Annotated in this window: 158 protein-coding genes, 3 tRNA genes and 4 pseudogenes (1 of these 165 running past the window's edge); 47 read left to right on the top strand and 118 right to left on the bottom strand. The window is 73.7% G+C overall.

The window, feature by feature from the left end; genetic code table 11:
* Positions 1 to 127 precede the first annotated feature (127 nt).
* The 4 genes from ACFYOS_RS12285 to truB all read right to left on the bottom strand — a co-directional run bounded on the left by ACFYOS_RS12285 (position 128) and on the right by truB (position 5,053).
* Positions 128 to 2,500 (bottom strand): polyribonucleotide nucleotidyltransferase, encoded by a 2,373-nt coding sequence (locus tag ACFYOS_RS12285; RefSeq protein ID WP_387139101.1) that lies wholly within the window; start codon positions 2,498 to 2,500, stop codon positions 128 to 130.
* Positions 2,501 to 2,721: 221 nt separating this feature from the next.
* The gene (gene rpsO / locus ACFYOS_RS12280) at positions 2,722 to 2,991 is read right to left on the bottom strand and encodes a 30S ribosomal protein S15 (RefSeq protein ID WP_043962418.1); all 270 of its coding nucleotides are present in this window, start codon (positions 2,989 to 2,991) and stop codon (positions 2,722 to 2,724) included.
* A 207-nt stretch (positions 2,992 to 3,198) separates the two neighbouring features.
* Positions 3,199 to 4,125, bottom strand: a complete 927-nt coding sequence (locus ACFYOS_RS12275; RefSeq protein WP_387139098.1) for a bifunctional riboflavin kinase/FAD synthetase — start codon at positions 4,123 to 4,125, stop codon at positions 3,199 to 3,201.
* A 43-nt stretch (positions 4,126 to 4,168) separates the two neighbouring features.
* Positions 4,169 to 5,053 carry a tRNA pseudouridine(55) synthase TruB gene (truB, locus tag ACFYOS_RS12270; protein WP_387139095.1) on the bottom strand — a complete coding sequence of 295 codons (885 nt, stop codon included), beginning with the start codon at positions 5,051 to 5,053 and terminating at the stop codon, positions 4,169 to 4,171.
* A 111-nt stretch (positions 5,054 to 5,164) separates the two neighbouring features.
* On the opposite strand from truB, the gene ACFYOS_RS12265 reads away from it, so the two are divergent.
* The 3 genes from ACFYOS_RS12265 (at position 5,165) to ACFYOS_RS12255 (ending at position 7,659) form a co-directional block, all read left to right on the top strand.
* Positions 5,165 to 6,169 carry a hypothetical protein gene (locus tag ACFYOS_RS12265; RefSeq protein WP_387139092.1) on the top strand — a complete coding sequence of 335 codons (1,005 nt, stop codon included), beginning with the start codon at positions 5,165 to 5,167 and terminating at the stop codon, positions 6,167 to 6,169.
* Positions 6,170 to 6,271: 102 nt separating this feature from the next.
* Entirely contained in the window at positions 6,272 to 7,285 is a 1,014-nt protein-coding gene (locus ACFYOS_RS12260) for a hypothetical protein (RefSeq protein WP_387139089.1), read from the top strand.
* 74 nt (positions 7,286 to 7,359) lie between these two features.
* Positions 7,360 to 7,659, top strand: a complete 300-nt coding sequence (locus ACFYOS_RS12255) for a hypothetical protein (RefSeq protein WP_387139086.1) — start codon at positions 7,360 to 7,362, stop codon at positions 7,657 to 7,659.
* 352 nt (positions 7,660 to 8,011) lie between these two features.
* On the opposite strand, the gene ACFYOS_RS12250 is transcribed toward ACFYOS_RS12255, so the two are convergent.
* On the bottom strand, positions 8,012 to 9,340 hold the full coding sequence (locus ACFYOS_RS12250) for an MATE family efflux transporter (protein WP_387139083.1): 1,329 nt from the start codon (positions 9,338 to 9,340) through the stop codon (positions 8,012 to 8,014).
* A 103-nt stretch (positions 9,341 to 9,443) separates the two neighbouring features.
* Here ACFYOS_RS12250 and ACFYOS_RS12245 point away from each other — a divergent pair, with 103 nt between their 5' ends.
* Positions 9,444 to 10,193 carry an MIP/aquaporin family protein gene (locus tag ACFYOS_RS12245; protein WP_387139081.1) on the top strand — a complete coding sequence of 250 codons (750 nt, stop codon included), beginning with the start codon at positions 9,444 to 9,446 and terminating at the stop codon, positions 10,191 to 10,193.
* A 19-nt stretch (positions 10,194 to 10,212) separates the two neighbouring features.
* Here ACFYOS_RS12245 and ACFYOS_RS12240 read toward each other — a convergent pair whose 3' ends face one another.
* The 11 genes and pseudogenes from ACFYOS_RS12240 to rimP form a co-directional block, all read right to left on the bottom strand.
* Positions 10,213 to 10,725: an adenylate kinase gene (locus ACFYOS_RS12240; protein ID WP_387139078.1), complete on the bottom strand. Its 513-nt coding sequence runs from the start codon at positions 10,723 to 10,725 to the stop codon at positions 10,213 to 10,215.
* Positions 10,726 to 11,286: 561 nt separating this feature from the next.
* Positions 11,287 to 11,496 (bottom strand): DUF6186 family protein, encoded by a 210-nt coding sequence (locus tag ACFYOS_RS12235; protein ID WP_387139145.1) that lies wholly within the window; start codon positions 11,494 to 11,496, stop codon positions 11,287 to 11,289.
* On the bottom strand, positions 11,496 to 11,903 hold the full coding sequence (locus ACFYOS_RS12230) for a hypothetical protein (protein ID WP_387139075.1): 408 nt from the start codon (positions 11,901 to 11,903) through the stop codon (positions 11,496 to 11,498). Before ACFYOS_RS12230 ends, ACFYOS_RS12235 begins: the two co-directional genes overlap by 1 nt.
* Positions 11,904 to 11,968: 65 nt before the next feature.
* On the bottom strand, positions 11,969 to 13,015 hold the full coding sequence (locus ACFYOS_RS12225; protein WP_387139072.1) for a bifunctional oligoribonuclease/PAP phosphatase NrnA: 1,047 nt from the start codon (positions 13,013 to 13,015) through the stop codon (positions 11,969 to 11,971).
* The gene (gene rbfA / locus ACFYOS_RS12220) at positions 13,012 to 13,497 is read right to left on the bottom strand and encodes a 30S ribosome-binding factor RbfA (protein WP_387139069.1); all 486 of its coding nucleotides are present in this window, start codon (positions 13,495 to 13,497) and stop codon (positions 13,012 to 13,014) included. Before rbfA ends, ACFYOS_RS12225 begins: the two co-directional genes overlap by 4 nt.
* 157 nt (positions 13,498 to 13,654) lie before the next feature.
* On the bottom strand, positions 13,655 to 13,948 hold the full coding sequence (locus tag ACFYOS_RS12215; RefSeq protein WP_387139066.1) for a DUF503 domain-containing protein: 294 nt from the start codon (positions 13,946 to 13,948) through the stop codon (positions 13,655 to 13,657).
* An 88-nt stretch (positions 13,949 to 14,036) separates the two neighbouring features.
* Positions 14,037 to 15,104 carry a TRM11 family SAM-dependent methyltransferase gene (locus tag ACFYOS_RS12210; protein ID WP_387139063.1) on the bottom strand — a complete coding sequence of 356 codons (1,068 nt, stop codon included), beginning with the start codon at positions 15,102 to 15,104 and terminating at the stop codon, positions 14,037 to 14,039.
* A gap of 79 nt (positions 15,105 to 15,183) precedes the next feature.
* A complete protein-coding gene (gene infB, locus ACFYOS_RS12205) occupies positions 15,184 to 18,180 on the bottom strand; it encodes a translation initiation factor IF-2 (RefSeq protein ID WP_387139061.1) in 2,997 nt (998 codons plus the stop codon).
* A gap of 93 nt (positions 18,181 to 18,273) precedes the next feature.
* Positions 18,274 to 18,607, bottom strand: a pseudogene (locus ACFYOS_RS12200) (YlxR family protein).
* A gap of 16 nt (positions 18,608 to 18,623) precedes the next feature.
* Positions 18,624 to 19,667, bottom strand: a complete 1,044-nt coding sequence (gene nusA, locus ACFYOS_RS12195) for a transcription termination factor NusA (protein WP_387139058.1) — start codon at positions 19,665 to 19,667, stop codon at positions 18,624 to 18,626.
* Positions 19,664 to 20,350 carry a ribosome maturation factor RimP gene (rimP, locus tag ACFYOS_RS12190; protein WP_387139055.1) on the bottom strand — a complete coding sequence of 229 codons (687 nt, stop codon included), beginning with the start codon at positions 20,348 to 20,350 and terminating at the stop codon, positions 19,664 to 19,666. Before rimP ends, nusA begins: the two co-directional genes overlap by 4 nt.
* A gap of 263 nt (positions 20,351 to 20,613) precedes the next feature.
* On the opposite strand from rimP, the gene ACFYOS_RS12185 reads away from it, so the two are divergent.
* From ACFYOS_RS12185 to ACFYOS_RS12155, 7 genes are all read left to right on the top strand, one after another.
* On the top strand, positions 20,614 to 21,066 hold the full coding sequence (locus ACFYOS_RS12185; protein WP_387139142.1) for a hypothetical protein: 453 nt from the start codon (positions 20,614 to 20,616) through the stop codon (positions 21,064 to 21,066).
* Positions 21,066 to 21,515 carry a ferritin-like domain-containing protein gene (locus ACFYOS_RS12180; protein ID WP_387139140.1) on the top strand — a complete coding sequence of 150 codons (450 nt, stop codon included), beginning with the start codon at positions 21,066 to 21,068 and terminating at the stop codon, positions 21,513 to 21,515. The genes ACFYOS_RS12185 and ACFYOS_RS12180 overlap by 1 nt, the downstream gene beginning before the upstream one ends.
* A gap of 69 nt (positions 21,516 to 21,584) precedes the next feature.
* Entirely contained in the window at positions 21,585 to 22,166 is a 582-nt protein-coding gene (locus ACFYOS_RS12175) for a PadR family transcriptional regulator (protein WP_387139052.1), read from the top strand.
* Between the two features lie 37 nt (positions 22,167 to 22,203).
* Entirely contained in the window at positions 22,204 to 22,920 is a 717-nt protein-coding gene (locus tag ACFYOS_RS12170; RefSeq protein WP_387139137.1) for an ABC transporter ATP-binding protein, read from the top strand.
* The gene (locus ACFYOS_RS12165) at positions 22,917 to 25,619 is read left to right on the top strand and encodes an FtsX-like permease family protein (RefSeq protein WP_387139049.1); all 2,703 of its coding nucleotides are present in this window, start codon (positions 22,917 to 22,919) and stop codon (positions 25,617 to 25,619) included. Before ACFYOS_RS12170 ends, ACFYOS_RS12165 begins: the two co-directional genes overlap by 4 nt.
* A gap of 67 nt (positions 25,620 to 25,686) precedes the next feature.
* Positions 25,687 to 26,172: a nitroreductase/quinone reductase family protein gene (locus ACFYOS_RS12160; protein WP_387139046.1), complete on the top strand. Its 486-nt coding sequence runs from the start codon at positions 25,687 to 25,689 to the stop codon at positions 26,170 to 26,172.
* A gap of 116 nt (positions 26,173 to 26,288) precedes the next feature.
* Complete coding sequence (locus ACFYOS_RS12155; protein WP_387139043.1) at positions 26,289 to 27,026, top strand: nucleotidyltransferase domain-containing protein; 738 nt, start codon at positions 26,289 to 26,291, stop codon at positions 27,024 to 27,026.
* A 36-nt stretch (positions 27,027 to 27,062) separates the two neighbouring features.
* Here ACFYOS_RS12155 and ACFYOS_RS12150 read toward each other — a convergent pair whose 3' ends face one another.
* Both ACFYOS_RS12150 and map read right to left on the bottom strand, forming a co-directional pair.
* Positions 27,063 to 27,779, bottom strand: coding sequence for a VIT1/CCC1 transporter family protein (locus tag ACFYOS_RS12150; RefSeq protein WP_387139040.1), 717 nt, complete (start codon positions 27,777 to 27,779; stop codon positions 27,063 to 27,065).
* Complete coding sequence (gene map / locus ACFYOS_RS12145; RefSeq protein ID WP_387139037.1) at positions 27,776 to 28,633, bottom strand: type I methionyl aminopeptidase; 858 nt, start codon at positions 28,631 to 28,633, stop codon at positions 27,776 to 27,778. Before map ends, ACFYOS_RS12150 begins: the two co-directional genes overlap by 4 nt.
* Positions 28,634 to 28,728: 95 nt before the next feature.
* Between map and ACFYOS_RS12140 the strand changes: the two genes are divergently transcribed.
* Positions 28,729 to 29,043 (top strand): STAS domain-containing protein, encoded by a 315-nt coding sequence (locus ACFYOS_RS12140; protein WP_387139034.1) that lies wholly within the window; start codon positions 28,729 to 28,731, stop codon positions 29,041 to 29,043.
* Positions 29,044 to 29,077: 34 nt separating this feature from the next.
* Here ACFYOS_RS12140 and ACFYOS_RS12135 read toward each other — a convergent pair whose 3' ends face one another.
* The 13 genes from ACFYOS_RS12135 to ACFYOS_RS12075 form a co-directional block, all read right to left on the bottom strand.
* Entirely contained in the window at positions 29,078 to 32,740 is a 3,663-nt protein-coding gene (locus ACFYOS_RS12135) for a SpoIIE family protein phosphatase (RefSeq protein WP_387139030.1), read from the bottom strand.
* 277 nt (positions 32,741 to 33,017) lie between these two features.
* The gene (locus ACFYOS_RS12130; protein ID WP_387139027.1) at positions 33,018 to 33,737 is read right to left on the bottom strand and encodes a gamma-glutamyl-gamma-aminobutyrate hydrolase family protein; all 720 of its coding nucleotides are present in this window, start codon (positions 33,735 to 33,737) and stop codon (positions 33,018 to 33,020) included.
* Positions 33,738 to 33,792: 55 nt separating this feature from the next.
* A complete protein-coding gene (locus ACFYOS_RS12125; RefSeq protein ID WP_387139134.1) occupies positions 33,793 to 34,560 on the bottom strand; it encodes a 3-oxoacyl-ACP reductase in 768 nt (255 codons plus the stop codon).
* Positions 34,561 to 34,586: 26 nt separating this feature from the next.
* Positions 34,587 to 35,993, bottom strand: coding sequence for an RNA-guided endonuclease TnpB family protein (locus ACFYOS_RS12120; RefSeq protein ID WP_387139024.1), 1,407 nt, complete (start codon positions 35,991 to 35,993; stop codon positions 34,587 to 34,589).
* A complete protein-coding gene (locus ACFYOS_RS12115; RefSeq protein WP_387139021.1) occupies positions 35,990 to 36,325 on the bottom strand; it encodes a recombinase family protein in 336 nt (111 codons plus the stop codon). The genes ACFYOS_RS12120 and ACFYOS_RS12115 overlap by 4 nt, the downstream gene beginning before the upstream one ends.
* A gap of 7 nt (positions 36,326 to 36,332) precedes the next feature.
* Positions 36,333 to 37,688 (bottom strand): aldehyde dehydrogenase family protein, encoded by a 1,356-nt coding sequence (locus ACFYOS_RS12110; RefSeq protein ID WP_387139019.1) that lies wholly within the window; start codon positions 37,686 to 37,688, stop codon positions 36,333 to 36,335.
* Positions 37,689 to 37,725: 37 nt separating this feature from the next.
* Entirely contained in the window at positions 37,726 to 39,090 is a 1,365-nt protein-coding gene (locus ACFYOS_RS12105) for a glutamine synthetase family protein (protein WP_387139017.1), read from the bottom strand.
* 63 nt (positions 39,091 to 39,153) lie between these two features.
* Positions 39,154 to 39,972: a FadR/GntR family transcriptional regulator gene (locus ACFYOS_RS12100; protein ID WP_387139014.1), complete on the bottom strand. Its 819-nt coding sequence runs from the start codon at positions 39,970 to 39,972 to the stop codon at positions 39,154 to 39,156.
* 71 nt (positions 39,973 to 40,043) lie between these two features.
* The gene (locus tag ACFYOS_RS12095; protein WP_387139011.1) at positions 40,044 to 41,609 is read right to left on the bottom strand and encodes an amino acid permease; all 1,566 of its coding nucleotides are present in this window, start codon (positions 41,607 to 41,609) and stop codon (positions 40,044 to 40,046) included.
* A 346-nt stretch (positions 41,610 to 41,955) separates the two neighbouring features.
* Positions 41,956 to 42,870 (bottom strand): UbiA family prenyltransferase, encoded by a 915-nt coding sequence (locus ACFYOS_RS12090; protein WP_387139008.1) that lies wholly within the window; start codon positions 42,868 to 42,870, stop codon positions 41,956 to 41,958.
* A 76-nt stretch (positions 42,871 to 42,946) separates the two neighbouring features.
* Positions 42,947 to 43,447, bottom strand: a complete 501-nt coding sequence (locus ACFYOS_RS12085) for a DUF456 domain-containing protein (protein WP_387139005.1) — start codon at positions 43,445 to 43,447, stop codon at positions 42,947 to 42,949.
* On the bottom strand, positions 43,444 to 45,609 hold the full coding sequence (locus ACFYOS_RS12080) for a putative bifunctional diguanylate cyclase/phosphodiesterase (protein ID WP_387139002.1): 2,166 nt from the start codon (positions 45,607 to 45,609) through the stop codon (positions 43,444 to 43,446). The genes ACFYOS_RS12085 and ACFYOS_RS12080 overlap by 4 nt, the downstream gene beginning before the upstream one ends.
* A 6-nt stretch (positions 45,610 to 45,615) precedes the next feature.
* A complete protein-coding gene (locus tag ACFYOS_RS12075) occupies positions 45,616 to 46,434 on the bottom strand; it encodes an SAM-dependent methyltransferase (RefSeq protein WP_387138998.1) in 819 nt (272 codons plus the stop codon).
* Positions 46,435 to 46,538: 104 nt separating this feature from the next.
* Here ACFYOS_RS12075 and ACFYOS_RS12070 point away from each other — a divergent pair, with 104 nt between their 5' ends.
* A complete protein-coding gene (locus ACFYOS_RS12070) occupies positions 46,539 to 46,787 on the top strand; it encodes a hypothetical protein (protein WP_387138995.1) in 249 nt (82 codons plus the stop codon).
* Between the two features lie 38 nt (positions 46,788 to 46,825).
* On the opposite strand, the gene pcaF is transcribed toward ACFYOS_RS12070, so the two are convergent.
* Positions 46,826 to 48,031 (bottom strand): 3-oxoadipyl-CoA thiolase, encoded by a 1,206-nt coding sequence (pcaF, locus tag ACFYOS_RS12065; RefSeq protein WP_387138992.1) that lies wholly within the window; start codon positions 48,029 to 48,031, stop codon positions 46,826 to 46,828.
* A gap of 105 nt (positions 48,032 to 48,136) precedes the next feature.
* On the opposite strand from pcaF, the pseudogene ACFYOS_RS12060 reads away from it, so the two are divergent.
* From ACFYOS_RS12060 to ACFYOS_RS12045, 4 genes and pseudogenes are all read left to right on the top strand, one after another.
* Positions 48,137 to 49,173 (top strand): annotated as a pseudogene (locus ACFYOS_RS12060) (glutathione S-transferase family protein).
* Positions 49,149 to 49,712, top strand: a complete 564-nt coding sequence (locus ACFYOS_RS12055) for a DUF998 domain-containing protein (RefSeq protein ID WP_387139131.1) — start codon at positions 49,149 to 49,151, stop codon at positions 49,710 to 49,712. The pseudogene ACFYOS_RS12060 and the gene ACFYOS_RS12055 overlap by 25 nt, the downstream one beginning before the upstream one ends.
* Positions 49,713 to 49,957: 245 nt before the next feature.
* A complete protein-coding gene (locus ACFYOS_RS12050) occupies positions 49,958 to 51,250 on the top strand; it encodes a dicarboxylate/amino acid:cation symporter (protein WP_387139128.1) in 1,293 nt (430 codons plus the stop codon).
* 60 nt (positions 51,251 to 51,310) lie between these two features.
* On the top strand, positions 51,311 to 52,378 hold the full coding sequence (locus tag ACFYOS_RS12045; RefSeq protein ID WP_387138989.1) for an NADH:flavin oxidoreductase/NADH oxidase: 1,068 nt from the start codon (positions 51,311 to 51,313) through the stop codon (positions 52,376 to 52,378).
* Between the two features lie 40 nt (positions 52,379 to 52,418).
* Here the strand turns inward: ACFYOS_RS12045 and ACFYOS_RS12040 are convergent, their stop codons facing one another.
* From ACFYOS_RS12040 to ACFYOS_RS12005, 8 genes are all read right to left on the bottom strand, one after another.
* Complete coding sequence (locus ACFYOS_RS12040) at positions 52,419 to 55,916, bottom strand: ATP-binding cassette domain-containing protein (RefSeq protein WP_387138986.1); 3,498 nt, start codon at positions 55,914 to 55,916, stop codon at positions 52,419 to 52,421.
* Positions 55,917 to 56,002: 86 nt separating this feature from the next.
* On the bottom strand, positions 56,003 to 56,596 hold the full coding sequence (locus ACFYOS_RS12035; RefSeq protein ID WP_387138983.1) for a TetR/AcrR family transcriptional regulator: 594 nt from the start codon (positions 56,594 to 56,596) through the stop codon (positions 56,003 to 56,005).
* The gene (locus tag ACFYOS_RS12030) at positions 56,593 to 58,026 is read right to left on the bottom strand and encodes an RNA-guided endonuclease TnpB family protein (RefSeq protein ID WP_387138980.1); all 1,434 of its coding nucleotides are present in this window, start codon (positions 58,024 to 58,026) and stop codon (positions 56,593 to 56,595) included. The genes ACFYOS_RS12035 and ACFYOS_RS12030 overlap by 4 nt, the downstream gene beginning before the upstream one ends.
* Positions 58,023 to 58,490: a hypothetical protein gene (locus ACFYOS_RS12025; RefSeq protein WP_387138977.1), complete on the bottom strand. Its 468-nt coding sequence runs from the start codon at positions 58,488 to 58,490 to the stop codon at positions 58,023 to 58,025. Before ACFYOS_RS12025 ends, ACFYOS_RS12030 begins: the two co-directional genes overlap by 4 nt.
* Before the next feature lie 269 nt (positions 58,491 to 58,759).
* Entirely contained in the window at positions 58,760 to 60,910 is a 2,151-nt protein-coding gene (locus tag ACFYOS_RS12020; protein ID WP_387138974.1) for a YhgE/Pip family protein, read from the bottom strand.
* 84 nt (positions 60,911 to 60,994) lie between these two features.
* On the bottom strand, positions 60,995 to 61,732 hold the full coding sequence (locus ACFYOS_RS12015; protein ID WP_387138971.1) for an ATP-binding cassette domain-containing protein: 738 nt from the start codon (positions 61,730 to 61,732) through the stop codon (positions 60,995 to 60,997).
* Positions 61,733 to 61,852: 120 nt separating this feature from the next.
* Positions 61,853 to 62,692, bottom strand: coding sequence for a GNAT family N-acetyltransferase (locus tag ACFYOS_RS12010; RefSeq protein WP_387138968.1), 840 nt, complete (start codon positions 62,690 to 62,692; stop codon positions 61,853 to 61,855).
* A 79-nt stretch (positions 62,693 to 62,771) separates the two neighbouring features.
* Positions 62,772 to 63,998, bottom strand: a complete 1,227-nt coding sequence (locus ACFYOS_RS12005; RefSeq protein ID WP_387138965.1) for an MFS transporter — start codon at positions 63,996 to 63,998, stop codon at positions 62,772 to 62,774.
* Positions 63,999 to 64,119: 121 nt separating this feature from the next.
* Between ACFYOS_RS12005 and ACFYOS_RS12000 the strand changes: the two genes are divergently transcribed.
* A complete protein-coding gene (locus tag ACFYOS_RS12000) occupies positions 64,120 to 64,710 on the top strand; it encodes a PadR family transcriptional regulator (RefSeq protein WP_387138962.1) in 591 nt (196 codons plus the stop codon).
* 61 nt (positions 64,711 to 64,771) lie between these two features.
* Here ACFYOS_RS12000 and ispG read toward each other — a convergent pair whose 3' ends face one another.
* The 5 genes from ispG to ACFYOS_RS11975 form a co-directional block, all read right to left on the bottom strand.
* On the bottom strand, positions 64,772 to 65,947 hold the full coding sequence (gene ispG, locus ACFYOS_RS11995) for a flavodoxin-dependent (E)-4-hydroxy-3-methylbut-2-enyl-diphosphate synthase (protein WP_387138959.1): 1,176 nt from the start codon (positions 65,945 to 65,947) through the stop codon (positions 64,772 to 64,774).
* A 9-nt stretch (positions 65,948 to 65,956) separates the two neighbouring features.
* Positions 65,957 to 67,204 carry a M50 family metallopeptidase gene (locus ACFYOS_RS11990; RefSeq protein WP_387138956.1) on the bottom strand — a complete coding sequence of 416 codons (1,248 nt, stop codon included), beginning with the start codon at positions 67,202 to 67,204 and terminating at the stop codon, positions 65,957 to 65,959.
* The gene (gene dxr, locus ACFYOS_RS11985; protein ID WP_387138953.1) at positions 67,204 to 68,415 is read right to left on the bottom strand and encodes a 1-deoxy-D-xylulose-5-phosphate reductoisomerase; all 1,212 of its coding nucleotides are present in this window, start codon (positions 68,413 to 68,415) and stop codon (positions 67,204 to 67,206) included. Before dxr ends, ACFYOS_RS11990 begins: the two co-directional genes overlap by 1 nt.
* 148 nt (positions 68,416 to 68,563) lie before the next feature.
* Positions 68,564 to 69,079 carry a YcxB family protein gene (locus tag ACFYOS_RS11980; protein WP_387138950.1) on the bottom strand — a complete coding sequence of 172 codons (516 nt, stop codon included), beginning with the start codon at positions 69,077 to 69,079 and terminating at the stop codon, positions 68,564 to 68,566.
* Complete coding sequence (locus ACFYOS_RS11975) at positions 69,080 to 69,625, bottom strand: GNAT family N-acetyltransferase (protein ID WP_387138947.1); 546 nt, start codon at positions 69,623 to 69,625, stop codon at positions 69,080 to 69,082.
* 67 nt (positions 69,626 to 69,692) lie between these two features.
* Between ACFYOS_RS11975 and ACFYOS_RS11970 the strand changes: the two genes are divergently transcribed.
* A complete protein-coding gene (locus ACFYOS_RS11970; protein ID WP_387138944.1) occupies positions 69,693 to 71,294 on the top strand; it encodes a phytoene desaturase family protein in 1,602 nt (533 codons plus the stop codon).
* On the opposite strand, the gene ACFYOS_RS11965 is transcribed toward ACFYOS_RS11970, so the two are convergent.
* From ACFYOS_RS11965 to ACFYOS_RS11955, 3 genes are all read right to left on the bottom strand, one after another.
* Complete coding sequence (locus tag ACFYOS_RS11965; RefSeq protein WP_387139125.1) at positions 71,291 to 71,932, bottom strand: TMEM175 family protein; 642 nt, start codon at positions 71,930 to 71,932, stop codon at positions 71,291 to 71,293. The genes ACFYOS_RS11970 and ACFYOS_RS11965 overlap by 4 nt on opposite strands.
* Before the next feature lie 189 nt (positions 71,933 to 72,121).
* Positions 72,122 to 73,702 (bottom strand): Rieske 2Fe-2S domain-containing protein, encoded by a 1,581-nt coding sequence (locus ACFYOS_RS11960; RefSeq protein ID WP_387138941.1) that lies wholly within the window; start codon positions 73,700 to 73,702, stop codon positions 72,122 to 72,124.
* 126 nt (positions 73,703 to 73,828) lie between these two features.
* On the bottom strand, positions 73,829 to 74,686 hold the full coding sequence (locus ACFYOS_RS11955) for a tol-pal system YbgF family protein (protein WP_387138938.1): 858 nt from the start codon (positions 74,684 to 74,686) through the stop codon (positions 73,829 to 73,831).
* Positions 74,687 to 74,775: 89 nt separating this feature from the next.
* Between ACFYOS_RS11955 and ACFYOS_RS11950 the strand changes: the two genes are divergently transcribed.
* Complete coding sequence (locus ACFYOS_RS11950; RefSeq protein WP_387138935.1) at positions 74,776 to 75,000, top strand: DUF2631 domain-containing protein; 225 nt, start codon at positions 74,776 to 74,778, stop codon at positions 74,998 to 75,000.
* Between the two features lie 78 nt (positions 75,001 to 75,078).
* Here the strand turns inward: ACFYOS_RS11950 and ACFYOS_RS11945 are convergent, their stop codons facing one another.
* From ACFYOS_RS11945 to ACFYOS_RS11910, 8 genes are all read right to left on the bottom strand, one after another.
* Positions 75,079 to 76,155 (bottom strand): DivIVA domain-containing protein, encoded by a 1,077-nt coding sequence (locus ACFYOS_RS11945; protein ID WP_387138932.1) that lies wholly within the window; start codon positions 76,153 to 76,155, stop codon positions 75,079 to 75,081.
* A gap of 22 nt (positions 76,156 to 76,177) precedes the next feature.
* The gene (rlmN, locus tag ACFYOS_RS11940; protein ID WP_387138929.1) at positions 76,178 to 77,323 is read right to left on the bottom strand and encodes a 23S rRNA (adenine(2503)-C(2))-methyltransferase RlmN; all 1,146 of its coding nucleotides are present in this window, start codon (positions 77,321 to 77,323) and stop codon (positions 76,178 to 76,180) included.
* Between the two features lie 104 nt (positions 77,324 to 77,427).
* On the bottom strand, positions 77,428 to 78,870 hold the full coding sequence (locus ACFYOS_RS11935; RefSeq protein ID WP_387138926.1) for a phosphatidate cytidylyltransferase: 1,443 nt from the start codon (positions 78,868 to 78,870) through the stop codon (positions 77,428 to 77,430).
* A 309-nt stretch (positions 78,871 to 79,179) separates the two neighbouring features.
* Entirely contained in the window at positions 79,180 to 79,737 is a 558-nt protein-coding gene (frr, locus tag ACFYOS_RS11930; protein ID WP_302767679.1) for a ribosome recycling factor, read from the bottom strand.
* Positions 79,738 to 79,823: 86 nt separating this feature from the next.
* Positions 79,824 to 80,591 (bottom strand): UMP kinase, encoded by a 768-nt coding sequence (gene pyrH, locus ACFYOS_RS11925; RefSeq protein ID WP_387138922.1) that lies wholly within the window; start codon positions 80,589 to 80,591, stop codon positions 79,824 to 79,826.
* Between the two features lie 165 nt (positions 80,592 to 80,756).
* Complete coding sequence (gene tsf, locus ACFYOS_RS11920) at positions 80,757 to 81,584, bottom strand: translation elongation factor Ts (protein WP_387138919.1); 828 nt, start codon at positions 81,582 to 81,584, stop codon at positions 80,757 to 80,759.
* 136 nt (positions 81,585 to 81,720) lie between these two features.
* Positions 81,721 to 82,548 carry a 30S ribosomal protein S2 gene (gene rpsB / locus ACFYOS_RS11915; RefSeq protein ID WP_387138916.1) on the bottom strand — a complete coding sequence of 276 codons (828 nt, stop codon included), beginning with the start codon at positions 82,546 to 82,548 and terminating at the stop codon, positions 81,721 to 81,723.
* A gap of 322 nt (positions 82,549 to 82,870) precedes the next feature.
* On the bottom strand, positions 82,871 to 83,791 hold the full coding sequence (locus ACFYOS_RS11910) for a hypothetical protein (protein ID WP_387138913.1): 921 nt from the start codon (positions 83,789 to 83,791) through the stop codon (positions 82,871 to 82,873).
* Between the two features lie 199 nt (positions 83,792 to 83,990).
* Between ACFYOS_RS11910 and ACFYOS_RS11905 the strand changes: the two genes are divergently transcribed.
* From ACFYOS_RS11905 to ACFYOS_RS11895, 3 genes are read left to right on the top strand one after another with little or no spacing between them, the layout of a single operon-like run.
* Complete coding sequence (locus ACFYOS_RS11905) at positions 83,991 to 84,350, top strand: YraN family protein (RefSeq protein WP_387138910.1); 360 nt, start codon at positions 83,991 to 83,993, stop codon at positions 84,348 to 84,350.
* 2 nt (positions 84,351 to 84,352) lie between these two features.
* A complete protein-coding gene (locus ACFYOS_RS11900; RefSeq protein WP_387138907.1) occupies positions 84,353 to 85,873 on the top strand; it encodes a YifB family Mg chelatase-like AAA ATPase in 1,521 nt (506 codons plus the stop codon).
* The gene (locus ACFYOS_RS11895; protein WP_387138903.1) at positions 85,870 to 87,117 is read left to right on the top strand and encodes a DNA-processing protein DprA; all 1,248 of its coding nucleotides are present in this window, start codon (positions 85,870 to 85,872) and stop codon (positions 87,115 to 87,117) included. The genes ACFYOS_RS11900 and ACFYOS_RS11895 overlap by 4 nt, the downstream gene beginning before the upstream one ends.
* A gap of 119 nt (positions 87,118 to 87,236) precedes the next feature.
* Here ACFYOS_RS11895 and ACFYOS_RS11890 read toward each other — a convergent pair whose 3' ends face one another.
* Complete coding sequence (locus ACFYOS_RS11890; RefSeq protein WP_387138901.1) at positions 87,237 to 87,578, bottom strand: hypothetical protein; 342 nt, start codon at positions 87,576 to 87,578, stop codon at positions 87,237 to 87,239.
* Between the two features lie 589 nt (positions 87,579 to 88,167).
* Here ACFYOS_RS11890 and ACFYOS_RS11885 point away from each other — a divergent pair.
* The 3 genes and pseudogenes from ACFYOS_RS11885 to ACFYOS_RS11875 form a co-directional block, all read left to right on the top strand.
* Positions 88,168 to 88,528 (top strand): annotated as a pseudogene (locus tag ACFYOS_RS11885) (site-specific integrase); the annotation flags it as partial.
* Between the two features lie 206 nt (positions 88,529 to 88,734).
* Positions 88,735 to 89,238: pseudogene (locus ACFYOS_RS11880) on the top strand (tyrosine-type recombinase/integrase); the annotation flags it as partial.
* 224 nt (positions 89,239 to 89,462) lie between these two features.
* The gene (locus ACFYOS_RS11875) at positions 89,463 to 90,644 is read left to right on the top strand and encodes an aminotransferase class V-fold PLP-dependent enzyme (protein WP_387138898.1); all 1,182 of its coding nucleotides are present in this window, start codon (positions 89,463 to 89,465) and stop codon (positions 90,642 to 90,644) included.
* A 7-nt stretch (positions 90,645 to 90,651) separates the two neighbouring features.
* On the opposite strand, the gene ACFYOS_RS11870 is transcribed toward ACFYOS_RS11875, so the two are convergent.
* A complete protein-coding gene (locus ACFYOS_RS11870; RefSeq protein ID WP_387139122.1) occupies positions 90,652 to 91,293 on the bottom strand; it encodes a murein hydrolase activator EnvC family protein in 642 nt (213 codons plus the stop codon).
* 140 nt (positions 91,294 to 91,433) lie between these two features.
* On the opposite strand from ACFYOS_RS11870, the gene ACFYOS_RS11865 reads away from it, so the two are divergent.
* Positions 91,434 to 92,084, top strand: a complete 651-nt coding sequence (locus ACFYOS_RS11865) for a methyltransferase (protein ID WP_387138895.1) — start codon at positions 91,434 to 91,436, stop codon at positions 92,082 to 92,084.
* Positions 92,085 to 92,106: 22 nt separating this feature from the next.
* Positions 92,107 to 93,213 (top strand): sulfite oxidase, encoded by a 1,107-nt coding sequence (locus ACFYOS_RS11860; RefSeq protein ID WP_387138892.1) that lies wholly within the window; start codon positions 92,107 to 92,109, stop codon positions 93,211 to 93,213.
* 49 nt (positions 93,214 to 93,262) lie between these two features.
* Here ACFYOS_RS11860 and ACFYOS_RS11855 read toward each other — a convergent pair whose 3' ends face one another.
* The 23 genes from ACFYOS_RS11855 to ftsY all read right to left on the bottom strand — a co-directional run bounded on the left by ACFYOS_RS11855 (position 93,263) and on the right by ftsY (position 114,603).
* Positions 93,263 to 93,586, bottom strand: coding sequence for a DUF2469 domain-containing protein (locus ACFYOS_RS11855; RefSeq protein ID WP_007075222.1), 324 nt, complete (start codon positions 93,584 to 93,586; stop codon positions 93,263 to 93,265).
* Positions 93,583 to 94,443: a ribonuclease HII gene (locus tag ACFYOS_RS11850; RefSeq protein WP_387138889.1), complete on the bottom strand. Its 861-nt coding sequence runs from the start codon at positions 94,441 to 94,443 to the stop codon at positions 93,583 to 93,585. The genes ACFYOS_RS11855 and ACFYOS_RS11850 overlap by 4 nt, the downstream gene beginning before the upstream one ends.
* Complete coding sequence (locus tag ACFYOS_RS11845) at positions 94,437 to 94,928, bottom strand: NUDIX hydrolase (protein ID WP_387138886.1); 492 nt, start codon at positions 94,926 to 94,928, stop codon at positions 94,437 to 94,439. The genes ACFYOS_RS11850 and ACFYOS_RS11845 overlap by 7 nt, the downstream gene beginning before the upstream one ends.
* A gap of 47 nt (positions 94,929 to 94,975) precedes the next feature.
* Positions 94,976 to 95,608: a signal peptidase I gene (gene lepB / locus ACFYOS_RS11840; RefSeq protein ID WP_387138883.1), complete on the bottom strand. Its 633-nt coding sequence runs from the start codon at positions 95,606 to 95,608 to the stop codon at positions 94,976 to 94,978.
* Positions 95,605 to 96,486, bottom strand: a complete 882-nt coding sequence (lepB, locus tag ACFYOS_RS11835) for a signal peptidase I (protein ID WP_387138881.1) — start codon at positions 96,484 to 96,486, stop codon at positions 95,605 to 95,607. The genes lepB (ACFYOS_RS11840) and lepB (ACFYOS_RS11835) overlap by 4 nt, the downstream gene beginning before the upstream one ends.
* 190 nt (positions 96,487 to 96,676) lie before the next feature.
* The gene (gene rplS / locus ACFYOS_RS11830; RefSeq protein ID WP_046568744.1) at positions 96,677 to 97,036 is read right to left on the bottom strand and encodes a 50S ribosomal protein L19; all 360 of its coding nucleotides are present in this window, start codon (positions 97,034 to 97,036) and stop codon (positions 96,677 to 96,679) included.
* Between the two features lie 144 nt (positions 97,037 to 97,180).
* Positions 97,181 to 97,972: a tRNA (guanosine(37)-N1)-methyltransferase TrmD gene (trmD, locus tag ACFYOS_RS11825; RefSeq protein ID WP_387138878.1), complete on the bottom strand. Its 792-nt coding sequence runs from the start codon at positions 97,970 to 97,972 to the stop codon at positions 97,181 to 97,183.
* 15 nt (positions 97,973 to 97,987) lie between these two features.
* The gene (rimM, locus tag ACFYOS_RS11820; RefSeq protein WP_387138875.1) at positions 97,988 to 98,530 is read right to left on the bottom strand and encodes a ribosome maturation factor RimM; all 543 of its coding nucleotides are present in this window, start codon (positions 98,528 to 98,530) and stop codon (positions 97,988 to 97,990) included.
* Positions 98,530 to 98,790: an RNA-binding protein gene (locus tag ACFYOS_RS11815; protein ID WP_387138871.1), complete on the bottom strand. Its 261-nt coding sequence runs from the start codon at positions 98,788 to 98,790 to the stop codon at positions 98,530 to 98,532. Before ACFYOS_RS11815 ends, rimM begins: the two co-directional genes overlap by 1 nt.
* Positions 98,765 to 99,232 carry a 30S ribosomal protein S16 gene (rpsP, locus tag ACFYOS_RS11810; RefSeq protein WP_387138868.1) on the bottom strand — a complete coding sequence of 156 codons (468 nt, stop codon included), beginning with the start codon at positions 99,230 to 99,232 and terminating at the stop codon, positions 98,765 to 98,767. The genes ACFYOS_RS11815 and rpsP overlap by 26 nt, the downstream gene beginning before the upstream one ends.
* Before the next feature lie 242 nt (positions 99,233 to 99,474).
* The gene (locus ACFYOS_RS11805) at positions 99,475 to 100,095 is read right to left on the bottom strand and encodes a DUF402 domain-containing protein (protein ID WP_387138865.1); all 621 of its coding nucleotides are present in this window, start codon (positions 100,093 to 100,095) and stop codon (positions 99,475 to 99,477) included.
* 49 nt (positions 100,096 to 100,144) lie between these two features.
* A complete protein-coding gene (gene proS, locus ACFYOS_RS11800) occupies positions 100,145 to 101,551 on the bottom strand; it encodes a proline--tRNA ligase (protein ID WP_387138862.1) in 1,407 nt (468 codons plus the stop codon).
* 188 nt (positions 101,552 to 101,739) lie between these two features.
* A complete protein-coding gene (locus ACFYOS_RS11795) occupies positions 101,740 to 102,819 on the bottom strand; it encodes an amidohydrolase family protein (protein ID WP_387138859.1) in 1,080 nt (359 codons plus the stop codon).
* A 129-nt stretch (positions 102,820 to 102,948) separates the two neighbouring features.
* Positions 102,949 to 104,502, bottom strand: a complete 1,554-nt coding sequence (gene ffh, locus ACFYOS_RS11790; protein ID WP_387138856.1) for a signal recognition particle protein — start codon at positions 104,500 to 104,502, stop codon at positions 102,949 to 102,951.
* 137 nt (positions 104,503 to 104,639) lie between these two features.
* Positions 104,640 to 105,296 (bottom strand): response regulator, encoded by a 657-nt coding sequence (locus tag ACFYOS_RS11785; protein ID WP_387138853.1) that lies wholly within the window; start codon positions 105,294 to 105,296, stop codon positions 104,640 to 104,642.
* The gene (locus ACFYOS_RS11780; RefSeq protein WP_387138850.1) at positions 105,293 to 106,420 is read right to left on the bottom strand and encodes a sensor histidine kinase; all 1,128 of its coding nucleotides are present in this window, start codon (positions 106,418 to 106,420) and stop codon (positions 105,293 to 105,295) included. The genes ACFYOS_RS11785 and ACFYOS_RS11780 overlap by 4 nt, the downstream gene beginning before the upstream one ends.
* A gap of 19 nt (positions 106,421 to 106,439) precedes the next feature.
* Positions 106,440 to 107,261 carry an ABC transporter permease gene (locus tag ACFYOS_RS11775; protein ID WP_387138847.1) on the bottom strand — a complete coding sequence of 274 codons (822 nt, stop codon included), beginning with the start codon at positions 107,259 to 107,261 and terminating at the stop codon, positions 106,440 to 106,442.
* Positions 107,251 to 108,153, bottom strand: coding sequence for an ABC transporter ATP-binding protein (locus ACFYOS_RS11770; protein WP_387138844.1), 903 nt, complete (start codon positions 108,151 to 108,153; stop codon positions 107,251 to 107,253). The genes ACFYOS_RS11775 and ACFYOS_RS11770 overlap by 11 nt, the downstream gene beginning before the upstream one ends.
* A gap of 104 nt (positions 108,154 to 108,257) precedes the next feature.
* Positions 108,258 to 110,552 (bottom strand): [protein-PII] uridylyltransferase, encoded by a 2,295-nt coding sequence (locus ACFYOS_RS11765; protein ID WP_387138841.1) that lies wholly within the window; start codon positions 110,550 to 110,552, stop codon positions 108,258 to 108,260.
* Positions 110,553 to 110,568: 16 nt separating this feature from the next.
* Complete coding sequence (locus ACFYOS_RS11760; protein ID WP_013284578.1) at positions 110,569 to 110,907, bottom strand: P-II family nitrogen regulator; 339 nt, start codon at positions 110,905 to 110,907, stop codon at positions 110,569 to 110,571.
* A 25-nt stretch (positions 110,908 to 110,932) separates the two neighbouring features.
* Positions 110,933 to 112,345, bottom strand: coding sequence for an ammonium transporter (locus ACFYOS_RS11755; protein ID WP_387138838.1), 1,413 nt, complete (start codon positions 112,343 to 112,345; stop codon positions 110,933 to 110,935).
* Between the two features lie 193 nt (positions 112,346 to 112,538).
* The gene (locus ACFYOS_RS11750; protein ID WP_387138835.1) at positions 112,539 to 113,405 is read right to left on the bottom strand and encodes a phosphotransferase; all 867 of its coding nucleotides are present in this window, start codon (positions 113,403 to 113,405) and stop codon (positions 112,539 to 112,541) included.
* Between the two features lie 7 nt (positions 113,406 to 113,412).
* Positions 113,413 to 114,603 (bottom strand): signal recognition particle-docking protein FtsY, encoded by a 1,191-nt coding sequence (ftsY, locus tag ACFYOS_RS11745; protein WP_387138832.1) that lies wholly within the window; start codon positions 114,601 to 114,603, stop codon positions 113,413 to 113,415.
* A gap of 147 nt (positions 114,604 to 114,750) precedes the next feature.
* Here ftsY and ACFYOS_RS11740 point away from each other — a divergent pair, with 147 nt between their 5' ends.
* From ACFYOS_RS11740 to ACFYOS_RS11720, 5 genes are all read left to right on the top strand, one after another.
* Positions 114,751 to 116,463: an alkaline phosphatase D family protein gene (locus ACFYOS_RS11740; protein WP_387138829.1), complete on the top strand. Its 1,713-nt coding sequence runs from the start codon at positions 114,751 to 114,753 to the stop codon at positions 116,461 to 116,463.
* 14 nt (positions 116,464 to 116,477) lie between these two features.
* The gene (locus ACFYOS_RS11735; RefSeq protein ID WP_387138826.1) at positions 116,478 to 116,915 is read left to right on the top strand and encodes a MarR family winged helix-turn-helix transcriptional regulator; all 438 of its coding nucleotides are present in this window, start codon (positions 116,478 to 116,480) and stop codon (positions 116,913 to 116,915) included.
* Positions 116,916 to 117,031: 116 nt separating this feature from the next.
* Positions 117,032 to 118,651, top strand: coding sequence for an MDR family MFS transporter (locus ACFYOS_RS11730; RefSeq protein ID WP_387138824.1), 1,620 nt, complete (start codon positions 117,032 to 117,034; stop codon positions 118,649 to 118,651).
* A 4-nt stretch (positions 118,652 to 118,655) separates the two neighbouring features.
* Complete coding sequence (locus tag ACFYOS_RS11725) at positions 118,656 to 119,147, top strand: universal stress protein (protein ID WP_387138821.1); 492 nt, start codon at positions 118,656 to 118,658, stop codon at positions 119,145 to 119,147.
* Between the two features lie 65 nt (positions 119,148 to 119,212).
* On the top strand, positions 119,213 to 119,740 hold the full coding sequence (locus ACFYOS_RS11720) for a DinB family protein (protein WP_387138818.1): 528 nt from the start codon (positions 119,213 to 119,215) through the stop codon (positions 119,738 to 119,740).
* A gap of 59 nt (positions 119,741 to 119,799) precedes the next feature.
* Here the strand turns inward: ACFYOS_RS11720 and ACFYOS_RS11715 are convergent, their stop codons facing one another.
* The 3 genes from ACFYOS_RS11715 to ACFYOS_RS11705 form a co-directional block, all read right to left on the bottom strand.
* Complete coding sequence (locus ACFYOS_RS11715; protein WP_387138815.1) at positions 119,800 to 120,420, bottom strand: HAD family hydrolase; 621 nt, start codon at positions 120,418 to 120,420, stop codon at positions 119,800 to 119,802.
* Positions 120,417 to 124,016 (bottom strand): chromosome segregation protein SMC, encoded by a 3,600-nt coding sequence (gene smc, locus ACFYOS_RS11710; RefSeq protein WP_387138812.1) that lies wholly within the window; start codon positions 124,014 to 124,016, stop codon positions 120,417 to 120,419. Before smc ends, ACFYOS_RS11715 begins: the two co-directional genes overlap by 4 nt.
* Before the next feature lie 318 nt (positions 124,017 to 124,334).
* Positions 124,335 to 124,529, bottom strand: coding sequence for a hypothetical protein (locus ACFYOS_RS11705; protein ID WP_387138809.1), 195 nt, complete (start codon positions 124,527 to 124,529; stop codon positions 124,335 to 124,337).
* A 373-nt stretch (positions 124,530 to 124,902) separates the two neighbouring features.
* Between ACFYOS_RS11705 and ACFYOS_RS11700 the strand changes: the two genes are divergently transcribed.
* Together ACFYOS_RS11700 and ACFYOS_RS11695 are read left to right on the top strand one after the other, a co-directional pair.
* Positions 124,903 to 126,126, top strand: coding sequence for a CAP domain-containing protein (locus ACFYOS_RS11700; protein ID WP_387138806.1), 1,224 nt, complete (start codon positions 124,903 to 124,905; stop codon positions 126,124 to 126,126).
* A gap of 112 nt (positions 126,127 to 126,238) precedes the next feature.
* Positions 126,239 to 127,099 (top strand): endo alpha-1,4 polygalactosaminidase, encoded by an 861-nt coding sequence (locus ACFYOS_RS11695; RefSeq protein WP_387138803.1) that lies wholly within the window; start codon positions 126,239 to 126,241, stop codon positions 127,097 to 127,099.
* A gap of 122 nt (positions 127,100 to 127,221) precedes the next feature.
* On the opposite strand, the gene ACFYOS_RS11690 is transcribed toward ACFYOS_RS11695, so the two are convergent.
* From ACFYOS_RS11690 to rsmD, 9 genes are all read right to left on the bottom strand, one after another.
* Positions 127,222 to 129,441 (bottom strand): MMPL family transporter, encoded by a 2,220-nt coding sequence (locus ACFYOS_RS11690; protein WP_387138800.1) that lies wholly within the window; start codon positions 129,439 to 129,441, stop codon positions 127,222 to 127,224.
* A gap of 235 nt (positions 129,442 to 129,676) precedes the next feature.
* The gene (gene mutM, locus ACFYOS_RS11685; RefSeq protein ID WP_387138797.1) at positions 129,677 to 130,534 is read right to left on the bottom strand and encodes a bifunctional DNA-formamidopyrimidine glycosylase/DNA-(apurinic or apyrimidinic site) lyase; all 858 of its coding nucleotides are present in this window, start codon (positions 130,532 to 130,534) and stop codon (positions 129,677 to 129,679) included.
* Positions 130,527 to 131,339 carry a ribonuclease III gene (rnc, locus tag ACFYOS_RS11680; protein WP_387138794.1) on the bottom strand — a complete coding sequence of 271 codons (813 nt, stop codon included), beginning with the start codon at positions 131,337 to 131,339 and terminating at the stop codon, positions 130,527 to 130,529. Before rnc ends, mutM begins: the two co-directional genes overlap by 8 nt.
* Positions 131,336 to 132,310 carry a phosphate acyltransferase PlsX gene (locus ACFYOS_RS11675; protein WP_387139118.1) on the bottom strand — a complete coding sequence of 325 codons (975 nt, stop codon included), beginning with the start codon at positions 132,308 to 132,310 and terminating at the stop codon, positions 131,336 to 131,338. The genes rnc and ACFYOS_RS11675 overlap by 4 nt, the downstream gene beginning before the upstream one ends.
* A 111-nt stretch (positions 132,311 to 132,421) precedes the next feature.
* On the bottom strand, positions 132,422 to 132,595 hold the full coding sequence (gene rpmF, locus ACFYOS_RS11670; protein WP_091268767.1) for a 50S ribosomal protein L32: 174 nt from the start codon (positions 132,593 to 132,595) through the stop codon (positions 132,422 to 132,424).
* A gap of 5 nt (positions 132,596 to 132,600) precedes the next feature.
* Entirely contained in the window at positions 132,601 to 133,164 is a 564-nt protein-coding gene (locus ACFYOS_RS11665; RefSeq protein WP_387138790.1) for a YceD family protein, read from the bottom strand.
* Positions 133,165 to 133,289: 125 nt separating this feature from the next.
* Positions 133,290 to 133,787: a hypothetical protein gene (locus tag ACFYOS_RS11660; protein WP_387138787.1), complete on the bottom strand. Its 498-nt coding sequence runs from the start codon at positions 133,785 to 133,787 to the stop codon at positions 133,290 to 133,292.
* 177 nt (positions 133,788 to 133,964) lie between these two features.
* Positions 133,965 to 134,441: a pantetheine-phosphate adenylyltransferase gene (gene coaD, locus ACFYOS_RS11655; protein WP_387138784.1), complete on the bottom strand. Its 477-nt coding sequence runs from the start codon at positions 134,439 to 134,441 to the stop codon at positions 133,965 to 133,967.
* Positions 134,438 to 135,001: a 16S rRNA (guanine(966)-N(2))-methyltransferase RsmD gene (rsmD, locus tag ACFYOS_RS11650; protein WP_387138781.1), complete on the bottom strand. Its 564-nt coding sequence runs from the start codon at positions 134,999 to 135,001 to the stop codon at positions 134,438 to 134,440. The genes coaD and rsmD overlap by 4 nt, the downstream gene beginning before the upstream one ends.
* A gap of 254 nt (positions 135,002 to 135,255) precedes the next feature.
* On the opposite strand from rsmD, the gene ACFYOS_RS11645 reads away from it, so the two are divergent.
* Complete coding sequence (locus tag ACFYOS_RS11645) at positions 135,256 to 136,401, top strand: cell wall anchor protein (RefSeq protein ID WP_387138778.1); 1,146 nt, start codon at positions 135,256 to 135,258, stop codon at positions 136,399 to 136,401.
* A 203-nt stretch (positions 136,402 to 136,604) separates the two neighbouring features.
* Here ACFYOS_RS11645 and recG read toward each other — a convergent pair whose 3' ends face one another.
* Together recG and ACFYOS_RS11635 are read right to left on the bottom strand one after the other, a co-directional pair.
* On the bottom strand, positions 136,605 to 138,806 hold the full coding sequence (gene recG / locus ACFYOS_RS11640; RefSeq protein ID WP_387138775.1) for an ATP-dependent DNA helicase RecG: 2,202 nt from the start codon (positions 138,804 to 138,806) through the stop codon (positions 136,605 to 136,607).
* Positions 138,803 to 140,422, bottom strand: coding sequence for a DAK2 domain-containing protein (locus ACFYOS_RS11635; RefSeq protein ID WP_387138772.1), 1,620 nt, complete (start codon positions 140,420 to 140,422; stop codon positions 138,803 to 138,805). Before ACFYOS_RS11635 ends, recG begins: the two co-directional genes overlap by 4 nt.
* A 290-nt stretch (positions 140,423 to 140,712) precedes the next feature.
* Here ACFYOS_RS11635 and rpmB point away from each other — a divergent pair, with 290 nt between their 5' ends.
* Positions 140,713 to 140,904: a 50S ribosomal protein L28 gene (gene rpmB / locus ACFYOS_RS11630; RefSeq protein ID WP_073832489.1), complete on the top strand. Its 192-nt coding sequence runs from the start codon at positions 140,713 to 140,715 to the stop codon at positions 140,902 to 140,904.
* 114 nt (positions 140,905 to 141,018) lie between these two features.
* Here rpmB and ACFYOS_RS11625 read toward each other — a convergent pair whose 3' ends face one another.
* Together ACFYOS_RS11625 and ACFYOS_RS11620 are read right to left on the bottom strand one after the other, a co-directional pair.
* Positions 141,019 to 141,486, bottom strand: a complete 468-nt coding sequence (locus tag ACFYOS_RS11625; RefSeq protein WP_387138768.1) for a GNAT family N-acetyltransferase — start codon at positions 141,484 to 141,486, stop codon at positions 141,019 to 141,021.
* A gap of 63 nt (positions 141,487 to 141,549) precedes the next feature.
* Entirely contained in the window at positions 141,550 to 142,497 is a 948-nt protein-coding gene (locus ACFYOS_RS11620; RefSeq protein ID WP_387138765.1) for a thiamine-phosphate kinase, read from the bottom strand.
* Positions 142,498 to 142,659: 162 nt separating this feature from the next.
* On the opposite strand from ACFYOS_RS11620, the gene ACFYOS_RS11615 reads away from it, so the two are divergent.
* Positions 142,660 to 142,893 carry an Lrp/AsnC ligand binding domain-containing protein gene (locus ACFYOS_RS11615; RefSeq protein ID WP_091268792.1) on the top strand — a complete coding sequence of 78 codons (234 nt, stop codon included), beginning with the start codon at positions 142,660 to 142,662 and terminating at the stop codon, positions 142,891 to 142,893.
* Between the two features lie 9 nt (positions 142,894 to 142,902).
* Complete coding sequence (locus ACFYOS_RS11610; RefSeq protein ID WP_387139115.1) at positions 142,903 to 143,520, top strand: DUF3515 family protein; 618 nt, start codon at positions 142,903 to 142,905, stop codon at positions 143,518 to 143,520.
* A 107-nt stretch (positions 143,521 to 143,627) separates the two neighbouring features.
* On the opposite strand, the gene ACFYOS_RS11605 is transcribed toward ACFYOS_RS11610, so the two are convergent.
* Complete coding sequence (locus ACFYOS_RS11605) at positions 143,628 to 144,722, bottom strand: D-alanine--D-alanine ligase family protein (protein ID WP_387138762.1); 1,095 nt, start codon at positions 144,720 to 144,722, stop codon at positions 143,628 to 143,630.
* A gap of 199 nt (positions 144,723 to 144,921) precedes the next feature.
* On the opposite strand from ACFYOS_RS11605, the gene ACFYOS_RS11600 reads away from it, so the two are divergent.
* On the top strand, positions 144,922 to 146,190 hold the full coding sequence (locus tag ACFYOS_RS11600; protein WP_387138760.1) for an ATP-binding protein: 1,269 nt from the start codon (positions 144,922 to 144,924) through the stop codon (positions 146,188 to 146,190).
* 55 nt (positions 146,191 to 146,245) lie between these two features.
* On the opposite strand, the gene ACFYOS_RS11595 is transcribed toward ACFYOS_RS11600, so the two are convergent.
* The 5 genes from ACFYOS_RS11595 to ACFYOS_RS11575 all read right to left on the bottom strand — a co-directional run bounded on the left by ACFYOS_RS11595 (position 146,246) and on the right by ACFYOS_RS11575 (position 151,239).
* Positions 146,246 to 147,292: an ROK family protein gene (locus ACFYOS_RS11595; RefSeq protein WP_387139112.1), complete on the bottom strand. Its 1,047-nt coding sequence runs from the start codon at positions 147,290 to 147,292 to the stop codon at positions 146,246 to 146,248.
* 125 nt (positions 147,293 to 147,417) lie between these two features.
* Positions 147,418 to 148,203: a putative protein N(5)-glutamine methyltransferase gene (locus ACFYOS_RS11590; RefSeq protein ID WP_387138757.1), complete on the bottom strand. Its 786-nt coding sequence runs from the start codon at positions 148,201 to 148,203 to the stop codon at positions 147,418 to 147,420.
* Between the two features lie 183 nt (positions 148,204 to 148,386).
* On the bottom strand, positions 148,387 to 149,502 hold the full coding sequence (locus ACFYOS_RS11585) for a cystathionine gamma-lyase (RefSeq protein WP_387138754.1): 1,116 nt from the start codon (positions 149,500 to 149,502) through the stop codon (positions 148,387 to 148,389).
* A 7-nt stretch (positions 149,503 to 149,509) separates the two neighbouring features.
* Positions 149,510 to 150,517, bottom strand: coding sequence for an NAD(P)H-dependent glycerol-3-phosphate dehydrogenase (locus tag ACFYOS_RS11580; RefSeq protein ID WP_387138751.1), 1,008 nt, complete (start codon positions 150,515 to 150,517; stop codon positions 149,510 to 149,512).
* Positions 150,514 to 151,239, bottom strand: a complete 726-nt coding sequence (locus ACFYOS_RS11575; protein WP_387138748.1) for a lysophospholipid acyltransferase family protein — start codon at positions 151,237 to 151,239, stop codon at positions 150,514 to 150,516. The genes ACFYOS_RS11580 and ACFYOS_RS11575 overlap by 4 nt, the downstream gene beginning before the upstream one ends.
* Positions 151,240 to 151,352: 113 nt before the next feature.
* On the opposite strand from ACFYOS_RS11575, the gene cofC reads away from it, so the two are divergent.
* The 4 genes from cofC to ACFYOS_RS11555 are packed head-to-tail and all read left to right on the top strand — an operon-like array spanning position 151,353 to position 155,474.
* Positions 151,353 to 151,991, top strand: coding sequence for a 2-phospho-L-lactate guanylyltransferase (gene cofC / locus ACFYOS_RS11570; RefSeq protein WP_387138745.1), 639 nt, complete (start codon positions 151,353 to 151,355; stop codon positions 151,989 to 151,991).
* A 20-nt stretch (positions 151,992 to 152,011) separates the two neighbouring features.
* Positions 152,012 to 152,209 carry a cold-shock protein gene (locus tag ACFYOS_RS11565; protein ID WP_387138742.1) on the top strand — a complete coding sequence of 66 codons (198 nt, stop codon included), beginning with the start codon at positions 152,012 to 152,014 and terminating at the stop codon, positions 152,207 to 152,209.
* Positions 152,210 to 152,263: 54 nt separating this feature from the next.
* The gene (locus tag ACFYOS_RS11560) at positions 152,264 to 154,555 is read left to right on the top strand and encodes an RNA degradosome polyphosphate kinase (protein WP_387138739.1); all 2,292 of its coding nucleotides are present in this window, start codon (positions 152,264 to 152,266) and stop codon (positions 154,553 to 154,555) included.
* 40 nt (positions 154,556 to 154,595) lie between these two features.
* Complete coding sequence (locus ACFYOS_RS11555; RefSeq protein ID WP_387138736.1) at positions 154,596 to 155,474, top strand: NUDIX domain-containing protein; 879 nt, start codon at positions 154,596 to 154,598, stop codon at positions 155,472 to 155,474.
* A 105-nt stretch (positions 155,475 to 155,579) separates the two neighbouring features.
* Here the strand turns inward: ACFYOS_RS11555 and ACFYOS_RS11550 are convergent, their stop codons facing one another.
* The 3 genes from ACFYOS_RS11550 to leuC form a co-directional block, all read right to left on the bottom strand.
* Positions 155,580 to 156,200, bottom strand: coding sequence for an HU family DNA-binding protein (locus ACFYOS_RS11550; RefSeq protein ID WP_387138734.1), 621 nt, complete (start codon positions 156,198 to 156,200; stop codon positions 155,580 to 155,582).
* A 160-nt stretch (positions 156,201 to 156,360) separates the two neighbouring features.
* Entirely contained in the window at positions 156,361 to 156,948 is a 588-nt protein-coding gene (gene leuD, locus ACFYOS_RS11545) for a 3-isopropylmalate dehydratase small subunit (RefSeq protein ID WP_387138732.1), read from the bottom strand.
* Between the two features lie 15 nt (positions 156,949 to 156,963).
* Complete coding sequence (gene leuC / locus ACFYOS_RS11540) at positions 156,964 to 158,406, bottom strand: 3-isopropylmalate dehydratase large subunit (protein WP_387138729.1); 1,443 nt, start codon at positions 158,404 to 158,406, stop codon at positions 156,964 to 156,966.
* Positions 158,407 to 158,455: 49 nt separating this feature from the next.
* Here leuC and ACFYOS_RS11535 point away from each other — a divergent pair, with 49 nt between their 5' ends.
* Positions 158,456 to 159,142 (top strand): IclR family transcriptional regulator, encoded by a 687-nt coding sequence (locus ACFYOS_RS11535; protein ID WP_265008051.1) that lies wholly within the window; start codon positions 158,456 to 158,458, stop codon positions 159,140 to 159,142.
* A gap of 89 nt (positions 159,143 to 159,231) precedes the next feature.
* Here ACFYOS_RS11535 and ACFYOS_RS11530 read toward each other — a convergent pair.
* From ACFYOS_RS11530 to ACFYOS_RS11515, 4 genes are all read right to left on the bottom strand, one after another.
* Positions 159,232 to 159,307 (bottom strand) — tRNA-Glu (locus ACFYOS_RS11530).
* Between the two features lie 174 nt (positions 159,308 to 159,481).
* Positions 159,482 to 159,554, bottom strand: a tRNA-Glu gene (locus ACFYOS_RS11525).
* Positions 159,555 to 159,691: 137 nt separating this feature from the next.
* Positions 159,692 to 159,763: transfer RNA gene (locus ACFYOS_RS11520), tRNA-Gln, on the bottom strand.
* Between the two features lie 106 nt (positions 159,764 to 159,869).
* Positions 159,870 to 160,673: a fumarylacetoacetate hydrolase family protein gene (locus tag ACFYOS_RS11515; protein ID WP_387138726.1), complete on the bottom strand. Its 804-nt coding sequence runs from the start codon at positions 160,671 to 160,673 to the stop codon at positions 159,870 to 159,872.
* A 202-nt stretch (positions 160,674 to 160,875) separates the two neighbouring features.
* Between ACFYOS_RS11515 and ACFYOS_RS11510 the strand changes: the two genes are divergently transcribed.
* Positions 160,876 to 162,264, top strand: a complete 1,389-nt coding sequence (locus tag ACFYOS_RS11510; protein WP_387138723.1) for a hypothetical protein — start codon at positions 160,876 to 160,878, stop codon at positions 162,262 to 162,264.
* A gap of 35 nt (positions 162,265 to 162,299) precedes the next feature.
* Positions 162,300 to 163,166, top strand: a complete 867-nt coding sequence (locus ACFYOS_RS11505) for a 3-methyladenine DNA glycosylase (protein ID WP_387138720.1) — start codon at positions 162,300 to 162,302, stop codon at positions 163,164 to 163,166.
* A 37-nt stretch (positions 163,167 to 163,203) separates the two neighbouring features.
* On the opposite strand, the gene ACFYOS_RS11500 is transcribed toward ACFYOS_RS11505, so the two are convergent.
* The 8 genes from ACFYOS_RS11500 to ACFYOS_RS11465 form a co-directional block, all read right to left on the bottom strand.
* Complete coding sequence (locus tag ACFYOS_RS11500; protein ID WP_387138717.1) at positions 163,204 to 163,998, bottom strand: SGNH/GDSL hydrolase family protein; 795 nt, start codon at positions 163,996 to 163,998, stop codon at positions 163,204 to 163,206.
* 105 nt (positions 163,999 to 164,103) lie between these two features.
* Positions 164,104 to 164,688, bottom strand: coding sequence for a GNAT family N-acetyltransferase (locus ACFYOS_RS11495; protein ID WP_387138714.1), 585 nt, complete (start codon positions 164,686 to 164,688; stop codon positions 164,104 to 164,106).
* A gap of 40 nt (positions 164,689 to 164,728) precedes the next feature.
* Entirely contained in the window at positions 164,729 to 165,154 is a 426-nt protein-coding gene (gene arfB / locus ACFYOS_RS11490) for an alternative ribosome rescue aminoacyl-tRNA hydrolase ArfB (RefSeq protein WP_387138711.1), read from the bottom strand.
* Positions 165,155 to 165,163: 9 nt separating this feature from the next.
* On the bottom strand, positions 165,164 to 165,496 hold the full coding sequence (locus ACFYOS_RS11485; RefSeq protein WP_387138708.1) for a hypothetical protein: 333 nt from the start codon (positions 165,494 to 165,496) through the stop codon (positions 165,164 to 165,166).
* A 104-nt stretch (positions 165,497 to 165,600) separates the two neighbouring features.
* Complete coding sequence (locus ACFYOS_RS11480; RefSeq protein ID WP_387138705.1) at positions 165,601 to 166,461, bottom strand: S1C family serine protease; 861 nt, start codon at positions 166,459 to 166,461, stop codon at positions 165,601 to 165,603.
* A gap of 49 nt (positions 166,462 to 166,510) precedes the next feature.
* A complete protein-coding gene (locus tag ACFYOS_RS11475; RefSeq protein WP_387138703.1) occupies positions 166,511 to 167,470 on the bottom strand; it encodes a VWA domain-containing protein in 960 nt (319 codons plus the stop codon).
* The gene (locus tag ACFYOS_RS11470) at positions 167,467 to 168,465 is read right to left on the bottom strand and encodes a DUF58 domain-containing protein (protein WP_387138701.1); all 999 of its coding nucleotides are present in this window, start codon (positions 168,463 to 168,465) and stop codon (positions 167,467 to 167,469) included. The genes ACFYOS_RS11475 and ACFYOS_RS11470 overlap by 4 nt, the downstream gene beginning before the upstream one ends.
* Positions 168,462 to 168,502: the 3' portion of an AAA family ATPase gene (locus ACFYOS_RS11465; protein WP_387138698.1), read on the bottom strand. 1,009 nt of this gene lie beyond the right edge of the window; the window shows 41 of its 1,050 coding nt (coding positions 1,010-1,050); its start codon lies beyond the right edge, outside the window — the gene reads right to left on this strand; the stop codon is at positions 168,462 to 168,464. The genes ACFYOS_RS11470 and ACFYOS_RS11465 overlap by 4 nt, the downstream gene beginning before the upstream one ends.

Below are 168,502 nucleotides of genomic sequence, written 5' to 3'. Positions count from 1 at the left end.
GCGGGCGGGGGGCGGGGGGGGTGGGGCCCCCCCCCCCCGCGCCGGCCCCCCCCCGGCCCCCCCGGGGGGGCGGGGCCCCCCCCCCCCGGGGGGCCCCCCCCCCCGCCCCCCCCCGGCCGGCGGTGGATCAGCTGTGCCGGGTCCGACGACGCGGGCGGGAGTCGCCGCCGCCCTCGCCGCCCTCGCCCCGCTCCGGGCCCCGGCCGCCACGCTCCCGGTCGCCCCGCTCCCGGTCGCCCCGGTCCCGCGGGCCGCGGTCGCCGCGGTCGCGGCCGGCCGGACGCTCGCCACCGGCGGCCTCGCCGGCGGCCGGCGCCTCGGCGCCCTCCGGGCGGACCTTGTCCAGGTAGATCTTGCCGCGCTGGTCGATGTCGGCGATCTCCACCTCGACCTTGTCGCCGACGTTGAGGAAGTCCTCGACCTTCTCGACCCGCTTGCCGTCGCCCACCTTGGAGATGTGCAGCAGGCCGTCGCGGCCCGGGAGCAGCGAGATGAAGGCGCCGAACGCGGCGGTCTTCACGACGGTGCCGAGGAACCGGTCGCCGACCTTCGGCAGGGTCGGGTTGGCGATCGCGTTGATCCGCTCGACCGCGGCCTGGGCCGACGGGCCGTTGGTCGCGCCGACGTAGATGGTGCCGTCGTCCTCGATGGAGATCTCGGCGCCGGTCTCGTCCTGGATGGCGTTGATGGTCTGGCCCTTCGGGCCGATCACCATGCCGATCTTGTCGACCGGGATCTTGACGGTGGTGACCCGCGGGGCGTAGTCCGACATCTCGGCCGGCGCCTCGATCGCGGACTGCATCACGTCGAGGATGGTCTGCCGGGCCTCGTGCGCCTGCTGGAGCGCGGCGGCCAGCACGTCCGACGGGATGCCGTCGAGCTTGGTGTCGAGCTGGAGCGCGGTGACGAACTCCCGGGTGCCGGCGACCTTGAAGTCCATGTCGCCGAACGCGTCCTCGGCGCCGAGGATGTCGGTCAGCGTCACGTACTGGGTCTTGCCCTCGACCTCGTCGGAGATGAGGCCCATGGCGATGCCGGCGACCGGCGCCTTCAGCGGCACACCGGCCGACAGCAGGCCCAGCGTCGAGGCGCAGACCGAACCCATCGAGGTGGAGCCGTTGGAGCCGAGCGCCTCGGAGACCTGGCGGATGGCGTACGGGAACTCCTCGCGCGACGGCAGCACCGGGATCAGCGCGCGCTCGGCGAGGGCGCCGTGGCCGATCTCGCGCCGCTTCGGCGAGCCGACCCGGCCGGTCTCACCGGTGGAGTACGGCGGGAAGTTGTAGTTGTGCATGTAGCGCTTGGACTTCTCCGGGGAGAGGGTGTCCAGCGACTGCTCCATGCGCAGCATGTTCAGCGTGGTGACGCCCAGGATCTGGGTTTCGCCCCGCTCGAAGAGCGCCGAGCCGTGCACCCGCGGCAGCACGCCGACCTCGGCGGTCAGCGGGCGGATGTCGCGCAGGCCGCGGCCGTCGATGCGGACCTGCTCGCGCAGCACCCGGCCGCGGACCTCGGCCTTGGTCAGCGAGCGGAACGCGGCGGAGAGCTCCTTCTCCCGGCCCTCGAAGCGCGGGCCCAGCTCCTCGGCGACCTTGGCCTTGATCCGGTCCAGGGCCTCCTCGCGGTCGTGCTTGCCGGCGATCTTCAGGGCCTCGGCGACGTCGGCGCGGGCCAGCTCGGCCACCGCCGCGTAGGCGTCGTCCTGGTAATCGAGGAAGACCGGGAACTCGACGGTCGGCTTGGCGGCCACCTCGGCCAGCTCGCTCTGCGCCCGGCACAGCTCGCGGATGGCCGGCTTGGCGGCCTCCAGGCCGCTGGCGACGACCTCCTCGGTCGGGGCGGTGGCCCCGCCGGCGACCAGCTTCACGGTGTGCTCGGTGGCCTCGGCCTCGACCATCATGATCGCGACGTCGCCGTCCGGCAGGGCCCGGCCGGCCACCACCATGTCGAAGGTGGCCCGCTCCAGCTCCTCGTAGGTCGGGAAGGCGACCCACTGGCCGTCGACGTGCGCCATCCGGGTGGCCCCGATCGGGCCGGAGAACGGCAGGCCGGAGAGCTTGGTCGACATCGAGGCGGCGTTGATCGCCACCACGTCATACGGGTGCTGCGGGTCGAGCGCCAGCACGGTCTCGACGACCTGGACCTCGTTGCGCAGGCCCTTGACGAAGGACGGGCGCAGCGGCCGGTCGATCAGCCGGCAGGTGAGGATGGCGTCCTCGCTGGGGCGACCCTCGCGGCGGAAGAACGAGCCGGGGATGCGGCCCGCGGCGTACATCCGCTCCTCGACGTCGACGGTCAGCGGGAAGAAGTCGAACTGCTCCCGCGGCTGCTTGCCGGCCGTGGTGGCGGAGAGGACGACCGTCTCGCCGAGCTTGGCGATGACGGAGCCGGCGGCCTGGCGGGCCAGCCGACCGGTGGAGAAGGTGATCTCCCGGGTGCCGAACGAGCCGTTGTCGATGACGGCCGTACGGGCTTCGGTGCCGAGTGTGTTCTCGGTCATGGTGCGGCAATGCTCCTTCGCATCGGGGGCCCACGACGCGGGAGCTGCTCAGACGGCCGGTCTTCGATCGAAGCGCCCGGGTGACCGGCGGATGCCGGGGTGCCCGGGGGCCACTACCGGAGACCGGTACGCCGACCGGCTCCTGTCAGGTGGTCGCGTGGCCCGGTTCTTTCTGTGGTACCGGAACGGGGGAGCGGCCGAGCGGCCACTCCCCCGTCAGGTCACCTGCGCAGGCCGAGCCGCTCGATGAGCGACCGGTAGCGGTTGATGTCCTTCTTCTGGACGTAGTTGAGCAGCCGACGGCGACGGCCGACCAGCAGCAGCAGCCCACGGCGGCTGTGGTGGTCGTGCTTGTGCACCTTCAGGTGCTCGGTGAGCTCGGCGATCCGCTTGGTGAGGACCGCGACCTGCACCTCCGGCGAACCGGTGTCGCCCTCGGCGGTCGCGTACTCCGCGCGGATCTTGGCCTTGGCTTCCTGGTCGAGCGCCATGTTCTCCCTATTTCGTGGGTCGTTCGATGAGGTCCGCCCGGATCGGTCAGAGCGACCGGTGGACGGATCGGTTCCTCGCACCCGCGGCGTCGTGCAGGCACGCGAGGCCCCACGTCGGTCAGCCGACGTCCCCGCCAGACTACCAGCCCGGTGGGGAACCACCCGGTGAAGGGCGCGCGACGCCGCCCGAGTCGGACCGGCGGGGGCTCAACCGAGCGCGCGGCGGGTCCGCTCGACGTCCTCGGCGATCTGGGCCACCAACGGCTCGATCGAGTCGTACGTCCGTTGTTCGCGCAGGTGTGCCACGAAGTCCAGGGCGAGCCGCTCGCCGTACAGGTCGCCGGTGAAGTCCAGCGCGTAGGCCTCGACCCGCCGCTCCCGCCCGGAGAAGGTCGGGTTGGTGCCGATCGACACGGCCGCCGCGAGGGGCTCCCCGCCCCGGCGCACCAGCCGGGCGGCGTAGACGCCGTCGGCGGGGACCGCCGCGTACCGGTGGGTCAGCAGGTTGGCGGTCGGGTAGCCCAGCTCCCGGCCGCGCTGGTCGCCGCGGACCACCACGCCCTCCACCCGGTGCGGGCGCCCGAGGGCGGCGGCCGCCGCGGCCACGTCGCCCGCGTCGACGCAGGAGCGGATGTACGTGGAGGAGAAGACCGTGCCGGCCTCGGCGACCAGCGGCCCGCCCTCCACCCCGAAGCCGAAGGTGCGGCCCAGCCGCTCCAGCAGCGCCACGTCGCCGGCCGCCCGGTGCCCGAAGCGGAAGTTGGCGCCGACCACCACCAGCGCGGCGTGCAGGTGCTCGACGAGGACGTCGTGCACGAACGCCTCGGCCGGCAGCCGGGAGAACTCCGGGGTGAACGGCACCACGCAGAGCACGTCAACGCCCAGCGCCTCGATCAACTCCGCCTTGCGGGCCGGTTCGCTGAGCACCGCGGGGTGCGAGCCGGGCCGGACCACCTCGGCCGGGTGCGGGTCGAAGGTGACCACGACCGACTTGACGCCCAGCTCCCGGGCCCGCGCCACGGCGTGGCCGATGGTGGCCTGGTGGCCCTTGTGCACCCCGTCGAAGACGCCGATGGTGACCACCGACCGCCCCCAGCCCCCGGGCGCCGCCTCGTACCCCCGCCACCGCTGCATTCCTGCTCCTCCCCTGCTCGCCACGTGCTCCGCGCCGCCGCCGTCAGGCCGGGGCCAGCACGATCTCCGCGCGGGCCCGGCCGTCCCGCTCGCTGACGATAGCGATCAGCCCGCCATCCGGGCCGAAGACCGCGTACGGCCCGGCGATGCCGGCCGGGTCCAGCGGCCCGCCGTGGGAGAGGACCTTCGCCTCCGCCGCGGTGGCGTCCCGGCGCGGGAAGAACCGGTCGGCGGCCGCGTCCAGCGGCAGGTTGACCACGTCGGGCGCGCGCTGCTCCAGCTCGTCGAGGGTGAGCGCCTCGGCCAGGGCGAAGCCGCCGACCGCGGTCCGGCGCAGCGCGGTCAGGTGGCCGCCGACCCCGAGGGCCAGGCCCGCGTCCCGGGCGATGGCCCGGATGTACGTGCCGGACGAGCAGGTCACGTCCACGTCGACGTCCACCACGTCGGGGGTGTCCCGGCGGATCGCCAGGACGTCCAGCCGGGAGATGGTGACCCGGCGGGCGGGCAGCTCGACGCTCTCCCCCTCGCGGACCCGCTTGTACGCCCGCTGGCCATTGATCTTGATGGCGCTGACCGCGCTCGGCACCTGGTCGATCTCGCCGGTCAGCGCGGCGAGCGCCGCGCGGACCGCGTCGTCGGTGACCCCGAGCGTCGGGGTGGTGGCGATCACGTCGCCCTCGGCGTCGTCGGTGACGGTGGCCTGACCGAGCCGGATCGTGGCGGTGTAGCTCTTGCCGGCGCCGATCACGTAGGTGAGCAGCCGGGTGGCCCGGCCCACGCCGATCACCAGCACCCCGGTGGCCATCGGGTCCAGCGTGCCGCCGTGCCCGACCCGCCGGGTCCGCGCCAGCCGCCGGATCCGCGCCACCACGTCGTGCGACGTCATGCCGCCAGGCTTGTCGACCACGATCAGACCGTCTGTGCTCACGACCGCCAAGCCTGCCAGACCCCGGTCCTGGGCCGGGCGGGGGATACCGCGCCGCGCGACGAAGTGTGACAATCGGTGACACCTCGCCCACTCGTGCACCCGGGGGCCGCGATGACCGACAACGGGCAGAACACCCCACCACCACGCCACCCCGGCCCGCCGTCCGGCCACGGAGGCGGGCCCGGGACGGCCCCGGAATGGCTGCGCCAGCCGCAGGTCGACGCCGACGCGAGCCGCGGCGACCGGCTGCGGAGCTGGCTGAGCCGGCACTCCGGCAGCCTGCTGAGCGGCGCGACGGCGCTGCTGCTGCTCGCGTTCGTCGGGGTGGTCGGCGGCGCAGTGCTGGTGTCGATGCCGGAGGCCGGCGGACGGTCGGTGGCGTACCCGACGATCAGCCCGCCCGCCGGCGCGCACGCCAGCACGTCCGCGTCGCCGCCCGCGGCGGCCGGCCCGTTCGACGGCACCCCGGCCGCCGCGTTCCCCGAAGGGCAGGCGGGGATCGCCCTGCCGGCCGCGAAGCGGACCGGTCCGTTCACCCAGAAGCAGGTGGCGGCCGCGCTGGCGAAGGTCCGGACGGCCCTGGTGACCGCACGGCTGGACCGCCGGTTCATGACCACCACGGACCCGGACCCGTTCGTCCGGCAGTTCGCCCCGGACGCCCGCGCCAGCCTGCGGAGGGACTTCGCCTCCGACACCTTCGCCGCGTACGCCAGCCGACTGGCGCCCGGCGCCCGGCTCACCGCCGACCAGCCCCGGGTGAAGGGTCGGATCAGCTACCGCGCCACCAAGGACGCCGACGGCATCCGGATCCTGGCGGTGACCACGAACTTCGTCTGGGCGTACGCCTTCCAGACCAGCAGTACGGTGCCGGGCGACGGGGTGGTCGTGGTGCACGACACGGTGGTCTGGAGCGTGCCGCATCCCGACGACGTCGACCGCAGTTCGAACGGGCTGTGGATCGAGGACGCCGACTCCTACGCCGCCAACATCGACTGCCCGGCCTTCGACAAGGGCCTGCTCATCCTGGGCGGGCCCAGCGTCGGCGGTCCGGCCGACCCGGACCCGGACGCGGTCTTCGACCCGGACACGACGCTGGACCGCCCGGACACCTGCTGAGGCGGACCGGAAACGGGGCGGCGGGACGGCCCCGACGGGGCAGCGCGATGACTGCGCCGGTGCGATCATGCAGTGCCCCGCCACACCGTCCCTGGGAACCAGATGATCGACCACGGGCCGACCCCCGAATCGCCGCGCCACCCCGATCCGCCGAGCCGGCCCGATCCGTGGACGGCACCCGCCGACGGGCTGGGGACGATCCCGGACTGGCTGCGCCAGCCGCAGTTCGACGCCGAGCCGAGCCCCGCCGACCGCTGGCGGATCTGGCTGAGCCGGCACTCCGTCAAGCTGCTCGGCGGCGCGGCGGCGCTGCTGCTGCTCACCTTCTTCGGGCTCGTCGGCGCCGCCGGCTACCGGGGCGTCCAGCGCTGGGGCGAGCCGCCGGCGGCGTACCCGACGATCAGTCAGCCGCCCGGTGAGCAGGCCGTCAGCTCGGCGTCGCCGCCCCCGGCGGCCGGCCCGTTCGACGGCACCCCAGCCGCCGCGTTCCCCGAGGCGCAGGCGGGGATCACCCTGCCCGCGGCGAAGCGGACCGGCCCGTTCAGCGAGAAGCAGGTGGCGGCCGCGCTGGCGAAGGTCCGGGCGGCCCTGGTGACGGCCCGGCTGAACCGTTCGTTCATGACGGCGAAGGACCCGGAGCAGCTGATCCGGCAGTTCGCCCCGGCCGCCCGGGCCGACTTGCGCAAGGATTTCACCTCCGACATGTTCGCCACCCGGCTGGCGCCGGGCGCCCGGCTCACCGCCGACCAGCCTCGGGTGAAGGGGCGGATCAGCTACCGGGCCACCAAGGACGCCCACGGCATTCGGATCCTGGCGGTCACCACCAACTTCGTCTGGGCGTACGCCTTCCAGACCAGCAGCACCGTGCCGGGCGACGGGGTCGCCGTGGTGCACGACACGGTGGTCTGGAGCGTGCCGCACCCAACCGAGGTGGCGCGCAGCGGGAACGGGCTGTGGATCGAGACGGCGGATGTGTACGGCTCCAACATCGACTGCACGGCCTTCGACAAGGGCCTGATCGGCCTCGGCACGCCGACCTACGGCGGCCCGGTCGACCCGGCCCCCGACGCGGTCTTCGACCCGGACCGCACCCTGGACATCACGGAGACCTGCTGAAACCGGACGGGGTCGCGCGGGCCGGCCTAGGTCCGGCAGACTGCCACCACCCTCGCCACCCTCAAGGGAGTCCGTTGAGCAACACATCGCCGTCGCACCAGCACCGCCCCCGCGTCGACCTGCCCGACTGGATGCGCAACCCGGAGCCGCCCCGGCGCACGCTCGGGCGCCGCCTCTCCGACCTGATCGACGCGGTGCCGGCGCTGTCCGCGACCCGACGCCGGCTCTGGGCATGGCGGGATCGGACCCGGTTCAGCGAGCGGCACCCGGTGCTCTCCGCGATCGTGTCCTTCGTGTTCGTCGCGGTGGTGGCCACGTTCCTGGTGGTCGGCACGCTCTACCTTCTCTACAAGATCAGGCGGGGCGAGGCCTGAGCGCCGCCCGAGTGAGCACCGACGCACCGAGCACCGGGGGACCGACCGCTCGCCGCCAGCACGGCGTCGCCACCCGCGGCGACTCCGTACGCCTGCCGAGCTGGATGACCGGCCAGGACGCGGCGACACCGCTGACCCGCGGGGAACGGGCCCGGCTGGCCTGGGCCCGGCAGCGCGGCAAGGTCGGCATCGCCTTCGTGGCCCTGCTCGCGCTGGCGCTCATCGGCGCGACCGTGGTCCTCGGCCAGGTCACGGTCCACCAGATCCGGGTGGGCACCCGGCCCACCGGCTCGACCGGGCCGAGCAGCGCGGCCGAACCCGTGCCGAGCAGTCAGGTGGGCAAGCCGCCGGGTCAGCGGACCGCGCCGACCACCGCCCAGCCGCCGGAGCGCAGCCGCATTAGCAGCGCGACCAGCCGGAGCACCACGAACAACGTTAGCCCCGCCCAGATCCCGCCGAGGCCGAGGTCGAGCCCGTAGGCCAGCCAGATCGCCGGGAGGAAGCCGCCGAGCGCCGCCACGATGGTGAGGTTGCGCAGGTAGCGGACGTCTCCCGCGCCGATCAGCACGCCGTCGAGGGCGAAGACCACCCCGCCGATCGGCTGGAGCGCGACGAACCACGGCCAGGCGACCATGGCCTGCTCGCGCACCTGCGGATCGGAGCTGAACCAGGACGGCACCAGGCCGGCGCCGGCGGCGATCAGCACCGCGAAGACCACCCCGCAGAGGCCGCCGAGCAGGGCTAGCCGCCGGGCGAGGGCGCGCGCGCCCGCGGCATCGCCGGCGCCGAGCGCCGCGCCGATCAGCGCCTGCGCGGCGATCGCGAGGGCGTCCAGCACCAACGCGGTGAAGAACCACAGCTGTACGGCGATCTGGTGGGCGCCCACCGCGGCGGCGCCGAACCGGGCCGCGACCGCGGTGGCGGAGAGGAAGCTCGCCTGGAAGGCGACGCCCCGGATGAGCAGGTCCCGGCTGAGCACGAGCTGCTGGCGGATCAGCCGGGGCCGGGGGCGCAGCGAGACCCGCTCGCGCACCAGCGCCGCCGCGAAGAGGCCACCGGAAACGGTCTGCGCAACAGCGTTCGCCACCGCCGAGCCGGTCAGGCCCAGCCCGACCGGGTAGACCAGCAGCGGGCAGAGCAGCGCGGAGAGCAGGTTGGGCGCGAGCACGAAGAGCAGCGGCCGCCGGGTGTCCTGGATGCCGCGCAGCCAGCCGTTGCCGGCGGCGGCCAGCAGCAGGCCCGGCGCGCCGAGCGCCGCGATCCGCAGCCAGGCGGCGGCCGCGCCGGCCACCGCGCCCGGCCCGCCGACGAGGGTACGCGCCAGCGCGCCGCCGCCGACCTGCATGGCGAGCGCCACCAGCACGCCGACGGTCAGCGCCAGCCAGGAGGCCTGGACGCCCTCGGCCACCGCGGCGCCCCGGTCCCCCGAGCCGAACCGCCGGGCCGACCGCCCGGTGGTGCCGTACGCGACGACGGTGCCGAGCCAGGCGGCCAGCGTCATCACCGTGCCGCCGACCGCGAGCGCGGCGAGCGGGACGCGGCCCAGGTGTCCGACCACCGCCGTGTCGACCAGGACGTAGAGCGGCTCGGCGGCGAGCACCACGAGGGCCGGCAGGGCGAGCCCGGCGATCCGGCGGGGCGAGGCGGCGGAGGCGGTGGCGGAGACGGCGGTCTGACTCATCGCCGCCGATCCTGGCACGCCTCAGGTAAGGGACGCAAGCGCCGCTGGCACTTACCTAGGCGTACCGGGGCGGCCCGGCCGCCCGCCGTCGTACGGTGAGGCCATGAGGGCCAGCGGGGACGCGGTCGTCGGCGGCGCCAACCCCGTCTGGTGGCGTCGGTTCTTCGGTGAACTGCTCGGCACGTTCTTCCTGGTGCTGGTGTCGGTCGGGCCCGGCGTGGTGAACCAGCGGATCGGCGCCGAGGCGGTCAGCCGGAACGCCGCCGTGGTCGCCCCCGGGCTGATGCTCGCCTCGATCATCCTGTTCATGGGGGCGGTCTCCGGCGCGCACCTGAACCCCTCGGTCACGCTCGCCTTCGCGCTGCGCCGGGACTTCCCCTGGCGGTGGGTGCCCGGCTACCTGGCCGCCCAGTTCGCCGGGGCGGTGGCGGCGGGCGGACTGCTGGCCGGGCTGCTCGGCGGGCACGACACCGCCGGCCTGACCCTCCCCGGCCCGGGCATCGGCGCCCTGCTCGCCCTGGTCTGGGAGATGATCCTCACCGTCGGCCTGATCAGCACCATCCTCGGCACCGCCTCCGGGGCGCAGAACGTCGGGCCGCTGGCGGCCGTGGCGGTCGGCGGCTACCTGGCGCTCGCCGGGCTGTGGGCCTCGCCGCTGACCGGGGCGTCGATGAACGTGTTCCGCTCCCTCGGCCCGGCCCTGGTGTACGGGCAGCCGCGGGCCTGGTGCGCGTACCTGCTCGGGCCGCTGCTCGCGGTGCCGGTGGCGGTCGGCGTGGCCGCGCTGCTGCGCGGCCCCGGCGGCGGCCGCATCAGCCGCCGCGTCGCCCAGGGCACCACCGTCCGCCGCTGACCCTCGGTATGCGCGTCGCTCAGGGGGTGGGCAGGGTGGCGAGCCAGCGGTGGACCTGGCCAGGGGTGCGGAGGCGGACCACCGGGAGGTCGGGGACGAGGTCGCGGACGGCGGCCAGGACCCGGGGCCGGGAGCGGCCGGGGTAGGCCCAGATGTACCGGAGGAACTGGAGGTCGAGCTGCTCGGGGCAGCCCTCCGGCAGGTCGGGCCGGGGTGTGGCGCGGTGCGTCCAGCGGCGGCGCAGCACCCGGGTGAGGCAGCGCAGCCGGGGCGGGTCACAGAGCACCAGCAGGTCGGCGCGGGGCAGGCGGAGGTCCAGGGTGCCGCCGTAGTTGCCGTCCATCACCCAGGCCGGGCGGGCGGCGAGCGCGGCGACCTCGGCGCGGAACTCGGCGTCGGCGGGGGCGTTCCAGCCCGGCCGCCAGTAGTGCCGGTCCAGGTGGACGAGCGGGAGGTCGAGCCGGCGGGCGACCTCGCGGGCGAGGGTGCTCTTGCCGGCGCCCGAGCTGCCGACGATCAGGATGCGGCGCACCGGGCGACGGTAGCGCCGGCGGCGTCGTACGGGAAAGGGGGTGACCGGTGCGGCGGTGACGTCGGCTCACCCGGCGTCACCGCCGGCGGCCCCACGTCACTGACGGGTGTCCATCGAGGTCTGCAGCGCGCGGCGCATCTGCTCGCGCGCCTCGTCGGTGGTGGTCTCGGTCTGCGGCTTGCGCTTGGTCGCCATGGGAGTTCCCTTCCAGGGTGCGGACCACCGACACGGTGGCCCTACGGGCGGTCGACGCTCCAGCTCGGCGCGTCTGACGCCGCGCCGCTACGACGACTTCAGCTCGGCGCGTCTGGCACCGCGCCGCGACCTGAAGCCGTCGCTGGAGCCGTCGGTCCTGCTGAGCGCCCGGCAGCGGTCCGGGATCACCGGAGCGGCTCGCCTGGCAGCGTGAGCCCGGGTCGGTCTGACCCTGGAGGGAGGCGGCACCGGATGTGGAGCCACCGCCCCTGACCAGCGCCGGAAAGCGCCGGCCCCGCACCCAAGTTAACGTTCATTTTCCACATGCTGCCCGGTGTTCCCGGGATACGGACACCGCCGACCCGGTCAGCGGGCCAGGAAGTGCCAGCCGAGCCACCACCAGAAGCCGAACAGTCCGATCCGGCCCACCGGCACGGGGCCCACCTCGTAGCGCATCACGAAGGCGCAGACGTCACCGAGCGACGGGATCCGCGACCCCTCTCGCCGGGCGGCCCACTCGACGCCCGCGAGGAGCGCCAGCGCGGTGAGGAAACCGCCGATCGCCAGGGCGCGCATCATCGGCGGACCAGCCCCCAGAACGCGGCCAGCCAGGCGAACCAGGCCGCGGAGCGGACCAGGTGGTCCTCCAGCAGCGGGTCGGCCAGCCGGGAGAAGGTGGGGAACTCGTCCCCCACCGACAGCACGAACGTCGCCCCCTCGAAGACCCCGAACACGGTCGCCGGCAGCAGCCACCAGACCGCGCCGGCGGCGAGGCGGCGCGGGGCGGGCCGCCGGGGCACCCGGTTGCTGAGGCCGATCCAGATCAGCGCTCCACCGGTGCCGAGCGTGTAGAGATTGGCCTGGGCGGAGAAGGACGGCAGCTGCCCGCCGACCAGGGAGAGGCAGATCAGCACCGGCACGGAGACGACCGGGCGGTCCCAGGTGCGGGGCGCTTCGACGGTGAGCTCTCGGGGGTGATCCATCTCCCGATTGTCCCCAGCCTCACGGAGCGCGGGAAGACCGGCACGCCCCGGAGTCGCCCCTGATCTCAGCTGGGGAGCAACGCCCCGGCCAGCTCCGCCCGGATCCGGTCCACCACCTCGCCGACGGTGCCACCGCCGGTGAACCCGGCCGCGAACCGGTGCCCACCGCCGCCGAGGGCCACCGCCACCGCGCTGACGTCCACCGCGCCCTTGCTGCGCAGCGAGACCGCCCACTCGGCGTCCGACACCTGCTTGACCACGCAGCTCACGTCCGCCTCGGCCGTGCACCGGATCGAGTCGATCAGCGCCTCCAGCACGTAGGCCGGCTGGTCGTACCGGACCAGGTCGTCCTGGGTGGCGTAGGTCCAGACCAGCCCGCGCCCGGCGGCGGCCGCCGGCTCCAGCCGGGCCCGGCCGATCACCTCGCCGAAGAGCCGGACCGCGCCGAACGGGCGGGTGTCGAAGATCCGCCGCGAGATGTCCCCGGGCCGGATGCCGGTGGCCAGCAACCGGGCCGCCATCTGGTGCACCGCCGGGGTGGTGGCCGCGAAGCGGAACGAGCCGGTGTCGGTGCTCAGCGCGACATAGAGGCAGGTCGCGATCTCCACGTCCAGCGGCACCCCGAGCCGGTCCAGCAGCCCCTCGGCGACCACCGAGGTGGCCGCCGCGTGCGGGTCCACCAGGTGGATGCCGCCGAACCGGGTGTTCGAGGCGTGGTGGTCCAGCACCAGGGCCGTCCCAGCCTTGTCCAGCCGGTCGACCAGGTCACCCAGCCGGGACTCGCTCGCCACGTCGAAGCAGATCACCAGGTCCGGATCGGAGTACGCGGCGTCCTGCGGCACGAGCAGGTCGAGACCGGGCAGCCAGCGGAACGGCTCGGGCACCACCGGCGGCCCGGGAAAGGTCGCCTGGAGGTGCCGTACGCCCCACCGGCGCAGGCCCAGCCCGAAGCCGAGCATGCTGCCCAGCGCATCGCCGTCCGGGTTGACATGGCAGATCAGCAGCACCCGCGCATCAGCGGGGAGCCCGCGTACCGCCGCGACGGCGGCTGCCCAGTCGGTGTCGGTCGGGCCGGCACCGGCCGGCGTACCGCTCGCGGCGGGAGAGGTCACCGGCGGTCGCCGCCGCGCGGCTCGTCGCCGGCCTCGGCGGCGGAGTCCTCCGTGCCCTCCTCGTCCTCGTCCACCCGGTACGGCTGCGCCTCGCCCGCGTACTGGGCGGTGGCGGCCAACCGCTGCACCTCGGCGTCGGCGGTACGGGCCGCGGCGAGCAGGTCGTCGATGTGCTTGACCTGGTCCTGCACGTCGTCCAGGACAAAGGTCAGGGTCGGCGAGTGGCGCAGCCCGAGGGCCTTGCCGACCGTGCTGCGCAGCATGCCCTTGGCGCTCTCCAGCGCGGCGGCCGTGCTGGACTGGGCCGCCGCGTCGCCGAGCACCGTGTAGAAGACGGTGGCGTCGCGCAGATCGGCGGTGATCCGGGCATCGGTGATGGTGATCATCCCGAGCCGGGGGTCCTTGATCTGGCTCCGCACCACCGACGCGACCAGTTCACGGATGCGCTCCGCGTGCCGGCGTACCTTGGCCGGATCCGTCATGTCCCCCACCTCCAGGGCGTCCCGCTCCCGGCCGGAGACGACGGCGCGGGCGCCGCCGGGTCCGACCGCCCAACATCTCGAACACTACCCGCGCGATCGTGGCCCTCGCGCGGGGCCGCCGGTGGGTGGCCGCGCCACCCCAGCGGCCCGGACCGGGTCAGTCCTCCGCGCCGTACAGCCGGCGGCGGACCGACAGCAGTTCGGCCTCCGGGCGGGCCGCCACCAGGCGCTCGCACGAGTCGAGCACCTCCCTAACGTGGACCGCCTCGGCGGCCACCACGGCCACCCCGATCTCCGCCCGGCCGTGCAGGTCGAGCGCCCCGACCTCGGCGGCCGACACCTCGTACCGGCGCAGCGCGGCGACGATCGGCCGGACGTACGACCGCTTGGCCTTCAGGGACCGGGAATCCCCCGGCAGCAACAGGTCGAAATGCGCGGTTCCGGTATACACGGCGAGCAACGGTACGGCAGATCCGCCGCCCCGGTCACCCGTTTTCGGCCGACGGCTCCAGCGACGGCTTCAGGTCGCGGCGCGGTGCTCAGACGCGCCGAGCTGGAGTCGTCGGAGGCGCGACCGCCACCAGGACGTCCCGGTCGATCGCCTGGTCGACCCGGTGCGCGAGACCGAGGTAGCCGGACCCGGTCGTCACCCGCAGGCCGGCCCCGGTCAGCAATGCCTCGGCCGCCGCCCGGGGCGCCACGTGCGTGTTCCAGGACAGCCCCACGGCTCCGCCGGGACGCAGCAGTTCCCGCCAGACCGGCACCGCCGCGGCGAGCAGGTCCAGCGGGCTGCGGGACAGCCCCTCCCCGGTCCGGCTGCCGTGCGCCACCCCGTACGGCGCGTCCGTCACGATCACGTCGGCGCAGTGTGGCCGCAGCACCTCCCGGGCCCGCGTGGTGTCGGTGTGCAGCACGGTGACCCGCTGGGTCGCCCCGGCCCGGTGGTCGTCCCGCGACGGCGCGAGCACCGCCTCGAAGCGCCGGGCGACCAGCTTGCGGTCCCGACGGACCGGCACCATCTCGGCGGTGTGCTTGAGCCGCTTGCGGCGCAGCCAGGTACGCAGGAACGCCGCGTAGGCGTCGACGTCCTTGCCGTCGTGCTCGACGCCGATGCCGTCGTAGCCGTACATCAGCGCCTGGTTGATCGTGGTGCCCCGGCCGCAGAGCGGGTCGAGGACCACGAGCTGCCGGTCGAGCATCGCGCCGGCCGAGGCCGAGGCGAGCAGGGTGGCGTTCAGCAGCAGCCGGGTGAACTGCTCGTTGGTCTTCCCGGCGTACTTGGGGATGGTGATCAGGTCGGAGTCGTACCGCGCGAGGGGGTGCAGCGGCACCGGCCGCAGCAGATCGTCGCCGACCCGCTCGAACAGCGCGTACGCCGCCGACAGGTTGGCCAGGTACGCCAGGTCCCGTGCGCCCAGCCCCGGCTCCGGCGCGGCGAAGGTCAGGTACTCCACCCCGCCGATCCGCTCCACCGCGGCGTCCACCGGGGCGGCGTCGAGCACCCCGGAGCCGGCGAAGATCTCCAGCTCGGCGCGGGCCAGCCGGCCGGCCGCGTCGGCGTAGACGCGGTTGGTGGAGGGGGCGAGGAGCAGCGCGTACCTGAGCACGCCGGAGATTGTCGCAGCCTGCGGAAACGGCGACGGCCGGGGCCTGTAGGCCCCGGCCGTCGCCGGTTGTTCACGCCGCTCAGGCGCGCGGCTTCTCCCGCATCTCGAAGGTCTCGATGATGTCGCCGACCTGGACGTTGTTGAAACCACCCAGCGTCAGACCACACTCGAAGCCCTCGCGGACCTCCGTCGCGTCGTCCTTGAACCGCTTCAGGGAGCTGATCGTGAGATTGTCCGCCACGACCGCCCCGTCCCGCAGCAGCCGCGCCTTGGCGTTGCGGCGGATGAGGCCGGACCGGACGATACAACCGGAGATGTTGCCGATCTTGGACGAGCGGAAGACGTCGCGGATCTCCGCGGTCCCCAGCTCGACCTCCTCGTACTCCGGCTTGAGCAGCCCCTTGAGCGCCGCGTCGATCTCCTCGATGGCCTGGTAGATGACCGTGTAGTACCGGATCTCCACGCCCTCGCGGTCGGCGATCTCGCGGACCTTGTTGGCGGCCCGCACGTTGAAGCCGATGATCGTGACCGCCTCGGACGAGGCGCTCGCGAGCATGACGTCGCTCTCGGTGATCGCACCCACGCCCCGGTGGATGATCCGAAGCTGGACCTCCTCCGGGATGTCGAGGTTGAACAGCGCGTCCTCGAGGGCCTCCACGGAACCGGAGACGTCGCCCTTGAGCACCAGGTTGAGCGAGGTCTTCTCGCCCTCCTTGAGCTGCTCCATGAGCGTCTCGAGGGTCGCCCGGCCACGGGAGTTGGCGAATGCCGCCGCCCGCCGCCGCGCCTGCCGCTGCTCGGCGATCTGCCGCACGGTCCGGTCGTCCTCGGCGGCCAGGAAGGTGTCACCCGCTCCCGGCACCGTGGTCAGACCCAGCACCATGACCGGACGCGCCGGACCGGCCTCGTCGACCGGCTTGCCGTTCTCGTCCAGCATGGCCCGGACCCGGCCGTGCGCCCCACCGGCGACGATCGAGTCGCCGGCCCGCAGGGTGCCCTTCTGCACCAGCACGGTCGCCACCGCACCGCGGCCCTTGTCCAGGTGCGCCTCGATCGCGACACCCTGCGCCGGCCCGTCGATCGGAGCGGTCAGCTCCAGCGACGCGTCGGCGGTCAGCAGGACGGCCTCCAGGAGGTCGTCGATGCCGATGCCGGGCTTGGCCGCCACGTTGACGAACATGGTGTCGCCGCCGTACTCCTCGGCGACCAGGCCGTACTCGGTCAGCTGCTGGCGGACCTTGTCCGGGTTCGCCTCCGGCTTGTCGACCTTGTTGACCGCGACCACGATCGGCACGTCCGCCGCCTTGGCGTGGTTGAGCGCCTCGATGGTCTGCGGCATCACGCCGTCGTCGGCCGCGACCACCAGCACCACGATGTCCGTCACCTGCGCACCACGGGCACGCATGGCGGTGAACGCCTCGTGACCCGGGGTGTCGATGAAGGTCACCGCGCGGTCCTCGCCCTCGTGCGGGACGTGGACCTGGTACGCGCCGATGTGCTGGGTGATGCCACCCGCCTCGCCGGCCACGACGTTCGCCTTGCGGATCGCGTCGAGCAGCTTGGTCTTACCGTGGTCGACGTGACCCATGACGGTCACCACCGGCGCACGGCTGACCAGGCGGTCCTCCGCAACCACCGCGTCGAGGTCGATGTTGAACTGCGCGAGCAGCTCACGGTCCTCGTCCTCCGGGCTGACGATCTGCACGTCGAAACCGAGGTGCTCACCCAGCAGCAGCAGGGTGTCGTCAGAGCAGGACTGGGTCGCGGTCACCATCTCGCCCAGGTTGAACATCTCCTGGACCAGCGAACCCGGGTTGGCGTTGATCCTGTCGGCGAAGTCCGACAGCGAGGCGCCACGGGACAACCGGACGACCTGACCCTGACCTCGGGGGGCACCCGAGGACATGGTCGGGGCCGACAGGTTGTCGAACTCCTGTCTGCGCTGCTTCTTGGACTTGCGACCGCGGGTCGGCCGGCCACCCGGACGCCCGAAGGCACCCGCGGCGCCACCGCCACGGCCACGACCGCCACCACCCGGACGACCGGCGCCACCGGCCGGGGCACCCGGACGGAAACCACCGCCGGGAGCACCGCCGCCGCCACCGGGACCGCCGCGGTAGCCACCGCCACCGCCGCCGCCACCGGGACCGCCGCGGAAGCCACCGCCACCGCCGCCGCCACCGGGACCGCCGCGGAAGCCGCCGCCGCCACCGGGACGACCGGCGCCGCCACCGGGACCACCACGACCAGGACCGCCGGGGCGACCCGTGGTGGGGCGCTGGCTCGGCATGGAGGCCGGGCTGGGCCGCGGCGGCATGGAAGCCGGGCTGGGCCGCGGCGGCATGCCGGCCGGGCCCGGACGGGGACCGCCGGCACCGGCGGCCGGGGGCCGCTGCTGCTGGCCGCCCTGGATGCCGAACGGGTTGTTGCCGGCGCCGCGCGCCGGCGGACGACCGCCCGGACGACCGCCCGGACCCGGGGTCGGCGCGCCGGGACGACCGGCGGCCGGGGAACCCGGACGGGGCGGCACGGCGCCCGGACCCGGGCGCGGGCCCGGACGGGGGCCACCCTCGGTCGGAGGCTCCCGGCGGACGTTCTCGCGCTGCTGCTGGCGGGCGGCCTGGGCGGCCTTGACCGCGGCCTCCTGCTCAGCCTTCAGCGCGGCGGCGCGCGCCTCGGCGGCCGCCACCTCGATGTCGTGCGCGCTCGCCGGCTTGGCGACCGGGGTCGCCGGCTGCGGCGGGCCGGGGACCGGGCCCTTGGGCTTCGGTCCAGGGGTCGGCGCGGCCGGCCGCCGGGGCGGCATCGGCTTGGCCGAGACCCGGGGGGCACCCGGGGTCAGGGACGGCGTCGGGGTCGGGGTCGGGGTCGGGGCGGCCGACGGCGGGGCGGCCGGCGCCGAGGGGCCACCGGCGGACGCGACGAAGGCGCCACGCAGCCGTCGGGCGACGGGCGCCTCGACGGTGCTCGACGCGGACTTGACGAACTCGCCCATTTCCTTCAGCTTGGCGAGAACGGTCTTGCTTTCGACCCCGAGCTCCTTAGCAAGCTCGTGTACGCGGGCCTTTCCTGCCACTGCACTCCTCACTCCGAGGTCGTGCGGGCAGCACCCGCAGCGACCTCACTCGTGCACTTGAAGCCTGGTCATTTCTGCGACTTCATCGTGTGCTCATGTTGGTCGTCCTACCTTGCTAGCGATCTCTCGTCCGGTCGGGCTGACCGGACGTAGAGGTTGGCGCGTCAATGTGCTCCGCCAGCGCACCGTGATCGATGATCCCGGTGATGCGCAGTGCCCGCCCGAAAGCGCGGCGCCGCACTGCCTGCGCGAAGCAGGCCGGATCAGGGTGCATGCTCGCTCCCCGACCCGGCAGTCTGCGGGCCGGATCGGGCCGGAGGCTGTGACCAGCCCCGTCCGCGACCGCGACGATCCGCAGCAGTTCACTGGCCGGCGCACGTCTCCGGCAACCCACACAGGTGCGCACCGGTTCCGTGCGTCGTACCACTGGAGGAAGTCTACCCCTAGCTGCTCGAGACCGCGCCGCCCGGCTCCGGGACGTGATCAGCTTCGCCCCGGCCGGCCCCGCCGGTCTGCTCGGCGTCCGAACGGATGTCGATCCGCCAACCGGTCAGACGGGCAGCAAGCCGGGCATTCTGCCCTTCCCGGCCGATCGCCAGGGAGAGCTGGAAGTCCGGCACGGTGACCCGGGCCGTCCGGCTGGCCAGGTCGACCACCTCGACCCGAAGCGCCTTGGCCGGCGAGAGCGCGTTGCCGACGAAGGTGGCCGGGTCGTCCGACCAGTCGATGATGTCGATCTTCTCGCCGTGCAGCTCGCTCATCACCGCGCGGACCCGCTGGCCCATCGGGCCGATGCAGGCGCCCTTGGCGTTCACGCCCAGGGCGGTCGAGCGCACCGCGATCTTCGTACGGTGACCCGCCTCACGGGCGATCGCGCCGATCTCCACCGTGCCGTCGGCGATCTCCGGCACCTCCAGCGCGAAGAGCTTCTTCACCAGCGCGGGGTGCGAACGGGACAACGTGATCTGCGGACCGCGCATTCCCTTGGCCACGTGCACCACGACGCAGCGGATCCGCTCGCCGTGCGCGTACCGCTCGCCGGGGACCTGCTCGGACTGGGGCAGGACGCCCTCCAGCTTGCCCAGGTCGACGCTGACGATGCCCTTCTCGGCCCGCGCCTCGTGCGCCTGCACCACGCCGGTGACCAGGTCGCCGTCGCGCCCGACGTACTCGCCGAAGTGCACCTCGTCGGTGGCCTCCCGCAGCCGCTGGAGGATCACCTGCTTCGCCGTCATGGCCGCGATGCGACCGAAGTCGTGCGGGGTGTCGTCCCACTCCCGTACCACGGTGCCGTCGGCGTCCACCTCCTGCGCGTACACCGAGGCGGCGCCGGTCTTCCGGTCGATCTCCACCCGGGCGTGCGGCTCGGCGCCGTCGGTGTGCCGGTAGGCGGTCAGCAACGCGGTCTCGATCGCCGCGAGGATGGTGTCGAACGGGATCTCCCGCTCGCGCTCCAGTGCGCGCAGCGCCGCGAGGTCGATGTTCACCTCTCCTCGTCCTCCACATCATCTTCGTCGTCGATGTCGTCAGTCTCGTCGCCGTCGAACTCGTCGTCCGTCACCTCGTCGAGGCGGCTGAACTCCACCTGGACCCGGCCGGGTCCGAGTTCGGCGTACGGGTGTTCCGTGCGGCCGGCATCCGTCTCCAGCACCACGCGCTCGTCGTCGGCCTCGACCACCCGGCCGGTGAGCTGCCGGTCCCCGGCGGTCCGCTGCTCGGGCACGCCCGCCGCGCCCCGCACGGTCACCTTGACCAGCCGGCCGACGTTGCGCCGCCAGTGCCGAGGCAGGGTGAGCGGCCGGTCCACGCCCGGCGAGCTGACCTCCAGCTGGTACTCGCCGGCGACGAGGTCACCGCCGGCCTCCTCCGCGGCGTCCAGCGCGGCGGAGACCGCCCGAGAGACGTCCGCCACGGCGTCCAGGTTGATCCCGCCCTCGGCGTCCACGATCACCCGGACCACATGCCGGCGACCCGCCCGGGAGACCGAGAGGTCCTCGAGGTCGTAGCCGGCGGCGTTGACCACCGGCTCGATCACCTCGCGCAGCCGGGCCCGACGGGCGGCCAGGTCGCCGCGGGGCGCGCCGGCCCGGTCCCCACCACGGGGACCGTCGGACCGCCGGGGTCGCCCGGAGGGCCCCGTCGGCCGGGTGGCACGGCCACGCTGCGTCATCTGGCGCACCTCTCTGCTGTTCGCGGGCCGCCGGGCCCGCCCTGTCCGCTGGTCGGACGGGCCGATCGGCCCGCCATGCCGGCACGCCACCGGGGCGAACGCGTCCGGTGGCTGCGCAGAGCGTAACGCGCGGGCGGGGCGGCGGACCCGGCGGCGCACCGACGGCTCTGGCCCACGACGCCGCACCGATGGTGTTGACTTGTCCGGTGGCGACGCGCAGAACGACACAACGGAACGGAACACCGGGACATTCCCGGCGAAACCTGCTGCGCGCCGGGGCGCTGGTCGCGCTCGGCAGCGCGGCCGTACCGCTGACCGGCTGTGATCTTTTCGACGGCGGCGACGACAAGCCACCGGCACCGGACCCGCTCGAGCCGCTCGCGGCGGAGTCCGCCGCGCTCGAGGCCCGGCATCGGGCCGCCGTCGCCGCCGCGCCCACCCTGGCCGAGCGGCTCACCGCCATCGCCGACGCCCACCGGGCGCACGCCGACGAGCTGCGCAAGGTGATCGGCCGGCCGGCCCCGTCCGGCCCGCCCGCCGCCACCCCGAGCGCGGCGGCCACCGACCCCGACGGCCTGCTCGCCGAGCTGCGCCAGGCGGAACAGCAGGGCCGGGAGAACGCGGCGAAGGCGTGCGCCGCCGCGCCGGCCGAACGGGCCGCGCTGCTCGGCTCGATCGCCGCCGCCCGGGCGACCCACGTGGAGGCGCTGAAGTGATCCCGCGTACCGCACCGACCGGCGGGCCGACCCAGGCCCGCGCCGACGCGCTCGCCGCCGAGTACGCGGCGATCTGGGCGTACGGGGTGATCGGCGTGCATCTCGCCGACGCCGCGCGTGCCGCCGCCCGGAACGCCGAGGCGGCGCACCGGGCCCGCCGGGACGCCCTCATCCTCCAGCTCAGCGCGAGCGGCGGCCAGGTCCCCGCCGACCGGGCCGGCTACGCCCTGCCGTACCCGGTGACCGACCGGGCGAGCGCGCTCAAGCTGGCGGTCGAGATCGAGGAGCGGACCGCGGGACACTGGCGGGCCGCCCTGCCGCACACCACCGGCGCCGACCGCAACCAGGCCCTCGCGGCGCTGACCGACTGCGCCCTGCGGGCCACCCGCTGGCGGCGCACCGCCGGAGTGACCCCGCTCACCGTCCCGTTCCCCGGCCGGCCGGTCTGACGCGCGGCCTGGTCACGCGGCGGATCGCCCCGGTTGCGGCCCGCATACCAGGTATGCATACTCCTGGCCATGTCCATCCGTCACGGCCTGCTCGCCCTGCTCGAACGCGGCCAGATGTACGGCTACCAGCTGCGCGCCGCGTTCGAGGAGTCGACCGGCTCCACCTGGCCGCTGAACATCGGGCAGGTCTACACCACGCTCGCCCGGCTGGAACGCGACGGCCTGGTCCACCCGCTGCCGGAGAGCGAGAGCGGACAGCGGCCGTACGAGATCACCGACGCCGGGCGCGCGGACCTGGCGCTCTGGTTCGCCACCCCGATCAGCCGCGCCGACCGGCCCCGGGACGAGCTGTCGATCAAGCTGGCCCTGGCGCTGACCACCCCCGGCGTGGACGTCCGGGCGGTGGTGCAGACCCAGCGCAGCGCCACCATGCGCGCGCTGCAGGAGTTGACCCGGTTGAAGTACGCCAGCGACAAGCCGGAGGATCTGCCCTGGCGGCTGGTGCTGGACGCGATGATCTTCCAGGCCGAGGCGGAGGTCCGGTGGCTCGACCACTGCGAGACCAGCCTGGTCCGCTACCGTCCCGCGCCGAGCCGGCCGGCCGGCCACCCCGAGGCGGTGGACCGGACCGACGAGGCGGCCCGCCGGTGAGCCGGGGGCCGGAGCGGCGGGAGGGACGCCGGTGAGCGTGGTACTGGAACTGCGGGCCGTGCACCGGACCCACGGTGCCGAGGAGACCGCCGTGCACGCCCTGCGCGGGGTGAGTCTCACCGTCGAAGCCGGCGAGCTGGTGGCCGTGATGGGCCCGTCCGGCTCCGGCAAGTCGACGCTACTGGCGCTGGCCGGCGGCCTGGACCGCCCCACCGGCGGCGACGTGCTGGTCGAGGGGGAACCGCTCGGCGGGTTGCGCGCCCGCGAGCTGGCCCGGCTGCGCCGCCGCCGGATCGGCTATGTCTTCCAGGACCTCAACCTGCTCGGCAGCCTCACCGCCGCGGAGAACGTGGCGCTGCCCCTCGAGCTCGACGGCGCCGGCGTCCGGGCGGCCCGGAAGGCGGCCCTGGCCGCGCTGACCGAGGTGGGCGTGGACGGGCTGGGCGACCGGTTCCCGGACCAGTTGTCCGGCGGCCAGCAGCAGCGGGTGGCGATCGCCCGGGCCCTGGTCGGCGAGCGGCGTCTCGTCCTCGCCGACGAGCCCACCGGGGCGCTCGACTCGGAGGCCGGGGAGGCGGTGCTGCACCTGCTGCGCCGCCGGGTGGACGCCGGCGCCGCCGGGGTGCTGGTCACCCACGAGGCGCGGCACGCCGGCTGGGCCGACCGGGTGGTGTTCCTCCGGGACGGGGTGCTGGTGGACTCGACGGCGCCGCTGGTCGGCGTCGAGCAGTTGCTCAGCGGCAGCGGGCGGTGAGCCGGGGCCGCCTCGCCGCCACGCTCGGCTCGTGGCGGACCGCGCTGCGCATCGCGCGGCGCGAGGCCCGCCGGTCCCGCGGGCGTACGGCGCTGGTGCTGGCGATGATCGCGCTGCCCGTACTGGCGCTGAGCTTCGCCGCCGCGAGCTACGACATGGCCGAGCTGACCCGGGCGGAGCAGCTGGAGCGGCGGCTCGGGACGGCCGACGCCGAGCTGCGCTGGACGGCGGTGAATCCGGTGACCCAGGACGCCTGGGGTGAGGGCTACGGCACGGCCGAGGGCAACCCGGCACCCCGGATCCACCCGGTGACGGCCGACGAGATCCGGTCGGTGCTGCCCGCCGGCAGTCGGGTCAGCCTGCTGCGCCGGTGGGTCCCCTTCGAGGTGTGGATCGACGGCCGCGCCGTGTCGATCGACGCCCGGGCCGTCGACCTGACCGACCCGCTCACCCGCCCGCTCGCGGCGCTGCGCGCCGGCCGCCGGCCGACCGCCCCCGACGAGATCGCGGTCAGCCCGCGCGCGCTGCACCGGCTCGGCGTACGCCTCGGCGACGCGGTACGCACGACCGGCGGCAGGACGTACTCGGTGGTCGGGGTCGTGGAGTTCCCGGACGACCTGCGGGAAGTGGTCGCGCTGCGGCCGGAGGCCCCGGCCGGGCCGGTCCTCCCGCCGGACGAGAGCTGGCTGGTGGACCTGCCCGGGCCGGTGGACCGGGTGCTGGCCGACCGGCTGAACGCGCGCGGGATCGTGGTGTCCGCCCGGGCCCCGCTGCCCGGGCGCGACGACGTCCACCTCGGCTCGACGCTGCCCGACCCGGAGCAGGCCGGCAACGCGGTGCTGGTCGGCGGGCTCGGCCTGCTGGAGGTGGTGCTGCTGGTCGGCCCGGCCTTCGCGGTCGGCGTACGCCGGCGCCGGCGGGACCTCGCCCTGGTGGCGGTGGCCGGCGGGGACGCCGTGCACCTGCGCCGGATCGTGCTCGCCGACGGGGTGGTGCTCGGCGCGGGCGGGGCGGCGGTCGGCCTGCTGCTCGGCGTCGGCGCCGCGTTCACCGGCCGGCCGCTCGTCGAGCAGTACCTGACGGCCGCTCGCTTCGGTGGGTACCGGATCTTCCCGTCGGCGCTGGCCGCGATCGCCGCGGTGGCGGTGCTGGCCGGACTGCTGGCCGCGCTGGCCCCGGCCTGGACGGCCGCCCGGCAGGACGTGGTGACCGGCCTCGCCGGCCGGCGCAACCCGCCCCGGCGCCGTCGGCGCTGGCTGGTGCTCGGGGCGCTGCTCACCGTCGCCGGCTCCGCCGTCGCCGCATTGGGGGCCACCCGCATCACCCCGACCGTGGTGCTGGCCGGGCTGATCCTCGGCGAGCTGGGGCTGGTCTTCTGCACCCCGACGCTGATCGGGCTGCTCGCCCGGGCGGGCCGGCTGCTGCCGCTGACGCCCCGGCTCGCGCTGCGCGACGCCAGCCGCAACCGTTCCTCGGCCGCGCCGGCCATCTCCGCGGTGATGGCGGCGGTGGCCGGCAGCGTCGCCCTCGGCGTCTACGTGGCCAGCAACGACGCCCGCGACCGCGCGGCCTGGCAGCCGGGCCTGCCGCCCGGCAACGTGGTGCTGCTGCGGACCGACCCGCCGGACGCCGCCGGGTCGCTGCCGCCGGCCGACGAGGTCGCGCAGCGGGTCCGGGGCGTGTTGCCGAACGCCGCGGTAGTCCCGCTCGCCACCCCCGAGTGCGCCCGGCCGGCCGCCCCGGAGGACTTCTGCGTCGCCGCCGCGGTGCTGCCGCCGGACCGGCGCTGCCCGGACGAGCCGATCTGGGGCACCGCCACCATCGGACGTGCCCCGGCGCGGGACGATCCGCGCTGCGTCCGGACGTTCCGCGAGCCGAGCGACATCGGCCTGCCCGCGGTGGTGGACGACGGCGCCGCCCTGCCCGCGCTCACCGGCGCCCCGACGGAGGAGGTCGCCGCCGCCACCCGGATGCTGCGGGCCGGCGGGGTGGTGGTCACCGACCCCCGGCGGCTGGTGGACGGCCGGGTGACGGTGGAGGTCACCCACGGCTCCGGCGCCCCGACGGCCACCCTCGTGCTGCCCGGGTACCCGCTGCGCGGCGGCCTTCCGGTCGACCGGCTCTTCCTCTCCCCGACGGCGGCCGCCGCCGTCGGCCTCGTCGGGGTGCCGCTGGGCTACGCGGTCGACACGGACGGCCCGCCGACCGACCGGGAGCAGGGCCGGCTCGCCGCCGAGCTGTCCCGGGTCGCCCCGCTGTCGGTGCAGGTGGCCAAGGCGGGGCCGGAGGCGGACCGGCGCCCGCTGCTGCTCCTGGTGGCGGTCGCCTCCGGCGTGATCACCCTGGGCGCGGCCGGGGTGGCCACCGGGCTCGCCGCCGCCGAGGGCCGCCGGGACGTCTCCACCCTCGCCGCGGTCGGCGCCGATCCCCGGGTACGCCGGGTGCTGTCGCTCTGCCAGGCCGGGGTGATCGCGGTGCTCGGCTCGGCGCTCGGCATCGTGGCCGGCCTCGGCTCGGCGGCCATCATCCTGCTGTCCCTGAATCGGCGGTACGCCCAGTCCTGGCCGGTCGTGGAGCCGTACCCGCTGGTGGTGCCCGGGCTGACGCTGGGCGTGCTGGTGGTGGTGCCGCTGATGGCCATGCTCGGGGCCGGGCTGCTGACCCGGTCCCGACTCCCGGTGGAGCGCCGACTGGACTGAGCCGGTCCGAAGTCGGGCGTCCGGTCAGCGGGTGTCGCCGGCGGCCCGCGGCCGGCACACTGGGCGGGTGTCCGCCCTGGGAACCCTCGCCCGCCGCCTCGGTCACCAGAAGGGGTTCGCCGCCGCCCTGCGCCCGCTCGTCCCCGCCGACCGGCTGCTGGGCCGGCTGACCAAGGGCCGGGTGGTCGCGTTCGGGCTGGTGCCCTCCCTGGTCCTCACCACCACCGGCCGCCGCTCCGGCAAGCCGCGCCGCAATCCGCTGCTGTACGTGCCGGACGGCGACGCGTACGTGGTGATCGGTTCGAACTGGGGGCAGCAGCACCAGCCGGCCTGGTCGTTGAACCTGCTCGCCCAGCCCGCCGCCGAGATCGACGTGACGGGACGCCGAGTGCCGGTCCGCGCCGACCTGATCAGCGGCGACGAGCGGGAGCGGCTCTTCGCCCGGCTGGTCGCCGAGTGGCCGGCCTACCGGACCTACGTGGAACGGGCCGGCGGCCGGGAGATCCCGGTCTTCCGCCTGGTCCCGACCGGCGAGCCGACCCCCGCCGGCTGACCCGCGACGGTCGGCGCGGCGGCCGGGTACGCACCCGGCGCCTGGCTAGGGTGGTGGGCGGTCGACGTGTGCCGGGCCGCCGACGGGCCGCCCCGCTCGCGGATCGGAGGTGGGCCGTGGACGCCAGCGGCGCCGAGGTGGAGACCGTCCGGTACCTGGACGACCCCCGGTGGCGGGTCGCCGAGCGGGTGAGTGACGCTGCGCTGCGCCGGTTCGCGGCCGACATCCTCGCGGTCGCGGTGCACGGCCCGCTGGCGCACGGCGACGACGACGGCGGCGGGGACGGCGAGGTGGGGCTGCTGCTGGTCACCTACCGGCCGGGCGGCGGACCCGCCCCGGCCACCCGCCGGGTGGACGGGGTGCTGGTCGACCTCACCGTCGCCGGGGCCGACGACTACCTGCGGCAGGCCCGCGCCATCACCCCGCTCTGGCCGCTCACCGCCGACCGGTACGTCACCACCCGCGCGCTGCACGACCCGACCGGCTGGCTGCGCACCCTCCGCGACGAGCACCTGGCCCGGCTGGCCCGGGCCCGGCCGGCCGAGTTCACCGGCGCCGCCCGCCGGGCGTGGTACCGGGGCAGCGCGGCGCACGCCCGGGCGCTCCGGCTGGCCGAGTGGTACGAGACCGACCAGGCGCTGCTGATGCTTGGTGAGGCCCGACTGGCCGCGGCCACGGTGCACGGCCTGTTCAGCCGCACCTACTTCCGCGACCCCGGCGACGCGGTACGGCGTACCGGGCTGGCCGGCGCGGACATGACCGAGGTGGGGACGGTGCTGGCCCGCCAGGCCGAGGAGCTGGCCGCCCGAGGCCGCCCGATCGACGGCACCGTCGACGACCTCCTCGACGGCTGACCCCCCACCGCCCCCGCCGTCGATGAGCGGGCGAGGTCAGCCGACGCCGCCCTGGATGCCGATCAGGGCACCGACCAGGTAGGTCGCGCCGGCCGCGAGCGCGCCGAGCAGGAGCTGCCGCAGGCCGCTGGTCCACCAGGTCCGGTTGGTGAACCGGGCGACGACCGCGCCGGCCACGAAGAGGCCCACCCCGCCGACGCCGAGCGCCAGCCAGAGGCTGGTGAAACCGAGCAGGTAGGTCAGCAACGGCACCAGCGCGCCCACCGAGAAGCAGAGGAACGACGAGATCGCCGCCGCCCAGGGGCTCGGCTGCTCGTCCGGGTCGACGCCCAGCTCCTCCCGGACGTGCATCCGCAGCGCCTCCTCCGGGTTGCGCCGGACCGCGTCGGCGACCTGCGTGGCCAGGTCTCGGGGCAGGCCCCGGGCCACCCACGCGTCGGCCAGTTCGCGGGCCTCCGCCTCGGGGTGGCGTTCCAGCTCACGCCGCTCCTTGGCCACCTCGGCCGCCACCTGCTCGTTGGCCGAGCGGACGCTGGTGTACTCCCCCAGCCCCATCGAGATGGCGCCGGCGACCAGGCCGGCGGTTCCGGTGAGGATGACGCTGCGCGGCGAGACCCCGCCGCCGCCGACGCCGGCGATCAGGGCGATGTTGGTGACCAGGCCGTCCATCGCGCCGAACACGGCGGGCCGCAGCCAACCGCCGGACACGTCCGCGTGGTGCGCCTCACGCAGCGCCGCCGGGGTCTCGGTCACGGCAGGGTCAGGATCTCGTAGCCGTCGTCGGTCACGACGATGGTGTGCTCGAACTGGGCGGTCCACTTACGGTCCTTGGTGACCACCGTCCAGCCGTCGTCCCACATGTCGTACTGGTAGGTGCCGAGGGTGATCATCGGCTCGATGGTGAACGTCATGCCCGGCTCCATCACCTCGGTGGGGCGCGGGCTGTCGTAGTGCGGCACGTAGAGGCCGCTGTGGAAGGACTCGCCGATGCCGTGGCCGGTGAAGTCGCGGACCACGCCGTAGCCGAACCGCTTCGCGTACGACTCGATGACCCGGCCGATCACGTTGATCTGCCGGCCCGGGGCGACGGCCTTGATGCCGCGCATCATCGCCTGGTGGGTCCGCTCGACGAGCAGCCGGGCCTCCTCGCTCGCCTCGCCCACGCAGAACGTGGCGTCGGTGTCGCCGTGCACCCCGTTGAGGTACGCGGTGACGTCGACGTTGATGATGTCGCCGTCCTGGAGCACCGTCGAGTCCGGGATGCCGTGGCAGATCACCTCGTTGAGGCTGGTGCAGCAGGACTTCGGGAAGCCCTTGTAGCCCAGCGTCGACGGGTACGCGCCGTGGTCGCAGAGGAACTCGTGGACCACCTTGTCGATCTCGTCGGTGGTCACCCCGGGCTTGCAGTGCTCGCCCGCGAGCTGGGTGGCCTGAGCGGCGAGCCGGCCGGCGATCCGCATCTTCTCGATGGTCTCCGGCGTCTGCACGTGCGACCCGCGCCACTCCTGCGGACGCTTCTTGCCCACGTACTCGGGACGCGGGATGTGGGCGGGTACCGCTCGCCACGGGGAGAGCGTGCCTGGGGTCAGCGGCGCACGGACGGTCATCACCACAGCCTATCGCCGCACGCCGGGGCGACCACCGCCACGGCCCGCTCGCCCAGGTTGTTGCCGCGCCGCAACCGCTGTGCCATTGTTGCTCCGTGGATCAAGGGGCCCCATCTCCCGTCTTCTCCGCGACGGCGGAGGTCGACGGTGACCGGCTCCGGGTCGTGGTGATCGGTGAGGTCGACATGGCCACGGCCGACACCATGTTCCAGACCGCGCTCCGCGAGCCCGCCTCCCACGTCACCCTGGACCTGCGCGGGGTCACCTTCTTCGACTCGGCGGCGATCCACGCGGTGGTCCGGCTGGCCCAGCGGTTCCCGGGCGCGCTGACCGTGCTGCCGTCCCGCCAGGTCCGCCGGGTGCTGGAGATCTCCGGCCTGGGCGAGCAGGACTGGCTGCTGCCCGCCTGACCGACCGGCCCGGCCGCGTGGCGGCAGGGGGCCCTCAGTCCGCCAGCCGGCGGCGCAGCGTCACCGCGGTGCCCTCGTCGGTCCGGACCACGGTCAGGTCGCCGAGCGCCTGGATCAACGCCAGCCCCCGACCGCGGAAGCTCGACCCGGTGGACTCCCGCCACCGGCCGCTGTCCCGGATCGTCGCGGTCACCGTGCGGTCGAAAATCGTCACGTCGATGGAGATCACCGGCTCGGCCGGGGAGACCGGGTGCTCGATGGCGTTCGCGGCGGCCTCGGAGATCGCCACGGTCAGGTCGAAGAGGTCGTTCTCGCCGACGCGGTGAGCGACGAGGAAGTCCTCCAACCGCTTGCGCAGCACACTGAGCCGGGTCGGGTCGGCCGGCAGCCGCAGGGTGAGGCGGTTCAACTCCGCCGCCTCCAGCGCCAGCACCGCCACGTCGTCGTGCCGGGCCTGCCCGGCGACCCGCTCGACCACCGCGTCGACCAGGTCGGCCACGTGGTCGGCCCGGGTGGTCGCGTCCAGCCGGAGCTGCCCGAGGCCGGCGTCGACGCCGAACTGCCGGTCCTCGATCAGGCCATCGGTGTACAGCAACAGACGACCGCCGGGGGCCAGCTCGCCCTCGACGGTCCGGTACTCGGTCCCGGGGATCGCGCCGATGGGCGGTCCGAGGGCCCGGTCGTGCAGGAACGCCACGTGGTCCCCGTGGATCAGAAGCGGGGACGGGTGCCCCGCGCTGGCGTACCGCAGCCGTCCGGTGCGCGGCGAGAACCAGAGGCAGATCACGGTGGCGGAGGAACCGCCCTCGGTGGAGCCGACCAGGTGGTTGAGCCGGGTCAGCGCCAGGCCCGGGCCGAAGCCCTCCAGCACGTACGCCCGCAGCGCGTTGCGGAGCTGGCCCATCGCGGCGGCGGCCCGCACACCCTTGCCCACCACGTCGCCGATCACCAGCACCAGCTCGCCGTCCGGGGTTCGGATCGCGTCGTACCAGTCGCCGCCGACCTCGACGTCGGCGCTGCCGGGCAGGTAGCGGCTGGCCACCACCGCGCCGGGCAGTTGCGGCAGCTTTCGCGGCAGCAGGCTGTGCTGCAGGGTGGTGGCGATCCGGTGCTCGGCCTCGTAGAGCTGGGCGTTCTCCAGCCGTACGCCGACCAGCCGGGCCAGCTCGGTGAGCGCGGCCTGCTCGGTGCCGCCGCCCTCCCGGCGCCACACCCGCAGCTCGCCGAGCTGCTCGCCGGTCGTCCCGGTCAGCGGCAGCACCGCCGACGGCTCGAGCGGTGCGTCGCCGCCGCCGTCCGCCTCGTAGCGGGCCCCGGTGGCGGTGACCACCACCCGGGCCGCCTCGGCGAGGCTGAGCGCATGCCGGGCGGCGACCTGCACCACCTCGGCCGTGGACCGGGCGGTGTTGATCGCCACGGCCGCGTCGGCGAGGGCGCGCAGCCGGCGGATGATCTGCCCGCGCAGCTGGCCCAGCTCGACGTTGGCCCGGACCCGGGCGATCAGTTCCGGGCTGGAGAAGGGCTTGGTCAGGTAGTCGTCGGCGCCGACCGCCAGCCCGGCGACCTCCTCGGCCGAGCCGGCCCGGGCGGAGAGCAGCACGATCGGCACGTGCCGGGTGACCGGGTTGGCCCGCAACGCGGTGACCAGCCCGAAGCCGTCCAGCCCGGGCATCATCACATCGGTCAGCACCAGGTCGAACGGGGAGTCGACGGCCAGTCGCAGCGCCTCCACCCCGTCCGGCACGGCGACCACCTCGTACGCCGGGGAGAGCAGCCGGCTGACGTGCTCGCGCAGGTCGGCATTGTCGTCGGCGAGCAGGATCCGGCCCGCCTCGGCCGGCGTGCCGGTCGGCTCCGGCAGCCCACCGGGCCAGCTCACCTCGTCGGTCCAGAGCGCGGGCTCGGCGACGTAGCGGCGGCCCTGCTCCGGCTCGCTCAGCGGCACCGGCGCGAGCGCGGCCACCCGGTCGGCGGGCAGGTGTCCGTACCCGAACGGGACGGTCACGGTGAACGTGGTGCCCTGGTCGACGGCGCTGCGCGCCTCGACCGTGCCGCCGTGCAGCTCGACCAGCTCGCGGACCAGGGCGAGGCCGATGCCGGTGCCTTCGTGGGTGCGGGAGCGGACCCCTGGCACCCGGTGGAACCGTTCGAAGACGTGCGGCAGGTCCTCCGCGGCGATGCCGACGCCGGTGTCGGCCACCTCCAGCACGGCGGCGCCGTCGCGGGCGCGGACCCGGACCCGGATCTCGCCGTCGAAGGTGAACTTGACGGCGTTGGAGACCAGGTTGAGGACGATCTTCTCCCACATGTCCCGGTCGACGTGGACCGGCGCGGGCAGCGGGGGGCAGTCGACCACCAGGCGCAGCCCGGCCCGCTCGGTGGCCGAGCGGAAGGTGCTGGCCAGTCGGGAGGTGTAGTCGGCCAGATCGGTCGGCTGGTAGTGGGCGGCCAGCCGGCCGGACTCCAGCCGGGAGAAGTCGAGCACGGTGTTGACCAGCTTGAGCAGCCGCAGCGCGTTGCGGTGCATCATGCTCAGCCGCTCGGTGTACGCGGACGGCAGCGCCGGGTCCGCGAGCAGGTCCTCCAGCGGGCCGAGGACCAGGGTGAGCGGGGTACGGAACTCGTGGCTGACGTTGGCGAAGAAGTTCGTCTTGGCGAGGTCCAGTGCGGCCAGCTCGGCGGCCCGAGCGCGCTCGTGCTCGTAGGCCCGCTGCTTGCCGACCGCCCGGGAGATCTGGGCGGCGACCAGGTCGACGAAATCGCGGTAGTCGTCGGCGAACGGAAGCCGGCGGGCCACCCCGAGCAGCAGCATGCCGGCCGGCTCGTTGGTGGCGACCAGCGGCAGCATCAGGGCGTGGTCGGCGGCGTCCGGCGGCACCTGGCCGAACAGGTCGGCGACGGGCACCCAACGGGCCGCGGCGCCGCTCTCCCCGTCGACCGGCTCGGGCGGCCCGCCGGCGACCAGGCCCGGGTCGACGCCGGCGCAGCCGGCCAGCGTCGGTGCGCCCTCCTCGTCGTGCAGCCAGATGGCGCTGAACGGCACGTCCGACCGGTGCGTGTCGAGCACCCGGGCGGCGGCCCGGCCCAGTTCGAGGGTGCTCTGCACGTCGGCCAGCTCGGTGCCGAGCTCGGCGAGGGCGCGCAGCCGCCGCTCGCCGAGCACCCGACCGGTGGTCTCGTTGACGAAGCAGAACACGCCGTTGACGCTGCCGTCGGCCTCGCGGATCGGGTCGTACGAGATGTCGAAGTAGACGTCCTCCAGGAAGCCGTGCCGGTTGAGCACGAAGGGATGGTTCTCGCTCCGGTACGGCACGCCGGTGCGGCGCACCCCGTCCAGCAGCGGCTCGAGGACGTCCCAGGTCTCCGCCCAGTACTCGCGGGCGGACTGACCGATCACCGCCGGGTGCTTGTCGCCGATGGTCGGCCGGTAGGCGTCGTTGTAGAAGGCGAGGTGCTCCTCGCCCCAGAACACCACGATCTGGGCTCGGGACGAGAGCATGGTGCTCATCGTGTGGCAGAGCGCGGCGGACCAGCTGTTCGGGGTGCCGAGCGGGGTGGTGGACCAGTCGAAGCCACGCAGCCGCCCGCCCATCTCGCCGCCCGCGGCGAACGCCGCGCCCAGCAGTGCCGGGAGGCCCGCCTCGCCGGTCCCCGAGGGCGCGCGATCCCCGTCCTCGCCCCGCTGGGCCGAGCCCATGCAGCCTCCTGCTCCGGGCATGTCCACGACGACCGGCGCAGCCACGCCGGCCATCCCCGCCTACTACCCCGACGGAGGAGCAACGTAACGCACATCAGTGCTGGTCGCTGGTTGCCTAGGCCTCATCCTGACGTAACCGACGCGAGCCTGCGACTCGGGCGGCTACCGGGGTGGCCGGCCGACCTTCGCGGAACGGGCCGGACAGGTGCAAAAGACCGCCGCGTCCGTCGATGCCCATGATGGACGGGTCTCCCGAAATTGGAGTGTGTGATCTCCGCTACACACCGGTCGACCGACCGGCGGCCGCCCGGACCAGGGCAGCCACCGGGCGGGGGTCCCGGTCGTTCTCCGGATGCCACTGCACCCCGAGCAGGAAGCGCCGCGCCGGGTCCTCCACCGCCTCCACCACCCCGTCGTCCGCCCAGCCGGTCACCGTCAGGGCACCCGGGTCGGCCACCCCCTGATGGTGGTACGAGTTGACCCGGTCCACCCCGGCCAGCACCGCCCCGGCCAGGCTGTCCGGGGTGAACCGGACCGGGTGCGACCCGTACACCCCCGGGGCCGGGCGGTGGCCTTCGTGGCCCACCACGTCCGGCAGGTGCTGGTGCAGCGCCCCGCCATGGGCGACCGCGAGCAGCTGCATGCCTCGGCACACGCCGAGCACCGGCAGGTCGGCGGCGAGCGCGGCGGTCAGCAGGGCCAGCTCGCCGGCGTCCCGGTCGGGCCGGCTCTCGGTCCGCGGGTCGGGCGGCTGGCCGTACCGCTCCGGGCCGACGTCCGCGCCGCCGGCCAGCAGCAGCCCGTCCAGCACCCGCAGCACGTCCGCGTCGGCGTCGTCGGGCGGCAGCACCAGGGCCCGGCCACCGGCCGCGGTCACCGCCCGGACGTACGCCTGCGGCACCAGCGCCGCCGGGACGTCCCGCCACACCGCCCAGCCGGCCGGCTCGACGTACGCGGTGATCCCGATCAGCGGCCGGCTCACCGTCCTCGCGCTCACAGGGCCAGCACCGTTCGCGACTGCGGGGCTCGCAAACCCGGCTCACTCCTCGCGCTCACAGAGGCGTCACGTACGCGCCGGTGATCCCGCCGTCCACCACGAACTGCGCGGCGGTCATGAACGAGGCGTCGTCGCTGGCCAGGAAGGCCACCGCGGCGGCGATCTCCGCCGGGTTGCCGAACCGGCCCATCGGCACGTGCACCAGCCGGCGGGCGGCCCGCTCCGGGTCCTTGGCGAACAGCTCCAGCAGCAGCGGGGTGGCGACCGGACCGGGGCAGAGCGCGTTGACCCGGATGCCCTCCCGGGCGAACTGCACGCCCAGTTCCCGGGTCATCGCCAGCACCCCACCCTTGCTGGCGGTGTACGCGATCTGCGACGTCGCCGCGCCCATCAGCGCGACGAACGAGGCGGTGTTGATGATCGAACCCTTGCCCTGCCGGCGCATGTGCGGAATGACGTGCTTGCAGCAGAGGTAGACGCTGGTGGTGTTGACCCGTAGCACCCGCTCCCAGGCGTCCAACCCGGTCTCCAGGATGGAGTCGTCGTCCGGCGGCGAAATGCCGGCGTTGTTGAACGCCACGTCCACCCGCCCGTGCCGGGCGACCACCCCGTCGAAGAGGTCCCGGACGGCCGTCTCGTCGGCCACGTCGGCCGCGACGAACTCCCCGCCCACCTCCTCGGCGGCCCGCTTGCCGGCGTCCGCGTCGATGTCGACGCAGATCACCCGCGCCCCCTCGGCGGCGAACCGCCGGACCGTGGCCAGCCCGATCCCGCTGCCCGCGCCTGTCACCACGGCCACCCGGTCCCTCAATCGACCCTGCACTCTGCTCACTGCTTCCTACTATTTGCTCATTGCTGAGCGGTTCGGATAATTCGCTCTCCGCCGGCTGGTGCCGGGCTGGAGTCCTGGACCGGCAGTCTGGTCCGGTGGCGATCGGTCCTATCCTGCAGGATCTGCTTCACCCGCTGGTGTGGGGTGTGCAGGGCGATGTCGGGGTCGCCAGCTCGGTGCAGGATGTTGATCGCGGCGTTCACGTCTGCCTGCCACACCACCCCGCAGCAGGTGCAGTGAAACCGGTCCCCGCTGCGTCGGCCGAACCGGCCGCAGCGGTGACAGGTTTGTGAGGTGTAGGCGGCGTTGACGGGAACGTGCGCACCACCTCTGCGCTCCGACACGCTCTTGAGGGCCTCGGCGGTGACTCCGTTGGTCCACGTGGCGAGACGCCGGTTGATGTTCTTAGGAAGCTTCTTGCGTGCGGCGATGCGTTTGGTGAGGTCTTCGGCGACCACCGTGCCCGCCTTGTCGACGACCTCGTGCACGGCGATGAAGATCTCCGTACGCACCCGCGCCCGATGCCGGGCGGCCTGCCGATCCCGCTTCACGGCGCCGAGGTTGTTGACCTTGATCCGCTGGGCTTTAGCATGGTCACCCCGCGCGGCGGCGGTGTTCGCGATCGACCGTAGCTTCGCCCGGCGCCGGTTGCGTTCCTTCAGCCGATCTGACTCGGCGGTCAGCAGCACGCCGAGCTGTTCACCGTGGGGATCACCGTCGGAGTCGGTCAGGGCTTCGGTGTAACCCTTGTCGACACCGACCCTCGCCTGCCCGCAGGGCCGCTGCGACGACCGCATCGCCGATGCGTCGATCTGATAGTGCACCTCCACCCGCCCGCGGCGAAGGATCAGCCGCAACGTCCCAGTCGGCGCGACAGTCGAAGACAGTGGGATCCGCACCATCTTGCGGCGTTGCAGGCCGGGAACGGCCAGCCACAGCCGACCCCGCCCGTCAACAACGGTGTTGTACTGGTCGGCGCGCACCACGATCTGATCGTGTACGCGGCTCTTTCCGCGCTTCCAGTGCTTGCGAATCTGTCGAGCCAGGAACGGGTCGGCCATCCACCGGTTGGCCTTCAGCGCGGTGAACAACCGCTTCAGCTCGGTCGGGTCGTCGGTGCGCCGGACGATCGCCCGCCGTACCGTGGCCTTGGCCGCCTCCAGATTCGCTGCGATGTCGCCCATCGCGTCTCGGCCCGTTTCCTTCCACGCGTTGGCCAGCACACCAAAGGGCACGTGCGTGCCATCGGCCAACCACCGGTCCCGCACCTGCCGATCCCGCAACCCGGACCCGACACCGTAGACCGACCCGTACCGCTGCCACACCTCGCTGCGCACCCGGCCCAGCCGGCGGGCCTGCTCCTGCAAGGCCGCGTACTTGCCCGGATTCACATCGGCTGAATACGCGACGCGGGTGACGATCACCGGCCAACCCCAGCGGTCAGGTCCGCCCCTCTGAGTTCCCGCTCGCATCGCCGCAGCCCGTCCAGTCGACACGCGAAGGTGCCCACGACGGCCAAAAGATCCTCGACCAACTCCTGCTGCGGGGACAACGACTCCTGATTGGCCACGACGACGTCACAGCCGGAGCGGTCGGCCACATGCTCCAGGAAGTCAAAGCCGAACCGAGCCAGCCGATCCTTGTAATCCGCCACCAGCGCGGCAACCTCGCCCTGGTCAACGGCGTCCATCAACGCCAGGAGCTTTTCGCGGCGCAGGTTCATTCCACCGCCGACCTCGCTGATCCACTCATCCACAGCCAAGTCACTCCTCCGTGCTGATGAACACGTTCTTGACGTCGGTGAAGGCGTGCAGCGCGTCCGGACCCAGCTCCCGGCCGAGGCCGGAGCGTTTCATCCCGCCGAACGGGGTCCAGTAGCGCACCGAGGAGTGCGAGTTCACGCTGAGGTTGCCCGACTCCACCGCCCGGGCCACCCGGACCGCCCGGCCGACGTCCCGGGTCCAGATCGACCCGGAGAGGCCGTACTCGGTGTCGTTGGCCAGCCGGATGGCGTCCGCCTCGTCGTCGAACGGGAGCACCGAGACCACCGGCCCGAAGACCTCCTCGCGCCAGTGCCGGTCGGCCGGGGACTCGGCGAGCAGCACCGTCGGGGCGTACCAGTAGCCGGGGCCGTCGGGGCGGGAGCCGGTGAAGGCCACCTTCGCCCCGTCGACGTACCCGGCGACCCGGTCCCGGTGTCCGGCGGAGATCAGCGGGCCCATCTCGGCGCTCTCGGTGGCCGGGTCCTCGACCCGGAAGCCGCGCACGGCCGGCTCGAGCAGTTCCAGGAAGCGGTCGTACACCGGGCGCTGGACCAGGATCCGGGAGCGGGCGCAGCAGTCCTGCCCGGCGTTGTCGAAGACCGCGTACGGCGCGCTGGCCGCGGCCTTCTCGAGGTCGGCGTCAGCGAAGACCAGGTTGGCCGACTTGCCGCCCAGTTCCAGGGTCACCCGCTTCACCTGGTCGGCGCAGCCGGCCATGATCCGGGTGCCGATCTCGGTGGAGCCGGTGAAGCAGACCTTGCGGACCGCCGGGTGGGTGACGAACCGCTCCCCCACCACGCCGCCCGGTCCGGGCAGGACGGTGAACACGTCCTCGGGCAGGCCCGCCGCCAAGGCCAGTTCGGCCAGGCGCAGCGCGGTGAGCGGGGTCAGCTCGGCCGGCTTGAGCACGACCGTGTTGCCGGCCGCGAGGGCGGGTGCGAAGCCCCAGCCGGCGATGGGCATCGGGAAGTTCCACGGCACGATCACGCCGACCACGCCGAGCGGCTCGTGGAAGGTGACGTCCAGCCCGCCGGGCACCGGGATCTGCCGTCCGGTCAGCCGCTCCGGCGCCCCGGCGTAGTAGTCGAGGACATCCCGGACGTTGCCCGCCTCCCAGCGGGCGTTGCCGATGGTGTGGCCGGCGTTGCGGACCTCCAGCAGCGCCAGCTCCGCCAGGTGCGCCTCCACCACCGCGGCGAACCGCCGCAGCAGCCGCGCCCGGTCCCCGGGCGCCACCGCCCGCCACGACTCGTACGCCCGGGCCGCCCGCCCGATCGCCGCGTCGGTCTCCTCGCGCGAGGTGGCCGGCACCTCGCGCAGCAGCTCACCGGTCGCCGGATTGATCACCTCGGTCACGCGCCCACCCTTCTCCTCGACGTCCGGGACCGCACGGTCAGAGGCGTTCGAAGCCACGGACCAGCTCCCAGTCGGTGACGGCGGCGTCGAAGGCGGCGAGCTCGACCCGGGCCTGGTTGGCGTAGTGGGCCACCACCTCGGCGCCGAAGGCGTCCTGGGCCACCGTCGCGGACTCCCAGAGGGCGAGGGCGTCGCGCAGCGTCCCGGGCACCTGGTCCGCGTCCCCGTCGTCGTACGCGTTGCCGGTGCACTCGTCGCCCAGTGCCAGGTCCCTCTCGATGCCGTGCACCGCCCCGGCCACCAGCGCGGCGATGGCCAGGTACGGGTTGACGTCCGCCCCGGGCACCCGGTTCTCCACCCGCATCCCCTGGCCGTGCCCGACCAGTCGCAGCGCGCAGGTGCGGTTGTCGGTACCCCAGCGCAGCGCGGTCGGGGCGAACGAGCCCGGCTGGTAGCGCTTGTAGGAGTTGACGTTCGGGGCGAAGAGGAGGCTGAACTCGCGCATGGTGGCGAGCAGCCCGGCCAGCACCCGCCGCCCGGTCGGCGACAGGTGCGCCGGCCCGTCGCCGAGCATGGCGGAGCGGCCGTCGGCGTCGCGCAGGGAGAAGTGGATGTGGCAGGAGTTGCCCTCGCGGGCGTTCGGCTTGGCCATGAAGGTGATCGACATGCCCTCCTGGGCGGCGATCTCCTTCGCCCCGTTCTTGTAGATGACGTGGTGGTCGGCGCAGGCCAGCGCCTCGTCGTAGCGGAAGGCGATCTCGTGCTGGCCGAGGTTGCACTCGCCCTTCGCGCTCTCCGGGGTCAGCCCCGCGCCGGCCATCTCGGTGCGGATCCGGCGCAGCAGCGGCTCCACCCGGGCGGTGCCGAGCAGCGAATAGTCCACGTTGTACTGGTTGGCCGGGGTCAGCTCGCGGTAGCCACGCCGCCACGCCTCCTCGTACGAGTCGCGGAACAGCACGAACTCCAGCTCGGTGCCGGCGTACGCGGTGAGCCCGTGCGCGGCGAGACGGTCGAGCTGCCGGCGCAGGATCTGCCGGGGCGAGGCGACCACCGGGCCGGAGCCGTCCAGCCACGCCAGGTCGGCCAGGAGCAGTGCGCTGCCGGACTGCCACGGCACCCGGCGGAGGGTGTCCAGGTCGGGCTGCATAGCGAAGTCGCCGTAGCCGCGTGCCCAGCTGGACATCGTGTACCCGTCGACGGTGTTCATGTCGACGTCGACCGCGAGCAGGTAGTTGCACCCCTCGCTGCCGTGCGCGACCACCTGGTCGAGGAAGTAGGGGGCGTGGAACCGCTTGCCCTGCAACCGGCCCTGCATGTCGGTCAGGGCCAGCACCACCGTGTCGATCTCGCGCTCGGCGACGGCGACGCGGAGCTGTTCCAGCGTGAGCGGAGCTTTCCTCATCGGCGCGCCTCCATAGGAAAGGTCTACTACCGAACCTTTGCATCCGTCAATGGTCGGTCCGGCTCACCCGAGCAGCCCGCGCAGCAACTCCGCCGTGCCGTCGCAGTGCTCCTCCATCACCGACCGCGCACCATCCGGGTCGCCTCCCAGGATCGCATTGACGACCCGACTGTGCTGGGCGTCGGAGTGGTCGAGGTTGCGATCGATGACCGGGATCGCGGCGAGGAGCCGGTCGAGGGTCAACTGCACATCGGCGACGGCCGCGGCCAACGACGGGGAGCCACTGGCCGCGGCGATCGCCAGGTGCAGGCGGGAGTCCGAGACGCGACGAGTGAGCGGGTCGCGGTCGCGAGAGGCGGCCAGCGCGGCGACCAGGTGCTGCCGCTCCGGAGCCGACAGGCTGCGATTGGCGGCCAGGCCCGCCGCGCCCGACTCCAGCACCCGCCGGAAGGCCAACGCGTCGGGCAGGCTGTCGCCCATCTCGCGGGCCAACTCTCCCGCGTCCGGGCGCCCGCCGGCGGCACCGGGTGCGGGCAGCGCCGACACGACGAAGGTGCCCCCGGTTCGCCCTCGACGGGACTCCAGATAGCCGGCGTCCCGCAGGGCCGCTATCGCCTCCCGCAGCGTCACCCGGCTGACCTGCAGCCGGTCGGCCAACTCGCGCTCGGGCGGCAGCCGCTCGCCGACCCCGACCATGCCGAGCTTGATGGCCTGGACGAGCCGCACAACGGTGATCTCGAAGGCGTTGCCGCCGCGCACCGGACGCCACACCGGAAGGGCGGGTACGGCTTTCGCGCCGGCGTCCCCCGTCGAAGCCGCATCACCGCGCGCCACCCCAGCGGCGGTGGCACCCGGCTCGGCAGTCCGCGCGTCGGTCCGCATCGGCCGTCCCCTCCCCAGCGTCCGGTCCGCATGGCGGGTGCGCCGGCGCGCACCCGCCACGTCCCGGCAACCTACTCGGCGCTCGGCTCGACGACGGGCTCGGCACCCGCCGCCGGCTTGGGGATCACCGGATCCGGCACGTTGTGCCGGGGGCCGGTGAACCAGTGCCGGGCACTGAGCACCCACCACAGCCAGGCACCCCCGAGCACGATGCCGACCGCGACGATCGTGTAGTTGAAGGTCTTGGCGGTGATGGGGCTGCTGGTGGGCAGCATGAACAGGACGCAGATGATCGCTACCCAGACGATCGCCGTCCACCCGACCGGCCCGCTCCACCGACCCAGGTTCCACGCGCCGACCGCGAAGTCCGGCGTGCGCCGGCGCAGGAAGACCGGTGCCACGTACGCGATGTAGAGGCCGATCACCGCGATGGAGGTGGCCGCCAGATAGGCGGTGGTGTTCCAGAGGGACGGCAGGACCAACAGCGACGAGCACGCCACGCAGAGCCAGATGGAGTTCGTCGGCGTGCCCGTGCGCGGGTTGACGCGCTTCCAGATCCGGGAGCCGGGCAGGGCGCCGTCCCGGCTGAACGCGTACGTCATCCGCGAGTTCGCCGTGACCGACGCCATGCCGCAGAAGAACTGGGCGACCACGCAGATGAAGAGCAGGAACGTGCCGAGGTCGTGGCCCGCGGCGTCGATGAAGATCTGCGCCGGGGGCAGCCCCAGCGCCGTCGTCCGCTCCGCGTCGTAGTCCTGGATGGACCAGGTGATGGCGAACAGGAGCACGAAGCCGGCGATGACCGAGACCACCACCGACATCACGATGCCGCGCGGCGCGGAGCGGGAGGCGTCGTGCGTCTCCTCCGCCACGTGGGCGCTCGCGTCGTAGCCGGTGTAGGTGTACTGGGCCATCAGCAGACCGACGAGGACGGCGTACCCGGCGGCGCCGGCGAAGGTGAAGCCGGTCTCGTTGCGCACCTCGAGGAACACCTCGGAGATGGGCTTGTGCTGGTCCGGCACGATCGCGAGCACGCCGACGATGATCGCCACGCCGGCGAGATGCCACCAGGCGCTGACGTCCGAGAGCAGCCGCACGAGGTTGACGCCGAAGGTGTTGAGCAGGCCGTGGGCGACGATGATCAGCAGGAAGATCAGGAAGGTACGCCCGGCGGTCACCTCCATGTCGAAGGTGAGACTGAGGAAGGCCGCCGTGGTGATCGCCGCACCGAAGTCGATCGCGGCGGTCACCGCCACCTCGCCCAGGAAGTTGAACCAGCCGACGAACCAGGCCCAGGCGGCCTTGTTCCGCTTGGCCAGCGCGGCGGCCCACCAGTAGAGGGCGCCGGCGGTGGGATAGACCGAGCAGATCTCGGCCATGGCCAGCGCGACGAAGATGACCATGACGCCGACGAAGAGCCAGCCCAGGGTGATCGCCAGCGGGCCGCCCGCCGTCATGGCGATGCTGTACGACGTGATGGCGCCGGCCAGGATGGAGATGATGGAGAACGAGACTGCGAAATTGGAGAAGCCGGACAGCTTTCGACGCAGCTCCTGCTTGTATCCCAGCTGCGCGAGCCGTTCCTCGTCGCTGACGGGGGAAGTCGGGGGTATGCCGTCCTGGATCGTTGAGCTCATCGGTGTCTCCCTTGGACCGCGGGGGTGGAGACTGTGACCTGGGCCACTGTCTGACGGGATAATCGCCCCCACGCTCAGCAGGGTCAATGGAGGTCGACCGAAAATTCGGCCAGGATCAGACCTTTAACCGATGCCGGCGTCGCGCGCACGGCCGTAAATGCGTTGCCCCAGCGGCCCGCGCGACGGCATCCTTGAACCCGTGACCAGGCCCGATCGCGACGGGCCGACACCGGGCGCTCGGCAACGCCCGGTCCGCGCCGGCGCGGGGTGTCCACCTCTCTCTCACTGACGTACGGTGATCCGCCGTACCCACCGGACGCCCCGCGCCGCCGCTCTCGTCCGGCCCTCAGGACGGGCGGCCGGCGGCGACCCAGGCCAGCAGGAAGTCCGCGGCCGGCACGGCGAAGAGCAGGCAGACCGCGGCCATCCGCGGGATCGACGGCCGCCGGACGGCGACGGCGTACCCGGCGACCAGGACCGGTGCCCACGCGGTCTGCAGGGCCCAGGAGTCCCGCCGGACCAGCAGGTCCAGGTGGCAACTGATCAGCCACACCGCCGTCGCCGTCACCCAGAGGGCGAGGCCGGCCCGGCGGCACACCCGGGGCGTCCAGTGGACCGCCGCGGTGGTGTCCCCGGCCGCCGCATCGGCGTCGACGTCCAGCACGGTCGTCGGCAGGTAGAGCGCGGCCACCAGGAGCAGGCCCAGCAGCGCCACCAGGACCGGGTAGCCGGTGACCGGCCGGTGCAGCGACCAGCCGGCCATCGGCGCGAGCACGCCGACGGCGAGGGCGTTGACGGCGACGTCGAGGCCGGGCCGGGTCTTGAGGCGGACCGGAGGGACACTGTAGAGCCAGCCGAGCAGCAGCACGGCGGCCGTACCCGCGACGAAGCCCGGCCCGACCGCGGCCGCCAGGGCGAGCGCCGCGACCGCGGCGCCGGTCTGCCAGCGGACCAGGTCGGCCTCGGTGAGCAGCCCAGTGACCAGCGGCGCGGTGACCTTGCGAGGGTTCCGTCGGTCGCTCGGCAGGTCGTGCAGGTCGTTGACCGCGAGGACGGCACCCCACACCAGCGGCCCGAGCACGACCAGCGCGGCCACCGTCCGCGGAACCGCCGCGCCGGGTGGTAGCCAGCCGCGCGTCGCAAGCACGGAGCCGGCGTACGCGCCCGCCCAGCCGAGCGGCCAGAACCACGGGCGGCTCATCCGGAGAACCGCCCAGGCCTGATCCGCTCGCCGGCGGGCGTCGGGGCGCAGGAGGACCATGAATCCGACGGTAGGAACCGGCCGGGCGGCTGGCCTCACACCCTCGGGTCAGTCGGCTCCCCCGGCAGAGGGAGGGTCAGGCGAACAGCAGACCGGCGACCCAGAGCGCGGCGATCACCAGCCCGGCCAGGAACTCGACCAGCATGGACAGTCCGGCCGCCTTGAGCGCCTGCACGGTGGCCGGCCAGGCGAGCTGGTTGCTGCCCAGCCGCAGCCGTTCCGCGCCCCAGATCCCGCCGACGAAGCCGATCGGCAGGCCGACCACCGGGACGACGAAGAAGCCGACCAGGCCGAGCAACCCGCCGGCCAGCAGGGACGAGGTGGGCACCCCGGTCCGTTTCAGGTTCCGCCCCGGCCAGAGGTACTTGACCACGGTGCCGCCGGCGGCGACCACGGTGGCCGCGGCGAGCACCGCCCAGCGTCCCGGGCCGGCCCCGCCGAACAGCGCCCACACCAGCACCCCGCCCCAGCACAGTGGCAGCGCCGGCAGCCCCGGCACCACCACCCCGGCCAGCCCGGCCAGGATCGCCAGCGCGGCGACCAGCGAGACCACCGCCTGCGTATCGGTCAGACTCACGCCGCCTCCTCCCCACCGGCCAGCCGGGCCCGGATCTGCTCGGCCGGCATCGGGGCCCCGAACCAGCGGCCCTGACCGGTGTCGCAGCGCAGCGCCCGCAACCGCTCGGCCTGCGCCTCCGTCTCCACCGCCTCGGCGGTCACCCACAGCTCCAGCGCGTGTGCCAGCCGGACCAGGGCGTCGACGATCCGCTCGTCCCGGTGGTCGGCGGCCACGTCGGCCCCGTCGGCCCGGATCCCCTCGACGAACGGGCCGGCGAGCTTCAGGCAGTGGATCGGCAGCCGCCGCAGGTACGCCAGGTTCGAGTAGCCGGTGCCGAAGTCGTCGATGGCCAGCCGTACGCCGAGGTCGGCGAGGCGCCGCAGGGAGCGCAGCGGCTCCCCGGCGGTGCCCATGAGGGCGCTCTCGGTCAGCTCCAGTTGCAGCAGCTCGGCGGGGAGCCCGGTGTGCTGCAGCGCCTCGGCGACGGTCTCCACGATCGCCGGGTCGTCGGCCTGCCGGGCGGCCAGGTTGACGCTGACGATCAGCCGCATCCCCGGGTACGCCCGCCGCCAGCCCTCCGCGTCCCGGCATGCCTGCCTCAGCACCCAGGCGCCGAGCCGGACGATCAGGCCGGTCTCCTCGGCCAGGCCGATGAACCGGTCCGGGCCGATCAGCCCCAGCTCGGGGTGCTGCCAGCGGACCAGCGCCTCCACCGCCACCAGGGACCGGTCGAGCAGCGACACGATGGGCTGGTAGTGCAGCACGAACTCGCCCCGGTCCAGCGCGGCGGGCAGCCCCGCGGCCAGGGCCGACCGGGCGATGTCGGCGGCGCTGCGTTCCGGGTCGTAGACGGCCCAGCGGCCCCGCCCCTCGGCCTTCGCCCAGTAGAGGGTGGTGTCGGCGGCCTTCATCAGCTCGGAGGCGCTGGTCTCCGCGGCCGGGCACTCCACGATGCCGATGCTGGCCGAGACGGCGAGCTGCTGGCCCCCGACGTGGACCGGGGCGGAGACCGCCGCGAGAGCCAGCTCGGCCACCTCCACCGCGTCGTCGAGGCCCCCGTCGGTGTCGACCAGGATGACGAACTCGTCGCCGCCCATCCGGGCCACCAGGTGACCGCGGCCGGCCACGCAGTCGGCCAGCCGTCGGCCGATCACCTTGAGCAGCCGGTCACCGAGGTCGTGGCCGAGGCTGTCGTTGATCGCCTTGAAGCCGTCCAGGTCGATGAAGCAGAGCCCGATCCGCTGCTCCGGACCCGCGGTGCCGAAGACCTCCCCCAGCGTCTCGAAGAAGAGCGTCCGGTTGGGCAGCCCGGTGAGCGGGTCGTGCAGCGCCTGGCAGCGCAGCCGCTGCTGGAGTTCGTACCGCTGGGTGATGTCCTCGATCATCGCGACGGTGAACCGGGGGCGGCCGTCGTCGTACCGGATCAGCGAGACGGCCAGGTCGGTCCAGACCACGCTGCCGTCCTTGCGGTGGTAGCGCTTCTCCACCCGGGCGCTGTCGTGCTTGCCCTTGACCAGCTCCTGGTAGATCTCCCAGATGCCAGGCGCGTCATCGGCGTGGAACAGCGCCGAGACGTTCGTCTCGCGCAGCTCCTCGATACGATAGCCGAGCATGTCCGCGAAGGACTGATTGACGTCGATGATCCTGCCGTCGACGCCGGCGATGCCGATGCCGATCGCCGCGCCGGTGAAGACCGCGCGGAACCGGGCCTCGCTGTCCCGCAGGGCCTGCTCGACCGCGTCCCGGGCCTGCCAGGCCGAGCGGGCGATCCGCTCCTGCTGGCTGAACGTCCGGTCACGCAGCGCCCGCGCGAAGCCGGCGGCCAGCGCGCCCCGCATCGCGGCGATCCGCTCCCGCACCTCGGGCAGTTCCGCGCAGACGGGCAGCACGCCGGCCAGGAACCGGTCACCGAGCGCCTCGACCGACCAGTCCAGCATGCCCGGCTCGGTGAGGTGCGCCGCCACCAGGGCCTGCCCCACGTCCTCCGCCGCCTCGGCGGAGAACGTCGGGGCGACCAGGGCCTGACCCAGCCGCACGGTGTGCACCAGTAGCAGCCGCTCGGTCTCGATCGCGCTGAGTGGCACGAATCCGATGCGGCGCATCGCCCGGGCCCACTCGGCGGCGTACGCCCGGGCGCCCGGCCGGCTGAAGCCGCCCCTGTCGGGGCCCGGGACGCGCATGTCGGCTCAGTCGGCGGTCCGGTCGTGCCGGGCCACGCCGCCGAACGCCCCGAACCGCTCGGGGTGGTCGTCCACGTCGGACGGCGAGTCGGGCCGCCACAGCGGCATGTGCACCACGCCCGGTTCGAGGATCGTCCAGTCGCCGAAGTAGCCGGTGATCTCGGCAAGCGAGCGGAGGGTGATCTCCGTGGCGGTGCGCGCCGACAGCCGCTGCGCGTCGAGCATCTCCTGCGGCTGGTCCTCGAAGGTCGAGTGCGAGATGACCAGGTAGCTGCCGGGCGCGGCGACGGACCGCAGGGTGGCCAGGATGTCGGCGGGGCGGTCCGCGTCGGGGATGAAGTGCACCACCCCGGCGAGCAGGATGCCCAGTGGCCGGTCGAAGTCGACCAGGCCGCCGGCCCGGGCCTGGTCCAGGATCAGCTTCGGCTCGCGCAGGTCGCCGTGGATGGCGGTGGCCCGGTCGTTGCCGGCGAGCAGCTCCCGGCTGTGCGCCACCGCGACCGGGTCGATGTCGACGTAGACGATCCGGGCCTCGGGGTTGGCCGCCTGGGCGACCTCGTGCACGTTGCCCACGGTCGGGATGCCCGAGCCGATGTCGAGGAACTGGTCGATGCCGGCCTCGAGCAGCACCCGCACGGCCCGGCGCAGGAACTCCCTTCCGGCGCGCATGGTGGCCGGCAGGTTCGGCGTCATGGCGGCGATCTGCTCGGCCAACTGCCGGTCGATCTCGAAGTTGTGTGCGCCGCCGAGGAAGTAGTCGTAGACCCGGGCCGCGCTCGGGCGGGTCAGGTCGATCTCGGCGGGAAGTCCGTCCGGCGTCTGCATCGCTCGGCCCCCAGCTCGTCGCCGTGGATGCGGGTCGCCCGGAAAACCCCGGCCAACCCGCTGGGTGGTGTGGTCCAGACCACTCTATGCGGGGACATCCAGGCGTGGGTGATCCACTTTCGACGGTCAGCCGGCGTCCACGACGTCACCCGAAAACCTCGCGCCCCCGCTCCCAGGCGTGGCGGGAGCTCGGGCACGTCCTCGGCGTCGAGGGCCGGGCGGACGAACTCAACGCCGAGGCGCGGCGGTGCGCCGGCCAGGCCGACGGGTGGTTCGTGCCATTTCTGGTCGCCGCCGCCAGGCGTGGCTGGCACCGGGCCGGCCACCGTGGCTGCGCCGACGACCCGTCCTGACCCCCGGGCGGCCGGCGCCCGCCCGGGGCGGCCCGTCGTCAGGCGGCGGACTCCAGCAGCAACGAGATGCCCTGGCCGACGCCGATGCACATGGTGGCGAGGGCCCGCCGGCCGCCGCGGCGGCGCAGCTCCAGCGCGGCGGTCAGCGCCAGCCGGGCACCGCTGGCCCCGAGCGGGTGGCCGAGGGCGATCGCCCCGCCGTTCGGGTTGACGTGCTCGGCGTCCTCGGGCAGCCCCAGCTCGCGCAGCACCGCCACGGACTGGGCGGCGAACGCCTCGTTCAGCTCGATCACATCGAGGTCGGCCAGGGCCAGCCCCTGCCGGTCGAGCAGCTTGCGGGTCGCCGGGACCGGGCCGATCCCCATGATCCGGGGCGGTACGCCCGCCGCCGCGGCCCCGGTCACCCGGGCCAGCGGGGTGAGGCCGTACCGGGCGACGGCCGACTCCGAGGCGACCAGCAGGGCCACCGCGCCGTCGTTGACGCCGGAGGAGTTGCCGGCGGTGACCGTACCGCCCTCCCGGAACGGGGTGGGCAGCGCGGCGAGCTTCTCCAGCGAGGTCTCCCGCGGGTGCTCGTCGACCTCGACCAGCTTCGTCTCCCGCTTGCCGGCCGGCACGGTCACCGGCACGATCTCCTCGGCCAGCCGGCCGTCGGCCTGCGCCTTGGCGGCCCGCTGCTGGGAGCGCAGGGCGAACTCGTCCTGCGCCGCGCGGTCGATGCCGTACTCGGCGGCGACGTTCTCCGCCGTCTCCGGCATCGAGTCGATGCCCCAGCCCCGCTTCATCAGCGGGTTCACCAGCCGCCAGCCGATGGTGGTGTCGTAGACCTCGGCGGTGCGGGCGAACGCGGTGGTGGCCTTCGGCATGACGAAGGGCGCCCGGCTCATGCTCTCCACCCCGCCGGCGACCATCAGGTCGGCCTCCCCGGCGACGATGGACCGGGCGGCGGCGGCCAGGGCGTCCAGGCCGGAGCCGCAGAGCCGGTTGACCGTGCTGCCGGGGACCTCCTCCGGCAGCCCGCCGAGCAGCGCCGCCATCCGGGCCACGTTGCGGTTGTCCTCACCGGCCTGGTTGGCGCAGCCCAGGATCACGTCGTCGGTGCGGGCCCAGTCCACCGAGGGGTGGCGGGCCACCAGCTCGCGGATCACGTGGGCGGCCAGGTCGTCGGGGCGTACCCCGGCGAGGGCGCCGGCGTACCGGCCGATCGGGGTGCGGACTCCGGCAACGAGGTAGGCCACGGTCATGGTGCTGCGTCCTTCGGGGGTGGGAAGGGGCTGGCGGCGCGCCCGCCGGGTCACGGGGACGCCCGGCGCCAGGATATCCGCGCCCGGACCGGATAGGTTGACGGCATGGCCCGGGCCCAGTTCAGCGCCGAGAGCACCCGCAGCGGTGACTTCGTCCGCCAGCCCAACCGGTTCACCGGTCGGGTCACCCCGCACTCCACCTCACCGGAGGGCGGCGGCCCCGACGACCAGGACCGGTGGCCGCTGGAGGCCGGCCGGTACCGGTTGATCTGGTGCCGGGCCTGCCCGTGGGCGCACCGGGCCCGGATCGTGCGCAGCCTGCTCGGCCTGGAGGACGTGATCTCGCTGGGCACCGTCGACCCGATCCGGGACGAGCGCGGCTGGCGGTTCGCGCTCGACCCGGACGGCTTCGACCCGGTGCTCGGCATCGGCTTCCTCTCCGACGCGTACCTGGCCACCGACCCGGACTACACCGGCCGGGTGACCGTGCCGGCCCTGGTCGACACGCTGACCGGCCGGGTGGTCACCAACGACTACCCGCAGCTCACCCTCGACTTCTCCACCGAGTGGCGGCGGTTCCACAAGCTCGACGCGCCCGATCTCTACCCGGTCGAGCTGCGCCCGGAGATGGACGCGCTGATGGCCGAGATCCACCGGGACGTCAACAACGGCGTCTACCGGTGCGGCTTCGCCACCTCGCAGGAGGCGTACGACGAGGCGTACCTCGCGCTCTTCGGCCGGCTGGACGCGCTGTCGGAACGGCTGTCCGGGCGGCGTTACCTGCTCGGCGACACGCTCACCGAGGCGGACGTGCGGCTCTTCACCACGCTGGTCCGCTTCGACCTGGCGTACCACGGGCACTTCAAGTGCAACCGGCAGAAGCTGACCGAGATGCCGGTGCTCTGGGCGTACGCCCGGGACCTGTTCCAGACTCCGGGCTTCGGCGAGACGGTGGACTTCGACCACATCAAGCGGCACTACTACGCCACCCACGAGATGATCAACCCGACCCGGATCGTGCCGCTCGGTCCGGACCTGCACGGCTGGACCACGCCGCACGGGCGTGGCTGATCCCGGGGTCGCCCGGGTCGCCGCCGCGGCCGCGGCCGCCGGCTGCCTGGTCGCCGGGGCGGTCGCGGTGACGGTCGCCGTGGTCGCCGGTCCCGGTCCGGGCCTGACCGGGTACGTCAGCGAGGCCGGCGTCACCGACAGCGGGTACGCCGCGGCGTACCGGGTCGGGGTGTTCGCCCTGGCGGCGGCGCTGCTGCTGCTCGCCGCGGCGCTGCCCCCGGCGCTGGGGACGGCGGCCGGGCTGCTCGCGGCGGGCGGGGCCTGCACGGCGCTCTCCGGCGCGGTGACGTGCAGCGCCCGCTGCCCACTGCCGCCGTTCGAGGCGACCACCGTGGCGGATCTGATGCACGGCGGTGCGAGCATCGCGGCCACCGCCGGGGTGGTTCTCGCGATGCTGGCCCTGCTCGCCGCCCCGGCGGCGGGCCCGTCGCTGCGCCGGATCGCCGTGGTCGGCGTGGCGCTGGCGCTGCCGCTCTCCGCGGCGGTCGGGCTGGCCATGCTGACCGTGGGTCGCGGCACCCTGGTCGGGGTGCTGGAGCGACTGCTGCTGGCGGTGGCCGCCGGGTGGGGCCTGGCCACGGCCACCGCGCTGGGCCTGACCCGCCGCTGATCGTGACGAACGGATCACCGGGGCATGAACCCGCCCTGTAAGGATCGTCACGCCCACCGCTCCTTCCACCTGTCGATCAGCCGGGAGTAGCGTCGGCAGGCGATGACCAACGTCTGGCACCTCACCGAGCGCCTGTACGTCGACCTCCGACGGCAGGCCAGCGGCGTCTGTCCGGCGCAGCCACTCTCCTGACGCTGCCCCGTTCACCTCCACCAGACCTTGGACGCACCCTCATGGCTTCCGCCCTGCGCAAGATCCCCTTTTCCGTGCAGATCCTGCTCGGCCTCGTGCTCGGCGTGGCGCTCGGCTTCCTCGCCCGCGCCAACGACCTCGCCTGGCTGACCAGCACCCTCGACACCGTCGGCCACCTCTTCATCCAGCTGCTCAAGCTGGCCGTGCCGCCGCTCGTCTTCACCGCCATCGTGGTCAGCGTGGTCAGCCTGCGCGGCGTGGCCAACGCCGCCCGGCTGGCACTGAAGACCCTGCTCTGGTTCGGCATCACCGCGCTGATCGCGGTGAGCATCGGCATCGGCCTCGGCCTGCTCACCGACCCCGGCAAGGGCGTCACGCTCGACCTGGCCGGCGCCGCCGCCCCGAAGAAGACCGGCTCCTGGACCGACTTCCTGACCGGCATCGTCCCGACCAACCCGATCGGCGCGTTCGTCGAGGGCAACGTCCTCCAGATCGTCTTCCTCGCCCTCGTGATCGGCGCCGCCGCGCTGCTGATCGGCGAGGCCGCCGAGCCGTTCGTGACGCTCAACCGCTCGGTGCTGGCCATCGTGCAGAAGGCGCTCTGGTGGGTCATCCGGCTCGCCCCGATCGGCACGCTCGGCCTGATCGGCAACGCCGTCGCCTCGTACGGCTGGGACCTGCTGGCCCCGCTCGCCAAGTTCACCACCGCCGTCTACGTCGGCTGCGCGATCGTGCTCTTCGTGGTCTACCCGGTGCTGCTGGTGGCCGCCGGCCGGCTCAACCCGGTGCGCTTCTTCGCCGGCGCCTGGCCCGCCATCGAGCTGGCCTTCGTGTCCCGCTCCTCGGTGGGCACCATGCCGGTGACCCAGCGCTCGGTCGAGCGCCTCGGCGTCCCCCGCGAGTACGCCTCCTTCGCGGTGCCGTTCGGCGCCACCACGAAGATGGACGGCTGCGCCGCGATCTACCCGGCCCTGGCGGCGATCTTCGTCGCGCAGGTCTTCGGGGTGCACCTGGGCGTCACCGACTACCTGCTGATCGCCTTCGTCTCGGTGGTCGGCTCGGCCGCGACCGCCGGCCTGACCGGCGCGATCGTCATGCTCACCCTGACCCTGAGCACGCTGGGCCTGCCGCTGGCGGGTGCCGGTCTGCTGCTGGCGATCGACCCGATCCTGGACATGATCCGGACCGCCACCAACGTGGCCGGCCAGGCGCTCGTGCCGACCATCGTGGCCGCCCGGGAGGGCACCCTCGACCGGACCGCGTACGACTCGGCCGGCAAGCGGGAGCTGGTCGGCGCCGACGAGGCGGACCGTCCGGCGGAGCGGCTGGCTCCCGTCCCCGCCTGATCATCGGTGTCCCGGGGGAGGGCTTCGGCCCTCCCCCGGCGCGTGTTGAAGGATGACGACATGAGTGCCCTGTTCACCCCGCTCGCCCTGCGGGGCGTCACCCTGCCCAACCGGGTCGCCATGGCACCGATGTGCCAGTACAGCGCCGGCCCGGACGGCCTACCCACCGACTGGCACCGCGTCCACCTCGGCTCCCGCGCGGTCGGCGGGGCCGGGCTGATCATCACCGAGGCCACCGCGGTGGTCCCCGAAGGCCGGATCAGCCCGCAGGACACCGGCATCTGGTCCGACGCGCACGTCGACGCGTGGCGGCCGATCACCGCGTTCGTCGCCGCCCAGGGTGCGGTGCCGGCGGTCCAGCTCGCGCACGCCGGATTCAAGGCGTCGACGTACCGGCCGTGGGCCGAGCACCGGGGCGGCGTGCCGGACGCCGAGGGCGGCTGGACGCCGGTCGGCCCGGGCGGCGAACCGTTCCTGCCCGACTACCGGCGGCCGACCGCGCTCGACGAGGCGGGGATCGCCGGGGTGGTCGAGGCGTTCGCCGCCGCCGCGACGCGGGCGCTGGCCGCCGGCTTCGCCGCGGTGGAGATCCACGCCGCGCACGGCTACCTGCTGCACGAGTTCCTCTCCCCGCTGACCAACCACCGCACGGACGGTTACGGCGGCGACCGGGCCGGCCGGATGCGGCTCGCCCTGGAGGTGGCCCGCGCGGTCCGCGCCGCGGTCGGCGAGTCGGTGCCGGTGCTCACCCGGATCTCCGCCACCGACTGGGTGGACGGCGGCTGGACCGTCGAGGACAGCGTGGTGCTCGCGGGTGAGCTGGCCGGCGCCGGGGTGGACCTGGTGGATGCCTCGTCCGGCGGCGCCGCCGCCGTCGCGAACGTTCCCGTCGGCCCCGGCTACCAGGTCCCGCTGGCGGCCCGGATCCGCCGCGAGGCGGGCGTGCCGACCGGCGCGGTCGGCCTGATCGTCGAGCCCGAGCAGGCCGAGCAGATCGTCGCCGGTGGCGAGGCCGACCTGGTCCTGCTCGGCCGGGAACTGCTCCGCGACCCGTACTGGCCCCGCCGCGCCGCCGCCAAACTCGCCGCCACCCCGGCCTGGCCCGACCAGTACACCCGCGCCTTCTGACGCACCCACCCCCCGGGCCGGGGGGTGGGTGCAGCGGACGTCACCCGGCCAGGCGACCCCAATGGGCTTCCAGGTCTCGCCACGGTCCCTGGGCCGCGACCGTCCCGTCGACCAGCACCACCACGTGGTCCGCCCGGACCAGCGCGGCCCGCTTGGCGGTCGAGCCGACCACGGTCACCCCGTGCTCGCGCAACGCCGCCCAGAGCGCCAGCTCGGTGGTGACGTCCAGCGCGGACGACACGTCGTCAGCGACCAGCAGCTCGGTACGCGGGGCCAGGGCCCGGGCCAGCGCCAGCCGCTGGAGCTGACCGCCGGAGAGCCGGGTGCCCTTGTGCCCGATGAGTAGTCCGAGCCCGCCCCCGGCGGCGGCCAGGTCGTGGTCGAGCTGGGCGGTGGTCACCGCGTCGGCGGCGTCCACCTGGTGCCCGAGCGCGATGTTGTCGGCCACCGTGCCGGAGAGCACCCGGGGCAGCTGTCCCACGTAGCCGACCTGGTTGGGGCGGAGGAACAGCTCCGGCTCGGTGACCGGCTCGCCGTTCCAACGCAGAGTGCCGGTGTGGTGCACGATCCCGGCCAGGGCCCGCAGCAGCGACGACTTGCCGGACCCGACCGGGCCGACCACCAGCACCAACTGTCCCCGCTCGACGGTCAGGTCGACGTCCCGGGCGGCGAGGATGCCGTCCGAGTGCAGCGCGCCGAACCCGGCCAGCTCCAGCCGGCGCAGCGGGTGCCGCGGCGCCGGCTCCGGCGCGGGCGCCGTCCCGGCGGCCAGGTCCACCCCGGGCACCGCCGCCGAATACGCCCCGACCCCGGTCATCGCCACCGTCCGCCGGGTCCACACCCGGGCCGACGGGTAGTTCGACACCAGGGACGCCGTGGTCCAGGCGAACCAGCGGGCCGCGCCCAGCGTGGAGACCGCCACCAGCGTGGCCCCGGCGGAGAGCCCCCCGGCCAGGTACAGCCCCCACGCCGCGATCGGCAGCAGCCCGCTGGCCAGCGACGGCGTGGACCGGGCCCACACCTGCATGGCGATCTCCCGGCGCTGCCGGTCGCTGCGCACGGTGTCCAGCGCCGCGAGGTGGTGCAGCACCGGGCCGGTGGCGCCGGCGAGCTTGACCGTACGGGCGGCGGAGAGCGAGGAGACCAGCGCGGTGGCGAACGCCGCCCGGGCCTTGACCGTGCCGCGGGCGCTGCGTTCCAGCCGCGGCGCGAACAGGGTCGCCGCCAGCCCGGAGACCACCATCGTGCCGAGGAAGAACAACGCCGGTACGAAGCTGCGGGTCACTGCGGTCATGGTGATCAGGATGGCCAGCGAGATGAACTGGTCCATCAGGTTGTCGGCGAGCTGGACCACCCGCTCGGTGTCGCCGCCCTGCGCCACCACCTCGGCCGGGGTGTGCCCGCTGACCCGGCGCGCCCCGGTCTGCCCATGCACCAGGCGCGCACTGATCCGCAGCATCTGCCGGATCCACCACTGCGGGAACCAGAGGTTGGTCAGGTACGGCAACGGCAGCACCACCAGCAGCGCGGCGACGATGCCGAGCGCCGGCAGCCACGGGTCTCCCCCGGCGACCACCTCGGCCCACAGCCAGGGCAGCACCGCGCCGTCCAGCCCGAGCAGGGTGATCACGATGAACAGCCCGACGGAGATCAGGCCGTACCGCGGGTCGTTGGTGCCCAGCCGCAGGATCTCCCGCAGCGTCCGCGCGGGCGGCGCGGCGGGCAACGGCGGCGGGTCGGTCCGCGGCACGGCGACCTGGCGCGGGACGGTGGCCGGCGCCTCCGGTTCCGCCGGCTCGTCGGCCCACCCGTCGTCCGGCCCGTCCAACAGCTCCACCCGGCCCCGCTGGCCGCCGGCCCCGGCGTACGCGCTGGCGTGGCTGGTGGCGAGCAGTTCGGCGAAGCGGGCGGACTCGCGCAGCGGTCCGGCCTCCAGCACCGCGCCGTCGGCCATCACCACCACGTCGTCGCAGCGACGCACCGAGGAGAGCCGGTGCGCGATGACGATGCCGATCCGGTCGGTGAGCAGGCGCTCGGTGGCCTGGCGTACCCGGGTCTCGGTGACCGGGTCGAGCCGGGCGGTGGCCTCGTCGAGGATCACCACGCGCGGGTCGCGGACCAGGATCCGGGCGAACGCCACCAGTTGCTCCTGCCCGGCGGAGAGCACGTGCCCGCCCTCGCCCAGCCTGGTGTGCACCCCGTCCGGGAGTTCGGCGATCCAGCCGGCCAGGCCCAGTTCCGCCAGCGCCCGGGGGGCGTCGTCGAGCAGGGCCGGGTCGAAGAGCGCGACGTTCTCGGCGAGGGTGCCGGCCAGGATCTCGGTGCGCTGGGGCACCACGGCGATCCACCGGCGCAGCGCCTCGACGTCCAGGTCGACCAGGTCGGTATCGCCGAGGAAGACCGTGCCGCGCGGCACGTCCACGGCCCGGGTGACCACCTTGGTGAGGGTCGACTTGCCCGAGCCGGTCCGCCCGACCAGGGCGTACGACCGGCCCCGGGCGAAGGTAAGCCGGACGTCGCGCAGCGCGGGCCCGCGCTCGTCCCCGACGGCGGGGTAGCGGAAGGTGAGCCCGCGGACGGTCAGGTCCCCGTCGACCGGGGCGACGCCGCCGCCCGGTTCCTGCCGGGCGGCGGAGAGCAGTTGCACCCGGGCCCAGGCGCCGAGCGCGTACTGCAGGTGCGGCACCCAGCGGGCGATGTGCTCGACGGTCGCGCCGAAGGCGAGCGCGAGCAGCCAGATCGCGGTGAGCCGGGCGCCGTCGACCCGGTCGGTGGCGAGCGCCCACGCCCCGGCGAGGACCACGGCGGCGATGCCGGCCCGGATGCCGCCGGCGGCGATGGCGGTGACCCGGGCGGACATCCGGAACACCCGCCCACCCCGGGCGATCACCTCGGCGGCCCGCCGGGCGTACAGCCGCAGCACGTACGGCCGGGCCAGGCTGGTCCGTACGTCGTCCTGGCCGTGCACCGCCTCCTCCATCACGGCGGCGAGGTCGGACCAGGCCTCCTCCTCGGCCATCCGGGCCGGGGCGATCCGGGCGGTGGGGCGGCGCAGGAGCACGCCGAGCAGCGCGGTCAGCAGGATCATCCCGACGCCGGCCGGCCACCAGACGATCAGCGCGCTGACCGTGGCGAGCAGGCAGACGGCGAGCCCCTGGACGAGGCGTACGCCGGTGTTCCGCATCTCGGAGGCGACCTGGTAGACGTCGTTGTCGATCCGGTCGAGCAGCTCGCCGACCGGGGTGGTCTCCAGGGTCGGCAGGTCCTGCCCGAGCGCCACCCGGCACAGCCGGCGGCGTACGTCGGCGGACCAGTCGGCGGTGAGGCGGGCCATCAGCAGCCCGATCACCAGGTCGGTGATGACGGCGGCGACCAGCGCCGCGGCCAGGGCGGCGAACCAGCCGACCGACCGGTGCACCAGCACCGGCCCGGCCAGCGCCGACGCGGCCGCCTGGCCGCCGGCGCCGAGCACGATGAGCAGGAGGACGACCGCCATCCGACGAGGTGCGGTGGCCCAGAGATCGCGGAGCAGGCGCATGACAGTCCTCCGGACTCGGGTCGGTGGGGGCGGTGACCCCAGCCTGGCCGGTCCGGGCGGGACGACTCAAACCATTTACCGGCGGTTCACGCCTGGGCGACCCGGCGGACGATGCCGAGCAGTGACTCCTGCACGTCCTCGATCGGCCGGTCCGGCTGGAAGACCAGCCAGTCCACGGCCACCACCAGACCCACGCCGAACAGGGCCGAGCTGGCCGTCCGTACGTCCAGGTCGGCGGGGAGGTCGCCACTGGCCACGCCGGCCCGTACGGTCTCGGCGATCACCTCGATCGCCTCGCCGCGCAGCAGCCGCAGGGTCTGCTGCCACTCCCGGTTGGTCCGCCACATCTCGGAGAGCAGGAGCTGGGCGAAGGCGCGGTAGCGACGGATGTACTCCAGTTCGGCGCGGACCAGCGCGGCGAGCGCCTCGCGGGGCGGCAGCCCGTCGACCGCGGCCCGGAAGTCGGCGGTGAGCAGGCCGATGCCGTGCCGCAGCAGCTCCTCGAAGAGGGCCGTCTTGGACTCGAAGTTGTAGTAGACGGTCCCCTTCGCCACCCCGGCCCGGGCCGCGATGTCGTCCACGGTGGTGGCGGAGAAGCCCTGTTCGGCGATGAGTTCCACCGCCGCCACGAAGAGGCGCTGGCGGGTGTCCTCCCGCCGGCGCGACCGTCCGTCACTCACTCGCCCTGCTTCCTACTTGTTGCTCTTGTTGAGCGTTTCGGATGGTTCGCTCTCCGCTCGGCTATTGCCGGGCTGGAGTCCTGGACCGGCAGTCTGGTCCGGTGGCGATCGGTCCTATCCTGCAGGATCTGCTTCACCCGCTGGTGTGGGGTGTGCAGGGCGATGTCGGGGTCGCCGGCTCGGTGCAGGATGTTGATCGCGGCGTTCACGTCTGCCTGCCACACCACCCCGCAGCAGGTGCAGTGAAACCGGTCCCCGCTGCGTCGGCCGAGCCGGCCGCAGCGGTGACAGGTTTGTGAGGTGTAGGCGGCGTTGACGGGAACGAGCGCAGAACCTCTGCGCTCCGACACGTTGGTGAGGGCCTCGGCGGTGACACCTTTGGTCCACGCAGCGAGGCGCCGGTTGACGTTCTTGCCGAGCGTCTTGCGTCCGGCGAAGCGTTTGGTGAGGTCTTCGGCGACCACGGTGGCGGCCTTGTCGACGACCCGGTGCACGGCGGTGAAGATCTCCGTGCGCACCTGGGCGCGGTGGCGGGCGACCTGCCGGTCCCGCTTGACCGTGCCAAGGTTGTTGGCCCTGATCCGCTGCGCTTTCGCGTGGTCACCGCGCAGGGCGGCGGTGTTCGCGATCGAGCGCAGCTTCGCCCGGCGCCGGTTGCGTTCCTTCGACCGGTCCGACTCGGTGGTCAGCAGTTGGCCGAGGCGGGTGCCGTGGCGGTCGCCGTCGGAGTCGGTGAGGGCTTCGGTGTAGCCCTTGTCCACGCCGAGCGTCCGCTGCCCGCAGGGCCGCTGCGAGGACCGCATCTTGGACGCGTCGATCTGGTAGTGCACCTCGACCTGACCCCGGCGCAGGATCAGTCGCAGCGTGCCCGTCGGCGCGACGGTCGTCGACAGTGGGATTTTGACCATCTGGCGGCGTTCGAGGCCGGGAACCGCCAGCCACAATCGGCCCCGCCCATCCACGACGATGTTGTACTTGTCAGCGCGCACCACGATCTGATCATGCGTGCGGTTGCAGCCGCGCTTCCAATGCTTACGCATCTGCCGAGCAAGGAACGAATCGGCAGCCCACCGATCCGCCCTTAACGCGGTGAACATCTGCTTGCGCTCGCCTGGATCGGCGGTGAGCCGGGTGACCGCCCGACGCACCTCGACCTTCGCCGCCTCCAGGTTCGCTGCGATGTCGGCCATCGCGTCGCGGACGGTTTCCTTCCACGCATTCGCCAGCACACCGAACTGCCGGTGCGTGCCGTCGGCCAGCCAGCGGTCCCGCACCTGCCGATCCTTCAACCCAGAACCGACCCCGGCGACCGACCCGTACCGCTGCCACACCTCACTGCGCACCCGCCCCAACCGGCGAGCCTGCTCCGCCAAGGCGGCGTACTTTCCCGCATTCAGGCCCGTCGAGTAGGCGATGCGTGTGACCTTCACCGCTGACCAGCCCCGGTCAGGTCGGGTGGTTTGAGTTCTTTCTCGTAGCGTCGCAGCCCGTCAAGCCGGCGCACGAAGGCGTGCACGATCGCCTGCAAGTACTCCACCAGCTCCCGCTGAGGGGGCAACGCCTCCTGGTTCGCGACGATGGCCTCGCAGGCGCCACGTCCCGCCACGGGCTTCAGAAACTCGAAACCGAACCGGGCCAGCCGGGCCTGGTGCGCCACGACCAGCGTGCCGAAATCACCCCGGTCGACTGCGTCTATCAACGCCAGGAACTTCTCGCGATGCAGGTCCATCCAACCGCGGATCTCACTGACCCACTCATCCACGGTCAGACCCAGGGTCAGGCGGAACTGCTGCATCGCCGCGACGTGCCGATTCTGACCCGGTAACGAGATACCCAGCAGGACATGACAACCTTCCGGCTCGGCGTCGAACCCCGGCTGCAGCACCTTGCGCACATCGGAATCGTCGAAATACCGCTGCCCCAACGGTAGGCGTCGGGCTTTGATTCGACCCCCCGCCTCCCACCGACGCACCCCACTCACCGAGCGACCCACCCGCTTGGCAAATCACGATCCGGTAGACGCTGCCCGCAACAGTCCACCATAGACATGGCTAGGAAGGAAGTCGACGACGCGTCGCCCTCCCCGTCGGCCCGTCCGGTACGGGCCGCCGTTGCGACCCGTACCCGCGCCCGGCGGCACCACCTTACGGCCCATGAGCATCCTCACATGGTCAGTTCGGGGTGCAGCTTGGCCGGGGTGAGCCGGCGGGACCGCCGCGCCGCGCCGACGGTGAGCACCATCGCGCCGACGCCGAAGGCGGCCAGCACCAGGGCACCGGTGACCACCGGCCCGGCCGGGCCGCCGTTGACGGTGTGCCGCAGGCCGGCCACCACGTACGTCATCGGCAGCCAGGGGTGGATCGCCTGGAAGAAGCCGGGCGAGGTCTGCACCGGGTAGGTGCCGCCGGAGGAGGTGAGCTGGAGCATCAGCAGGGCCAGCGCGGCGAGCCGGCCGGCCGGGCCGAGCGCCACGCCGAGCAGCTGCATGATCGCGGTGAACGCGAGCGAGGTCAGCGCGAGCAGCCCGAAGGTCGCCACCGGGTGCTTCGGGTCGAGGCCGAGCGCCAGCGTGACCACGGTGAAGAGCACCGTGACCTGGGCCAGCCCGATCGCGGCGGCGGGCAGCCAGCCGGCGAGGACGACCCGCCAGCCGGGCGCGTCGGACATCACGTGCCGCCGGTTGACCGGCCGCAACAGCATGTACGTGATCATCGCGCCGACCCAGAGGGCCAGGGCCAGGAAGTAGGGGGCGAAGCCCACCCCGTACGAGCCGGCGGGGTTGTGCGACGTGCGGATCAGGCCGACCGGGTCGCCGAGGACGTCGGAGCGGCGGTCCGCGTCGTGGTAGCCGGGCAGCTTCTCCGCGCCGGCGGCGAGCCCGTCGGCGAGGTCGCCGGCGCCGCCCTCCAGTTTGGTCAGGCCGTCGGCGAGCCGGTTGCTGCCGCTGCTGAGCTGGGCGAGACCGCCGTCGAGCTGCCGGGCCCCGGTGGCGAGTCGGTAGAGGCCACCCCGGAGCTGGTCGGCGCCGTCGGCGGCGTTGCCGAGCCCGTCGCGGAGCTTGGCACTGCCCTCGGCGAGGGTGTGCAGGCCGCTGGCGAGCTGGTCGACCTGGCTCCGGGCGGCGGCGACGTCGCCGGCCAGGTGCGGTGCGGCGGCGGCGACCTCCCGGGCGGTCTGTGCGACCTCGGTCATCTGCTTCTTGAGGGCGGCCAGGTCGGTCCGGTCGAGCGCGGACGCCATCGCCTGGGCCTTGGTGACCGCCTGGTCGGCGACCTTGCGGGCGGCGGCGAAGTTCGGATCGTCGGCCAGCTCAGGGTGGTCCTTCGCCACCGCGTCGAGGCGGTCGCGAACCTCGACGGCCAGCCCCACCACCTCGTCGGCCTTGGCCGGCACCGCGTCGAGGCCGTCCGCGAGGGCCTGCGCGCCCTCGGCGACCAGGGTGGCGGCCCGCTGGATGTCGTCTGCGTTCTTGCGCAGCAGCGGCTCGTACCGGTCGGCGGCGGCGTCCACCTTGGCCGCGGCGGCCCTGGTCTCGGTGGCGGCCCGGTTGGTGCCGTCGGCGAGCTGCGCGGCGCCGGTGTAGAGCTGGTCGAGGCCACCGGCCAGCTTGTCCGCGCCCCGCACGGACTGGTCGAGGCCACCGGCGAGCTGCCCGGCGCCGTCCTCGGCGGTGCCCAGCCCGTCGGCGATCTTCCCGGCACCCGCCTGCGAGGTCCCGAGCCCGTCGTGGATCTTCCCGGCCCCGTCGGCGGCCCGGCCGGTCTCGGCCTTCGCGTCGGTGAAGCCGATCAGCATCTTGTCGAAGTACGACGCCGCGGTGCTCTCCGCGGCGGCTGCCCGGATCTCGCTGAACGCGGAGCGGGCGAGCAGGCCGGAGAGGTAGTTGGTGGCGTCGTCGTTGACCACCTTCAGCTCGCCCCGGCGGGCCGGCCGGTCCGGCTCCGGGCTTGCCACCAGCGTGGCGGAGAAGTCCGCCGGGATGGCGAAGACCAGGTGGTAACGGCCGTCGCGCAGCCCTTCGGTGGCGTCGGTCTGGTCGGTCACCGTCCAGCCGAAGACCTTCCGGTCGAGCAGTTCGTCGGTGAGGTCCCGGCCGGCGTGCACCTCGCTGCCGTCGCCGGCCCTGGCCGGGCGGTCGGCGTTGACCAGGGCCACCGGGATCCGGTCGAGGTTCCCGTACGGGTCCCAGAAGGCGTAGAGGTAGAGGGCGCCGTAGAGCAGCGGGATGACGGTGAGGACGGCGAGCGCGGCGCGCGGCAGCCGGCCCCGGGTCATCCGGCGCAGCTCGAAGCGCGCGAGTCGAACGACACTCATGCCGGCACTCCGCTCCGCTCCGTGCCGCCATGCGGCACCACCACACTGAACCTGCTGATTCGCTCGCTGCGCTCGCTCATGCGGTCACCTCGGGGTCTGGTCCCGGTCCGCTGCGGCGCGCGGCGCGACCAGGGCAGGGGTGGGCAGGGTCAGTTCGGTACGGGTGGGCAGGTTCGGATCGCCGATCCGGTGCACGATCGCGGTGGCGCCCGGCTCGACGGCGCGGGCGCTGGCGATCACGGCGTACCCCTGGTCGGCGAGGCGGGCCAGGGCGGACCAGATCCACTCGCGCTCGGGCGCGTCGGAGCCGGCGTCCACGTCGTCGGCGACGATCAGGTTCGGGCCGCTCAGGCTGGCCAGCACCAGGCCGAGCAGCTGCCGCTCGACGGGGGTGAGGTCCCGGCCGTACCGGTCGGGGTCGAGCGGGGCGTCGGTGAGGCCGGCTCCGGCGATGGCGGCGGCGAAGGCGTCTCGGCGGTACGCGCGCCGCGCGCGAACCGCGGCGATCGGGGCGAGTTGGCGGCGGCGCGGCACCGGCCCGAGCAGCAGCAGCCGTTCCTGGATGTGCTCGGCGACGGTCAGCGTCGGGTCGGGCTCGTGCACCCCGGCGACCTGCCCGAGCGCGGCCGGTCCCCGGCGGCGCAGCTCGCCCTCGGTGTGCGGGAAGCGCCCGGCCAGGGCGAGCAGCAGTGAGGTGCGCCCGCTGCCGGGCGGGCCGGTGACGGCGTGCAGCTCCCCCGCCTCGGCGGCGAGGTCCACGTCCCGGTACACCCAGCCGCGCCGGGTGCGCAGACCCAGCCCGCTGGCCTCGACGATCTTCATCGCTCCATCCCGACTTCTAAACTGACTAGTCAGTATAAAAACATGGTCAGCATAGCGCCGGCTGTCCGGTTCGGCGCAATTCGCAGCGACGTGATCCCGGCCATGCCGCCGGGGCGGGGCTCAGAAGAGCACGGTGGCGAGCGTGCCCACCGGGCGGAAGCCGCAGCGCTCGTAGACCCGCCGGGCGGGCAGGTTGAAGTCGTTGACGTAGAGGCTGACGGTCGGGGCGACCCGGACGAGGGCGTCGCGCACCACCGCCGCCATGGCCGCGGTGGCCATCCCCCGGCCGCGCCACTCCGGCGCCACCCAGACGCCCTGCACCTGGGCGGTGCGCCGGGTCACCACGGCCAGCTCGGCCTTGAAGACCACCTTGCCGTCCACGAACCGTGCGTAGGCGCGGCCGGCGCGGACCAGGTCGCCCACCCGCCGCCGGTAACCGCGCCCGCCATCCTCGGCCAGCGGCGACACCCCGACCTCCTCGGTGTACATCGCCACCGCCGCCGGGAAGAGCTGCTCGACCTCACCGGCCCGCACCCGGCGCACCTCCGGGTCGGGCGCCACGGCGGGCAGGACGTCCGTGGCCAGCAGCGGCTGGTTGGGGCGTACGTCCCGGGCCGGGCCCCAGTACGCGGAGAGGCGGTCCCAGAGTCCGAGCACGGCGTCGGCCCGGCCCACGATCGACGAGCAGAGCCGCTCCTCGGTGCTCAACTGCTCGGCGAACGCGGCCACCGCCGGCGCCGAGGCGAGCACCGGGGTCAGGTTGCCGCCCAGCCAGCAGATCGACTCCAGGTTGTGCCGGGTGCCGTAGCCGAGGATCCGCCCCTCGGCCCGCCACCAGGCCAGCCCTCGGACGGCCACCCGCTCGGCGACCTGCGCGCCGGCGTACGGGTCGCGGTCGAGCAGCCGTTCGACCGCGCGGCGCTCCGACTCCCCGAGTTGGCGTACCGGCACCGTGAGCACAGCTACCAGCCTGCCAGATCCGTGGGGGCCCGCGCGGGCCGACCTGAGGACGCCGTCCGGCCGTTCGCCGAGTGGCGGCTCAGCCGACCGGAACCGGCTCGCCGACCGGCTCCGCCGGGCGGGTCCGCGCGGCCCAGCCGACCACCGGCGGGACCAGCGCCCCGAGCAGCAGGAACAGTCCGCCGAGCAGCAGCCAGCCCGGTACGCCCCAGCCGACCGCCAGGGTGGTCACCACCAGAGGGGCCACCATCGAGCCGAGCTGCATGCCCATCCCGTACGCGCCCTGGTACTGCCCCTGCGCGTGGGCCGGGGCGAGGCCGAACGAGATGCCCCAGCCGGCCGCGGCGTGCCACAGCTCCCCCACCACGTGCACCAGCGCCCCACCCAGCAGCAGCGGCACCGCGACGGCGGTGGGTACGCCCCCGCTGAGCGCGAAGAGCACGCAGGCCACCGCGATCACCACGCCGGCCCGGCGGGCCGCCCGGCCGGCGCCGGCCAGTTCCTCGGTGCCCCGCGAGGCCCGCACCTGGAAGAGCACCACCATCACGGTGTTGACCAGCATGCAGCCGGAGACGAGCCACTCCGGCGCGCTGGTGTGGTCGGCGATCCACAGCGGCAGGGCGATGTTGAGCAGCCCGAAGTGCATGGACATGAGCCCGTCGAGCACGGTGAAGGCGAGGAACGGGCGGTCCCGCAGGGCGATCAGCCGGGGCCCGTGGGTCGGCGCCGGTACCGGCGGCACGGACGGCAGCCGGAGCAGGATCGCCGCCGCCCCGAGGTAGGTCACCGCGTCGAGCAGGATCAGCGCGACGTACGCGGTGCGGGTGTCCGCCGCGATCCCGAAGCCGGCGGCGACCGCCCCGACGGAGATCCCGACGTTGGTGACCGCCCGCAGCCAGGCCCGGGTCCGGACCCGCTGGTCGGCGGGGACCGCCCCGGCGATCAGCGCGCCCCGGGCCCCCCGGCTGACCGAGTCGGCGACCGCCATCAGCATGCCCACCAGCAGGAACGCCGGGAAGGACCGGACGGCCAGCAGGGCGGCGGTGAAGGCGGCGGAGGCGAGCAGCGCGGCGAGCTGCATCCCGCGCGGACCGTACCGGTCGGCGAGGTAGCCCATCGGGGTGCTGGTCACCAGGCTGACCAGGGCCGTGAGGGTGAGCCCGAGGCCGACCTGGGCGACGGTCAGCCCGACCGAGCGGGTCAGGAACAGGGCGCTGACGGTCAGCCAGGTGCCCCGGCCGACGGTGTTGACCAGGGTGGACAGGGCGAGGGTCCGGGCCGGGCCCGGTTCGGGAAGCAGGCGCACGCCGACACCCTAGCAAGACGTACGTACGGTTTCCGGCCCTGGTCGACGTATCGTCTTGTCGGCGATGCATTGCCGATATATCGTTGATGCATCAGCGATACGCCAACAGACGGAGAGCCCGATGGGTTTCCACCGACGGATGCACGCCATGCACGACGAGATGCGCCGACGCGGCTTCGGCTTCCCGCCCGTACCGCCCGGCCCGCCGCCCTTCCCGCCCGGACCGCACGGTCACGGGCACGGCCGGGGCGGCCGGGGGCGGGGGCGCGGTCGCCGGCCCAACGTGCGCGGCGCCGTGCTGGCCCTGCTCACCGAGCGGCCCATGCACGGCTACGAGATGATCCAGGAGATCGACTCCCGCACCGGCGGGGCGTGGCGGCCCAGCCCCGGGTCGATCTACCCCACCCTGCAGTTGCTCGAGGATGAGGGCGTCATCGCCGCCGCCCCGGACTCCGACGGCGGGCGCAAGCGGTTCACCCTCACCGAGCAGGGGCGGGCCGAGGCGACCGAGGCGGCGCAGACCCCGCCGTGGGGCGAGTTCGCCGAGAAGACCGTCAGCAGCTGGCACGACATCCGCGACGCCGGCGCGCAGGCGATGCACGCGTTGCGCCAGGTGATGATGACCGGCACCGACGACCAGCGGGAGCGGGCCGCCCAGGTGCTCGACGAGACCCGCCGCAAGCTCTACGCCATCCTCGCCGAATCCGAGTGAGCCCCGGCGCACGCGAAAGGGCGGCCTCCCACGGGGGAGGCCGCCCTTTCCGACGGCGACGTCAGTGCACGGTGACCGTGGCGCCCGGCACCAGGTCGCGCAGCTCCTCAGGAATCTCGGCGCCCATCTCGTCGGCGAGCCGGAGCGCCTCCTCGATCAGCGTCTCGACGATCTGCCCCTCGGGGACGGTCTTGATGACCTGGCCCTTGACGAAGATCTGGCCCTTGCCGTTGCCGGAGGCCACGCCGAGGTCGGCCTCGCGGGCCTCGCCCGGGCCGTTCACCACGCAGCCCATGACGGCCACGCGCAGCGGCACCGGCAGCCCCTCCAGGCCGGCGGTGACCTCCTCGGCCAGCTTGTAGACGTCCACCTGGGCCCGGCCGCAGGACGGGCAGGAGACGATCTCCAGGCCCCGCTCGCGCAGGCCCAGCGACTCCAGGATCGCGGTGCCGACCTTGATCTCCTCGACCGGCGGGGCGGAGAGCGAGACCCGGATGGTGTCGCCGATCCCCTCGGCCAGCAGCGCACCGAACGCCACCGCCGACTTGATGGTGCCCTGGAACGCCGGGCCGGCCTCGGTGACGCCCAGGTGCAGCGGGTAGTCGCACTTCTCGGCGAGCTGCCGGTACGCCCGGATCATCACCACCGGGTCGTTGTGCTTGACCGAGATCTTGATGTCCCGGAAGCCGTGCTCCTCGAAGAGCGAGCACTCCCAGAGCGCCGACTCGACCAGCGCCTCGGCGGTGGCCTTGCCGTACTTGGCGAGGAGTCGCTTGTCCAGCGAGCCGGCGTTCACGCCGATCCGGATCGGCACGCCCGCGTCGCCGGCGGCCTTGGCGATCTCCCTGACCTTGTCGTCGAACTGGCGGATGTTGCCCGGGTTCACCCGGACCGCCGCGCAGCCCGCGTCGATCGCGGCGAAGACGTACTTCGGCTGGAAGTGGATGTCGGCGATCACCGGGATCTGCGACTTCTTGGCGATCGCCGGCAGCGCCTCGACGTCGTCCTGGGACGGCACGGCCACCCGGACGATCTGGCAGCCGGACGCGGTGAGCTCGGCGATCTGCTGGAGCGTGGCGTTGACGTCGGCGGTCAGGGTGGTGGTCATCGACTGGACCGAGACCGGGGCGCCCCCGCCGACCGGCACCGAGCCGACCATGATCTGGCGGCTGGCCCGGCGCGGGGCGAGCGGCGGCGGCGGCGGTACGGGGGGCATACCGAGACTGACAGCGGTCACTTCAGGCACTCACCTTGAGAAGAGCGTGATCGGGTTGACGACGTCCGCGGTGACGGTCAGCAGCGTGAACGCGCCACCGATCAGGATCACCGCGTACGTGATGGGCATGAGCTTGAGGTAGTCGACGCGCCCGGGGTCGGGGCGGCCGATCCGGGCGTAGACCCAGGAGCGGGCCCGCTCGAACCAGGAGATGGCGATGTGCCCGCCGTCCAGCGGCAGCAGCGGCAGCAGGTTGAACACGCCGATGAAGAAGTTCAGCGAGACGAAGAGCATGAAGAAGCCGTACCAGGCGTCGTTCGCCACGAACTCGCCACCGAGCCGGCTGGCGCCGACGACGCTGATCGGGGTGTCCATGTCCCGCTCGCCGCCGGTGATCGCGGTCCACAGGGCGGGGACCTTCTGCGGGATGCGCTGCATGGCGTGCGCCGTCTGCACCGCCATGGTGCCGGTGAAGTCGGCGGTGGCGCCCACCGCGGCGACCGGGCCGTACTCGACCCGGGTCGGGGTCGTGAACTGGAGGCCGACGCCGAGCGCGGAGACCGCCGAGGTGGCGCCCTTCGGGTCGCTCAGCGGCGGGCGCTGCACGGCGGCCAGGTCGACCGTGGCAGTGGCCGGCTGGCCGTCGCGGGTGTAGGCGACGGTCGCCGAGCCCGGCTTGGTGGCGCGGACCACCTCGAGCATGTCGCCCCAGGTGGAGACCGGCCGGCCGTTGACCGCCGTGATCCGGTCGCCGTCCTTGAGCTGGGCCTTGGCGGCCGGGCTGGCCGGGTCGCCGGCCTGGCAGGCCCGGCTGGCGTTCTCCACCACCACGCACGGGGCCAGGGCGATCACCGCCGGCTCGTTGCGAGCCTCGGCGTCGGTGGACGGGAAGGCCGGGTTGGGCAGGCCGACGGAGACCGCCATGACCCAGAGCGCGCCCAGGGCCAGGGCGAAGTGGGTGATGGAGCCCGCGGACATCACGATCGTCCGCTTCCACACCGGGTACCGCCACATGGCGCGCGGCTCGTCGGCGGGGTCGACGTCGTCGTCCTGCGGGGTCATCCCGACGATCTTGCAGAAGCCGCCGAGCGGGATGCCCTTGATGCCGTACTCGGTCTCCCCCCGCTTGAACGACCACAGCGTCGGGCCGAAGCCGACGAAGTAGCGGGTGACCTTCATCCCGAAAGCCTTGGCGGTGAGCATGTGCCCCGCCTCGTGCAGGCTCACCGAGACGAGGATGAACACGGCGAAGAGCGCCACCCCGAGCAGGTTTGCCATCAGGCTCCTTCCACCGACCCGACGATGATCTCCTGGGCATGCGCCCGTGCCCACGACTCGGCGGCGAGCACGTCCTCGACGGTACCTGGTTCGCCGAAATCGGGAGCGTCCTCCAGTACGCGCTGGAGGGTGTCGACGATGCCGAGGAAGGGCAGCCGCCCGGCGACGAACGCCGCGACGCACTCCTCGTTCGCCGCGTTGTAGATCGCCGGCCGGCACCGTCCCGCCTCGCCGGCCGCCTTGGCCAGGGCGACCGCCGGGAAGGCGGCGGCGTCGAGCGGGAAGAACTCCCAGGTGTGGGCCTTCGTCCAGTCCACCGCGGCGGCGGCCGCCGGCACCCGGTCCGGCCAGCCGAGGCCGAGGGCGATGGGCAGCCGCATGTCCGGCGGGCTGGCCTGGGCGAGAGTGGAGCCATCGGTGAACTCGACCATCGAGTGGATCACCGACTGCGGGTGGACCATCACCTCGATGTCGGCGTAGGGCACGTCGAACAGCTCGTGCGCCTCGATCACCTCCAGCGCCTTGTTGACCATGGTGGCGGAGTTGATGGTGACCACGGGGCCCATGTTCCAGGTCGGGTGGGCCAGCGCCTGCTCCGGCGTGACCTCGGTCAACTCGTCCCGGCGCCGACCGCGGAACGGCCCGCCGCTGGCCGTGACGACCAGCCGGCGCACCTCGCCCCGGGTGCCGCCGCGCAGGCACTGGGCCAGCGCCGAGTGCTCGGAATCCACCGGAACGATCTGCCCCGGCCGCGTCACCGCGGCCTTCACCAGCGGGCCGCCGGCCACGAGCGACTCCTTGTTGGCCAGGGCGAGGGTACGGCCGGAGCGCAGCGCGGCCAGGGTCGGCGCCAACCCCAGCGAGCCGACCACGCCGTTGAGCACCACGTCACAGGGCCAGCCGGCGAGCTCGGTCATCGCGTCCGGCCCGGCGACGATCTTGGGCAGCTTGAAGTCGCCGGTGGCCCAGCCGCGCCGGCTCGCCTCCGCGTAGAACGCCAGCTGGAGGTCCTGGGCGGCGGAGGCCTTCGCCACGCCGACCACCTCGACGCCCAGCTCCAGGGCCTGCGCGGCGAGCAGTTCCACGTTGCCGCCGCCGGCCCCGAGGGCCACCACCCGGAACCGGTCCGGGTTGCGCCGGACAATGTCGATGGCCTGGGTACCGACCGAGCCGGTCGAGCCGAGCAGGACGAGGTCGCGGGGAGACGTCACCCGGCCATTCTTCCCCAGCGCTCCTGAGCGCCCGCTGGGAGCCTCACCCCCCGGTGTCCGACTCCTCCGCCGGGCCTCCTCGCCCGGCAGCCGGGCCTGGTGCCGGCGGCGCGGACCCGGCTGGTGGAGTGAGCCTGTCGCCACGTCATCACCTCGCCGGAGCGCCGAGTCGCCGCGCGGCCCGCTCCGGCTCCTCCTTGAGCAGGCCACGGGCGTGCAGGAAGGCGAGCAGCTCGGCCCGCTGCGCCATGTCCAGCCCGTCGACACGGGCGGGGAGCACCAGGTACCGGCCGACCCGGAAGATCAGGTGAGCGGGGATCGCCTCCACCCGGTCCAGAGCCGGCCAGCGGACCAGGCTGTCCATCAGTTCGCTGCGGTAGCGCACCCCCTCGTCGTTGACGGTCCAGACGATCGGGAGGCCGTAGAGCTTCCAGTTGACGGTGACCGTCCGGCTGCCGGCCCACAGGGCGATCAGGCCGATCACGACCGCGCCGGCACCGAAGATCACCATGCCGACCCGGTCACCGCCGGACCGGGCGAGCAGGGCCGCCAGGAGCATCAGCGCAGCGACCGACCAGCAGAAGATCAGCCGGGGGCGGAAGGCCCGCCGCAGCGCGGCGCCGAGCAGCTTGCGGTCCGGCTGGTTGGTGAAGGTGACGGTCACTCAGTCCACCGCCTTCAGCACGAAGGTTTCCAGCTCGATGCCGCCGTACCAGTCGGTGCGGCTGCCGAGGTGGGTCATGCCGAGCCGCCGGGCCACCGCCATCGACGCCTCGTTGCCGGCCATCACCACCGCGTACGCCTGTCGGGTGCCGGCGGCGAACTCGCGCTCCAGGACGGCCCGGGCGGCCTCGGTGGCGTAGCCGTGGCCCTGGGAGTCGGGGTGCAGGTGCCAGCCAACCTCGATGTCGTCGGTGAGAGTCACCCCGTCCCGTCCGGGCAGCGGCTTCAGCAGGACGCTGCCCGCCGCCCGGCCGGCCTCCCGCGGCTCGATCGCCCAGATCCCCCACCGCCCGGCGTACGGGTCATAGCGGTCCCGCCAGGCGCGTACCCGCTCCCGCGCCTCGGCCGGGTCGGTCATCCGTCCCTTGCCTCCGCCCAGCCACCGCATCACCTCGTCCCGTGAGTAGATGTCGTAGACGCGGGCCAGGTCCTCCGGCGTCTCGGTCCAGTCCCGCACCAGCAGGCGGTCCGTCGAGGTGATCATCATGCCGCCGGATGGTAATCCCCGCGGGGGGACTGCCGGCGAGCGGCGGGCGCGGCTAGGGTGCGCGGGTATGAGCGAAGCGAGTGAGCTGCCGGGCCGCGCGGACGTCGTCGTGGTGGGGTCCGGGCACAACGGGTTGGTGTCCGCGATGCTGCTGGCCCGCGCCGGGCTGGACGTGCTGGTGCTGGAGGCGGCCGAGGTGATCGGCGGGGCCACCCGCACGGAGAACCCGTTCCCCAAGGTGCCGGAGTTGCGCCACTCCACCGGCTCGTACCTGCTCGGGCTGATGCCGCCCGAACTGCTCGCCACCCTCGACGTCAAGATCCCGGTGCTGCGCCGCGACCCGCACTACTTCCTGCCCACCCCGGGCGGGCTCGGGTCGCCGTACCTGCTCTTCGGCAGCGACGCCGCGGCCTCCCGACGGCAGGTCGCGGAGATGTTCTCCCCCGAGGACGCGGCCGCCGACGACGCCATGCAGGCCGAACTGGCCCACCTGCGGGCGGACCTGGCGCCGGCCTGGCTGGCCGAGCCGCTGCCGGTGGAGGCCACCGCCGAGCGGTACGTGCGGCCCGCGCTGCGGCAGGTCTTCGTGGACCTGGTGCGCGGTTCGGTCGCCGACTACCTGGCCCGCTTCGACTTCCGCTCCGAGCTGCTGGTCAGCATGTACGCGGTCACCGACGGCCTGTCCGGCCTGAACGCCGGGCCGGACGACCCCGGCACCGGGCACAACTTCCTGGTGCACAACATGTGCCGGCTGCCCGGCTCGGGCGGCACCTGGATGATCGCCCAGGGCGGCATGGGCACGGTCTCCCGGACCTTCGCCGAGGCCGCCCGCGCCGCCGGGGCCCGCATCCTGACCGGCACGCCAGTCACCGCGATCACCATGGACGGCGGCGCGGCCAGCGGGGTGGTGCTCGCCGACGGGCGCCAGGTGGCCGCCGAGGTGGTGCTCGGGGCCTGCGACCCGTACCGGCTGATGGAGCTGCTGCCCGACGGCGCACTCCCGGCCGCGCTGGGCGAGCGGATGGCGGCGGTCCGCCGCCCCGGCACCACGCTCAAGCTGAACCTGGCGCTGACCGGGCTGCCCCACTTCTCGTGCCTGCCGGCGGACGCGCCGAGCCCGTTCGGCTCCACCATCCACCTGCTCCCCGGCTCGGCGTCGCTGGTCGGCGCCGGCGGCGAGTCGCCGATGGCCGCGCTGCGCGCCATGTGGGCGGACGTGCAGGCCGGGCGGCTGCCCGAGGAGCCGACCATCGAGTGGTACCTGCACACCACGGTCGACCCGTCGCTCTCCGACGGCGCCGGGCACCATTCGTCGGCGCTGTTCGTGCAGTCCGTGCCGTACGAGCTGGCCGGCACCACCTGGGACGCGGCGCTGCCGGGCTACGTCTCCCGGTTGATCGAGATCTGCGAGCGGTACGCCCCGGGCACCGGCGACCTGATCGCCGACGCGGTGCCGCTGCCCCCGCCCGGCATCGAGGCGCACTTCGGCATCACCGGCGGGCACATCCACCACGTCGACAACACCGTCTCGTTCACCGACCGGATGCCGTACGCCACCGGGGTCGACGGCGTGTACGCGGGCAGCGCCGGCTGCCACCCGGCAGGCAGCGTGATCGGCGCCGCCGGCCACAACGCCGCCCAGCGCATCCTCGCCGATCTCGGCCGCTAACCCCGGCGGTCCGCTTCGCGGCCAGCCGACCTGGGGAGGTTGCCGGGGCCGTGGAAGAGGAAGAGAACGATGAGCCCGAGGTAGAGGAGAAGGCTGAGGATCGGGTCGACGAAGACGAAGGCGAAGGCGATGACGAAGAAAAACGGGCGGATCAGCAACCGCAGCGCGACCGCCCGGGAGAGCCGCGGATCCAGATCGGGATGAAGCAGCCCCCGCCGGCGAGCCCACCACCAGCTCAGGTTGAGGAAGAGCGACTCACCGAGCAAGGTGCCGAGGTAGAGGGCAGCGGTGAGCCGCTGCTCGGTCGCGCCGGCGCGCAGGTTGTCCGACAGCAGGTCGGCGGTGAACGGGATCGCGGCGACGAAGAGCAGCATGAGCAGGTTGAGCATCAGCAGCACCTGATCGACCCGGACCACGTACCGCCACATGTTGTGGTGGGCGAGCCAGATGGTGCCGACGATCAGGAAGGTGATCACATACGCCAGGTAGGACGGCCAGGCCTGGGTCAGGGCGTCGAGAAGCGCCTTCCCGCTGGCCCGGGCCGGGCCGTTCTGGAGCAGTTCGACGGCCATCACCGTCAGCACGACCGCGAAGATCCCGTCGCTGATCGCCTCCACCCGGGTGGCGTCCCGGGTCATCTCCCGGTCGCGCCCGTAGCGATACGTTCTCTCCCCCGAGCCCGCCTCCGTCACGCCCCACCCCGCTCTCGCCGGTGCCCGCCCTGCGGCGTCGCCACCCTCGACTGCATCGTGACGCAAGACGGGGGCCGGGCGGATGCGGATCGCTGCTGCGGCCGGGGCGCGACGTCCGCGCCTCCGGCCGGGTCGTCAGCTCAGCGCCTCCCCGGCGGGGGCCGGGGTGTCGGCGTCGGCACGGTGGGCGCGGATCTTGTGGCCGACACTGGTCAGGCAGCGGCCGCTGGCCAGGTCGAACCGCCAGCCGTGCAACTGGCAGGTGAGCTGGTCGCCCTCGACGATGCCGAACCGGCTCAGGTCGGCCTTCAGGTGCGGGCAGCGGCGCTGCACCACCCAGCCGTCCAGCGTGATGTCCTCGGCGTCGACGGCCCGCTCGTGCTCGTCGTACCAGCCCTCGGCGTACTGGAGGCGCTCCTCGGAGAGGCACTTGAAGAACGCGTAGACGAACTCGTTGTACTGGCCGATCCGGGCGGCGGAGAACCGGCAGGAGAGGAAGAGCGAGTTGACCCAGTCCACCTCGCCGATGTGCAACAGGTGCTCGATCAGCGCCCGCTCGGTCCGGAACCGGTAGCGGACCTTCTCGTCCGCGTACGGCCGGACCTCCTTGCCCGGGAAGTCCACCACGATCGACTCGACGCTGTCTCCGTCGTACCCGACCAGGTCGAAGCGGACCGGACCGCCGACCCCCTTGGCCAGGTAGATCGATTCGTCCAGCAGCGGCTCGATCCGGCGCTTCATCTCGCCGACCACGTCGACCTCGGGGTGCCGCCAGGACAGCTTCTCCGCCTCGATGACCGGGCGCTTGCGCTCGCACATCTCCTCCAGGTGGGCCACCTTGTCGGCGAAGAACTCCGCCACCGGCACCGGGTGGGTGGTGGTCGTCCCCTCGGTGGTGATCTCCGCGACGCTGCCGGGCAGCAGCACGATGCCGTTGGTGCCGCCGACCTTGGCGTACTCCTCCAGGAAGACCGACTGGTCGGGGAAGATGTTGCCCTCGTCGCCGAAGATGTCGTTGAACTGCCACAGCTCGTCGTCGAGGAAGCAGGGCGGGCCGGCGATCGGGAAGACGTTGTCGGCCTTCAGGTCGTCGATGTAGCGCCAGGTGCGGTCGAACTGCCGGTCCCGCTTCTGCTTGCCGAACGCGGTCTTCGCCGCCTGCGGCAGCTCGTAGACCATCGGGTACCAGATCGCGCCGGAGAACTGGAGCATGTGCGCGTGCACGTGGCCCAGCTCCGCGAAGACGCTCAGGTCGGTCGGTCGGGCGTCGTTCTGGTTGAGCAGCCGGACCCCGTCGTACTCGACCCAGAGCGAGGAGTCACCGATCGGGCCGTCGGTCGGACTGGTCAGCGCCTGGATCATGACCTTCAGGCCGCCGGGCAGCTCGACGAGCTGCTCGTTCGGCGCCTTGAGGAACTTGGTGAAGCCCAGCGCCCGGAGCTCGTCCTCCATCTCCGAGGTGGGGAACTCGGGGAGCAGGACGGTGGCGTCCTTGGACACGAAGTCCCGCAGGTGCTTGGCGTCGAAGTGGTCCCGGTGCAGGTGCGACACGTACAGGTAGTCGACCTGGCCCAGGGCCTCCCAGTCGAGCAGGGAGTTGTCCGGGAAGGGGAACCACGAGGCGAAGTATGCGGGATTGACCCACGGGTCGCACAGGATGCTGCCCGCGGCCGTGTCGATCCGCATGCTGGCATGTCCCGTACCGGTCACTCGCACCGCAGTCCCCCTCGAGAAGGCAATCAGGCGTACGTCAAGACGCTACCGGAGGCAGTGTGGTCGCCGTCCCGCGACGCCGGTAGTGCCCTTCCGCCCCTGCGCGGACGGGACCAACGGCCCGGGCGCTCAGCCGTGGACCCGTCCGGTCCAGCTCCGGCGCTGCGGAGCGCCGGCGCACCAGGCGTCCAGCAGCCCGGCGATCCGGTCGGCCGGTGCCGCCACATGCACCCGCTGCCCGCCGGCGACCTGGTGGTCGGTGTGCTGCCCGACGCTGCCCTCGCTGCAACAGGAGCAGATCACCCGTACCCCGCTGGCCGGCTCCGCCCCGTACCCGTGCTGGTCGAAGAGCGCCGCCAGGGCCCGCACGTCCTCCGGCGTGCCGGCGACCACCTCGACGGTGGAGGTCGGCAGGTCCGATGCCCGGAACAGCAGCAGCTCGTCGAAGACCGGGAAGGTCTGCCCGTTGACCGTCCGCTCGCCGTTGGGCGCACCGTCGTGCACCACGACCTCACCGAACCGCCGACCGGACTCAGGCGTCGGTACGTTCAGCACCCGCGCCCGGGCGGGGCAGAGCCGACGCGCCCAGACCACCTCGCCGCACTCCAGTCGCACCGGGGTGACCCCGAAATCCGCCTCGATCTCGCCGTCGCCGTCGGGGGCGACCAGGCCGAAGCCCTGCCAGGCGTCCCGGGCCGTCGCCCAGTCCGCCATGATCGTGGCCGCGATGCCCAGGTTCCAGAACGCCGGGTCCTGGGTGCCACGTTCCGCCCTGGCGGCCGCCTCCCGGCCCAGTTCGTACGCTTTCGCCCAGTTACGCAGGAACTTGTGGGCCAGCGCCGCGTCGTACCACCAGACCGGCGCCTGCGGGTGGTCCGGGTGCCGCCGCACCAGCCGCTCCAGCCGCTCCCCGGCGACCGCCCAGTCCTCGGCATCCCACGCCTCGTACGCCGCCTTGAGCAGGGCCCGGTCCTCCTCGCGGGTCATGCGTCCCCCATCCGGTCGGACCCTGCGCCGGGGCCGGCACGGGGCGTGCCAGACTAACCGGAGATCCGATCGCGAGGGAAGGACCGACAGTGGCAGGAAGCGAGCCGGTAACCGCGCCAGATCAGCACAAGCCCGGGCACCGGAAGTCCGGACGGATCGGTGCGGTGCTGTCGGCGGTGGTGTTGGTGGTCATGGCGCTCTGCGGCAACCACGAGGGCAAGGTCGAGGACATCTGGCTGATCGGCATCGCCGCGCTGCTGCTGGCCATCGTGATCGGCGACGCGGTACTGCGCCGCAACGGCCTGCGGTCCTGACCCGGCGGTCGCGCGCCGACCGATACGCACGAGGGCCCGCCCCCAGCCGGGGGCGGGCCCTCGTCGTCTCGGCTCGGCTCAGCGGCCGAGGAGGATGTCCTGCACGTCCTTGAGCGCGGCGTCGACCTCGGCCTCGAAGTAGCCGCCGGGCACCAGCCCGAAGCGCAGCGTGTCCAGGTCCTTCGGGTTCACCGGCATCGGGTTGCGGCCCTGCATGCCACCGAGCAGGGTCTCGAAGAACCGGTCGACCTGGTCCGGGTCGTACCCGCTGCCGAAGCGGCGCACCTGGAAGCTGCGGCGGATCTGGTCCACCCGGTAGAGGTCGCTGCCGGGCGGACCGGCCATCGGCGGGCCCACCATCGGCGGACCGGCCATCGGCGGCGGGCCGGACATCCCGGGGCCGGGGCCGTAGCCCTGCTCCGGGCCGGGGCCGTAACCCTGCTCCGGGCCGCCCCCGAAGCCCTGCTGGGGCAGCGGCGGGCCGGCCGGGCCGCGACCGCGCAGGTCACGCTCGGGCATCCGGATCTCCGCGGTCATGTCGGTACGGCCGCGCCGGCCGGCCTCGAACCCGTCGAACCCGTCGAACCGCTCATCCTGACCGTAACCACTCGGGCCCGGGGGCAGGCCACGCGACGGCGGACCGCCGTGCCCCATCGGGCCACCCGGGCCCATCGGGCCGGGGCCACCCGGGCCGCGGGGCGCGTCGTACCCGCCACGCGGGGCGTCGTACCCGCCGGCGAAGGCGCCGGTCGGCTCGTCGTAGCGGTTGCCGTACCGGTCGGCGGGCGGACCGGCCTGCGCGGGCATCTGGCGGGGCGGCATCGGCGGCTGCGGCACGGGCGAGAGGCCGCGGTCGTCGCGCATCGGCGGGCCGAGCCGGTCGGCCATCCGCGGGTCGCCACCGCGCCCGCCGCGCTCCTCCAGCTCGGCGAGCTGCCGCTCGACCCGGTCGAGGTGCAGGTCGACCTGCCACTCGTCGTAACCGTTGAACCGGACCCGGAAGACGACGTCATGGACCTCCTGGGAGGCCACGGGCGCGCCGACCGGCTGGCCGGCGAGCGTCGCCTCCACCCGGTCGAGGAAGGCGTCCACCTCGTCGACCTTGTATCCCCGGCGGAGTGCCTTACGCCGGAAACGCTGACCCTGACTCGCCACTATGTCTCCTGGTCTCGTACCGCTACGCCGTTGCGGTGCTGGAGTCGGTGTCCCTGTCCTCGGCGGCGGCGAGCTGCCCACACGCGCCGTCGATCTCGCGCCCCCGGGTGTCCCGCACCGTGGTCGACACCCCGGCATCGCGCAACCGCCGGACGAACTCCCGCTCGACCGGCTTCGGGCTGGCGTCCCAGCGGCTGCCCGGAGTCGGGTTGAGCGGGATGAGGTTCACGTGGGCCAGCTTGCCGGCCAGCAGCCGCCCGAGCAGATCGGCTCTCCACGGCTGGTCGTTCACGTCCTTGATCATCGCGTACTCGATCGACACGCGACGCCCCGTCGTGGCCGCGTAGTCCCACGCTGCATCCAGCACCTCGGACACCTTCCAGCGCTGGTTGACCGGGACGAGTTCGTCGCGCAGCTCATCATCGGGGGCGTGCAGCGACAACGCAAGGGTCACTGAGAGGTCTTCGCTGGCCAGTCGGCGGATGGCCGGAACCAGGCCGACCGTGGAAACGGTGATGTGCCGCTGGGACAGGCCGAGCCCCTCGGGGGCCGGCGCCACCAGCCGGCGGATCGCCGCCACCACCCGGGAGTAGTTGGCCAACGGCTCGCCCATGCCCATGAAGACGACGTGGGACAGCCGCGGCGGCGAGCCGGCGACCGCGCCCGAGGCGGCCACCCCGGCGAGGTAGACCGCCTGGTCGACGATCTCGGCGGTGGACAGGTTGCGGGTCAGCCCGGCCTGGCCGGTGGCGCAGAACGGGCAGGCCATGCCGCACCCGGCCTGGCTGGAGATGCAGACCGTGACCCGGTCCGGGTAGCCCATCAGCACGCTCTCCACCAGCGAGCCGTCGTGCAGCCGCCAGAGCGCCTTGCGGGTGGCGCCGTCGTCGCAGGCCAGCTCGCGGACCGGGGTGAGCAGGGTGGGCAGCAGCGTCCCGGCGAGCCGATCCCGGGTGGCCGCCGGCAGGTCGGTCATCTGCGCGGGATCGCGGACCAGGCGGCCGAAGTAGTGGTTCGACACCTGCTTGGCCCGGAACGCCGGCTCCCCCAGCTCGGTGACGAGCGCCTGCCGGCCCGGCAGGTCCAGGTCGGCGAGGTGACGGGGCGGCATCGCCGGCCGGCGGCCGCGGGCGTCGGGGTCTACGGAGATCAGAGGCAGGCTCGTCATGGCGCGTCCAGTCTGACACGCCCGCCGCAGGACGCACCCGTCCGTAGGTGCCGAATCGGCCCCGACCGGCCGGCGGATGCGCGCCCACCCACGTGATTCATCCCTCAGCCCACCACCGGCACGAAGACCGCCAGCAGCAGGTACGCCGTCGGCACCGCGAACAGGATCGAGTCCAGCCGGTCCATCAGCCCGCCGTGGCCGGGGAGCAGGTTGCTCATGTCCTTCACCCCGAGGTCCCGCTTGATCATCGACTCGGCCAGGTCGCCGAGGACCGCCGCGCAGGAGATGGCCACCCCGAACAGGGCACCCCACCAGGGGCGCACGTCCAACAGCAGCGAGAGCAGCAGGGCGCTGCCCGCCGCGGCCGCGGTCACCGACCCGGCGAAGCCCTCCCAGGACTTCTTGGGGCTGATCGTGGGGGCCATCGGGTGCTTGCCGAAGGCAACGCCGGCCGCGTACCCGCCGGTGTCGGAGAGCACCACGGCGACCAGGGTGACCAGCACCCGCAGGTGCCCGTCGCCGGGCGCGGCGGCCAGCATCGCCGCGAAGCCGCCGAGGAACGGCACGTACACCGCGATCAGGGTGGCCGCGGTGAGGTCACGCTGGTAGTTGCCGGGGCCGTCGCCGAGCCGCCAGATCATCGTGCCGAGCACGGTGACCAGCAGGCCGAGGCTCAGCGCGTCCGGGCCGGCAAACCAGGCCAGCCCGACCGTGATCACGCCACCGGCGATCAGCGGCACCAGCGGCGGGTGGGCCCCGCTGCGGCGCACCGCGCGAGCCATCTCCCAGACGCCGATCGCCACCGCGGCGGCGACCACCGCCAGGAACGCCGGCAGGTAGAAGAAGAGCGGCACCACGATCGCGGCCCCGAGGGCCAACCCGACGCCGATCGCCGCCGGCAGGTTGCGGCCCGCACGACCCGTCGCCAGTTGGGCGGTCGGCGGCCGGTCGACGCTGGCCCGACGCCGCCCCCGGGCGCGGCGGCCGGCCGGGGGCTCGGGCTCGCGCCGGATCGCCGATTCGTCCCGTACCGGGGCGATCTGGGCGGTCGGGTACTCGTCATCCGGCATGCCGGGACGCCCGCCCCGCGGCCCGTCGTGGTAGCCGCGGTCGCGCGGGTCGCCGTAGCCGGGATCGCGCTCGTCGCGGCCCACGGCCCGGTGGCCGCGGTCCGCGTCCCGGTAGGCCAGGCCCGCGTCCCGCCAGCCGGGCTCGTCGCGGTGGCCCCGCTCGTCGCGGTAGCCGGTGTCGTCGCGCCAGCCACGGTCGGCGCGGTGACCCCGGTCGTCACGGCCGCGGCCCGGACCCTCGTCGTACGGCCGGCGGCCGCGCGGCCCGTCGTAGCCGTCACCGTCCGGCCGGGGCCGGGCGTACGGGTCGGCGGCCGGGCGGGGCCGGCCGTGCGGCTCGGCATACGCCTCGGGGCCGCCCGGTCGGTGCCAGGTTCCCGGTTCGCGGTCGGCCTCCGGCCAGGGCAGCGGGGAAGGGCGCTCCGGCCGGTCCCAGCCACGCGGCTCGGCGGTGCCGTAGGGGTCGGGGTGGGACATCACGCACCGAGACGCGGTACGAGTGCCACCACATGACGCAAGACCAAGACCATCCCCTACAGGCGCGACTGCTCCGGTTGACCGACGTGACGGCCGGCCGATTCCCGCCGTTCACCCGGTGGTGGGCGGGAATCGTGCCGAGCCTACTGCACCCGGGCAGCCGGCACGGCGGACGCTGGCCCCACCAACACGACGACGGCACCGGGCCGCCACCCCCGACGGCTCCAGGTCGCGGCGCGGCGCCGAGCTGGAGTTGTCGTGGTCCGGGGGCGACGGCACACCGGTGCCGTGGCGGGTGCGACGGGCCGCTCAGACCTCGAGCAGCTCGTTCTCCTTGTGCTTGACCAGGTCGTCGACGGTGGCGACGAAGCGCTGGGTCAGGTCGTCCAGCTCCTTCTCCGCGCGGCGGCCCTCGTCCTCGCCGACCTCGCCGTCCTTGACCAGGCGGTCCAGCTCTTCCTTGCCCTTGCGGCGGATGTTGCGGACGGCGACCTTGGCCTCCTCACCCTTGTGCCGGGCGACCTTGATCATCTCGCGGCGCCGCTCCTCGGTCATCTGCGGGAGCAGGATGCGCAGCTGATTGCCCTCGTTGTTCGGATTCACGCCGAGGTCGGAGTCGCGGATCGCCTTCTCCATGGCACCCAGCTGGGAGTTGTCGTACGGCTTGATGATCACCATGCGCGGCTCGGGGACCGCGATGGACGCCATCTGGGGCAGCGGGGTCGGGCTGCCGTAGTAGTCGATGACGATCCGGGAGAACATGGCGGCGTTGGCGCGACCGGTGCGGATCCCGCCGAACTCCTCCTTGGCGTGCTCGATGGCACGCTCCATCTTCTCCTCCGCCTCGAGGAGGGTGTCGTCGATCACCGGTCTCCTCGCCTCCTTCTGTTGCTCGTGGTGGGCTGTGCTGCTGCTGTTCTGTCGGAGGACCGCTGCCGGCTCGCCGGGGCCGTTCAGGCGGTGATCAGCGTGCCGATCTTCTCACCGCCGACGGCGCGGACGATCGTGTCGTCGCCCTGGGCGCCGAAGACCAGCATCGGCAGGCCGTTCTCCATGCAGAGGCTGAACGCCGCGGCGTCCGCCACCCGCAGGTTGCGGCGCAGCACCTCGGAGAAGGTGATCGAGTCGAGCTTGCTCGCCGTCGGGTCGACCCGGGGGTCGGCGGTGTAGACCGCGTCCACGCCGTTCTTGCTCATCAGCACCACGTCGGCGTGGATCTCCAGCGCCCGCTGTGCGGCGACGGTGTCCGTGGAGAAGTACGGCATGCCGGCGCCGGCGCCGAAGATGACCACACGGCCCTTCTCCAGGTGCCGGATCGCGCGAAGCGGAATGTACGGCTCGGCGACCTGGGCCATCGTGATGGCGCTCTGCACCCGGGTCTCGATGCCCTCCTTCTCCAGGAAGTCCTGGAGGGCCAGGCAGTTCATCACCGTGCCGAGCATGCCCATGTAGTCGGCCCGGGCCCGGTCCATGCCGCGCTTCTGGAGCTCGGCGCCGCGGAAGAAGTTGCCGCCGCCCACGACCACGGAGACCTGCACGCCGCGGCGGACCACCGTGGCGATCTGCCGGGCAATGCCCTGCACGACGTCCGGGTCGACGCCGATCGCGCCGCCGCCGAAGACCTCGCCGGAGAGCTTCAGCACCACCCGGCGGGCCCGGCCGGGCGGTGGGGCGGTCGGATCGTCCGCCGCCAGGCTCCGGTCACTCACAACCTGCGTCATCCGCCGCGCCCCTTCCATCGCGCACCTCACGTGCGCCGCGTACCGCGTAACTGCCGTTGCCGACCCTATGTGACGAGGAGGCCGCGGTGCCTGTCACGTACACCAGCGGCCTCCTCGTCGACGTTTTCCCTGCCTCCAGGCGCGTCACGCACCCGGTGCGGCGGCTCAGGCCTGGCCGACCTCGAACCGCAGGAAGCGGGTCACCTCGATGCCGGCCTCGGCCAGCACCTGCTTCACCGACTTCTTGTTGTCGGCGACCGACGCCTGCTCCAGCAGGACGAAGTCCTTGAAGAAGGCGTTCACCCGGCCCTCGACGATCTTCGGCAGCGCCGCCTCGGGCTTGTTCTCCTCGCGGGCGGTCTGCTCGGCGATGCGCCGCTCCGACTCGACCGTCTCGGCCGGCACCTCGTCCCGGGTGAGGTACTTCGGCCGCATGGCGGCGATCTGCATGGCCACGCCACGGGCGTCCGCGTCGCCGGCCTCGTCGGCCTTGCCGGCGTACTGCACCAGTACGCCGACGGCCGGCGGCAGGTCCTGGCTCTTGCGGTGCAGGTAGACCGCGGTGGTGCCGTCCAGCTTCGCGAAGCGGCTGAGCACCAGCTTCTCGCCGATCTTCGCGGACTGCTCCTGAATCAGGTCGGCGACCGGCTTGCCGTCGATGGTGCTGGCGAGCAGTTCCTCGGCGTTGGTCACGCCGCTGCTCTCGCCGTGCTCGACCAGCTGCTGGGCCAGCGCGATGAAGGCGTCGTTCTTGGCGACGAAGTCGGTCTCGCAGTTGAGCTCGAGCAGCGACGTGCCGGCGTGCGCGATGAGGCCGTTGGCGGCGGTACGGCCGGCCCGCTTGCCGACGTCCTTGGCACCCTTGACGCGCAGGATCTCGATGGCCTTGTCGAAGTCGCCCTCGGCCTCGGTCAGCGCCTTCTTGGAGTCCATCATGCCGGCGCCGGTGAGGTCGCGGAGCTTCTTGACGTCCGCGGCGGTGAAGTTGGACATGACTCTCTCTTCGGTGTTTGAGACTGCGGTGGGATGGTCTGGCTGCCGGTTACCCGGATCCGAGCCGGTTGTGCCCGGCGTACCCGTCGCGTCCCCACCGGCCGGGAAACCGGACAGTGGGGACGCGACGGCGCGATCACTCCGCGGTGGCGGCCGCCGGCTGCTCCTCGGCCTTCTTCGGCTCCTCGAGCAGCTCGCGCTCCCACTCGGCCAGCGGCTCGTCGGCGCCGACCTGGCCCGCCTCGGGCTTCTCGTCGGTGCCGCGGCGGCGACCGGAGCGGGCGATCAGGCCGTCGGCGACGGCGGCGGCGACGACCTTGGTCAGCAGCTCGGCCGAGCGGATGGCGTCGTCGTTGCCCGGGATCGGGAAGTCGACCTCGTCGGGGTCGCAGTTGGTGTCGAGCACGGCGATCACCGGGATGCCCAGCTTGCGGGCCTCGTCGACGGCGATGTGCTCCTTCTTGGTGTCGACGATCCAGACCGCGGCCGGCAGCTTCTGCATGTCCCGCAGACCACCGAGGGTCTTGGTGAGCTTGATCTTCTCGCGGGAGAGCTGCAGGGTCTCCTTCTTGGTGTAACCGGCGGCGGTGCCGCTCAGGTCACCCAGCGCCTCCAGCTCCTTCATCCGCTGGAGCCGCTTGTACACCGTCTGGAAGTTGGTCAGCATGCCGCCGAGCCAGCGGTGGTTGACGTACGGCTGGCCGACCCGGGTCGCCTGCTCGGAGATGGCCTCCTGGGCCTGCTTCTTGGTGCCGACGAAGAGGATGCTGCCACCCTCGGCGACGGTGTTGCGCACGAAGCCGTACGCCTTCTCGATGTAGTCGAGGGTCTGGCGCAGGTCGATGATGTAGATGCCGTTGCGCTCGGTGAAGATGAAGCGCTTCATCTTCGGGTTCCAGCGCCGGGTCTGGTGCCCGAAGTGGACACCGCTCTCCAGCAGCTGACGCATGGTCACGACGGCCATGGTGGGTACTCCTTGTTATCCCTGGTTGTCCCGTCCGGCCGGCGGCCGGACGCCTGGCGCCCGGTCGCCGGCCATGGTGGGCCCGAACAGGGTCGGGACCAGGGAGGCCGTCGCCCCACGAGAGGTCCGTGGAGAGGGCGCGCGAGGTCGACCGCGCGAGGCGGTCGCCAGTCGTTCAGTGTACGCCTCTTCTCCGCGCCCCGGTCCCGGGGTGCGGGAACGCCCATCGGGTCCGATTCCGGGCGGCGCGGACGTCCGGTCGTCGGTAGCGGTCGAGGCGGTCAAGATCCGCGCAACGCCTTCGTCGGCCTGCGCGGCCTGGTCAGCGGGCGGCGAGCGCCGCGGCGACGAAGAGCACCAGCCCGACGGTCAGGTAGGCGGTCGGCGGGCGGAGCCAGCCGCGACTGCCGTCGGCGAGCGCAAGCCCGCCGGTGCGCAGCCCGTACAGGCCGACGCCGAAGATCGGCAGGCCGAGCACGAGGAACGTGCCCACCACGACGTGCGAGGCGGAGACCGGGTTGCCGACCAGGCCGCGCGACAGCACCCGCAGCGCCGGGATCTCCAGGGCCAGCACCATCACCGCCAGCAGCACGGCGAGCGCGGGCCGGCGGGTGCGGTAGACCCCGTCCCCCGGCGCCGATCCGTCCGGCCGCGGGGCCACCGACGGCATCGGGCCGGTCGGCATCTCGAGCGGGTGCGGCACCGCACCGGCCGCCGCCTCGTGGAACGGCGCGCCGGGCCGTTCCCCGACGGTCAGCGGCGTGTGCCCGACGTGGGCCGGCCGGTCACCGACGGTGCCCGGCGTGGGGGCGAGGAGGGTCGGCTCGGCCGGACGGGTCGGCTCGACGATCGGGTAGCCCCCCACCGGGCCGGACCGCAGCGGCTCCCCACCGAACTGATTCCCGGCGCTCTCCGGCCCGACCCCGCCGCGCGGATCGCCGCTCTCGCGGGCCGCCCGGCGGCCACCGCGCTCGCCCGGCAGCTCGCCGGAGATCTCCGAGGGATCGTCCGCGCGACGCGACCGCCGGTAGCCGTCACCGTCGTCGCCGAGCGGGTCGGCCGCGCCGTACCGGCCGGTGTCGCCGTACCGGCTGTCACCGCCGCGCTGTTCGGGGGCCCGGAAGTCCTCGTCGCCGTAGCGCGGCTCGCCGGCGCGCCAGTCCGGTTCGGCGTATCCGTGGTCGCTCCAGCGCGACCCCTGCTGGTCCTCGGGAAAGCTCCGTCGTCCGTCCACGACCGGCACGGTATGCGACCCCGACCAGGCTGCGCCATTCGTGCCCCGGGCGGCCGATGGTTTCCCCGATCCGGCACGTGCCGTGACGGCTCGTGGGCCGATAGCACAACGAATCCATGATCGTCCGGCCGTCCACAGGCGGGGCCGTCGTCCACAGGCGCGGGGCAACGGGCGGTGGCACCGGCCGCGGGAGCGCACCGTGAGCGGCATGACGAAGCGGAACCAGGCCGTCGGCGCGTACGGCGAGCGGTGCGCGATCCGGCACCTCATCGAGGCGGGGCTGCGCCCGGTCGCCCGGAACTGGCGCTGCGCCGACGGGGAGATCGACATCATCGCCTGGGAGGGTGGTGTGCTCGCCTTCTGCGAGGTGAAGACCAGGCGTACGGACGACTTCGGCAGCCCGGCCGAAGCGGTCGTCCCGGCGAAGGCGCGGCGGCTGCGCGGCCTCGCCGCCCGCTGGCTGGCCGAGACCGGCACCACCGCCGACGAGGTCCGCTTCGACGTCCTCTCCGTCCGGCTTGCCGCCGCCGGGCCAGCCCGCGTCGAGCATTTGAAGGGCGCGTTCTGACCATGAGCTACGCGAAGGTGCTCTGCGTCGGCCTGGTCGGGGTGACCGGGCACGTCGTGGAGGTGGAGGCCGACCTCGCACCCGGGCTGCCCGGCGTCGTCATCTCCGGCCTGCCCGACACGGCCCTGCACGAGGCCCGCGACCGAGTACGCGCCGCCGTCGTCAACTCCGGCCAGAAGTGGCCGAACCGGCGGATCACCCTCAACCTGCTGCCGGCCACCCTGCCCAAGTACGGGTCGGCGTTCGACCTGGCCATCGCGGCGGCCGTGCTCGGCGGCTCGGGCGAATTGCCGCTCCTGCCGCTGGAGCGGACGGTGGTCCTCGGCGAGCTGGGTCTCGACGGCACCGCGCGGCCGGTGCGCGGCATCCTGCCGATGGTCGCCGCCGCGGCGCGGGCCGGGTTCGATCGCGTGGTGGTGCCGGTGGGCAACGCCGCCGAGGCGGCCGTCATCCCCGGCGTCCGGGTCCGCGCGGTCGACACCCTGCACCGGCTGGTCGCCTACGTCCGCGACGGCACTCCGCTGCTGCCGCCACCGGCCGCCGAGCCGGCCGCCGGCGGGGATGGCCCGGACCTCGCCGACGTGGCGGGGCAGCAGCTCGGCCGGCGGGCGCTGGAGGTGGCGGCGGCCGGCGGCCACCACCTTGCGCTGCTCGGCCCGCCCGGCGCCGGCAAGACCATGCTGGCCGAGCGACTCCCGTCGGTCCTGCCCGAGCTGAACGACGACGCCGCGCTGGAGGTGACCGCGCTGCACTCCATCGCCGGCCTGCTGCCGCCCGGGGGACGACTGCTGCGCCGGCCGCCGTTCCAGGCGCCGCACCACACCGCGACCGTGCCGTCCCTGGTCGGGGGCGGCTCCGGGCTGGCCCGCCCCGGAGCGGTGTCGCTGGCGCACCGCGGGGTGCTCTTCCTCGACGAGGCGCCCGAGTTCAGCAAGGCGGCGCTGGAGGCGCTGCGCCAACCGCTGGAGAGCGGCCAGGTGCGGGTCGCCCGGACCCGCGGCGCCACCGAGTACCCGGCCCGGACGCAGCTGGTGCTGGCCGCCAATCCGTGCCCCTGCGCCAAGCCCTCGGGAGACGCCGACTGCGAGTGCACTCCCCTGGCCCGCCGGCGCTACCTGGGCCGGCTCTCCGGGCCCCTGCTGGACCGGGTCGACGTGCAGGTGCGGCTGCACCCGGTACGGGCGGCGGAGCTGCTGGAGACGGGTACGCCGAACGAGTCCTCGACGACGGTGGCCGCCCGGGTGGCCGCCGCACGCCGGGCCGCCGCCGACCGGTGGGCGACCACCGGCCGCCGGGTGAACGCCGACATCCCCGGCCCGTACCTGCGCCGGCCGCCGTGGCAGCTGCCCGGACGGGACACCCGGGAGCTGCGCAAGCGGCTCGACTCGGGTTCGCTCTCCGCCCGTGGGTTCGACCGGGTCGTCCGGCTCGCCTGGACCATCGCCGACCTGGACGGGCGGGACCGCCCGGACGGCGGGGACATCGCGGAGGCCGTCCACCTGCGGATGGGAGACGGCGCATGACCGCCACGGACGAGGTGCGGCTGGCGCGGGTGGCGCTGACCTGGCTGGTCGAGCCGGGCACCTGGGCGGTGTACCGGCTGGTCGCCGAGCTCGGTCCGGTCGCCGCGCTGGACCTGCTCCGCGCGGGTGGGTCGCCGGACCCGACGCTCCGGGCGGCCGTCGCTGCCCGGTCGGCCGGTGGGGACGCTCGGGCGGTGGCCGAGCAGGCGCTGGCCCGTACCGAGCGACTCGGCGCGCGGCTGGTCACCCCCGAGGACGACGAGTGGCCCGTCCGGGTCGCGGAGCTGGAGCGGCTCAGGCTGTCCGGGACCAACCGAAAGGTCGATCTGGAGACCGCGCCGCCGCTCTGCTTCTGGGTGCGCGGCGCCTGGCCGCTGGCGCAGGCGTTCGAGCGGTCGGTCGCCGTGGTCGGCGCTCGGGCCGCCACTCCGTACGGTACGCACGTCGCCACCGAACTCGGCTACGGGCTGGCCGACCGGGGCTGGACCGTGGTCTCCGGCGGGGCCTTCGGCATCGACTCCGCGGCGCACCGGGGCGCGCTGACCGCCGGCGGGCTCACCGTGGCGGTGCTGGCCTGCGGGGTGGACCGCCCCTACCCGATGGGCAACGCGGCGCTGTTCGACCGGATCGCGGAGACCGGCCTGCTGGTGAGCGAGTGGATGCCGGGCGCGGAACCGTTGCGGCCTCGCTTCCTCATCCGCAACCGGGTCATCGCGGCCGCGACCCTCGGCACGGTGCTGGTGGAGGCGGCCGCCCGCAGCGGCGCGACGCAAACGTTGAACCGGGCGCTCGGCGTTCTCCGGCCCGGCATGGTGGTGCCGGGCCCGGTCACCTCTGCGATGTCGGTCGGCGCGCACGAGCTGCTGCGCGAGCAGCCCAGCGCCCGGCTGGTCACCGGCGTCGCGCATGTGCTCGAGGAGGTGGGGCCGATCGGCGCCGACCTGGCCCCGCCGGCGCGGGCACCCGAACGCCTCCGGGACCGGCTTGACGACGCCGCGACCCAGGTGCTGGAGGCACTGCCCCGGCGCAAGTCGCTCGCCCTGGAGAACGTCGCCGCCCGCGCCGGCGTGGACCTGCGCACCGCCATGCGGAGACTGTCCATGCTGGAGGAACTGGCTCTGGTGGTCCGCCGCGACGACGGGTACGCCCTCGCCCCGTCAACGGGCCGACGCGCGACCGATCCGGCGGAGGACGGACGTGTCCACGCGTCGGACGGGACGTCGGCTGCTCCCCCGCAGCGATGACCGTCGAAGGCGGAGGTGCCGTCCGACCTCCGCCGATGCGCAGGCCGGGCTCCCCGCCCGTCCGGGTCACCACGCGGGACCCGCTGGCGCGGCGGATCCGACCCGGTGCAGCCGCGGAGTCAGTCGCCCTCGAAGCGGATTTCGACATCCCGGCTGTTCAGGCAGCGTCGGACGAGCAGAGCGAGCCGGCGGACCTGCTCGACCTCAGCAGGCGCCCCGGCCACCTCCGCCAGGCAGCGCAGCTCGGCGAACAGCTGCGGGGCCGACTCGGCGCTGACCACCAGCTCACCGAGTGGGTCGACGCGATCCAGCAGCGGCGTACGTCCCCCGCCCCGCACCCGCTTGAGCAGGTCCAGCAGCACGTCGTCGGGGTCTGCCACCGTCTCGGACGCGACGTACGACGGCCGGCGGCGGGCGGGTCCGGCCCGCACCAGCCGGTAGAGGACCGCATCCACACCCACTCCCGCTCCCCCTTTCGGCGCCGCTCCCCCGGATCGACGCCCGTCCGTCCGACTCGCGAATCACCCTTCCGTGCCGCCACCCACGGGCGTCCGGCAATACGGCACCCTCCCGACCGCCGGCGTGGCCGAGGAGGCACCTGAATCGGCAGCCGACTCAATCCGGTCGTCGTCAGCCCGGCGAGGCTGCCACCGTCCTTTTCGTATGAACAGTTTCCCCTTTCCAGGCCCCGTTCAGCCACCCCGGACGGCGCGCCGCCCGCGCGACGCCCCGCCCGGCGCGCCCCGCCCCGCGATCCGGGGCGGTCGGCCGGAGCCAGCAGGCCATGAGCGGCCGCGGGAGTGGTCGTCGACGCCGGCCAACGCGGCGGGGGGCGACCGGCCGGGAGCGGGTGACGGGACGGCGGCCGTCCGCGCCGTAGGCTGGTCCGGTGTCCGCCGACATGAGCGTCCGCACCGGCTCCGCCGCGCCGCCGCGCAACGCCGACGCACAGGCCCGCCGGCACACCGGGCCCGCCCCGACCGCCCGGCGGGTCCGGTGAGTGCGGGCCGGCCCGGCACCCGGGCCGTCCACGAAGGGCTGCCCCCGGCGATGCAGGAGGCGGTCGACGACTTCGCCGACCACCTGGCCCGGGTCCGCAACCGCTCCGCGCACACCGTCCGGGCGTACGTCACCGACCTGGTCTCCCTGCTCGACCACGCGGTGCGAATGGGGTACGCCGACCTGTCGGAGCTGGATCTGACCGCGCTGCGGAGCTGGTTGGCGAAGCAGCGGACGATGGGCATCGCCCGATCCTCGTTGGCCCGGCGGGCCGCCTCCGCGCGCACCTTCACCGCGTGGGCGCACCGGAGCGGTCTGCTCGCCACCGACGTGGCCGCCGCGCTGGCCAGTCCACGGGCCCACCACGACCTGCCCACGGTGCTGCGGGCCGACCAGGCCGCCGCGCTGATGGACGCTCCGCGCCGTGCCACCGGTCGGGCTTCGGACGGCGACCGGGGCACCGAGCCGGACGAGACGCACGGGAACGACGGCAACTCGCCGGGCGCCGCGCACGACGGGGAGGACGGCAGCTCGTCCGGTGAAGCGAACGGCCACGACGGCAGCTCCCCGGCGGGCGAGGTGCGGGACCCGGCGGTGAACGGAACCGCGGACGACGAGGCGGTGCTGCTGCGCGACCGCGTGCTGCTCGAACTGCTCTACGGCACCGGGGTGCGGATCAGCGAGGCGTGCGGCCTGGACCTCGCCGACGTCGACCACGCCCGCCGGGTGGTACGGGTGCTCGGCAAGGGCGGGCGGGAGCGGGCCGTGCCGTACGGGGTGCCGGCGCAGCGCGCACTGGACGAGTGGCTCGACCGGGGCCGACCCGCCCTGGCCGGTCCCGGCTCAGGAGCGGCGCTGCTGCTCGGGGCGCGCGGCGGGCGGCTCAACCCGACCACCGCCCGACGGATCGTCGCCGGGTACGCCGAAGCCGCCGGCCTGCCCCGGATCACCCCGCACGGGCTGCGGCACTCGGCCGCGACCCACCTGCTGGAAGGCGGCGCGGACCTGCGGGCCGTGCAGGAGCTGCTCGGCCACTCCTCGCTGGCCAGCACCCAGATCTACACGCACGTCTCGGTGGAGCGGCTGCGCGCGGCGTACCGGCAGGCGCACCCGCGGGCCTGACCGGCACACGGACCGCCTCGAGGTCGCCGCACCGCCCGTCCGGGAGCGCTCAGCCCCGCCTGCCCCGCCAGGCTGGGGCCCGGACTGCCGCGCGGGCGTTGCCGTCCGCGCGCGGACGGCAACCCGCACCGAGCGGGCGACGCGAGCCGGACCGGCGACGCAGGCCAGCCGGAGGACCTGGGAGAACCCCGAGTTGATGATCCACGGCGGGCTACGATCGGCGGATGACCGTCCCGCAGCCGCCCGAGCCGATCCCCGGTGCTCGGCTGCTCTTCTCCCTCGACCCGTCGGTCAGCCACCTCAACCACGGGTCGTTCGGCGCGGTCCCGATCGGCGTGCAGCGGGCCCAGCAGCGGCTGCGCGACGAGATGGAGGCGAACCCGCTCCGCTTCTTCACCCAGGGCCTCGTCGACCGGATCGCCCACAGCCGCCGGCACCTGGCCACCTTCCTGGAGGCCGACCCGGACGGCACCGCCCTGGTCGGCAACGCCACCACCGGCGTGGCGGTGGTGCTCCAGTCGCTCGGACTGCGGCCCGGCGACGAGGTGCTGACGACCGACCACGGTTACGGCGCGGTCGCCTTCTCCGTGGACCGGGAGTGCGGGCGGACCGGTGCGGTGCACCGCACCCTGCCGGTGCCGCTGACCGCCACCGACGAGGAGGTGGTCGAGATCGTCCGGGCCGGGCTGCGGCCAGGGCGGACCAGGCTGCTGATCGTCGACCAGCTCACCTCGCCCACCGCGCGGCTCCTCCCGACGGCCGCGATCGTCGGCGTGGCCCGTGAGCAGGGGGTCCCGGTGCTGGTCGACGCGGCGCACGCCCCGGGCATGCTGCCGATCACGGTGGCCTCGGTCGGCGCCGACTTCTGGGTCGGCAACCTGCACAAGTGGGCGTACGCGCCGCGCGGCACCGCCGCGCTGGTGGTCGCCGAGCCGTGGCGGGAGCGGATCCAGCCGCTGGTCGTCTCGTGGGAGCAGGGCAGCGGCTTCCCCACCCGGATCGAGTGGCAGGCGACGCTGGACTACACCGGCTGGCTGGCCGCCCCGGTCGGGGTGTTCACCCTGCGCAGCCTCGGGCTGGACCGGGTACGCGCGCACAACTCCGCGCTTGCCGCGTACGGGCAACGGGTGGTCGGGGATGCGCTCGGGGTGGCGCCGGCCGACCTGCCGGAGCCCGGCGGGCCGACGGTGGCCATGCGGCTCGTCCCGCTGCCGCCCGGCGTCGCCACCACCATCGACGCGGCGCGCGAGCTGCGCGCGCGGATCGCCGAGCAGCTCGGCTCGGAGGTGTCGGTGGCCGGCTGGAACGGCCAGGGCTGGCTGCGCCTCTGCGGCCAGGTCTACAACACCCCGGAGGAGTACGACCGGTTGGCCGTCCGCCTCCCCACCCTGCTCGCCCGAGGCTGAGCGCCGGTCACCGGTCCGCGGCACCGTCGACCGCCACGGTGTCCGGGTCGAGCGGGAGCAGCCGGACCGGACCGAGACCGAGCAGGGCGAGCGGGTCCAGGTACTCCTCGCCCCGGCGCAGCCCCCAGTGCAGGCAGGCCTCGGCCGGGCAGCCGGGGTGGCCGGCGAGCAGGACGCCGATCGGCGTCCCGGCGGCGACCGGGGCGCCGGCCGGCAGCCCGGGGCGTACCGGTTCGTAGGTGGTCCGCAGCCCGCCGACGTGCCCGACGGTGACCACCGGACGACCGGCGACCACACCAGCGAACAGGACGGCCCCGGGGCCGGCGGCGCGGGCCTCGGCGCCCGGGGTGGCGGCCAGGTCCACTCCCCGGTGGCCGGGCAGCCACGGCTGCGGTGGCGGGTCGAACCGGCGTACCGGTCGGGGCGTGCCGGCGAGCGGCCAGCGGAACCGCGGGGCCGGACCGGTCACGGCCGGGCCACCGGACGGCGGCAGCGGGACCACGCCGGATCCCCCGGCGACCGGCCGGGACTCGGCCCCCGGGACGGCGACCCGACCCGCCGCCGGCAGGAGACCCGGCCGGGGCGGCCGGGCGACCGGGCCGGCGAGAACGAGCAGCAGTGTTCCGAGGGCCGTGGCCCTTCGCAGCAGGGTCCGCACGTCGGGCAGCCTGCGCCGGAAACGTCGTGTCCGCCACCGCCGCCACCGGTCACTGTGGACGACGGATGCGCTGTGGATGGCCCCCACACGCGGAGCGGATCTGCTACGCGCCCGCCGCCTATGCTGGCCGCGTGACGAAGGACTGGTACGCCTGGCACGCCGACTACGACCAGCCGGACTCGGCGTTGTCCCGGCGGGTGGCCGAGCTGCGGGACCGGATCGCGGAGGCGCTGGACGCCGCGCCGGCCGGTCCGTTGCGGGTGATCAGTCTCTGCGCCGGCCAGGGGCACGACCTGATCCCGGTGCTCGCCACCCATCCCCGGCGGGACGACGTGACCGCGCGGCTGGTCGAGCTGGACCCGCGCAACGCGGAGGTGGCCCGACGGGCCGCCGCCGAGGCCGGCCTGCCCCGGGTGGAGGTGGTGGTCGGGGACGCGGCGCTCACCGACCGGTACGCCGACCTCGTTCCCGCGGACCTCGTGCTGGTCTGCGGCGTCTTCGGCAACATCGCCGACGCGGACATCCGGGCCACGGTCCGGCACTGCGCCGCGCTCTGCGCCACCGGCGGCACCGTGTTCTGGACCCGGCACCGCCGCGAGCCCGACCTGGTGCCCACCATCTGCGAGTGGTTCGCCGAGGAGGGCTTCGAGCCGGTGGCGGTGGGCAGCCCGGCCGACGGGGTCGGGGTGGGTGTGCACCGGTTCACCGGGACGCCCCGCCCGCTGGAGACCGGCGCCACGATGTTCGCATTCGTCGGCTACGACCGCCTCACCCATCCCTGACCCGGTCGGAGGGAACAGCGAGATGACCACTGTGGACGACGTGAGCCTGCCCTCCCGGGTCGCCGGGCCGGACGAGGCGATCAGTGCCGAGGAACTCCAGCTGGCGGCACGCAACCACGGCATCCCTCTCGAGGCGCTCCGCTACGACGTGACCCCGGCCGGCCTGCACTACCTGCTCATCCACTACGACATCCCGGACGTCGACCCGGCGGCGCACACGCTGACCGTGGACGGCGCGGTGCGGCAGCCGCTCCGCCTGGACCTGGCCACGCTGCGGGAGCTGCCCCGGGTCACCCACCGGGTGACGCTGGAGTGCGCCGGCAACGGTCGGGCGCTGCTGCACCCGCGGCCGGTGAGCCAGCCGTGGCTGGTGGAGGCGGTGGGCAACGCCGAGTGGACGGGCACGCCGCTGGCGCCGCTGCTGCGCGAGGCCGGGCTGCCCGCCGACGCCGTGGACGTGGTGTTCACCGGCGCCGACCACGGGGTGGAGCGCGGCGTCGAGCAGGACTACCAGCGGGCGTTGCCGGTCGCGGACGCGCTGCGCGAGGAGGTGCTGCTCGCGTACGAGATGAACGGCGCCCCGTTGCTGCCGCAGCACGGCGCGCCGCTGCGGCTGATCGTGCCCGGCTGGTACGGCATGGCGCACGTGAAGTGGCTGCGGCACGTCCGGGTGCTGACCGAGCCGTCCGACGGCTACCAGAACGCGGTGGCGTACCGGCTGCGGCGGGACGCCGACGACCCGGGGGTGCCGGTGACCCGGATCGAGCCCCGCGCCCTGGTGCGGCCGCCGGGTTTCCCGGACTTCATGTCGCGTACCCGGGTGCTGCGGCCGGGGCCGTGCACGGTGGACGGTCGGGCCTGGTCGGGACACGCGCCGGTGACGGCCGTGGAGGTGACCGTCGACGGCGGTACGACCTGGGTGCCGGCGACCCTGGAGGAGCCGAACGGGGGCGAGTGGGCGTGGCGGCGCTGGCACGTCGAGTGGCGGCCGACCCCGGGGCGCTACGCGTTGGGCGCGCGGGCGACCGACGCCTCCGGGCGGACCCAGCCGGTCGAGCAGCCGTGGAACCGGGGTGGCTTCGCCAACAACCTGGTGCAGCGGGTCGAGGTGGTCGTGCTGGTGGACTGAGTCCGCCGTCGGCGGCTGGGACGCGGAGCCGTCCCGCCGGCCGGCCGGGTCAGCCGCCGAATCCGGAATCTGCGGGAAGCGAGATGTCGGGCTTTTCGAGCTCTTCGACGTTGACGTCCTTGAAGGTCATGACGCGGACATTCTTCACGAACCGCGCCGGACGATACATGTCCCACACCCAGGCGTCGTGCATCTCGACCTCGAAGTAGACCTCGCCGTCAGAGTTGCGTACGTGCAGGTCGACCTGGTTCGCCAGGTAGAAGCGGCGCTCGGTCTCCACCACGTAGGAGAACTGGCGGACAATGTCGCGGTACTCCCGGTAGAGCTGCAGCTCCATCTCGGTCTCGTACTTCTCGAGATCTTCCGCGCTCATCGCACTCCGCCTTCCATGACCACATCTTCCCCCACCGGTGCCAGGGGTCGCGGCTGCTCGCCCAACGCCACGCCGACGGTACCCCCTGGCGCGCCGGAGCGCTCCATCGGCTCGTCCGGGCCTCCGCCCACCATGTCGTCCGGGCCGCCGACCAGCATGTCGTCCGGGCCGCCGACCACCGGCCGTCGGGCCCGGGGCGGTCGCCCGTCCCGCCCGGAGACGGTGGCCACGTTCACGTAGGAGAAGCGGTGCTCCCGGCACGGCCCGAGCTCCCGCAGCGCGGCGGTGTGCTCGGTGGTGATGTAGCCCTTGTGCTCGGCGAAGCCGTAGCCCGGGTACCGCTCGTCCAGCTCCACCATGATCCGGTCCCGGGTGACCTTGGCGAGCACGCTCGCCGCCGCCACGCAGGCGGCCACCCGGTCCCCCTTCCAGACCGCCAGGCCCGGCACGTCCAGCCCGTCGACGCCGAAGCCGTCGGTCAGCACGTACTCCGGGCGGGTGGCCAGCGAGGCGAGCGCCCGGCGCATGGCGGCCACGTTGCACACGTGCAGCCCGCGCGCGTCGACCTCCTCGGCGGGGATGACCACCACCGCGTACGCCAGGGCGCGCGCCACCACCTCGTCGTAGATCCGCTCCCGGCTGGCCGGGGTGAGCAGCTTGGAGTCGGCCAACCCCTCGATCTCGCCGCGCCGCCCCTCGGGCAGCACCGCGGCGGCGGCGACGAGCGGGCCGGCGCAGGCCCCGCGGCCGGCCTCGTCGGCGCCCGCCACGTGCCGGAAGCCCCGCCGTTGCAGGGCCCGTTCCAGGGCGTAGAGCCCGCCCTCGCGGCGCACTACCGTGCGCGGCGGGGTCAGCACGCGACACCACCGTCCCCGGACCGCACCGCCCCGGCGCCGAGCGCCCGGGTCAGCATGGCGGGGAGGTCCGCCGGGTAGTAGCGCTCGGCGGTGCCGATCAGCTCGTCGACCGGCCACCACCGGTGCCCGTGCATGGTCGCCCGCTCGATCTCGTTGAAGCCCGCCGTGTCGACCTCCCAGTCCGGCACCCGGACCAGGAAGAACTCCTGCTCCTGCCGGTACCAGACCCCGTCGAACGGGAACTCGACCGTCTCCGACCAGACCGGGGCGCCCAGCTCGGTCGAGGCGAGCCGCAGCCCGGTCTCCTCGGCCAGTTCGCGGGCCGCACCCTCGGCCGGGGTCTCCCCCGGGTCGAGGCCGCCACCGGGGGTGAACCAGTAGCGGTGGCCCGGGCGGGCCGGATCGCTGCCCTCGAAGAGCAGCACCCGGCCGCCTGCGTCGACGAGCAGCACGCGAGCCGCGCGGCGAGGGTGGTAGGCGGTCACCGCCCAAGCCTGCCAGACGCGTCCGACGAACGCCCACGCCCTCCCCGTCAGGGGCTGGGGATCCCGTCGAACTGCTTCGGCACGGTGAGCCAGCTCGCCCGGTCGACCGGCCAGAAGATCGTGAAGGCCCGGCCGACCACCTGGTCCTCGGGGATGGTGGCCTCGTTGATGTCCTCGCCCGACTGCTGCCAGTGCTCCAGCGAGTCGCCGGAGGCCTCCCGGTGGTCACCCATCACCCAGAGCCGGCCCTCCGGCACGGTGATGTCGAAGTCCTGGTCCGCAGGCTTGTTGCCCGGGTAGATGAACGGCTCGTCGATCGGCTTGCCGTTGATGATCAGCCGCTCCTGCGGGCCGCTGTGATCGCAGCAGACCACGTGGTCGCCGCCGACGCCGATGACCCGCTTGATGAAGTCCTCACCCTCCGGGTTGCCGCTCCACTCGGTGGGCGCCTTGAAGACGATCACCTCACCCCGGTGCGGCGAGCGGAAGTCGTAGACCAGCTTGTTGACCAGCACCCGATCGTCGATCTTGAGAGTGTTCTCCATGGACGGGGACGGGATGAAGAAGGTCTGCAGCACGAAGGCACGTACCAGCACTGCGACCAGGATCGCCACGCCCAGGAGAATGGGCAGCTCCTTCCAGAAGGAGCTGCGCGGCTTTTCGGTCTGCTCGTCAATCACGGGAGGAGCCTACGTCCCCGGGCGAGGCGCAGTCGCCCCGAACGCCCGAGAACGGGAAGCGCGGCCGACACCGGGATGAGCAGCACCACACCGCCCACCGGGTCCGGGTCGACGGGCACCGGCCGGACCGGCGCCGCGTTGGGTTGCGGCAGGTTGGCGAAGGTCTGCGGGACGGGCAGGGTGGTCCACCGCTCCGACGGCCACACGATCATGAAGGCCCGGCCGATCACGTTGTCGATCGGCACCGGCCCCTGGCAGCGGGCGTCCTGCGAGACCAGCCGGTGGTCACCCATCACGAAGATCTGCCCGGGCGGTACGACCACCTCGGTGAACTTCCGGGAGCGGCACTCCTTCGGGTTCGGCGGCAGGTTGTCCGGCGAGTCCTCCGACACGTACGCGCGCTCGTCCAGCGGCACGCCGTTGACCACGACCCGGCCGTTGTCGCAGCACCAGACCTTGTCCCCGGGTACGCCGATGACCCGCTTGATGAAGTCCTTCTCCCCCGGACGGCTGATCCCGACCAGGTCACCGAGGGTGCGGCCCAGCTTGCCGGCGAAGTTGGTCGGCGGCGCGGGAGCTTCCTGGGCGACCCAGTTGTCGGTGCCCCGGAAAACCACCACCTCGCCCCGGACCGGGTCGCGGACGTCGTAGACGACCTTGTTGACCAGCACCCGGTCGCCGATGAGGAGGGTGTTCTCCATCGACCCGGAGGGGATGAAGAAGGCCTGGAGCAGGAAGGTGCGGATCAGCACCGCCAGGCAGAAGGCGACGACCAGGAGAAGGGGCAGTTCCTGCCAGAGGGGCATCTGCCGGCGGGTACGCCGGGACCGTCGGCGCCACGGATCGACGGTGCCGTCCTCGTCAAGCATCTGCACCATGCCACTCTCCGGTCCGCGGAAACGACACTACCGCCCGGGAGCCTCGTCCGAGACCCCACGGGCGGTAGTGGATCGTTGTGCCACCGCGTCCATCGACCGCGGCGAGTCGCCCTCCTGCGCCCGCGTCGACCAGGGTAATGCGAACCGGTCGATACCACATCCGCGCAGGTCAGGCGTGGCGAGCGGGAATTCAGCTCGTCGGCTGCTTCTCGCGCAGCTCCTTGATCTTGGCCTTCTTGCCGCGGAGCTCGCGCAGGTAGTAGAGCTTGGCGCGACGCACGTCACCGCGGGTCACGACCTCGATCCGGTCGATCGCAGGGCTGTTGAGCGGGTAGGTCCGCTCCACGCCGACGCCGAAGCTGACCTTGCGAACCGAGAAGGTCTCGCGCAGACCGTCACCCTGGCGGCGGATGACGACGCCCTGGAAGATCTGGACCCGGGACCGGTTGCCCTCGACCACCCGCGCGTGCACCTTGACGGTGTCACCGGCACGGAAGTCGGGGAGGTCAACGCGCTTCGACTGGGCGTCAAGGGCGTCCAGGATGTTCATCGCTGCGTCCTCGTGAGGCTCACGGCGCACCGTCAGTCGATGCGCGGATGGGTGATTCTGACCCCCGGTTGGTCGCCGGCCGGAGCCGACCCCGGTCGAGGGTCCTCGCAGCCGCCCACGGCGTGGACGGATGCGGCAACCCCTCTACTTTGCCACATCCCCCGGCGGCAACTGAAATCCACCCCGATCCAACGCCGCCCGGTCCCGCTTGTCCAGGCTCTCCGGGGGCAGCGCGGCGAGCATGTCGGGACGGTGGGTCGCCGTCCGCAGCAGCGACTCGTCGCGCCGCCAGCGGGCGATCTTCCCGTGATCGCCGGAGCGGAGCACCGCCGGCACCTCGTGCCCGCGCCAGTCCGCTGGCTTGGTGTACATCGGGGCCTCCAGCAGCCCGTGGGCGTGTGACTCCTCGTCCAGTGAGCCGGCGTTGCCGAGCACCCCGGGCAGCAGTCGGGTGACCGCCTCCAGGATGACCAGCACGGCCACCTCGCCACCGAAGAGCACGTAGTCGCCGAGGGAGACCTCGGTCACCCGCATCCGGGTCGCCGCGTGGTCGAGCACCCGCTGGTCGATGCCCTCGTACCGGCCGCAGGCGAAGACGAGGTGCGACTCGACGGCCAGCTCGTGCGCCATGGCCTGGGTGAACCGGACGCCGGCCGGCGAGGGGACGAGCAGCCGCGGCAGGGTGTGCTCCCCGTCCGGGCCGAGCTCGTCGGGGGCGAGGGCGTCCAGGGCCTCGCCCCACGGCTCCGGCCGCATGACCATGCCCGGACCGCCGCCGTAGGGCGTGTCGTCGACCGTGCGGTGCACGTCGTGGGTCCAGGTCCGCAGGTCGTGTACGGCGAGCCGTAGGGTGCCGGTCGCGCGGGCCTTGCCGATCAGCGACAGGTCCAGCGGGGCGAAGTACTCGGGGAAGATCGACACGATGTCGACGCGCATGACGGGTGGCTCCAGCTACAGGTCGAGCAGGCCGCCGGGCGGGTCGACGACCACACGACCGCCGGCGAGATCCACCTCGGGCACGATCGCCTTGACGAACGGGATCAGCGCGGTGCGGCCCTCGGGGCGCCGCAGCACCAGCAGGTCGGAGGCGGGCGCGTGGTCGATCCGGGCCACCTCGCCCAGCCGCTCACCGGCCGGGGTGACCACCGCGAGACCGACCAGCTGGTGGTCGTGGAACTCCTCCGGGTCCGCCGGCGGCGTGACGTCGGCGCTGTCCACGCCGACCAGCGTGCCGCGCAGCGCCTCGGCGACATCGCGGTCCAGCACACCCTCGAAGACGATCAGCAGCCGCCCCTGGTGCCAGCGCGCGGACTCGACGGTCAGCTCGGCGGGCACCCGGTAGGCCCCGGGCTCCGGGGGCGCGACCGCCCCGGGCTCGGTGCGCAGCACCATGCCCGGGGCGAACCGTGCTTCGGGCTCATCGGTCCGCACCTCCACGGTGACCTCACCGCGGATCCCGTGCGGCTTACCGATCCTGCCGACGATGAGAAGCATCAGTACGAGTCGACGATGTCGACGCGCACCCCACGCCCACCGACGGAGCCGATCACCTGGCGCAGCGCCTTGGCGGTCCGGCCGGACCGCCCGATCACCGTGCCGAGGTCCTCCGGGTGCACGCGGACCTCGAGCCGCTTGCCCCGACGGGAATCGACCATCCGCACCCGGACGTCGTCCGGGTGGTCGACGATCCCCTTGACCAGGTGCTCCAGGGCGGGACGCAGCGCCATGTCAGGCCTGCTCGCCAGACTCGGCACCGGTCTGCTCCTCGGCCTTCGGCGCCTCGGCCGCGGCCTCCGGCTTCGCGGCCTCCGGCTTCGCGGCCTTCTTGGCCGGCTTGGCCGGGGTCTCCGCCAGGCCGGCGGCAGCCTTCGCCTCGGCCTCGTACGCCGCCTTGCGGTCGGCCCGCTCCGCGGCGACCTTCAGCGGAGCCGGGGCGGGCAGGCCCTTGAACTTCTGCCAGTCACCGGTCAGCTCCAGCAGGCGCTGCACCGCCTCGCTCGGCTGCGCGCCGACGGACAGCCAGTACTGGACCCGCTCCGACTTGACCTCGATCACCGAAGGGTCCTCCTTCGGCTGGTACACACCGACGAACTCGATCGCGCGACCGTCACGCTTGGTGCGCGAGTCGGCGACGACGATGCGGTACTGCGGGTTGCGGATCTTACCCATCCGCAGGAGCCGGATCTTTACGGCCACAGTTGTTTCGCTCCTGTTGCGATCTCACCGGCCCGGTGTGGGCGGTGTGGCGGGTGAGCGCCGACCGGCACAGTGGGGTTGGGCCGGAGACTGCTCGGTTAACTGGCGACGCGCCCGGGTTAGAGGGCGCCGGACGCGCGCCGGATACCAGCGACCCATTCTGCCAGATCCGGCCCCGATCGCTCACACCGGACCCGGACCGGGAACTCCGAAGACAACGACCGGGTGACGAACGACACCGGTCAGCGGACCGGCGGCCGGTCCCACCCTGGTGGCAGTTTGTCCGGTAAGTCCCAGTCGGCCGGTGGGGTGAAGTCGCACCAGATGCCGTCGAAGGGAAACTCTCCCGCCTCGGCGATCCGGATCACCCGCTCCCCCTCGGCCCGCACCGCCTTCTCGTCGGTCACCCAGTAGTGGTCGGGGAAGGCCAGGCGCTCGAGGAACTCGTCCTCGTCCTTCCACTCCCAGCTCCGGTCCGGGCGCACCACCACGTCGAGGTCCTGGTCCACCATGTCGACCCCGGCCACCGCGCCGTCGTCCCACCGGACACCGGGCTCCTCCAGGTTGACGTACCAGTGCTGGAACCTGCCCCGGGCGTCCCGGAACCACCAGACCGAATGGGCGGCCCCGGTCGGCAGGAACTTCAGCACCGGCGGCCCGGCCCAGCGGCCCTGGGCCAGCCGATACGACGAGGTGATCCACTCGGCGAAGGACATCGCCCGCATACCCAGCCCCGCCTCGGTCACCTCGTGCGCGACGGGGGTGTCCCGCGCCACCCACAGCAGCAGCCCACGATCGTCGTCGAGGACCACGCGGGCCGGCCGGACCCAGCCGATCCGGCCGTGCCGCACGTTGCGGTGCATGATCAGCCGACCCGGCGCGAACCGCCCGACGGGATCGCCCGGGCGCACCTCAGTAGGCGCGGGCCAGGACGGCGACCAGGTCCGGCTCGTCCTCCGAATCCGGCACCGAGCCGTCGGCGCGGAGCAGGCACCGGACGGTGACGCCCTGGGCGTTCGCCTCGGCCTCGCCCTGGACGCCGACCGCCGACCACGGCACCTTGGCCCAGCCGGCGGCCGCCGCCTCGATCGCCTCGGCCAGGGTCGCGACCTCGGTGGTGCGGGACTCGCGGAGGGCCAGCGCCTGGTCGTGCAGCGCCTGCTGGTCCGCCTCCAGCGCGGCGAGGACCGCGCCGACCACGTCGGCCACCGGCGTCGCCGCCTTCGAGCCGTCCGTACGCCGGACCACCACCGCGTTGCCCGCGGCCAGGTCCCGGGGGCCGACCTCGACGCGGACCGGGTAGCCGCGCAGCTCGGCGTCGACGGCGCGGCGGCCGAACGCGGTGTCGGTCCGGTCGTCCAGCGCGACCCGGACGCCGGCGTCGCGGAGCGCGTCGCGGAGCTTGGCCGCCGCCTCGCCGACGCCCTCGCCGTCCTTGACGATCATCACGTACGCCTGGACCGGCGCCAGCTTCGGCGGCACCCGCAGGCCGTTGTCGTCGCCGTGGCACATGATCAGGCCACCGAGCATCCTGGTCGAGGTGCCCCAGGAGGTGGTCCAGGCGTGCTCCCGGCCGCCCTCGGCGGAGGAGTAGCTGATGTCGAACGCCTTGGCGAAGTTCTGGCCCAGCTCGTGGCTGGTGCCCAGCTGCAACGCCTTGCCGTCGCCCATCATGCCTTCACAGGTGTAGGTGGCGGTCGCCCCGGCGAAGCGCTCGCGGGCGGTCTTCAGGCCGACCACCACCGGAATGCCGAGCACGTTGACCATCAGGTCCTCGTACGCCTCGTGCAGGATCCGGCGGGCGTAGGCGCGGGCGTCCTCGCGGGTGGCGTGCGCGGTGTGCCCCTCCTGCCAGAGGAACTCGCTGGTCCGCAGGAAGATACGCGGGCGCAGCTCCCAGCGGACCACGTTGGCCCACTGGTTCAGCAGCAGCGGCAGGTCCCGGTAGGAGTCGATCCACTTGGCCATGAACTCGCCGATGACCGTCTCGCTGGTGGGTCGGACCACCACCGGCTCAGCGAGCTGCTTGCCACCGCCGTGGGTGACCACGGCCAGCTCCGGCGAGAAGCCCTCGACGTGCTCCGCCTCGCGCTTGAGGTAGCTCTCCGGGATGAAGAGCGGGAAGTACGCGTTCTCCGCGCCGGCCGCCTTGATCCGGGCGTCCATCTCAGCCTGCATCCGCTCCCAGATGGCGTAGCCCGCCGGTCGGATGACCATGGTGCCCCGCACCGGGCCGTTGTCGGCCAGCTTCGCCTTGGCGATCAGGTCCTGGTACCAGCGGGGAAAGTCCTCCGCACGGGGAGTGAGCACGCGTGCCATGAGGGCACATCCTATGCGCCGCCCACGCCCCCGCTGCGCTCGGGCGTCGCCCCACGCCGTGTCGGGCCGGCCCGCCACCCGCCCAAGGTCCGCACTAATTCCCGGAAATAGTGGTCATCCGGAGCCGAATAGCCACTGTTTCCGGGAATCTGGGACCGCCGGCCGGGGCGGCGGGGCGGCGGAGCCGGTCAGCGGAGCAGGCGGCCGCGGAGGATGATGCGGGACGGGGCGCGGACCACGCGGAGGTCGCGGCGGGGGTCCTCGGGGTAGACGACCAGGTCGGCGAGACCGCCCTCGACCAGACCGGGGAAGCCGAGCCACTCCCGGGCCCGCCAGGACGCGGCGGCGAGCACGTCCTCGGTGGACATCCCGGCCCGCTCGTGCAGCAGCAGCATCTCCTCGGCGGCCAGCCCGTGGTCGATGCCCCCGCCCGCGTCGGTGCCGACGTAGATCGGCACCCCCGCCTCGTACGCGGCCCGGACCACCTCGGGGAAGCGGTCCCGCAGGGCCAGCATGTGGTCGGCGTACCCGGGGAACCTGGGGCGGGCCTGGTCGGCGATGTGGCCGAAGGTCTTGATGTTGATCATCGTGGGCACCAGGGCGGTGCCCTGCCGGGCCATCAGGTCGATCAGGTCCAGGCTCAGCCCGGTGCCGTGCTCCACCGAGTCCACCCCGGCCCGCACCATGATCTCCACGGCCGACTCGCTGAAGGTGTGCACCGCGGCGCGTACCCCGGCGGCGTGCGCGGCGGCGACGGCGGCGGTCATGGTGTCCGCGTCCCAGGCCGGCGCCAGGTCGCCCACCCCGCGGTCGATCCAGTCGCCGACCAGCTTGACCCAGCCGTTGCCGGCGGCGGCCTGGGCGGCCACCGTCACGGCCACCTCGGCCGCCCCGACCTCCACCCCGATGTCGCGCAGGTAGCGCTTCGGCGGGGCGACGTGCTGGCCGGCGCGGGCCAGTCGCGGCAACTCCGGGTCGTCGTCGAGTTCCGGGTACGGGTAGGGCGAGCCGGCGTCGCGGATGGCCAGCACCCCGGCGTCCCGGTCGGTGCGGGCCAACTCCCGGGCCTGGTCGAGACCGGTGATCGGGGCACCACCCCGGGCGATGCCGATGTGACAGTGGGCGTCGGTCAGGCCGGGGAGCACGAAGCCGCCGTCGGCGACGGTCTCCGCCCCGGGCACCGGCTCGAAGGTGACCCGGTCACCGACCAGCCAGATGTCCCGGACCTCGTCGTCGGGCAGGAGCACACCGCGCACATGCAGAGCCATGTGCACAGTCCTACCGGATCACTCCCCGTCCGTGGCGAGCAGGTCACCCCGCCGGATGGTGCGGGCGGGCCCGACGACGGCCCCACCACCACCGGGGTGACGGGGCCGTCGGAGGCCGGCGACGCGCGGTCAGCGAGGGTTCTTGTCCCCGCCCTTGCCGAGCTTGTTGAAGTCGATCTTCGGGAGCTTGAAGCCCGGCGGCAGGCCCTGGCCACCGGCCAGGTCCCCCGGGTCCAGGCCCGGCGGGAGCTGCGGCATGCCGCCCGGGAAGCCGCCCGGCAGGCCGGCGCCGGTACGCGGCCGGCCGCCGCCCTTGGTGCCCTTGCGCTTGTTCTTGGGCGACTTGGTCGCCTTGCGCCGACCGCCTCCGGGCAGGCCCATCATGCCGCCCATCTGCTTCATCATCTTCTGCGCGTCGGTGAAGCGGTTGAGCAGCTGGTTGACGTCCATCACGGTGACGCCGGAGCCGTTGGCGATCCGGGCGCGCCGAGAGCCATTGATGATCTTCGGGTTGGTGCGCTCGCCGGGGGTCATCGACCGGATGATCGCGGTGACCCGGTCGAAGTGCTTGTCGTCCAGCTCGGCGAGCTGGTCCTTCATCTGCCCCATGCCCGGCATCATGGCCAGCACGTTGGCGATCGGACCCATCCGCCGGACCGCGATGAGCTGGTCGAGGAAGTCCTCCAGGGTGAAGGTCTCGCCGCCCATCAGCTTGGCGGTCATCTTCTCCTTCTGATCGGCGTCGAAGGCCTGCTCGGCCTGCTCGATCAGAGTGAGGACGTCGCCCATGCCGAGGATCCGGCTGGCCATCCGGTCGGGGTGGAAGACGTCGAAGTCCTCCAGCTTCTCGCCGGTGGAGGCGAAGAGGATCGGCTGGCCGGTGACCTCGCGGACCGACAGCGCGGCACCGCCGCGGGCGTCGCCGTCGAGCTTGGAGAGGACCACACCGGTGATGCCGACGCCGTCGCGGAACGCCTCGGCGGTGCGGACCGCGTCCTGACCGACCATGGCGTCGATGACGAAGATGACCTCGTCGGGCTGGACCGCGTCGCGGATGTCCGCGGCCTGCTGCATCATCTCGGCGTCGATACCGAGCCGGCCGGCGGTGTCGACGATGACGATGTCCCGGGCGGCCCGCTTGGCGTGCTCGATCGAGTCGCGCGCCACCTGCACCGGGTCGCCGACGCCGTTGCCGGGCGCCGGGGCGTACACCTCGACGCCGGCCCGGCCACCGAGCACCTGGAGCTGCCCGACGGCGTTGGGACGCTGGAGGTCGGCGGCGACCAGCAGCGGCTGGTGGCCCTGGGCCTTCAGCCAGCGGGCCAGCTTGCCGGCGAGGGTGGTCTTACCGGAACCCTGGAGACCGGCCAGCATGATCACGGTGGGCGGGTGCTTGGCGAACTGGAGCCGGCGCCCCTCGCCACCGAGGACGTTGACCAGTTCCTCGTTGACGATCTTGACGATCTGCTGGGCCGGGTTGAGCGCCTGGGAGACCTCGGCGCCGCGCGCCCGCTCCTTGAGGTTCGCGATGAAGCCCTTGACCACCGGCAGGGCGACGTCGGCCTCCAACAGCGCCATGCGGATCTCGCGCGCGGTGGCGTCGATGTCGGCGTCGGTGAGCCGGCCCTTGCCGCGGAGCTTCGTGAAGATCCCGGACAGGCGGTCACTCAAGGTGTCAAACACACGAACATCCCGTTTGTCGTTTTCGGCGGGCACAGTCGGCCGGCACGCATACGGCCGGCTACCCGCAAGGGTAACGGTCCCGCCTCGGCACTGCTTCCCGCCGGCCCGACCCCCGTCGCGCGATCACCACCAGACGATCACGACGTGACCAAGCCCGACTGGTACGCGAAGACCACCAGCTGGGCCCGGTCCCGGGCGCCCAGCTTCACCATCGCCCGGCTGACGTGGGTACGGGCCGTGGCCGGGCTCACCACCAGCCGCTCGGCGATCTCCCCGTTGCTCAGCCCCTCCCCGACCAGCCCCACCACCTCCCGTTCCCGGTCGGTCAGGGTGTCGAGTTGCGGGTGCGGTCGGGGCACCCGCGCCGGCCGGGTGGCGAACTCCCGGACCACCCGCCGGGTCACCGACGGGGACAGCAGCGCCTCCCCCTCGGCGACCAGCCGGATCGCCCGGAGCAGCTCGGCCGGGCGCGTGTCCTTGGTGAGGAAGCCGCTGGCGCCGTGCCGGAGCGCGTCGAAGACGTACTCGTCCAGCTCGAAGGTGGTCAGCACGACCACCCGGGTGCCGACCAGCTCCGGCTCGGCGACGATCCGCCGGGTGGCCTCGATGCCGTCCACGCCGGGCATCCGGACGTCCATCAGCACCACGTCGGGGCGCTCCCGGCGGGCCAGGTCGACGGCGGCGAGCCCGTCGGCCGCCTCCCCCACCACCGCGAGGTCGTCCTCGCTCTCCACCAGGGCACGCAGCCCGATCCGGACCAGGTCCTGGTCGTCGGCGATCAGTACCCTGATCATGGGCCCTCCTCCAGTGGCAGAGTGGCGTACACCCGGAAGCCGCCGGCGGAGGCGGGGCCGGCGGTGAACGAACCACCGAGCGCGGTGACCCGCTCCCGCATGCCGGCGAGGCCGTAGCCGCCGGACCGGGCCGCTCCCGCGACCGCCCCGCGCCCGGTGTCGGTGACTTCGACGGCGACCTCGGCCGGCGCGTAGCGGAGCCGGACGGTGGCGGTGGCCGGGCCGGCGTGCCGCAGCACGTTGGTCAGCGCCTCCTGCACCACCCGGTACGCGGCCAGGTCCACCGCGACCGGCAGGGGGCGCGGCTCCCCGTCGACCTCGACGGTCACCGGAACCCCGGCGCCGGCCAGCCGCTCGCGCAGCTGCGGAAGCTGGGCGAGCCCCGGCGTGGGGGACCGTTCGTCGGCCGCCTCGTCCCGGCGCACCACGGTCAGGGTGACCCGCAGCTCGTCCAGCGCCTCCTTGCTGGTACGGCTGATCGCGGTGAGCGCCGCCTCGGCCTGCTCGGGCTTGCGGGCGAGCAGGTGCAGGGCGATCTCGGCCTGCATGTGGATCGCGGCGAGCCCGTGCCCGACCACGTCGTGCACCTCCCGGGCCACCCGCAGCCGTTCCGCGTCGGCCAGCCGGCGGGCCTCGTCCACCCGGTTGCGGGCCGTGCTCTCCCGGACCAGCCGCACCGTGGTCCCGACCGCGAACGGCACCACCACCCAGGCGGCGGCGGGCATCAGGCCGACCAGGCCGGGCGACCGGACGCCGACGAAGATGTGCACCAGCAGCACGGCCAGGGCGACGCCGCAGGCCACCGCCGCCGTGCGCACCGGCCGGTACGCGGCGACCGTGTACACCGTCACGACGAACGACAGCAGGATCGGCCCGTACGGGTAGCCGAGCACCAGGTACGCCGTGGTCGCGCCGGTGACCACCGCCAGCGTGACCAGCGGCCAGCGCCGGCGTACGGCCAGCGCCAGTGCGGCCACCACCACCAGCGGATAGGTGGCCCGACCCGTGCCCACTCCCTCGTTGGCGCCGGCCGGACCGGTGCCGACCAGCCCGATCGCGAGCAGGGCCAGGGTGAGGGCGGCGTCGAAGGCGACGCCGCTCCACCCGAACCGGTCCCGGTCCACGCCGTCCCTCCTCCCGGCCTCAGCCGATGTCCCGGCGGCGCAGCAGCGCCCCGCCGACCGCCGCGAACGCGACCAGGTAGGCCGCGACCACGAGCGCCGCCTGCCCGCCGCCGACGGTGGCCGCCACGCCGGGGGTGTCCCCGGGCGCGCCGAGCGCCGCCGCCAGCGCCCCGGCGTTCGGGCCGGGCAGCCCCTTCTGCGCCTGCGCCACCCAGTCGAGCAGCGGCGCGGCGATCGCGGAAAGCAGGTTCTGCACCGCCAGCATCCACACCAGACCCAGCCCGACCGGCAGCGCCACCGCGCGCAGGGCGACGGCGAGCACGGCACCGAGCATGGCCCACATCGTCGCGATGAGCCACCCCGCTCCGAGGCCGGTGAGCAGATCGCCGACGGCGGGCCAGTGCACCGGCTGGGCCTCGGCGGACGCGATGGCGAGGCTGGACACCGCCCCGACCGCGAAGACCGCGAGCACCACGACCAGCGCGGCGGCGGCGAGCGCGAGCAGCTTGCCGGCGTACACCTCCAGCCGGGACGGGCCCTGGGTGAGCACGGTCTTCCAGGTGGCCCAGCCGTACTCGCCGCCGACGGTGAGCACGCCGAGGATCAGCACGATCGACCCGAGGAACACCGGCAGCCCGCCGAGCGAGTTCCCGACCAGGTGGTCGGGGAGGAGCATCGGCAGGGTCCGGTCGGTGTTCGGGCCGTCGGTGCCGCCGGCGATGCTGGCATAGGGGAACAGGTAGGTGAAGATCAGCGCCAGGGCGAGCGTGATGGCCAGCAGCAGCCAGCTCGCCGGCCGGCGGACCAGCTTGACGATCTCGGCGCGGAAGCTACGCGACATCGGCCGTTCCCTTCTCGATGAGGTCGAAGAACACCTGCTCCAGGTCCCGCTCCCGGGGGCGCAGCTCACGGACGGCCACCCCGGAGGAGACCAGCTCGGTGTTGAGCCAGGCAGCCCGGTCCGGCTCGACCGACAGGTCGATCCCGCCGTCGACCACCCGGACCCGCTCGGCGCCGACCAGCGCCCGGGTCCGCGCCACCGCCTCGTCCAGCGGGTCGGCGAGCACCCGCAGCCCGGTCGTGCCGCGCAGCTCGGCGACCGTCCCCTCGGCGATCAGCCGCCCCCGGGAGATGACTCCGACCCGGTCGCAGATCTGCTCGACCTCGCCCAGCAGGTGGCTGGAGACCAGCACGGTGCACCCGCTCGCGCCGAGCCGGCGGACCAGCATGCGCATGTCCGCCATGCCGGCCGGGTCGAGGCCGTTGGTCGGCTCGTCGAGGATCAGCAGGCGCGGGTCCTTGAGCAGCGCGGCGGCGACGCCGAGGCGCTGCTTCATGCCCAACGAGTAGCCGGCGTACCGGTCGCCGGCCCGGTCGGTGAGGTCGACCAGGTCGAGCACGAGCGCCACTCGGTCCGCGCCGACCCCGGCGTACCGGGCCAGCACGGTCAGGTTGTCCCGCCCGGAGAGGTACGGGTAGAAGGCCGGCCCCTCGATCAGCGCCCCGACCCCGGTGAGCCGGCCGGCGCCCGGCGAGCGGCCCAGCAGCCGGACCGTGCCGGCGGTGGGGCGGACGAGTCCGAGCAGCATGCGCAGGGTAGTGGTCTTGCCGGCGCCGTTGGGGCCGAGGAAGCCGTACACCTCGCCGGCCCGGACGGTCAGGTTGAGGTCCTGCACGGCGGGCAGGCCGCCGTACCGTTTCGTGAGCCCTTCGGTCTGCACTGGCAGGTTCATGCCCCGAGCGTGCCGCCGGCCGGGGCCGGGCACGTCGCCCCGCGGGCGGCACCGCGGCTACGCACCCGGACGTAGCCGGAGCGCCGGGAGGGTCGCTCCCGGGCTCAGACGGCGGCCAGCACGGCCGCCTCGATCCGGTCCCGTTCCGAGTCCGGCGGCCCGCCGCCGACCAGGTAGAACACGTCCACCACGTCGCCACCGAGGGTGGAGATCCGGGCGGCGCGGACCTGCGCGCCGGCCTCGTCGAGGGCGCAGGCGACCCGGTAGAGCAGCCCGGCCGCGTCGGCGGCGCGCAGCTCCAGCAGCACCGCGTCGGTGGCCGCCTCCCGGTGCCAGACCACCCGGGGCGCCGCCCCCTGCCCCCGCGCGGCCAGGGCCCGGCCGCGCAGCCGCTGGGTGACCGAGACGTCGCCGGTGACCGCGCGGCGCAGGTCGGCGGTGAGCGCGATCGGGTCGGGCGCCAGGCCGTAGCGGGGCTGCACCCGGCACTCGAGCAGGGCCCGGCCGTCGACCGTGGAGGCGTCCGCGGAGATCACCTCCAGCCGGTGCAGGGCCAGGCAGCCGGCCACCGTCGCGAGCAGGCCGCGCCGGTCCGCCGCGGCCACCGACACCCGGTCCTCCCCCAGACGTACGACCGGCAGCGGCCCCGCCACCAGCGCCGGGTCGGGGGCCGGCGGCGCGGGCACCACGCCGGCGTCCAGGGCGGTACGCACCCGGGCGACCAGCTCGGCGACGAGCCGGCCCTTCCAGTCCGACCAGGCGGCCGGCCCGGTGGCGGCGGCGTCGGCCCGGACCAGGCCGTGCAGCAGATCCAGGGTGGTGGTGTCGCCGACCTGCTGGGCGACCCCGGCGACGGTCTTCGGGTCGGACAGGTCGCGCCGGGTGGCCACGTCGGGCAGCAGCAGGTGCAGCCGGACCAGCGTGCCGATCAGCGCCGCCTCGGTCTCGGGCAGCCCGATCCGGGCGGCGATCGCCTCGGCCAGCGGCGCGCCGACCCTGCTGTGATCGCCGGGCAGTCCCTTGCCGATGTCGTGCAAAAACGCGCCGAGCAGCAGCAGGTCCGGGCGGTCCACCTCACGGGTGTGCCGGCTCGCCTCGTACGCGGTCTGCACCAGGTGCCGGTCGAGGGTGAACCGGTGCACCGGGTTGTGCTGGGGCAGGCTGCGCAGCCGGGACCACTCGGGCAGCCAGCCGTCGATCAGCCCGTACCGGTCGCAGGTCTCCCAGGCGGGCACCAGGCCGGGACCGGCCCCGAGCAGGGTGATCAGCGCGGCCCGGGCGGCCGGCGGCCAGGGCGCGGGCAGCGGCGGGCAGTACGCGGACAGCCACTCGCAGGTAGCCCGGGCGATGGGCAGTCGGGTGGTGGCCGCGGCGGCGGCGACGCGTAGCGACAGGCTCGGGTCGGGCCGGGCGCCGATGGCGGTGCGGGCGAGCACCAGTTCGCCGTCGTGTTCGACCACGTCCCGGGCGACCGGGCGGCGCAGCGGTCGACCGTCGGCGCCGCGGCGGCGGCCGGAGCGGAGCCGGTCGGCGGCCCGCCAGGCGTCGTCCAGGGCGTGGCTGACCGTCCGGGCGTCCCCGGCCACCCGGCGCAGCAGCGCGTCGCCGTCGCCGGCATCAGCCGCGTCGAGCTGAGGTTGTCGCAGGCCGAGCAGCGCGGCGACGCCGTCGCGTTCCTGCGCGACGAGCCGGTCGACGCGGCGACCGACCTGCTGGTGCAGGGCGTCGCGGGTGTCCAGCAGCCGCCGGTGGGCGGCGTGTACGGCGGGGCGCAGCGCGTCGGTGACCCCGGCGGTGGCGATGGCCCGGAGGAGGCCCACGTCGCGCAGCCCGCCGGCGGCCTCCTTCAGGTCGCCCTCGAGGAGGAAGGCGAGTTCGCCGTGGGCCTCCCAGCGGGCGGTGGTGATCTCCCGCAAGCGCGGGAGCTGCCGGACGGCGGTGCGCCGCCAGTGGTCGGTGGCGGTGCGGACGAGCTGGTCGGCCAGGGCCGGGTCGCCGGCCACGTGGCGGGCGTCGACCAATCCGAGGGCGACCTTGACGTCGTCCTGGGCGACCGAGAGCGCCTCCGCGACGGTCCGCACCGAGTGGTCGAGCCGCAGCCCGGCGTCCCAGATCGGGTACCAGAGCGAGGCGGCCAACTCGTCGGTGCCGGGCACCCCGTTGTGCAGCAGCACCAGGTCGAGGTCGCCGTACGGCGCGCACTGCCGGCGGCCGAGCCCACCGACGGCGACGAGCGCGATGCCCGGCCGATCCGGAAAGATCGTGCGCAGCCAGGCGTCCAGCGCGTCGGCCCGGCGGGCGCGGGCGTCGGCGCCGATCCCGCCGGGGACGCCGACGACCTCGTTGACCACGAGCGCGTCGTCCCCGGCCGGGCCGGGCGTCGTGGTCAACGAGGTCACGTCGATCGGGTCCCGGTCAGAGGGCGTCGAGGCCGCGCTCGCCGGTGCGGACCCGGACGACCTCCTCGACGCCGGTCACCCAGACCTTGCCGTCGCCGATCTTGCCGGTCCGGGCGGCGCCGACGATGGCGTCGACGATCTTGTCGACGTCCATCTCGTCGGTGAGCACCTCGACCCGGATCTTGGGCAGGAACTCGACCGTGTACTCGGCACCCCGGTAGACCTCGGTGTGCCCCTTCTGCCGGCCGTAGCCCTGGACCTCGCTGACGGTCAGGCCGGCCACGCCGAGGGCGTGCAGGGCCTCCTTCACCGCGTCCAGCTGGTACGGCTTGATGACCGCGGTCACCAGCTTCATGTCCAACCCCTCCATCCCAGGAACGTTAACCGGCGACCTTCTCGCTGACCGGCTCGGCGGGCTGGTCCGCCTCGCCGGTGGGCTCCGGGGCCGGCTTGGCGGCACCGATCCCGGCGAGGGCGAACGCGCCACCGGCGCTGCCGCCCGTGGTCGGCGACAGGTCGTACGCGCTCTCCGCGTGCTCGGCGACGTCGATGCCCTCGACCTCGGCGTCGGAGCTGACCCGGAAGCCGATGGTCTTCTCGATCGCGAAGGCGAGCAACCAGGCGATGCCGCACGACCAGACGGTGACGATCAGGCCGGCCAGGGCCTGCCGACCGAGCTGGGTCAGACCACCACCGTAGAAGAGGCCGTCGGAGGCGCCCACCACGTCGCTGATCGCGCCGTTGACCGAGTTCGTGGCGAAGAGGCCGAGCCACAGTGACCCGATCCACCCACCGACGAAGTGCACCCCGACCACGTCGAGGGAGTCGTCGTAGCCGAGCTTGTACTTGAGGCTGATGGCGAGCGCGCAGACCGCACCGGCGACGATGCCGAGCAGGACCGCCGCCCACGGAGCGATGAAGCCGCAGGCCGGGGTGATCGCGACCAGGCCGGCCACGGCGCCCGACGACGCGCCGACCATGGTCGGCTTCCTGTCCTTGATCCATTCGACCGCGAGCCAGCCGAGCACCGCCGCCGCGGTGGCGAGCTGGGTGTTGAGGAAGGCGAGACCGGCGACCGAGTCGACGGTCAGCTCCGAGCCGGCGTTGAAGCCGAACCAGCCGAACCAGAGCAGGCCGGCGCCGAGCGCGACCAGCGGGATGTTGTGCGGCTTCATACCCTCCCGGGGCCAGCCCACCCGCTTGCCGAGCACCAGGGCCACGCCGAGCGCCGCCGCACCGGCGTTGATGTGCACCGCCGTACCGCCGGCGAAGTCCAGCGCATGGAGCTTGGCGCCGATGATGCCGCCGCCCCAGACCCAGTGGGCGACCGGGAAGTAGACCAGCGTGGCCCAGCCGAAGGCGAAGAGCAGCCAGCCGGCGAACTTGGCCCGGTCGGAGATGGCGCCGCTGATCAGCGCGACGGTGATCACTGCGAAGACCATCTGGAACGCCATGAAGACGTACAGCGGGATGCCGATGCCGCTGGGGTTGTCCGCCGTGGCGCCCCAGAGGTCGGTCTCGGCGAGGAACGTCTTGGTGCCGAGGTACGCGGCCGGGTCGCCCCAGAAGCCGTTCACGTCGGCCCCGAAGGCGACGCTGAAGCCGTAGAACCACCACAGCACGGAGATGAGCCCGATGGCGGAGAAGCTCATCATCATCATGTTGAGCACGCCCTTGGCCCGGTTGAGCCCGCCGTAGAACAGCGCCAGGCCCGGGGTCATGAGCAGCACGAGAGCGGTCGACACCAGCAGCCAAACGGTGTTGCCGCCGTCGATCGTCGGTGCTTCAGGCACGCTGGCCTCCTAAAGGTGAAGTTCCCTCCTTCGCGGCTTCCGGGGCAGCGTCGCCCGTACGCCGGTTGCGCGGAAGCTTGCTCGGTGGCTGTTTCCTTCACCGACACCGCTCGATTTCCGACGCGTGACGGGTTGTTTCTGGCGTGTGAAGAAACCCGCACAACCACCTGGCGGCGGGGGCCCGGCGGTGGCGTCAGCGCAGGGCGTACTCCAGGGCGTTCCGCTCGTAGTCGAGCAGCCGCAGGTCACGCATCGGGCGCCGGAGGTGACCCTTGTGCACGATCCGGACGAACGCCGGCTCGCCGGCGGCCGCCATCCGGCGGATGCCCTCGACGTGGTCGACGATCCGCTTGCGAATGGTCCGGATCAGCCGGTGCCGGTCGCGCGGGATCAGCCCGTACGCGTCGGCGAAGAGCCGCAGTCGGCGCGGCCGGTCCGGGTGCTTCCAGCCAAGGGTGATGGAGTCCCGGTCGGAGAAGATCGGCACCCAGGTCCAGGCCGCGTACGCCACGTCGTAGATCCGGGCGCCGGGCGAGGCCAGGTCGAAGTCGATCAGCCCGAGGGTGCCGTCCGGCCGCCAGATGACGTTGTGCGGGGCGGCGTCGTGGTGGCAGATCACCTCGGTGTCCGGCGGGGGCGGGCCGAACGAGCGCCAGACCGCCCCGGGCGGCGGGGTGAAGCCGTACTGGGCGTCGTGGAACATGCGGAGCATCGTCGCCACGGTGACCAGGGCCTCGTCGGTGACCCAGTGCGGGGCCAGCGGGTACTCCCCGCACTCCCCCTCCAGGTACGACAGGACCTCCCGGTTCCGCTCGTCCATGCCGAGCGCGCGGGGCGCGCCGGTGAAGCCGACGTACTCCAGGTGGCGCAGCAGGGCGTGCACCGAGGGGGTCCACGGGCCGGCGTTGCGGCGGACCGTGTCGCCGACCCGGACCACGGTGCTCACGTTCCCGCCGTGCAACGGGATCTCCTGCGAAGTCACGTACGGTCTCCCGAGGCGTGGCGCCAGGTGGTGGCTGGGGTCGCGCCACCCCGCGTAGGCGCGATCGTCGGTCGTCACGTCGAGGCTACGCGTCCCGGGCGAGCGGCTCGGTGCCGAGCAGCGCGTCGACGAACTGCGCCGGGTCGAACGGGGCCAGGTCGTCCGGGCCCTCGCCGAGGCCGACCAGCTTGACCGGGATGCCGAGCTTGCGCTGCACGGCGATCACGATGCCGCCCTTGGCCGTCCCGTCGAGCTTGGTCAGCACCACGCCGGTCACGTTGACCACCTCGGTGAAGACCCGGGCCTGCTCCAGGCCGTTCTGGCCGGTGGTGGCGTCGAGCACCAGCAGGGTCTCGTCGATCGGGCCGTGCTTCTCCACCACCCGCTTGACCTTGCCCAGCTCGTCCATCAGGCCGACCTTGTTCTGCAGGCGGCCGGCGGTGTCGATCAGCACGGTGTCGACCTGGGTGTCGATGCCCCGCTTGACCGCGTCGAAGGCGACGCTGGCCGGGTCGGCGGCCTCGGGCCCGCGGACGGTCTCCGCGCCGACCCGGCCGCCCCAGGTCTCCAGCTGGTCGGCGGCGGCGGCCCGGAAGGTGTCGGCGGCGCCGAGCAGCACGGTATGCCCGTCGGCGATCAGGACCCGGGCGATCTTGCCGCAGCTGGTGGTCTTGCCGGCGCCGTTGACCCCGACCACCAGGACCACCCCCGGCATCCCCACCTTCGGGTCGGCGTTCAGCGACCGGTCCAGGGTCGGGTCGAGGGCGTTGACCAGCTCGGCGGCGAGCAGGGCGCGCAGCTCACCGGCGGACCGGGTGCCGAGCACGCGGGTCCGCTCGCGCAGCCGGTCGACGATCTCCCGGGTGGCGTCGATGCCGATGTCGGCGGTGATCAGGCTGTCCTCGATCTCCTCCCAGGTGTCCTCGTCCAGGTGGTCGCGGCTTAGCAGGCCGAGCAGGCCCTTGCCGAAGACGTTCTGCGAGCGGGACAGCCGGGAGCGCAGCCGGACCAGCCGGCCGGCGGTGGGCTCGGGGACCTCGAGGGTGGGGGCCGGCGCCTCGATGACCGGCGTCGGCTCGACCAGGACACCGGTGGTGAGGTCCGCCTCCGGGGCCTCGACCGGCGGCCCGGCCAGGTCCTCCTCGGCCCGGGTCTCGACCTCCGTCTTCGGCAGCGGCGGCTCCGGGCGCCGGCGCAGCCGGGGCACCACGAGGCTGAGGCCGCCGATGATCAGCACGCCGAGCAGGGCGAGTACGACGAGGAGGTATTCCTTCATGCCCGAAATCCTGTCAGATGGCGGCGACGCCGTCCCACTCACCGCCTCCTGACCCGGGCGAGCTGCGGGTACGCTCGCCGCAGCCAGGCGTGCCGGACTCGCCGTTCGGGTAGAAGAGGCGGGTCGTTCTTCCCTCGGAGGTGCCCCGTGCCCAGTTCCCGCCTGCTCATCGGCCCGTTGCTGCGGCGGGTCGTCGGCACGCGGGCGACCGTCTGGGTGGAGACCAGCGCCCCCGCGGTGGTCACCGTCCGCACGGCCGACGGTGCCCGGGGCAGCGCGCCGACCTTCTCCGCGTACGACCACCACTACGCGATCGTCGTGGTGGAGGGGCTGACGCCGGACAGCGCCACGACGTACGAGGTGCTGATCGACGACGACCTGGTCTGGCCGGTGCCGGAGAGCGGCTTCCCGGCCAGCATGATCCGGACCCGGGCCGCGGACGACCGGGACCAGCCGGTCAGCTTGATCTTCGGCTCCTGCCGGGAGACCACCCAGCACGCGACCGCCCGCAAGCTGCCCCCGGACGCGCTGGACGCGTACGCCCGGCGGCTGATCGCGCACCCGGACCCGGCCGTCCTGCCCGACCTGCTGGTGCTCCTCGGCGACCAGGTCTACGCCGACATCACCTCACCCACCGTGCGAAAGCTGCTGCGGCGGCGCCGGCGGCGGCCGAAGGGCGCGCCGACGACCCAGGTGGTCAGCTTCGACGAGTACACCAAGCTCTACCTGGAGTCCTGGCGCGACCCGGAGATCCGCTGGCTGCTCTCCACCGTGCCGAGCGTGATGATCTTCGACGACCACGAGATCATCGACGACTGGAACACCTCCGCCGGCTGGCGGGCGGACATGCGCCAGCAGCCGTGGTGGGCGGAGCGGATCCGCAGCGGGCTCGCCTCGTACTGGGTCTACCAGCACCTGGGCAACCTCTCCCCGGACGAGATCGCCGCCGACCCGGTGTTCGCCAAGGTGATCGCCGCCGAGGACGCCACCGGCGTGCTGTACGAGTTCGGCGAGCGGGTCGACACGGAGGCTGACGTCGCGCACGACACCGAGCGCTGGCGGGCCGTGCAGTACCAGTGGAGCTACGCCCTCGACCTGGGCCGGACCCGCCTGGTCATGCTCGACAACCGGTCCAGCCGGGTGCTGGACACGGGCAGCCGGGCGATGCTGCCACCGGGCGAGTGGTCCTGGTTCCTGGACCGGGCGCACGGGGTCTACGACCACCTCGTGGTCGGGGCCTCGCTGCCCTGGCTGCTGCCGCCGGGCATCCATCACGTGGAGGCGTGGAACGAGAAGCTGGCCGACTCCCGCCGGCCCTGGGTGGCGAAGGCCGGCGAGCAGCTCCGGCGGGCCCTGGACCTGGAGCACTGGGCGTCGTTCCGGCGCTCGTTCGACGCCCTCGGCGAGCTCTTCGCCCGGCTGGGCAGCGGCCGGGCCGCCGGGCCCGGGACGCGGGTGGGCGCGGGTCCGGCCTATCCCGCGCCGGCGTCGATCAGCGTGCTCTCCGGTGACGTGCACCATTCGTACGTGGCCCGGGCCCGGTTCGCCGACCGGAGCGTCCGCACCCCGGTGCACCAGCTCACCTGCTCGCCGATCCACAACCAGGTGCCGGCCGCGATGCGCCCGGTGATGCGGCTCAGCTGGAACCCGGGGCCGGCCGCCGCCACCCGGGCCCTGGCCCGCTCCGCCGGGGTACGCCGGCCCTTCGTGCGGTGGAAGAAGCTGGCCGGACCGTACTTCGGTAACGCGGTGGGCACGCTGACCCACCGGGGCCGGGCGGCCGAGGTCGTGATCGAGGGCACCACCAGCGACGGTCACCTCCGTACGGTGGCGCAGCAGCGGCTCAGCCCCGAGGCGTGAGTACGCTCACCCCCGTGGAAGAGCACCTGCCGGAGACCCTGCGCGCGGTCGAGCACGAGTTGACCGCGCTGTTGCGCCGGGGGCGGGCGCTGTCCTGGGAGATCGCCCGGGAGGTCCACCCCAACCTGGAGCCGAACGCGTACGGGCTGCTGCTCTGGCTGCGCCGGTCCGGCTCGACCCGACTGACCGACCTGGCCGCCAAGCTCGGCATCGGCAAGGGCACGCTCAGCCGGCAGATCCACGGGCTGGAGTCGCTGGGCCTGGTGCGCCGCGACCCGGATCCGACCGACCGGCGGGCGGCCCAGCTCAGCCTCACCGAGGAGGGCACCCGGCGGTTCGACGCGGCCCGGGCGGCCCGACTCGGGCAGATCCTCCGGACCATGCAGAGCTGGCCGAAACAGGACGTCGAGGACTTCGCCCGGCTGATGCACAAGTTCAACGAAACCTTCTGAGCAGCCCCGGTGGGGGAATAAGACCTGCACCACGTGCGGTTGTTGCTCGAGGCAACCAAGCCATACGGTTGCCCGAGGCAACCCTTCCCCCGACATGTCTCCGGAGGCAAACCACGATGACCCAGGCGACAGCGCCCACCCGGGCGACCGCCGTCGGCATGACCCACCGGCAGATCCTGGAGGCACTCTCCGGCCTGCTGCTGGGCATGTTCGTCGCGATCCTCTCCTCCACGGTCGTCTCCAACGCGCTGCCGCGGATCATCACCGAGCTGCACGGCGGCCAGTCCGCGTACACCTGGGTGGTCACCTCGACCCTGCTGGCCACCACCGCGACCACGCCGATCTGGGGCAAGCTCGCCGACCTGACCAGCAAGAAGATCCTGGTCCAGCTCGCCCTGGCGATCTTCGTGCTGGGTTCGGTGCTGGCCGGGCTCTCCCAGTCCACCGGGCAGCTCATCGCCTGCCGGGTGGTCCAGGGCGTCGGCGCGGGCGGCCTGACCGCCCTGGCCCAGGTGATCATGGCGACGATGATCGCCCCGCGCGAGCGCGGCCGCTACAGCGGCTACCTCGGCGCGGTGATGGCGCTGGGTACCATCGGCGGCCCGCTGATCGGTGGCGTCATCGTCGACACCGACTGGCTCGGCTGGCGCTGGTGCTTCTACGTAGGCGTGCCGTTCGCCGCCCTCGCCCTGATCGTGCTCCAGAAGACCCTGCACCTGCCGGTGGTCAAGCGCCAGGTGAAGATCGACTGGTGGGGCGCCACCCTGATCACCGCGGCCGTCTCGCTGCTGCTCATCTGGATCACCCTGGCCGGCGACAAGTACGACTGGATCTCCTGGCAGAGCGCGGTCATGGTGGCCGGGGCGCTGCTGCTCGGCGCGCTCGCCCTCCGGGTGGAGCAGCGGGCCAGTGAGCCGATGATCCCGCCGCGCCTGTTCCGCAGCCGCACCATCACCCTCGCCGTGATCGCCAGCATCGCGGTCGGCGTCGGCATGTTCGGCGCCTCGGTCTTCCTCGGCCAGTACTTCCAGATCAGCCGCGGCGAGAGCCCGACCATGTCCGGCCTGATGACGCTGCCGATGATCGGCGGCCTGCTGGTGGCCTCCACCGTCGTCGGCCGGATCATCACCAACACCGGCCGCTGGAAGCGGTACCTGGTCGCCGGCTCGGTCCTGCTCACCGCCGGCTTCGCCACGATGGGCACGCTCCGCGCGGACACCCCGTACTGGCGGATCGCAATCTTCATGGCGCTGATCGGCCTCGGGCTCGGCATGACCATGCAGAACCTGGTCCTCGCCGTGCAGAACACCGTCAGCACGCACGAGCTCGGCGCGGCCAGCTCGGTGGTCGCCTTCTTCCGCAGCCTCGGCGGCGCGATCGGCGTGAGCGCGCTCGGCGCGGTGCTCGGCCACAAGGTCAAGGACTACCTCGCCGAAGGGCTCGCCGGGCTGGGCATCAAGGCGTCCAGCTCCGGCAGCGGCGGTACGCTGCCCGACGTGCACACCCTGCCCGCCCCGATCCGGGCGGTCGTCGAGTCCGCGTACGGGCACGGCGCCGGGGACATCTTCCTGGCCGCCGCCCCGTTCGGGCTGATCGCCCTGCTGGCGGTCGTCTTCATCAAGGAGATCCCGCTGCGCCGGCACAACGGCGACCCGATCTCCGCCGAGGTCGAGCGGGAGTCGACCGTCGCCGCCGCCGGCGGGGCCCCGGTGGTACGGACCGGCGTCCGGGACTGACCCGATGAGCACCCCTGTCGATCATGAGGAGTACGGCCCGGAGTCCCGGCTGCTGCCGTTCGAACGCGGCACGGACGGGCCCCGGGTGGTGCTGGTCGGAGTGGACGGCACCCGCACCTCGCTGCGGGCCGGCTCGTACGCGGCCGGCCTGGCCCGCCGGCAGGGCGCCGGGCTGGTGGTGGTCTTCGTCAGCTCCCCGGCGCCGTACGCGGCGATGATGTCCGGCATGGTGGCCGGGGCGGTCCAGCAGACCCACGACGAGCTGGCCGCCGAGCTGCGGGCCGAGTGCCGGCGCGGCGCGGAGGAGCTGGGTCTGCCGGTGACGTTCCTGTGCCGGCGCGGGGACGCGTACAGCGAACTCTGCAAGGCGGCCGACGAGACCCGGGCGGACCTGGTCGTGGTGGGCTCGTCCGAGCAGGCCGGGCACCGCCTGGTCGGCTCGGTCGCCACCCGGCTGGTCCGCACCGGCCGCTGGCCCGTCGTCGTGGTCCCCTGAGGTGCAAGGAAGGGCCCCGGTTAACGCCTCGCGTGGTACCAGGGGCCCCTCCTAACATCCTCGGAATGACCTGGAGAGCACCCGAGATCGACCGCAGGCACGAGCCCTACCTCGCTGACGAGCGCACCATGCTGGCGGGCTGGCTCGACTGGCACCGCGACACCCTGTTGCACAAGTGCGCCGGCCTGACCGCCGAGCAGTTGCGGACCGCCAGCGTCGAGCCGTCCGGACTGACCCTGCTCGGCCTGGTCCGGCACCTGGCCGACGTGGAGCGCTGGTGGTTCCGGATCCGGGCCGCCGGCGAGGACATCCCCGGCCTCTACGACGCCGACGAGGACCCCGACGCCGACCTGAACGCGATCGCCGGCGCCGACGCGGAGGAGGCCTTCGCCACCTACCGGGCCGAGGTCGAGGCCGCCGACCGGGCGGTGGCCGACCTGCCGCTGGACCACACGTTCCTGCGCCGCCGGGACGGCGGTACCGACGAGATGAACCTGCGCTGGGTCTACGTGCACATGATCGAGGAGTACGCCCGGCACAACGGCCACGCCGACCTGATCCGGGAGCGGATCGACGGGGTCACCGGCGACTGACCCACCCGCACCGGCGAGGTGGCGGTGTCCCGGCCGCGCGGGTACCGCCACGGCCCGGCTCAGAACGCCAGTGCGGCGCGCAGGTAACGCAGGTCCGCCGGGCCCGTCCAGCGGTGCGCGGAGAGCCCGGCCACCCTTGCGCCGGCCACGGCCCGGGCCTCGTCGTCGGTGAAGAGCACCCGGGCCGGCGGGGTCTCCAACGCCGCGCAGGCCGCCTCGAAGTACTCCTTCGCCGGCTTGTTCACCCCGATGACCGAGGAGTTGACCACCACGTCCAGCTCGTCGGTGAGGCCCAGCGCGACAAGGTCCGCGTCGAGCACGTCGGTGGCGTTGGTGCCCAGGCCGACCCGGATGCCGGCCGCCCGTACCTCCCGGATGAACGCGAGCACGTCCAGGTCGATCTCGCCCCGGTAGCGCTGCCACTCGTCCACGGCGGCGCGGGCCCGCGCCGGGTCACCCACCGACGGGGTGAGCGCGTCGACCACGCTGTCCATCCACTGGCCGTGGCTGACCTTGCCGGTGAGCACCGGCTGGAGCAACCCCCAGGACATCGCGATCTCGCCGAGGACGCCCTCGGTGAGCCCGTACTCCCGCTCCACACCGGCGGCCACCGCCGGGTCCCAGCGGCGCAGTACGCCGTCGAAGTCCACCAGGAGCGCCGTCGCGCGTTCCCGACTCACTCGTCTGTCTCCTGCCCGTCGTCGTCGGCCCGGTTGAGCCGCTGGCTGATCACCTGGGTGACCCCGCTGCGCATGGTCACGCCGTACAGCGCGTCGGCGATCTCCATGGTCCGCTTCTGGTGGGTGATCACGATGAGCTGGCTCTTCTCGCGCAGCTGCGCCAGCAGCGTGATCAGGCGACCGAGGTTGACGTCGTCGAGGGCCGCCTCCACCTCGTCCATGATGTAGAACGGGCTGGGCCGCGCGCGGAAGATCGCCACCAACATGGCCACCGCGGTGAGCGACCGCTCACCGCCGGAGAGCAGGGACAACCGCTTGATCTTCTTGCCGGGCGGCCGGGCCTCGACCTCGACGCCGGTGGTGAGCAGGTCCTCCGGGTCGGTGAGCACGAGGCGTCCCTCGCCGCCGGGGAAGAGCACGGTGAAGACCTGCTCGAACTCCCGGGCGGTGTCCTCGAACGCGCTGGCGAAGACCTCCAGGATCCGGTCGTCGACGTCCTTGACGACGGTGAGCAGGTCCCGGCGGGTGGCCTTGAGGTCCTCCAGCTGCTCGGAGAGGAACTTGTAGCGCTCCTCCAGCGCGGCGAACTCCTCCAGCGCCAGGGGGTTGACCTTGCCGAGCAGGGCCAGCTCCCGCTCCGCCTTGGCGGCCCGCTTCTCCTGCACCGGACGCTCGTAGCGGACCGGTTCGGGCACCGGCAGGCCGTCCTTCTCGGCGGCCGCGACGTCCACCTGGGTGGGCGGAACGAGCTGCGCCGGGCCGTACTCAGCGACCAGCGTCTCCACGTCGAGGCCGAAGTCCTCGGCGGCCTTGGCCTCCAGCTGCTCGATGCGCAGCCGCTGCTCGGCGCGGGCCACCTCGTCCCGGTGCACCTGGCTGGTCAGCCGCTCCAGCTCGGCGCCGAGCCGCTTGGCCGCGCCGCGTACCTCGGAGAGCTCGGCCTCCCGGGCGGCGCGCTCGCGGGCGACGGCGTCCCGGTGCTCCTCGGCCCGGGCGAGCGAGACGGTGAGCCGGGTCAGCGCCTCGCGGGCGCCGCCGACCACGGCCCGGGCGATCTCCGCGCCGCGGGTGCGGGCCGCGCGCCGCGCGGCCGCGCGTTCCCGCGCGGCCCGCTCGGCGTTCGCCTGCCGGGCCAGCGAGTCGGCCCGGCCGGCGATCGAGGAGACCCGCTCCTCGGCGGTACGCACCGCGAGCCGGACCTCCATCTCGTTCTGCCGCGCCTGCGGCACCATCGCGGCGAGCTGGTCACGTTCCTCGGTGGACGGCTCGGCGTCGATCGGGGTCGCCTCGGCCAGCCGCAGCCGCTCCTCCAACTCGGCCAGGGCCTGCAGGTCGCGTTCCCGGGCCGCCTCGGCCCGGGCCCGGGACTCACCGAGCCGGTCGGTCTCCGCCTTCGCCGACCGGGCGGCCGCGCCCAGCTCGGCCAGCCGGCGGGCGGCGGCGTTGCGGTGGCTCTCCGCCTCCCGCTTGGCGGCGGCGGCGTGCTGCACGGCCTCCTTCGCGGCGGCCACCTCCGCGCGCGCCTCGACCAACTGCTCGCGCAGTTCGGCGCTGGTCCGCTCGGCGGCCAGCCGGTTGGCCCGGGCCTCCTCGACGGCCGCCTGCACCTCGATGTAACTGGGCGCCTTGGCCGACCCGCCGGCCGCCGCGTACGCCCCGACCACGTCGCCGTCCGGGGTGACCGCGCGCAGCTCCGGATTGCCGGCGACCAGCTCGGCCGCGGCGGCCAGGTGGTCGACCAGGACCACGTCGCGCAGCGCCCGGTGCACCGCCGGCCGGATCTCGGCGGAGCACTCCACCAGGTCCGGCGCCCAGCGGGCGTGGTCGGGCAGTTTCGGTCGCAGCGCGTCGGCCGGGCCGGCCATGCCGGGCCCGGCCGGGCTGCCGACCAGCAGGCCGGCCCGGCCGGCGTCGGTGATCTTCAGCAGCCGCATCGCCTCGACGGCCTCGTCCACGCCGGTGACCGCGACCGCGTCGGCGAGCCCGCCGAACGCGGCCGCGAGGGCCGCCTCGTGGCCGGGGGCGACGGTGAGCAGCCCGGAGAGGCTGCCGAGCAGACCGGGCACCTGGTCGGCGCGGGCCAGCAGGGCCCCGGCGCCGTCCTTGCGGCGCAGCCCGAGGGCGAGCGCCTCCTCACGGGCCTTCCAGGTGGCCGCGTCCTTCTCGGCGGCGCGCTCGGCGTCGGAGAGACTGCGGACGGCGGCCTGCGCCTGCTCGTGGACGGCGACGGTTTCGGCGTGCCGGGCGTCCAGGTCGGCGTTGTCCCGGTCCGCCTCGGTGGACTGCTCGGCGACGGCGTCGAGGTCGGCCTGCGCCTTCTCGGCGCGGGCCAGCGCGTCGGTGTGCGCGGCGGCGAGCCGTTCGATCTCCTCGCCGGCGCTGGTGGTCCGGGCCCGGGCCGAGTTGACCTGCCCGGTCAGCCGGGCCAGCCCCTCCCGCCGGTCCGCGATGGCCTTGGCCGCGGCGACCAGCTCCCGCTCGGCCGCGGCCAGCTGCCGTTCCTGCTCCTGCCGGTGCTCGACCGCCTCGGCCAGCCGGATCTGGTCCTCGGTGAGCGCCGCGCGCAACTCCTCCTCCTGCTCGCGGACCCGCTGGGACTCGGCCTCGAGCTGGTCGGGGTCGCGGCCGGGGCGCTCATCGTCGGGAGTGGCGCTCAGGTGGCGCAGCCGTTCCCGGGCGAGCTGCTCGATCGAGCGGAACCGCTCCTGAAGCGCGGAGAGCTTGTACCAGGTGTCCTGCGCGGCGGCGAGCAGCGGCGCGTCCTCGGCGAGCGCGGCCTCCAACTCGCCGAGGCGGGCCTGCACCTCGGCGTGCTCCGCCTCGATCTGCTCGCGCCGGTCGCGCAGCGCGGTCTCGTCGGCGATCTCCTTGTCCAGGGTGGTCCGCAGCGTGTGCAGGTCGTCGGCGAGCAGCCGCAGCCGGGCATCGCGCAGGTTCGCCTGGATGGCGGCGGCCCGCCGGGCCACCTCGGCCTGCCGGCCCAGCGGCTTGAGCTGGCGGCGCAGCTCGGCGGTGAGGTCGGTGAGCCGGTTGAGGTTGGTCTGCATCGCGTCGAGCTTCCGCAGCGCCTTCTCCTTGCGCTTGCGGTGCTTGAGGACGCCGGCCGCCTCCTCGATGAACGCCCGCCGGTCCTCCGGCTTGGCGTGCAGCATCCCGTCCAGCCGGCCCTGCCCGACGATGATGTGCATCTCCCGGCCGATGCCGGAGTCCGACAGCAGCTCCTGGATGTCGAGCAGCCGGCAGGAGTCGCCGTTGATCTCGTACTCGCTCTCGCCGGAGCGGAACATCCGGCGGGTGATGGAGACCTCGGTGTACTCGATCGGCAGCGCGCCGTCGGTGTTGTCGATGGTGAGGGTGACCTCGGCCCGACCGAGTGGCGCCCGCCCGGCGGTGCCGGCGAAGATGACGTCCTCCATCTTGCCGCCGCGCAGCGCCTTGGCGCCCTGCTCGCCGAGCACCCAGGCGATGGCGTCGACGACGTTGGACTTCCCCGAGCCGTTCGGACCCACCACGCAGGTGATCCCGGGCTCCAGCTTCAACGTCGTCGCGGAGGCGAAGGACTTGAAACCCTTCACCGTCAGGCTCTTGAGATGCACCTTCTCGATCCTCGTCCGGTGGCCGCCGAACCGTCGCCGGCTGCGCGGACCTGGTGAACCCGCAGACTATCCCGTGGCCTGGAACACCGCAGTACGCGACCCACCCCCAGGTCGGGAGTGTCCCGATTCCCGTCGGCGTCGTCACGCGCCGAAAACTGCAAGATCAGAATTGCCGGCGAGCAATTCCGGAGCGAACGGCCAAGATCGAGGGATGCGGCCCGAAAAACGAAAAGTCCACGCACAAAGCGGCGCGCCGGCACTGCGGTGTCGGCGCGCGTTTTCGTGTGGTGCTATTCAGTTTTTCCCGAGGACCGGAGATCAGGTCAGCGCGGGCTCGGCCAGCCGGAGGAGGTCGTCCGCCTCCGTCGCCGCCGCCGCAAGCCGATCATTGTCGGCGCGCAGACGCGTGATCTCGAACTCCAGTGCCTGAACCCTGGCACGCAGTCGGGTGACCTCGTCGAGCAGACGCCGGTCGGGCGCTGCACCTACGTGGCCGTAGAGGGCCTTCGCCATGCTGACTCCTAGATATGCGCTGCCGGAAAGGCCGGCCAACGCGCGCCCATGGTGTTCGCGGCTGCCATCCCAGCAAATCCGGGCATGACTGGGCGCGACTGGCGACACCTACATATTGAGCCGCACCCCCCTCCTTCGTCAAGTTCCCGCAGGCCGTAGATCATCTTCACGTCGACCTGTCCACTTGGCGGGGGGCTGCCACAAGGGCGCGGACACGCTCTGTCCGGACCACTTAACTGTACGCCCGGAAATGTGTGAACGCCTCACCCTCGGTGTCGGGTTCCCCTTAACTCTGTCTTAGCCAAGTTGCCGCAGCTCGGAGGCCGCCCGTAGCGTCAGCCCGGCCCGCAACCGACCCGTGGAGGGGACAGGCGTGTACCGCTGGACCGACCCGATCGAACCGGATGGCGTTCCTCGGCGCCCCGAGCAGCCGAGCGACGAGGGACCGGCCTGGCTCACCGGCCGACCCGAACCGCGGTCGTCCTACCTGTTCGGGGACGAGCCGGAGCAGCCCGGCGCGGACTGGGCCGACGCCCCGACCGGCGTCTGGCGCTCCGACGCCCCGGACGCCCCGTGGCGGGGGGCCCCGGCCGATCCCCGGCCGGCCGCGGAGCCGGCTGGCCAGCCCTTCGACGCCGACCGGACCGGATACCAGGTCGACGCCGGTCGGAGCGGATTCGGCCCGGCCGTCGAGCGGACCGCGTTCACCCCGGCGGTCGACGACACGGCGGCGTTCGACCCGGTGAACCACCCGGGCGCGCCGATCGCCCCGTTCGAGCAGGCCGCCGGCTGGCGTCCCCAGGAGGAGCCGACCACCACCTGGCGCCCGGCCACCGCCGGGCCGGCCGAGGAGGCAGGCCGGCACCGGCAGCAGCGCCGCTTCCCGCGTTCCCTGGTGATCGGTGGAGCCGCCGCCGCGGCGACCCTCGTGGTGAGTCTCGGTGTGAGCGCCATGCTGCTGTCGGGCGGTGATCAGCAGACCGAGCCGACCGCCGCCGACGCGGTGGCCGCCGCCCCGGCCGCCCCGGAGACCACCGAGGCCGCCGGCGACGCCCTGGCCCCCGCCTCCCCCACCGCCTCGCCGAGCAGCGCCCGCCCGAGCCCGACCCGGGCGGCCACCCCGAAGTCCAACCGGACCACCGCCCCGTCCCGCAAGCTGCAGCGCAGCTCGCCGCCGAGCAGCGCCGCCACCCGGGCCGCCACGTCCACCGGGATCAGCGCCGAGCTCCAGCAGGTCGTCAACCTGGTCAACCAGGAGCGCGCCAAGGCCGGCTGCAAGGCCCTGACCATCGACAACAAGCTGATGCTGGCCGCGCAGCGGCACAGCCAGGACCAGGCCGACCACCAGACCATGTCGCACGACGGCAGCGACGGCAGCGACGTCGGCGACCGGCTCGACCGGGTCGGCTATGCCTGGCGGGCGTACGGCGAGAACGTCGCCTGGAACCAGAAGACCCCGGCCGCGGTCATGGACGCCTGGATGAACAGCCCTGGTCACCGGGCCAACATCCTGAACTGCTCCTTCACCGAGATCGGCGTCGGCGTGGCGCGGAGCAACGGGCCGTACTGGACCCAGGACTTCGGCACCCCGCGCTGATCCGCGCGTCGTGACCGGGTCCGCGCTCGTTTGACCGGGTGAGGTACGCCAGAGTCGGCTCGGCGTACCGGCAGGGGGCGGCGGGGTGCCGCCCGCGACCCGGGAGCTGTCCATGCGGATCCGGCCGGCGTGGCCCCCGGCGCACGCCCGCGTCCTCCCCCGCGGGCTGCGCCGGGGCATCGCGGTGGCCCTGACGGTGCTACTGCTCAGCCCGGTGCCCGGCTGCCGGGAGCCGCTCGTCCCGCCCGGCGCGCCCACCCCGTGGCCGACCGCCCAGGCCCACAGCTGGCAGTGGCAGTGGCAGCTCAGCGGCCCGCTCGACGTCACCGTCGACGCGGATGTCTTCCTACTCGACCCGGTCGGCACCACCTCCACCGACACCGCCGCACTGCGGGCCCGGGACCGCCGGCTGATCTGCCAGGTGCGGGTCGGGACGTACGCGGCGACCGACCCGGACGCCAGCCGCTTCCCGACCGTCGTGCGCGGCGAGCCGGTGGCGGGCCGGCCGGGCAGCCGCTGGCTGGACGTACGCCAGTGGGACACGCTGAGCCGGGTGCTCGCCGACCGCTTCCGGCTGTGCCGCGGCAAGGGCTTCGGCGCGGTGGCGTTCGACGACGCGGACGGCTACCTGCAGCGGTCCGGCTTCCCGCTGGACTTCGACGACCAGTTGCTGTTCAACCGCCGGCTGGCCCGGCTCGCCCGCTCGCTCGACCTGTCTCCCGGGCTGGTCGACGACGTGCCGCAGGTGGCCGCGCTGGCCCCCGACTTCGACTTCGCCGTCAACCAGGAGTGCGTACGCCGGCGGGAGTGCGCGAAGTTGCTGCCCTTCTCCGACGCCCACAAGCCGGTCTTCCACGTCGAGTACACCGGCGACCCGGCGGCGTTCTGCGTCACCACGGTCGGCTACGGCTTCGCCTCCATCCTCAAGGCCCGCACCCTGGACGCCTGGCGGGAGTCCTGCCCCCTCCCCTGACCGGTCCTCGCCCTCGCGATCTGGCACACCCCCGCCCCGGCAAGAGCCGCACCGGTGTCCCGGGAAACGGCGGAGGGCCGGGCCCGCGCGAGCGGGCCCGGCCCTCCGGTGGGACGGTGGCGTCAGCGAGCGCCGACCAGTTCCGGGGTGGGCGTGGGCGGATCGGCGGGCGGGGTGGCCACCCGGCCGCGCAGGAAGCGCGGGGCCCACCAGTTCGCGTCGCCCAGCAGGGTCATCAGCGACGGCAGCACCACCGCCCGGATGATCGTGGCGTCCAGCAGGATCGCCGCGGCCAGCCCGATGCCGAGCTGCTTCATGTCGATGGTGCTCAGCGTCGCGAAGATCGAGAAGACCCCGACCATGACGATCGCCGCGCTGGTCACCACGCCCGCCGACGAGGTGATCCCGTACGCCACCGCGTCCTTGTTCGACAGGCCGGAGCGGACGCCCTCGCGGATCCGGCTGACCACGAAGACGTGGTAGTCCATCGACAGGCCGAAGAGCACCACGAAGAGGAAGAGCGGCAGCCAGGTGACGATGGCGCCCATCGAGGTGAAGCCGAGCAGCCCCTCCGCCCAGTGGTTCTGGAAGACCAGCACCAGCAGGCCGTACGCGGCCCCGGCGGAGAGCAGGTTCAGCGCGATCGAGGTGAGCGCGACCACGACCGACCGGAACGTCCACGCCATCACCAGGAAGGTCAACGCGAGCACGAAGGCGGCCACGACCGGCAGCTTGTGCCAGATGTGCTGCGCGTAGTCCTCGTTGGCCGCGACGCCGCCGCCGACCGCGTACTCGACCCCGGGGATGCCGCGCAGCGCGGTCGGCACCAGGTCCTGGCGCAGCTCGTGCAGGGATCGGGTGGCCTCGTCGGTGCGGCTGGCGTACGGGGTGGCCACCTCCAGCACCGACACCCGGCGGTCGGCCGACACCTTGATCTTCGGGCCGTCCCCCTCGGCCGGCGCGAAGAGCGGGTCGGCGGCGGCCCGACCGGCCAGGTCGGTCAGCGCGGCGCGGACCCGGTCGGCCTGCTCGGCCCGCGCCCGCACGGCCACCGTGTGGCTGGTGCCGTTGCTCGGGAAAGCGGCGGTCAGCCGGTCGTACGCCTGCATCGCCGCGGTGCTGCGCGGCACGTCCTCCATGCCGGGGAACTTCAGCTCCATGCCCAGCGCGGGGGCGGCCAGGGCGAGCAGCAGCCCGACCGAGACGACCAGGGTGGCCAGCGGCGCCCGCAGCGCCGGCTTCAGCACGGCCGGCCAGAACCGGGGCCGGGCCGGCTGGCCGTGCCGGCCGGTACGCGGGGCGGTGAGCCGCCACAGCAGCGGCACCCGGGGCCGGTCGACCCAACGGCCGAGCTTGGCGAGCAGCGCCGGCAGCACGGTCAGCGAGCCGATCACCGCGACCGCGACCACCAGGATCGAACCGACGGCGAGCGACGAGAAGATGGCGTCCTGGGCGAGCAGCAGCCCGGCCATCGAGATGATCACGGCGGTGCCGGAGACCACCACGGCGTGGCCGGAGGTCTCGGCCGCGATCTCCACCGCGTCGAGCCCGGACCGCCCCTTCGCCCGCTCCTCGCGTTCTCGCCGGACGTAGAACAGCGAGTAGTCGACGCCGACCGCCATGCCGATGAGCAGGATGACGCTGGCCGTGGTGTCGTTGGCCGGCACCAGGTGGGAGGCCAGGGTGGAGAGCCCCATCGCCGCGGCCACCGAGGAGAGCGCGAGCAGCACCGGCACGCCGGCCGCGATCAGCGCGCCGAACGCGATGATCAGGATGGCCAGGGTGACCGGCAGGCTGAGCAGCTCGGCCCGCTTGAAGTCCTTGCCCAGGGTGTCGTCGAGCGCCTTGTTGATCGACGGGCCACCGACCTCCTCGATCCGCAGCGCCGGGTGCGCCTCCTGGACCTTCTGGGTGGCGTCGCGCAGCGGCTGCACCCGGTCCGACGCGGTCTCCGGGTCGCCGGACATGGTGACCGGCAGCAGCAGCGCGGTACCGTCCTGGGACGGCATCGGCGTACCGACCGAGGCAACCCCGGTGACCTGCCGCAGTTGGGCCGCCGCGTCATCGGCGGCGACCTTCGCCGCGGCCGGGTCGAGCGTCCCCGAGCGGGACGTGATCAACACGTTCTCCGTGGCGGGGTCGTGGAAGCCCCCGCTGTCGACGATCAGCTCGGCCCGTCCCACCTCGCCGGTCGCCTGGTCGGCGGCGGTCGCCTCGTTCAGGCCCGCCGCGTTGCCGCCGACGAAACACACCGCCACGAACACGACCCACAGCGCGATGGCCCGCCACGGGTGCTCCGCACTCCACCGTGCCACCCGCACGGTCACCGGTCGCCTGCCCATACCTGGGTTCCCCCTCCACACGTCGGCCCTGTGCCGACGGTGCTGACGCTAGGCAGCGAACGGTGGCCGGACATCGGGGAACGGCCCCGGCTCGTCCCCGATCCGTCCGGCTCGGGCCGGCCGGCCGGAAACGGCTCGGCCGACCGGACAGAACGGGATTTTCAGGGTACGGCCCGGGAACGCGCCCGGAACCGCCCGGCGAGGCACACCGGCGCAACCCCGAGCCGGCTCGGGGTCATCCCCGGAGGGCACCCCGGGGGCGGGGCTGGCAGCGCGGGCAGCTGTACGACGACCGGTTCATGAACGCCTCGCGCCGGATCGGGGCGCCGCACCGCGGGCAGGGCTCCCCCTCCCGGCCGTACGCGTTGAGCGACCGGTCGAAGTAGCCGCTCTCGCCGTTGACGTCGACGTACAGCTCGTCGAAGCTGGTGCCGCCCTGCTTGATCGCCTCGCCCAGCACGTCCCGCACGTGCCCGAGCAGCCGGATGGCCGCCGGGCCGGTCAGCGCGTCGGTCGGGCGGGCGCCGTGCAGCTTCGCCCGCCACAGCGCCTCGTCGGCGTAGATGTTGCCGACCCCGGAGATCAGGGTCTGGTCGAGCAGCGCCCGCTTCACCTCCGTACGCCGCCGGCGCAGCGCGGCCACGAAGTCGGCGTCGGAGAACTCCGGGTCCATCGGGTCCCGGGCGATGTGCGCGATCTCGTCCGGCAGTTCCGCCCCGCCCTCGGAGACCGACAGCCCGCCGAACGTACGCTGGTCGACGAAGCGGAGCTCCGGACCGTCGTCGGCGAACCGGAACCGGACCCGCAGGTGCAGCTCGTCGGCCGCGCCGACCGGTTGGAGCAACAGCTGGCCGGACATGCCGAGGTGCCCGACCAGGGCGTCCCCGCTGTCCAGCGGCAGCCAGAGGTACTTGCCCCGGCGGCGGACGTCGGTGATCGTCCGACCGGTCAGCACATCGGCGAAGTGCCCCCCGCCCAGCTGGTGCCGGCGCACGGCCCGGGGGTGGCGCACCTCGACCGAGCTGATCGTCCGGCCGGTGACCCACTGGGCCAGGCCCTGCCGGACCGTCTCGACCTCGGGCAGCTCAGGCACGGCCGGCGCCCGCCTCGGCCGCGTCGGCCGTGGGCCCGGCATCCGCCGTCGGCTCGGCGCCCTCGGCCGCGGCCTTGGCGGCGGCCTCGGCGTCGGCCTGGTCGGTCAGGGTCCGCCAGGCCGCCTCGGCGGCCCGCTGCTCGGCCTCCTTCTTGCTGCGCCCCTCCGCGCCGCCGTACCGGTTGCCGGCCACCACCACCCAGGCGGTGAAGGTCTTCAGGTGGTCGGGGCCGGTGCCCTCGATCCGGTACTCCGGGACGCCCAGCCCGAGTGCGGCGGTCAACTCCTGCAGGCTGGTCTTCCAGTCCAGCGCGGCGCCCCGGCCGGCCGACTCGGCCATCAGCGGGTCGAAGAGGCGATGGATCACGATGGCGGCGGTGTCCAGGCCGTACTGGAGGTAGATCGCGCCGAGCAGCGCCTCCAGGGTGTCGGCCAGGATGCTGGCCTTGTCCCGGCCGCCGGTGGCCTCCTCGCCCTTGCCCAGCAGCAGGTACGCGCCCAGCCCCGCCGGGCCGAGGCCGCGCGCCACCTCGGCGAGGGCGCGCATGTTCACCACGCTGGCGCGCAGCTTGGCGAGCTGCCCCTCGGGCAGGTCCGGGTGGTTGTGGAAGAGCGCCGTGGTGATCACCACGCCGAGGACCGAGTCGCCGAGGAACTCCAGCCGCTCGTTGGTGGGCAGGCCGCCGTTCTCGTACGCGTAGGAGCGGTGGGTCAGCGCGCGCTCCAGCAATTCCGGATCGAGCGACACCCCGAAGGCCGCCTCCAGGTGGCCGACGGGAGCACGCCGCCGCTTGTCGTTGGTCATGGTGCTACCTCGGTGTCGATGGGTGCGGGATCTTGTGGCAGGCCGGCGAGCAGGGTGGAGATGGTGTCGGTGGCGCCCCGACGCCACAGGTGGGCGGCGAGGGCGATGCCGGAGGCGACGTCGTCGGGCTGGGCCGCGCCGTGGCAGACGACCACGGTGCCGGCGACGCCGAGCAGGGCCGCCGCGCGTGGCACACCGCCGCTCGCCGGGGGCCCGCCGGCCATCGCGTACGCGCCCTCGATGGCCTTGAGCAGCACGTTACCGGTGAAGCCGTCGGTGACCACGACATCGGCACGCGCGCCAATGGAGACGTCGTACCCCTCGACGAGGCCGACGTAGCCGGCGCCGCACGGTAGCGGGACGGCGGCGAGCGCCGGGTCGGCGGAGCGGCGCAGCCGGTCGCCCTTGCCCGCCTCGGTGCCGACGGAGAGCAGCCCGACGCGGGGTGCGGCGACGGCGTGCGCCACCGCGGCGTACGCGGCGCCCAGCACGGCGTGCCGGGCGAGGGTGGCCGCGCCGGGTTCCAGGGTGCCGCCGACGTCCAGCAGCACCACCGGGCCGGCGACGGCGGGAATGGTGGCCACCAGGGCCGGGCGGCGCACCCCGGTCCAGCGCCCGAGACCGAGCGCGGCGGCGGTGACGGTGGCGCCGGTCGAGCCGGCGGAGACGAGCGCGTCGGCGATCCCGTCGCGGACGGCGCTGACCGCCGCGCGAACGGTGCTCTCCGCGCGCGCGGCGGTGGGATGGTCGGCCATGCCGACGGCGGTACGCACCGGACGGACCGCGACCCGGGCACGCTGCTCCGGGTCGAGGGCACCGATCAGCCCGTCGGCGACCTCGGTCGGTCCGACGAGCAGCAGATGAAGGTCAGGGTCGGTGCGCACCGCTCGCAGAGCGCCGTCAACCACGACGGCGGGGGCATCGTCCCCGCCGAGGAGGTCAACGGCGATCCGCGCGGTGCCCGGCTCCACCGGTACGTCGGCCGAGGACCGGCCGGCGACGGAGGAAGCCGGGGCACCGGGCGAGAGCCATGGTGCGCGCGCCACCCGACCGGTGGTCGGGGACGTCACTCGGCGTCCAGGTCAGACCTCGAGGACCTGACGGCCGTTGTAGGTGCCGCAGACGGAGCAGGCCGCGTGCGGCAGCTTCGCCGACTTGCACTGCGGGCAGGCCACGGTCGCGACCGCCGCGGTCTTCCACTGCGCCCGACGGGCCCGGGTGTTGCTGCGCGACATCTTGCGCTTGGGGACGGCCACGGTTCTTACTCCTCTGTACGGGTCAGTTGCGACAGGCCCGCCCAACGCGGGTCGATCTGCTGATGGCTGTGGTCGGCCGGCAGATCGTCCCAGTGCACCCCGCAGTCGGGGCACAAGCCTGGGCAGTCCTCCCGGCAGAGCGGGTTGGTCGGCAGCGCGAGCACCACCGCGTCCCGCAGCGCCGGCTCCAGGTCGATCAGATCGCCCTGCATCCGGCCCACCTCGTCCTCGTCGGTCGTGTCGTCCGTGGTGCTGTTCTCGTACGCGTACAGCTCCTGGATCCGCACGGCCACCGAGTCGTCGATCTCGCGCAGGCAGCGCCCGCACTCGCCCGTGACGGGACCGGTGACGGTCCCGGAGACGAGCACGCCCTCGGACACCGACTCCAACCTCAGGTCGAGGTCGAGGTCCGCGCCCTCCGGCACGCCGATCAACTCCACGCCGAGGTCCGCCGGTGCCGGCACGACCCGCTCGACCGTACGCAACGCACCAGGCCGACGCGGCAGGTCCCTCGTGTCGAGGACCAGCGGCGACCTGGGGTCGAGTGGGCTTGGCGAGTGTTTGGGCATAGTTAGACTCCGGCCGGTGAGAGGCCGACAAAAAAGGTTACCTGGGTGACCGGCGGACCGTCGAACCGGGGGCGTCGCCCCTGGCCCGGCGGCTGCCGGCTGTCGGCTGCCGGCCCGCGTGCCGCTCAGAAGGGTAGCGGGCGATCCGCCTCGTCACCGGCGAAGGTGCCGATCTCGCGCAGCGCGTGCATCTTGTCCCGGCCGCGCTCTATGGAGGCCAGCGCCCGGGTCAGGAACTGCTCGAAGTTGGCCAGGGCGGTGTCGACGTAGTCGTCCACCTCGTCCCGGAGGCGCTGCGCCTCGGCGCGGGCCTCGGCGATGATCCGCGCGCCCTCGTGCTCGGCCGAAACGGTGATCTCGTTCACGGAGACCAGGCGGGCGTGTTCCGCCTCACCCTCGCTGATGATCCGGTCGGCCTCGCGCTTGCCGGCCTCCATGATCTTGTCGCGCTCCTCGAGCAGCGCGGCGGCCCGGCGGAGGTCGGCGGGGAGCTCCGCGCGCACCTCGTCGAGGGCCGCAATCATCTCGCCCCGGTCGACCATGCAGTTGTTGCGCGACATCGGCACGGAGCGGGCCTGCTCCACCATGGCGATCAGTTCGTCGATGCGATCGAGCGGGTCCACCGGTACCTCACTCCTGTCCTAGGTCGGCCGATCTACATGATGCGGCCTGCGCCCGGTCTCGGCGCTGCACACATCATGTCGCGCTCCCTCCACCGCACGCCGCTCCACCCCCGCCCGGCGCGTCGCCGGCGCCGCCGCGACCGCGAGATCGGGCCCGGCGGGGCGGTGGGTCCGGCGTCAGGGGTGGAGGCGGGCCTTGAGCTGCTCGCGGACCACGTCGGGGACGTGCGCGGAGATGTCCCCGCCCCACTTGGCCACGTCCTTGACCAGGCTGGAGGAGAGGAACGAGTAGAGCGGGTTGGTCGGCATGAAGAGCGTCTCCACGCCGGCCAGGCCGATGTTCATCTGGGCCATCTGGAGCTCGTAGTCGAAATCGCTGACCGCGCGCAGGCCCTTGATCAGCACGCTCGCCTGCTGGGCCCGGCAGAAGTCCACCAGCAGCCCGCGGAACGACTCGACCCGGACGTTGTCGTACGAGGCGATCACTTCGCGGAGCATGTCGATCCGCTCCTCGACGGTGAACAACCCCTGCTTCGACGGGTTGACCAGCACGCCGACGATCACCTCGTCGAAGAGCCGGCTGGCCCGGCCGATGATGTCGAGGTGTCCGTTGGTGACCGGATCGAACGAGCCGGGACAGACCGCACGTCTCATGATCGGCGACCGTACCAAAGGGCGGTCTCGCCGTAGCGGCGACTGCGCTCGCCCGTGATGCCGTCCACCCAGGTGACCGGGCCGGTGCGGCTGGACCGCTCCACGATCACCAGGGCGTGCGCCGCCAGCCACCCGCCGTCGACCAGCGCGGCCAGCATCGCGGTGAGCTCCTCGTCCGGTACGGCGTACGGCGGGTCGGCGAAGACGACGTCGTACGGGTCGCCGCCGGGGCCGGCCGCCAGCACCGTGCCCACCTTGCCGGTGACCAGGCGGGCGGCCGGGGCGGCCCGCAGCAGGGCGATGTTCTCCCGGATCACCCGGGCCGCCCGGGCGTCGGACTCGACGAGCAGCACGTGCTCCGCGCCCCGCGACAGCGCCTCCAGCCCGACCGCCCCGGAGCCGGCGTAGAGATCGGCGAACCGTGCCCCGTCCAGGTCCAGCTCGGCCTGCACCGCGCTGAACAGGGCCTCCCGGACCCGGTCGGAGGTGGGTCGGGTGCCGGCGCCGGGGGGCGCGACGATCCGTCGCCCGCCGAACGTCCCGGCCACGATCCGGGTCACCGCATGCTCCTGCGCATGCCCTGACGCTAACCGACGGCCAACGCCGACCCGGACAACACGGCAGGTAATACGCAGCGCGCATCGGAAGATCACGCGCCGTACATCAATGATCTCAAATTCATAACAGACCCTTTACGCCGCGCCGGTCGACGTAACGCCCGACGCGTCGATCTCGCTAGGGTCTGCCCGTTCGTCGGACGTGAGGCTCCGGTCCGTCCGCCGCACTCTCCAGTTTCCCCTCATCAGGAGTAGACGTGAACCGTCTCAACCTCCGGCGCGTCATGGCGGTCACCGCCGGCGCGCTGATCGGCCTGGCCGGCGTCGCCGTGGTCGCCGCGCCCGCCAGCGCCCACCACAGCGAGGTCAAGGTCACCGCCAAGTGTGACACCGCCGCGGGCGAGTGGGTCACCACCTGGACCGTGCAGACCTACGCGCCGCAGGGCGTGAACAACTACCGGCTCGTCAAGGTGGACGGCGCCAGCCAGACCGGCGACACCAGCGCCCCGTTCACCGTCGAGGGCATCAACGTCACCGCAGACGGCTCGGACCCGCTGTACCCGCACGCGGTCGCGGAACCCCTGGTCGGCACCGCCCGCCTCGCGGGCAACGTGACCGAGGCGTCGCTGGCCGTCCAGGCGCAGTGGGACAACAAGTGGCAGGAGCAGGAACCGAGCAGCGCCTCCATCAAGTTCAGCGAGAGCTGCGACAAGGTGGTGACCCCGCCGCCGACCAAGGCCAACCCCAAGGCCACGGTGACCTCCGACTGCACCGGCGACGTGGCGGTGAAGCTGGAGAACGGCCAGGAGGCCACCAAGGACGCCAAGTTCACCGTCACCGGCACGGACGGATTCAGCGAAACCGCGACCGTCGCGCCGGGCAAGGACAAGACGATCACGGTGCCGGCCAAGAACGCCGGAAAGATCACGGTGACCGAGGCCGGACAGGAGCAGCCGCTCTTCGACGACAAGCCGGCCGAGCCGAAGGACTGCGTCAAGCCGGGTGAGCCGTCGGGCAGCTACCAGTCCACCTGCGACGAGCTGATCTTCCAGATCGAGAACCCGAAGGACGGCAAGACCGTCGAGATCACCCTCACCCCGAACAAGGGCGAGGCGCAGACGCTGGTCGTCCAGCCTGGCGAGACCAAGACCGCGAAGTTCAAGGCCTTCGAGGGCCTGAAGGTCACCCCGACGGCCGAGGGCCTGGACGATTCCTCCCCGATCGCCTGGGAGAAGCCGGCCGACTGCGCCCCCGGCGCTGGCGGCGGTGACAGCGAGGGGCCGACCCTGCCGGTGACCGGCGCGGCTGCCGGCGCCATTGCGGCCGGCGCCGCGGCCCTGCTGGCCGCCGGTGCGGTGCTCTTTGTCGTGGCGCGACGCCGACGGATCCGCTTCACCGCCTGACGTATCCCGATCCGAGGGCGCGTCGACCACCCGGTCGGCGCGCCCTCGGCGCGTCTCGGGACGGCGCGTGCCGCAAACCCCACTCAATCCAGGAACCAGTGGCCTTCCTCGCCTGGAGAGGCCACTGTTTCCATGTTCGAGCGTGATCTTGGCGGGTGAGGATCGTCGCACCTCGACGCACCCGACGGACTGCGGCGGCCCGGTCAGCCCTTCTCCAGGTATTCGGCGCGTTCCTCGTCGACCAGCGCGGCGACCGAGGCGGCCAGGGCCGGGTGCCGGGTCAGCTCCGGGTCCTCCTCGACCAGCGTGATCGCCTCGGCCCGGGCGTCCCGGATCAGGTCGGTGTCCCGCAGCAGCGACAGCAGCCGCAGGTGGGACCGGCGCCCGGACTGGGTGGCACCCAGCACGTCACCCTCCCGGCGCTGTTCCAGGTCCAACTCGGCGAGCTTGAAACCGTCCGTGGTGGAGGCGACCGCGTCGAGGCGCTCCCGGGCCGACGAGCCCTCCACCGCCTCGGAGACCAGCAGGCAGAGGCCGGCGGCCGAGCCCCGACCCACCCGGCCGCGCAGCTGGTGCAGCTGGGAGACGCCGAACCGGTCCGCATCCAGCACGATCATCACGGTGGCGTTGGGCACGTTCACGCCGACCTCGACCACCGTGGTGGCCACCAGGACATCCAGGTCACCGGCGGCGAAGGCGCGCATCGCCCCGTCCTTCTCGTCCGCCGGCAGCCGCCCGTGCAGCACCCCGATCCGCAGCCCGTGCAGCGGGCCCTCGGCGAGCAGCGGGGCCACCTCGGTCACCGCCAACGGGGGACGCCGGCCGTTGTCGTCCTCGCGCGGCGCCTCCTCGTCCGAGGCCGGGCCTTCGCCGATGCGCGGACACACCACGTACGCCTGGTGGCCTGCCGCGACCTCCTCGCGCATCCGGCGCCAGGCCCGGTCGAGGAAGGCCGGCTTCTCGGCGGCCGGCACCACGTGCGAGGCGATCGGCGACCGGCCCTTCGGCAGCTGGGAGAGGGTGGAGATCTCCAGGTCGCCGTAGACGGTCATGGCGACCGTGCGCGGGATCGGGGTGGCGGTCATCACCAGCACGTGCGGCGGCTGGTCGGCCTTGGCCCGCAGCGCGTCCCGCTGCTCCACGCCGAAGCGGTGCTGCTCGTCGACGACCACCAGGCCCAGGTCGCGGAAGTCGACCCCCTCGTAGAGCAGGGCGTGGGTGCCGAGCACGATGCCGGCCCGCCCCTCGGCCACCTCGGCGAGGGCCCGCCGCCGGGCTGCCGCGCCGAGCGAGCCGGTGACCAGTTCCACCCGGGTGGCGTCGTCGGCCGCGCCCAGCTCGCCGGCCTGGGCCAGCGGGCCCAGCAGGTCGAGGATGCCCCGGTAGTGCTGGGCGGCGAGCACCTCGGTCGGGGCGAGCAGCGCCGCTTGTCCGCCGGCGTCGACCACCTGGAGCATTGCCCGCAGCGCGACCACCGTCTTGCCGGAACCCACCTCGCCCTGGAGCAGCCGGTGCATCGGGTGCGCGGTGGCCAGGTCGGCGGCGACCTCCCGGCCCACGGTCTGCTGGCCGGGGGTCAGCTCGTACGGCAGCCGGGCGTCGAACGCGTCCAGCAGGCCACCGGCGCGCGGCGGCCGGGCCTGCGCCGGCCAGTCGGCCGCCCGGTGCTTGCGCTGCACCAGGGTGAGCTGCACGGCGAACGCCTCGTCCCACTTGAGCCGGCGCCGGGCCCGGTAGAGCGCCTCCTTGCTGGACGGTCGGTGGATCTCGCGCAGCGCCGTGCCGATGTCGGCCAGGTTGCGGGTGGCCCGGACGGTGGCCGGCAGCGGGTCCTCCGGCGGGGTGAAGGTGTCCAGCACCACCCGGACGCAGCGGGCGATCACCCAGGTCGGCACCGCCGCGGCGGCCGGGTAGACCGGGATGATCGCCCCGGCGAACTCCTCGACCTCCTCGTTGGCCGCCGCCTCGCCGTCGCCGCCCTCGCCGAGCAGCACGTACTCCGGGCCGTTGAGCTGGCGCTTGCCCCGGAACTCGGTGACCTTGCCGGCGAACAGCCCCCACCGGCCGGGGCGCAGCTCCCGCTCCCGCCAGGCCTGGTTGCCGAAGAAGGTGAGGGTGAGCACGCCGCCGGAGCCGTCCCCGACGGTCACCTCCAGCAGGTTGCCCCGGCGCTGGCGCATCGGTCGGACCGCGGTGCGCTGCACCTGGGCCAGCACGGTGACCTGCTCCCCCACGTCCAGCGAGCGGATGTCGGTGTGCTCGCCGCGCTCGTCGTACCGGCGCGGGAAGTGGTAGATCAGGTCGCCGGCGGTGTGCAGGTCGAGGTGGCTGGCCAGGGCCTTGGCGGTGCGCTCGCCGACCAGCTTCTTCAGCGGCGTGTCCACCGTGGTCGGTTCGCTCGTCATTCGACCCCCAACAGGAGCGGATAGTGCGGCTGGCCGCCCTCGTACGCCTGCACCTCGACGAACGGCCAGGACCGTTCGACGTGCTCGCGTACCCGGTCGGCCAGCCCGTCCGGGGCGTCCGCCCCGCAGAGCAGGGTGACCAGCTCGCCGCCGCCGCCGAGCATCCGGTCGACCACCGCGGTGCAGGTGTCGAGGAGGTCGACGCCGATCAGGTGCACCTCCCCCTCCACCATCGCGAGGACGTCGCCCGGCCGGCACGGCCCGGCCACGGTGAGCGCCTCCTTGCTGGCGTGGCAGACCTCGGCGTAGCGGCAGGCGCCGGCGGCCTCCGCCATGGCGATGACGTCGTCCTCGAAGCGCCGCTTCGGGTCGCGGACGGCCAGGGCCGCGAGGGCCTGCACCGGCGAGCGGGTGGGCACCACGCTCACCTTCACGCCGAGCCCGTGCGCCTCCCGGGCGGCGGCGCTCGCCACCGACTGGGTGTTGGGGTCGTTGGGCAGCACCACCACCCGGGCCGCCCCGGTGGCGCGGATCGCGTCGAGCAGCTCACCGGTGGACGGGTTGGCGGGCACCACGGTGGCCCCCTCGGCGCCGAAGAGCTCGGCGATGCCGGCCCCGGTGGCCACCACCACGGCGGCCCGGCCGTCCGGCAGCGGGGCCGGCGGCGCGGGCGGGGCCGGCTGGTCGGCGAAGCGGGTCACAGTGATCCGGTGCGGGCGGCCGGCCACCACGGCCGCCTCGATCGCCGCGCCGACGTCGTTGACATGCACGTGCACGTTCCACGTGCCGAGGCCCGGGGCGCCGTCACCGACGATCACCAGGGAGTCGCCGAGCGCGTCCAGCTCGCCGCGCAGCCGGGCCACCGCCTCGTCGGTGGCGTCGAGCAGGTACTGCACCTCGTAGGCGTACGCCAGGGAGCCGGTCTCCCGGACGGCGGTGGCGGGCGGGCGGGCCGCGGGTGACGGCTCCGCCGGCTGCCGGGGGCTCTCCCCGGTGACCACCTCGACCAGCGCGTCCAGCAGCAGGCAGAGGCCCCGTCCGCCGGCGTCCACCACGCCGGCGCGGGCCAGCGCGGGCAGCTGTTCGGGGGTACGCGCGAGGGCCCGCGCCGCCCCGGCCGCCGCGGCTCGGCACACGGTGCGCAGGTCGTCGCTGTCCGCCTGCTCGGCGGCGCGGGCCGCGGCGGTGGCCACGCTGAGCAGGGTGCCCTCCACCGGGTGGGCGACCGCCGCGTAGGCGGCGCTGGCGGCGCCGGCCAGCGCGGCGGCGAGCTGCCGGCCGCGGACCGCCGGCGCGGCGGCCAGCGCGTCGGCGAAGCCGCGCAGGAGCTGCGACACGATCACGCCGGAGTTGCCGCGCGCCCCGAGCAGCGCGCCCCGGGCCATCAGCCGCAGCGCGTGCCCGTGCGGGGTGTGCCCGTCGTCGGGGAGGGTGCCCAGGTCCATGGCGAGGGCCTGCTGGGCGGAGGTGAGGGTGAGCACCAGGTTGGTGCCCGTGTCCCCGTCCGGGACCGGGTAGACGTTGAGGTCGTCGATCTCGCCCTGGTGCCGCTGGAGGGCGGCCAGCCCGCTCGCGCACCATCGGCGCACCGCGGTGGCGTCGAGGGTGTCCAGCACGTCGGGAAGCCTACTGGCGCGGACCGACACGCGCCGGGGTCGCCTGCTCTGCGTCGGCGTGTCCGAGGGCCCGGGGCCGCGTGCGGGGCCGCCGTCCCCGCCGGTAGGCTGGCCGGGTTTCCGTTCGACAACTCCAGCTCGACGGTGTCTGACGCCGCCGGGCGACCTGGAACTGTCGGCCGCCGGCCGGGCCGGTTGGGCGGACCGGCATGTCATCGGGTAACCTGGCCAGGTTGCCCGGGCAGCGCCTGGCGGCGACCTCATGAACGTTTCAAACCCAGGAGTATCCCGTGGCTAGCGTGTGCGACGTCTGTGGCAAGGGACCGGGCTTCGGCCACAACGTGTCCCACTCGCACCGGCGGACCAACCGCCGCTGGAACCCGAACATCCAGTCGGTGCGTACCCCGGCCGGTGGCGGCACCACCAAGAAGATGCAGGTCTGCACCTCGTGCATCAAGGCCGGCAAGGTCACCCGCGCCTGACGCGGTAGCGCCACCCCAGACTCGTCGGAAGCCGGCGGACCGGATCGGTCCGCCGGCTTCTGTCGTGTCCGGAAATCGGTGCCTGCCCGCCCGGGTGGGCCGGGGCGGCGGCCGTCAGAGCACCCGGCCGAAGGAGAGACAGCCGGGGGCGTCCTGGTAGAAGCCGAAGTTCGAGATCTGCTCGTAGCCGGCCGAGGTGTACATGGCGATCGCCTCGGGCTGCTTGTCGCCGCACTCGAGGATGATCTGCTTGCGGCCCTGCTCGCGCGCCGACTCCTCCACCGCGGCGAGCACCGAGCGGGCCACGCCCCGCCCCCGGGCGACCGGCGCGGTGTACATCCGCTTCAGCTCGGCCGTCCCGCCGTCGTCGCCGTGGCTGCGCCAGCCGCCGCAGCCCACCGGCTGCCCGTCCAGGTAGGCGACCAGGAAGGTGCCCGCCGGCGGGGCGAACTCCGTCGCGTCGACCGGCGTGTCGTCGCCGGTGCCGCCGTACCGCTGGCCGAGGTCGGCCAGGGCCGCCCGGATCAACGCCTGCGACTCGGGCGCGTCGAAACGCCGCACCCGGATCTCGATCTCACTCACGCCCTGAAGGGTACGACCGGGGGTGGGCCCGGCACGGGCCCGATCGCCCCGGTCGGACGCAGATCACTCCGCCCGGCGGAAGTGGTCCCACCCGCCGGGACCCACGTACGCCGCGCCGTCCACCGTCACCCCGGCGCCCTCGGTCACCCGGCCGATCGGCCGCCAGCCCGCGGGCAGGGTCGCCGCCGCCGGGAAGGTCGCCGCCAGGGCGTGGTCCTCGCCCCCGGCCAGGAGCCAGGTGTACGGGTCGACGCCGAGCGCCTGCGCCGCGTCGCGCATCTGCCGGGGCACCTCGAACGCGTCCCGGGTCACGTCGATCGCCACACCGCTGGCCTTCGCCACGTGCCCCAGGTCGGCCACCAGCCCGTCCGAGACGTCGATCATGGCGGTGGCACCGTGCCGGGCGGCCTCCGGGCCGGCCGGGTACGGCACCTCGGGGCGCCGGAACGCCTCGACCAGCAGCCGGGGTGTCCGGAAGCCCCGGGAGAGCACGGTGTAGCCGGCCGCCGCCCAGCCCGTCCGCCCGGCCAGCGCCACCACGTCGCCCGGCCGGGCCCCGGTGCGGACCACCGGCGGCCGGCCCGCCAGGTCGCCCAGCGCGGTCACCGCGATGGTGATGGTCGGGCTGGCCGACATGTCCCCGCCGACCACACTGGCACCGACCAGGGCCGCCTCGGCACCGAGCCCGTCGGCCAGCTCCTCCGCCCAGCTGGCGTCCAGCTCGGCCGGGATGCAGAGGGCGACCAGCAGGGCGGTCGGGGTGGCGCCCATGGCCGCGATGTCGGCCAGGTTGGCCGCCGCCGCCCGGTGCCCGACGTCCCGGGCGCTCGACCAGTCCCGCCGGAAGTGCCGCCCCTCGACCAGCACATCCGTCGAGGCCACCACCCGCCGGTCCGGCGCCGCCACCACCGCCCCGTCGTCCCCGGGGCCGAGCAGGCAGCTCTCCCCGTACGTCAGCCGGGCGGTGACCCGGTCGATCAGCCCGAACTCTCCGACACCCGCGACCGTCATTCCGTCCCCTCGTCGCGCTCTTCAGCTCCGCAGTCCCGTCACCACGCCCCGACGTGTGCCCGCTTACCGCGTCCCGTCGGCGACCGATACAGATCAGGGCCGCTCCGTAGGGTAGTTTCACCCTTCGGGCCGCCCCAGGCGGCGACGGACGGAGGTCGAGTCGTGGTACAGGCGTACATCCTCATCCAGACCGAGGTCGGTCGGGCGCGTGACGTGGCCGGACAGATCGCGGACCTTGCCGGCGTGGTACGGGTCGACGCCGTCACCGGGCCGTACGACGTGGTCGTCCTCACCGAGGCGAACACCGTCGACGAGCTCGGCAAACTCATCGTCAGCAAGGTGCAGCTGGTGCCCGGCATCACCCGCACCCTCACGTGTTCGGTGGTGCGCCTGTAAGTGGACGAGATCACTTCTTCCCCCGCTCCCGAGGAGTCGCGACCGGCCGAGGCGGCCCCGCGCCGGGACCGGTCGAGCCGCGGCGCCGCGCTGTGGGCGACGCTGGTCGCGGTGCCGGTGACCGTGGCGGTGGCCGGCTTCACCTTCGCCAAGCTCGCCCCGGACGAGCCGGCCGCCGCGCCGAGCGCCTCGGCCACCGCCGCCCGGCCGCAGTCGGCCGCCCCGGTGGAGATGCCCGCGCCGACCCTGGCGGAGCGCCCCGCGACCGTGTGTCGCGCCCTGGTGTCGCAGCTGCCGTTGGCCGTGCGGGACCTGACGCAGCGGCCGGTCACCGCCGGCGCCGAGCAGAACGCCGCGTACGGCGACCCGGCGCTGACCGTGGCCTGCGGCGGCACCCCGCCGGTGGTGCAGCCCACCGACGAGGTGTGGTCGGTCAACAAGGTCTGCTGGCACGCCGTGCAGGAGGCCGACGCGATGGTCCTGACCACCGTCGACCGGGAGACGCCCGTCCGGGTCCGCGTGCCCAAGGAGTACGCGCAGCCGCTCCAGTGGGTCAGCCCGATCTCCGACGCCATCGTCTCGGCGGTCCCGTCGGCGAAGACCGCCCCCTCCGGCTGCTCCGCCTGACCGAGCTCCGCCTGTCCTCGGGCGCAGATTCCCGGAAAGTGTGGCCATTCCGACTCGGATGGCCACACTTTCCGTGCATCAGGGCGGATCTTGATGCGGCGAAACTGTCAGCGGCCGGCTCGGCGCAGGGCGGTCCGGATCAGGCGGTTGACCAGCTTCGGATACTCCAGGCCGCTGGCCGCCCACATCCGGGGGAACATCGAGGTCGAGGTGAAGCCCGGCATGGTGTTGATCTCGTTGAGGTAGACGTCCAGCTCCGGGGTGACGAAGAAGTCGACCCGGGCCAGGCCGGAGCAGTCCAGCGCGGTGAACGCGCGGGTGGCGTACTCCCGCACCTGGCGGGTGACCTGCTCGGGCAGGTTCGCCGGGATGTCGTACTCGCACGCGTCGTCGATGTACTTGGCCTCGAAGTCGTACCAGTCGTGGCCGGAGATCACCCGCACCTCGGCCAGCACCGACGCCTCGGGCGCGCCGCCGGCCTCGCCCTCCAGCACGCCGCACTCGATCTCGCGGCCGGCGATCGCGCCCTCGACCAGCACCTTGGTGTCGATCTCCCGGGCGACCGCCACCGCCGCGTCCAGCTGGGACCAGTCGTCGACCTTGGTGATGCCGAAGGAGGAACCGGCCCGGGACGGCTTGACGAAGACCGGCAGGCCGAGGCGTTCCTTGTCCTCCTCCGTCATGGTCATCCCGTTACGCAGCACCACGTACGGGCCGACCGGAATGCCCTCGGCGGCGCAGAGCTTCTTGGTGAACTCCTTGTCCATGGCGGCGGCCGACGCGAAGACGTTCGCCCCGACGTAGGGGATGTCGGCCATCTCCAGCATCCCCTGGATGGTGCCGTCCTCGCCGTACGCGCCGTGCAGCACCGGGAAGACCACGTCCACGTCGGCCAGCGCGCGGGGGCCCTCCGCCGGGTCGAGCACCATCAGTCCGCCCACCGCCGCGTCGGCGCGCAGCACCAGCTCGGCCCCCGAACCGGAGGTGATCTCCGGCAGCTTGCGGTCCTGGATCGCCAGCTGGCCCGGGTCGCCGCTGGCCAGCACCCACTGCCCCTGTCGGGTGATGCCGACCGGCACCACCTCGAACTCGTCCGGGTCGAGGGCGCCCAGCACGCTGCCGGCGCTGACGCAGGAGATGCCATGTTCGGGGCTGCGGCCGCCGAAGACGATCGCCACTCGAGTCTTGCCTGGGGTGGTCACTGAAGTCACCTCATCGTTCGCGACTGCGGCTGGCCGTGCTCGCCGGTGGCGCTCACCCGGTTGACCTTACTGTGCGTGGCGAGCGCGGGCAGCCGATACCCGGGTAGACGGCACACCCCACCGCAACCGGTCAGCACGTCATACACGGGGAGTAACGGGACTGCGGCCCGGCTCGGCGGCCCACTAGGCTGCTCGTCCTGTGAGCGCCGATCTCCTCATCGACAGTCTGCTGGCCGCCCTTGACGCCCGTCCCGACGACCTGCCGCTCCGGCTGCACCTGGCCGGGCTGCTGCTCGACGGCGGCCGGCGCGGGGAGGCGATCGCGCACGTCGGGCAGGCCCTCGCCCGGGACCCCGGCAACGCGCAGGCCCAGGCGCTGATGCAGCGCGCCCTCGGGGTGCCCGCGCCGGCCCAGCCCGCCGCCGCGCAGGAACCAACCCAGGAACCGGCCCAGCCACCGGCCCAGCGGCCGGCACCGGCCGGGGACGATCCGCTGGCCGCGTACGAGCAGGAGCTGGCCGACGTCGTGCCGCCGCGCTTCGCCCGGGCCGGCGACGAACCGGAGCCGGTCGAGGGCGATGCCGACCGGGTCTACGACGTCGAGTCCTCGTCGGTCCGGCTGGCCGACGTGGGCGGCATGGCGGCGGTGAAGGAGCGCTTGGAGCTGGCCTTCCTCGGCCCGCTGCGCAACCCGGAGCTGCGCCGGATGTACGGCAAGAGCCTGCGCGGCGGCCTGATGCTCTACGGCCCGCCCGGCTGCGGCAAGACCTTCCTGGCTCGGGCGGTGGCCGGCGAGATGGGCGCGAAGTTCCTCTCGCTGTCCATCGTGGACGTGCTGGACATGTGGATCGGCAACTCCGAGCGGAACCTGCACGAGCTCTTCGAGGCGGCCCGGCGCAACGCCCCCTGCGTGCTCTTCCTCGACGAGATCGACGCCCTGGGGCACAAGCGCTCGCAGATCTCGTCGAGCTCCATGCGGACGCTGGGCAACCAGCTCCTGGCCGAGCTGGACGGTATGGAGGGCAACAACGAGGGCGTCTTCGTGCTGGCCGCGACGAACACCCCGTGGGACGTCGACCCGGCGCTGCGCCGGCCGGGGCGGCTGGACCGGGTGGTGCTGGTGCTGCCGCCGGACGCCGAGGCCCGCGCCGCGATCCTCGAGTACCACCTGCGCGAGCGGCCGATCGCCAACATCGACCTGCGCCGGGTGGTCGCCGGGACCGAGGACTTCTCCGGCGCCGACCTGGCCCACCTGTGCGAGACCGCGGCCGAGTTCGCGATGGCCGACTCGGTACGCACCGGCGAGGTCCGGATGATCGAGCAGCGGGACCTGGAGCGGGCGCTGAAGGAGGTGCGCCCGTCGACCCGTCCCTGGCTGTCGACCGCGCGCAACGTCGCCATGTTCGCCAACGAGGGTGGCGTCTACGACGACCTGGTCGCGTACCTGAAGCGGCGCAAGCTGCTGTGAGGCCGGTGCGAGTCTCCCCCCGGCCGCCTGCACCGGTGCGCCGCTGATCCGGGGCTCAGCCGGCGACCAGCGGGGCGGCGCCGGCCCGGACCGCCTCCAGGGCGGCGATGGCCACTCCGCGCGCCCCGGCCATGTCCCGGTCGGGCACCAGGGCGAAGGTGGCGACCGCGGCCTGCTCCGCCCGGAGCACGGTGTGCTCGCGCACGGTGGCCAGGAACCAGTCACGGAACTCCGGCGCCGCCTCCACCACCCCGCCACCGACGAAGTAGGCGTGCGGGTCGGTGAAGTTCGCCGCGATCGTGAAGAGCCGACCCAGCGCCACGGCCTGCTGGGTGAAGACCTGCCGGGCCAGCCCGTCGCCCCGCTCGCCGTGGCCGCGGACGAGCTTCGCCGCCCGGGTCGGCTCCTCCGCCGCCAGCGGGTGCCCAGGGAACCGGCCCAGCCAGTACGGCAGCAGGCTCCGTTCGATCGCGGTCAGCGAGGCGACGCTCTCCGCGTCCCCGGTGAAGCCGCAAGCGCAGGTGGGCGCGGGCTGGCCGGGTGCCAGCAGTCCGTCGAGCGGGATGTGCACGTGCCCGAACTCCCCCGCCATGCCGGCCGCACCGCCGACCACCCGGCCGGCCTCCACCACCCCGCCACCGAGGCCGGTGCCGACGATGGCGGCGACGGAGGAGCGGTGCATCGCGTCCGCTCCGAAGTGGACGTGGTGCGCGTAGAGGGCCGCCGCGTTGCCGTCGTTGGCGTAGACCACCGGCAGGCCCAGCCGGTGCTCCAGCGCGCCGCGTACGTCGTAACCCCGCCAGGCGGGCTGGGAGAAGTTGGTCGAGCCACGCGAGGAGATGACCCCGGTGGCGCTGGCCGGGCCCGGGGTGTCCAACCCGACCGCGTGGACCAGTTCGCGGGGCACCCCGGTGCGGGCCAGGATGCCGTCGAACGCGCGCGCGAGGGCCTCGATCGCCGCCTCCGGGCCGACCGTGACCTCGCTCGGGATCTCCACCAGGCCGTCCACCAGGAACCGGCCGTCGACGGTCAGGACGGTGGCGTTGTTGCTGTTCCCGCCGTTGTCCAGCCCTACCACCACCGGCACACCCGCGCTGCCCACGGCCACCGCCCCTCCCACCGAGCCTGACCTGAGGCTAGTTCGGTCGTCACCGACCCGCCATGCTCCGGACGGCCACCCGCCGCCGGTACGCGGGAACGGCGGACCGGCGGGAGTGGGCGTGATCCTCAGGCGGGCCGGCGGGCGGTCACGGCCGTGGCGTCCAAGTCGTCGTCGCGCACGACCGTCGGCACCAGGCCGGCCTCGGTCAGCGCCGCGCAGAGCGTCTCGGCCTGGCCGGCGCTGACCTCCACCGCCAGGTGCCCGCCCGGGGCCAGCCACTCGGCCGCGCCGATCGCCACCCGGCGCAGCACGGCCAGCCCGTCGACGCCGCCGTCCAGTGCCACCGGCGCCTCGTGCAGCCGCGCCTCCGCCGGCAGCAGCGCCACCGCGGCGCTCGGCACGTACGGGGCGTTCGCCACCACCAGGTCCAGCCGTCCCCGCCATTCGGCGGGCACCGGCGCGAAGAGATCGCCCTGGTACACCGGCACGCCCAGCGGGTCGAGGTTGCGCCGGGCGCAGGCCACCGCGGCCGGGTCGAGGTCGGCGGCGGCCAGCCAGCGCGGGGCGAGCCGGCCGTGCAGCACCAGCGCGGCGGCGCCGGACCCGCAGCAGAGGTCCAGCACGGCCGGGGCCGGGCCGGCCACCGCCGCCGCGGCGGAGACCAGCAGGGCGGTACGCCCCCGGGGCACGAAGACCCCGGGGTCGACGGTGACCCGCAGGCCGCAGAACTCGGCCCAGCCGAGGAGGTGCTCCAGCGGCCGGCCGGCGACCCGCCGGTCGACCAGGTCGGTGAGGTCCGCAGCCGAGCGGGCGGCGGCGATCAGCAGCTCGGCCTCGTCCTCGGCGTAGACGCAACCGGCGGCGCGCAGCCGCTGGACGAGGGCGGGACGGTCAGGGTGGAACGATGCCATGGGGATGCCTTTCGGGAACGCTCGTCGGCGCTCCCGACGTCGCCTAGTCCCGGGGCGACGCGGACTCGGAGGGAGCGCCGGTCCTGGTCTGGTGGATCGGTCCCACCTCCTCCGGTCGGGGCCCGCTCGGGCCGTGGCTGCCCGCAACCTTAGCGGAGCCGGCGGCGTCGATCCGCCCCGGCGTCATTCCGTGCCGGCGTCCAGCGCGGCGGTCACGTCGGCCACCAGGTCGGCGGTGTCCTCGATCCCACAGGACAGCCGGACGAAGCCGGGCGCGGTGTCGTCGCCCCACTGGGCCCGCCGGTCGGCGGTGGTGTGCAGCCCGCCGAACGAGGTGGCGGCGGCGACCAGGCGGGCGGCGTCGAGGAACCGGGCGACCCGAGCGGCGTCGCCCAGGTCGAACGAGAGCACCCCGGGCATCCGGCGCATCTGGACCGAGGCGACCGGGTACGCCGCGTCCCCCGGCAGCCCCGGCCAGCGCAGGCCGGTCACGTCGGGGCGGTCGGCGAGCCGTCGGGCGAGCGCCTCGGCGTTGGCGGTCTGCCGGGCCAGCCGCAGGTCCATGGTCGCCAGCGAGCGGTGGGCCAGCCAGCAGTCGAACGGGCCGGGCACCCCACCGGTGGTGGTCCGCCACGCGGTGACCGGGTCGAGCAGTTCGGCGGAGCGGGTCGCCACGTAGCCGAGCAGCAGGTCGGAGTGGCCGGTGAGCGCCTTGGTGCCGGAGGCGACCACCACGTCGGCGCCGAGGTCCAGCGGGCGCTGCCCGAGCGGCGTGGCGGTGGTGTTGTCCACCGCCACGAGGGCCCCGGCGGCGTGCGCGGCGGCGGTCAGCGCCGGCAGGTCGGCGACGTCCAGGCCCGGGTTCGCCGGGGTCTCCAGCAGCACCAGCCGCACCCCGTCGAACGACGGGTACGGCCCGGCGGTGGGCACGAAGCCGACGCGTACCCCGATGCCCGCCAGCGTGGCGGTGGCGAACGCGCGCACCGGGAAGTACCCGTCGGCGGGGAGCAGCACGGTGTCGCCGGGGCGCAGCAGGGCCAGCAGCAGCCCGGTGATGGCTGCCTGGCCACTGGCGAAGACCCGGCAGTCCCCGCCCTCCAGCTCCCCGATGGCAGCCTCCAGCAGCCGTCGGGTGGGGTTGTCCGGCCGGCCGTACCCGTTGGGGGCCGCCTCCGGCCCGCGCCAGGGGTCGAGGTGGTAGGGCGCGGCGAAGACCGGGCCGGGCAGGAACGGCTGCCCCGGCTCCGGGGCCGGAAGGCCCGCGTGCACGCTGCGGGTGCCGTCACCCCAGTCGGTCATCGCCGGCTCACTCGTACGACTCGGGCTTGGCGGTCCGGCTCATCAGGGCGTCCACGGCGAGCCGCGGGTCCATCCCCTCGTGGCAGATCCGCTCGATCTGCTCGGTGATCGGCATCTCCACCCCGTTCGCCCGGGCCAGGTCGCGGATGGACAGGCAGCTCTTCACGCCCTCGGCGGTCTGCCGGGTGGCCGCCTGAGCCTGCTCCAGGGTCTCTCCCCGGCCCAGGTGCTCGCCGAAGGTGCGGTTGCGGGCCAGCGGCGAGGAGCAGGAGGCGACCAGGTCGCCCATGCCGGCCAGGCCGGCGAAGGTGATCGGGTCGGCGCCGAGCGCCACCCCCAGCCGGGCGGTCTCGGCCAGGCCGCGGGTCATCAGCATGGCCCGGGTGTTGTCGCCGAAGCCCATCGCGGTGGCGATCCCGTACGCCAGCGCGATCACGTTCTTCACCGCCCCGCCCAGCTCGCAGCCGATCACGTCGTCGTTCGTGTACGGGCGGAAGTACGGCGTCCGGATCGACGACTGCACCAGGGCGGTCCGGCGGCTGTCGGTGCCGGCGACCACGGTGGCGGCGGGCTGCTCGGCGGCGATCTCGGGGGCCAGGTTGGGCCCGGAGACGACGACCACCCGGTCGGCGGGCACCCCGGCGGTCTCCATGATCACCTGGCTCATCCGCTTGGTGGTGCCCAGCTCGATGCCCTTCATCAGGGACACCAGCGTGGCGTCGGGGTCCAGGTAGGGGGTCCACTCGGCGAGGTTGCCGCGCAGCGTCTGCGACGGGACGGAGAGCACCACCACCTCGGCCCCGGCGACCGCCTCCTCGGCGTCCCCGGTCGCGGTGACCCGGTCGGGCAGCCGCACGTCCGGCAGGTAGTCCGGATTGTGGCGTCCGGTCCGGATCGCCTCGGCCAGCGAGGGGCGCCGGGCCAGGATCGTCACGTCCCGACCGGCGTCGGCGAGGATCTTGGCGAACGCCGTCCCCCACGAGCCGGCGCCGAGAACGGCGACATGCCCGGTCATTCGCTCGCCTCGGGCGTGCGGGAGCGGGCCGGGCGCGCCCAGAGCGGGGGTGGCGTGCCGCCACGGATCTCGGCGACGAGGTCACGGATCCGCAGCATGATCGTGTCGGTCATCTCCTCGAGAATCGCCCGGCTCGGCGCGGCGCCCGCCCAGCGGCTCAGGTCCACCGGCGGCCCGGCGACCACGGTCACCGGAATCCGCGGGCGCAGCCCGAAGCGGGCCGTGCGTGGGTCGAACATCTGCTCCGGCCCCCACATCGCGACCGGGATCACCGGCGCGCCGGTGGCCAGCGCCAGCCGGGCCGCGCCGGTCTTGCCCTTCATCGGCCAGAGCTCCGGTTCCCGGGTGGTGGTCCCCTCCGGGTAGATCACCACCGCCCCGCCCGCGCGCACCGCCTCGACCAGCCGGTCCAGCGACTTGACCGCGTCGACGGTGCCGCGCTCCACCGGGATCTGCCGGCACCGGTGCAGGATCCAGCCGATCACCGGCACCCGGAACACGCTGGCCTTGCCGAGGTACTGCGGCCAGCGCCCGGAGTCGTAGATGAAGTGCGCGGAGACCAGCGGGTCGGCGTGCGAGATGTGGTTGGGCACGATGATGACGCCGCCCTCGCGGCGCAGGTGCTCCATGCCCCGCCAGGTGCGCCGGGTCCAGACCGTCAACAACGGTTTGACCAGCACCACGGCCAACCGTGGCCAGAATCCCACCTTCCGCCGCGCCACCCTGTCTCCTCCTCGTGCCCCGACCCGCGCACCCTCGCCCGCGACGAAATCATGCCTGCTCGCCCCGGGTCCGGCCAGTGAGGGTACCGCCGTCCGACTGGCAGGATGGTCACGTGCCTGAGCCGAGCTGGACCGTGGTGGTGCCGGTGAAGCGTCTCGGGGCGGCGAAGAGCCGCCTGCGGGGCGCGCTGCCGGCCGTACCCCACGAGGAGCTGGCACTGGCCCTGGCGGCCGACACGGTCCGCGCGGTGCGGGCCTGCCCGGCGGTGGCCGAGGTGCTGGTGGTCACCGACGACCCGCGGGTGGTGGCGGAGGTCACTGCGGCCGGCGCCCGGGTCGCGCCGGACCCGGCGGGCGGGCTGAACGCCGCCTTCCGGCACGGTGCCGCGGTCGCCGGCCGGCGTGCCGCGGTGGCCGGCCTCACCGCCGACCTGCCGGCGCTGCGCCCGGCGGAGCTGGCCGCGGCGCTGCGGGCCGTCGGCGGTCCGGGGGTACGCGGGTTCGTGGCCGATGCACCGGGGAGCGGCACGGTGCTGCTCGCCGCCCCGGCCGGGGTGCCGCTGGGTCCGCGCTTCGGGGTGGGCTCCGCCGCCGCGCACGCGGCGAGCGGGGCGCGGCCGCTGCGCGGCGACTGGCCCACCCTGCGCCGGGACGTGGACACCGCCGAGGACCTCGCCGCGGCGGCCCGGCTGGGGCTGGGCCCGCGCACCGCCGCGCTGCTCGGCGCCCGCGCGGCCGCCCGCACCGGCTGACCCTCGGGTACGGTGCTGGCATGCAGGGCACGGTGGCCACCTACGACGCGTCGACCCGCAGCGGGGTGCTGCTCCTCGACGACGGCACCGAGCTGGCCTTCCCGGCCCGCGCGTTCGACGCCTCCGGTTTGCGGCTGCTCCGGCTCGGGCAGCGGGTCCGGATCGAGCGGGACGCCGCCGGCGAGGTCATCCGGGTGAGTTTGCCGACGATGGCCTGATCGACCTGGCCCGAGTTCATTTTCTGTTCACCGTTATCGGGGAATCATGAGGTGGTGAGCACCCCTCGCGAGCCCGAGCGTCCGCACCACCTCCTCCACCCGACCGCACCGCGCAACGGCACCGCGGCCCGGGGCACCGACGGTCGGTTCCGCCGGCTCCGTGCCCCGGAGGAGAACCTGACCGCCGAGCCGGCCGCCCCGGACTCCGCCGGGCTGGAGGAGTCACTCGACCCGGTCGAAAGCCCGGGCCCGGGGCCGGACGCCGAGCCGCCGGCCGCGCAGCCGCTGCCGGAGGACCGTTTCCTCAACCGGGAGCTCTCCTGGCTCGACTTCAACGCCCGGGTGCTGGCGCTCGCCGAGGACCCGGGTACGCCGCTGCTGGAGCGGGCCAAGTTCCTGGCCATCTTCGCCAGCAACCTCGACGAGTTCTACATGGTTCGGGTGGCCGGGCTGAAGCGCCGGCTCTCCGCCGGCCTGCCGGTCCGCGGCGGCGACCGGCTGCCGCTGCGTACCCAGCTGGAGCTGATCGCGGAGAGAACCGCCGACCTGGTGGCCCGGCACGCCGTCTGCTTCGTCGACGAGGTGCTGCCCAAGCTGGCCGACGAGGACATCCGCGTCCTGCGCTGGAGCGACCTGGACGACGCCGAGCGGGAGCGGCTGCGCACCTGGTTCCGGGAACACATCTTCCCGGTGCTCACCCCGCTCGCGGTGGACCCGGCGCACCCGTTCCCGTACATCTCGGGGCGGTCGCTGAACCTGGCCGTCTCGGTGCGCGACCCGGACGGCGGTTCGGAGCTGTTCGCCCGGGTCAAGGTGCCGAACAACGTGCCCCGGTTCGTCCGGGTGGCCCGCGACCAGCCGGGGGTGCGCTTCCTGCCGGTCGAGGACCTCATCTCGGTGCACCTCGGGCAGCTCTTCTCCGGCATGCAGGTGGTGGAGTGCCACCTGTTCCGGGTCACCCGCAACGCCGAGGTGGAGGTCGACGAGGACCGCGACGAGGACCTGCTCCAGGCCCTCGAACGGGAGCTGGCCCGGCGCCGATTCGGCCCGCCGGTGCGGCTGGAGGTGGCCGCCTCCATCTCCGACCACATGCTGGAGCTGCTCGTCCGCGAGCTGGACATGGACAGCCACGACGTGCTCCGGGTCCGCGGCCTGCTCGACCTCTCCGCGCTCTGGCAGGTGTACGGCGAGCCCGACCGCCCCGACCTGAAGGACCCGCCGTTCGTACCGGCCACCCATCCCCGGCTCGCCGAGGGCGAGGTGCCGCGCAGCGTCTTCGCCACACTGCGGGACGGGGACGTGCTGGTGCACCACCCGTACCACTCGTTCGCCACCAGCGTGCAGCGCTTCATCGAGCAGGCCGCCGCCGACCCCAACGTGCTGGCCATCAAGCAGACCCTCTACCGCACCAGCGGCGACTCCCCCATCGTGGACGCCCTGGTCGACGCGGCCGCCGCCGGCAAGCAGGTGGTGGTGCTGGTGGAGCTGAAGGCGCGCTTCGACGAGGTGGCCAACATCGGCTGGGCCCGCACGCTGGAACGCGCCGGCTGCCACGTCGTCTATGGCCTGGTGGGCCTGAAGACGCACTGCAAGACCGCCCTGGTGGTCCGCCAGGAGGGCAACCAGATCCGCCGCTACTGCCACATCGGCACGGGCAACTACCACCCGAAGACCGCCCGGCTCTACGAGGACTTCGGCATGCTCACCGCCGACCCGGAGATCGGCGCCGACCTGACCGACCTGTTCAACGTGCTCACCGGCTACAGCCGGCAGACCGCGTACCGGCGGCTGCTGGTGGCCCCGCAGGGCATCCGCCGCGGCCTGATCGAGCGGATCGAGCGGGAGGTCGAGCACGTCCGACTCGGCATGCCGGGGCTGGTGCAGTTCAAGGTGAACGCGCTGGTCGACGAGGAGATCACCGACGCGCTCTACCGGGCGTCCCGGGCCGGCGTCCACGTCGACCTGCTGATCCGGGGCATGTGCACGCTGCGGCCCGGGGTTCCAGGGCTGTCGGACAACATCCGGGTCCGCTCGATCCTCGGCCGGTTCCTGGAGCATTCCCGGATCTTCCGGTTCGGCAACAACGGCGACACGGAGTTCTGGATGGGCTCTGCCGACCTGATGCACCGCAACCTGGACCGTCGGGTGGAGGCATTGGTGCAGGTGAGCGATCCGGTGGCCCGGGCCGAGCTGGACCACGTGCTGACCGCCGCGTTCAGCCCGGAGGTGGACGCGTTCGAGCTGGCCGGGGACGGCACCTGGCACCGGCGGGCCGGGACCGACGACGCGCCGCTGACGCACCTGCAGGAGCTGCTCCTGCACCGGGTGGGCGGGACGGCCGGCTGAGCGGCCCGCGGCGCGCCGCGGGCGGGCTTACGGTGATCGGATGACGGACGAGCCGGTGCGGATCCGGGCGGCAGGCGGGGTCGTCTGGCGGCCGAGTGCGGTCGGCGTCGAGGTCTGCCTCGTGCACCGCCCCCGGTACGGCGACTGGTCGCTGCCGAAGGGCAAGCTGGACGAGGGGGAACACCCGCTGCGGGCGGCCGTCCGCGAGGTGGCCGAGGAGACCGACGTCCGGGCCGTGCCGCAGGTGCGCCTGCCCACGGTCCGCTACCGCAGCGAGGGCCGGTCGAAGGCGGTCGACTACTGGTCGATGCGGGCCGCCGCGCAGGGCGGTTTCCAGCCGGACACCGAGGTCGACGAGGTCCGCTGGGTCCCCGTCGACGCGGCGGTACGCCTGGTCAGCTACCCGCACGACGCCGAGGTGATCGCCGCGTTCGCGGCGCTGCCGCCGGTGACCGGCATCGTGCTGCTGGTCCGGCACGCGCACGCCGGCAAGCGGGGCACCTGGACCGGCCCGGACGCCGGCCGGCCACTGGACGCCGAGGGTTGGGCGCAGGCGCAGGCGCTGGCCGGGTTGGTTGCCCTGGTCCGCCCGGCACGCCTGCTCTCCGCCTCGGCCCGCCGCTGTGTGCAGACCCTCGACCCGGCGGCCGCGCTGCTGGACCTGCCCATCGAGGTGGCCGGCGAGCTGGACGAGCCGAAGCCTGGCCAGCAGCCGGAGGAGTGCGCCATGGCCGGGGCGGCCCGGCTGACCGAACTGGCCGTCGCCGGTGAGCCGGTCGCGGTGTGCAGCCAGGGCAAGGTGATCCCGGGCATGCTGGAGCGGCTGGCCGGCCGGGCCGACGACTTCACCACGCCGAAGGGCGGCGGCTGGCTGCTCGCCTTCAGCGGCGACCGCCTGCTCGGCACCGATCGGCTGTAGGGAAGGGCCCCTTCTCAACCCCTCCGGTAGAGCAGGGGTCCTCTCCTGACGTCGGCACGAAAAGGGCGCCCACCGCGAGCGGTGGGCGCCCTCAGGCCGGTTGGGTCAGCGCCGGGTGGCGGCCTTCTTGGCCGGAGCCTTCTTCGCGGGCGCCTTCTTGGCGGCCGTGGTCTTCTTCGCCGCGGTGGTCTTCTTCGCCGCCGTGGTCTTGGCCGCGGTGGTCTTCTTCGCCGCGGGTGCCTTCTTCGCCGCAGGTGCCTTCTTCGCCGCAGGTGCCTTCTTCGCCGCAGGTGCCTTCTTGGCAGCCGTGGTCTTGGCCGCGGCGGCCTTCTTCGCCGGTGCTGCCTTCTTGGCGGCGGCGGCCGCCTTGGCCCCGGCCGCCTTCGCGCCGGTGGTCTTGGCCGCGGCGGCCGCGGTGATCTTCTTGGCGGCGGCCGTGGCCTTCGGCACCTTGCCGCTGGCCACCATCTCCTTGAAACCGGCGCCTGGGCGGAACGTCGGGACGGAGGTCTTCTTGACCTTCACCGCCTCGCCGGTCCGCGGGTTGCGCGCTGTTCGGGCGCCCCGGACGCGCTTTTCGAACGCTCCGAAACCGGTGATCGCCACCTTCTCGCCCTTGGTGACCGCTCCCTGGACCTCAGCGAGGACCGCGTCGAGCGCGGCCGTCGCCGTCTTCCGGTCCCCCAGGCGAACGGCGAGCGCCTCGATGAGCTCGGCCTTGTTCACGACTTCCTCCCGATTGTGCAACTGACTCGACGCGAGCCATTCTGCGCGCACGGTATGCCCTGTGCTGCCGGGACACAAACATTCGATGGAAAAATGCCCTTGTGTCGTAACGGATTCGCCCCCGCCGGACGGGCCGGTGGGGGCGAAAAGCCAACTGCGGTCAGGCGACCGAGGGCAGGAACGGCGGCCGGGACGCCTCGAACGCATTGATCTCGGCCTCGTGCCGGAGGGTGAGTCCAATGTCATCCAAGCCCTCCATCAGCCGCCAGCGACTGTGGTCGTCCAGCGGGAAGGCCCAGGTGGCATTGCCGGCGTGGACCTGGCGGGCGGTGAGGTCGACTGTGATCGGCGTGGTCGGGTCGGATTCCACCAAGTCCCAGAGTTCCTCGACGGCTTTCAATTCCAGCTCCACCGGAAGGAGGCCTTCCTTGAGCGCGTTGCCACGGAAGATGTCGCCGAAGCGGGGAGAGATCACGGCCTGGAAGCCCCAGTCCCGCAGCGCCCAGACGGCGTGCTCCCGGGAGGACCCGGTACCGAACTCGGGGCCGGCGATGAGAATCGACGCGCCCGAATGGGCGGGATGGTTGAGAACGAATGACGGATCCTCCCGCCACGCATTGAAGAGCCCGTCGGCGAAACCGGTCCGGGTCACCCGCTTGAGGTACACGGCGGGGATGATCTGGTCGGTGTCCACGTTGGATCGACGCAGCGGCACGGCGGTGCCGGTGTGGGTGGTGAACTTGTCCATCTCTCGGCTGCCCTTCTACAGGTCGGCGGGGGCGGCCAGCCGGCCGACCACGGCGGTGGCGGCGGCGACCGGCGGGGACACCAGGTGGGTACGCCCGCCCCGGCCCTGGCGGCCCTCGAAGTTGCGGTTGGAGGTCGAAGCCGAGCGCTGGCCCGGCGACAGGGTGTCCGGGTTCATGCCCAGACACATGGAGCAGCCGGCGAAGCGCCACTCGGCGCCGGCGTCGGTGAAGACCTTGTCCAGCCCCTCCGCCTCGGCCGCTTCGCGGACCGCGGCCGAGCCGGGCACCACCAGCATGCGTACGCCGTCGGCGACCTGGTGCCCGCGCAGCACGTCGGCGGCGGCGCGCAGGTCCTCGAGCCGGCCGTTGGTGCAGGAGCCGACGAAGACCACGTCCACGGCAAGGTCACGCAGCCGCTTGCCGGGCTCGAGGTCCATGTACTCCAGGGCCCGGCGGGCGGCCGCCCGCTCCGGCTCGGTGACGAACTCCTCCGGGTCCGGCACGGCCGCGCCCAGCGGCGCGCCCTGACCAGGGTTGGTGCCCCAGGTGACGAACGGGGTGATCCGGCTGGCGTCCAGCGTCACCTCGGCGTCGAAGGTCGCCCCCTCGTCGGTGGGCAGGGTCTTCCAGTACGCCACCGCCGTGTCCCAGTCGGTCCCCTGCGGCGCGTTCGGCCGCCCCTTCAGGTACGCGAAGGTGGTCTCGTCCGGCGCGATCATGCCGGCCTTGGCGCCCCATTCGATGGACATGTTGGCGATGGTCATCCGCCCCTCCATGGAGAGGTTCCGGATCGCCTCGCCCCGGTACTCCACGATGTGGCCACGCCCGCCGCCGGTGCCCACCTGGGCGATCAGCGCCAGCACCAGGTCCTTGGCGGTGACGCCCGGGGCGAGCTGGCCGGTGACGTTCACCGCCATGGTCTTCGGGCGGGCCTGCGGCAACGTCTGGGTGGCCAGCACGTGCTCCACCTCGCTGGTGCCGATGCCGAAGGCGAGCGCGCCGAACGCGCCGTGGGTGGCCGTGTGCGAGTCGCCACACACGATCGTCGTGCCCGGCTGGGTGAGGCCCAACTGCGGGCCGATGACGTGCACGATGCCCTGGTTCTCGTCGCCCAGCGGGTGCAGCCGCACGCCGAACTCGGCGCAGTTGCGGCGCAGCGTCTCGATCTGGGTGCGGGAGGTGGGGTCCGCGATGGTGAGCAGGTCGCCGCGCCGGGACCGGAACGTCGGGTCGGCGTACCCGGTCGGGGTGTTGTGGTCCTCGGTCGCGATCGTCAGGTCGGTGCGGCGGACCCGGCGGCCGGCGAGCCGGAGCCCGTCGAACGCCTGCGGGCTGGTGACCTCGTGGAGCAGGTGCAGGTCGATGAAGAGCAGATCCGGCTCGCCGTCGGCGGAGCGGACGACGTGCACGTCCCAGACCTTCTCGGCCAGGGTCCTCGGTTGAGTGACTCCCACCATCTGGACATCCTAAATTCTGGGAGGTAAGTTTCGGCTTGTGGGACACAGTATGAGCGGTGTCGGCGTTCTCGACAAGGCGGTGGTCATCCTGGCCGCCTGTGTCGACGGCGCCAGCCTGGCCGAACTCGTCGAACGCACGAAGCTGCCCCGGGCCACCGCGCACCGGCTGGCGCAGGCGCTGGAGATCCACCGGATGCTGGTCCGGGACACCCAGGGGCGCTGGCGTCCGGGCCCCCGGCTCGGCGAGCTGGCCAACGCCGCGCCGGACGTGCTGCTGACCGCGGCCGAGCCGCTGCTCGCCGCGCTGCGCGACGCGACCGGCGAGAGCGCCCAGCTCTACCTGCGCCGGGCCGACGAGCGCATCTGCGTGGCCGCCGCCGAGCGGGCCAGCGGCCTGCGGGACACCGTGCCGATCGGCTCGGTGCTCCCGATGACGGCCGGTTCCGCGGCGCAGATCCTGCTGGCCTGGGAGCCGCCGGAGGCGGTCATGCCGCTACTGCCCCGCTCCAAGTTCACCGGCCGCACGCTGGCCGAGGTGCGCCGCCGCGGCTGGGCGCAGAGCGTCGCCGAGCGGGAGGCCGGCGTGGCCAGCGTCTCCGCCCCGATCCGCGACCGGACCGGCCGGGTCATCGCCGCGATCAGCATCTCCGGCCCCATCGAGCGGCTCGGCCGCCGCCCCGGCGAACGCCACGCGATGGCCGTCGTCCGCGCCGGCCAACGCCTCTCCGGCCTCTGAACCCCAGCCGCTTCCCGCCACCCGGACCAGGTCGAGCGCCGGAAACGGCGAACGGCCCGTCTCGCGGGAGCGAGACGGGCCGTTCGGTGTGGTAGCCCCGACCGGATTCGAACCGGCGCTACCGCCTTGAGAGGGCGGCGTCCTGGGCCGCTAGACGACGGGGCCAGGCACTTTTTCTTCCTTCACCACCCTGACGGGCGGTGCGGCAGTAGTCTATCCGCACCATGACCGGCCTCGGCGAGGGGGGTCGCGGCAGCCGCGCGCGAGCGACCGCCGCACCCGACAAGGCGAACACGACACCAGCCCGCCCCACCGAGGTGAGACGGGCTGTCAGCGCTGTAGCCCCGACCGGATTCGAACCGGCGCTACCGCCTTGAGAGGGCGGCGTCCTGGGCCGCTAGACGACGGGGCCAGAACTTCTTGCTTCCCCGCCCGACCGGGCGAGGAAGCTGCACTCTATCAGAGATCATCTGCCGCCCCTCTCGCGAGAGGCGGAGCGGAACTCCGCCAGAATCCAGCGTCCGGGATTCTCGCGAATCCGCGGTTGCGCTGGGGTACCAGGACTCGAACCTAGACTAACTGAACCAGAATCAGTCGGGCTGCCAATTACCCCATACCCCATTGGCCCCTTGCGGCGCCGGGAATGAACTTTACCCTCCCGGTGCCGGCAGGCCAAATCCAACCCCTCGAACCGCACGTGACCTGCGGAAACGAGACGTCGGACGCATCAGGCGACCGGCATCACCGGGTTGGTGAGCTCGCCGATCCCCTCGATCCGCACGGTGACCGTATCCCCGTCGGTGAGCGGGCTAACCCCCGCCGGGGTGCCCGTCAGCACCACGTCGCCGGGAAGCAGCGTCATCACGTGGGAGATGTACGACACCAGAGCCGGCACGTCGAAGACCATGTCCTTGGTCCGGCCGAGCTGGCGTACCTCCATCTCCTCCGGGTTGCGACCCACCTCACAGCGGACCTCGAGGTCCGAGACGTCCAGTCCGGTGGTGATCCACGGCCCGAGCGGGCAGAACGAGTCGAAACCCTTGGCCCGGGTCCACTGCCCGTCCGCGCGCTGCAGGTCCCGCGCCGTGACGTCGTTGGCGCAGGTGTAGCCGAAGATGGCCCGCTGGGCGGCGGCCCGGTCGGCGCGGCGCGCACCGGGAGCGCCGATGACCACGGCCAGCTCCGCCTCGTGCTCGACCTGCTTGGAGAAGATCGGCAGGCGGATCGCGTCCCGGGGGCCGATCACCGAGGTGGAGGGCTTGAGGAAGAGCAACGGCTCCTTCGGCACCTCGCTGCCGTGCTCGGCGGCGTGCTCCGCGTAGTTGCGGCCGACGCAGACCACCTTGCTCGGCAGGATCGGCGAGAGCAGCCGGACGTCGGAGAGCGCCCACCGGGCACCGGAGAACTGGATCTGGCCGAACGGGTGACCCTCGATCTCGGCGATGGTCAGGCCCTGCGGCCCGGCCTCCGACTCGCCCTCGACGACCCCGAACGACATTCCCTTGGCATGAGCAAAACGAGCGATACGCACCCGGCCAATCTATCCCCGCGACGGGCCCGCTCATGCCCGGCGCGGCCGGCCGGGACGCGGTCACCCGCCGCGGCGTCGTCGGCAGCGACCCCCGGCCGGCCCGCCAGCGTACGCCGAGCCTGGCCGGCCGGGGCGGGAATGCCGACTTCGTACCCGCCCGGCGGGCTCCGGACCATAGCTTCGGGTCCGGAGGTTCGTTCGTATGCCTGCAACGAGACGACACCACAGAACCCTGGCAGTGATCGTGAACTGCCTCGGCATCATCGCCGCGGTACCGGCACTGCCCACGACGACATCCCGGGCGGCGGCCGCACCGGCGCAACCGGCAGTGGCGGCACCCGCCGCACCGGCGGAACGCGCCACGCCGATACCGACCGGGGTGCCGGCGGCACCGCCCGCGGTGGCACCCACCAAGGCGGCACCGATCCAGATGACGAACCCGCCGGTCACCGTGGCGGTGACCGCGGCGAACACCCCGGCGCCCGGGTACCGGATCCAGGTGCGCAACGCCGGGAGTTCGACGGTCGACACGACGGTGCGCCAGGAACTGCCGAGCGGGTCGCGGGCGACCACGGTGACCGGCGGCGGCCGGGCCACCAGCGTGGTCGGGTCGGCCGGCACCAACGAGGTGACCTGGCGGCTGCGGCTGCCGGCGCAGAGCACCCTCAACCTGAACACCGCGTTCAGCCTCGCCGCGCCGGGCCGGGCGGTCACCGCGCCCGCCTGCGTCTACGGCACCGACGGCACCCGGGCGTACGACTGCGCCACGGCGACCTGGACCGGGCCCGCCGTGGTCCCGGCGACGAAGGTGACGGCGGCGCCCGCGTGGCGGCGCCCGCCGGTGCTGCTGGGCGCGCTGGCCGCGCTCCTGGTGGTCACCGGCGGCGCGCTCTGGTGGTGGTGGCACCGCCGCCGGCAGCGGTCCGGGGTGGCGCCGGGCGGTCCGGCGGCGGCGAGCGCCGGCACCCCGGCCGTCGCGGGCGGGGCGGGCGGCCCGGCGGAACACGGGACGATCTACCCGCGGGCGGCCATGCCGGCCGTGGCGGGCCGCCGGCACACCCCACCGATCTGGATGGTGGTCGGCGTCGCGGCGGTGGTGCTGGCCGGCGTGGTCGGGGCGGCGGGGTGGACGGCCTCCCGGCGGGTCGCCGGGATCGACACCGCCAAGCAGCCCACCAGCGGCGCGTGGATGGGCAGGAGCGTCAGCGGGGCCGTCGGGGTGCCGCTGCGCGAGGCCGCGTTCGAGTTCACCGTCTACCGGGTGGCGTGCGGCACCGGGAACCTGCCCTCGCTGCAGAAGGGCGGCCGGCAGTGCCTGGCCACCGTCGGCGTGCGCAACCTCACCCCGGGCGAGCAGACCTGGCACGGGCAGCTCCAGCGCGCGTACCTGCCGGGCGGCAACTGGGTGGCCACCGACGAGGACGCCACCCGGGTGGCGAACCTCGGCCAGGACGTGTTCGCCCAACCGGTCGCCGCGGGCAAGCGGGTGCTCCTGCCGCTGGTCTTCACCCTCCACGGCGACGACCCGCCCAAGCAACTGGAGCTGCGCAGCGGGGTGTTCTCCGCCGGGGTCCGGGTGGACGTGGCCTGACCGGGGGCGGGGCGGCGGGTCGTACCCTGGGGTCCGTGACCGCCGCCCTCGCCCCCGCCGCCGCCCTCGACGCGGCCGACTGGCAGGCCCGGCGTCGCGCCCACCAGGAACGGGTCGACGCCTGGCTGGCGCCGCACCTGGCCCGCCGGCGCTCCGGGGTGAAGCACCCGGTGGAGGACTTCCTCTTCACCTACTACTCGCACCGCCCCGCCCAGCTGCGCCGCTGGCACCCGGGCCCGGGGGTGGTGCTGCGCGACGCGGACCCGGACGAGTTCGGCCCGGACTACCGCGCCACCGACGCCGGGGTCACCCTCGACAGCGACCGGGTACGCGCCCGGCGCGCCGAGTCGATCTTCTGGATCCGGGCGCTGCTCGCGGCGACGGCCGGCCGCCCGGCCCAGTTCGGCTGTTTCGGCATGCACGAGTGGGCGATGGTCTACCAGCAGACCCAGGACGAGGTACGGCACAACGCCTGGCCGCTGCGGCTCAGCCCGACGGCGACCGCCGCGGTGGTCGAGGAGCGGGGCGTCCGGTGCAGCCACTTCGACGCGTTCCGGTTCTTCACCGCGCCGGCCCGGCCGCTGAACCTGCTCACCCCGACCCGGGAGAGCCAGCACGCGCTGGAGCAGCCGGGCTGTCTGCACGCCAACATGGATCTCTACAAGTGGGCGTACAAGCTCTCCCCGCTGGTGCCCTCCGAGCTGGTGGCGGACTGTCTCGGGCTGGCCCGGGAGATCCGCACGCTGGACATGCGGGCCTCGCCGTACGACCTCGCCGACCTGGGCTACCCGCCGGTCCGGGTGGAGACCCCCGAGGGCCGGGTTGAGTACGCCAGCGCCCAGCGCGGCTTCGCCGAGCGGGCCGCCGGACTGCGGTCCCGGCTGCTCGCCGCGCTCGACTGACCAGGGCCGCCGGGCTGGCCGACGGCCCCGGCCCGGGTCAGCCGGCGGCGCCGGTCCGGGTCGGCGTCGGGCTGCCGGCGGGCGAGGTGGTGGGCGTCGGGATGGTGCGGCGAAGGGCCGCGGTGAGCGCCGGGTACCAGCGGTCGGACATCTTCTGGTCGCCGGCGGCGTTCGGGTGCATCCCGTCGTACGTGTCGGTGGCCGTGTCGAAGCCGGTCCATTGGTCGACCACGACCACCGGGGAGGCGGCCGTGGTCTTGCCGGCGGCCCAGCCGTCGATGGCGGAGTTGAGCGCCACCACCCGCCGGCCGCACTCCCGGCAGCTGCTCGGGTTCATCGGAATGATCTTCGCGACGAGCACGGTCGTCGCCGGGTTGCTGGCCCGCATCTGGTCCACCAGCTTCGAGTACGCGGCCAGGATGGTGACCGGCGCGATGTTGCGCCGCAGGTCGTTCGTGCCGAAGTGCATGAGCACCACGTCCGGCTGGGTGGCGGCGAGCCAGCCGGGCAGCAGGTTCTGGTTGGCCACGTCGGTCACCAGGTAGCCGCCGTGTCCCTCGTTGTCCCGGTCGTGGGGCAGGGCGCAGCCCTGCGGGCCGAGGGTGCCGACGAAGTCGACGTCGGGGTAGCCGGTGGACTGGAGGCGGTTCCAGAGCACCGACCGCCAGCAGCCCGGCTGGCCGGTGATGGAGTCGCCGAGCGGCATGACGCGTACCGGGGTGGTGGGGGCGGCGGCCGGCGGAGCGGCCGGGACGAGGGCGAGCCCGACGGCGAGGGCGGCCAGCAGGGCGGCGACCACGATCAGCGCGGCGCGCAGGGGTTTACCGAGCATGAAGACGGACTCCTGGCACGTGACGTGGTGGTCGGTGACGGCCCTGGTGCTACGGATTGAAGCAGTCCGACATCCTCCGCTCAACCCCGGTTCCGGGTGGCGGACTCAGCCCTCGGGGCGGCCCCGGTGGCGTGCCCACTCCGGGGCGAGGATCGACATGACCGTGGCGTCCACCCAGTCGTCGCCGTCGCGGAGCACCTGCCGCAGCGTGCCCTCGGCGACGAAGCCGGCCTTCTCGTATACCCGGCGGGCGCGCGGGTTGAACGCGAACACCTCCAGCGAGATCCGGTGCAGGCCGAGCTGCGTGAAGCCGTACCCGACGATCAGCCGGACCGCCTCGGTGCCGAGGCCCCGGCCGCGCCCGGCCGGGCCGATCAGGGTGCGGAAGTTGCAGCTGGCGTTGTGCGGGTCCGACTCGTTGAGGACCACCTCGCCGACGCACTCCCCGGACTCCCGGTCCACCACCGCCAGGTCGAGCCGGTCGGTCTGGCTGCTGCGGCTGCCGTACCAGTCACGGAGCCGGTCCAGGTCGAACCGCTCCTGAGGCGGGCTGCCGGTGAGCCGGACCACCTCCGGGTCGGCGAGGATGACCTGGAAGACGGTGGCGTCGTCGGCGACGAAGGGACGCAGCAGCACCCGGTCGCCGGTGAGGGTGGGCTTGACGGAGAAGTCGGTCGGCACGCGGCGCATTGTGGGTGGCGTCGCGACCAGGCCTCAAACCCTTTTCCGGTCAGTCGCCGTCCACCCGGCGGTCGCGTTTGCGTTGGGACTGCCGCTTCTTCTCGGCCAGCCGCCGCTCCTTGGCGGCGCGGGACGGGCGGGTCGGGCGGCGCGGCTTCGGGGGCGGGGCGACGGCCTCGCGCAGCAGGTCGGTCATCCGCTCGCGGGCCGCCTCCCGGTTGGACAGCTGCGTCCGGTGCTCGCTGGCGGCCACGGTCAGCACGCCGTCGACCAGCCGTCCGGCGAGCCGGTCCAGGGCCCGGGCGCGCAACGGCTCGGGCACGCTGGGCGAGCCAGCCAGGTCGAAGCTGAGCTCCACCCGGGAATCGGTGGTGTTGACCCCCTGCCCGCCCGGCCCCGACGAGCGGGAGAAGCGTTCCCGCAGCTCGGCGTCGGGAACCACGAGCCGGTCGGTCACCCGCAGTCCGTCGTCCACGCCCCGAGGCTAACGCCCGGACCGTGGGCTCGGGGTTGGGGTTGGGGTTGGGGTTGGGGTTGGCGTCGGGGTCACGGTCGAGGTGGGCACCGGATCGACCCGCTCGTGGTCCGAGCCCGCCGCCGCGTAGGCGGCCGCGCCGACGAGCAGCAGCGCGATGACGCCGACCTTGGTGACGACCGCGCGGATAGCCAGCCAGGCGGTGCGCCGGGCGCCCGGGACGCTGGTCCGGAACGTCTGGTAGTCCTTCCAGCCCCGCTTCGCGCGCGCGTAGGACGCGCCGACGCCGGCGCCGAGGATCAGGCCCACCAGGAGGAGGGCCGCGATGACAGCTTGCTCCACCCACGCCAGTATCCATACTCAGCGTAATATTTCCATGGCCCGATGGTTCCGGGCCGGATATCCGACAGTACGGCAAGCTACCAGGTCACGGCCGCGCGGAGCGGTCAGCCGCCCCGGCCGATGATGGTGTCGGCGGTCTGCTGGACCTGGTCGATCGGGATGGCGAATCCGATGCCGATCGACCCGTTGCCGTCGATGGTGGCGATGGCCGTGTTCACCCCGACCACCTCGCCCCGGGCGTTGACCAGCGGGCCACCGGAGTTGCCCGGGTTGATCGAGGCGTCGGTCTGCACCGCGCTGTGCCGGCCGTTGCCGATGCGGACCTGCCGGTTGAGCGCGCTGACGATCCCGGCGGTGACCGTGCCGGCCAGGCCGAGCGGCGAACCGACCGCCAGCACCGGCTCCCCCACCCGGGTGCTGTTCGGCTTGGCCAGCGGCAGCGGCGCCAGCCCCGCCGACGCCGGCACCTTGAGCACCGCCAGGTCGCTGCTCGGCTCCCGCCCCACCACCTCGGCGGTGAACCGGCGGCCGTCCGAGGTCTCCACCGTCACCGGACCGGAGCCGCCCCGGGCCAGGATGTGGTCGTTGGTCACGATGTGCTGCTCGTGGTCGATGGCGAATCCGGAACCGGTCGCCGAGGCGCCGGACGCGCCGCCGACCATCACCGAGACCACCCCGGGCACGGTCTTCTCGGCGGCGGTGGTCAGCTCCGCCGGCACCGGCGCGGCGGAGGCCGCGGCTGGTCCGGGCGCGTCCCGGCCGGCCACCCAGCTGCCGGCCGCCCCGCCGGAGACGGTGGAGAGGGCCACCACCGCCAGCGCGCTCAGCAGCCGGCCGCGCCAGCCCCGCCGCCCCGGGCCCCGATCCGACCCGGGTACGTCCCAACGCCCGCGCCCGTCCGGATCCAGCTCTGGAGAGACGAACCACGGGCCGCGCGGCTCGCCGAGTCCGGTGTGCACTGCCATGCCTGGCTCCTCACGTGTCGTGCGGTGCTGCCGTCGAAGGTGGTGCGGATCAGGGCAATCGGGAGAACCACCGCAGCGATCCCGCGGCCGCGCCCATGGCGAGGACCAGGCCCAGGCCGATGAAGCGGGCGGAGATGTCCTGCTGTTCCTTCCGGTAGCCGACCGAGGTGCCGATGTCCTCGTAGACGGCACGCAGCTCGGCGGCGGTGGATGCCTCGTGGAAGCGGCCCCCGGTCTCCTCGGCGACCGCCTTGAGGGTCTGCCCGTCGACCGGCACCTGGATCGCCCGTCCGCCCCGGTCGACGAAGCCGGACGGCGTGCCGAACGAGATGGCGTGCACCGGGACCTTGGCCGTGACAGCCTGGGCGGCGGCCTCCATCGGGTCCATGCCGGAGGTGTTCGCCCCGTCGGAGAGGATGATGATCCGGGCCGGCGGCGGGTCCTCGGCGGCCTTGGCGTCCAGGCTCTTCACCGCGCCCAGCGAGGTGCTGATCGCCTCCCCGATGGCGGTGCCCTGGACGCCGGTGATCCCCTCGGCCAGCCGTGCTATCCCCTCGTCCAGCGCGTCCCGATCGGTGCTCGGCGGCACCAGCACCGCCGCGCTGCCGGCGAAGGCGACCAGCCCGACGTTGAACTCGTCCGGCAGGCCGTCGCTGAACCGGCGGGCGGCCTCCTTGGCGGCGGTCAGCCGGTCGGGGTCGACGTCGCCGGCGAGCATCGAGGTGGAGACGTCCACCGCCACCATCACGGTGGCCCGCTCCCGGGGCACGCGTACCTCGGAGCTCGGCCGGGCGAAGCCGACCACCAGCAACGCGAGCATGGCGAGGAAGAGACCCGCCGGCACGTGCCGGCGCCAGGCCGGTCGCTGCGGCGCGACCCGGTCCAGCAGCCGCAGGTTGGTGAAGCGGACCGCGTACCGGCTCTGCCGGCGCTGCATCATCAGGTAGCCGACGACGAGGGCGGCGACGCCGAGCAGGAGCCAGAGCCGGGCGGGTGACTGCCAGGTCATGCGGTGCCTCCCCGGGACGCGGCCGGCGCGGCGGCCAGCCGCCGCTGGGCGTGCACGTGGCGCACGATGTCGGCACTCCAGTCCCGGTCGGTCCGCAGCGCCAGGTGCGCCGCCCCGGACCGGCGCAGCGCCTGGCGTACCTGGTCGCGCTCGGCGGCGGCCGCCTGCGCGTACCGCTCCCGCAGGGTCCGGTCCCCGGTCCACACCTCGCGCCGCCGGCCCGTCTCCGGGTCGACGAGGGTGATCAGCCCGACGTCCGGCAGCTCCAGTTCGCGCGGGTCGGTCACCTCGACGGCCAGCACCTGGTGGCGGATGGTCAGCCGGCGCAGCGCGGTCTCCCAGGACGGGGCGGCGTCCGGGTCGTCGGGCAGCCCGTCGAGGAAGTCGGAGACGACCACCACCAGACCCCGCCGGGTGGCCATCCGCTGGACGCCGGCCAGCCCGTCGACCAGCGTCGGCGGCGCGACGACGGCGCCCGGTCCCGGGTCGCTACGTGGCGCGGCCAGCAGGGCACGCAGCAGCCCGAGCAGGTGGGTCCGCCCACCTCGGGCCGGGAACCGGCGTACGCCGCCCGGCGCGAGCACCTGCGCGCCGAGACGGTTGCCGGCGCCGGCGGTGAGGAAGCCGACCGCCGCCACCGCGGCCACCGCCAGTTCCCGCTTGTCCAGGGTGGCGGTGCCGTACTCCATGCTGGGGCTGGCGTCGACCAGCAGCCAGGTGGTCAGTTCCCGGTCGGCGTCGACCTCCCGGACGTGCGGGACGGCGGTCCGGGCGGTGACCGCCCAGTCCATCCGCCGCACCTCGTCCTCGCCCGGGCGGTACTCCCGGCTGCCGGCCACCTCGCTGCCCGGCCCGGGCAGCAGGCCCCGGTACTGGCCGTGCAGCAGCCCGTCGAGCCGGCGGGTGACGGTCAGTTCCAGCCGGCGCAGCCGCTGGTCGGGCGTGAGGTCCGCGAGGCCGGGCTCGGGCAGGGTCGGAGCGGCCCGGCGCCTCATGCCGCCGCCAGGTCGGGCGCCGTCTCCGCGTGCCCGG

The sequence above is a fragment of the Micromonospora sp. NPDC005806 genome (genome assembly GCF_042871425.1).
Lineage (GTDB): Bacteria > Actinomycetota > Actinomycetes > Mycobacteriales > Micromonosporaceae > Micromonospora.
Note: the sequence above shows the minus strand (reverse complement) of the source record. Positions and strands in the feature narration are given on the sequence as shown.

Coding starts and splice junctions, on each gene's coding strand:
- recG (WP_387138775.1), bottom strand. CDS start 138,806: ATGACGAGCGAACCGACCACGGTGGACACGCCGCTGAAGAAGCTGGTC.
- ACFYOS_RS11495 (WP_387138714.1), bottom strand. CDS start 164,688: ATGCGCCGCGTGCCGACCGACTTCTCCGTCAAGCCCACCCTCACCGGC.
- ACFYOS_RS12230 (WP_387139075.1), bottom strand. CDS start 11,903: ATGGATCACCCCCGAGAGCTCACCGTCGAAGCGCCCCGCACCTGGGAC.
- ACFYOS_RS11585 (WP_387138754.1), bottom strand. CDS start 149,502: ATGACCGACTGGGGTGACGGCACCCGCAGCGTGCACGCGGGCCTTCCG.
- ACFYOS_RS11535 (WP_265008051.1), top strand. CDS start 158,456: ATGAGCGGTGTCGGCGTTCTCGACAAGGCGGTGGTCATCCTGGCCGCC.
- rlmN (WP_387138929.1), bottom strand. CDS start 77,323: ATGACGAGCCTGCCTCTGATCTCCGTAGACCCCGACGCCCGCGGCCGC.
- ACFYOS_RS11955 (WP_387138938.1), bottom strand. CDS start 74,686: ATGACCCGCGAGGAGGACCGGGCCCTGCTCAAGGCGGCGTACGAGGCG.
- ACFYOS_RS11695 (WP_387138803.1), top strand. CDS start 126,239: ATGCGGATCCGGCCGGCGTGGCCCCCGGCGCACGCCCGCGTCCTCCCC.
- ACFYOS_RS11665 (WP_387138790.1), bottom strand. CDS start 133,164: ATGCCCAAACACTCGCCAAGCCCACTCGACCCCAGGTCGCCGCTGGTC.
- ACFYOS_RS11775 (WP_387138847.1), bottom strand. CDS start 107,261: ATGTCGCGTAGCTTCCGCGCCGAGATCGTCAAGCTGGTCCGCCGGCCG.
- ACFYOS_RS12260 (WP_387139089.1), top strand. CDS start 6,272: ATGATCGACCACGGGCCGACCCCCGAATCGCCGCGCCACCCCGATCCG.
- ACFYOS_RS11470 (WP_387138701.1), bottom strand. CDS start 168,465: ATGAGGCGCCGGGCCGCTCCGACCCTGCCCGAGCCCGGCCTCGCGGAC.
- ACFYOS_RS11500 (WP_387138717.1), bottom strand. CDS start 163,998: ATGCTCGGTAAACCCCTGCGCGCCGCGCTGATCGTGGTCGCCGCCCTG.
- ACFYOS_RS12285 (WP_387139101.1), bottom strand. CDS start 2,500: ATGACCGAGAACACACTCGGCACCGAAGCCCGTACGGCCGTCATCGAC.
- ACFYOS_RS12045 (WP_387138989.1), top strand. CDS start 51,311: ATGAGTGCCCTGTTCACCCCGCTCGCCCTGCGGGGCGTCACCCTGCCC.
- rbfA (WP_387139069.1), bottom strand. CDS start 13,497: ATGACGGATCCGGCCAAGGTACGCCGGCACGCGGAGCGCATCCGTGAA.
- ACFYOS_RS11900 (WP_387138907.1), top strand. CDS start 84,353: ATGAGCTACGCGAAGGTGCTCTGCGTCGGCCTGGTCGGGGTGACCGGG.
- ACFYOS_RS11620 (WP_387138765.1), bottom strand. CDS start 142,497: ATGACGGTCGCGGGTGTCGGAGAGTTCGGGCTGATCGACCGGGTCACC.
- ACFYOS_RS12095 (WP_387139011.1), bottom strand. CDS start 41,609: ATGAGCTCAACGATCCAGGACGGCATACCCCCGACTTCCCCCGTCAGC.
- pcaF (WP_387138992.1), bottom strand. CDS start 48,031: ATGACCGTGGCCTACCTCGTTGCCGGAGTCCGCACCCCGATCGGCCGG.
- ACFYOS_RS11875 (WP_387138898.1), top strand. CDS start 89,463: ATGACCGTCCCGCAGCCGCCCGAGCCGATCCCCGGTGCTCGGCTGCTC.
- ACFYOS_RS11795 (WP_387138859.1), bottom strand. CDS start 102,819: ATGGCTCTGCATGTGCGCGGTGTGCTCCTGCCCGACGACGAGGTCCGG.
- ACFYOS_RS11860 (WP_387138892.1), top strand. CDS start 92,107: ATGACCACTGTGGACGACGTGAGCCTGCCCTCCCGGGTCGCCGGGCCG.
- ACFYOS_RS12175 (WP_387139052.1), top strand. CDS start 21,585: ATGTCCATCCGTCACGGCCTGCTCGCCCTGCTCGAACGCGGCCAGATG.
- ACFYOS_RS11855 (WP_007075222.1), bottom strand. CDS start 93,586: ATGAGCGCGGAAGATCTCGAGAAGTACGAGACCGAGATGGAGCTGCAG.
- lepB (WP_387138881.1), bottom strand. CDS start 96,486: ATGGTGCAGATGCTTGACGAGGACGGCACCGTCGATCCGTGGCGCCGA.
- ACFYOS_RS11690 (WP_387138800.1), bottom strand. CDS start 129,441: ATGGGCAGGCGACCGGTGACCGTGCGGGTGGCACGGTGGAGTGCGGAG.
- ACFYOS_RS12135 (WP_387139030.1), bottom strand. CDS start 32,740: ATGGGCTCGGCCCAGCGGGGCGAGGACGGGGATCGCGCGCCCTCGGGG.
- proS (WP_387138862.1), bottom strand. CDS start 101,551: ATGGCACGCGTGCTCACTCCCCGTGCGGAGGACTTTCCCCGCTGGTAC.
- trmD (WP_387138878.1), bottom strand. CDS start 97,972: ATGCGCGTCGACATCGTGTCGATCTTCCCCGAGTACTTCGCCCCGCTG.
- rplS (WP_046568744.1), bottom strand. CDS start 97,036: ATGAACATCCTGGACGCCCTTGACGCCCAGTCGAAGCGCGTTGACCTC.
- ACFYOS_RS11705 (WP_387138809.1), bottom strand. CDS start 124,529: ATGGCGAAGGCCCTCTACGGCCACGTAGGTGCAGCGCCCGACCGGCGT.
- rimP (WP_387139055.1), bottom strand. CDS start 20,350: ATGACGCAGCGTGGCCGTGCCACCCGGCCGACGGGGCCCTCCGGGCGA.
- ACFYOS_RS11895 (WP_387138903.1), top strand. CDS start 85,870: ATGACCGCCACGGACGAGGTGCGGCTGGCGCGGGTGGCGCTGACCTGG.
- ACFYOS_RS11905 (WP_387138910.1), top strand. CDS start 83,991: ATGACGAAGCGGAACCAGGCCGTCGGCGCGTACGGCGAGCGGTGCGCG.
- ACFYOS_RS12100 (WP_387139014.1), bottom strand. CDS start 39,972: ATGCGGACCGACGCGCGGACTGCCGAGCCGGGTGCCACCGCCGCTGGG.
- ACFYOS_RS11590 (WP_387138757.1), bottom strand. CDS start 148,203: ATGGCATCGTTCCACCCTGACCGTCCCGCCCTCGTCCAGCGGCTGCGC.
- coaD (WP_387138784.1), bottom strand. CDS start 134,441: ATGAGACGTGCGGTCTGTCCCGGCTCGTTCGATCCGGTCACCAACGGA.
- ACFYOS_RS11565 (WP_387138742.1), top strand. CDS start 152,012: ATGCAGGGCACGGTGGCCACCTACGACGCGTCGACCCGCAGCGGGGTG.
- ACFYOS_RS12080 (WP_387139002.1), bottom strand. CDS start 45,609: ATGCGCGTCCCGGGCCCCGACAGGGGCGGCTTCAGCCGGCCGGGCGCC.
- ACFYOS_RS12235 (WP_387139145.1), bottom strand. CDS start 11,496: ATGCGCGCCCTGGCGATCGGCGGTTTCCTCACCGCGCTGGCGCTCCTC.
- ACFYOS_RS12250 (WP_387139083.1), bottom strand. CDS start 9,340: ATGAGTCAGACCGCCGTCTCCGCCACCGCCTCCGCCGCCTCGCCCCGC.
- rpsO (WP_043962418.1), bottom strand. CDS start 2,991: ATGGCGCTCGACCAGGAAGCCAAGGCCAAGATCCGCGCGGAGTACGCG.
- leuC (WP_387138729.1), bottom strand. CDS start 158,406: ATGGTGGGAGTCACTCAACCGAGGACCCTGGCCGAGAAGGTCTGGGAC.
- ACFYOS_RS12015 (WP_387138971.1), bottom strand. CDS start 61,732: ATGAAGATCGTCGAGGCCAGCGGGCTGGGTCTGCGCACCCGGCGCGGC.
- leuD (WP_387138732.1), bottom strand. CDS start 156,948: ATGGACAAGTTCACCACCCACACCGGCACCGCCGTGCCGCTGCGTCGA.
- rnc (WP_387138794.1), bottom strand. CDS start 131,339: ATGACCAACGACAAGCGGCGGCGTGCTCCCGTCGGCCACCTGGAGGCG.
- ACFYOS_RS12105 (WP_387139017.1), bottom strand. CDS start 39,090: ATGAGGAAAGCTCCGCTCACGCTGGAACAGCTCCGCGTCGCCGTCGCC.
- ACFYOS_RS11480 (WP_387138705.1), bottom strand. CDS start 166,461: ATGGCAGTGCACACCGGACTCGGCGAGCCGCGCGGCCCGTGGTTCGTC.
- ACFYOS_RS11475 (WP_387138703.1), bottom strand. CDS start 167,470: ATGACCTGGCAGTCACCCGCCCGGCTCTGGCTCCTGCTCGGCGTCGCC.
- ACFYOS_RS11990 (WP_387138956.1), bottom strand. CDS start 67,204: ATGGCAAACCTGCTCGGGGTGGCGCTCTTCGCCGTGTTCATCCTCGTC.
- ftsY (WP_387138832.1), bottom strand. CDS start 114,603: ATGAAGGAATACCTCCTCGTCGTACTCGCCCTGCTCGGCGTGCTGATC.
- ACFYOS_RS12020 (WP_387138974.1), bottom strand. CDS start 60,910: ATGAGTGTCGTTCGACTCGCGCGCTTCGAGCTGCGCCGGATGACCCGG.
- ACFYOS_RS12090 (WP_387139008.1), bottom strand. CDS start 42,870: ATGGTCCTCCTGCGCCCCGACGCCCGCCGGCGAGCGGATCAGGCCTGG.
- ACFYOS_RS12265 (WP_387139092.1), top strand. CDS start 5,165: ATGACCGACAACGGGCAGAACACCCCACCACCACGCCACCCCGGCCCG.
- rpsB (WP_387138916.1), bottom strand. CDS start 82,548: ATGGCCGTCGTGACCATGCGTCAGCTGCTGGAGAGCGGTGTCCACTTC.
- ACFYOS_RS11805 (WP_387138865.1), bottom strand. CDS start 100,095: ATGCACCGCAACGTGCGGCACGGCCGGATCGGCTGGGTCCGGCCGGCC.
- ACFYOS_RS11725 (WP_387138821.1), top strand. CDS start 118,656: ATGAGCACCCCTGTCGATCATGAGGAGTACGGCCCGGAGTCCCGGCTG.
- ACFYOS_RS11785 (WP_387138853.1), bottom strand. CDS start 105,296: ATGATCAGGGTACTGATCGCCGACGACCAGGACCTGGTCCGGATCGGG.
- ACFYOS_RS12040 (WP_387138986.1), bottom strand. CDS start 55,916: ATGCGCCTGCTCCGCGATCTCTGGGCCACCGCACCTCGTCGGATGGCG.
- ACFYOS_RS11730 (WP_387138824.1), top strand. CDS start 117,032: ATGACCCAGGCGACAGCGCCCACCCGGGCGACCGCCGTCGGCATGACC.
- ACFYOS_RS11580 (WP_387138751.1), bottom strand. CDS start 150,517: ATGACCGGGCATGTCGCCGTTCTCGGCGCCGGCTCGTGGGGGACGGCG.
- pyrH (WP_387138922.1), bottom strand. CDS start 80,591: ATGACGCAGGTTGTGAGTGACCGGAGCCTGGCGGCGGACGATCCGACC.
- ACFYOS_RS12075 (WP_387138998.1), bottom strand. CDS start 46,434: ATGCAGACGCCGGACGGACTTCCCGCCGAGATCGACCTGACCCGCCCG.
- tsf (WP_387138919.1), bottom strand. CDS start 81,584: ATGTCCAACTTCACCGCCGCGGACGTCAAGAAGCTCCGCGACCTCACC.
- ACFYOS_RS11975 (WP_387138947.1), bottom strand. CDS start 69,625: ATGATGATCACCTCGACGGACCGCCTGCTGGTGCGGGACTGGACCGAG.
- ACFYOS_RS11510 (WP_387138723.1), top strand. CDS start 160,876: ATGCCTGCAACGAGACGACACCACAGAACCCTGGCAGTGATCGTGAAC.
- ACFYOS_RS11720 (WP_387138818.1), top strand. CDS start 119,213: ATGACCTGGAGAGCACCCGAGATCGACCGCAGGCACGAGCCCTACCTC.
- ACFYOS_RS12275 (WP_387139098.1), bottom strand. CDS start 4,125: ATGCAGCGGTGGCGGGGGTACGAGGCGGCGCCCGGGGGCTGGGGGCGG.
- ACFYOS_RS11555 (WP_387138736.1), top strand. CDS start 154,596: ATGACGGACGAGCCGGTGCGGATCCGGGCGGCAGGCGGGGTCGTCTGG.
- ACFYOS_RS11965 (WP_387139125.1), bottom strand. CDS start 71,932: ATGACCCGGGACGCCACCCGGGTGGAGGCGATCAGCGACGGGATCTTC.
- ACFYOS_RS11970 (WP_387138944.1), top strand. CDS start 69,693: ATGAGCGAAGCGAGTGAGCTGCCGGGCCGCGCGGACGTCGTCGTGGTG.
- ACFYOS_RS12000 (WP_387138962.1), top strand. CDS start 64,120: ATGGGTTTCCACCGACGGATGCACGCCATGCACGACGAGATGCGCCGA.
- rimM (WP_387138875.1), bottom strand. CDS start 98,530: ATGCTTCTCATCGTCGGCAGGATCGGTAAGCCGCACGGGATCCGCGGT.
- ACFYOS_RS12245 (WP_387139081.1), top strand. CDS start 9,444: ATGAGGGCCAGCGGGGACGCGGTCGTCGGCGGCGCCAACCCCGTCTGG.
- ACFYOS_RS11935 (WP_387138926.1), bottom strand. CDS start 78,870: ATGTCCCACCCCGACCCCTACGGCACCGCCGAGCCGCGTGGCTGGGAC.
- map (WP_387139037.1), bottom strand. CDS start 28,633: ATGACCGTCCGTGCGCCGCTGACCCCAGGCACGCTCTCCCCGTGGCGA.
- ACFYOS_RS11770 (WP_387138844.1), bottom strand. CDS start 108,153: ATGAACCTGCCAGTGCAGACCGAAGGGCTCACGAAACGGTACGGCGGC.
- ACFYOS_RS11760 (WP_013284578.1), bottom strand. CDS start 110,907: ATGAAGCTGGTGACCGCGGTCATCAAGCCGTACCAGCTGGACGCGGTG.